Source organism: Algibacter sp. AS12 (genome assembly GCF_046736315.1).
GTDB lineage: Bacteria > Bacteroidota > Bacteroidia > Flavobacteriales > Flavobacteriaceae > Algibacter_B > Algibacter_B amylolyticus.
In genome coordinates this window covers 57,672-288,357 of record NZ_CP151841.1, presented here as the reverse complement: position 1 = coordinate 288,357, position 230,686 = coordinate 57,672, and the positions used below count along the sequence as shown (strand labels likewise).

Genomic DNA, 230,686 nt, shown 5'->3' with positions numbered 1-230,686 from the left:
ACGCAATTACCTCTAACTGTTGAAGGTTGCACGCTAAAAGGGTCTCCAGAGTTTTCATCGGTTTGTTCTAATAGAATATTATAAAATTGGTATGTACGCTCTGAAATACCGTAACTCGTAATGATGACGTCATCAACTAACTGCATATCATCATTGGAATAAAATGCAAATATTCTGTTACCATCTGAAAACTCATCGTCATATACTTCGATAAATGTGGTTTCAAATTTAACAATATTAAATTCGAATATGTAGTAGTTTTTAACACCTTCGGGGTCTGTGTAATAAGCCTTAAGTTCAATGTCTTCTCCAGAAAAACCGCCATCGTCCTTTTGCTCTACATCTTCAATAGGAACAACCGGTATTAGTGTTTCTGTTGCAGTATATAATTCGTTATTATAACTTATACTTAAAATATAAACCCCATTCAATTCAGGAATGAATGAGTTATTTTTATAAATACCCGTGTTACTTTCTTCAATAAAATTAAACGTATTACTGTTGGAGTCCGTAACAGTTACCGTTGCTCCAGAAGCAGGAGGATTTGTACTATCGAAAAAAGGAGCGGTAAGGCTAAGTTTTATGGCTTGCGATTTTCCATCGGTTCCTTTTTGCCAATTTAAAGCGGCATCGATGACTAATTTAGGTTCAGAATTATTTAGTTTTAAATCTATAACATCTTCGCATGATGTTACAAGGAAAATCAAAATTATAGATGTTATATATTTTATAGTTCGCATTATCTTAAAGTTTAAAATTATAGGATATTGATGGTACAATTCCAAATATTGCTAATCGAGTTGCTTCATTTTGCCCAGTGAGATCATTTTGTCCGAATGAAATAGAAGCCGTATTTCTTCGGTTATAAATGTTATAAAAGCCAAATACCCATTCACCTTGCCATCCTTTAGTTTTATTAGGTTTGGGTATGTATTTTAATGAAAGGTCTAATCTATTGTATGAAGGTAAACGATCTGAATTTCTATCGCTATAATTAGGAATAGTTATTCCATTAAATTCATATTGGGCGTTTGGAAACGTTGCCGGCTGTCCAGTTTGAAATAAAAAGTTAGCACTAATTTTCCATTTTTCATTCCAATCATAACTACCGGTTAAAGAAATATCATGGGTTTTATCAAATGGTGTTTTGTACCAATTACCGTTATTTATTCCTATCTCGTTAGCTGTTCTACCAGGAGTTTTTTGTTCCGATTTAGATAGTGTATAGGCCAGCCATCCTTTAAATCGACCTTCGTTTTTTCGTAGTAAAACTTCCAATCCGTAGGCTCTAGATTTTCCATTTAATATAACTTGCTCAATAGCATTATTAGCAATTAAATTTGCGCCATCAATGTAATCAATTCTATTTTTAACGTCTTTGTAAAAACTTTCAACTTCTAGAGAATAGGCGTTATCATTGAAATCTTTGAAGTAACCAATAGCATATTGGTCAAGCAATTGAGGTTTTATATATTTTCCACTTGGTGTCCATATATCCAATGGAGTAGGAGAGGTTGTGTTAGAAAGCAGATGTATATATTGAGCCATACGGTTATAACTCATTTTTACAGAACTTTTGGTGTTTAATTGGTAGGATAATGAAGCTCTTGGTTCAAGATTATAGAAACTTTCAATAACATCGCTGCGTTTAAAAGACTCTGTACCTATAGGTTCTGCTTTTTCGTAAATTTTAAAATCGTTATTAAATAAAACAGCTTGGTCATTCTGGTAAATATTTAATTCATCTTGACCTAAACGCATAAAACTACTAAGCCTTAAACCGTATGATAATGCTAATTTATCTGATACCTTATGTTCGGCATCTAAGTAAAGGGCATTTTCAAATGCGTATTTGTTTGTTAATTTGAAAGGATTAATTCCTGAAGTTTCTACTGTTGGTGTAATTTCACCTGGATTAAAACGGTAATAAATACTGTTTATACCATATTGTAGTTTAATTTTATTGCTTAGGTAATGCTTAAAATCATATTTTAAATTGAAATTTTGTATGCCAGAAACCCAATCGAATTCAACAAAATTTAATCTTAAATTATAGTCGTAATCCGAATATATTAAAGAAAGATTTGAAAATAATTTATTAGAAAATAAATGATTCCAACGGAAATTTATAACCGCATTACCGTAAGTATTCTCAAAAGTATCTTCAATTTTAAAAACATCTCTTCCAAAATATCCAGAAAGGTATATGTTATTATTATCGTTTAATTTATAGCTAAGTTTTGTGTTAAGGTCGTAAAAGTAGGCCTTGTTATCAATATCGAAGAGCGGCAAAAATAAGTGTGCGTAACTAGAGCGTCCCCCTAAAAGAAAAGACCCTTTGTCTTTTTTTATAGGACCTTCGGCAAGTAGTCTGCTAGATACAATACCAATACCTCCGTTTACATGAAACTCTTTACTGTTGCCTTCTTTTTGGTAAATATCTAGAACCGATGAAACTCTTCCGCCATAACGCGCAGGAATACCTCCTTTATAAAGTTTTAAATCTTTAATAGCATCCGGATTAAAAACGGAAAAGAAACCAAATAAATGTGAAGAGTTGTAAATTATGGCTTCGTCTAAAAGAATTAAGTTTTGATCGGCAGCACCACCACGAACATTAAAACCCGATGCACCTTCGCCAGCAGAAGTAACTCCAGGAAGTAAGGTAATCGCTTTTATGATATCGGATTCGCCAAGAACAACGGGGATTTCTTTTATGGTACCAGAGGTAAGCTTGTTAACACTCATTTGTGGCGCTCTAATATTAAGTTTTTCAATGTTTTCTGTAATAACAACTTCGTCTAAACTCTCTAAAGCATCAGCAAGACTAAAATTTTTAGTTATATCTTGGGTTAGAGTAATAGTTTGAAGTATCGTTGAATAACCTAGGTAACTAATAACAATATTATAAGTACCCTCAGGAACAGTAATGGAGTAGAAGCCATATTCGTTGGTAGTTGCACCAGCAGAAATTTCAGGAAAAATAATATTTACACCAATTAAGGTTTCATTACTTTTTTCTTCAGAAATGGTTCCACTCAAGGTATATTTTGATTGCGCATTAAGAGGTATTATTGCAAAACTTAATGCACAAATACACCAGCAAAAGAAGTATTTCATTTAACAGCTTTTTTTATAAAAGTATAAAAAAAGCTCCTAAAAGGAGCTTTTTTAAAATTATATTGAGTTATTATTAACTTAAGATAGCGTTTAATGTTTTGCTAGGTCTCATTACATTGTTAATTAAATCTTCATTAGGTTCGTAATAACCACCAATATCAGCTGGTTTACCTTGAACATCAATTAATTCTTTTACAATAGTATTTTCGTTTTCTACTAATTGTTTAGCAATCATAGTAAACTCAGCCTTTAAGTCGGCATCATCGTTTTGATTTGCCAATTCTTGAGCCCAATACATAGCGATATAGAAATGACTACCTCTGTTATCTAACTCTCCAGCCTTTCTTGATGGGCCTTTGCTATTTTCTAATAATTTATCGGTAGCATCGTCTAATGTTTTACCTAAAACTTTAGCTTTAGCGTTGTTGTTTACTTGACTAAAATGCTCTAAAGAAACGGCTAATGCTAAAAACTCTCCTAAAGAATCCCAACGTAAGTGGTTTTCTTCTACTAATTGTTGTACGTGTTTTGGAGCAGATCCACCAGCACCTGTTTCAAATAAGCCACCACCATTCATTAAAGGAACAATAGATAACATTTTGGCACTAGTACCAACTTCTAATATTGGGAATAAATCTGTTAAGTAATCACGTAATACATTTCCAGAAACCGAAATAGTATCTTCTCCTTTTATTAATCTTTCGCAAGTAAATTTAGTTGCTTCAACAGGAGATAAGATTCTTAAATCTAAACCATCAGTATCATGATCTTTTAAATATGTATTTACTTTTTTAGTGATTTCTACATCATGTCCTCTGTTTTCATCTAACCAGAATACAGCAGGAGTATTAGAAGCTCTTGCACGTGTAACAGCTAATTTTACCCAGTCTTGGATTGGTGCATCTTTAGTTTGGCACATTCTCCAAATATCACCTTCTTCAACTGTGTGCTCTAATAACGTGTTTCCAGAAGCATCAATTACTTTAACTGTTCCATTTGATGGAATTTCGAAAGTTTTATCGTGAGAACCATATTCTTCAGCTTTTTGCGCCATAAGACCAACATTAGGAACAGTTCCCATAGTTGTAGGATCGAAAGCACCATTCTTTTTACAGAAATCGATAGTTGCCGAGTAAATACCAGCATAACTACTATCTGGAATTACAGCTTTTGTATCTTGAAGTTTACCATCGGCATTCCACATTTGTCCAGAAGTACGAATCATTGCAGGCATAGAGGCATCAATAATAACATCACTAGGTACATGAAGGTTGGTAATACCTTTATCTGAATTTACCATGGCTAAATCAGCACCATGATCTAAAGCGTATCTTATATCCGTTCTTATTTCTTCGCGTTTATCTTCAGATAATTCACCTAATTTTTCAAGCAAGTTTCCAAAACCATTATTAACATCAACTCCAATCTCATCGAATGTTTTTCCATGTTTTTCAAATAGATCTTTAAAGAACACACGAACGGCATGACCAAAAATAATAGGGTCACTTACCTTCATCATGGTAGCTTTCATGTGTAATGAAAATAAAACACCTTTATCTAAAGCATCTTCTACTTGTTCTTCTAAAAATTCTAATAATGCTTTTTTGCTCATTATTGTAGCATCAATAATTTCACCTTTTAGTAACGCAAAACTATCTTTTAAAACTGTAGTGTTTCCGTTATCGTCAATATGCTCAATAGTAATACTAGTGGCATCGTTTAACGTAACCGACTTTTCGTTACTAGCAAAGTCACCTTCGCTCATAGTAGCTACATGAGTTTTAGAATCGCTAGTCCAAGCCCCCATAGAATGTGGGTTTCTTTTAGCGTAATTTTTAACTGCTTTAGGAGCACGTCTATCACTGTTCCCTTCACGTAATACAGGGTTTACAGCACTTCCTTTAATTTTATCGTAACGTGACTGGATATCCTTTTCGGCATCAGTACTAACTTCGTTAGGATAATCAGGAATATTAAATCCTTTGTCTTGTAATTCTTTAATCGCAGCTTTTAATTGCGGAACCGAAGCACTAATATTAGGTAATTTAACAATATTAGCTTCTGGTTTTTTAACAAGCTCACCTAGTATTGCTAAATCGTTTGGGACACGCTGGTCTTCATTTAAAAAATCTGGAAACACAGCTAAAATTCGTGCTGCTAAAGAGATATCTTTAGTTTCAATATTAATACCCGAAGATTTAGCAAACGCTTGAACAATAGGTAATAAAGAGCGTGTTGCTAAAGCTGGAGCTTCATCAGTTTTTGTGTAAATGATTTTAGACATTGGTGTCGCTTTTTTTTGAATTATTATTTTAGTTAAGTCTCGAAAACGTAGTACGATAACGTTTTCGCGTGCGAATATACAAAAAATGACCTTTTAAAATGGTCAATTTTGAGTTGAAAATAAAGAAAACAATAACTTTTAAAGTAAAATCAATATAGCGTAGTGTGAGTGCTAATTTGATAAAAAGCAAAAGCCATATCACTGCAGAAGTTAATCTCCTTTGATATGGCTTTTTAGAAATAACTTTACAAGTCCTAATAAGTAATACTACTTACCTGTGTTTAAAATATTCATCTAAACCCCTTCGGTACAAGTATTTGTTATTTCAATGAAACATAATTGTAATTTTCAAAATGTATTGACCTACTACTACTATGTTTCTGTAATTGTTTTCTTGATACTATTAACGTATTCTTCACTTTCGTGTTAATTCTGCTATTAGCATTGCTTGCATTACAGTAATCACTTTCGGTTTTACTGCTTTTTAAGCTTTCCATTATAATAGTTTGCATCTGCTTGTACGAATGCCACTTTTTATAACGTCATGGTTTTATTATAGTCTCACGCATACACGTGGTATAACTAAACCTCAAAAACAATTTTATAAGAACGTTACCTTATTTAGAAAGTTATGCAAATTCGTTGTTGAAGCGAAACCAACCAAGGTTGTCATTTATTTCTGTTGTAAATGTACCATCACAATTCAATAAAAACAAATTATTAACGATTTAGATATCAACTAGTTATCAACCGTACTTATTAACTATTGTTAATAAAAAAAGCCTTGAGAGGTCTCAAGGCTTTTAAATACTGCTAATGCAGGTAAACTGTTATTAACGTCTACGCTCTGTAATTCTAGCTTTTTTACCTGTAAGGCCTCTAAAGTAGAATATACGTGCTCTACGTACTTTACCACGTTTGTTAACTTCTATTTTTTGTAATGCAGGTAAATTAACTGGGAAGATACGCTCTACACCAATAGTTCCTGACATTTTTCTAATTGTAAAAGTTTCTGAAGTTCCAGATCCTCTTCTTTGTATCACAACACCTCTAAAAAACTGAGTACGTACTTTTTCGCCCTCTCTAATTTCGTAGAATACTGTTATTGTATCACCAGCTGAAAATTCTGGTAAATCTTTTCTTGTTACAAACTCGTCTTGTACAAATTTTACTAAAGATTCCATATCTTTAAATTTAATTATAATTAATTCAGAACAACATTCACGATTCTCGCCAGAGGTTAACCCGAAATTGGGTGCAAAAATAACTATTAATTAGTAACCTGCAACGTTTTATTTATATTTTTTTTAGGGTGTTTCTTTTTGCTTTATAATACGTGTAAACTTTATGTTTGGAATAAGCAAAAAGTCAGGCTATTCCCTATATCTTTTGGTTTTTTAGTAAACCGAAAGGATGCCGCTACTATCCTTAACACAGTGTAGTACATAAAAAAGCATGTAGGTGCTTAGTTAACCCTATCTGTGCTATGCTTACCAAAATGATTTACAGCGAGTAGTAATAAACCAACTCCAAAAACTAATAAAGAAAAGGCGTTAAAAAAATGCAACGTTACCTGAGCATCAAGTATGGCTTCTGTTCCGTTTTGAGCGGCAATAGCATTATAAATGTATCCGCCAACAAAACCAATAATGTTAAGTAAGGTTCCAACAAATAATAATACAGTTGCTATACTCTTTTTTTTAACTAGTATAACTATGCTTGCTACTAGTATAATGAGTTGCACAAGACCATTAATTATGCCTGCTATAGCAAATTGCATTTGTATATTATCCATGTTTTCTGGTTGGTTTAATCTTCCAATAAATCCGGTCTGCGCTCCTTGGTTCTTAGGTAGGCTTGTTCTTCCCGCCATTTTTCAATTTTTGGTAAGTTACCACCAAACAATAATTCGGGTACTTTCCAACCTTTATAGTCTCTAGGTTTTGTGTAAATAGGTGGCGCTAATAATCCATCTTGAAACGAATCGGTTAGGGCGGAGGTTTCATTACCCAATACACCAGGTATTAAACGTATAATAGAATCGCACAATACAGCAGCTCCTAACTCGCCACCAGATAACACATAATCGCCTATAGAAATTTCGCGTGTTATAAAATGATCGCGCACGCGTTGGTCCACACCTTTATAATGACCGCATAAAATAATTATGTTTTCTTTCATCGATAGATGGTTGGCAATACCTTGTTTTAAGGTTTCGCCATCGGGAGTCATATAAATGACTTCGTCGTAATGGCGCTCTGCCTGTAAAGCCGAAATACATTTATCAATAGGCTCCACCATCATTACCATACCAGCGCCACCACCAAATTGTGTGTCGTCTATAGATTTGTAATTATCGGAAGTGTAATCCCTTAAATTATGGAAATGGACTTCTACCAAACCAGCATCAATAGCACGTTTTAAAATAGAAGCTTCAAATGGACTTTTAAGTAATTCTGGTAAAACGGTTATAATATCTATGCGCATGTTTAATTTTTAAAAAGGCAAAGATAATTTAATTGTTCTATACCTATTATAATTTGAATTGAGATTACTAGAAAAAGTAAGTTTTATTAGGCTTTAGTTTACTCTAAAATTTCATAATCTATATCTAATTTTCGTAAAGCTCTTAACGCAGAACCCGAGTTTTTATCCTTCACCTCAATATCTACCGCGTCGCCTTCTAAAAGAATGTCTGTAAGTTCATTTGATAAAGACGCACCTATACTTAATGAAATCTCTTCAATACATTTGGCTATTGCTCTTTTATCTGGCCTTGTGGCATCGCATGACAGTAAATTTAATTTCATAAGAATAGTTTATTTGTTAGTGCTTATTAAATATGAATCAGAGATTTGTACCACGTTTTTGTAAAAAATAATTTTAATTATTTAAAGGGAAGGTAATACCAACAGCAAATGCTCCAACAAACTGTTTAACGTTTGGCTGAAAGTAATATGTAAATCCTAAATCAACATTATTTTCTTTTCCTAACTCCAGTCCAATTGCAAAAGGAATGTGATAATTAATGCCACTTTTTTCAATATCATAAAAAGCAGTCAATGTTTCAAATTTTCCAATGGAAGACCCTATTCCTAATTCAAAATATGGCGCTATCCATGGAATGGGAGCGCGTAATCTTGCTTTTCCACCAAGTAAAAAGGCTTTTGATTCTGCTTTTTCATTAGTAGGATTGTTATTTAGGTCTTTTCCGTTTGAACTTGTAGAAATGAAACCTGCATAGGGTCTAATTTCAACCCACGATTTAATCTTTAGTACCAATTCTCCTTGCGCGAAAAAGCCATCATCAGCTATGTCGCCAATACTATTGTAGGGAACACTAATACCGTATCCAATTTGAGCATTTATTGATTTTTCTTTTATAAACTGTGCTTCAGCTAAGTTAGACGTTAAAACTAGTATTAATACTATAAGAGTATTTCTCATGCTGTGTTAATGCGTATTACGTGTTTGAAATAGCTTTGGGTTTTTTATAATTCAGATTAAAGGATGGGATTGTTTTTTTTTTTCAAAACCAAGTTATCCTATTATTTGATGGGTTTCAAAGCCACTAACTCTGCAATTTTACAAATCACTTGAGTTGCTTTAATCATACTTTCCACTGGTACATACTCAAAACGTCCATGAAAATTATGTCCGCCAGCAAAAATATTAGGGCATGGTAATCCCATATAACTCAATTGAGAGCCATCTGTACCACCACGAATGGCTTTAATTAAAGGTTCGATTTCTAGTTGTTTCATGGCTTCTTCGGCAATATCCACAATATGCATTACAGGTTCTACCTTTTCGCGCATATTAAAGTATTGGTCTTTAATTTCGGTAAAAATAACTTCTCTACCATATTGGGTATTTAACTCGTTGGTGAGTTTTACCATAACCTCTTTACGTGCCTCAAAATGCTCCATATCATGGTCGCGAATAATATAATGTAAGGTGGTTTCTTCAACATCACCTTCTATATTATGCAAATGGAAAAAACCTTGGTAGCCTTCGGTATGTTCTGGGGTTTCCAAGCGAGGTAAGGAATTAATAAACTCGGTAGCAATATACATGGAATTTATCATTTTATCTTTGGCATAACCAGGATGCACAATTTTACCTTTTATTTTAACAACAGCTCCTGCGGCGTTAAAATTTTCGTATTCTAATTCGCCAATTTGACTGCCATCCATGGTGTAGGCCCATTCGGCCCCAAATTTTTCAACATCAAATTTATGTGCACCTCTACCAATTTCTTCATCTGGAGTAAAACCAACTTTAATAGTGCCGTGTTTTATTTCTGGATGCTGAATTAAATATTCCATAGCCGAAACTATTTCGCAAATACCAGCTTTATCATCAGCACCTAATAGCGTAGTCCCATCGGTAGTTACTAAGGTTTGTCCTTTATATTGTAATAAGTCTTCAAAATAATCGGGCGATAGAACTATGTTTTCAGCTTCATTTAAAATAATATCTTTTCCGTCGTAAGCTTCAATAATCTGTGGGTTTACATTTGCCCCGGTAAAATCTGGAGACGTATCGAAATGAGAAATAAAACCAATTGTTGGCACATCGTGGTCTACATTACTTGGTAAAGTAGCCATTATATATGCGTTCTCATCTATGTTTACATCTTGCATGCCAATGGACTTAAGCTCTTCGGAAAGTTTATTTGCTAAATCCCATTGCTTTTCTGTGCTTGGTGTTGTTTGAGAGTTTGGATCGGATTCTGTATCGATTGTAACGTAACTTATAAAACGTTTTATAATGTGTGCTTTCGAAATCATGTACATGAAGTTTTTAGTAAGAAAAAGAGTTATTTTTCAAGCAACTAATTTACAATTATTACGGTTGATTAACTTCGTGTTGTCTAATTTTTTATTTAGAAGATTTCAACCTATTTTTGCATGAAATTATCTTGGTTTTTGTGTTTCTGCAAAAGGAAGATACCTTCAAATAAATACATTGATGTACAAATTATTACTTCGCCCTCTATTTTTTGCTTTCGATCCAGAAAAAATTCATCACTTCACATTCGATTTAGTAAAGTTTACTTCTAAAATACCGGGTTTTAAAAGTCTTTTTAGAAGCTTATATGTGGTTGAAGACGAAAGATTAAAGCGAAAATTATTGGGACTTACTTTTAAAAATCCGGTAGGACTAGCGGCAGGTTTCGATAAAAACGCGGTTTTGTACAACGAACTAGCCAATTTTGGTTTTGGTTTTATTGAAATAGGAACGGTAACCCCAAAAGGACAAGCCGGAAACCCGAAAAAGCGATTATTCAGATTAAAAGACGATCAAGGCATTATAAACCGTATGGGGTTTAATAATGAAGGTCTTGATGCGGCTATTGTTCAGCTTAAAAAAAATAAAGGTAAACTTATTATTGGTGGTAATATTGGTAAAAACACCGATACCAAACCAGAAGATTATACCAAAGATTACTTAACGTGTTTTAATGCGCTGCATCCTTATGTAGATTATTTTGTGCTTAATGTTAGTTGCCCAAATGTTGGTAGTCATGCTAAACTTAACGATAAAGATTATTTACTAGAGTTAATTAGTGCGGTGCAAAACGCAAACAAAACATTTAGTAAACAAAAGCCAATTGTTTTAAAAATAGCTCCAGATTTAAATAATATTCAACTAGACGAAATTATCGATTTAGTAAAAGAAACAAATCTTGATGGTGTTATAGCAAGTAATACATCTACCGATAGAAGTGGGTTAAAAGCATCAAAAGAAAAATTAGATGAAATTGGAAACGGTGGTTTAAGTGGACAACCTGTAAAAGAAAAAAGTACTCAAGTTATAAAATATCTTTCAGAAAAAAGTAATAAGGCTTTCCCAATTATAGGTGTTGGTGGTATTCATTCGGCAAAAGATGCGCTTGAAAAAATTGATGCTGGTGCAGATTTAGTTCAGGTTTATACAGGCTTTATCTACGAAGGACCAAGTCTTATTAAATCTATAAACAAAGCACTACTTAATAGATAATTATTTAATAAATCTTTTAATTACTCTAGATTTAGAATCCTCTAAAATTAACAAATAAGCTCCTGGAGCTAGTTCGATCACATTAATTGCTTTATTGGATGTCATGCCTTTAGCAAGGATTTGTCCTTGATAATTAATAATTTGATACTGTAGTGCATTATCATTAAGAGACGCTTTTATAAAAATTGAACCGTTAGTAACTGGGTTTGGGTATAATTTAACTTCCGATAATGCATTTATAGTGGCATCGTTTACAGGGTCTGAATCTGTTACAGGTGTTGTAATTCTATCTTTAATAAGTTTGTAATAGGCATGCATTCTGGCAAATTGCTGTTCGCTAAAATGATTTCTGCAACCTCTTCGCGAATACGACATAATGTTTCTAGTATCTGGTTTATAATAATCGCCATTAGAATCGGTAAGTTTGCCTGTGTAATCACAAAAATTATTAATAATGTTATTAGAGAGTTTTGGGTCTGCAGGTGTATCGCATATACCATCGCCATCGGTATCACAGTTACTGCCATCAACTAATTCGGTAGTTTGTTTACTATTATTAGTACCATGTGTATGCTCTAAAGAGAAAAAATGTCCCATTTCATGAGCCAAAGTAGAATTGTTGGTGGCACAACTGTTTTTAATAACAATTACGTTGTTTTTTCCAATACTATTGGTGTAACCACAAAGACTTTCTTCTAGCTCGTTTTCAACATAGTCAATAAAATAGATATTAATAATGTTAGAAACATAATTTGCTTCTATTAAGTTTTTCTCATTTTTCTTATTAAAATGTTCTAACGTATTTTTGTCAATAAAATTGATGTCTTCATAAAAATAGAACTGCATATATGCTTTTGCATAGATTTCGTTGAGATTAGCAATTGTATTTTCAAGACTAGAAATATCTAGTCCGCCAGAACCATCAGAATTCCTAATAATATGGACTTTAATGGGAATTAAGTTTAAGAGTTTTTTAGAAGATTCTTTTTTGCTTAATTTCTTTTGAATGAAATCTTGCTCTAATGCCTTTATTTGAGGTTTTACACTGTTATAAAAGTTTATAGATTCTGTTGTAGAAACAGTTCCACACTGATTTTCCATCTCATTTTGAGTGTATGCAATAGACGTAAGTAGAACTATTGAAAGGAATACGAGGTAATTTCTATGGATTAAAAGTTTCATTGGGGCAAAACATTTTAATCAAATGTATGTGCTCCTTACGTTACCAAAGAATAAAAACGGTGAAGTCTAATTTATAATCGTTTAGGTTAATAAAAACCTCAAAACATATTAATTAATTATCAATTTTCGAGTTGTATGGTTACCATTAATATTAGTTACTCGTATTAAATAGATGCCTTTTTTTAAATTAGATAAGTCGAAATCTATTTTTGATGGACTATTTTTAACTGTAACGTCCTGTATTACACTCCCCAAAACACTGTAAATTTTTACCGTATTAATTTCTGAATTTTGAATATTAGAAATGGTGATTTTTCCTTCTGAAGGATTTGGGTATAATTTTATATTTTCAGGTAAAGCTTTTTGAGTACTACTTAAAGTGGATGTATTATATTGAAACGTTATACTAGCCATTCTATTACTATTAATAGGATAACCCGACAGCATGGAAATTGGTTCCCTAGGGTTTGTTATGGTATTGCTTGATGTGTATTCTGTTCCAGAATCGGTACCAGCATCGTAAGCAAAAACATCTAAGGTAAATGTGTCCTTCCAGCCGTTATTTATACTATTGTTGCCAGAACGCAGATTTAAACTGTTAATAGCAATAAACCAATCGGGGCTGGGTGCAACCATAGATGCTAATGTAATTAACGGGAAATCTTCACTTATTTCAATATTATTTAAAGATGCAGTACTATTATTACCAGCAAAAGGAGCAAAATCCTGTACTAAATATTGATTAGCCTTTCCGGCGGAAATTAAGGTGTTTATTTCATTTTCAAAATTAGTGTTTACACCAATTTCGGCAATATCTTTTATACCGTTTGTTGAAGGCGTAGGAACTCCAAATTCTATAATATCATTGGGGTTTTTATGGGTGGCACCAACCAAAGGAGACCAATGAGCATTATTGGGTAATGTTGTATGTTCGGTAGTATTCCAAATGGTAGTTATAGAAATATTATAATTTGCTACGGATTGCCCAAAAGTATCATGTAAACTGATTATTAAGGCTATGAGTGGAACTATAATATTTCTCATGAAATTATAATTTAGTGGGTATAGTATAGTATTGAGTCGTATTTCAATTTTAAAACTTGCATTCTTAAAAATAATAGTATTTTTAACCATTCAATTCTGATAGGAAATAATGAAAAAACCAGTAAAAATAATTGAATGTCCTAGAGATGCTATGCAAGGTATAAAGCAATTTATACCCACAGCTAAAAAGGTGCAGTATATTCAATCGTTGTTGCGCGTAGGTTTTGATACTATCGATTTCGGAAGTTTTGTTTCGCCAAAAGCCATTCCGCAAATGGTGGATACGGCTGAGGTTCTAGCACAATTAGATTTAAGTAAAACAACGAGTAAATTACTTTCCATTATAGCTAATACTCGAGGTGCTAATGATGCTTGTAAACATCCTGAAATCGACTTTTTAGGGTACCCGTTTTCCATTTCCGAAAATTTTCAGATGCGTAATACGCATAAAACCATTGCCGAATCTGTACATACTCTTCAAGAGATCTTAAACATTGCAGATGCCTCCAATAAGCAAGTGGTTGTTTATATTTCTATGGGATTTGGAAATCCTTATGGAGACCCATGGAATGTTGATATAGTAGGCGAGTGGACCGAAAAGTTGGCAACTATGGGTGTTAAAATTTTGTCTTTAAGTGATACTGTTGGCACCTCTAACGCAGAAAGTATCGATTATTTATTCTCTAATCTAATACCTAAATATCCAAACATAGAATTTGGGGCACACTTGCATACTACGCCAACAACTTGGTTTGAAAAAGTTGATGCAGCCTACAATGCCGGATGTTATCGTTTTGATGGCGCTGTGCAAGGGTTTGGTGGCTGTCCAATGGCAACCGATGAGTTAACCGGTAATATGCCAACCGAAAAATTACTTTCCTATTTTACATCAAAACATAACAATAGTTTAAATGCTATGAGTTTTGAAAGCGCGTATAACGAAGCGTCTAAAATTTTTAAGAATTACCATTAATCGAAATAATTTAAATTTTCATTATCATAATTTGCTGATAATTAATGAAATATTGGTAAATGCGATTTCTTATTTTAATTTATTCTAAATAAAACTTGAATAAGTCTATTTTGGAGCCTATATTTGCAGCTTTAAAAATTCTATTTATAATTAGTCTAATTAAACAGACGGTAAATTACATAAAATGAAAAAAGTATTATTAAGTCTATTTGTAGTGTCAGCTATATTTCAATCATGTTCAAGCGATGATGATGGAAACGGAGAAACTAAAGTTACAGCGCCTTCAACTTACCAATTTACAAGAGAAGGTAATTCTACAGTAAGTTATAGTGGACAAACCACAAGAATTTTAATGGCAGAAGAAGTTGTAGCTGCCTTAAAAGTGGAAACTAATACAGAAGCAACAATAGATGGTATGTTTGCTCACGTTGAAAATGCAAACGATTTTAGCGATGCCGATTTAAATGCTTCAGATAAAAGTGTTAGAAGTAAAGTAGCAGCTTCAACCGATTATTTTTCAGCAAATACAACAGAGGCAAATGAAATTAAAGCGGATTTTGATACTTGGATTGAAGAACAAGTAAACGATGTTTTTCCTAGCTGGAGTGTAACTGCCCAAGCTGGAGTTGCAGGAGCTTTACAACAAGCAGGTGGTGGAACAGTACGTTATATAAATGCGAAAGGTCTAGAATATAATCAAGCCTTTGCCAAAGGTTTAATAGGTGGTTTAATGATCGATCAAATAGTAAATAACTATTTAAGTTCGGCAGTATTAGATGCTGGTACTAATGTAGAAGATAACGACAGCGCAGTTTTAGAAGAAGGTAAATCATACACCACAATGGAGCATAAGTGGGATGAAGCTTTTGGATATTTATACGGAGCTGAAGCCGATGCAACAAACCCGGTTTTAGATGTCGATCAATTTTTAAGCGAATATTTAGATCGTGTTGAAGCCGATGAAGATTTTGCTGGAATAGCATCCACTATTTACGACGCCTTTAAATTAGGTCGTGCTGCCATTGTTGCCGGAGAATATGATGTTCGTGATGCACAAGCAGAAATTATTAAAGGAAATATTTCGGTAATACCAGCTGTAAGAGCCGTGTATTACTTGCAATCTGGAAAAAATAAATTAGGTGTAGATGATGCTTCTGCATTTCACGCTTTATCTGAAGCTTACGGATTTATTTATAGCTTACAATTTACAAGAAAACCAAATACAACTGTACCATATTTAACAAAAACAGAAGTAGATGCTTATTTAGCACAACTTATGGAAGATAATGGTTTTTGGGATGTAACTGCAGATACTTTAGATACCATGTCCGATGAGATTTCTGAAGCATTTGGATTTACAACAGAAGCAGCGGCTAATTAATATTCCTTATTTTTGCAACCGTTTTTAATTTAAAGCAAAACAAAATGATTAAAAAACTTTTTTTAGCAACAGTAGTTCTTGCGCTTGTAGTAGCTTGTAGTTCATCGTCGTCTGATGATAGCCCTACGGTAACAGATAATTTTAATCGTGGTGCCTTATTAACCAATTTGGCCGATAATATTATTATTCCAGCGTTTCAAGACTTATCACTAAAATTAGAAACTTTAAAAACGGATAAAGATGCTTTTATAGCAGATGCAAATCAAACGAATCTGGATGAATTAAGAGCATCGTGGTTAGAGGCTTACAAAGTTTGGCAACATGTTGAAATGTTCAATATAGGCAAAGCTGAAGAGCTTTTGTATGGTTTTCAAATGAATATTTACCCAGTTTCAACAACCGATGTTGAAACTAATATTTCTAATGGCTCTTACGATTTAACACATGCTAATAATAATGATGCCGTAGGTTTTCCTGCAGTAGATTATATGCTAAATGGTGTTGCCGGTAATGATGCAGATATTTTAGCTAAATATGAAGATGAAAAGTACAAAACGTATTTATCAGATTTAGTTAATCAAATGGAAAGCTTAACGAATACCGTTTTAACCGATTGGACGTCTACATATCGGTCAACGTTTATTAGTCAAACGTCTAATACAACAACAAGTGCTGTAAATAAATTTGTTAACGATTTTATTTTTTATTTTGAAAAAGGACTAAGAGCTAATAAATTTGGAATTCCAGCGGGTGTGTTTTCTACAGATCCTTTAGCAGAAAAAGTGGAAGCTTTTTATAATCAAGAGGTTTCAAAAACACTGGCTTTAGAAGCTTTATTGGCAACTCAAAATACATTTAATGGAACATACTATTCCTCAAGTGTAAAAGGTGAAAGCTTTAGCTCTTATTTAAATGAGTTAGATAGAAGCGATTTAGCCGCTCTAATAAATACTAGGTTTGATAATGCTAGAGAAAAAATTAATCTATTAGATAATAATTTTTATAGTCAAGTTACTACAGATAACACTAAAATGACTGAAGCTTATGATGCACTTCAATTAGCAGTTGTATCTTTAAAGGTTGATATGCTGCAAGCATTTAATATTAATGTAGATTACGTTGATGCCGATGGCGATTAAATAAAACATAAACATTATTAAAAAGGTTGTCTATTAAAAAAGGCAACCTTTTTTTGTAATTTCATAACCTGTAAGGTTTCTAAAATCTTGTAGGCTTCATTTTATAAAAGCGTGTTAAACATAAAAACATATCTAAACAAAACTACAAATGCAGCTCCATTGGCTGTATTTCGTGTTTTATTTGGTGTTATGATGTGTTTTAGCATAATTCGTTTTTGGTATCACGGCTGGATAGAAACACTTTACATCCAACCAAAACTTCATTTTACGTATTATGGTTTCGAATGGGTTAAGCCATTAGGCGTTTACACTTATGTGGTTTTTGTTATTTGTGGACTTTCGGCTTGTTTTGTTGCACTTGGTTTAAAGTATAGGTTGGCTATAATCACGTTTTTTTTGAGTTTTACCTATATCGAGTTAATGGATAAAACTACCTATCTAAATCATTATTACTTTATATCCTTATTAAGCTTTTTAATGATTTTTTTACCGGCCAATGCTTATTTTTCGGTGGATAACATTTTTCGTAAAAAGAGTTATAACAATATCCCTAAATGGACTATTGATAGTGTGAAACTCTTATTAAGCATAGTCTATTTTTATGCAGGTTTAGCCAAATTAAATAGCGATTGGTTGCTAAAAGCACAGCCTTTAAAAATCTGGTTGCCTTCAAAATACGATTTACCGTTTATTGGTGATACCTTAATGCATCAAAATTGGTTTCATTATGCCATGAGTTGGAGTGGTGCTTTATACGATTTAAGTATTCCGTATTTATTACTTTACAGAAAAACGCGTGTTTTTGCCTTTGCTTTAGTGGTTATATTTCATGTGTTTACTCGCGTGTTATTTCCTATTGGCATGTTTCCGTTTATTATGATTGTGTCTACTTTAATTTTTTTCGATGCCGGTTTACATCGTAAAATTATCAGCTTTATAAAACGTATACTACCTTCTAAAAATTCTAAATATTCAATTGTACAACACAGTGTTTATAATTATAAATTCAGAAACCCCATAACTGCAGTTTTAGGATTGTTTTTTATTGCGCAGTTGCTGCTCCCTTTTAGGTATGCGCTATACCCAAACGAATTGTTTTGGAGCGAGGAAGGCTACCGTTTTTCATGGCGTGTTATGCTAATGGAAAAAATGGGTATTTCAACATTTAAAATTGTAGACTCAGAAACGGGCGAGTTCTTCTACGTGAATAACAAAGATTTTTTAACCCCATTTCAAGAAAAGCAAATGAGTGCCCAACCCGATTTTATATTGGAGTACGCACACTACTTAGGGGATCATTTTACAGCGCAAGGGCATAAAAATGTACAGGTGTTTGTAGAAAGTTATGTGGCTTTAAATGGCAGATTAAGCGCGCCTTTAATAGATAAAACCGTAAATTTGTACGCCGAAAAAGAATCATTTAAACCAAAACATTGGATTTTACCATTTAAGGATGACATTAAAGGACTTTAAAATTATAATAGCGCTACTTTTTAGTGTTTCTGTGTTCTCACAACAAGAAGTTTCAGGAACGGTAATTTTTTCAGAAACAAAGCAACCCATTACCGATGTTAAGGTTTACGATAAGGCTTCAGGTGTGTTAGCAACAACCAATGCCTCAGGCTATTTTCAGTTTCAAACCAATAAAAAAGAATTAACTCTAGTGTTTTTTTCGTTTGAATATGAGGTTGAAGAAATTACAATTACTCCCGAAACCAATTCAGAATTACAAATAATATTAAAGGATTTAACTCAAAATTTATCCGAAGTTGAAATCACCGCAAGAAAGCAACGTGTTTTCGAATTACAACGCTTAAAGGATGTTGAAGGAACGGCTATTTATGCAGGTAAAAAAACCGAGGTGGTTTTGGTAGAGCAATCTATGGCTAATTTGGCGGCAAATAATGCGCGACAAATATACAGTCAGGTAGCAGGTTTAAATATTTATCAAAACGACGATGCGGGTTTACAACTTAATATTGGTGGCCGTGGGTTGGATCCTAACCGAACTGCAAATTTTAATACCCGTCAAAATGGATACGATATTAGTGCCGATGTTTTGGGGTATCCAGAAAGTTATTATACACCAGCTTCTGAGGGATTATCGGAAATTCAAGTTATTCGTGGTGCAGCATCTTTGCAATACGGTACCCAGTTTGGAGGCTTAATAAACTTTAAAATGAAATCGCCTAACCCAAACAAACCTTTAGAGGTAATTACCAGAAATACACTGGGGAGTTTTGGGTTGTTCACTAATTTTACGAGCTTTAGTGGTACACAAGATAAATTGAGTTATTATGCTTTTGTTAATTATAAGAAAGGCGATGGTTTTAGACCTAATTCAAAATTCGAGTCGGTAAATACCTATGCGCATATTGGCTATCAATTTAACGAGAAAACAAAATTAGAAGGCGAAATAACCTATTTAGATTACTTAGCGCAACAAGCAGGTGGTTTAACCGATGCCATGTTTAATGAAAATCCATTACAAAGTAACCGCGAGCGCAATTGGTTTCAGGTTAACTGGCTACTTTATAATTTAAAACTTGCCCACGAATTCTCAGAGCAAACAAACTTTACCTTTAACTTTTTTGGTTTAAATGCGTCTAGAGATGCATTAGGTTTTAGAACCAATAGAGTAAGCCAAGTAGATTCTGGTACCGAACGCGATTTAATAAAAGGCGATTTTAATAATTTTGGTTTCGAGTCTCGGTTACTTACCAAATACAAAGTGTTTAATAAAGATGCCACCTTTTTAATTGGTGCTAAGTTTTACAAAGCCAAGAACTATCAGCAGCAAGGTCCAGGAACAGATGGTAGTGATGCTAATTTTTCGTTGGCTTCAGATGAGTTTCCTAATTATCCTAGCCAATCGCAATTCGATTTACCTAACTTGAATACCTCTGTTTTTGGTGAAAATATTTTTTATGTAACCGATAAGTTTTCGGTAACCCCAGGTTTCAGATTCGAATATATAAAAACGCAAAGTGAAGGGGTTTATAAAAACATAAATACCGATGCGGCTGGCAATGTTATTTTTGAGGAATCGGTTGAAGATAATCAAAACTTCGAGCGTTCGTTTGTTTTATTAGGCCTAGGACTAAGCTACAAGCCTAATACCAATTTTGAAGCCTATGGTAACGTGTCACAAAATTACCGTTCGGTAACCTTTTCAGATATAAATATTGATAATCCTGCATTTTTAATTAGTCCAGATATTACAGATGAAGAAGGGTTTACAACAGATTTAGGTATTCGTGGAAACTATAAAAATACAGTGTCTTACGATTTAGGTGTTTTCGGACTATTTTATAAAGAAAGAATAGGTTTTGTAACTATTGTTGATACCGATGGTAGGATAAAAAACGAGCGTGGTAATATTGGAGATGCTGTTATGTATGGTGTAGAATCTTTATTCGATTTTAATTTGAAGAAAATTATAGGTTTAAATAACAATTTTAAGCTTAATTATTTTGTAAACACCTCGGTTATAAACTCAGAATATACAGCTTCAGAAAAAGGAGGCATTAAAGGAAATAAAGTAGAGTTTGTTCCAAATTTGAATTTAAAAATGGGACTTAACGGTGGCTATAAAAATATCTTAGGCAATATTCAATACAGCTATTTAGGTAGCCAATTTACCGATGCTACAAACTCGGTAACTGCTAGTGAAAGTGGCGTAGTAGGCGAAATTCCAGAATACGATATTTTAGATGCATCGGTGTCTTACAGCTACAAAAATTTCAAACTAGAAACGGGAATAAATAATCTGTTAGATAATAGCTATTTTACCAGAAGAGCAACCGGTTATCCTGGACCTGGAATTATTCCTTCGGCACCAAGAAACTGGTATACTACTTTGCAAATAAAATTCTAAATCACTTTAAGTTTTTTTTAACATAATTAAGGTTAAACCTTTTCTCACTGTAGTGGTCTAATTTTCCAACCAATACAACTAAACCACCTTGAAGAATTTTTTAATTTTAACAGTATTATTCTTTTCCACCACTTTATTTGCTCAAAAATTTACCGCCGAAGGTATTGTTAAAGATCAATCGGACTTTGTACTTGAGGGCGCAACCGTATACTTTCAAAGTATAAAAGATAGTGTGCCTATAGCTTATGGTATTACTAATAAAGATGGAAGGTTTTCCATAAATGTAAATACCGAAGAGGATACTAAAACAATTTTTAATATTGCTTACTTGGGGTATAAACCTTATAAGAAGGATGTAGATGTGCCGGCAGGCGATGCCTTAAAAATGGGTGTTATAGTCTTAGAAGATCAAGTTGAGAGTTTAAATGCTGTGTCCATTATTACACGGTCGCCACCCGTAGTTATTAAAAAGGATACTATAGAATATAATGCCGATAGTTTTAAAACACTACCTAACGATAAGGCAGAAGATTTACTTAAAAAATTACCAGGTATAGAAATAGATTTGGATGGTAATATAACCTATAATGGTGTTGAGGTAGAGGCGATTAATGTAGATGGCATGAGCTTTTTTGGCGAAAAGAATGGAGAAATAGCATTAAAAAACTTACCGAGTAACGTTATTAGTAAAGTTCAAGTTTCAGACTATAAAACCAATATGCAAAAGTTTACTGGTGAGGAATCTGATTCTGGTACAAAAGAAATTAACCTTAAAATTAAAAAGGGTAAAAATAGAGCATCCTTCGGCGATGTTAAAGCAGGCTATGGCACCGACGATAAATATCAGGCTAATGCAAATGTTTTTCAGGTTATAGATGGCAAGCAGCTAGGTATTATTGGTGGTACCAATAATATAAACATGTCGCGTGGCTTTAATGCGCTACCCGATACCGATACGAGTAACGGTTACATGAAATCCGATTTTATTGGAGCCAACTACACCAAAGGGAAATGGAATGAAACCCGAGTAAACGGAAATTACAGATACAGTGCCCAAAATAACGATCGGGCACAGGTAAGTTACAGGCAGAATTTTTTACCTAATTTAAACTATAATACTAATTCTGAAAGTAAGAGTTTTAATGATTCCGATAAGCATCAAGCTGGAGCCGATTTAAAATTTATAATCAAGCCTAAAAACAAGTTGTCCAAAAAACGAGTACAGCTTTCAAACGAAATAGATTTTAATACGTCAAATAACGATTCGGGTTCAACGTCCTCAAAAACCTCTGAATCTACTGATGGCGATTTAATTAGTGATTATACATCACAAAATCAATCAAGTTCTTCTAGTTACAATCTTAATAATGAGTTTAGGGTAACCACAATTACAGGACAAGGACGCGATTATTTAAACATAAGTTTAGATACCGATTTTAGTAAAGGCATGTCCGATAGCGAAAAATTTTCAGAAAACATTCTATACAACAGGAATGAAACCATTACACAAAATCAAATAACTAATAACGATAATAATAGCAGTAATATTAGGTTAAATGCCCTTTGGAGTAAAGAGTTGTTTACCGATTTTAGAATTATGCCGCGATATTACGTGGCTGTAAATGCTCAAAATAATGAGAAGTATGTTTATGACTATAATGAAGTTTCAGAGGCATTCGATGATTTTAACGACATATTAAGTTCAGAAAGTAAATACACAACTACTACAGTAAGACCTGCTTTAAAATTAAGATACGAGTTTAAAGATTTCCGTTTTGAGGTAGAAGGGGCGTTTACAAACACCTACCGTAATTATAGAGATCGTTTAGTTGTGGCTCGAGATTTTAAAGCCGATTTTGAATATGCAACGTATTCGGCAAGAATACGATATCGCGATAAAAACGGTTATAAAAATATTAATTTAAGGTATAATCAAGGTATCAGTTTGCCCTCTGTAAGTCAGTTACAACCTGTTCAAGATGTTAGCGATATTACACATATTCGTGTTGGTAACCCGTTTTTAAAACCAGAATTAAGTCATAATTTAAGGTTCGATTATCAGAATAATTTAGCATTTCATAACATCAATATTACGGGTAACGCTAGGGCAGATTTTGTTCAAGATAAAATAATAAATTCCACCACTACCGACGACGATTTAAACAGGTTTACCACCTATAGTAATACCAATGGCGATTATTCACTATCTGGTAATGTGGCTTTTTCTAAATCATATTTTAGTAAAAAGACCAATATTAATCTTAATGTGCGTTTAAACGGAAGTTATAAAAACACTTTATCTCAACAAAACGGTATTTTATTTACCGCTAAAACAACTAATATTAGGCCATCGGTTTCTTTTAAATATTCCTATGATAAAAAGGTAGATTTTAGTGCAGCCTATAGTTACTCGACTACCGAAAGTGTTTTTGATACCGATGTTTTTAATGGTAACGACTTTTTTGTTCAAAATTTAGATTTAGAAGCATCCATATTTTTCTTAAAAAATGCGTTTCTAACCAATAAAGTGTCCTATCGTTATAACAGTAGGGTAGGCGATGCATTTGATGGCGATGCTGTATTCTGGAATGCTGGTTTGGGTATCGAGCTATGGGATAATCAGGCCACTTTAACTCTAGTTGGTTACGATATGTTGGGTAAAAACAATGGCTACAGACGTACCGTAACGGAAACCTATATTCAGGATGTGGAAAACAAAATTTTAGAGCAGTATTTCATGCTTAATTTTACTTATAAATTCGGGACTTTTGCAGGACAAAAAATGAATGTAAACGGTAATCGTGGTGGCGGTCGCGGTTCTAGAGGTGGCGGCGGAAGACGCGGTTAATTTTTACTAATAACTAAGAATATTAGCCTTTTGAGTAAATGTATTGCAAAATTCATTTACTTTTATTGGATGTTTCGATGGGTCTTTCTATTTGTATTAGTCATTTTTTGTACTTCAGTTTATGCTAAGGAGTGGGCTAATTTAAAAACCTACCAAAAAGCCACAAAGACTAAAGGTTTAATAGCTTCGGATTGGTTACAAAAAGATCGTACTAATAACACCCAAGTTTGGCAAAGTGCCAATAGCCATAACCTTAAACATAACGGTTATAAGGAGTATGTAAATATTGAGCAACGACGTGATTTTTATGAGTGGTTTAAAGGCGTTATCCGTAAAAAAGGACACGAGGTATATTGGGTAACCATGGCACATTTTATTTCTAGAAAAATGCGCCTTTTTAAGGCCTTTCCTTATACCTTGTTTTTGAATAAAAACGTAAAGTATTATGCCGAATTGGGGAACGAAACGGTTTTTAACAAGGCGTTCTTAAAACTGAAGGAGTTACAGGAATCGACTCTTGTTTTAAAGGGTGAAGCTGCTGTAAACTGGGATCATGCTATTTTAAAAGCAGAACAACATAACTGGATTCAAGAAGTATATCAGGTTATGGATGCTAAAAGTTTAAAAACCTTAAAACGTATTGCAAAAGGGAAAGGTTTATACAGCGTTGTTGTTCCTAAATCCATCCGGTTTACTGGCGAATTAGCTAATCCAAAAGACCGCTTTAACTACGCTATAGAGGTTCTTAAACCATATTGTAAAAACAGATGCAAAACTTAACACAATATCTTATAATTTAGTCGTATATTTGCATGCAATTATAACTATAATTGCATCATGACTGCACACGAAAACAAAATTGTCGGAGAAGGTTTAACTTATGACGACGTTCTATTAGTTCCAGCTTTTTCTGAAGTACTTCCAAGAGAAGTAAGTATACAAACAAAATTTACACGTAACATTACAATTAATGTCCCTATTATTTCGGCTGCCATGGATACGGTTACCGAAAGTAAAATGGCTATTGCCATGGCGCAAGAAGGTGGTATTGGTGTGTTACATAAAAATATGTCTATTGAGGCGCAAGCACAAAAAGTTAGAAAAGTAAAGCGTGCAGAAAGCGGAATGATTATAGACCCTGTTACGTTACCGCTAACGGCAAAAGTAAAGCATGCCAAAAAGTTTATGGCAGAATATAGTATAGGTGGTATTCCTATCGTGGATGAAGACGGGACTTTAAAAGGTATTGTTACCAATAGAGATTTACGTTTCGAGCACGATAACAAAAGACCAATTGTTGAGGTAATGACAAGTGAAAACTTAGTAACTGCATCCGTTGGAACTTCTTTACAAGATGCCGAATTAATTCTACAAAAACATAAAATTGAAAAGTTATTAATTGTTGACGATAACTTTAAATTATCTGGTTTAATTACCTTTAGAGATATTACGAAATTGAGTCAGAAACCAAATGCTAATAAAGACCAATATGGTCGTTTACGTGTTGCAGCAGCATTAGGTGTTACAGCAGATGCGGTAGAAAGAGCAGAAGCTTTAGTAAATGCAGGTGTGGATGCTGTTATTATCGATACGGCACACGGACATACCAAAGGTGTGGTTGATGTTTTAAAGGCCGTAAAAGCGAAGTTTCCTAAATTGGACGTTATAGTTGGAAATATAGCAACAGGTGCCGCAGCTAAATATTTAGTGGAAGCAGGAGCCGATGCTGTTAAAGTGGGTATTGGTCCAGGATCTATCTGTACAACTCGTGTGGTTGCAGGTGTTGGATTTCCTCAGTTTTCTGCAGTATTAGAGGTTGCAGCAGCTATAAAAGGAAGTGGTGTTCCGGTAATTGCAGATGGTGGTATTCGTTATACAGGCGATATTCCTAAGGCTATTGCTGCTGGTGCAGATACCGTTATGTTAGGATCGTTATTAGCAGGAACAAAAGAATCTCCGGGAGAAACTATTATTTACGAAGGTAGAAAGTTTAAGTCGTATCGTGGTATGGGATCGGTTGAGGCTATGAAAAAAGGTAGTAAAGACCGTTATTTCCAAGATGTTGAAGATGATATTAAAAAACTAGTACCAGAAGGTATTGTAGGGCGTGTACCTTACAAAGGTGAGCTAAACGAAAGTATCCACCAATTTGTTGGTGGTTTACGTGCTGGAATGGGATACTGCGGAGCAAAAGATATTGAAACTCTTAAAGAAAGAGGACAGTTTGTAAAAATTACCTCTAGCGGAATTAACGAAAGTCACCCGCACGATGTTACGATTACAAATGAATCTCCTAATTATTCTAGATAGGTTTCATAGTGATATACTATTATTAAAAAAGCTACACCGTTTGGTGTGGCTTTTTTGTTTTGGAGCGGTTTGTTTATTGTTTTTCAAAGATAAGAAAGCGTTTGTAATGTTTTATATCTGAAGTAAAACGAAGTTAGTATTATTTAAAATTAGAAGCAAACCAAAGAGTTGTTATTAAGATATATAGCCATGTGTTTATTGTTGAAGCATTTACTGCTATTTTCGTATTTGTTTTAGCATTCAGCAACTAATTCCTCTTGAGTAAAACAATACGGTGTTCTCGTCTATAAAAGCATACTATTTACATGTATTTATTTTTAAAGTACTATATCTTTGCAGCATGCAATCTAAAGTTCTTTTTATTACACCACCTTTTACGCAGTTAAATACTGTATATCCTGCAACGGCCTACCTTAAAGGGTTTCTTGAAGAACACGACATCGATTTTACGCATTGCGATTTAAGTATAGAACTTTTTACCTCTGTTTTTAGAAGTGATTTTCTGCGTTCTATTTTTCAGGAAGCAACAGATTTAGAGAATTATCATTACCCAGAAGTGAACAAAAATAAAGCCTTGTATATTTCTAGAGTAGATGTAGTTCTTGGCTTTCTTCAAAAACAAGATATTAAAACAGCAAACAAAATATTAGATCCTCAATTTTTACCATTAGGGCATCGCTTATCTAAAGTGAATACTACCATTACATGGGAAGCTGGAGATATTGGTATAATTGATAAAGCAAAGCATTACGCTACGCTTTTTATTGAAGAAATAGGCGATTTTATTCAAGCCAATGTAGATGAGTTTTTTGCATTTACTAAATATGCTGAGCAAATAGCAACTTCGGCAAGTAGTTTTGATCAATTGGATACTTTCTTGAGTTATCAACCAACTCTTATAGAAGAGAAAATGCTAGATATTCTAGTAGCAAAAATTGAAAAAGAAAAACCCAATTTAGTTTGTTTTACCATTCCTTTTCCTGGTAATTTATTTGCAGCTTTACGTTGTGCGCAATTTATTAAACAGCTTTTTCCAGATATTTATGTCGCTTTTGGTGGTGGATATTGTAACACCGAATTACGCTCGTTAGAAGATCCTAGGATTTTTGAATTTGTTGACTTTATTTCTTTAGATGATGGTGAAGGTCCATTACTTAAAATTGTTAATTATCTTGAAGGTAAAGTGGATGCAAACGAACTAGAACGCACTTTTGTATTAGAAAATGAGCAAGTGGTTTACAAGAATATAATTCCGAATACCATTTACCATCATCGAAATTTGCCTGCACCAGATTATTCAGGCTTGCCTTTTAATAAATATGTTTCTTTTTTAGATGTAGTAAACCCGATGCATCGTATGTGGACAGATGCCAGGTGGAATAAACTAACCATTTCTCATGGTTGTTACTGGAAACAATGCTCGTTTTGCGATGTAAGTTTAGATTATATTGGAAATTACCAAAATACAACAGCCGAAGATTTAGTTGATAAAATTGAGAAAGTAATTAAAGATACAGGAATTACTGGATTTCATTTTGTAGATGAAGCTGCGCCACCAAAAATGCTAAGGGCTTTATCTAGAGCCTTAATTGAAAGACAAGTAAACATTAAGTGGTGGACTAACATTAGATTTGAAAAAACATTCGATTTCGAATTATGCGAAGTCATGGCAAAATCGGGTTGTATAGCTGTAACTGGAGGTTTAGAAGTCGCTTCAGATAGATTATTGGCTAAGATGAAAAAAGGAGTGGATATTGCACAGGTTACGCGAGTAACCAATAATTTTTCTAAAAATAATATCATGGTTCATGCGTATCTTATGTATGGATTTCCAACACAAACCGAACAAGAAACTATTGATTCACTAGAGGTAGTAAGGCAATTGTTTCAAAGTAATTGTATTCAGTCTGCATTTTGGCACCAATTTACAACCACTATTCACAGTCCCATTGGTAAGAATCCAGAAGCCTTTGGCATTGAAATTACAGGACCTGTTTTTAAAGGTTTTGCGCAAAACGATTTATATCACGTAGATCCGCAAGGCGCAGAGCATCCTAAATTCACAAAGGGTTTAAACTTAGCACTACATAACTATTTAAATAGTGCAGGTTTTGAAGAAGAATTACAAAACTGGTTCGAATTTCCTGTTCTTGCACCCACTCATCCTAAAGATTTAATTGAAAGTTTTTTGTCTTAGATGGTGTCTGGCGATATATTTGATTTTATTTTTTGGAATGTTCGTTTAACGTGTTTGTGTATGGTTAGTTGCGTGGTTAAGCAACTAATTTAGCAAATAAATCACAGATAGAATATTCCGAAGGAATGTTCGTAAGTCGGCAGTGACCAAGCAATTAGTTATACGCGTTGTTGTACTTTCGTGTGTTGACTAGTTAATATATTTATATATTTTACGTGCCGCTTTTTTAATATTTTTTGGAATATTTATATAATCAATAGAATGTGATTTTGTTTTTTTAAAATCACTATTTCCTCTAAAAATATATCTTCTTTTATCTGTTCGTATGGCAATTATTTTATTTTTAGATAATAATTCAATTTCATAATTTGACAAATAAATTGAATTGGAAATTATTAATTTCCTTAATTCTTTTTTAATGGTTACAGGATTAGATTCAAATTTTAAAATTAATGATTTTCCATTCCCGAAAAATAATTTAATACTTTCATTTTTTGTTAGTTTTTCAATACGATTCTGAGATTGATTAAGAAAATTAAATTTTTCAAATGAAAAAAAAGTAAAAATTGGCTGCCCTTTTTTTGTTTCTATTGTGAATGCATCATATACTTGATTAATAAATGGTAAATTCTTGTATTTTTTTAATTTATAAGAATATTTAGAATCTTCTAAATTAATTCCATTTGATCTTAGTTCATAGCCAATTAAATCTGAAACTAGATGCTCATCTTTACCAATATGAATAAATTTATAATTTGCTATAATACCAGATTTTGATATATGGTCAATTTTTTTTGTGCCAATTATTTCAAGTTGGTCATTGTTCTTTTTTAATATTATAATTTTCGCATTTGATAATGTGCCACCAGTGAAACGAATAATTAATGCATGATAATTTTTTGATATTTCGCCCACATATTTATAATCTATTCTGTCAATATCATCAATGTAATTTTGAACCCAAGCGTCATTACCGTATTTGTCAGTTTCAAATTCAATTGGTGCTAATGGATCATTCGTTTTTATAGTTAAACTATAATTAGTTGAATTATCTAAAGAAAAAAAAGATTCTTCAAATGTCAAAGGGTCAATTCTTTCTCCTTTCTGAATAAATTTTTCTTGAGCAATACTGAATGTAAAAATTGCCAAGAAAATAATTAATATTAAATTCTTCATACCTTTATATTATTATCCTAGTGGTCCTGGACCGACAGGGCCGTCTGGTTTAGTAGGTTCTGGCTTTGGTCTATCTCTTGGTTCTGGCTTTGGTCTATCTCTTGGTTCTGGCTTTGGTCTATCTCTTGGCTCTGGTTTCGGTCTATCCGTTGGTTCATGTCTAGGCCTTTCATTACGGTCAGGTTTTTTTCTTGGTTTCCTTTCTTGAGGTTTAGGCTTAGGTCTTAAAATTTTTGGTAAAACATTACTCCTCAAAGCTTCTGCATTTCTCTTTGATCTATTTGGTAACTGTTTTGCATATTTAGAATTAATTAATTCTATTTCAGCATGTGACCAGTTATTAGAGTTAACTGCACTAACGAAATTTTTAAATCTTTTTAGCCTACTTGGACCTAAATTGAAAAGTAAATCAAACAAGCAAATTTGTCTAACATTAGAAAATTTGTTGAACTCTGGAAAGATAGCGAGGATTTTTGCCTGAAACTGATTAATAGTGATTTCAAATAAATCTAGAACTTGCTTATCGGTTAATTCACCTCCATTATTAGTAATATTTTCCCAGTTTGCACCAATTTGTTTGATATGGGATTTAGCATTTCTTTGTGTGAGATTATAACCAATACCTATAGTTTTTATTCCTAATTTGTCTTCATAGGCTTTTTTTTCTACTCCTTCATTATTTTTTAAATATTTTCGTAGTAATTCTGATGTTTTTTTATCCATAGTCACTATTATTAAATGAAGTACAATGTTTTTACAGATATGAAATCGTTTTAATGTTTTATATCCGACGTTAAACGAAGGTAGCTGAAATTTTTTACAAAATCAAGTTTGAAATTTGAATGAGAGCGTGCAGAAATCAGCTTTAAGTTTTAAACGATTCCAATTAATATCAAGTTTTAATATCCCACAACGGTTTGTGTTTTAGATGGCTTAAATAATTTTCATAAAAAAAGCTACACCAAAAATAGTGTAGCTTTTTTTGAATTATATTATTTCAAAAAAACATGAAATTATATTTATTCTACCGAGATGTTAAATACAGCTTGAATATCTGTTTCTCCTCCTGCATTTGTAATATCTCCATCACTAACACCCGAAGCACTTTTATTAGGTTCGTGTCTTAAGGTAATAGTTAAGGTTCCTGTTCCTGGTGTTACACTAGTTGTTAATGTAAATGCTAAACCAACAGGATTGCTGTCTTCATCAAAATCTTCATAAGTAAAAGTTGCAAGACTGTTAGTTACTTGGTAGAAAAATTGGTGTTCGTCATCTTCTTCTTCAATTTCAACATTTATCGATTCGGCAGGCGATTCAGTTTCATTTAAAAGAGAAAGCGTTCCGTTATACGTTGTATTGGCCGCTAAAGCTCCAGATACAGTTACTACAGGAGCAGTTGGTCCGTCGCCATCTGAATCTTTTGTTTGTAATGTAATAGTAGAACCATCTGAAGTTGGCACTAAAGTAGCAGTTAGGGTTGTTATTACTTCTTCTTCGTTTACTGGTTCTGGGTTGTCATCGTCGTTAGAACATGCAGTAAATGCTAATGCTGAAATAAATAATAGTGATAAATTTTTTAAAGTTTTCATTCTTGTGTTTTTAATTATTAATAATTTATTTTTAATTGTAACATAAAATTTCTTCCTAAATCATCGGCAAAATATCTTAATCTGTTAAGGTATTCTCTATAAGAAGTATTAAAAATATTTGTAATATTAAGACCTATATTTAAATCTGTTTTTTTAGAAAGTTTTACTGTAATATCACTTTCAAAATGCATTAAATGATAGGTAGGAGGTGGAGTACTAATATCTAATAATACAAATTCTTCGGTGGTTGGAATAAACACCTCAAAATTATTATCGGGATAATCGTTTTGCTTTAAAACCAACTCGCTTTGTAATTCGGCATTAAAATTCAGCCATTTTTTATTTGAGTATCCTATGGTATTAACCGTTTTAAAAGAAGGCATATCAATTAAGGCTTCTTTTTTAGTAACATCCCTACCTTTTATAAAAGCAGTTTTGTTATTTAAAAACCAGTCATCATTAAATTTATAATTAGCACTTATATCTAAGCCATATAACAAGGCATTAGTTTGTTCATACTCCCAAACAGGAAAAGCACCTCTTATGGTTAACTCTGTGCCTGTGGGTTTTATAAAAATATAATCGTTAATATGATTTAAATAGCTTTCTAGGTTTAAGGACAGTTTCTCGTTTTTAAATAAATACGACGCACCAATACGATTTGATGTTTCTTGTTTTATACGTAAATCGCCTAATTCAATTCGTGCAGCAGAGTGGTGTAAACCATCGCTAAACAACTCGGAAGGGTTTGGCGCTCTGTTTGCTAATCCGTAATTAAAAATCACAGAGTTATTAGCATTAAATTGATGCGTAATTCCGGCGGAAGCCGAAACATTATGATAAGTAAGCACAGGGTTTGCTAAAAGTTGCGTACCTAAATCGTCAATAACAATATCGGCAAAATCCTCATCGTAACCGCGTTCTTCCCAACGGCTTATTATGTAAAACTTTTTGGCGTCTATTTTACTAAAGTCGTAACGTAAGCCAAAATCTAAATTGGTATTATCGCCTAGTTTAAAGTCTGTAATAGCATAAACTCCAAAATCATATTTGTCATAATCAGGGATTAATCGTCTCACACCAGTTTCTGGATTTGCAAAATTGTTTTGGAAACCAACGTTTACACCAAACTTATAAATAGCATTGGTGTTAGAGTCTATTTTTAAATCAGATTTTAAGGTGTGCGTTTTTAACGTTAAATCTAAAGCAGCTTTATCTCTATCGTCGCCAACACGAATATCATACTCAAACCTTTGGTTATTTTGGAAATCGTATTGCACCTCTAAGCGTCCAAATGTTTTGAAACGTTTAAAAAAATCTGCTTTAACAACCTGATGTGTTACCTCTTGTCTAGGTGCGCTAATAGCATAACTAAAATCGTCTTGAACTAGCGGTTGTTGGTTGTTTATAGCATTTACCAAATCTTCTACACTACCAATATGCGAGGCTCTTAAAATGCCTATTTCATTATTTAAGTAACTGTAAAAAATATTGAATCCTTTTTCGAAAGTTTTAAACCCTGTATTTAAGGATAACCCTTTTGAGTTCATACCTGTATTGGTTAAGTAATAATCTGGAGCTTTAAAATCGCCAAAGCGTTTGTACGATGCTTGCCCTGTTGCATACCATCCTTTTTTCCAGGATTTGGTTAACGAGGAGGATACATTATAACCGCGACCATTACTTTGGGCGCCCAAAATTGTTTTTCCGTAAAGGGAGTCTTTTAAACTAATGTTTTTAGGTTTTAGCACAATAACACCACCAATAGCATCGCCACCATAAGCCAAAGCATTGGCACCTTTTATAACGTTTATTTGTCCTGCCGAATTTAAATCGATGTTAGGAGCATGTTCAATACCCCATTCTTGATCTTGTAGGCGTACGTTATTAGTCATAACAACAATGCGACTACTATGCAAACCATTAATTACGGGCTTTACAATGGTGTTTCCTGTATTAATAGACGATACACCACTTACTTGCTTTAAGGCATCACCAAGACTAAAAGCACTAAAGCGTTCAAGCGTTTTTGCTTTTAACTGTGTTTCTTGAGACGTTTTTGTTAACCTAGAGCTTCCATTGGCATCAATTTTAATTTCATTGAGTTCCTCAATATGGTGTTCCATATTAATTTCATATTCCGTATCGCCATTAATTTGAACCTCTATTCTTTTAGTCTCGCATCCAAGATGGGATATTTCGAGCGTTAAAAGTCCGTTACAAAGATTGTCAATACTATAGTTCCCCTCAATATCAGATGTTGTATATCTGTCTAGGGTTTCAATATATATGGCAGCACCAGTTATTGCAGAACCATCATGGAAATCGTGCACGTTACCAGAAAGCTTGTAATTACAATTTTGACCATAAGCAATGCCGAATAAACAACAAGCTATAATCAGTATATAGTGTTTCATTACTAAATTTTAGTTTAAAAATAAATGCTAGCACCATGTCTTATTTTATAAGTTTTTAAAATGAGACATGATATGATTTTTAAACTAAAGCTGGTGGGCCTCTTAAAGAGAAAGATAAAGGCCGATGATTATTAAGAAATTTGTATGTTAAATTATAAGTACGAGTAGGGGATAACGTTTGAAAAAACTCGATAAATTCTACTGGTAATTGAAAGTGATGGGTGATACTAAATTTTTGAAACTCACAATCCAAATCTACCTCATGAATATGTGTGCTATCTTCACCTAAACAAACTTTGTGATTATGGTGTTCGAAAACGTGAGCAAATTTAACAGCAGCAGGAATCAATAGCGTTAGCACCAACACAATGGTTAGTAATCTAAAAACGATATGTTCCTTAATAAGTTTCATTAATCTACAAAACGTTTTAAACCTAGTCTGCGTAACATTTTCTTTTCGAAATCCCAGAAAAATTTATGCTGGCCAAATACCCAACCAAAAAATACAAGTAAAAATTGATATACTACAAAAAGCAAAACAATACGAACTACCCAATAGCCCACACTACCAAAACTTTCTGTGGAGATATTAAGAAAACTTAAAATAGGCTTGCCAATATAAGATGCCGTCGATCCGGTAATAGCAAATACACAAAATATGACAACAACTTGCCAATTATGCTCAATACCCCAACGTGCTTTTAGTTTTTCCAAGTTTGCAATTTTACGCAAAAATATTAAAACGGATTTAAATACGAGGAACAAAAGCGCCTAATCTTTGTTTATAGGTTAATTGAAAGTAAATAAAATAGTTATATAGCATATAATTAACCTCGTAGCCGTAATCTATGCCAGGTTGATAATCGATTTGTAATTCGTATAAGCTAGAGTCGAACCTTTGCGGTTGTGTTACGCGTTGGTTCCATTCTATAACATATTGGTAGTTTCGGTTTTCTAAATAGGTTTGCGAGTAATAGCCTCGTTGTTTAGCTCTGCTAGCTAACCAAAAGTTAAATCCGGGTTCAATTATAATAATTTCGTATTCAATTTCGTCATTAGCAATTTTAACGGTATCGTTTGCTTTAAGGTTTTCTAATCGCTCGTCCGTATCAGAAGATGCGGTTTTAGAACTGTTACAGGCGTAAACGAAAACGGTTGCTAGTAATACAAAGATTAGTTTTTTCATAATTGACACTTAGTTTTAATGTTTAAAGTAAAAGTAGTACCGATTACTTTTTAATAAAAACCAGAATGAGTTAACACGAGGTTTCGTTGAGTATTAGTGGTGCTTTTAATTATAAATTTACAAAATACAATAGGGAGTTGCAGTGTATCTGATAGTATTTAACCAAAAAAGAGCCAAACATAAGGTTTGGCTCTTTTATTAATTTATATGTATTAGGTATCTTATTTTCCAAAAAGACCTCCTAAAAGACCTCCAATACCGCCTTTTTTACTAGCATTTCCAAGTACCATTCCTGCAACATCATCAATAACGCTACCGTCACCATCTGCATCAAGAATTTTTTCTAAGAAGCTTTGCTCTTGAGTCGCTGCGCTTCCACCTAACATACCGCCTAATAAATCGCCAATACCGTTTGAAGCACTTACGTTTTGTTGTTTAGCTTGGTTACCTAAAACCCCCATTAAAATTGGTGCAGCAACTTTTAATATGTTAGCAACAGAACCTGCATCTAATCCAGATTTTTCACCTATTATTTTTTCAACACCTTGTTGTTTTGCTCCTAGAACGTGTCCTAATATTTTCTCGCCGTCTTGTTTAACATTATCGTCAACACCACCACCAAATAATCCACCAAGATTATTTAAAATACTTCCATCATGTTTTCCTTGAAGTGCACCCATAAGTCCTGCAGCACCTTCTGGTGTAGAGGCATTACGTTCCATAGCTTTCATTAATACAGGCAACGCCATTGTTAATACACTACTTGTTTTACTTGAGTCGTTTCCTGTAGAACCTGCTACTCCGCTAATAATAGTTTTTCCTAGGTCGCTGTTTAATAAATCTAAAATTCCTGCCATGATGTTTTGTTATATAATGTTAATAATTAATTCTGAATAAAAATTGGAAGCTTAATGTACAAAAAAAGTCCCAACTTATTTAGTTAGGACTCTAATATTATGATTTGGTCACAATTTGTTTATTACTATCCTAAGATGTTAATAATTTGTGATGCTAATTCTGTACCAATTCTATCTTGAGCTTCGTTAGTTGCAGCACCAGTATGCGGTGTTAACGATAACGCAGGATTCATTAATAATTGCATTTCTGGTTTTGGTTCTTTTTCAAAAACATCTAAAGCAGCTCTTGCAACTTTTCCGCTTTCAATAGCTTTTACTAAGGCTACTTCATTAAGTACACCACCACGAGCAGCGTTAGCTATAATAACACCATCTTTCATCATGTTAAATTCTGCTTCGTCAATAACGTAATCTTTTTGAGCAGGAACGTGAAGTGTAATAAAGTCTGATTGTTTTAAAACTTCTTCTTTTGAAATGGTTTTAATTTCGAAACTTACTTTTTGTCCATCAAAAAACTCTAGTTCTAAATCTGTTTTTTCTAAAAACGGATCGAAAGCTATAACTTTCATTCCAGCACCTAAAGCTACTTTTGCTGTTGCTTGACCAATACGACCAAAACCTAAAACACCTAAAGTTTTTCCTTTAAGTTCGGTTCCTTTAGCATAAGCTTTTTTAAGTCCTTTAAAGTTATTATCTCCTTCTAGTGGCATATCTCTGTTAGAGTTATGTAAAAAACGAGATAATCCGTAAAGGTGTCCAAATACTAATTCGGCAACAGAGTGAGAAGATGCTGCAGGCGTATTAATAACACTTAAACCTTTTTCGCGGGCATATTCAACATCGATATTATCCATACCAACACCACCACGACCAATAATTTTTAATCCTGGGCATGCATCAATTAAATCTTGACGTACTGTTGTAGCACTACGCACCAATAATACAGCAATATCTTTTTCGTTGATGTAGTTAATTAATTGTTCTTGAGCTACGGTTGTTGTTATCACTTCGTATCCACCTTTAGTTAAGGCATCGATACCGCTTTGTGAAATTCCGTCGTTTGCTAATACTTTCATTTATCTAAGTTAAAAGTTAAAAGTTAAAAGTTAAAAGTTCTGTGAACAATTAATAATTCAACTTATAATTAAATTTTATTTTTTGGTTTGAGTAAGCACTGAAAACTGTTACTGCCTACTGCCAACTAATTTTAAGCCTTACTTTCTAATTCGCTCATTACTTCTACTAATGCTTTAACACTATCAATAGGCATAGCGTTGTACATAGAAGCTCTGTAACCACCAACACTTCTGTGTCCATTAACACCACTAATACCAGCTTCTTTAAGCATAGTTTCGAAAGTGTCTTTTAAGTTTTCGTTTTCAAGTGTGAATGTTGCATTCATGTTAGAACGATCTTCTTTACTAGCAAAACCTTTAAATAATGGGTTTAAATCTACTTCAGAATACATTAAACGCGCTTTCTTTTCGTTTTCTTTCTCAATAGCTTGAATACCACCTAAACCTTTTAACCACTCTAAAGTTAACATGGTTGTGTATATAGGGAATACAGGAGGTGTGTTGAACATACTTCCTTTATCGATATGGATTTTATAATCCATCATTGATGGAATTTTACGAGATACTTTTCCTAAGATATCTTCTCTAACAACTACTAAAGTTGTTCCAGAAGGTCCCATGTTTTTTTGAGCTCCAGCATATATTAAACCAAATTGAGTAAAATCTAAAGTACGAGAAAAAATATCGCTACTCATATCGCAAACTAATGGAATATTAGTTTTTGGAAATGATTTCATTTGTGTCCCATAAATGGTGTTATTTGATGTACAATGGAAATAATCATAATCCTCAGGTATTTCGTAACCTTTAGGAATATAATTGTAGTTAGCATCTTTAGAAGATCCTACTTCGTACACATCGTCATAAATTTTAGCTTCTTTAATTGCTTTTGCTGCCCAAGCTCCAGAATTTAAATAACCTGCTCTTTTTTCTAAAAGATTTAAAGCTACCATTAAAAATTGTGTGCTTGCTCCACCTTGTAAAAACAAAGCTTTGTATCCTTTACCTTCTAAACCTAAAAGTTCTAAAACTAACGATCTAGCATTTTCCATAATATCTACAAAAGCTTTACTTCTGTGTGATATTTCTATTAAAGACAACCCGCTATTGTCCAAATCGACAACGGCTTGAGAAGCTTTAAGTAATACTTCTGGTGGTAAAATACTTGGTCCGGCACTAAAGTTATGTTTTTTCATTTTTTTTCTACCCCTAAACTTTCTTTTAATGGAAAGTGAATTTTCGGGCTAAATTTAATTAATACTCCGTTTTTACTATGAATCCTTAATTTTTAAAAAGGATGAAATGATATAAAATTTAAAGAAACAAAGGTGCTAATTAATTGGGTAAATTTTGTTAAATTATTAATAATTTTTTCGTCAAATTGCTAATAAAAATTCAATAGAATCAACGTCATCCGCATAATCCCAAAGTTGAGGTTTTTGAGTGGCTCCAAATGCGATTTCGTTTTTATCGAATCCTTTTGAAACTATACATTGAATTTGATCTTTTTTTGAATCTAAAATTGCTTTTAATTCTGAAGCATCCTCATAATATTCATAAAATAGTGTTGCAATAGGCGAGGCAAAACTTTCATCTTCTTTTATCATGAAGAATCCGTTTTCTAACATGTCAAACTCACTCATTAAATAAACAGCTTTGTTATAGTCGTAATTATTAGCATATTTTGCTTTTTCAACAATAGGGTGCCAATGGTAAATAGACTCGAAAAAGCCTTTAAAATCGTAGTTTTTAGGTACAAATAGTTTAGAAACATTTCTGCAACCTAAACCGTAATATCTAAAAATATCTTCCGAAAGGTTTTTTAGGTCTTCGGGCGTTTCGTTTCCTAATAAAACTGCTATAGAATTTCTGTTTTTTCTAATTATTGAAGGTTTATCTTTAAAATAAAACTCAAAATATCGTGCCGTATTATTGCTTCCTGTAGCTATGACAGCATCGAAGTTTTCAATTTTAGCCTCTGTAAACGTTATGCTTCCTTTAAACTGAGGTTCTACAAACTCCAAATACTTCGCTAAATAAGGTAACAAGTGCTTATCGTTTGATGACTGTTTAACTAAAACATGATGTCCTGTTATTAAAACCGATAAAAAATCGTGGAATCCCACTAATGGAATATTTCCAGCCATTATTATAGCGACTTGTTTTGGCGTAGTATTTTCAATTTGGTACGACGATAACCACGTGTTTAAATTGTCTGTGCTTAGTGCATCAGACCAAGATTTAAGAGCGAAACTAATATTTTCTTCGGTAAACCAGCCATTGTTTTCTTTGGCTAATTTTAGTTGATGCTTAAAACCATCAAAGAATAATTCGTTATGTTCAATATTTTCGGCTTTATGGAATACTTCATTAGAAAATTGTCTTAAAAAATCTCCTAACTTTACAAAAGCATTAATTCTTTCCTGTAATTGCATCCTTTATTTGGTTATGAATAGTTTTGGCTTTATTTTTGCAACAGCAAATTTAAGGAAACTCAAATAGAGTTCTTTAATTTTAAAAGATAAAAAATTACTATGGCAATTATAATAACAGACGAGTGTATAAATTGTGGGGCATGTGAACCGGAATGTCCTAATACGGCAATATATGAAGGTGCTGACGACTGGCGCTATAAAGATGGTACTAGTTTAGATGGTACAGTAGTTTTAACTAATGGAAAAGAGGTTGATGCTGATGAAGCACAAGAACCTGTAAGTGATGAGCTTTACTACATTGTACCAGATAAGTGTACAGAGTGTAAAGGTTTCCACGACGAGCCTCAATGTGCGGCGGTTTGTCCGGTAGACTGTTGTGTACCAGATGAAGATGTTGTTGAAACAGAAGAAGAATTATTAGCGAAACAAAAATTTATGCATCCAGAAGGATAGGTCGATAATCGACATTAAATTATAAAATGAATCCTAAGCTTTTGGCTTAGGATTTTTTTTGGCCCTTTTAAAACAATCATTTGTGAAAAAACATTAAATTTTCTGTTATTTAATTTTTTTATAGACTTGTTTTTTAAGTTATTAATAAAAATTTTGAATACGATAAAACTTAATCCTATAGAGGTAATGCTTACTTTTAATTACTAGTATTTTTGATAAAGGATTATTAATGATTTGTTGATACATAAAGGAATTATTATTAAGACAACTTCATGAATAGAAATTAAACATATAATATAATGACGTATTGTTTAGGAATAAAAACAAAACAAGGATTAGTGGCTATTGCCGATACTAGAATTACATCAGGAACAAATAAATCTAATAAAAAGAAAGTTTATGTAGAACAAAGAGAAAAGCACTCTTTATTTATAATGACTAGCGGATTACGTTCTGTTAGAGATAAAGCCGTTATTTACTTTCAGGAACTTTTTAATGATGGTGTATTAAACCATAATAAAATGTACAAAGCAGTAAATGCTTTTGGCGAACAGGTTAAGCGCGTAGCAAAAGAAGATAGTGAAGCTTTAAGAAAAGCGGGTTTTAAGTTTAACCTAAACACCATTATTGGCGGGCAACTGGCGGATGATGAGGAGCATAAATTGTTTCTTATTTATTCTGAAGGTAATTGGGTGGAGTTAAATGACGATTCGCCGTATGTTATTATTGGCAACTCTGGTCATGGTAAAACATTATTAAATAGGGTGTTGAGAAATGATTCTACAATGGAATATGCCTTAAAAGCTGGCTTTTTGTCTTTTGATTCAACCCGACTTAGTTCTAACGATGTTGGCTTTCCAATTGATGTTGTGCTCTATAAAAAGGATTCTTTTAAAATGGATGAAAACAGATATTATGAAGAAGATATGAAAGAGATTTCAAAACAATGGGATACCAATTTAAAATTGGTTTTAGATGCCTTACCCGAAAAATGGATAAAGGAAAATTTTTAAAATACTAATTAATAAACCTTTCAAGATGAAGTTTAATGTAAATAGTTCATTGTCGTATATTGTAAATGGTCCAACCACTTTTATTTTTAATATACACGCTTTAAATACAGTCAGTCAAACAGTTTTAGAAGAAAGTTTAACGATAGACCCTCAGATTGACAATGAAGTTTTTACTTCTCATGATGGTAGCTCTAAGTTTATAAGGCTTAAAATACAAGAGCCGTGTAATTTTTCAATATCGTACTCTGCAGTTGTAGATATGAATTATAAAGTTATAGACGAACGTAACTCCGAAAATTTGGTGTCTGTCGTAGAGCTCGATAGCTATATTGCATCCTTTCTTTACCCAAGTAGATATTGTCAATCCGATAAATTAATGAAATTCTCATTTAAAGAATTTGGTCATTACACTTCGGTATATGATAGAGTTTTAGCTATAACTGAATGGATTTATAATAATATTGAATACACTAGTGGAAGCACAGATTCTCAAACATCTGCAATAGATACTATTACGGAGCGCGTTGGTGTATGTAGAGATTTTGCACATTTAGGTATTGCACTTTGCAGAGCATTATCCATTCCTGCAAGATATTTTACGGGCTATGCCTATCAATTAAATCCACCCGATTTTCATGCGTGCTTTGAAGCTTATATAGATGGCGATTGGATTATTTTTGACTCCACTAAATTAGCTGCTTTAAATGGACTAGTAAAAATAGCAAATGGTAGAGATGCTGCAGATTCTGCAGTAGCAAGTATTTTTGGAAATGCGGTAGGCACTTCAGTTACTGTAGATTGTCAAGTTCTGGATAATAATTTTAGTCCATTTCTGTATAACGGTAATCAAAAAGGGATTTCTTTTCAATAAAAAATATTCCATAAAAGAATAAAATTCCTATGTTTGCGCTTGGTTTTTTTCATCGTCATTAAACCTTTGTATAATGGTTTAGTCAAACCCCAAAAATATAGTTATGACCAAGAAATGGATGCGTATAATACATCGTTATTTAGGATTTTTTCTAATAGGAGTAATGATTGTATACTCATTAAGCGGTATTGTTTTAATTTTTAGAAACACCGATTTTCTTAAAAGTGAAACCGTAGTAGAAAAAACAATTAAGCAAAATTTAAGCGGAGAAGCGCTTGGACGTGCTTTAAAAATACGACGTTTTAGAGCAGAAAAAACAGAAGGTGATTTAGTTTTATTTAAAAACGGACAGTACAATAGGGCTACTGGTTTAGCTATATATACTAATAAGGAGTTGCCGTATGTGTTGGATAGAATGACACATTTACATAAAGCCACATCTGCCGAACCATTATTTTATTTAAACGTATTTTCTGGGGTGTCGTTATTTTTCTTTTCAATTTCTTCATTTTGGATGTTTATGCCCAAAACTAAAATCTTTAAAAAAGGATTGTATTTTACTGCATTTGGTTTGGTGTTAACGCTTATTATGTTGTTTATATAAAGTAGTGTTTTTACAGGAACTAAATGTTCTTTAACTTTCCTATTTTTGTTTAGATGAATACAAAGCAAGTATGTTTATTTTTAAATGGAGAGCCACCTAAATCTATTCCGGATTTAAAAAACTATAACATGGTTTGTGCCACGGATGGTGCGTACACCTTTTTAAAGGCTAATAATATTGTACCCAATTTTATTAGTGGCGATTTCGACTCTATTAAAACCATTCCAGATAGTATTGAAGTTATACACACGCCTAACCAAGATTTTACAGATTTTGATAAAATTTTACAAATTCTGTTTGATAGAGGTTTTAGCGATATTCATGTTTATGGCGCTAGTGGGCAGGAGCAAGATCACTTTCTAGGTAATTTGCATACTGCTTTGCAATGGAAAACTAAGTTGAAAATCACCTTTTTTGATAACTACGGATTTTATTTTCTTGCAGATACCAAGGTTACATTAACACAATGTTTAGGTAAACATGTATCTTTATTTCCTTTTCCTGAAGCCAATGGTATTATTACAAAGGGCTTGCAATATACATTAAACAACGAGGCTTTGTATTTTGGCGGACGTATTGGTACTCGCAATAAGGCTATTGAAGATACTATTGAAATTAGCTTTAAAACAGGTAATATGTTTCTGTTTATAAACGATTAGTTTTAATCGCCTTTAAAAGCTTTCATCTCTAAAGTGGGTTCTATAATTTGTTCGTTGTGCCAAAGCGTTTTTTCAAATTTATTTAGCTGTTTGTAGGGTACAACAGAATCTTGCTTGATGCTCTTAAATTCTTCCAAGTTTAACTTGCTGTGCGATGTAAATAATAGTTCTTCCTTATTTCTATTATTGCCTTCAATTTTAAAGCTAAAACTCACCTTGTTTTTATCGCGACTATTTTCAATAAACTTAACGTCTCTTTTTACATAAAAGTAACTGCCAGAAGTTAGTTTTAAATATTTAGGATAGTAAATGTTGTTGCTGTCCCTTTCAAACAAAAGGGTGCCTTCGCTAATATTTTCTATATATTTAACACCTAAAACAAATTTTAAATTTACTTTTTCTCCATGTCTGTTTTTATAATATTTATAATGCATTTGTGTAATGGCATAGGTGTCGTCGCTAATATACAATTGCCCTGCGTATTTTGCTTTTCCTTTTTTGGGAGTAAATGCGATAATATGTGTTAATTCGTTGGCATTAAATATTGCGTCGTTATACGTGTATTCGTATAAATTGGTATTTAAAATAGTACTTAAAAAAGAATCTTCGAAAAATTTAGTTTGATTTAAAACAGTGCGCGTGCTTTTATTTAGCATAGGCACATCATATTCGTGGTTGTGTTTTTCTTCGTGGTCTTCATTTTTTAAAGACAGGGAGTCTTCTATTTTAAAGAGACCAGATTTAAGTTTATAGGTTTTTGTACTGTCTAGATATTTTAAAACAATGTTTTGAGCTTTTTCTTGTATTTGCTCGAATGAAAAATCGTTTTTAGCATCCAATAACGAAGTTGCTTTTTGAACTACTAATTTACTGCTATCTTGGTTTAAGGTGTAAAATTCGCCTTTAAAATCTCTAAAGTTAACCATTTCGCTTTCTTTAATTGTTTTAGATAGCACTTTTAAACTGTTGTTTGCCGATTCTAGGTTGCGTTTTTTTACATGCGATGCCTTTTCAATTTCGAATTCTAAATTTGTAAAATCGGCATAATCGGTATCGCGCTTAAATATATGGTGCTTATTTAATGTACTGCTATAGTTAACATTTAACTGCTGCTTTACTTTATAAATAATACTATCGGCATTCGGGTTTTTATTACTAATATAAATTTCACCAAGTTGGTTTATGGCTTCTTCCAGCTCAATGGTATAGTTACCTGTTTTTATATCTAAAGGCGTTAGCGTTTTGCTTTGGTAACCCATACAAGAAATTATGAGATTTTTGTTTTTTGTGCCAATGGTAAAGTAGCCTTCGTCGTTAGAAATCATCCCAGAATTGTACCCTGTTTTTATAGTTGCGTAAGGTATTGGTGCCTTAGTGTTTTTGTTTATAAGTTGTGCTGTGATATTTTGAGATATCGCATTTAAACTTACTAGTAAAATGATTAAAGTAATTTTTAAATTCATATATTAAAGGAGTTATACTTAGTAAACGAGTGAAATTAAAAATTGTAACAACGCCATAAAGTTAATGGCATGTTATTTAACTTTTAATTAGCTGAAAAATACTGTAATTGTGAATGTTGGGTTAAATAATTTGATAAACACCGACTATATTTTAATACTTATTATAGTATTTTTACTTTATTGAATGAAATTTTAAATTATGAACGGAGAAAAGAATTTAGAAAAGTTAGTAAGAAGCATGAACCCTAAGTTAAACGAAGGCGAATATGTTTTTGTAACCGTGAAGCATTTTGGAGAAATTAAAAGGGAAGATACTATTTGTGAGTTTAAAGAAGAGGAGGGTATAACCCTTGTAATGGCTAAAACAAAGGCAGATGGGTTAGGTCTTAAATATAGTTTTGTAGCGAGCTGGATTACTTTAGAGGTACATTCGGCTTTAGATGCCGTTGGTTTAACTGCATTATTTGCCGATGTGTTAACCAAACATAATATAAGTTGCAATGTTATAGCAGGGTTTTATCACGATCATATTTTTGTTGATAAAAACGATGCGGAACAAGCTGTTAAGGCTTTAACTACACTTTCTAAAAGTTATTAGTACTTTGCTTTTTATATTTACTTTATATATGAAATAAAAAAAAATCCTGATAGTTGTTTGTCAGGATTTTAAGGTTTGCCATCTTGTTCTAAACCAGTTTCAGATTAATCAAATCTATCCTTTTCTAAATGCATTATAATACGTTCTTTTTAGAATAAAGAATATCCAAAAATCATAGATACTGTATTGTAGTCTGCAACCCAACCTGTGTAGGTTGCTAAAAGATCTCTCTTTGTTTGATATCTTAAGCTCAAACTATAAGTTTCGTTTAATTTGTAACCAACTGCAAGAGCTAAATTACTTGAGGTCTTAATATCTAAGTCATAGAGGCTTGATCCGTCATTTCTTTTAATATCTATTGTTGAATTTGAACTAAAGTCAAATACTAAAGAAGCATCAACGAAAATTTTAGACTTTTCGTTTAAAAATATATAGTGCCTTATACTTACCGGGACTTCAATAGAGGTATAATCAAGATTAGCTATTATTTTTCCGCCATTAATATTTCTAGCGTCTGCTGATTGTTCAGCCTTAAATTTTTGGTAAGTAGGTTCTGCCGCAAGTGCCCATTTATTTTTATTAAAAGGTAAAATAAATTCAGCTTCTAATCCAAACCTAATACCAGATTCCATATCAAAATTTATGGTGCTAAAATCAGGATTGGTGCTTTTTATTGATAGAGTAGAACTATAAAATCGAGGTCTGATTGTTAGATTAAATAAATCTCGTTTTTGTTTTGGTTCTAAACTCACTATTTCCTTATTATGGCATTTACTATAATCAGTGAAAAATGCAACCAAATCTTTTTTTCTATAATTGAGTTTTTCAACGCGATTCATTTTAAAATTTGGACATTTTAAATCATTCCATAATTGTTGTCTAAATCTATTATTCTTTCGAATATCATTATTCTCAATTTTATAAACTTTAAATACTAATTGCTTAATATTTGATACATCATTACCATAAAAGTATCTGTTTAGTTTACCATCAATATATTGATATAAATTAGATTTACCTTCAACTAAAACTTTTAAAAATAGAGTTTCTTTATTAAAAACGGGATTTTTATCGGTGGTCAAGTTATTGATGTTATCATGAGATCTATCAATGTTTACTACACTTTTTATATATTTTGAAATGTTATAAACGCCAAACTCTTTTGCGGTTTTAAAGGTTGCTATTTGAGGTTCGCTATTTTCTGATATTTTATATTCAAATTGAGTTGGGGAGTTTCTCCAATCTATATTTTTAATTAGACAATTAATTTTTTGATTATTATTGTCAATATAATATCCTTTCTCATAAGAAATTTGTGAATAACAACTTAAGGTTAGTATGGTTATTAGTATAATTAAAAACTTTCTTTTCATCTGTTACAAATAGTTTGTGGTTAAATGTATTGACAATCAGTAGCTTAGGTTTTTTTTTAATCATAGCATACTTTAAAGGGTTATTACTAAGTAAATATAGTTTTTTTTCTTACAAATAAGGATAAAAAAATCCTAATAGTTGCCTATTAGGATTTTTAAATTATCTAAGTTTATGTTATGCTTTACGCTCCAACAAAGCCATATAAAAACCATCGAATCCAGATTTATGCGATAGTAGTTTTTTATCTTTTAATAATTCGAAGCTTGCTCCAGCTTCCGAAGCTAAAAAGGTTTTAACTTGATTTTGGTTTTCTGAAGGTAATACAGAACAAGTAGCGTAAACTAGTTGCCCGCCAACTTTTACCATTCTAGAATATTGCTGTAAAATGTCTTGCTGAGTTTCTTTTATTTTATCTATAAACTCGGGTTGTAATTTCCATTTTGCATCAGGGTTACGGCGTAACACACCTAAGCCAGAACATGGCGCATCAATTAAAACACGATCTGCTTTGTCGTATAATTTTTTAATTGGTTTTGTAGATGCTATAACGCGGTTTTCAATATTATGAGCACCGTTTCGCTTAGCACGACGTTTTAATTCGTTTAGTTTATTGCCGTAAATATCCATTGCAATAATTTGCCCTTTGTTTTCCATTAAGGAAGCTAGGTGCAAGGTTTTTCCGCCGGCACCAGCACAAGTATCTACAACACGCATACCGGGTTGCACATTTAAAAATTCGGCTACTAATTGCGAGTTCGCATCTTGAACTTCAAAATGACCATTTTTAAAGTTTTCGGTAGCAAATACATTAGCACGTTCGCGTAATTTAAGTGCGCTTGGGTGACCGTCTATAAATTCGGTTTCAATATCTAAATCGAATAATTCGGTTTGTAATTTTTCTTTAGTTGTTTTAAGGGTGTTTACTCTTAAAATAACATCGGCTTGCTCGTTTAAAGCTGCTATTTCTTTGCTCCAAACGGCATCGCCTAATTCTTTGCGTCCAATTTCGTCCATCCAATCTGGAATAGATTCTTTTAGGCGTCGCACTTTAGAAAGCTCGTCGTAACGTCCTTTAATTTTACGTAGTGGTGTGCCTTCAAAATATTTCCAGTCTGGTAATTTTATACCTTTTAAGGTTGCCCAAACGGCAAACATGCGCCATAGGTTATCACGATCAAAAGGTTCTTTAACTTCGGCAATTTCGGCATACAGGCGTTTCCAACGTACCATTTCGTATGTGGTTTCGGCAACAAAGCCTCTATCGCGAGAGCCCCAACGTTTATCACGTTTTAATAATTGTTGTATAACTTTATCGGCGTATTTACCTTCGTTGAAGATTAATGTTAGGCCGTCTATAACTGCAAAGCAGAGGTTTCTATGTAATCGCATGGTATTTAAATAAGGCTGCAAAGGTACGTTTTTAAATGGTTAATTTTTAACTTGTTTACAGGTTTTAAAGTGGTTTGTTTTACACCATAGGTGTTTTTGTTTTCTGTTTTAAAATACGAGTGCTAGCAGATGTGTATTAATATGGTTTTATGTGTAATATTAGCTGGTTTGCCCGCGTTAAGGATTGCAGTGGAAAGCCCACAGGGAGGTACGACTGAGGACTTGCAGCGTAAAGCCAGACCCGATAGGGGAACGCCCAAATACAGGTAAGACTTATTTTTTTACTTCTATATTTATGTAGTTTTTATAAAAGCTTAACTTTGGTGGCTTAATTGAAATTGTTAATCCTAAAATTTTAGGAAGACATCTAGTTTAATATTTTTTTTGACAGAAAACGAATTTATAACGGGATTGCAAAACCATAATGCCAATGCGTATGGGAAGTTGTTGGACGAGTACCAACAAAAGGTTTTTGCTACCTGTATTTCGTTTGTGCCTAATAAGGAGGATGCCGAGGATATTGCTCAAGATGTTTTTGTTGAGGTATTTAATTCGATAGGGAAATTTAAAGGAAACTCTAAACTTTCTACTTGGATTTACAGGATTACTACCAACAAATGCTTGGAGTTTATAAGGAAGCGTAACACGAAAAAACGTTTTGCTTTTTTGCAAGCTATTACGGGTAATGAGGTGCCATTGGATAAAACTAATTATTTTACCGAAATGAATCATCCGGGTGTTATTTTGGAAAATAAGGAGAAGAGTGAGACCTTGTTTTACGCTATAAATCAATTGCCAGATGCACAAAAGGTTGTCTTTACATTGCATAAGGTAGACGGTAAAAGTTATCAGGAAATTAGCGATATTATTGAAAAGAGTGTGTCGTCGGTAGAGAGTTTAATGTTTAGGGCTAGAAAGAATTTGCAGAAACTTTTAGAAAATTTTTATAAAAATGATAATTAGCGCAAGTTTTTAAATTTTTTTGCATCTAATAGTATATAACACGGAGATATGGAAACAAATAAAAACATACAAGATAAGGTTGATAGTGCGTTTAGCGCGCTTGATGCCATCGAGCCTGTAAACGTGTCTCCCTTTTTTAAAGATAAAACCATGCAGGTGTTATTTGCCGAAAAGGAAGAAAAACAAAGCGTTTGGAGTTGGTTTACACCTAAGCTGCAATTAGCGACATTGGTTTGTATAGTTGTACTTAATGTGGTTGCTTTTAGTAAAATGGAAACCGCATCGAGTTACGATGAGAATTTAAGTGAGTTTGCCGAGTCTTATGGGTTGGTGGCTAGTGATAAGGATACCTTAATATTAAATTAATTATGTCTAAAAAATTACCATTATATATTCTACTTGTTTTTTTAATTGTGGTGAATGGCTTTTTTCTCTATAATTATTTAGGTGCAGGACCGAATAATAACACAAAAGAGCCTATGCGTCCTAAAATGTTTTTAACAAAAGAGTTGGGGTTTAATCCGGCACAAAAGGCAAGGTTTGATGTGTTAGATAAAAAGCACCATAAACGTATGCAAAACATTAGCAGCGAAATTAGAGTGTTAAAGGATGATATGTTTAATGGATTCTCTGATGCTAGTTTTGATGAATCTAAAATTATAGCGTTAACAAAATTAATAGGAGAAAAGGAAGCAGCTAAGGATTTAGAAGTTTTTAGATATTTTAGTAAGATTAAAGAGATTTGCACTGCAGAGCAACAGGAAACGTTTAATAACATATTAAAAGATGCACTTAGGCGTGGCGATAGAGCGCAAGGACCTCCAGAAAGAAGACCGGGAGAAAGACGAGAGGATGGGCCCAATGGTCATAGACCTCCGCCACCAATGGATGGCGAAGGTATGGAGCAAATGCCTCCGCCTAGTCAATAAAACAAATAGCTTTAAAAAAGACCTTCATATTTTGAGGGTCTTTTTTTTGTGATTTTTTTAACAGAAGGCATCACAAGTTTAAAAATAGTATAGCATCTAAAAGTACATAACAATAAAATTTAGAAAATATGAACAAGGTATTTAAAACAGTCATTTTGGTTTTTGGAATAACATTATTTATGTCGAACAGTTCTTTTGGACAATCTGATAATAGACCTGATAGAAAAGAGCCACCAACTTTTAAGGAGTTATTAGAAGAGATGGATGCCGATGAAGATGGGAAACTTTCTGAAAAGGAAGTTAAGGGACCTTTAAAAAAGGATTTTGCTAAAATTGATGCCAATGAAGATGGGTTTATTACAGAGGAAGAATTGAAAAATGCGCCTAAGCCAGAAAGAAAAGAAAGAAAATAACCTTAAAATTTTATAAGATGAAAACAATACATGCAATTAAACTAATAACTAAAACGGCAGTTTTTGTATTACTAACGTTCTTTTTTATAGGCTGTAATAATGATGATAATACAGTAAATGAAGAAAGTGTTGAGGAAGAGGTAGAAGTTGTAATAGATGATACCGATTTTGAAGCTACAGATTGGACCACGGAAACACACACTAAAGATGTAGATCCAAATTTTGATGAGGTTTTTGAAGATAACGCTGTAAAACGTTTAGATATAGTCATTACAGAAGCGCGTTGGCAAAATATGTTGGATGATATGACCTATTTGTACGGTACTTTTGGAGGTGGTTCTAGAGGTGGTGGTTTAACCGATACCGACGAAGACCCAATTTTTGTGCCTGCCGAAGTGTTTTATAAAGACAAAGAATGGTATAGAGTTGGTGTGCGTTTTAAAGGTAACTCTAGCTTGCAAACCAGCTGGCAAAATGGTATTTTAAAACTATCATTTAAATTAGATTTTGATGAGTTTGAAGATGATTACCCACAAATAGATAACCAGCGTTTTTATGGATTTAAAAAATTAAGTCTTAAAAACAATTTCGACGATAAATCGATGTTACGCGAAAAAGTAGCTGCCGATGTGTTTAAAAATGCAGGTTTAGCAGTATCTCATACAGCATTTTATACCGTTTATGTTGATCATGGAGATGGTCCGGTATATTTTGGTTTATACACTTTGGTTGAAGAGGTTGATGATACGGTTATAGATACACAATTTTCCGATGATGATGGTAATTTATACAAACCAGATGGCGACGCGGCAAGTTTTGCTAGCGGTACGTATGATGAAGATGAATATGTAAAGAAAACAAATGAAGATGAGGCCGATTTTAGCGATGTAGCAAACTTACTTTCTGTAATAAACGATGGAATACGCAGCACTGATGCGGAAACTTGGAGGTCTAACTTAGATGCTGTTTTAGATACCGATGTGTTTTTAAAATACTTAGCTGTAAATACGGTTATTCAAAACTGGGATACTTACGGTATAATGACGCATAATTATTTCTTATATAATAATCCAGATACTAGTAAGTTAACATGGATTCCTTGGGATAATAATGAGGCGCTTCAAGAAGGAAAACAAGGTGGTGCTGCAAATTTAGATTTTTCGAATATTTCTGCATCACAATGGCCACTAATTGGTTACATGTATCAAGATGAGGTTTACAAAGCAAAGTATCAAGCTTATGTGCAAGAGGTTGTTGATGGTGCTTTTAATACCAGTACTATGCAATCCTTATATACATCGTATGCTGCTTTAATTGAGGAGTATGCCACTTCAGAGAATCCAGGATATACGTTTTTAAATTCAAGTGCCGATTTTCAGACTGCGGTAAATACGTTAAAAAGTCATGTGTCTTCTAGAGCATCAGCAGTAAGTATTTATTTAAACAATTAATATAATATTTGAGTTTGGTTTAGTTTTTTTAAAGGCCTCATAAGTGATATTATGAGGCTTTTTTCAAAAAAAAGAATGTTGGCCACAAGTTATTGGTAAAAACAACATCTAAATACAAAGTAGAATAAATTAATAATAATGAAGATGAAAAATAGATATCTAACAATATGTATGCTTTTAATAGTATTAGTAAGCTGTAAAAGTAATACCGGGACACATAGTCACGATGCTGAAGGCGTACATTCGCATAACCACGATAATGAAAGTCCTATTAATTATTTTGGAAACTATTCTTTAATTAACGAGGGTTATGGTACTAAAACCATTGTAACTGTTAGTGGTAACACCCGGAAAATGGTTACCAACGCGTTGCCCAATCATAAAACTGGAGCTTTTCCAAACCAAGGGAACCCTAATAGTATTTCGGCACAAAATAAGACCTACACCTTTCCTGTAAAACCAAAATATACAGGAGAAGCACAGTGGGTAAGAGAACCAGGAATTGCCTTAAACGGTGTAAAATTCGAGCCGGGAACTGCTGAGGTTGTGGTGTGCGATACTGGTGAAAATTATAGGGTGGAAGCCTTTCAAGATTTAATTGATTTAGGATTAGATTTTAATCATGCTCACGTTCAACCTACAGGAGCTTACCATTATCACGGGTCGCCTACTTCGGTAATCCAAAATTCAGATACCGGTCATGATTTGGTTCATGTTGGTTTTGCACATGATGGTTTCCCTATGTATTATTCAAAAAGCGGTGCGTATAAACCGAGTTATAAGCTTTTGGATGGTAATAGAGAAGGAGAGGATTGCACGTATACCGCCCGAGAAACTATTGATGTTTCTGTTGGTGGTCATCACGATGGTACTTACGGTTCCGATTTTGAATATGTTGAAGGTTATGGCGATTTGGATGCCTGTAACGGGATTAATATAAATGGGCAATACATGTATTTGGTAACTAATGAGTTTCCATATGTAAGTCGTTGTTTAATGGGTGAAGTTGAGCAAGAGGAACGACGCGGACCTCAAAACAGAGAAGGAGGAAACCGACCAAGGCAAAGACCTAGCGCTACCGATATTATTAAGCAAATGGATGCTAATAAAGATGGTAAATTATCTGAAAAAGAAGCTAAAGGACCATTAGCTGACGATTTCTCTAAGGTTGATGCTAATAAAGATGGATTTATCTCAAAAGAAGAATTAGAAAAAGGACAAAAACAAAACAAACAAGGTCGTCAAGGTGGGCGACCACAAGATAATAGAAATTAGTTTATGAACGAGCGCAAGTTTATTTTAATACTGGCATCTAAATATTAATAATATTAAAACAATAAGACTATGAAATACTATTTGAAACCTTTTACTTTCATTACAATTTTTGCTTTTGCATTATTTGCTTGCAGTAGTGATGACTCTTCAAGTACAGATAATGCTAATGATGGCGATGACGACGTAGATGAGGTTGCTGTAACAGAATTGCATGCGGCTTTTGCTGAGTTTAACCAAGATGCGGTTACTGTATTTTTATCTGATGATGGTACCGAGGTTACTATTGAAACAACGGGATATCCAGATCATGCTTCAATTTATTGGGAGCCGGATAATGTCCTTTATAAAGACGAACCAGATGTAAGAAAAACAACTGAAGATACTTATATTGGTGGTGGGCAAGGTGAAGCTACAAGTATTACCGTTGATGCAGTACCAAACTTAACTGGTGCAACTGTTGCTACCCAGTTAAATACAATTGGTATAGCGGTTAGTGGATCTTCTATATTTAATGATCAAGAAGGTGCTGGAGATTTAGATCAAGCCGCAGGAAGTTTAGATTGGGCAGGTGCTCATAAAGGTCCGGGAGTATATCACTACCATTTAGAGCCTACTCCAATTACTAGTAATGATGATAGTTTGGTAGGTATTTTACTTGATGGTGTTTTTATTTATGGAAGACAGTGTAGTGCTACAGGAGCTGTTCCAACCGATTTAGATGCTTCAGGTGGTCACACATCTATAACGCAGTTTACAGATGGGGCAGAAGAATATCATTACCATATTATTAATGAGGTGTATGCCGCAGGAAATTATGCCTATGAACCAGCGTATGTGCTTTTTGCTGGACCTTTTCAAGGGTATTAAAACATAGAAAAAACATGAAACCAATTCTTTTTCTTGTTCTCATTGCTTTTTGTATAACGTGTTGCAAAGAAACATCGTCTAGTAAACCTGTAAATGCAGTTGGTAAGGAAGTGCAATCTATTGTTATAGATAGTGTTGAGGTGCTGAAAAAAGAATTGGTTCTTAATGGGAATAAAGGCCAATGGTTTTACAACGATAAACCATACAATGGCTATTCTTTAAAGTATCATGCTAATGGTGTTTTAGAAGAAAAATGGGGCTTTTTTAATGGGAAAAGAGAAGGTGTTGCAAAACGTTGGACTAAAAAAGGAAACCTTCAATTAGAGTCTTATTATAAAAATAATAGGTTAGAAGGTGTCTATAAAACATGGTGGGAAAACGGTGTTTTGGCAGGTGAAACTTTTTACGAAAAAGGTGTTAAACAAGGTGTTGAGAGAAAATGGTTTTCAAGCGGTCAATTAAATAAATTAAGGCATTTTGTAGATGGAAAAGAACACGGTTTGCAAAAAGCGTGGTTAGCTAACGGTAAAATATATGTTAACTACGAAGCTAAAAATGGTCGAACTTTTGGTTTAAGTAGAGCAAATTCTTGTGTTAGGTTAGAGGATGAAGTTGTTATTAGAAAAAATTAATATTATGAAATACTTAGGTATAATAATGTTGCTAATTTTTACAGCTTGTAAAAAGGACATTAAAAAAGAAACGGTTAAAGTTGTTGAAAATAGCAGAGTAGATTATTTGCCGTATTACAACGACGAAACTTTTACTCCACATTGGTTAACTCCAAATACCGAAGAAGAGAAAGCGTTTCATAAAATTCCAGATTTTTCGTTAACAAATCAATTGGGAGAAATGGTTACTCAAAATACGTTTGAAAATAAGATTTATATAACAAATTTCTTTTTTACCACTTGCCCTGGTATTTGTCCTAAAATGACGGGTAATATGGCAAAAATTCAGGAGGAATTTAAAAATGATAAGGATATCCTATTATTATCACATTCAGTAATGCCTAGTACAGATTCGGTTTCTGTTTTAAAAGCTTATGCTAAAAATAATAATGTTATAGCCAATAAATGGCATTTAGTAACAGGAAGTCGGCATGATATTTATACCCTTGGTAGAGATCATTATTTTGTTGAAAGTGATTTAGGAGAAGAAAAAAGTATTGAAGATTTTTTGCATACCGAGAACTTTTTATTGATTGATAAGAATAAGCATATTCGCGGCATATACAATGGGTTAAATCGCGCTTCTATGGCGCAATTAATTATAGATATCAAGGCATTAAAAAAAGAATCTTGAGTTGGTTAATAGCAATTGTTTTGACTTAAAGCTTTGTGATTTATTCATGAAGCTTTTTTACTTTTATAGAAATTCGAATTTATGAAGCGTATTGTACTATTAATTTTAGGTGTTGTTGTGTTCTTTTCCTGCGGAAAAAAGGAAGCAGTTGCTAAGTCTAGAGAGTTAAACGAGGTCTTTATAATAAATCATCAATTAGATTCATTATTAAGTATAAGAGCGTTGGAGATTACTAAGGATGATAATGTCTTTTTTCTAACATCAAATGGTTATGGTGGTGTTGTTTATTATTCAGATGCGGATGAAAAATCGAATGTGGTGTATCCTATTCCTATGGCTCATGATAGTGTAAATAATAATTTTAGAGCATTTGCAGCTACTAATTACAATGGTTTTGCTTTATCTATAGCTTCGCCTGCTAGATTGTATAAAATTAAGAATGACGAAAAAGTTCTAGTTTACCAAGAAAACCATCCCAAAGCATTCTATGACTCTATGGAGTTCTGGAACGACCAAGAAGGAATAGCTATAGGAGATTCTACGGATGACTGTTTAAGTGTAATTATAACTAGAGATGGTGGTAACACCTGGAAAAAACTATCCTGTAATGATTTACCAAAAGGAACAGAAAACGAAGGTGCTTTTGCAGCAAGCGATACTAATATTGCTATTATAGGCAATAATACTTGGGTGGCTACAACGGCTAGTCGTGTTTATTATTCTCCAGATAAAGGTGAAACATGGCGTGTTTACAATACACCAATAGTTAAGGCTAAAGAAACAGAGGGTATTTATTCAATTGATTTTTACGATGAGTTAAACGGATTCGCTATTGGTGGCGACTATACCAAGCCAGATAATAATGCTGCTAACAAAATAAGAACTAACGATGGTGGTAAAACATGGCAGCTCGTAGCTCAAAATCAAAATCCGGGGTACAGAAGCTGTGTACAGTATATCCCTAATGGTAACGGAAAAGAACTAGTTGCTGTGGGGTTTAAGGGTGTCGATTATAGTAATGATTCCGGCGACTCCTGGAAACATTTAAGCGATGAAGGCTTTTATACCATTCGTATTCTAAATGATTCCGTGGCGTATGCTGCTGGGGCGGGTAGGATTTCTAAACTAGTGTTTAAGTAAAGTGTTTTGTCTTCTCTTTTAGGTTTTTAATCTTTTTTTTAAATGTTTTTGGTTGTAGTAACACCATTAACAAGGTGGTTATTCTTGTTTTTTTTAGTGTTTTTTAAATTTTAACACTCAGAATCTTACATTAAAAAGGCCTTTTATTTCCGAGATTGATATTTTATTCATGTTTTTTTTGTTAAAATTTTAAAATATTTTTTTAAACGTCAATAATACGTTAATCCCTTTGTTTTCAAGCTTTTCAAAATTTTTCCGACCTTAAAAAGTTTGTAATGTGCTCAATTATAAGTAATTGTTGATAAAATATATTTTGATATTAACTTTCAATTAGTATATATTTGCATAACAAACGTCTAAAGTACGTTTATTGAAAAATACTAAACTAAACATTGAAATTATGAAATCACCACTTCAAAACACTAAGCAAAATCTGTCTGCTTCTGTTTTTAATTCAAGACAATCAAAATGTAACAAAACGCGTTTTATTCAATTAGTATGTTTGTGTGTTCTGTTTTTAGGATTTAATACAGTTACTGCTCAAGATGAAAATAACAACGACGATTACAAAGCTTTTACAGCTGGAGCACATATAAAAAACATGCATTTATGGCATGGTTTTGTAGTACACCCAGGTGCCATGTTAGCTACTAACTTAGAGTATAACTCTAGAGATAAAAAATTCACATTTGGTTTATGGGGAGGAGCTAGTTTAACAACTGTAGATGTTGTAAATAAAAATACTGGCGAAAACGTAGGGGCTCACTACCAAGAGTTTTCATTATATACTAAATACCGTTTCTCTGACAAGTTTTTTATAGAGGCGGTTACACATAATAACTATACAGGTGTTGAAGAACGTGGCGATGTATTGCATTACTGGAGTTATGATAAAACACAAGGCTACAACTTTGTAGATCTTAACTTTGGGTATAACATTTCACCTAATACATTATTATATTTTGCTACTATTCTTAGTGGTGGCTCGGGCGATTACGAAGTGCAAGAAGATGGTTCTTTAGAGGATTCATGGACACATTACTTTGAGGTTACAAGTAAAGTTTGGGAAAAACAAGATGCTAACTTATCTTTATTTGTAGGTGGAGCTTGGTCTTTTGTAACCGATAAAACATTTTATACCGAAGGTGCAGGAAACCTTATTAATGTAGGTGCTACTTACGGTGATAAAATTAAAATTGGTAATCATAAATTACCAATAGGAGTTACAGCAATGTGGAACCCAGAAAAAGAAAAAACTGTACTTCAAGTGGATATAACCATTTTTTAGTACTTTAAAGAATATAAAATAAACTATTAACTAAATTAAGATATAAAACCATTTATTATGAAAACAAAAAACATGACATCCGTTTTAAGGCAAATTGTTAAACCATTATTTGTTTTAACCTTATTATTTAATCTTTCAAGCTGTGTAGATCAAGGAGCATCCACTCAAGCAGATGTAAATAGTGCCGAAGATACTAGCGCAAAAGTAGAAAGCGCAATAGATTTAACTGGGAAAAAAATAGGGTATGCTACGCCGTCTTTAAACGCACCGTATTACCAAGCCCTTTTGCAAAGTATTAAAGCAAGTACCGAAAAAAATGGTATGGTGTTTTTATCTGCCGACGGACAAGATGATATTAATAAGCAAGTTGCAGCAGTAGAGGATTTAATTACTAAAGGTGTTGATGCTTTATTATTAAATCCAAAAGATCCTGATGCCTTAGTAGGTGTAACAAAAGTGGCTAAGGCTGCTGGTATTCCGGTTTTTATTATCGATAGTTCTATTAATCCTTCTGCAGATTACGTAACAACTATTCAGTCTAATAATTTAGCAAATGGTGAGTTAGCAGGCGAGTGGTTAGTTAAAAAAATGGGAAACACTAAAATGAACATTGCTTTATTAAGTGGTAATGCTGGAAACCCTGTAGGAAGAACTAGAAAACAAGGACTCTTACAAGGTATAACGGAAGAACAATTAAGAACCCAAGGTAAAATTGATTTAAACGTTAAAACGCAAGCATATACAGAGTGGTCTTACGCAGGTGGTTTAAAAGCTATGGAAGATATACTAGTAGCACATCCAGATATTAATGTTGTTATTACAGAATCTGATGTGTGTGTATTAGGTGCTATAAAAGCAATAAAACAGGCAGGTAAAACAGATGATATTTTAATTGTTGCTGGTGCCGACGGACAAAAAGAAGCTATTAAGTACATTATGGATACCGATTTTTACGGATGTACTGCAATGAACAGTCCGGTGCAAATTGGAAAAAATGCCGTAGAGTATGCTATTCAATACATGAATGGAAAAAGAGATTTCAAGAAAACGTCATTCACAGCGCCACTATTAATTACAAAAGAGAATGCTGCTAAGTATTATGATCCTAAAGCCTTATTTTAATCTTTAAAATTCATTTATATGAAAACTTCAGATAGTGAATACAGATTAGAAATGACCGGAATATCAAAAAGTTTCGGTGTGGTTTCTGTACTTGAAAATGTAAACCTTAAAGTAAAGCCTGGAGAAATCCATGCTTTACTAGGGGAAAACGGAGCAGGGAAATCTACTTTAATCAAAATTTTAAGTGGTGTGCACCAAAAGGATTCTGGAAAAGTAATTTTAGATGGCGAAGAAATTAGTCCTAAAAACACTCACGATGGTCAGGTTTTAGGTATCAGTGTTGTGTTTCAAGAGTTATCCTTAGTAAACGATTTATCAGTGGCCGAAAATATTTATTTGCACAAATTGGGCTCAAGTAAATTTTGGATGAACTGGAAAGAGATTACTAAAAATGCTCAAGATTTAATTGATTCATTAGGGTTTGATATTGATGCTTCTGCTCGAGTTAGAGATTTAAGTATCGTTCAAAAGCAAGTGGTAGAAATAGCTAAAGCATTATCAGAAGATACTAAAGTATTGGTATTGGATGAGCCAACTACGGTTTTCGACCCAACAGATACTAAAAAGTTATTTGACAACCTTTTTAAACTTAGAGATAAAGGAATTTCTATTATTTATATATCGCATCACTTAGATGAGATTTTTAAAATTGCAGATTCTGTAACTGTGCTTAGAGATGGTGTAGATACAGGAAGTATGGCTGTAAAAGATACAGATACAGACGGTGTAATTCGCTTAATGATTGGAAGAGAATTAAAAGATTTATATCCAACTCGCGATGTTGAAATTGGTGAGGTTCCTGTTTTTGAAGTTAAAAATTTAACGGCTAAAGATACCTTAGTTCATGATGTGTCATTTTCGGTACGTCCGGGAGAAGTTTTAGGAATTGCAGGTTTAGGAGGAAGTGGAAGAACGGAAACAGCTAAATTAATTTTTGGAGCTCATAAAAAGAAATCTGGAACTTTAATTTTAAACGGAAAGGAAATAAAAACCAATACGCCAGTGTGTGCAGTTGGTCACCAAATAGGATTTGTTTCCGAGGATAGAAAAGAAGATGGTGTGTTTTTACCATTATCGATAAGACGCAATATTAGCGTTACCAATTTTTCTGGTATCTCTGGTAAATTAGGGTTTATAAATGTAGCGAATGAATATAAAAATGTTTTAGAATTAATTGAGAAGTTAAACATTAAAACACCAAGTTCTGAAGTTGACGTTAAAAACCTAAGTGGAGGAAACCAACAAAAAGTAGCTTTAGCTAAATGGTTAAGTATTGATAGTAAAGTTATTTTTATTGACGAGCCAACTCGTGGAGTCGATGTTGGTGCTAAAATTGAAATTTACAACCTAATTAACGAAGTTGCCAAAAAAGGAGTTGGTGTGGTAGTAATTTCATCGGATATGCCTGAAATTATGGGTATTTCAGATCGCATCTTAGTTATGCATGAAGGTACATTCTACGGAGAATTATCAAAAGAAGAATTTTCTGAGGAAAACATTTTACGCTATTCTATTGGCGAAAAACTTAAACAAGTAGTCTAACAAAGCTATAACAAAAAACAAAAAAAACAATGGCATTAACAATAAAACAACAACTAAGTAGCCCGGGTGGTTTACTTAAGTTTCTCGTAAAACATAATACAATTTTCATTTTCATATTGCTGGTAATATTTTCAGCATTAATTTCCGATGTGTTTTTTACATCAACAAACCTTTCAAATTTATTAAAACAAGTATCTGGTATAGGTATTATTAGTATTGGTATGTTGCTTGTAATTCTAACAGGTGGTATCGATTTATCTGTGGGTTCCATGGTCGCATTATTAGCAGTAACCTTTGCTATATTGGTTAATGTAGTAGTGCTTCCATTGGCCATAATATTAACTATTATTATTGGTTTTGGTTTAGGGAGCGTCTCGGGTTATCTCGTGGCATATCAAAAAATGGCACCGTTTGTAGCAACTTTGGCCTTAATGACAATTGCTAGAGGCTTAGGGTTTATTTACTCTAAAGGATCTCCAATTACCTTTAAAACTCCAGGTGGCGAATTCATGTCTAATTTTGCAAATAATTCAACTTTAGGTGTTCCAAATATTGCCATTGTATTCTTTTTAATTGTCATTTTAGCTATGGTTTTGCTTCGCTACAATGTATTTGGAAGATTAATTATTGCTATTGGAAGTAACGAAGAAGCATCTCGTTTATCTGGTATAAAAGTTAATAAATATAAATTTCTAGTTTATGCAATTTCTGGAGCTTTAGCAGCAACAGCAGCCGTAATTGTAGCTTCTAGAACCAACTTAGGATCTCCTAATATGGGTATGGCTTGGGAGCTAGATGCTATTGCAGCAGTTGTAATTGGTGGTGCAAGTTTAAATGGCGGAAAAGGTACGGCTATAAACACATTAATGGGTGTGCTTATTTTGGGTTTAATTGGTAATATTTTAAATCTTTTAAATGTGCCATCCTATCCACAACAAGTAGTTAAAGGAGCAATTATCATTTTTGCAGTGTTACTTCAACGTTTCGATAGCAAATAAAAAAAAGAAATAATGACAACATATAAATTAAATAACTTAAACTTAGAAAAGTTTAAGGAGGTGGCAGCTATTCCTAACTATAACAGGGATGCCATAAAAACAGGGATTGTACATGTTGGTATAGGAGGGTTTCATAGAGCGCATGAGGCCTTGTATACAGATGATTTGTTACACGATAAAACAGTAAAGGATTGGGGTATTTGTGGAGTGGCATTGTTAGATTTTGATACTAAAATTTACAACACTTTAAAAGCTCAAGATGGATTGTATACTTTGGTTGTAAAAGAGTTAGATGGAACACTTTCTAGGCGTATTATAGGTTCTATTGTTGAGGTGTTATACGCGCCAGAAAACCCAATAAAAGTTATTGAGAAAATGGCAAGTCCAGAGGTTAAAATAGTATCACTTACTATTACCGAAGGAGGTTATAATTATAACGAGGCTACTGGCGAATTCAATTTTGAAAACCCATTAATTCAATATGATATAGAGCATTCGCAATCTCCAAAAACTATATTTGGTTATTTAACGCAAGCTTTAAAATTACGTAAAGCAAATGGGGTAAAAGGAATTACTATTCAGTCTTGCGATAACATTCAAGGTAATGGAGACATGACCAAGAAAATGCTAATGAGCTATATTAATGTTGCCGAACCAGAATTGGTAACTTGGGTAGCATCAAACGTATCGTTCCCTAATGCTATGGTAGATAGAATTACACCAGCAACTAGTCCTATTGATATTTCAAACTTAAAAGAAATAACGGGAATTGACGATGCGTGGCCTGTAGTTTGCGAGCCATTTAAGCAATGGGTAATCGAAGATGATTTTATTTCCGGACGACCAGCCTGGGAAAACGTAGGAGCACAATTTGTAAAAGATGTTGAGCCTTTTGAAAAAATGAAACTTCAATTACTTAACGCGGGACATTCTGTTTTAGGGATATTAGGCGCTTTAATGGGGTATGATACCATTGATGAAGTAGCTAATAATCCTATTATTAATAGCTTTTTACGGGCTTATATGAGACATGAGGTTGCACCCGTGCTTAGCGATTTAAATGGTGTCGATTTAGAAGCTTATGAAGCCTCGTTGTTAGAGCGTTTCGGGAACATTTATATTAAAGATCAAATAGATAGAATTTGTAGTGAAAGTTCGGCTAAATTCCCGATTTTCGTATTGCCAACTATAAATTCTCAGTTAAAAGAAAACGGGCATATAGAGCATGCTGCTTTTGTAGTTGCAGCTTGGGCTATTTATAGTTTAGGACAAGATAAAAACGGTAAAGCCTTATTGATTAAGGACGCTATGAAAGCAGAATTAAACGAAAAGGCTATCGCTTCAAAAAATAATCCGGTTGCTTTTTTAGAGATTGAGTCCATTTTTGGAAAACTAAAAGATTCTAAGCTTTTTGTTGAAACGTATACTAAAGCCTATCAAGATATCTCAAGTAAAGGTGTTGAAAATTGCGTTTTAGAAATTAATGCAAACATGTTAAACTATAATTAAAATGGCAAATATAACTTGTTTTGGAGAGGTGTTATGGGATGTTTTTCCAACCCATAAAAAAATAGGAGGAGCGCCATTAAATGTTGCTGCCAGATTACAGGATTTTAATAATACTGTTTCGATGGTTAGTCGTGTGGGGAAGGATAAAAAAGGCCGTAAAATTTTAAAGTTTTTAAAGGGTAAAGGTGTTAATACAGATGGTGTTCAAATAGATGAAATCTTTAAAACAGGAAAAGTAAAAGTTACATTGGATGTTGAAGGGTCAGCATCATACGATATTATGTTCCCTAGAGGGTGGGATAAAATAGAGCTTACAGATCAAGTAATTTCAGTTGTTGAGAATGCTGATGCTTTTGTTTTTGGAAGTTTAGTAGCTCGCGATGTAATCTCCAGAGAAACACTGTATGTGCTTTTAAAATTGGCAAAATATAAAATTTTCGATGTTAATTTAAGAGCACCTCATTACACTATGGATGTATTGTGGTATTTAATTAATCAGGCCGATTTTGTAAAGTTTAATGATGATGAGATTCTAGAAATAGGAAGCAATTTAGGTTCTAAGGCGCAATCTTTAGAAGAAATTATAGCCTTTGTCGCTAAAGAAACAAATGCCAAAACTATTTGTGTAACCAAAGGAGGTAATGGTGCTATTTTGTATTATCAAGATGCCTTTTATTACAATAGTGGTTATAAAGTAAATGTGGTAGATACTGTTGGTGCAGGCGATTCTTTTTTAGCTTCAATAATAACACAATTGTTAAATAAAACAGAGCCGCAAGAGGCCTTAGATTTTGCTTGTGCTGTAGGTGCTATAGTAGCAAGTAGGGAAGGCGCTAATCCAGAAATTAAACAAGAAGATATTGATAAAATGGTTAACTCCTAAGAATTTGTTTTTTTGTTAATAGTGTTAAAGGCTTCATGTAAATATTCATGAAGCCTTTTTCTTTTTTAGATTTACAGTAATTTGTCATTGAATTGTTTTACACTTTCCTTGATGGTGTGGTTTCTTAAATGATTTAAATAATGAAGATATTTGTTAGTAAACACAGGATTGCTGCTTAAATCGTTAAATACCGGTTCTATTTCTAAAAATTTAACTGGATTTTGTTGCGATAAAGCCGCCATTCTAATTAAAGTATTACTAATAGAATCGACAATATTATAGGCATAACCCAAATCGTTAATACCATCGTTATATTTACACCAAGCTGCAATAATAAAAGCGATGTGGTTAATTGAATTGTTTTCTGATAGTTGAATTTTTAAGGTGGATAGAATAAAAATCGGGATTTTGGCTGAACTTTCACTACAAATCCTAGACAGGCTATCGTTAATATTAGAGTTTTTAAACCTAGAAATTAAGGTGCTTTTATACGCTTTGAAAGTCATGTTTTCGGCATCTACTAAAGTAGGTGCCACTTCTTGATGCATATAGGATTTTAAAAATTGAATAAAAACATCGTCGTTTGCTGCTTCATGTACCGTTTTATATCCGTGTAAAGTTCCTAATATCCCTAAAATACTGTGGCCAGCATTTAAAAGCTGAAGCTTCATGTTTTGATAGGGTTCAATGTTTTTAACAAACTGGACGCCTACTTTTTCCCAGTTGGGTTTGGTTTCAAAAAAATTATCTTCAATAACCCAATTTGTAAAGGGTTCGCAAACAACGGGCCATTGGTCTTCCACTAAAAAGTTGTTTTTTAGTGCATCAATATCTTTATGTTGGGTTGTTGGAGTAATCCTATCTACCATCGTATTGGGGAAGGTTGTATTGTTTTTTAGCCAAGGTAAAAGTTCAGGTTCGTTTTTTTCAACATAGTTTAGAAACGAATGTTTCATGGTGTCGCCGTTGTTTTTAATATTGTCGCACGACAGAATAGTACAACCACTTATACCACGAAGTTTTCTTAATTTAAAGGCTTGTGTTAAATATCCAAATACCGTTTTAGGATTAAAAGGGTTCACAACTTCTTCTGCTACCGAGGGATGTTTTTGGTCAAACTCGCCTGTAATTTCATTTAAATGATACCCGTCTTCCGCAATGGTAAGCGATATTATTTTAATATCTGGGTTTGCTAAACGTTCTATAACAGCCATTGGGTTTTCGGGGCCAAAAAAATATTCTACAATAGCACCAATAATTTTGGGTTTCTGAAAGCCTGTTGGGCTTTTGGTTATTAATGTGTAAAGGCCGTCTTGATCTTTTAAAACATTATATGTTTTTCTATCGGAATCCAAAAGGTCGATACCGCAAATACCAAAGTTAAAAGCTTGATGTTTTTCTATTAACTCATTAATATAAAAAGCCTGATGAGCACGATGAAAATTACTAACGCCAATATGAGCTATACTTGTTGTTATTTGATCGCGGTCAAATAATGGAATGGATGCATTTTCCTTTATAGCATCAAGGTTTTCCATTTTTAAATATAAAGAATTTGGCATTTTATAAAGGTGTTACTAGCGTTGTTTTAATTTCTTTTTAAATTTACATAAAAAATTAATGAATTGCATTGAAATTTTATGGTTTCATTGTATATTAACAGTGTGTAAGTTGAATTTTAATGCCCTCTTTTTTTTAAGCATAAATGGATTTTAGGAAGCGAGATAATGTATCGGTAGATTGTGTAATTTTTGGTTTGGATACCGATGGTTTAAACATCTTATTACACAAACGTACGCTTAATATGTTTAATGATAATTACCCTGTAATTGACGATTGGGTTATTTGTGGAGGTCGCGTGTATATAAGTAAAACTTTAGAGGCTTCGGCTAATATAATTTTTCAAAGTAGTACAGGGTATAACGTTTTTAATAGAACGCAGTTTCGTACGTACGGTAATCCTTCGCGAATAAAATCGGATAAAGATTTACTATGGGTGCGTAGTCATGGTGTTAAAACACAGTCTATGACTATTGCGTATTATTTTACTCAGCCTAAAGATTGTATTTCGGTTAATGAAAAGCATTTTAAATGGTTTCCTATTAAGGGTTTACCTGAGTTGGGTTTTGATCATAGCAAGATTATTAAGGATGCTCATGAAGACCTCATGAAAAAAATTATGGTAGAGCCTATAATTTTTAATTTAATGCCAGATAAATTTACCTTAAATGAATTGCAATTTGCTTTTGAATCTATATTAGATATTGAGCTAGATAATCGTAATTTTAGAAAAAAAGTATTAAAGAAAATATATATCGTTCCGCTGAATGAAACTAAAAAAGGTAATGCTAAAAAGCCATCTAAATTATATGTATTTAGCAGAGAGGTTTACAATAAGGTTACCGAAAAGGACTTTATAGTTAATGTGTAAAAAAAAGAGGATCATTAATGATCCTCTTTTTTCCGTTTTTTATATTCTTCTAACATTTTCTTTTTAAAATCATCTTCAGCTATTTTTAAAAGTATTATTTTTTTTGGTGATAATATTTTGCTAAGCTGTTTCGAAAATTCCATTCTGGCGTTGTGCTTCTCTACTTCAGCCTTTTCAAGTCGCGCTAATAACGCATTAGCCTTTTTATCGTTTAGCGTATCTAAGCTTTCTCTTATTTCCTTACGTATTTCTCTAGATTCAATATACCTAATAGCATAATATTGCTTTTCATATTCGTTATAAATAGGCCAAAATTGTTGCGCTTCTTGTTCAGTCAAATCTAGTTTTTCTGTAATAAAGGATACCTTTAATGATTTTATTCGTTCTCTGTTTTTATGTTGGGCTGATATGTGCAAGGACATAAACAGCACCACTATAAGTATTATTTTTTTCATCTTCTTTTTTTTTAATCTAAAATTAATGTCTCTATATCCACATTATTTAATAGGTATTCTTCAATATTATCTTCATTAAAATTATAGTCAATAAAAGTATCTTCATCAATTTGCTTGTCGCTAAATAGAGCGGCAATTTCATAGGTGCTAATACTTTCGTCTTCTAAATAATTTTCAACGGTTTCAATATCTAAATTATCAAAAGTAGGTTTACTATCAAAAATAGATAGGTTGAATAATAATAAAATAGCGGCAGCAATACTCGATACGTAAATTATGTTTGTTTTGCTAAACAAAGGTATAACTTTAGGTTTCTCTTCGCTTAGAGCCTTATTTAATACGCGCTCGTTAAGTGATTCAAAATAGTTGTCTGGTACTTTAAATCCAGGTGTATTGACACTGTCTAGAACAGATTCAGTATTTAATTTACTGAAAATTTTTTCTTCAACAGAATCAAAATAATCATCAGGTGTTTTAAAACCTGCAGATTTAAGATTATGTAATTCTTTATTTTTCATTTTCTTTTTATTACTACTTATAAGACTAAATTAAAATGGAAAGGTTTAATTTTGAGTTAAGTAGGCTTCAATTTTTTTTACGGCTATATGGTATGACGCTTTTAAAGCGCCTTCGCTTGTTTCTAATATTTCAGACATATCCTTATATTTTAAATCTTCAAAATATTTCATATTAAAAACCAATTGTTGCTTTTCTGGTAAAGTTGCAATGGCCTTTTGAAGTTTAAGTTGAATGGCGTCTCCCTCAAAATAAACATCTGAAGTTAGGTTGTTAATTGCAAGTTGCTGAACTTCTTCATTACTTATCTTTAAGCGGTTAGCTTTTTTGTTTAAGAAGGTAATAGATTCGTTGGTTGCAATACGATACATCCATGAGAATAATTTACTATCACCTTTAAAATTATCGATGTTTTTAAAGATTTTTATAAATGTGTTTTGAATCACATCGTCTGCATCGTCATGCGATTTTACAATACTGCGTATATGCCAATATAAGCGCTCTTTGTAAAGTTCTAATAGAACTTTAAAGGCTTTGTTTTTATGGGTTTTAGATTTTAATTGTTCTAATAGTTGTGCTTCTTCAATCACAAATATGGTTTATATATTGGACTATGAAATATACAAAAAGTTTAATCTGAATATTAAAATTTTTCGAAAACACCTAATGTTATGATTTTTAGCGGATTGACTTTATTTTTATCGATGAACTGCTGTTAATAACCGATAAAATGCATTTTTTTATTGTAAAATCTATTTATCTGTTCTATATTTGTATCAGAAACCTACTTATGTTGTTAGTCGTCCCCAAGTCTAACAAAAACTAAAAAAGGATAGAAGCCCCCAAGTCTCTATCCTTTTTATATTTTAAAACATGCTCTATTTTATTCGAAGCTTTGCATATCTACTAGTTTTTTATAAATACCTTTTTTATTAATAAGGTCATCATGCTTACCTTGCTCTACAATTTCACCTTTATTTAAAACCACAATGTTATTTGCGTTTTGTATTGTAGAAAGTCTGTGAGCAATAACAATTGATGTTCTGTTTTTCATCATGTTGTCTAGAGCTACTTGAACAATACGTTCGCTTTCGGTATCTAGGGCTGAGGTAGCCTCATCTAAAATCATTATTGGTGGACTTTTTAAAACTGCTCTGGCAATACTTAATCGTTGCTTTTGTCCGCCAGAAAGTTTACCTCCAGAATCTCCAATGTTTGTTTGAATGCCTTCTGGTAGATCTTTAACAAACTCCCAAGCGTTTGCAATTTTTAACGCTTCAATAACTTCTTCTTCGGTAGCATCTTGCTTGCCTAGTTTTAAATTATTTATAATAGAATCGTTAAATAAAATAGCGTCTTGAGTTACAATACCTAGTTGTTGTCTTAACGAGCTAGTAGTTAAATTATTAATATTTACACCATCAATTAAGATGTCACCTTCGTTAACATGATAAAAACGTGTTATTAGATTAGCAATTGTAGATTTACCACTACCAGATTGTCCTACTAAAGCAACGGTTTGACCTTTAGGAATGGTTAATGAGAAGTTTTTTAGAACATACTCGTCATCATATTTAAAGGATATGTTTTTGAATTCAATCTCGTTTTTAAATCCTTTTAAATTTGTAGCATTAGTTATATCTTTAATAGGGTTAGGCGAGTCTATAATTTCTTGAATACGCTCTGCTGCAGCGCCTCCTTTTTTAATATTGTAAATGCCTCGTGTAATAGCTTTAGCAGGTGTTAGTATGTTATATGCTAACCCTAAATACACTAAAAATGTACTACCTTCTAATGTGTTTCCTGCTTCTCCAGAGAGTATTAAATTTCCGCCATACCAAAGTATCCCGGAAATCATTAAAATACCAAGTATTTCGCTAGTTGGTGATGCTAAATTTTGACGGTTTAATAATTTATTTGAAAAGTTATAGAACCTTTCGGTAGATTCTTGAAAGCGGTTATAAAAAAGACCTTCGGCATTAAACCCTTTAATGATTCGTAAACCCGTTAATGTTTCTTCTAAGGTAGAGAGAAAAGTACCTTGCTCTTTTTGTACGCGACCAGATTTTCGTTTTAAGCTTTTCCCAATTCTGGAAATTACAAAACTCATTATTGGAATAAATATAAAAACGAATAAGGTTAGTTGCGTACTTATATAAAGCATTGCTATTATTGTAAAAATAATGGTTAGTGGCTCTCTAATTATAAGTTCTAGAACGGGGAGAAAGGAGTATTGTAAATCATTAACATCGCCAGTAACTCTAGCAATGATATCTCCTTTTTTTTGTTCAGAAAAAAATGATAAAGGTAATTCAACCGTTTTTTTGTAAACCTTATTTCTAATGTCTCTAATGACGCCGTTACGTAAAAATACCATGAAGTAATTAGCGAGATAGCCTGCAATGTTTTTAAGTATAAACATTGAAATTATAAGTCCTATAACAAAAAGTAGAGCTTTAGCTTTATCGCCACCTGTATAGGCATTCATGTGATAAATTAAAAAATCTTCACCAAAATCTTTAATGTTACTAAGCCCTGTAAATTCTGGTTTCTTAATAGCAGCGGTAGCTATTTCCTTTCCGGTAGAATCAACATTTTTTTCGAAAATAACATCCAACATGGGCTTTAATGCAATAAACGAAAGTGTTGCAAATAAAGCATAAAACACGTTAGCAATAACGTGTCCTATGGCGTATTTTTTATAAGGTTTAGCGTACCTTAATATATTTGTAAAGTGGCTCATTAAATGAGATTCATATCTTTTAAAATGGTTTCAGCTTTTGTGTCTAGGGCTGCTTCAGTTGTTTTGAAATTTTCAATAGTATCTAATGTGGTGTTCACACTAACATAAAATTTAATTTTTGGTTCTGTACCACTAGGTCTTAAAGCGACTTGACTACCATCTTCAGTGTAATAAATAATTACATTAGATTTTGGAATGTCTAGAGTTGTTATTTTTCCAGAAGCCATATCTTTAGAAGTAGCAGATTCGTAATCTTCGATTTTTACAACTGCCGATCCGTTTACCACTTTAAGTGGGTTTTGTCTAGCATCAGTCATCATTTGTTTGATTTCTTCAGCTCCTTCAATTCCTTTTTTAGTTAATGACACTAATTTTTCTTTATAGAAACCATGTTCTGTATAAAGTTTTATTAACTCATTAAAGAAAGAGCTTCCGTTAGCTTTTGTAATTGCTGCAATTTCGCAAGCTAATAGGGTAGAGGTTACGGCATCTTTATCGCGTACAAAATCGCCAACCATATAACCAAAGCTTTCTTCGCCACCACCAACAAAATCTAGTTCTGGGAAATCTTTAATAAGTTTAGCTATCCATTTAAATCCTGTTAAAACAATTTTGCTTTCAACACCGTAAGACTCTGCTAATTTTGTTAGCATAGGTGTCGATACAATTGTTGATGCAATAAATTCTTTTCCTTTTATTTTGCCTTCGGCCTTCCATTGTTTTAATAAGAAATCTGTCATCATTAACATGGTTTGATTTCCGTTTAAAAGCTGTAGTTCGCCATCGGAATTTCTAACGGCAACTCCTAATCTATCACAATCCGGGTCTGTTCCAATAACGATATCTGCGTTTACTTTATCGGCTAATTCTAAAGCCATTTTTAAAGCCGCTGGTTCTTCAGGATTAGGTGATTTAACTGTAGGGAAGCCACCATCTGGTTTTTCTTGTTCTGCAACAATGTGCACATTTTTATAACCAGCACGTTTTAATGTTTCTGGAACAGCAGTAATAGATGTACCGTGAAGCGATGTAAATACAATGGTTAAATCGTCTTTTGCATTTTGTGTAGCACCTACAGATCCATTTTTAACAGAGGCATCAATAAATACATCATCAACATCTTTACCTATATATTTTATAAGATCGTTGTTGGCTTCAAATTTAATATTAGCGTAATCTAAATCGTTAATTAAGCTAATTACAGCATTATCGTGTGGCGGAACTAACTGACCACCATCTTGCCAATACACTTTATAACCATTATATTCTGGCGGGTTATGAGAAGCTGTTAAAACAATACCACAGTGGCAATTTAAATGTTTAACCGCAAAAGATAACTCTGGAGTAGCACGTAAATCTTCAAATAAAAACACCTCAATTCCGTTTGCCGAAAACACATCTGCAACTACTTTAGCAAGCGTTTTACTATTGTGTCTACAATCATAAGCAATTACAGCCTTTGGAGTTTCATTTGGAAATTGTTTATGTAAATAATCACTTAAACCTTGCGTGCTTTTTCCTAATGTATATTTGTTAATACGATTAGTGCCAACGCCCATAATACCGCGCATTCCACCAGTACCAAATTCCAAATCTTTATAAAAACTCTCTTGAATATCTTTTGGGTTGTTTGCTATACTATCTTTTATAGTAGCTTGAGTGTCTTCATCGAAAGATGGTGTTAACCATGCGTTAATTCGGTCTAAAATTTTTGGTTCAATGTGTATCATATAGTTAGTTTTATAAAACAAAAATAAGAAATTCATTACTTTATAATGAATCAATATAACTTAATTTGTTTCGTGTTAATTATATATTTAATTGGTCTTTAATAGTGTATCTTTTTTTGTCTGTTCTATTTCTTAAAATAAGCTCGCCTAAAAAGCCGGCTACAAAAAATTGCGTTCCTATAATCATGGTAGAAAGTGCAATATAAAACTGTGGTCGTTGTGTTATAAGTCTGCCTGCTCTATTAATAAATAGTTTGTCTATACCTAGATAAAGCGCAAAAGCAAAACCTATAGCAAACATTATAAATCCTAAGGCGCCAAATAAATGCATGGGGCGTTTGCCAAAGCGCGATAAAAACCAAATGGTAATTAAGTCTAAAAATCCATGCACAAAACGATCCATACCAAATTTTGTGACACCATATTTTCTAGTCTGATGTTGTACTACTTTTTCTCCAATTTTTGAAAAACCAGCATTTTTTGAAAGCACTGGAATATAACGATGCATTTCGCCATTAACATCTATGTTTTTTACCACATCATTATGGTAGGCCTTTAAGCCGCAGTTAAAATCGTGAAGTTTTACTCCAGATGTTTTTCTAGCTGCCCAATTAAATAGTTTCGATGGAAGGTTTTTAGCAATAATAGAATCATAGCGTTTCTTTTTCCATCCAGAAACTAAATCGTACCCATCTTTAACAATCATATTGTAAAGTTCTGGAATTTCATCTGGACTATCTTGTAAATCGGCATCCATAGTAATTATCACATCGCCTTTAGCTTTATTAAAACCAGCATGAAGGGCTTGCGATTTTCCAAAGTTTCTTAAAAAACGAATACCTTTTACAGATTTGTTTTTATGAGAAAGCTTAGTTATTAAATTCCAAGAATCATCCGTACTACCATCATCAATAAAAATGATTTCGTAGGTATACTCATTAGATAGCATAACTTTTGCAATCCAGTCGTGTAATTCGGTTAAAGATTCTTCTTCGTTTAGTAGCGGTATAACTACAGATATATGCATCTAGAATAGTTTCAAAATAAGTTTCAAAATTACGGAATTTAAACGTCGTCTGGGTTATTTTTTTTCATTGCCGCTGCAACAATAAGCCCTACAACACAAAAACCAACTATTTGAAAAATTAAGGATTGAATAACGTTACCAATAGAAAACATATTTCCTTGTTCTTCCATCTTTTTTATGGTTTCATCTATAATATCGACTGGTACATTATAAGTTTCTAAACGCTCTATTTGAGAAACCATTACTTTTTCTTGAATTAAAGTTGCGGCTTCAGGATCGATTATATTAAATATGATAATACTAATTATAGTACTTATAACTAAACCTATTAAAATAGTTATAAAATAGGATACAAAAGAGTTTTTAAAGCTTAAAAAACCACCATTGGCAACTTTTGTTTTGTACACCGAAATAATACCGAAAATTATTATTAAAGCCAATATTACTAATCCAAACCAGATCTTAGTGTATAAATCTAAATTAATGGCATAAGCCGTAACGGTTAATATTGCTAGTGCGATACCTAAATACAGACCATGGTTTATAGCAATGGACTTTAAAAATTTTTCCATAATATTTTTGTTTACCTAATTTATTTTCTAGTTGGTATTCAAATATAGTAAAACGTTACATTTTTAAGCTAAAAGTTTTAGATTTTGAATGGTAATTTTAACTTCTTTTTTTATTTGAAAGACAGGGGATTAAAAAATCAAATAAAAAAGAATAAAAAGTATTGCGCATTTATAAAAAATACCTAAATTTGCATTTCCAAAATTGAAAGTAATAAATAAAGCATTTAGCGATGAGAAAAGGTATACATCCAGAAAATTATAGAATTGTAGCATTTAAAGATATGTCTAATGATGATGTGTTTTTAACAAAATCTACAGCAAATACTAATGAAACTCTTGAAGTTGATGGTGTTGAATATCCATTAGTAAAAATGGAGATTTCTAGAACATCTCATCCATTCTACACTGGTAAATCTAAATTAGTAGATACAGCTGGTCGTATTGACAAGTTCAAAAACAAGTATGCTAAATTTAAAAAATAAGTTTAGTCTAAAATATATTTTTAAAAAGCCTTTCTATTATGAGAGGCTTTTTTATTTTTACAAAGTTTAAAAATGTTGCATAACATAGGTTAAAAAGTAACTATAAACGAATTTAATAAGTTGAAATTAAGTTTGTTTGGTATAAATCGTAAGTTTGAAGGCCATAGCTTTTAACTTTTAACTAAAACTTTAAATGAATTATATTCTATTTGATGGTCCGTCGCGTAACAACCTGTTGCCTTTTACATTTACAAGACCGGTAGCCGACATTCGTGTTGGGATTTTAACCATTAGAGAAAAGTGGGAAACACATTTAGGAGCTACAACTACAATAGTTACCGAAGATTATCTTTCTGATAAATATCCGATGGTAGAAATGGAAGAAAACATTATGATTAATGCATCATGTCTTCCTCATAAAGAATTAGTAGAAGCCATTACTAACTTAAAAGAAAATCAAGCCATTTTTGAAGGTGAAGAGTTGGTGGCATTTTTTGCTAAAGAAGCTCAAGATGATATAAACTTCGATGATTTTGAAATTATAGAATACCAACAAGACATTATAAAAATAGAACATACTTGGGACATTTTCTCTAAAAACGGAGAAGCTATTAAACAAGATTTCAATTTATTAACAAAGGATAGAACTTCACAGGCTATACCTGCTAGTAATAATATTATAGCTCCAGAAAATATATTTATAGAAGAAGGTGCAGAATTAGAATTTACAACGCTTAACGCCAGTAAAGGGCCAATATATATAGGTAAGAATGCCGAAATAATGGAAGGCTCCATAATTAGGGGCCCACTGGCACTTTGCGAAAGTGCTGCTATTAAATTAGGTTCAAAAATTTATGGACCAGCAACCATAGGGCCGCATAGTAAAGTTGGTGGCGAAATTAGTAACTCCGTTATTTTTGGATATTCTAGTAAAGGTCATGATGGCTTTTTAGGAGATTCTGTCTTGGGAGAATGGTGTAATTTGGGTGCCGATACTAATAATTCTAATTTAAAAAATAATTACGCCGAAGTGCGTTTATGGGATTACCAAACACAAGGTTTTGCCAAAACAGGTTTGCAGTTTTGCGGACTTATAATGGGCGATCATAGTAAATGTGGTATTAATACCATGTTTAATACAGGTACAGTTGTAGGTGTAAGCGCTAATATATTTGGTAGTGGATTTCCTAGAAACTTTATACCTAGTTTTAGTTGGGGTGGTAACGCCGGTTTTTCAACCTATCTAACAAAAAAAGCGTTCGAAGTGGCGCCTATAGTCATGAAACGACGTAATGTTGAATTTACAGATCAGGATAAAGCTATCTTAGAGCATGTATTTGAAGAAACGAAGCGCTTTAGGCGTTATTGATTATTAGATTTATAAGAATATCTTTTTTGTTTTAATAAAAAAAAACTTACATTGCACTAGTTGATTTGTTTGTAAATGTCCAAATTTCGTAAAGAAGCAATTGCTTTTTCTTTGTTTTTTTTAGCTGTACTTTTAATAGATATTGTTATTAAAATAAATTGGGATGCTTCTTTATTTCGTTATATTTCAAAGGGATCGCTCTCTGTTTTATTAATAGGATATTACACCTTATTTCATAAAGAATCCTCTAGAGTAAAGCAGTTTTTCATGACTTTAGCCTTAGTTTTTTTCTTAATAGGAGACATCTTCTTTATACTTTATGAAATCCAATTATATTACATTTTCGCTATTTTTTCGTTTGGTCTAGCTAAATTGTTTTACGTATTTAGGTTTTCTAATCAGGGCGATTTTAGGGTAAAACAAATTACTCCTGCGCTCACTTTTTGCTTCTTGTTAATGATGTTAGTTATGTATTTAATTAACGACAATCTTAATGATTTTTTCTTCCCTACATTGTTTTATTTCTTTATAACCACTTTATTTGTAATATTCGCTTTTTTGCGCAGAGACCATGTAAACAGGCAAAGTTATAATCTGGTAATTATAGGTGTGTTTTTTGCTTTAGGGTCCGATACTTTAGCGGCTTTAACATCATTCTATCATAGCGATATACCTTTCCAGAATGTAGCAGTTATGCTTTTTTATGGGTTGTCCCAACTTTTTATAGTTTTAGGTGTAGTTCGGGAGACAAATATGGCCGTTGAAGAAGGTCGTGTGCTCAATTAAAATTAGGAATTCAAGGATTAATACGCTTTAAAATTTCACAAAACAGTTAGGCATCTTAATACCTATTTATTTTCTTAAGGTTTTCGTTTTCTTTTGCAATTCCAAATACACTTCAATTATATATTGTTGGTTTTATAGCTCTAAAATAGATTTTGTGGACTATTATTACGCATTATCAGTATAACCTAATTAAAATTATCGAGCTTATCAATACTATTTTAGTCCATTAAGTTTTATGAAACTTTAACAGGGTCTATACTTGTCTCGAGGACGTTTATTTTGTATATTGAGTACTTGTAGAATAATCAAAAAAATAAACAAAATTTATGGCATTTGACATTGATATGATTAAGGGTGTTTACACCAAAATGACTGAACGAGTTGATAAAGCACGTAATATTGTCGGGAAACCATTAACACTATCAGAAAAGATATTGTATACACACTTATGGGATGGTTCACCTACCGAAGCATTTACTAGAGGTAAGGATTATGTGGATTTTTCACCAGATCGAATTGCATGTCAAGATGCTACAGCTCAAATGGCATTATTGCAGTTTATGCAAGCCGGAAAAACTAAGGTTGCTGTACCAACAACAGTACATTGCGATCATTTAATTCAAGCTAAAGAAGGTGCTGCGAAAGATTTAAAACATGCCAACAGCGTAAGTAGCGAGGTGTTTAATTTTTTAGAGTCGGTGTCTAATAAATATGGTATTGGTTTCTGGAAGCCAGGAGCTGGTATTATACATCAAGTAGTTTTAGAAAATTACGCATTCCCTGGTGGAATGATGATTGGTACAGATTCTCACACCGTAAATGCTGGTGGATTAGGAATGGTTGCCATTGGAGTTGGAGGAGCAGATGCGGTAGATGTTATGGCAGGTATGGCTTGGGAACTTAAATTCCCTAAGCTTATAGGCGTTAAGTTAACAGGAAAACTTTCGGGTTGGACAGCGCCAAAGGATGTTATATTAAAAGTAGCCGAAATTCTTACTGTTAAAGGAGGTACAGGCGCTATTGTTGAATATTTCGGTCCAGGTGCAACAGCTATGTCATGTACAGGAAAAGGAACTATTTGTAATATGGGAGCAGAAATTGGAGCTACCACATCTACATTTGGTTACGATGAATCTATGGAACGTTATTTACGTGCTACAGATAGAGCAGATGTTGCCGATGCTGCAAATAAGGTAAAAGCACATTTAACGGCAGATCCAGAAGTATATGTAAACCCAGAGCAATATTTCGATCAAGTTATAGAAATTAATTTATCAGAATTAGGGCCATTATTAAACGGACCATTCACTCCAGATTTATCAACCACAGTTGGTAAAGCTATGACAGAAAAAGCAAAAGCTAACGATTGGCCAATAAAAGTAGAGTGGGGATTAATAGGGTCTTGTACAAATTCATCTTACGAAGATTTGTCAAGAGCTTCATCAATAGCACAACAAGCCTTAGATAAAGGTTTAAAAATAAAAGCAGAATTAGGTATTAATCCAGGATCAGAGCAAGTACGCTACACCGCAGAACGCGATGGTATTCTTGGAATTTTCGAAAAGTTAGACGCTAAAATATTTACTAATGCTTGTGGGCCATGTATTGGGCAATGGGCTAGATATAGCGACCCTAAAAACGCACCAAAAAATAGTATTGTTCACTCTTTTAATAGAAACTTTGCTAAACGTGCCGATGGAAACCCGAACACGCATGCCTTTGTAGCATCTCCCGAAATTACAGCAGCTATTGCCGTAGCAGGACGCTTAGATTTTAATCCGCTAACCGATAAGTTAATTAACGAAAACGGAGAAGAGGTGATGTTCGATGAGCCAACAGGATGGGAATTACCACCAAAAGGCTTCGAAGTTAAGGACAATGGGTATTTAGCGCCAGAGGCCGATGGTAGTCATGTTCAAATTTCTGTGAAAGACGATTCAGAACGTTTACAATTATTAACACCTTTTACACCACTAGGAAGCTCCATTACAGGTGCCAAACTTTTAATAAAAGCCTTTGGTAAATGTACCACCGATCATATTTCTATGGCAGGACCTTGGTTACGTTTCCGTGGGCATCTAGATAACATTGCAAACAATACTTTAATTGGAGCAGTAAATGCCTTTAACCAAAAAACAAACTTTGTTAAAAACCAATTAACTGGCGATTATGGCGGAGTACCAGATGTACAGCGAGAATATAAAAAAGCAGGTATAAAAACGGTAGTAGTCGGCGATCATAATTATGGCGAAGGGTCTTCTAGAGAGCATGCCGCAATGCAACCAAGACATTTAGGTGTCGCTGCAGTAGTTGTAAAATCGTTTGCACGAATTCACGAAACAAACCTTAAAAAACAAGGTATGTTAGGCTTAACTTTTAATAACGAAGCCGATTACGATTTAATTCAGGAAAACGATACCTTTAATTTTATTGATTTAAATGAATTTGCACCAGGTAAACAATTAACGCTAGAAGCGGTTCATGACGACGGATCTAAAGATCTTATTAAATTAAACCACACCTATAACGAAGCACAAATTGCTTGGTATAACGAAGGTTCTGCACTTAATTTAATTAAAAAAGAAAATAATGCTTAAATTAAGCAATAGCAAAATATAATATTAATGCAAAAAGCCATTTCATTACTTAAATGAAATGGCTTTTTTATTTTAGTCATTATTTTATCTTAATTGGTAAATCGAGCAATAGCTTTCCGTATCACTACCAAGTATATCCACGTTGGGTAACGTAGATGTTACTCTAAATTCTATAGTATCAGTAGCAACCAAATCCACTGTCGTGCTAACATAACGTATAGGCGAAGATACTTGAACAGTCAAAACCACGATACTCGTAAAACGATGTTCAGCAATTAAAACATTGTTTTTATAAATACCTAAACCAAAGTCTGTGCTCACACCAATAACGGCATTAAGTTTTACTTGAGCGTTTATGGCGTATATACCGTCTTGTTTAGCTGTAAAAGTATTAGTCGCGGGGTCAAACTCATTATTATTATCAACCTCTATGTCATCAAACATTATTTTAGAGCTACCAATGCTTAATAGGTGATTAATGTTTCCTGTACCAGTAAAAGAAGCCTTTACCACAGTAGGAAGTGCAACATTAATGATATCTGGAGCAGGAACAGTATTAACAATACCTGTTTTAGATATTACTAAAATAGAGTCGCGTATAACACCTATATCAACCTCTTTAATAGTTGATCTAATTTTAAAGGTTCCATTAACATCTAAGGTTGCGGTTGGTGCAGTTGTGTTTATACCTATTTGCGCAAATATTCCATTCGTAATACAAAATAGAGGGATAAAAAGTAATACGTTCTTCATCATAATTAATTAAAAGTTTTTAAACTAAAACTATATATATGAGAGAATTATATAAGCAGTGCAAAAATACTATATCAGAAATAAGATACAAAAAAAATAATAAAGAAACAAAAAGTTTAGTTTGTTTACGTTAATCGTAGAGTGGCGCTTTTAGGAGGCCTATGACAAATTAGAACTTGAGTAACAAACAGCCAGCAAATAGATCGTTGGCAAAACGTTTTTTCTAGGATCTAGCAATGTGGTTATCTGTAATTATTTCCTTTAAAGTTAAAATATAACATACCATTTTTTTTATGGGATGGCATTTAAATCGCTGAAGCAGGTATTTGCTAGTTTTGGTTTTGTAAAATGAGTTGAATTTTCTTTGGAATGGTTCGTTTATGTTGAGTGGATATCAAATCGTTTTAAAATTTTATATCCCACTTTAAATGAAGTTAATTAATTTTTATCACTGAGTTAAGTATAAGTAAAATCACTAAAACTAATATAGAGCACATTATTTCTAATTTAAAAATATCAAAATTGTATTTTTGAAAAAACATCAAAAATGAATTCTAGAGCAAATCAATTAAAAGCATTCGATAGGTTATTAACCATAATGGACGAGTTACGCGAACAATGTCCGTGGGACAAAAAACAAACCATGGAAACCTTGCGCCATCTTACCATTGAGGAAACCTACGAGCTTGGAGATGCCATTCTTGATAAAGACTTAGACGAAGTTAAAAAAGAACTGGGAGATGTGTTATTACACATTGTATTTTATGCTAAAATAGGAAGCGAAACCAAAGATTTTGATATTGCCGATGTGTGTAATACCATTTGCGATAAACTAATACATAGACACCCACACATTTATAGCGATGTAAAAGTTGAAAATGAAGCCGATGTAAAACGCAACTGGGAAAACTTAAAACTTAAGGAAGGAAAATCTAGTGTTTTAGAAGGCGTTCCAAAAAGTTTACCAGCATTGGTAAAAGCCAACAGAATTCAAGAAAAAGTAGCAGGTGTTGGTTTCGATTGGGAAAAACCCGAGCAAGTCTGGGAAAAAGTAGAGGAGGAGCTAAACGAGTTTCAGGTTGAAGTAAAAGCTAAAGACGCCGATAAAATGGAAAGTGAGTTTGGCGATGTGATGTTTTCGTTAGTAAACTATGCGCGCTTTTTAAATATTAATCCAGAAAATGCTTTAGAGCGTACCAATAAAAAATTCTCCAAACGTTTTCAATATTTAGAAGAAAAAGCTAAAAATTTAAATAAGCCCTTAAAAGACATGACGCTTGCCGAAATGGATGTTTTTTGGGAAGAAGCCAAAAAGATGCAGTAACTATAACGTTTTAGTGTGTTTAATTGTTGTTATCTTAACACTATCCATTTGATGGTTAGAGGCCATTTTTGTATTTTTGCACCATGGGAAAAGGAATACATGAAAAGCGAAATACACGAATCTTCAACTTTAATTTTCTGGTTTTTAGAAATCAGTCCGATAAATTCATTCCTCCTACTACGTAAATAATCCTTAAACAGGAGTTTTCCAAATTTCTTTAATATAACAAATTACTAGAGCTGTTTTTAACTTAAAACTGGCACTACGTCTTGTTATACTTTTTTTACAGTAACATCTTTTTTCTAGATGTTAAAATACGGCTTAAATGACTATTAAAACTTACGATGCCTTTACAAGGCTATCCTTTATGGATATTAATCGTATAACAAACTTTATACACGACAATTCTGGGGACTTTAAGGACTCTAAGAGCGCCATAGAAAAGGCAATAAAGTATGCTGCCAAAGAAATACCTGGACTTGGCGGTTATGTTTTTATCATGCAAAAAAATGATGATATTCTTGGTGTTGTGGTAGTAAATAGAACCGGCATGAATGAGTATTTATCCGAAAATATTCTAGTGTATCTCGCTGTAAAACAGGGTTTCAGACAAAGTGGTATTGCTAAAGCACTAATTAAACACACTATTAATTATTGTAGCGGAGAAATTTCAATACATATAAATATTAAGGATCCTGTAATAAAATTATTCCAAAACCAAGGGTTCAAAGCCCGTAATATAGAATTACGATTGGATAGATTATCCTTTCAAAATAAATAAATTATTAAAAGTTAAACATGAAATTAATTCAAGTTAAAAGAGAAACAAAAGTAGAAAAAAGACACAGTATTAAAATGGGAGAACTCACCACTAAAGTAACATACGTTAAAAAATATTTATTAGGCTTACCTATTAAAACCCTACATAAATATAGAGAAACTTACTATGGTGAAGTTAAAGACTGTAAGGATTGTTTCTTGTTTGTTTAATTTTTTTTCTATCAACTAAATATATAAATAATGAAAGTACTAGTAATTGGAGCGGGTAACATGGGGCTTACTTATGCCGAAGGCATGTCGAAATCTAAACTCTTAAAAAAGAGAAATATTATGGTTTTAGATAAGTCTGAAGAGAAAATGGAAGAGCTAAGCCAGATATCACACTTTGATGCCTTTAGCGAATTGGGAGATTGTGTTCCAAAGGCCGATATCATTTTTATAGCCGTAAAACCCTATCATGCCGAAACTGTTTTTAAAGCTATTAAAGGGTTTGTTAAGCCCGAGCAAATTATCATTTCTATAATGGCAGGTGTAACCATATCGACTATTAAAGATATTACGGGATTAAGTAAAGTTATTAGAGCTATGCCTAATTTGCCAGCGCAAATTGGAAAAGGTTTAACCTCTTATGTTACATCGCCAGAGGTGTCTCGTATTGAAATGCTTACCGTTGAGAGTTTATTGGATACCACAGGAAAATCTGTTCGTGTCTCTAATGAAAACTTGATTGATGCTTCTACAGGAATTTCTGGAAGTGGTCCTGCTTATGTGTTTTACTTTATGCAAAGTATGATGGAAGCAGCACTGCAAATGGGTTTTTCAAAAACCGATTCAACGGTGTTGGTAAGCCAAACGTTTACTGGTGCTGTAGAGCTGTTTAATCAATCTAATTTATCGCCAAACTCTTGGATGGAAAAAGTAGCATCAAAAGGCGGTACAACACGAGCTGCATTAGATTCTATGGAAGATAATAATGTAAATGAATTAATTAAAGAAGCTGCTTTTGCGGCATTTAGTCGCGCAGTAGAATTAGGAAAAGAAAATTAAAATGTATACAGAAAAAATAGTTATTAAAGTTGGCACTAATGTAATGACCAACAGAGATAATAGAATTGTAAGGCCAGTTTTAAGGCGTTTAGTAAAACAAATAGCCGAATTACACGAAAGAGGTATAATGACCATTTTAGTGTCATCGGGTTCTGTAATTGCTGGAAAGGAAGTTTTAGGGTCTTCAAATATAGAGGACAAAACGCAACGCCGACAGGTGTATTCCGCTATTGGGCAACCAAGAATGATGCGTCTGTATTATAATATTTTTCATGATTATGGTATGAAGTGTGCCCAAGTGCTGCCTACAAAACGCGATTTTAGCCCAGGTGTACACAGGCAAAATATGATTAATTGTTGCGAAGGCTTACTAGCCGAAGGGGTTATTCCTATTGCAAATGAAGATGATGCGGTGTCTGTAACCATGTCTATGTTTTCTGATAATGATGAGTTAGCGAGTTTAATTGCACAATTATTAAATGCAGATAAGCTTATTATTTTAACAGATATAGATGGTCTTTACAATGGACATCCGGAAGAAGATAACAGCGATTTAATTAAAAATGTAGATCCCAATGAAGATTTGGATAAGTATATTAAAGACTCCAATAAAAAAGATGGCGAAGGAAGAGGCGGCATGGGTTCGAAATTAGATTATGCACAACAAGCGGCGGCAAAAAATATTCCAACTTTTATTGCCAATGGAAAAAAAGACAATGTTATAATTGATATTATGGACGGAAAAGTGGTTGGTACCAAAGTATCATTGTAAAAAAAACAAGAAAATGGAATTATTATCAGAAGATAAAAAAAATAAAGTTTTAACAAGTATGATTGGCCTTTTAGAGGAAAATCAAGATGCCTTATTAAAAGCGAATAAGAAAGATATTGAGGCTTTTAATAATGAAGATCAAGCCATGTACGATCGACTTATTTTAAATAGTAAAAAGGTTGCAGGCATGATTACTGCAATAAAAGAGGTGAAAGCACAGGACGATCCAGTTAACAAAATTATAAGTAAAAACACGTTACAAAGTGGTTTGGAAGTGATTAATAAAACAGCACCTTTTGGTACTATTATGATTATTTATGAATCGCGACCAGATGTTACTGTTGAAGCTACTGTACTTGCTTTTAAAGCGAATAATAAAATTTTACTTAAAGGCGGAAAAGAGGCTGTACGTAGTAATACGGCTATTGTAAAATTATGGCATAAAGCACTTGAGGAAAATAATTTAACTACAGATTATATTCAAATGTTAACCATGAATAGGCAAGAAACACAAGCCTTTTTAAAAGAGCCTACCGAACCTTTAGATTTAATTGTGCCTAGAGGCGGTGAGCAGTTAATAAAATTTGTAAAGGAACATGCCAAATGTGCGGTTTTGGTTAGTGGACGCGGAAATAATTTTTTGTATGTGGATGAGCATGCTAATTGGAAACAGACCATAGAGGTTATTTTAAATGCTAAAACAGATAAAATTTCGGCTTGTAACGCACTAGATAAGATATTAGTTAGTAGTAAGCTTCCGGATTATAACAACAAAATTAAGGAGCTAAACACCATCTTAAAGGCTAATCAAGTTCAGGTTTTAGTAGATGAGGTTACCAAAACGGTGTTAACCGAAGAACAAAGTATTGATAATACTCAAATTTGGTTTCAGGAGTTTTTAGAAATGAAATGCTGTATTGGTACGGTAGATTCTATTACTGCGGCTATAGAGAAAATTAATACCTTTTCTGGAGGACATTCGGCAACTATAATGACAACAGAGAAAGCCCACGCTAAAACCTTTATGGAACAGGTAGATTGTGCCGTGGTATATCAAAACGCCTCGACTCGATTTACAGATGGCGGACAAATTGGCGTTGGTGCAGAATTGGCCATTAGTACAGATAAATTACACCATAGAGGCCCCTTAGGACTTAAAGAGTTGGTAACAAACAAGTATTACGTATTTGGCGATGGTCATGTTCGTGTATAATTAAACAGTAAGAAGTAAAAAGCCTCATAATAGTAATATTATGAGGCTTTTTTATTGAAATTAAAAACGAATTTTTAATACAATTCTTTAATTTTTCTAAGCTTTGAAGTCCAAACTTTTAAATCTTCTTTATGCTTTTTTATATTGGTATGTACTTCTTTTACCAACGGGTTGTCATCATCTACATTAGTGAAAAACTGTAGGTTGTTTTCTAGTTGATTAATTTGCCCTTTTACTTCATCAATTCTTTTTCTAATAAAATTACGTTCGTTGTCTAAATTTCTGGTATCGTTCGGGTCAACTAAACTATCTAGTTTGTTTTCATACTTAATCATTTCAGCTTCCGTTTTGTCAACTTTTAATTTGGTTAACAAGCCATCAATAGATTTTTGAAATTTACCATCAATATAGCGTTTGTCGTTTGGCACTCGACCAATAGTTTGCCACTCTTTAATTTTTTCCTTAACAAGTTCGATACCTTTCTCTTTGTCTTCAGGTAATTCTAAATCGTTTAAACTACTTATAAATTCGGTCTTTTTATTGTAGGCATCAACTTGTTCTTGGCTCGCTGCATTTCTGCTGGCATGAATTCTATCAAAATAATGATTACAAGCCGCTTTAAATTGTTTCCAGATTTTATCGCTATTTTTTCTTGGTACATGACCAATTTTTTTCCAGTCGCTTTGAATCTTTTTCATTAAAGGCGTAGTAGCTTCAAAATCTTCACTTTCCTTATTGTCTTCAGCAATTTTAATTAAATCTAATTTTAACTGTAAATTTTTATATTGATCTTTTTTAAGATTTTTATAAAATGCATTTTTTTGTCTGTTAAACCTTCGAACAGCATCTTTAAATTTTGCCCAAGTAGCCTCGTTTACTTTTATTGGCACTTTTCCTGCGTTAAAAAAAGCTTCTCTTAGCGTTTCAATTGCTTTGATTCTTTTTTGTAATGCATTATGAGAATTATTTTCCTCCTTGGCAATCTCTTCAATTTTAGCAATAATCTCTAGTTTGTGCTCTAGATTTTTCTCGTAAATCTTATCTATTTCTTTATAATAAACCTGACGCTTATCATTAATAGTTTTTGTTGCGACTTTAAAACGCTCCCAAATGCTTTCGCGATGTTCTCTAGAAACAGGTCCAAGTTCTTCTTTCCACATTTTGTGAAGTTCTTGCAACTCTCTAAATGCGCGCATAGCATCGTCACTTTGTGCTAATTCTTCAGCACGCTCGATAATTAATAACTTCTTTTCTAGATTGTGTTTAAAATCTAAATCTCGTAAATCTCTATTAATATTTAAAAAATCGTAGAATATTTCCACATGGTGATGATAACTATTCCATGCATTATTGTATTTATCTCTAGGAATAGGTCCTGTATTTCTCCAGCGTTCTTGTAATTCTTTAAAGTGTTTGTAGGTGGTGTTTATGTTTTCTTCCACATTTATAAGCCCCTTTAACTCTTCAATAATTTCAAGTTTATCTGCTAAATTTTGCTTTAAGTTCTTTTCTAAACTTTTATAGTGATCATTTACCTTTTTACGGTATTGTCTGTATGCTTCCTTGAATCTTTTTTGAACAGGTGAGGAGTAGTAAAAATCTATCTCGTTTCCACCATCATTTATAAAATCTTCTTTTTTCTCTTCAACTAAAGCTTCGAATTTTGTTTTAAATTCCGAATTTATACTATCTACATGAGATTTTATAGCTTGAACCTTTTCATTTTCTATAAGCTTTTCTAATTCAATAGCTAAAGCTTCTAACGACATGGTGTCGTATGCTTTTACCTCAATAGTATGACGGTCTTTATTGCCTTCATCTTCGGCATCTTCGGCATTGGAGTCTTCAATTTCATTTAAGACCTCGTCATGATCTTCTCCATCATTTTTTTCCGGCTCGGAAGTTTGCTCTTCAACTTCGGGAGCATCAGATGTTGCTTCTTCGCTGGTGTTATCGGTTAATGGAGTAGAATCGTTATTAGGTTTTAAAGCTTCGTTTCCGTCTACTTGTTCAGGTTTATTAATATCAGACATTATAAAAAATGTTAGGGTTCGTCAAATTTACTTTCGACATTAAAGATACTAACAAGTATAGTATTTACAAAGTAGTATTACCTGTTTATTTAAGTCCCCAAATAGACCAAGATTTTTCGGCCTGAAGCCTTAGCATATTTAGGCCATTTATAATGGTTGCATTATTTTGTTTCCCTAGGTTTAAGAACCTAGTTTCTTCTGGGTTATAGATTAAATCGAAAAGAATATGGTTTTTTGTAATTGCCTTATATGGAATGTTTGGGCAATCTTGAATGTTAGGGAAAGTACCTAGCGGCGTGCAATTTACAATGATTTGATGCTCTTCGATGTCTTGTTCTGTTAAGGTATCGTAGGTAAATGTTACACCGTTTTTTAAACTCCTTGATACGTAGTAATAAGAAATACCCATTTCATTTAAGGAAAAAGCAACGGCTTTACTAGCGCCTCCTGTACCTAAAATTAAAGCTTTTTTATGATGTGATTTTATAAAAGGTTTAATCGTGTTTTTAAAGCCATAACAATCTGTATTATAGCCAATTAATTTGCCTTTTTTTGTAATCCTGATGGTGTTTACGGCACCAATAGCCTTAGCTTTTTTATTTATTTTATCTAGAAAAGGCATAACCTGCTCTTTATAAGGAATGGTAACGTTCATCCCTTTTAAGCCTTCGGTTTCTTTAATTATTGAAGGAAATAGATCAATGTTCTTAATATCGAAATTTTCATAAGAAGTATCCTTGATATTTTCATTTTCAAATTTCTTTTTAAAATATGTTCTCGAGAAAGAGTAAGATATATCTTTACCTAATAAACCTAATTTATTCATGTTGCTTTTCTTGTTTTTTGTCCATACCATTCCAATGCCAAAACTATTACTATTCCGAGGAAAATAAAACCAATAGCATAATAAGTTTCTGTGTTTAAACTAGGAATGAAACGTTGGTAATTTTCAATAACCTTTTGTTGGGCAGAATCTAACAAAAAATGTCCTGATTCGTCTAATTTATAAATTGTTTTTTTCCAGGGCCATACAACACCTAGTGATCCTATAATGAATCCTAATATAGCCGAAAGGGTAATGCTTTTATAATGTTTTAGGATATAGCTTAGCATATGCGAAAATGTGACTAAACCTGTTACAGAACCTAAGGTAAAAACCACTAAAACTTTTAACATTCTAATACGTTCGGGATTATCAACAAAGCTAAAATCGCCGCTTATCATTTCGGTGAATGTATCGGATAATGCATTTACAGAATCTACTAAAAGTAATACATAATTTCCTAGAAGAATAAGAATAAAGGAGCCTGAAAATCCTGGTAAAGTCATTCCTGAAACGCTAATTATTCCACAGAAAAAAACAAACCAAAGGTTGTCATTCTCTTTCGCCGGGTTTAAAAAGCTAATACCCACACCAAGTAATATGCCAATAGCTAAAGAGGTGTAGGTTTTAAAATTCCAATCTTTAAAATCTTTATTTATATAGTAAATGGAGCCTATTATCATGCCAAAAAATACACTCCAAATATAAAGTTCGTAATGTTTTATTAGATAGTCTAATATCTTGGAGATACTAAAATAACTAACAATCATACCTAGAAAAAGCAGACTTAAAAAGCGACCATTAATATATTTATAAAAGCTTTTAAAACGTCCGTTAAACAATAGCTTAAAGGCTGTTTTGTTTACTTTTTTTAAGGAGTAGATAAACTCTTCGTAAAAACCAGCAACAAAAGCCACAACACCACCAGAAACTCCAGGAACTTTATTGGCTGCTCCCATACCTAACCCTTTTAAGATTAGAAAAATTTTATCTGTTAGTGTTCTTGTGCTTTGCATTATTTTTTGGAGCCCACGCGTTCAAGGATAAAAATAGTTAAAAAGCCGAAAATCATTAATACTATGGCGTACAACATTTGATTTGCACCTTCAAAAGCTAACGGAGTTACGCTTTCCTGTAACAATGGAACTTCTATTCCTTTAGAATCTGTGTACCATGATAAGGTTTTTTTCCAAGGCCATACTTTGTTTAACGATCCAAAAATAAACCCTGTTAATACAGCCAAAGTAATGTTGTGGTAATGTTTAAATAGCCATTTTAAAACATGGCTAAAACTTAGTAAACCTATTACAGCGCCCCCAGTAAATATGATTATTTTTTTTACATCTAGGTCGTGTATGGCATTACTTAGTGTTTTGTATGCACCAAGTATTATTAATATAAAAGAACCGGAAATACCTGGTAATATCATAGCACAAATAGCAATAGCTCCAGCAATAAATAAAAACCAAGGATTTTCGTTAGTGCCTATAGAGGGTAATTTACTTATGTAAAAGGCGATGGCTGCACCAATAATTAGTGCCACTATGGCACCTAAATTCCATTTTGTAATTTGCTTACCAACAAAATAGATACTGGCAACAATTAGTCCGAAAAAGAAAGACCATATTAAAACAGGATGGTATTCAAGTAAATATTTAGCAAGTTTCATAAAGGAAACAAAACTAATTATGATTCCTGTTAATAGTGCTAATAGAAAATTGCCATTTGCTTGTTTCCAAAAAGCCTTTAGTCCTTTGTTAAACAGAGTTTTAAAAAGAGCTCCGTTAATATTACTAATGCTAGATATAAGTTCTTCGTAAATTCCAGAAATAAAAGCGATTGTGCCTCCTGACACTCCAGGAACAGCATCTGCAGCTCCCATGGCTAATCCTTTAAAGGAGATTATAAGGTAATCTTTAAGGTTTCTTTGCATAATATTTTATCAGAAAACCAAAGGTATACAATTGGTTACTAAAAAAAAATTATTAGCACGAGATGAACGGCTTACTTTTCAATTTGTTTAAGGATATTTTTAACCAAAAGTTTGTTGGATACCTTAGGGAAAAGCTCGTCTATAATAAAGGCATAATCTTTATTATGCTTTAAAGCATTTTTAAGGTGAAAAATACCTTTATCGTTTTCCATTAAAACAAAAAACAATCCTGCTAAACGGTATTCTAGTTCGGCATTTTCTGGGTAAAATTCTACAGCTTGTTCAAAATTTAAAATGGCAGCTTGTGGTTCACCTAATTGAATTAATAAGTCGCCACGAGATAACCACGTATTAAGTTCGTAGTTTCCAAGCTCGATCGTTTTTTTATATCCACGTTCTGCTTCTTCATAAAAACTTAAACGGTGGTTTATTTGAGAATATAACTTCCAGTAGGTTACATTTTCAGAATCTATATTTATAGCCTTATTAATAAAGAAAAGCGCTTTTTGATAGTTCCCTTTTTTATTGTAAAACTTAGTAATGGCAATCCAGCCTTTGTCTAGTAACGGGTCTTCATGAACCGTTCTGTCATAATACTGAATGGCTAAATCGTCTTTATTTAATTTTTCATAACAGCTACCAATACGAAGTAAAGCGAAAGAGGTTGGGTCGTCTAACTTAAGTGTAATTGTATAGTTTGCTATGGCTTCATCAAAGCGTTTTAGCTCTTCTAAAACTTTGCCAAGTTCTAGATATGCGCCAACAAAAGTATCATCGGAAATTATAGCGAAATCAAAAGCAGTTAATGCTTTTTCAAATTGTTTTAAAGTAACATATTGCTTACCTAGTTGATGCCAACCTACTTCGCAGTATGGATTTTCATTTAAAAAATCATTTAAATAAGAAATAGCATCTTCGTTTTGGTTTAAAAACTCAAAACAATAAATGACATTGTATAATGCCGAATAATCATTAGGATCTGTTTTTAAACATTTCATGAAATAGGTTTTAGCCTCTTCATAGTTGTCTAAAAATAAATACTCCATACCAATTAAAGAATATAAATCGACCAAGTCTTCAGCTAATTTAGCGGCTTCTTTAAGAATTTTTATGGCCTGTTCATGATCGTCTTTTTTCGAAAAAATATTGGCTTTTTGAATGTATATTTCTTCGTTGCTAGGATCTATACTATATAATTCGTTTAGCAAATCGTCTGCTTCTTGCAGCTTATCTTCAAAAACGTAAATTTCTACTTTAAAAAGTCTTAAATTAATAGATGTTGGGTGCTGATCCAAACCAAGTTTAATTGCCTTTTTAGCTAGAGCAATTTTTCCTTGATTTAGGTAATGGTGAATAATATTTTCAAATTCTTCCGAGTCAAAAAACAAAACATGGTTTGTTTTTAACATCGATTCAAACTTGGTGATAGGCAAATTGTTGTTGTCATCATGACTAAACTCCATAAGCACATTTAAAAATTACTAGTATTATAAATTTAAGCTACTATTTCTTGATATAGGCCAGATTGTGTAAATGTTTTTAACAAAGTAATGAACATTTATAGGATTTACGAGTGGTCTACGGATTTAACACTTGATAATCAGTTTGTTATTTTGAAGTTGTTGATTGTTGAATTTCATCTAAAACTCCTAGTATTATCTGGCAACCTTCCTTAATTTCATCGTTCGAAATAGTTAGTGGAGGTGTTATTCGTACCGCTTTGGGCTCAAATAAAAGCCAAAATAATATTAAACCAAGCTTTTCGGATTTTAGAATTAATGCGTTTGTAATTTCGGCAGAAGGTGTTAAAAATGCTAGCATTAGTCCTTTTCCTCTGACCTCTTTTATTAATGGGTGGACTAATAGCTCTCTAAACAGCTTTTCTTTTTTAAGGGTGTCTGCTATTAAATTGCTTTCTGTGATTTCTTTAAGCGTGGCTAGGGCAGAAGCAGCAATAACGGGATGCCCGCCAAAAGTGGTAATGTGTCCTAATTTTGGATTATCTTGAAGTAAGTCCATTAGTTTTCCCGATGCTGTAAAAGCACCAATTGGCATGCCGCCACCTAAACCTTTGCCAGTAACCAGAATATCGGGTACACAGTTATAGTTTTCAAAACCGAAGAGCTTACCAGTACGACCAATTCCTGGTTGGATTTCGTCTAAAATTAACAAGGCTCCAACTTGTGTGCATCGAGCTCTAACTTTTTCTAAATAGTTAGGGTTAGGTTCAATAAACCCAGCGCCTCCTTGTATGGTTTCTAAAATTACACTAGCTGTTTTTGTAGTTATTTTATTTAAATCTGCTTCGTTATTAAAGTTTATAAACTTTACATCTGGTAGTAACGGTCTAAATGCTTGTTTGCGGACTTCAAACCCCATAACACTCATGGCGCCCATAGTATTGCCATGATAGGCTTTGTTTGTGGCTATAATTTCGCTACGCCCAGTAGCGCGTTTAGCTAACTTTAAAGCTCCTTCAATAGCTTCGGTTCCTGAGTTTGTTAGGTATGTTTTTTCTAACGATTTTGGTAAATGTTTAGCTAGTAATTTAGTGAGTTCTACGGCTGGTTTTTGAATATACTCACCGTAAACCATAACGTGTAAATAACGGTCTAACTGTTTTTTTATAGCCTCAATTACTTTAGGATGATTATGTCCTAAAGGACAAGCAGAAACACCAGCAACAAAGTCTAAATATGCTTTATTGTTGGTATCATAAATATATGAGCCATTAGCATGCGAAACTTCCATAGCTAATGGATGTGGTGATGTTTGGGCTTGGTATTTTTTAAAATCTGATTTCACTAAAACGAATCCTTTTAAGGTATTACTCTATAGTTGGTTTAGAAACTTTTTGCTTCTGTACCTTACTAATAGTTTTTTTTACTGGACCACCATTGGTCTTTTTAATGGGCTTAGGTAAGTTTCTTGAAGCTTTAGAAGTGATATTGCTAGATGTTTTATTTCTCTCGTCGGCTTCTTTTATGCGTTCAACCATGGCATCGTCAACAAAATCTTCTTGCGGTATATAGTCTTCTAAACCTTTAATTACCGGTAATTCTAGAGGTGGGTCGTCTTTAAATAAATCGTCAACGCTTCGCGGACGCTCATCTTCACGCCAATCAAAACCTTTTAAGAATTTTTCTTTCTCAGGGAATTTTGATTCCGGAAATAGGTTCCCATCAATTTGGTTATACCTTGTGTATTCATCTATGTCGCCATCAGCAAATAAAATGGAAATACTACCAGATTTAGATTTATCGATACCTATAAGTTCTTGCTTATCGTTTCTAGCGTAAAATATAGACTGTGCATTTTTGGTAACATCAACTTGATTTAATTCATTTTTGTCATTAAATAATCCTACTAAGCGCTTTCCGTTAATTTGATTGTATCCGTTTTCGCTAATTGTATCTCGACTGATAACAAAAGCGTTTTCAAAAACTAATAGTGAATCTATTTTTTCTGATTCAGGGTTTGAAATTAAATGAATCGTGTCGCCTGTCATTTGATTTTCTAAATTCCAAAGAATAGGTTTTCGTACTACTGAAAACTTATCACCTTTAGAAAGTCGTGGAATATTTATTAATTTGGTGATGCCTGTTTTTTCATCAGAATGAATAGAATCTGATTTTCCACTAAGATCTGTTTTAAAAATTCTTGCGTTGTAGTATGCATTAATAATACGATTTTCTGGTTTTCCCGTAACCATTATTCTATCGGCATGAATATAAATAGAATCGTTTTCTTGAACGGTAATTGCCAAGGCACGTTTTGTAATAAATAAAGAATCCTTTTCCTTAAATACTTCGGCATAATGTCCTTTAACAATACTGTTATTTATAGTGTCTGTAATTTTTATATTATTGGAAGCCGAAGCGAAACTTTTGTTATTATCAAAAAATAAACTATCGCCTTCAATGATTCTATCATCATAATCGATTCTAGCTTTTTTAAGCGCATAACCCACTTTGTTTTCCGTGTCATAAAACCCTTTTTCGCAGTAAGTTTTACTCTCTTCTGTGGTTATTGTAGATGGTCCAAAAAGGTAAGCATAACCAGTGTCTGAATAAAAATCGAAGAAATCTGAATTTATAGTTGATTCTTCACTAACCAAAACAACATCTTCAACAAATTGATATTTTTTTTGATCCATGTAATACCTTCCAATTTTACTTGTAATGGTACCCGATGAATCTTTTACAACCGTTCCGCCGCTTCTATAATAGGCCTGTTGCCTTGTGCGATCCATATATAGGGTGTCTGAAGTAATGGTGGAATTTGGATCTGTCATCACCACATCGCCACTAGCAAACGCTAATTCGGTAATACCGCTGTACTCAATATACTTAGAAGTCATATTTATAGTATCGCCTTGTTTTAGCTTTACATTACCATAAGCTTCAATAAAGTTATCCTTACTGTAATGTATAGCCTTGTCGCACCACATATTTGCACCTCCATGTTCTATATGAACCTGTTGTGCATCATCTCGAGTTAAAATTTTAGCGCCAGGGTAATTTTCATCATCAATGGTTAATTTACCAGCGTATTCTATTTTAATTTTCTTTTTTTCTTGAGCACCTGTTATTGAAACAAAACCAATAAAAAGTGTAAAAAGTAAAAGGTGTAGTTTGTTCAAAGTTTAAATGATTTATAGCAAAAATAACGATAAATATGATGATTGAGTATATTGAAACAAAAAACGCCTCAATAATTTTTGAAGCGTTTTTTTGTAATTAATATTTCGAAAAAATTATTTTCTAAAGATTGTTTGTTTTCTATCCGGTCCAACAGAAACTATCGTGATAGGAATTTCTAATTCTTTTTCTAAAAACTCAATATATGCGTTAAGTGCTTTTGGCATTTGGGACGCTTCAGACATTTCTGTTAAGTCCTCATTCCAACCACTAAAATCAGTGTATATAGGTTCTACGTTTTCAGGTTCAATATTATATGGTAAATGTTCAATAACTTCACCTTTATATTTATAAGCTGTGCACACTTTTAATGTTTTAAAACCAGAAAGTACATCGCCTTTCATCATCATTAATTGTGTAACACCGTTTACTTGACAAGCATATTTTAAGGCTACTAAATCTAACCATCCGCAACGTCTTGGGCGACCGGTAGTTGCTCCAAATTCGTTACCTACTTTAGCCATCATTGCGCCATCATCATCAAATAACTCGGTAGGGAATGGGCCAGAACCTACACGTGTTGTATATGCTTTAAAAATACCAAACACTTCGCCAATTTGATTTGGAGCCACCCCTAAACCAGTACAAGCACCAGCTGCAGTTGTGTTACTTGAAGTAACAAATGGGTAGGTTCCAAAATCGATATCTAGTAAAGATCCTTGAGCACCTTCGGCTAAAATAGTTTGTCCAGATTTTTGTGCTTGATAGATATATTCCTCCGAATCGATAAACTTTAAAGATTTTAAAACTTCAACAGCTTTAAAAAATTCGGTTTCTAGTTCTTTTAAATCGTATTCTATTTCAACATTGTAAAAAGCAATCATAGACTCATGCTTATCTGCTAGAGCTCTATATTTGTCTTTCCAATCACTTAATTCTAAATCGCCAACACGAATACCGTTTCTACCAGTTTTGTCCATGTATGTTGGACCAATACCTTTTAAAGTAGAACCAATTTTAGCTTTTCCTTTAGAGGTTTCACTAGCAGCATCAAGTAATCTATGAGTTGGTAAGATAATATGTGCCTTTCTAGAAATCATTAATGATTTTCTGTAGTCAACATTTTGTTCTTCTAATTTATCAAGTTCACCTTTAAAAATTACAGGATCTATAACTACGCCATTTCCAACAAGGTTGGTGGCTTCGTCATGAAAAATTCCTGAAGGAATGGTGTGTAATACATGTTTTTTTCCGTTAAAAACTAAGGTGTGTCCTGCGTTCGGTCCACCTTGAAAACGTGCAATAATATTGTAGTTAGAGGTAAGTACGTCAACAATTTTTCCTTTGCCTTCGTCTCCCCATTGTAGTCCAAGTAGTAAATCTACTGCCATCTTAAAAAATTAGTTATTAGTTGTTGATTTTCTATTTCCGTAAAAATAGAGCGAGTGGTTATTAATTTCTATATCGAAAACTTCTTCGATCGTTTTTTTTATGGATTGAATTCGAGGATCACAAAACTCAATAACTTCACCAGTATCGGTAAGAATAACATGATCATGCTGTCTATCAAAATAAGATTTCTCGTAGTGTGCCTGGTTTTTTCCAAATTGGTGTTTTCTAACCAATTTACAATCTAACAGTAACTCGATAGTATTATATAATGTAGCACGAGACACACGATACTTTTTGTTTTTCATGTTAAGATACAGGGATTCTATATCAAAATGTTCTTTGTTATTATAAATTTCTTGAAGTATAGCATAGCGTTCAGGTGTTTTGCGATGCCCGTTTGTTTCTAAAAAGCTAGTAAATACGCCTTTAACAATCTCTTGATTTTTCGAATCTATATTTTCATCCATAATTCGTTGCAAATTTACACTTTTTTTATAGACTGTTTAGAATATGTTGATGGAATTTTATTAACTAATTTTATGTGTCTACATGGTTGAAAACACAAGCGTAGCAAGGCTATGTTATAAAATATTAACAATATATATTCAAAAAAGTGTTTAAACAAAAATAGATGATTTTAACTAAACCCTTCTAACTTTATCTATGCCGTTAATTTTTTTGAGTTTTTCTAATAGTTTTCTAATTATGGTATTATTCTTAACAACAACGTTAATTTTTCCTGAAAAAAGACCAGCGTTAGTTTCAAAACTGATGCTTTTCATGTTTACATGCATGTTGGAAGATACTATTTTAGTAATATCGTTTACAAGCCCGATATGATCAATTCCTGTTAATTCTATTTTAACTAAAAATTCTTGCTGAGAGGAATCAATCCACTTAGCTTCCATGATTCTGTAAGAGTAATTAGATTGCAAGCTAACAGCGTTAGGGCAATTTTTTTTGTGCACCTTAATGCCTTCCTTTACGGTTAAAAACCCAAAAACACGATCGCCAGGTATTGGGTTACAACAATTTGCTATTTTGTAATCTAATTTTTCTTCGTCTTTACCAAATACAATAGAATCATATTTTAAAGTAATTTCTTGTTTTTCTAACTCCTCTTTCGAGATGGTTGTTTTTCTAGAAATTTTATTTTTAATATAACTCATTAAAGCATTGCTTCGTGACGAAGCATAGCTTTTTAACATGGTGTTATCTATAGAGCCAAGACCAATTCTGTAAAATAAATCGAGACTTGTTTTAAGCTTAAAGAAATTAACCATTTCGTTAACGGAAGTTTCATCAAGCGTAATTTTTAATTGTTTTAATTTACGTCTTAGTATTTCTTTTCCGTCTTCGGCAATTATCTTTTTATCCTCCTTTAAAGCCGATTTAATTTTACTTCTGGCTCTAGCTGTTGTTGCATAATCTAACCAGTTGGGATTAGGTTTTACACTATCGGAAGTTAAAATATCAACCTGATCGCCACTATTTAAAACATGACTTAAAGGTTCCAGCTTGCCATTTACTTTAGCCCCACGCGTTTTCATGCCAACCTCGGTATGAATGCTAAAGGCAAAATCTAGAGCTGTTGCACCTTTTGGAAGCGATTTTAAATCTCCACCAGGAGTAAATACAAATATTTCTTTGGAGTAAAGGTTGAGTTTAAACTGCTCTACAAAATCTACAGCATTCATTTCTGGATTTTCCAATGCTTCTTGTAATCTGTTTATCCAGCTTTCTAAATTGTCTTCTTTCTCGCTACCTTGTTTGTATTTGTAGTGGGCCGCATAGCCTTTTTCGGCAATTTCATGCATACGCTCACTACGTATTTGTACTTCTACCCAGCGTCCTTTTGGTCCCATTACTGTAATATGAAGGGCTTCATAACCAGTTGATTTTGGGGATGAAATCCAATCGCGTAATCGAATAGGGTTGGGCCTAAAGTGATCTGTTACTATGGAGTATATTTTCCAAGCAATAAACTTTTCATTCTGCGGGTCTGCGTCACATTTGTAAATAATTCGGATAGCAAACTTATCGTAGACTTCATCAAAAGTAACACCCTGGTTTATCATTTTCTTTCTAATAGAAAATATAGACTTGGGTCTTCCTTTTATATTATATCTTAAATTCTCTTTATCGAGTGAGTTTTTTATAACATCGCTAAACTGAGTTATATACTCGTCTTGTTCCTCTTTACTTTCTTTTATTTTATGAAGAATGTCGTCGTAAACCTCAGGTTCGGTATATTTTAATCCTAAATCTTCAAGTTCGGTTTTAATATTATATAAGCCAATTCTATGTGCTAATGGCGCATAAATATATAAGGTTTCAGATGCAATTTTAACTTGTTTATCAGGACGCATAGAGTCCATGGTTTGCATATTGTGAAGCCTATCTGCAATTTTTATAATAATAACCCTTACATCATCATTTAGGGTTAGTAGCATTTTACGAAAATTCTCTGCTTGTAAGGACACATCCATATCCTTTTCTTTACTTAAGGAGGATATTTTTGTTAGACCATCCACAATAGTTGCAATGGTTTTTCCGAATTTCTTTTCAATGTCCTTAACTTCATAATCTGGACTGTCTTCCACAACATCATGAAGTAAAGCAGCTGCAATAGAGGTTGCATCTAGCCCAATTTCTTGCGCTACAATTTTGGCCACTGCAATGGGATGGAAAATATAAGCTTCTCCAGATTTTCTTCTTTGGTCTTTATGGCCGTCTAAAGCTACCTCAAAAGCACTACGAATTAGTTTTTTATCGTCGTTAGAAAGTGTGGTGTAACTAACTTTTAATAATTCCTTGTAGGCTTTGGCAATAGTAGCATTCTCTTTTTCTATAGCTTCCTCTGTCATAAATTAAAAGTAAGATAAAGAAAATTAATAGCCAACACCCAATATACTTTTTTTGCTAATTTTTTTCTTTAAGAAGTTTTAAAAATCGGACTAGTTTAGTAACGGCTTTTCCGCGATGTCCAATGCTGTTTTTTGTAGACAAATCCATTTCGGCAAACGTAATATTAAAGTTGTTTGGTTTAAAAATAGGATCGTATCCAAAACCTTTATCACCATGTTTAGAAGTTGTTATGCTTCCTTGGCATATTCCCGTAAACGTTTGTGTCTTATTATTTAAATTAAGCGCAACAACGGTTTTAAATTGCGCGTTTTTATTAGTATTGTTTTGTAAAGCTTCCAGTAATTTATCCATATTGTTGTTGGCATCCTTTTGTTCTCCGGCATATCGTGCAGAATAAACTCCCGGAACACCGTTTAAAGCTTCAACTTCTAGACCTGTATCGTCAGCAAAACAATCATAACCGTAATGGGTTTTTATATATTCTGCTTTTTGAATAGCATTACCTTCTATAGTGTTTTGTGTTTCAGGAATATCCTCGAAACATTCTATATCTTTTAAACTAAGTATTTTTATTTCAGAAGGAATTAAAGCTTGAACTTCTTTAACCTTATTTAAGTTGTTGGTTGCGAAAACGAGTTGCATATATAATTTTTTATACTTTCAAAAGTACTATTTATTGATTTTAAATAACAATGGGGGGTATTTATTTTTCTAAATAAAATTTTAGCACCATTTTATGATTTTTGTTTCTTTTTTTTATGTAAAAAACGTGTATATTGGGGTAATATTTAAACATTAAAAGAGAACGACTATGACAGTAAATTTTCAGTATGTAGGAGTGGATGTAAGTGAAACACTTTCATTATTCACAAAGGAGAAGTTAGAAAAATTGTTTAACAGATATGAGTTTTTAATAAATGCGGCTGTGCACTTTAAGCAAGATGATAAAGATCACGATAAAGGTAAAATTTGTAATATAGAATTAAGTTTACCAGGACCACGGATTTTTGCAACATCGAACGAGCATAATTTTGAGGTATCGGTAAGAGAAACTATAAGCGATTTAGAGCGACAACTTAAAAAGCGCAAAGAGATATATAAAACACATTAATGGTTAGTGGGAAGACCTTATAACCAAAAAAAAAGATGGCTTAAAATTAGTTTTTAGTCATCTTTTTTATTTAATTTTTTTAAGTCTGAGTAAGTACTGAAAACTGAGACTGCGACTGTCAATTTACCTATGGTGGTACGGTTCGTTCTTCAAGATTGTGAAGCCTCGATACAGCTGCTCTATAAAAAATAAGCGAATCATTTGATGAGAAAACGTCATTTTAGATAAGGATAGTTTCCCGTTTGCTTTTTTATAAATGTCTTCAGAAAAACCATAAGGACCTCCAATAACAAATACAAGTCGTTTTATTCCGGAATTCATATGTTTTTGTAAGTACGTTGAAAAAGCAACAGAATCGAGCTGTTTACCGTTTTCGTCTAGCAATATTAAGGTGTCTGTAGGTTTGGTTTTATTTAAAATGAGCTCGCCTTCTTTTTCTTTTTGTTGGGTTTCGCTTAAGTTTTTAGAATTTTTTACATCCGGAATAACCTCTAAATTAAACTTTATGTAATGGCCCAAGCGTTTGGTATAATCTGCTATTAAGGCCGTAAGTTGTTTGTTGTCTGTTTTACCAATTGTAATTAGGGTAATAGTCATTTAGTTGAAATCATTTAATAGTTTTTTGCTTAAAACGGTAAAGCAAGACCAAAAAAACAAAGAATAGCTTAAATTCTAATTCAGTCGATTTTGGATTATTTTATTCAATAGACAAATTAAATATATTTTAAGTTAGAATCATAATGAGCTCATAATTGGTAACTTGAAATGCTAAAAACAATGATTTTTAAACTATTAGTTAATTCGAAATGTAAAAAAACACACATATTCTTTATGAATAATACATTTAAATAAGAAAAAAATAGAAAATTCGTAATTGTAAAATTTAATTTAGTGAATCTATTTCTTATTTTTGCTCGGATTAACTAAAAAACTATTATGATAACACAAGAGCAGTTTGACACAGAAGTTAAGATGATTATTGAAAATGCCATTCGAGAAGATGTTGGAGACGGCGATCATAGTTCCTTAGCTTGCATTCCTGCAAACGCTAGAGGGAAAGCTAAACTTTTAGTTAAAGATAAAGGAATTATTGGTGGTGTTAATTTTGCCAAAAAGGTGTTTGCTTATGTTGATAAAAATCTAAAACTAGATGTTCGTATTGAAGATGGTACCGAGGTAACTTATGGAGATATCGTAATGTATGTTGAAGGTCCATCGCAATCTATTTTAAAAGCAGAGCGTACGGTATTAAACGCGATGCAACGTATGAGTGCGATTGCTACAAAAACTAGAATGTTTGTTGATTTGGTTGAAGGTACCAAAACTAGAATTTTAGATACAAGAAAAACAACTCCAGGTATTCGTGTGTTGGAAAAATGGGCTGTTAAAATTGGTGGTGGCGAAAACCATAGGTTTGCATTGTATGATATGATTATGCTTAAAGATAATCACATCGATTTTGCAGGAGGTATTACAAAAGCCATTGAAATGACTAAAGATTATTTGAACGAAACTAAAAGGGATCTTCAAATTATGGTCGAAGCTAGAGATTTATCTGAGGTTCAAGAAATTTTAAATAACGAAGGTGTTTATAGAATTTTACTAGATAACTTTGATTATGAAGATACTAGAAAAGCTGTAAAGTTAATTGGAGATAAATGCCTTACGGAGTCTTCAGGTAATATTAACGAAACTACAATTAGACACTATGCCGAATGCGGCGTAAATTATATTTCATGCGGTGCTTTAACACATTCTGTGCACAACATGGATTTAAGTTTAAAGGCTATAAAGTAATTAACTTTTTTATAAACGCCTTTTTACTTTTTAATTTTAATAACTTTGCTATATAGAATTATAACGCAATTTATTAATGTCCAAACCTCTTGATGAAAAACTCGATAAAATACCAGGTATTAATATTTTGGTACGGTTTTTTAAACAGATAAAACTTCCAGGACTTGAAGGGTTGTCATTTTACGATTTACTTGTGTTGTACATTACAGGTATTGTAAAAGGCGCTTTAACAACACGAGCTAGTGCTATAGCATTTAGCTTCTTTACTGCTATATTTCCTTTTTTATTATTTGTTTTAATTATTATCCCTTACGTTCCTATTGATGATTTTAAAATTGAATTTTTACAATTTCTAGAATCGTTTTTACCACCAAGTACCTCAGATTTTTTCTTTGAAAATATTTTTGAAAATATAGACCAATCGCAACGTGGTGGGTTGTTGTCTTCCGTTTTTGTGTTGTCGGTAGCATTGATGGCCAATGGTGTAAACGCTGTTTTTTCTGGATTCGAAAACTCTTATCACGAGCAATTAACTCGCAATGTATTTAAACAATATTTGTATGCCTTAGGTATAGCCCTAATATTAGCTTTTTTACTTATTTTTACCATTATTGTACTTGGATATATTCAAATATATGTAGTGCAAGAGTTGATAACTGTTTTCGAGGATAGAGGTTATCATGTAGATTCCGAAGGCGTATATTGGACCAATGTGGTGCAATATCTGTTTTTTGTGGTTATGGTATATATGGCAACAGCTACCTTGTATTATTTTGGAACAAGAGAAGGGCGCGAATCTAAATTCTTTTCTATAGGAGCCATATTTACAACGTTTCTTATTATATTAACGTCTTATTTGTTTGGTATTTATATTGAAAATTTTGGACAATACAACAAACTATATGGTTCTATTGGAGCGTTATTAATATTATTATTTTACCTGTGGCTTAACTCTAATATTTTATTGTTGGGTTACGAATTGAATGCCTCATTAAATAAACTTAGAAAAAGCTTTTAGTTATGAAGAATTGTATGTGTTTTATATTGTTTTATTGTTTGTCGCTAACGGTGCAATCTCAAGATATTTTAGGACAATGGAAAACGGTTGATGATGAAACAGGCGCGCATAAATGTATTGTAGATATTTATGAAGAAAACGGTAAGATTTTTGGTAAGGTTATAGAAATATTAGAGCCGTTTGATAAAAACACCTTGTGTCAAGATTGTGAAGGTGATAAAAAAGATAAACCAATTCTAGGCATGGTTATTATTAATGAGCTCGAAAAACAGGACGAATATTATAAAAACGGTACTATTTTCGATGCTGAAAATGGAAAAGAATATAAGTGCAGAATAAAGCTAATTGAGGAAACAGGAAAGCTTCAAGTTCGTGGTTATATTGCGTTTTTATACCTTACACAATATTGGATTCGTCATCAATAATTCATTTTTTTTATAACATTAAACTATACGCCGTTTGCACTTTATAGACGTTATAATTCCTATACCGCTTCAAAAGCTATTTACGTATAGCATAACTGCTGCCGAGGCCGATTTTTTAAAAGTAGGCATGCGCGTAGCTGTTCCTTTTGGAAAATCTAAAATTTATACTGGCATTGTGTATGGCATTCATGAAAATGCGCCATCGGCTTATGAGGCGAAAGATATTCAGCAAATATTGGATGAATCACCTGTAGTAAATGAATACCAATTAAAACTTTGGAACTGGATATCGGAGTATTATATGTGTACTTTGGGAGATGTTATGCGTGCTTCATTACCAAGAGCTTTTATTTTAGAAAGCGAAACAGTAATTACTAAAAACAATGTTAAGACTATTGATGAGTCTATATTAAAAGATGATGAGTTTTTGGTTTACGAAGCGTTGAACCATCAGTCGTCTTTAAAGATTCATGATATATCCAGTATTTTAGATAAAAAGAATGTGCTTTCTGTAATTAAAAGGCTTATTGAGAAAGAGGTTATTACTGTAGAGGAAGAGGTTTACGAAAAGTATAAGCCAAAATTGGTACGTTATGTTAAGTTAGATACTCATTTTACTGCCGAGGTTGAGCTTCATAAATTGTTGGATGATTTGAGTAGAGCACCAAAACAACGGGATGTTGTTATGACTTTGTTTTCTATTTCTGCCAAAACTAAAAAGCCTGTAAAAGTAACCGATTTAACTACAGAAAGTGGGGCGTCTAGCTCAATTATAAAATCTTTAATTGATAAAGGTGTACTTAAAGAATATTATATTCAAAGGGATAGAGTAGAGTATTCTGGCGAAGAAACCGAAGCTTCTAAAAGACTTAATGAGTATCAAAAAACAGCCTTAACAGAAATAAAAGCGTCTTTTGAAAAACATCACGTTACCTTATTACATGGTGTAACATCGTCAGGTAAAACCGAGGTGTATGTAAAACTTATTGAAGATGTACTTCAACAAGGAAAACAGGTTTTATATTTACTACCCGAAATAGCTTTAACCACACAGTTGGTTACAAGACTTCAAAATTACTTTGGGGAGCAGGTTGCTGTTTTTCATTCTAAATACTCAACGCATGAGCGTGTTGAGGTGTGGAATAATGTATTGCACAATTCTGCGAAAGCGAGAATAGTATTAGGCGCACGCTCATCTATATTTTTACCTTTCAATAATTTAGGATTAATTATAGTGGATGAGGAGCACGAACAATCGTTTAAACAATTTGATCCTGCACCACGTTACCATGCGCGCGATACTGCTGCAGTTTTAGCCCACATGCACAAGGCTAAAACACTGTTAGGTTCTGCTACTCCAAGTTTAGAAAGTTACTTTAATGCGCGGCAAAATAAATATGGGTTTGTTGAAATTACAAAGCGTTATAACGATGTTTTAATGCCCGATATTGAATTGGTTGATATTAAGGATAAGCTGAAAAAAAAACGCATGAAAGGGCATTTTAGCGATAGGTTGATTGAAGAAATGCAGGAAACGTTAAGTGAAGGGCATCAAATTATATTATTTCAAAACCGGCGTGGATTCTCGCCAATTGTGGAGTGTAATACATGTGGGCACTCGCCGCAATGTCCTAATTGCGATGTAAGTTTAACCTACCATCAATATAGAAATCAATTGCGCTGCCATTATTGTGGTTATAATTCTGCTATGAAGCAAAATTGTGAGGCCTGTGGTGGTCAGGATTTAGACAATAAAGGTTTTGGTACAGAGCAAATAGAAGAAGAAGTGAAATTGCTTTTTCCTGAGCATAAAGTAGCCCGAATGGATTTGGATACCACACGAGGCAAATATGGTTACGAGAAAATAATTACTGCTTTAGAGCAACAAGAAATTGATATTTTGGTGGGTACTCAGATGCTAACCAAGGGTTTAGATTTTAGAAATGTAAAGCTAGTTGGTATCATGAATGCCGATAATATGCTTAATTTCCCTGATTTTAGAGCACACGAGCGTAGTTTTCAGCTTATGCAGCAAGTATCTGGTAGGGCAGGACGTACCGAAGAGCGTGGTAAGGTTTTAATACAGACGTATAATCCGTATCATAATATTTTGCAACAAGTATCTACCAATAATTATATAGATATGTTTAAGGAGCAAATGAACGATCGCTATAATTTTAAATATCCGCCGGTTTACAAGCAGATAAAAATTACTTTAAAACATAAGGATTATAATAGGGTAGAGACGGCATCTATTTGGTTTGCTAAGTCCTTAAGGCAGGTGTTTAAGGATAATGTGTTGGGGCCAGAGTCGCCACCGGTTGCTAGAATTAGAAATCAGTTTCATAAAAACATTTTGGTTAAAATCCCTAAACAACAATCGTTAGCAAAAACAAAAGAAGCTATTATTAAAATTAATAACAGCTTTATGAGTGTAAAAGATTTTAGGTCGGTTAGGGTTATTCTAAATGTGGATAATTTTTAGTTATCTCTTAACAAATCTGTTTTTTTGTGTTTTAGCCTGAGATTTAAAATAAAAGAAGCTATTATTACTTTTAATAATAGCTTCTTGATTACAAAAGGTTTTGCGTTTGTTAGGGTAGTTCTAAATGACGATAACTTTTAGTGATATAGAAATTTGTAAACAAATTTTATAAATAATTCGTTCTAGACTAGTGTCCGGAATTCATCATAATTTTTTTAAAGACTTTAAATATTATTTAAGGCATCAACCAATTGGGTCTTTTTATTTCTACTTAAAGGAATTTCGTAAGCGCCAACTTCAACATTTTTACTGTTGAATCTGTCAATCTTATCTAGATTCACGATGTAAGATTTATGAATTCTTAAAAATTTCCCTTCAGGTAATTCAGCTTCAAAAGATTTCATTGTAGAAAGTACTACTAAGCTGTTTTCTTCAGTAACAAGTTTTACATAATCACCAAGTGCTTCAATCCATTTAATGTCCTTAATATATACTTTACGTTTTTTAAGGTTACTTTTTACAAAAATATGTTCGCCTTCCTCTTCATTAAAGTCTAAAGTCAACCTATGTTGCTCTAAAGCTTTATCTACAGAAGTATTAAAGCGTTCTCTTGTAATTGGTTTATGTAAATAATCGGTAGCATCATAGTTAAATGCTTTAAAAGCATACTCTGTTTTACCGGTTACAAAAATAATTTGGGGTTTGTTGTTTAATACGTCTAAAAGTTCAAATCCATTTAGCACTGGCATTTCAATGTCTAAAAAAATTAAGTCAACTTGATGCGTATTTAAACCATTTTTAGTTTCTAAAGCACTACTGTACTCCGCTATTAAGTTAAGAGATGGGTGATTCTCGACTAACTTAACAATAGACAGACGTTGTATCGCTGAATCATCTACTACTACACAGTTTAAAGTCATAACATTTATATTATTTCGGTTAAGATATCGACAATAGTACGATTTTTTCGGTTAAAAACCAAAAAACATCGTTTAAATGCTTTTTTTAACATTTCGTTAACAAATAAAATAATGCTTTTAATTGTTTCAAAAATAGGGAGTAATAATATTGTGTAATATATAGAATTTAATTATTTTTGCAGCCAATTTTTAACAATAAAAATAGATTTTTATGAATCATTATGAAACTGTTTTCATCTTAAATCCCGTTTTATCTGAAGATCAGATAAAGGAAACAGTAAAGAAATACGAAGATTTTCTTGTTTCTAACGGCGCTAAGATGGTATCAAAAGAAGATTGGGGGCTTAAAAAATTAGCTTATCCAATTCAAAACAAGAAAAGTGGGTTCTACCATTTATTTGAGTACACTGTACCCGGAGAAGTTATTACACCTTTAGAAGTTGAGTTTAGACGTGACGAGCGTTTTATGCGTTATTTAACGGTAGCGTTAGATAAACATGCTATTTCTTGGGCTGAAAGAAGAAGAGTTAAACTTAAACAAAAAGCTTAATTATGTCATCAATAGAACAACAATCAAAAGGAAAAAAAGACGGTGAAATTAGATATTTAACACCGCTTAATATTGATACAAACAAGACTAAGAAATATTGTATGTTTCAAAAGTCTGGAATTAAGTATGTAGATTACAAAGATCCAGATTTTTTAATGCGTTTTATTAACGAGCAAGGTAAAATTTTACCTCGTCGTTTAACAGGAACGTCATTAAAGTATCAAAGAAAAGTGGCTGTAGCTGTAAAAAGAGCACGTCATTTAGCATTAATGCCTTACGTAGGAGATTTATTAAAATAAAATACCGATAACAATGGAACTTATATTAAAACAAGACGTTGAAAATTTAGGATTTAAAGACGATGTTGTAACAGTTAAGAACGGTTATGGTAGAAACTTTTTAATTCCTCAAGGACAAGCGATTCTAGCTACAGTTTCTGCAAAGAAAGTTTTAGCAGAAAATTTAAAGCAACGTGCTTTTAAAGAAAAGAAAATAGTTGATGATGCTAATGTAATTGCAGAAGCAGTTAAAGCATTAGAAATTAAAATACCTGCTAAAGTTGGTATTGGAGACAAATTATTTGGATCTATAAACAACATTGATGTTGCTGCAGCTTTAGAAAAAGAAGGACAAACGATAGATAAAAAATTCATAACAGTTACTACTGTTAAGCGTTTAGGTAAATATACAGCAGTTGTACGTTTACACAGAGAAGTATCTGTTGATTTAGAATTTGAAGTTATTGCTCAAGCTTAATTAATTAACAAAAAGTTAATAAAAGCTTAAAATAAAGATAAGCCACTCTTACGAGTGGCTTTTTTTTGTGCTATTTTTGTTTGGAATAATTACTATGTGCGCATAATATTTATAGACTAACTCAAATAACGTATTCAAATGAAAAAAACAGCACTTACTTTCTTCTTATTGTGTTTTAGCGTTCTTGCATTTTCGCAGGTTACAACCTCTAACATAAAAGGATTAATTTTAGACGAAACTTCGCAGCCACTTCCTGGGGCTAACATTGTGGCTATCCATACACCTACGGGTACAAAGTATGGTGCAGCATCGAATATTGATGGTCGATTTAACTTGTTAAATTTAAGAATTGGTGGCCCTTACGCTATTAAAATCACTTTTGTAGGTTACAAGGAGCAATCATATAATGATGTGTATTTAACTTTAGGAAAAACACAGAATATTGATATTGTTATGCTTGATGATAGCGAACAACTTGATGCTGTAGTTATTCAAGCTGGCCAAGGTACTGGTACTTTTGGTAGCGATAGAACGGGAGCCGAAACTAGTGTGGGCAGACGGGAATTAACCCGTTTACCAACTATTTCTAGATCGGCATCAGATTTTACAAGGTTAGAGCCTACCGCAAGTGGGAATTCATTTGGAGGTAGAAACGACCAGTTTAATAACTTCTCTTTAGATGGTGCTATTTTTAATAATCCATTTGGATTGGATTCTGCAACACCAGGTGGACAAACGGATTCGCAACCTGTTTCTTTAGATGCTATCGATCAAATTCAAGTATCTACAGCACCTTACGATGTTACACAATCTGGATTTACAGGAGCATCTGTAAATGCTGTTACAAAAAGTGGAACAAATGAGTTTCATGGAACTGTTTATGGGTTTACTAGAAATGAATCTTTAACAGGTAATAAGATAAAAGGAGAAGAGGTTGCAAGACCAGATTTAAACCAAACGCAATATGGTGTTAGTATTGGAGGGCCAATTGTAAAAAATAAATTATTCTTCTTTGCAAATTTTGAAAAAGATGAACGCGATGATTTAGGAACTAATGGCTGGACACCAAACACAGGTTCTGGTGGTATTAGCGAATCTAGAGTTTTAGAAAGCGATTTAATTGCAGTTAGAGATGCCTTATTGGCTGTTGGATACGATCCCGGAGCTTACCAAGGGTTTACACATTCGGCAAGATCTACTAAAGGTATTTTTAAATTAGACTGGAATATTAACGATAACAACCGTTTAGCGGTTATTTATAATTTTCTTAACGCTTCAAAAGAAAAGCCTGCGCATCCAACAGCTATAGCGTTTAGAGGGCCAAATGCAAATACATTACAATTTCAAAACTCAGGTTACGAAATTAATAATGAACTTAGATCGGTACAGTTAGAGTTAAATTCTACACTTTCAGAAACTTCAGCTAATAAATTACAAATTGGGTACACGCATTTTAATGACTTTAGAAACCCATTTTCTACACCAGCACCTTCTATTAATATAACCAAAGGAGGTTCAAACTACATTATAGCAGGACACGAGCCATTCTCAGCGCATAATAGGTTAGACCAAAAAGTATTTCAATTTTCAGATAATTTAAACTTTTTTCAAGGCGACCATACTTTTACTGTTGGGTTTTCATTTGAAAAATTCGAATTTGATAACTCGTTCAATTTAACAAGCTACGGTTTTGATCTTTTTGGATCTGTTGATATTAATGATTTTGATGCTACAAGCTACGATTTTGCTTCACCACAAAATACATTCAATGCTAATAATGCGGTTCCTGATGGAGAAGGTTGGGCGCTAGCAGAAACTAATGTTGGGCAATTATCTTTCTATATGCAAGATGAATGGAACGTTACAGAAAAATTTAAATTAACATATGGTTTACGTTTTGATAAGCCTTTGTTTTTTGATTCTGCTCAAAAAGCACAGGATGTTATAGATAGAGGTTTTGTTTTACCAGATGTACAATATGAAGATCCTAGCACAGGAGAATCTGTTACTATAGACAATACACAAATGCCAAATAGCGATTGGTTAGTATCACCAAGAATCGGTTTTAACTATGATGTTCATGGCGATGATACGTTCCAAATTCGTGGAGGTTCAGGGTTATTTACAGGGCGTTTTCCTTTTGTTTGGTTAGGTAATCAAATTGCTGCGCCAGATGCATTTTTCTTGCAAGCTGTAGATCCAGATTATAAGTATCCTCAAGTTTGGCGTACTAATTTAGGTGTCGATAAAAAACTAGAAAGCGGATTAATTTTAACAGCAGATCTTTCATATACCAAAGATATAAATGGTGCTCATGTACAGCATTGGGGACTATCTACGCCATCAGGAACTTTACAAGGTGTGGATAATAGACCTATTTATACGGCTGCCGATATTCTTACTTTTGATGGAAACCCTGGAGATGGAGCATTTGTTTTTACAAATTCTGATAAAGGTAGAATTTGGAATGCTTCTTTAAAAGCTCAAAAAACGTTTCAAGGTGGTTTCTATACCATGTTAGCGTATAGCTACTTAAATTCTAAGGATGTAAACTCTATTGAAGCAGAAATTACAAGTGATGCTTTTGTTGGTAATCCTGCAGTTGGAAACGTTAATAACGATGTATTATCGTATTCTAAATATGGAGATACACACCGTTTTATTGGTGTTGCTAGTAAAAAGTGGAATTACGGAAATGATAAATGGGGAACAACTATTTCTACATTTTTTGAATATGCACAAGGAGGAAGATTTAACTACACTTATGGTGGCGATATAAATGGCGATGGTTCTGGATTAAACGATTTAATTTACATTCCAACTTCTGGAGATATTAGTCAAATGCAATTTTCTGGCGCAGGTGATGCAGCAGCATTGGAAAACTATATTCAGCAAGATGATTATTTAAACGGAAGACGAGGACAATATGCAGAACGTTATGGAGCTTTAGCACCTTGGAGAGGACGTTGGGATATTAAGTTTTTGCAAGATTATAATATTACGGTAGCTGGAGATAAAACAAATACTATTCAATTTAGTATTGATATCTTAAATTTTGGAAACTTATTAAATTCAGATTGGGGTATTATTCAACAACCAAACAATGTACAACCAATAGGTGTGAGTGTTGATGGTTCTGGAGTACCAACGTATTCGTTTAACGGCGATCAAGATTCTACGACATTTGGTTTCGATTCTAGTTTAGCTTCTAGATGGCAAGCTCAAGTAGGTTTACGTTATATTTTCTAAGAAAATAGCATATATATTCTTAAATTTGCGCTCCTAATTAAGGGGCGCATTTTTTTTATTATGAAGTATAGTAGACTTACAAAAGAACAATTTGAAGAATTACACCAAGAATTCATCAACTTTTTAGCAACTCAATCTATAACAGCAGATGAGTGGACAAATTTAAAAGCCAATAAGCCGGATTTGGCTGAAATGGAATTAGATGTATTTAGCGATTTAATTTGGGAAGGTGCTTTAAATAAAGCAGAATATCTTGAGCATTTTGCACCACAACACATGTACTTGTTTCATTTGAAAGAAGATAAAATGCATGCTATTGTAGTTAACCTAAAAAATGATGTAGATATTACAACCCAAGAAGGCTATGATTGGTTGCGTGAAAATTTAATGGACGATAATGTCGAGTTTTTACAAGCCGATAAGGCATACTCCGATGATAAGAATGTAGATAAGTTTAAAATGATTGAACAAGGCGCTTCTATTACTAAAGGCGAATTGTATAAGTATTTTTATAAGCTTATAAATTAAATTCTGTCTTTCCTGTACAGGCAGGAATCCATTCCAATTAAAACTATTATTTTTGTTACTCCTGCGAAGGCAGCAATACACTTAGAAAAGTAAATTTTAATAATCATTAAATGAGATACCTGTTTTCACAGGTAGTTGAATATGGCTCAAAAACCAAGCATCCCAAAAGGAACCCGAGATTTTAATCCAGAACAAGTAGCAAAACGAAATTATATTTTTAACACCATTCGTGGTGCTTTTGAAACTTTCGGATTTCAACCTATTGAAACACCAAGTTTTGAAAACTCAGAGACCTTAATGGGTAAATATGGCGATGAAGGCGATAGACTGATTTTTAAGATTTTAAATTCTGGTGATTATTTAGCCAAAGCTAATGAGCAAGCTTATACCGAAAAGGATGCGTTAAAATTAACGTCTTCAATTTCAGAAAAAGCATTACGCTACGATCTTACTGTGCCTTTTGCACGTTACGTTGTGCAACACCAAAACGACATAGAATTTCCGTTTAAGCGTTATCAAATACAACCTGTTTGGAGAGCAGATAGACCTCAAAAAGGTCGTTTTAGAGAGTTTTTTCAATGTGATGCCGATGTGGTTGGAAGTAAGTCGTTATGGCAAGAGGTAGAGTTTATTCAATTATATGACACGGTTTTTTCAGCTTTAAAACTTGAAGGTGTTACCATTAAAATTAATAATAGAAAAATATTATCTGGTATTGCCGAAGTTATTGGGGCAAGTGATAAACTTATTGATTTTACGGTTGCTTTAGATAAGTTGGATAAAATAGGCGAGGAGAAGGTAAAAGAAGAAATGCGTGCTAAAGGTATTTCAGATGAAGGCATATCGAAATTACAACCTTTATTTACGTTATCTGGTTCTTTTGAATCTCAAATTGAAAGTTTAAAAGGTATTTTAAATACCTCTGAAGAAGGCAATAAGGGTATTGAAGAATTAGCCTTTATAAATACAGCAATTACGGAGTTAGGTTTAACAACGGCGGCATTACAACTAGATGTAACTCTTGCACGTGGTTTAAATTATTACACAGGTGCAATTTTTGAAGTTTCTGCTCCGGCTCAAGTAAAAATGGGTTCTATTGGTGGCGGTGGTCGCTACGACGATTTAACAGGTATCTTCGGAATGAAAGATGTAAGCGGTGTAGGTATAAGTTTTGGTTTAGATCGTATTTATTTAGTGCTTGAAGAATTAGGATTATTTCCGGAAACTGTAAATAAAAACGTTGATGTTTTATTTATAAACTTTGGAGACAAAGAAGCCTTGTTTAGTTTAAAAGCGATTAAACAATTGCGTTCTCAAGGTGTTAATGTCGAACTTTATCCAGATGCTGCTAAAATGAAGAAACAAATGAATCATGCTAATAAGCGTGCCATTCCTTTTGTGGTATTGGTAGGCGATCAGGAAATAGAATCGAATACCTATACTTTAAAAAATATGATTTCTGGGGAGCAAGATAAGGTGTCGTTAGAAGCTTTAATAGCTCAAACTAAAAAGTAAAAAGTCCTGAATAGAAATTCAGTACTTTAAATAAGTTAAGTTTCAGATTTATAAATACTAACTTGAAATTATGAATATAAACTCAACTTATTATTTTATGAAAACCTTTTTTGATACACTTCCGTATTCAGAATCTATCTTTAAAATATAATTACCCGGTGTTATTTGCTGCGTATTATATTCAAGATGATTTTGTGTGGTGTTAGTATGATATTTAAAAAGGGTTTGTCCTAAAATGTTTAACATTTCAATATTTTCAATTTGTTTAGATTTAGGATTGTTTATTACAATGTTTGCCTTTTCGTTTGAATAGTAAACTTCAATTTGATCCATGCTATTTTCTACAATATCCAATGTATGAGCTTTTTCAAAAGTAAGTTCAAACCTATTTAAATACTCTCCAGCTTCAAGGTATGCTTCATATTTACCTTGGCTTAAATCATGATAAAGATCTAATGCTTTATCATGTAAGTATAAGTCGAAATCTGCAGGAGTATTTTTTATTTCATCTATCTGTATGCTATTATAGCCGTCGGTTTTAGTATGTATTCCTAATTGAATAGAGGATTGTTTTGTAAATGCGTTAACACCTTGTATGGTATATTTTTGATTGTCAATTAACCAATACATATCATCTGCTTGAGTGTCTATGTATTTTGAGTCGTAGCCCCAATCGTATCCCGTACTAGCGTTTTCATCAACAGTAACTAAAAGTTGTCTTTGTAGGCCGCCTACCGAGTTAAAACCAATTCTTAATTTAGTTCTAGGATCTTCGTTATTCTCAGTTATATTTTTTGTTGATGTGTTTTTTCGTGCTAGAACGCTTTTAGAATAATAAGCACGCTGACTATTATTAAATTTAATATGTCCATTAGTTTCTGCTGTGGCATAAAAACCTTGTCCAACAGGAATATACCTGCTAGGAAGTTCTATTTGTGTACCGCCAGTTGAAAAGACACCTTGATCTTCCGATTTTCCTGCTGCTGGTACTGCTCCAGAAAGTGAGTATGTAGCATAACCACCTTGGTATTCACTAGCAATATGAGAACCGCCACCCCAATGTTTCCAGAAATAAAGTGTGCCATCTGTTGCGCCTTCACCATCAATAACCGATTTGTTATCTTGAATAAATTTAACAGCATCAATAGCCGAAGGGTAGGGGTTGCCTATTAAATAATCGTTACCCGCATAAACAGGTAAACTAATTTCTCCATTATTCGGTTTTCCCTGTAATACATAATCTTGTACCTCTGTTATAGTTCCCGTTCCAGGACCTTTCATTGTAAAGCCTTCGCCAGGAGAAATATTACCTGTGCTTCGCACTTGCTGCCATGTGGAATATTTATCGCTTAGGCTGTTATTATATTTCCAAATCCAGTAATCTGCCACCGACAATGGAGAGATAATACCATTATATCCTGTACTTATGAAAGTGATATCTTTAAATATATCTTTTACAGTATATGGATTGTTTATGGAGCTATTGTTTGGTTTTCCAATTGGAGATGACCAATAATTATAAGTATACGTATCAGCAGTACCTTGAATGTTTTTTTCCAATATACCAGAGCTAGTTGGGTTTAATGTACTTGTTGATGTTTGGATAAGTTGCGAGTTGTCTTCTAAATCTAAAACGCCATCGAGAGCTAAATACCAGGTGTTAATTAGGGCAGAATTATTACTGATTTTTAATGTTTTATTATTGTCAATTATTAAACCTGTTGTTTCAACATTGGTGTCAATTTCCAAATCGCCTTTTATTTTAATAATGGCATGGCTTGGTATTTTAGTGTTTATATCTAAATGCGTTCCATTTTCCCAATTCTCTGGGTTTTTCCAATTTCCTTGGCTGTTTATGGTCGTTACATAGGGTAGAGGAGCTGTGAAATCTTGTCTGGTTTGGTCGAGCTGTATATTGTTAATTTTACCAGCTCTACTATTACTAGATAAATCTATAACATTTCCATTTTCTGTATTGGCCATATTATAATAAAGGAGTAAATCCCTCCATAATAAACCTTCAATATCTTTCGGGATTATAGAGCCTCTAATCTTACCGTTATTGTTTTCAATTTCTTGATTTATCTGTTGGTGTAGTTGGTTGTCATTTAAAGCTATATTGAAAACTTTCGATTCATAAATAGAGCCTTCAAAATAGTCGTTTTGAGTTTCAGAATTTCTACCTATTTCAAAATCATAAGCATTCCATTCTGTACTGTTATTTAGTGTGTTATTTAATAAATCATCATTGCTGTAAGTCCAAATGGCGTCACCATTTAGGTATAGTTTTGCGCTTCCTGAATTGCTATCATATTTTAAAGCCACATGGTACCATAAGTTCTCTTGTAAAAAGTACTCCGATAAATCTGGTGATGCAATTGGATTGCCCTCATTTGCCTTAATGTGCGCACGTAATTTTTTGTTTGAATCGATAGACATATTAAAATAAGGTTGCCCAATAATATGTCCACCATTAGATTTTTTATCTAATTTGATCCACGACATCATAGTAACTTCTTTTTTCCCATTAAGAAAAGGAGCGGTACTAATGTAATCGTCTTTACCATCAAAATCTATAATTTGTGGCATACAGAAATTAAAATTCCCTAATCCTGTTGCGTGCGGTAAGTTATGGTCGCAAGTATCGCAATCTTCCCATAAAAAAGTTACACTTTTAATGTAGTTTGAATTGGCGTAGTTAACACCTATTATAGCATTATCTCCAGATATTTTATTTGAAATAGCATTAACAATTCCGGTATTGTTATCTGAAGTATAAGAAGGAGTATTGGAATGAGTGAACTCTGGGTAAATGGTGTTGCCTTTTACGTCTTTACCTGTAAATACATATTTATCGCCATTAGAGTTCCATTTGTTTATATGATGAACATCGAAAGAAAACGCATAAACAGGTTGACTAAATGTTATTGTACATGTAATCCCTGGGCCCGAAAACCCATTGGATAATAAATCGATTCCTTTATATAAATAACTAGATTGTGATCCTACTTTAGGGGTATTTCCATACCAAAAACCTAAAGTGTTAGTTTCGCCCGCAAAAGTAACTGTAATGTCTGTACCCGAATTATTGACATTGGTGTAGGTGTTTGATAGTTTTCCTGGTGGCCAGAAATTATCGTTAGCCATGTTTGTAGACCAATTTAAATTAAAATTTTGTGCACATGTAGGGGCTGTGTGTACTTGAGCATATGTTTTTTTGTTGCTAACAAGGAGGGATAACACTAAAGATATAATTATAGCAAAATGCTTCATAGTTAAGTGTTTGTTTTGGCCTAGTAATTAAAAATGTAATTACTGCGCCGATTTAGAATTAATTAATTTTTTCACTAAAAATTGGGGAACACGTTGCAGTGTTTTTAATAGCCCTAAAAACTTTTTAGGGCTATTTTAAGGTTTAATCCACCAATATTTTTTTCGAGATTTTGTTTTTATCAGTGGTTAAATTGATAATGTATACTCCAGAATGAATTTGCTTAACTGGAAATTCAAGATAGTTTTCATTAAGTTTATCATTTTCTGCATTTAGTTTGAAAACAGATTGACTTAATATATTGTGCATTTCTACTGATTTGATGTTCAGTAATTTAGGATTGTTAATTATTAAGCTTTCTTTATTGTTAGAAAAATATACTTGTAAGTCTATTTCTTCATTATTTTCAACGCTTAAAGACTCTTGGTTAGAGAAGGTAAGTTCAAAACGATCTTTATATTCTCCTGGAGTTAATAATATTGTAAACGCACTCTCTTGTAAATTGTGATACGTGTTTAATTCTATATCATGAACGTATATGTTTTTGCTAGAGTCAATATTTTCTAAATTATCAATACTTACCGTAGCTAAACCTTCTTTTGTTATTTTAATGCTAAACGGAATGTTTTGAGTTTCATCAAAGTTATTTACCGCTTGTATTAGTAATTTCGAATCTCCTAGACTCCAATACATATCCTCAAGATTATCTTCAATAAGTACAGCGTCGTACCCTAAATCAAATCCGTTAGTCGTACTTTGGTCTACACCCGTTAACAACTGACGGTGATATCCACTTGGAGAGTCGAACATTAATCTTATTTTTTCTCTTGTGTCCACCGAACTGTTAGTATTGCTTTTAGCTTTTTTAGTGCCTTTAAAGAATACTGAGCCTGAATTACTTCCGGATACGGTTTCCTTTTGGAAAATTCGTTGTCCATTTTTAAAGTTAATATCACCATCTTCAATAGGTTGTGTTAAGCCTGTTAAACCACCATCGTCTGATGAAACAAAGAACCCTTGCCCAACAGCAATATATCTTTCTGGAAGTTTAGAACCAGAAGCATAAGTAGCATTAATCCTTGAATCTGTAGATATGGCAACAGTACCTCCCATAAGAGTGTAAACTGCATATCCACCTTGATAACTTGATAAATTATGACTGTTTACTGCAAAATGATCCCAGAAATATAAAGCGCCATTAATAACATTTTTATTATTGTTACCACCATCAGCAGTATGAATATTGTCTTTTATAAATTGGTCGGCATCTATAGCAGACGGGTATGGGTTACCTAATAAGTATGCATTTCCTGCAGTAATAGCTGTATTGAAGTCTCCATTGTTTGGCTGACCTTTAAAAATATAATTTTGATCTGGCGTAGCTGTTCCTGGGCCTTTCATAGTGAACCCTTGACCTATAGCTAACGATCCTGTACTTCTTACATGTTGCCATTCAGAATATGAGTTACTTGGTCTGTTTGTGTATTTCCAGATCCAATAGTCTGCAACTTGAACAGGAGAACTTGTACCATCATATCCAGAAGTTGAAAATCCTACGTTGTCTATAATATCTGCAACGGTGTAATTTGCATTACTAGTAGTAGATACTGGCGAGCACCAATAGTTATATAAATAAGTGCTAGAATATCCTTGTTGGTCCCGCTCTAATGATCCTGTACTTGAAGAATCAAAGTCACTTTGATTTGTTTGCACTAATTGTGATTCTCCTTCTAAATCTATTGTGCCATCAAGTTTTAAATAATGTGTAACTGTTAGTCCTATACCATCATTAGATGCAGTACTACCATTAACTTGTAATTTACCGCTATTAATAATTAAACCTTGTACTACACAATCTCTACTTCTTACATCTGCAGGTGTAGTGCTTGTGCCTAAATATACATCATGATTTATTTCAATGATATTCCAATCAATAGGTGTGGCGCCATCAATAATAGACAGTGAGTTTGGTAATGTTTGCACAGTATTGTTTAACCAAGTAGCGTCTGCATCCCATAAACCAGTACCTTGAGTTTGATATGGTAGGGGAGCAGTTTGATAATCTACAGTATCTAGATTTCTTAATGCCCCTTGGTTATCATTACCAGACATATCATCTGTATTTGTGTAGGTATAAACAGACATAGGATAATATCCTGCTAAATTTGTCCAAGGTATAGTGCTTATTTCATTTTTTGTAATTGTTGTAGGTATAACATCACCATATTCTAAAGCTAGACTTACATCGTTAGTTAGCTCTTGGTTCATGACATAGCGTAATTGATCAACACTAAGTGCTGTATCCCAAACTCTCACTTCATCAATATTACCTGCAAAATAGGCTGTTGTATTTGGATCATATCCATCTGCGGCAGCAATTAGGAATTTTTGTGATGTAGCAATAGGGGTTGCTAATGAAGTTCCGGTCGTATCAGGAACGCCATCTATGTATAAAGTTGCAGTTCCACTATTGTAAATTACAGCTACCTGATGCCATTCGTTTTCAGGTATCGCTACAGACGAAGTAATAGTTTCAGAACCTCCGTTCCAAGTCATTTCTGCATTTCCAGAACCATTAATCCTTAAATCGTAACCTTCAGAAAAAGCTGCATTTCTTTTTGAAACTATAGATGCGTTAACCGTTCCTGCGTCTCTTTTTATCCATGCCGATACAGTAAACGCACTCGTATTTAAATTGATTTTGTTATCTACATCAATATAGTCATTTGCACCATCAAAATAAACAGAACGTTCAACAATTATTTGTGGGGCATATCCAAATGTGATGTATTTAGTACCATTAAAATCATAATCTGTTTCTATATTTCCATTTGCGTCGGCAGTCATTACTCTATAATCTGCAGTTGGGTCAAAAACATTTGTATCCGAGATAAACATATAGAAATGTCCAGGAGGTGTTATGTTTCTTATTGCATTTAAAGGTATTTTTATCTTACAAGTAGGAATGTCTCCGCCATTTTCAATTACTTTCCAAACACGTTGCATGGCTGTAAATGAAACAGGAGTTGATAATCCTGAAATTCCAGCACTCATATCTACTGCTACAGAAGACGAAGCAAGGTTAATGTCTGCACCGTTATTACCCCACACTAAATATTCTCTATCATTTAAAGTAGTAGGGTTCGATGATATATTTTCGTTATTTGTGTCATAAACATCAGAAAGACCAATGGTTAAAAACCCATTTGTTAAAGTAGGTCCATAGGCATCCGTTCCATCTGATTCTATATTTTGACTCTTAGATTGTTTTTGGTTTAATTCTGAGGCATCGTCTCTTCCAATTCCGGCAATATCAAAATTGTGTCCATTATTTACACTAGCATCCCATATTACTGTACCTTGAGAATCAACATAATCTGTATCACATTCATAGTCAAAAGCTTCTTTAGAAGTTCCAAATTCTTTCAATGTCACGCCATATTTAATGGCTAAGTAACTTTGAATTTTCTTTTGATCTGGGGTCGAGTTAGGGCTAGAATAACTTGCTAACTCTGTAATTTTTCCATCTAAATAAGAACTTAATGCATGACCATTAAGTGAGAACTGGCCAGCACCTAAAACATATCTTAAATTGTCTAACTCAGCATGAAGTAAATCGACTCCGGTTCCAGTTAATCCTGTTTTTCCGGCATGATTATCAACTTTTTTACCGTTGTAATATATTTCGCTAATAGCAGGAGATACCGTTAAATTAGATTTTACATTAAGTATCATTACATCTGTACCAATGTTATTCGTTGCTGCTGGAGCATAAGCTCTACCATATGAGTCAACACCTGGAATAGCGCTTCCTGAAGTATCATTGTTATATGAGCTTATTATATGTGAAATTAAATTATCGCCATTAAATCTTGAAGAAATTTTTCCAAAACCTAATCCGGTTCCATCTACACTAAAGCCTGTTTTTGTAAACTTTCCAGAAAGTGGTGTTTGTGTATTAGATGTGCTTTTGTCAAAAGTGTCGTTAGTTTTTACAACTATCCAATAATCTTGGGTCCAATAACCACCTTTGCCTTTCATAATATTACCGTTATTTTTATCAAAATCAATAACGGGGTTATAGTTAATGTTGTCTGTGGTATTGTCTTTAAAAATGGGACTTGTAGAGCCAAAAGCTTCAGCGTTATTATCATAAGCTTGATCGCTCCAACTTGTAATTGCAGTATTATCTGCAGTGGTACTTGTACCAACATCTGATTTTAACCAAAGTTTTAAGTTGTTACTTGCGTTTCCTGGACCAAAAGCAGGATCTGCTGGCGGTGTAATATAATCGCCTTTAACAAATATATTGTCGATAGCTACTCCATCATCAGTACTGCTTCCATCACTAGCAAAAAGTACTCTAAACCATACTCTCGGTTGATTATTTAAGGCAGTAACAGATACCGAGGCTTCTAAGAATTTAGAATTACTATTAGAACTTTCATCATTTAAGCCAGACCAACCATGTTCATTATTTCCTATGCCGTCAACATCGTCATCATTATACCAGTTAATATCTGTTCCCTTATCTCCTAACCTTGTCCAACCAAAAATTCCTAATGGGTCAGTAGTATATTGTACTTGAACACCATCATCAGTATCATCAGTGGTATCATGTTTAATATCCATATAAAAGGTAACATTCGTAAAACCAGTAGTGGAAATAGCCGTTGGGCTAGTTAAATAGGTATAATAATTATTCCCGTAATTATTGTAGCTATTTACTCTCCAGTAGTTTCCTTCAGAAACAAGTGTAGGTGAGGTTTCATAGACCCAAGAGCCTGCTCTAAAAAGCGCAGTGCTAGAAGTCCAACCTCCGTCATTTTCGTCGAAGTTTTCGTAATATATTGTATGGCTTTGTTGATCGCCTATTTCTCCTGTTCCCTGTATATTAAAGTTGTATGGGTTTTCATCGCTATCATTATTGGCAATAGTAATATTTGCACTTCGAACACCAATTCCTGTTGGGCGGAACCTTATTTTAAAGGTTGTAAATGAGTTGCCGGCTATGGGTGTTGTTGGATTCGCAGTAATTGTAAAATCTGTCGCATGAGTTCCGCCAATAGTTACATAAGGTGATGCTCCTGTTAAATTTATAGGGGCGGGGCCAGTATTTTTTATTGTAAAAGTTTGTGTATTTGAACTTCCTGTATTTATTGTTCCAAAATCTGTGGCATCCAATAAAGAAGGGGTGGTGTCTCCATCGCTAATACTCGTTCCATTACCTTCAATATCTATTTCAGGTAAGCCCATAATTCCTGTGCCTTGAACTACAAATGTATATGGGTTTTCGTCGCTATCATTATTATCAATAGAGATTGTAGCTTGGGCATTTGTTATAATTGCGGTTGGGGCAAAGCGAACAACAAAAGTAAGATCGCTTCCTCCATTAGTAATTACGCTAGAGCTAGGTTGTGTTAAAATACTAAATGCTGAACTACCACTAATATCAACAATTGGTATTCCTCCTGTTAAATTCAATGTAGAAGTACCAATATTTTGGATGGTAAAAGTGCGGTCTATTGTTGTAGCAATTGTGGTTGTCCCAAATTCAGTATCATCTGTTGTAGTTGGAGTGGTGTCTCCATCTATTATGTTAGATCCATTACCTGTTATGTTTATTTCTGGTGCAGGTGTGTTTGAAGACCCTTGAACTACGAAAGTATATGGATTTTCATCACTGTCATTATTATCTATTGAAATTGTAGCTTGTGCATTAGTTACTGTAACGGTAGGAGCAAAGCGTACAACAAAAGTAAGATCTGTTCCGCCATTAGCAATACTATTAGCACCAGGTTGCGTGAAGATTGAAAAAGCTGCATTTCCGCTAATGTCAACTAGAGGAATTCCTCCTGTTAAATTTAAAGTAGCCGTACCAGTATTTTGTATAGTAAATGTACGGTCTCGTGTAGTTAAATTGCCAATTAATCCAAATTCGGTATCATCAGCAACTACAGGTGTTGTATCTCCATCTAAAATATCAGTAGCATTTCCTTGAATGTTAATTTCGGGAGTAGGGGTAAATGAAGACCCTTGTACTACAAAGGTATATGGGTTTTCATCACTGTCGTCATTATCAATAGATATAGTTGCTTGTGCATTTGTAACATTGGTAGTAGGAGCAAATCGAACTACAAAAGTAAGATCACTACCTCCAGATGGGATAGAATTTGAAGTTGGCTGCGTTAAAATAGAAAAAGCTGCATTGCCACTAATAGCAACTAAAGGAGATCCTCCAGTTAAAATTAAAGTGTTGGCTCCAGTGTTTTGTATGGTAAATGTATAATCTAAAGTTGTACCATTAGCTATAGATCCAAATTCAGTATTGTCGGCTAAAACTGGTGTTATATCTCCATCAGTAATATCAACACTATTTCCCGTAATATTTATTTCTGGTGTTGAAGAACATGCTGCGCCACCATTTGCAACCGCAAAATATTGTGTACTTGGTCCGGCTCCAATACCACTTGCGTTATATGAAAGTACACTTATTCCACCCGAAGTTATGCTAATTGTACCATTAGAATTCCATCCGTCTCCCCATGAATCGGTGAGTACTGCATAATATCCTGTATTTCCTGATGTATTAGGGTTGTCTAGTAAACATCCTAAATTAAAATTGTCTGAGTAGGTACCAGATCCGCCGGATGTTATCGTTGTAATTAATGTTCCGTTTGGCTCATATATTTCAGCAGTGTTTTCCCAAGCATACTGGGGCCAATTAACAGATACTATTACCTCTGAATATGTTGGGATAAAACCAGTACCTTCAATATTAAAAGTATATGGGTTTTCGTCGCTATCATTATTAGCAATTGAAACAGTTGCTGTTCTTAATCCTGTTGCGCTTGGGTTAAAGGTTATTGCAAAATTAGTGCTCCCGCCTGATGCAATTGTATTATTAGGAATAGTAGTTAAGGTGAAATCTGATGCATGTGTACCAGTTATGGTTACATATGGTGAAGCACCAGTTAAGTTTAATGGTAATGTTCCTTGGCTTTCAATTGTAAAAATATTAGTATTCGTTCCAGCAGAAATATCTACAGTTCCAAAATCTGTATCATCTGCTGTACTAGGTGTAGTGTCGTTATTTGAAATATCAGTACCATTTCCTTGTATGTTAATTTCTGGTCCAATAGGTAGGTTTCCAGTTATTACGATATCATCTATGAATGTTTCATCGTTAGTCCAACTAGAATCACTCCTAAACCTAAATCTTGAATTTGCAGTAAATGATGTAGCCCCAGCATTAGAAACTGGTATTGTAATGTTATATATGGTGTTGTTTCCGTAAGTGCCACCTGTTCTATATTCTCCTAGTTGAGTATAGGTCCCACCGGAGTTATTTGAATATTCAACAAAAAAACCATCTGTGGTTTCGCAATTTCTAAATCTAAAATTAAATGAAATGCTAGCACTGATATATGAAGTTAAATCAATGTTATTCGTATATGTTGTCGCTCTTGGTGTTCCAGATGCAATTAATCTGGCAGAATCATTACCATTTACTCGAGAATTATTATCTCTACTACATCTATCTCCTCCGTCTTGCCAATAAGTAAATGGGAAGTTTCCTGTTTCAAAATTCTCAGAATCGATGGTGACTTGCGAAAATGCAAATGAGGTAAATAATATACCTATTAAAAGTATAAAACAACTATTTAAAAAAGTAGTTTTTTTCATGAGAGGTTAAATTTTTAGCTTGGGACTAATTAATATGCCCCAAAAGTATATTATAACTCTATGAAATACAAATTTAATCGATGAAATGCATTATATAATTTTAATGTGTTGATTTTTAGCTATTTAAAAAATACATAATTTTTGTTTAGAATTTTTGTTAATTAAGAATCCTTTCTTTTTCGACTAATTATTTGATTAGTACATAAAAAAAAGGCTGAATTTTATTTAAAATTCAGCCTTTTCATTTTAATGTAATATGATTTTAATTCTTTATCATTCTTTTATAAGTTGTTGCACCTGATTTGATATTTATAATTTTAAATATGTAAGGCGCTTGATTTAGCTTACTCAAGCCCGTAACTTTTACTTGACTATTTTTAGAAGAAAATTTTCTGTCGAATACTAGTCTTCCATTTAAATCGAATACTTTAATGTTAAAGTCGCTGTTATTTACGCTTGTAGGTAATTGAATATTCACATTATCCTTGAATGGGTTAGGAGTTACAACAATCAGATTGATGTCTAGAATATTGGTATCCAGTGTTGTTTGGTCTGAACCATCACAATCTTGATCAATACCATCGTTGGTAATTTCTGGAGCTCCAGGATAAATGGTGTTGTCTGTGTCATCGCAGTCAGTGCTGTTTGTAACATATCCCGTTGGAGTAGAACAATCAAGTACAGAAATGCTTGGGTCACCAAAACCATCATTATCGTTATCTCTATAATATAATGTTCCAGTACCGTTATCTGTTACTTCCCAAGAACAAGTTGTGTCATTAAAAGTAGCTGTTTCATAACATTCAGTAGTAGGTTCCGCAGGTTGCGTACCTGTTACTTCCCACGCACAAGTTGTATCGTTAAAGCTTCTCGTTTCCCAACATTCTAATTCGGTAGTAGGTTCTGTAGGTTGTGTACCTGTTACTTCCCACGCACAAGTTGTATCGTTAAAGCTTCTGGTTTCCCAACATTCTAATTCAGTAGTAGGTTCCGCAGGTTGCGTACCTGTTACTTCCCACGCACAAGTTGTATCGTTAAAGCTTCTCGTTTCCCAACATTCTAATTCGGTAGTAGGTTCTGTAGGTTGTGTACCTGTTACTTCCCACGCACAAGTTGTATCGTTAAAGCTTCTGGTTTCCCAACATTCTAATTCAGTAGTAGGTTCCGCAGGTTGTGTACCTGTTACTTCCCACGCACAAGTTGTATCGTTAAAGCTTCTAGTTTCCCAGCATTCTAATTCAGTAGTAGGTTCTGTAGGTTGTGTACCTGTTACTTCCCACGCACAAGTTGTATCGTTAAAGCTTCTAGTTTCCCAACATTCTAATTCAGTAGTAGGTTCCGCAGGTTGTGTACCTGTTACTTCCCACGCACAAGTTGTATCGTTAAAGCTTCTGGTTTCCCAACATTCTAATTCAGTAGTAGGTTCTGTAGGTTGTGTACCTGTTACTTCCCACGCACAAGTTGTATCGTTAAAGCTTCTGGTTTCCCAACATTCTAATTCAGTAGTAGGTTCTGTAGGTTGTGTACCTGTTACTTCCCACGCACAAGTTGTATCGTTAAAGCTTCTAGTTTCCCAACATTCTAATTCAGTAGTAGGTTCTGTAGGTTGTGTACCTGTTACTTCCCACGCACAAGTTGTATCGTTAAAGCTTCTGGTTTCCCAACATTCTAATTCAGTAGTAGGTTCTGTAGGTTGTGTACCTGTTACTTCCCACGCACAAGTTGTATCGTTAAAGCTTCTGGTTTCCCAGCATTCTAATTCAGTAGTAGGTTCTGTAGGTTGCGTACCTGTTACTTCCCACGCACAAGTTGTATCGTTAAAGCTTCTAGTTTCCCAGCATTCTAATTCAGTAGTAGGTTCTGTAGGTTGTGTACCTGTTACTTCCCACGCACAAGTTGTATCGTTAAAGCTTCTGGTTTCCCAACATTCTAATTCAGTAGTAGGTTCTGTAGGTTGTGTACCTGTTACTTCCCACGCACAAGTTGTATCGTTAAAGCTTCTGGTTTCCCAGCATTCTAATTCAGTAGTAGGTTCTGTAGGTTGCGTACCTGTTACTTCCCACGCACAAGTTGTATCGTTAAAGCTTCTAGTTTCCCAACATTCTAATTCAGTAGTAGGTTCTGTAGGTTGTGTACCTGTTACTTCCCACGCACAAGTTGTATCGTTAAAGCTTCTAGTTTCCCAACATTCTAATTCAGTAGTAGGTTCTGTAGGTTGTGTACCTGTTACTTCCCACGCACAAGTTGTATCGTTAAAGCTTCTGGTTTCCCAACATTCTAATTCAGTAGTAGGTTCTGTAGGTTGTGTACCTGTTACTTCCCACGCACAAGTTGTATCGTTAAAGCTTCTGGTTTCCCAACATTCTAATTCAGTAGTAGGTTCTGTAGGTTGTGTACCTGTTACTTCCCACGCACAAGTTGTATCGTTAAAGCTTCTAGTTTCCCAACATTCTAATTCAGTAGTAGGTTCTGTAGGTTGTGTACCTGTTACTTCCCACGCACAAGTTGTATCGTTAAAGCTTCTGGTTTCCCAACATTCTAATTCAGTAGTAGGTTCCGCAGGTTGTGTACCTGTTACTTCCCACGCACAAGTTGTATCGTTAAAGCTTCTGGTTTCCCAGCATTCTAATTCGGTAGTAGGTTCTGTAGGTTGTGTACCTGTTACTTCCCACGCACAAGTTGTATCGTTAAAGCTTCTAGTTTCCCAACATTCTAATTCAGTAGTAGGTTCTGTAGGTTGTGTACCTGTTACTTCCCACGCACAAGTTGTATCGTTAAAGCTTCTGGTTTCCCAACATTCTAATTCAGTAGTAGGTTCTGTAGGTTGTGTACCTGTTACTTCCCACGCACAAGTTGTATCGTTAAAGCTTCTGGTTTCCCAGCATTCTAATTCGGTAGTAGGTTCTGTAGGTTGTGTACCTGTTACTTCCCACGCACAAGTTGTATCGTTAAAGCTTCTAGTTTCCCAACATTCTAATTCAGTAGTAGGTTCTGTAGGTTGTGTACCTGTTACTTCCCACGCACAAGTTGTATCGTTAAAGCTTCTGGTTTCCCAACATTCTAATTCAGTAGTAGGTTCTGTAGGTTGTGTACCTGTTACTTCCCACGCACAAGTTGTATCGTTAAAGCTTCTGGTTTCCCAACATTCTAATTCAGTAGTAGGTTCCGCAGGTTGTGTACCTGTTACTTCCCACGCACAAGTTGTATCGTTAAAGCTTCTAGTTTCCCAACATTCTAATTCAGTAGTAGGTTCTGTAGGTTGCGTACCTGTTACTTCCCACGCACAAGTTGTATCGTTAAAGCTTCTGGTTTCCCAGCATTCTAATTCAGTAGTAGGTTCTGTAGGTTGTGTACCTGTTACTTCCCACGCACAAGTTGTATCGTTAAAGCTTCTGGTTTCCCAACATTCTAATTCAGTAGTAGGTTCCGCAGGTTGTGTACCTGTTACTTCCCACGCACAAGTTGTATCGTTAAAGCTTCTAGTTTCCCAGCATTCTAATTCAGTAGTAGGTTCTGTAGGTTGTGTACCTGTTACTTCCCACGCACAAGTTGTATCGTTAAAGCTTCTGGTTTCCCAACATTCTAATTCAGTAGTAGGTTCTGTAGGTTGTGTACCTTGGTTTTCCCAAACACAGGTAGTATAATTATATGTGTAATTATCCCAGCAGTTAGTTTGGGTAGGAGCATCTTGCTGAATTACTGTAACAACAGCAACACAAGTGTCGATATTACCAGAATCACTAGGGTCTGTTGCAGTTAAGGTTACATTATTTGTGCCAATATTTGCACATGTAAAACTAGAAATATCAATAGATAAATCTCCAACGCTAGTTCCATCATCAAGATTTGCTGCGGTTATAGTTACATTACCTGTAGCATCTAATGTAGCATCAATATTTTGACATGAGGCTATAGGGTCATTTGACTTAATATTGATTGTGTAATCCTCAACTTCGCCATAATTAAATGATTCACAAGGGTCATTGGCAAATTCACCTGTTATGCCATAATATTTTTGAATAATTCGCATTCTAGTAGTGCCAGCTAATGCATTATTAGGAATTGTAATATTGCCAGTAATAGGACTTGTAATAGATGAAGGGTTGCTTAAAACTTGTTCTCCAGAATCTGCAAAATCACCATCCTGATTAAAATCTATCCAAACAGATGTAGCTAATTCATATTGAGTTCCTGTATAATGTATAGAAATCGATATTGTTTCAGTACTACCTGTTGGAATTAAATTATGACTTAAGGATGTAAAATTAGAATAGCCTGAAGTATTACCAGTAGAATTATTATCTATAGATCCAAATGATACATTATCTATGTAGAAATATGTACCATCGTCACCGTTTGCAGAACAATATGAAACTGCTGTTGAAAACTGTGTTGAAGCTGAATAGTTAGAATTGTTTACACATTTGCTACGCACTTGAACGTCATAGTTTGTTGAATTATTTAGTCCTGTTAAGTTATGAGTTGTTGTTGATATGTTCAATACATCTATCCAAGTACCAGAAGTTGATTCTTTGTATCTAAGATCGTACGTTGCTGATGGGGTATTGTCCCAAGTTATTGTTGCGCTAGTACCTGTTATGCTTGAAGCTGAAACATTCGTAGGAACATCTGTTACACAAGGTATCTCAATACTAATTACTTTGAAATCATCAAAACTAAATCCATCAAAAGTAGTTGGATAACCATCGGCTCTATTATTACTGTCTGAATCAAAAACAAAACGAAAACGAGCATTTGTTGCACCTAATAAAAAACTATTTTCTGTGGCATCTATTGCTATTTCTTCCATGACCCATTTATCCATAGTATCGGCATCATAAACTAAACCAGCAGAGGCTTGATTATTTTTGTCGTTAGTACTTTTACCTGTATTTGTGTTAGAGCTGTAGGTGGAAGTATATCTATTAGTCGCTTCGCTAGCACCGGGTTTAGTGTATTTACCACAAAGCGGAATCCATGTAGAACCATCTGTAGAACCTTGAATTTGAGCGAAATCAAAATTTCGTTCTAAATCCCATTTTGCAAAAAATTGAATTACTGATGCTGTTGAACTAGATAAATCTATTGTAGAATTAAGTGTTAACCTTCTATTAGATTGATCATTTGTATAAGAACCAGATGGGGCATAAGAAATAGCTTTTGTACCCGAATAGGCATCTGTTGTTGTTCCCCAAGTGCCTCCAGAAGCTGTCCAATTGGTTAAGTTATCTGTATCAGGGTTATCTTGGAATAATACATTAGGGTTAAAAGTTTTTATAATGTTAGCTCTATACATGACATAGCCATCATCATTGGTAACAGTAATTTCAAATTCAATTTTTTCATTATCTACTATGGATGTTTTTAAAGCATAGGGTACCGAAATAGTTCTTTGCTCTAGTTTGTTCCAACTACTTTGAACAGAAGTATAAGGGGCGTCATTACTTAAATCGAAAGTAGAAGAAGTAAATCTGATATTATTGTTAGGGGTAATTGGAGCTATACTTAATGTTATATCTCCTAATGTTTGTCCTAAATATTCTAACCCAAATTCTAAGTTACCTGCAGTAGCTGTAATATCGCTAGAATTTAAATCATGAAACTGAGCAAACTTTCCGCTATGGTATGCATTTACAAAATTCATTCTTACGGCTCTTTGAGCTATATCCACAATTTGTGTTGCACTAGGCCAAAATGTACCTTCACTGCCGTCATGAGCTCCGTTTTCAGGAGCTAAGGCTAAAATACCTTGTCCAGAACCGTTAGACCCGTTTAAATCAGTCGCTCCACCAAGCATCCAATCACTCATGTCGCCGTTTGCAATTGTTAATATATCTGGAGCTTCACCGTAAATATATCTGTTAAATCTAGTCATGTCATGACAAAACTTATGATATTCAGCTTCCCTTCCTGATGATGGTGCACCTGGGTAACCGTTGTATGAGTGAGGTATTAAATTTGATTGAGCATGATGATTCATGGCGGTTTTAAATTCTCTAGTTGCCGAAAAGTTTCTAACAATTTGAGTTTCTGGCTCAGAAAAAGCAGAAGGGCCTCTGTAAGTACCACTACTTTGTGTTCCAGAAGAGCCAACACCACCATTGGCATAAATGCTATGGCTTCCCCAAAAATAATCGTAATTTCTGTTTAAATCAACACCTCTTACGTTATTGTTACCTGTGTTATAAGGTCCTAAGTTTTTACGTTGATAACCACCACCAGATGGTGCAATTTGCTCATTCCACATTAATCCATCTGGATTAGCTACAGGAATAAAATACATTTCATGATTATCCACCAAATTTTTAATCCCCGTATCAGTGTTATAATTTTCTAATATATACCACATGTAGTAAATCAAGTTCATCATAGAACTTACTTCTCTAGAGTGTGTCATGCCAGAGTATAAGGATTCTGGCTCGTTAGGTTCATCTGTATCTGGATTGTCAGATATTCTTACATAATATATAGGTTGACCGGCCCATGTATCATAAGCGCCGTTATTAGTGTAAGAATTACCGTGGGTTACGGTCCCAGGAGAAGCATCTGTTTTTACGGATATTAAATTAGGATATAACGCCCGCATCTGGTCTAGTTCTGCTAACATTTCACTATATGTTAAACATCCCATCATACTTCCTAAATTGAAGTTGGTTGGTACGTCCCAATCTACTTCTGTACAGCCTTCATATTGAATAAAGTTATTTATGCTTTTACTTTTAGTACTTAAGGATTTATTAGCTAATTTTTTAGCTTTTTTTGCTTCTAATTCAGCTTTAGCTATAGGAAGTTCTATTTCGTTTTTCTTTTTATAATATTCAATTAAATCTTCTACCATAATAGTATATGGTATATTTTGTTGATTTAAAGCGTCTAATTCTCCTTCTCCTAGTTCTAAAATTAAACTATTGTCTTTAAAAATTGCGCCACAGGCTAAATCAATACCAGCAACTTTAACTTTTAAGAGTTGGTCTTTAGTTGGGTTGTTTATTTTAATTCTCTTTGCGCTAATATTTTGAGAGAATGTAAGTTGCACCATTAACAATAGAATAGCACTTAGTAGAGTAATTTTTTTCATCAGATTTAGGGGATTGAATGAATTTATGAGGCGAATATAGAATAATAATTGAAATAACATCTATGAAATACCAAAAAAATCGATGAAATACACTTTTTGATTCATTTTACGCCGGAAATAGTACTCTACTGGCATGAATAATTAAAAACGAATTAATGATTTACAATCACATTATCAAACAGATAAAATTGCTGAATTTTGATTTAATAATTGCTGTATTTTGTGTTTAAATAAGTATAGAGCAAAATAAGTACCATGTTAAGTCAAGATTTAGGAAGACTATGGTGTTTTTTTGTATTACTATTGTACCATATTGTAATTACCATAACCGTATTATGAAATCAGATCAAAAAATATTAAAAATTCACGAGAAGGATAATGTTCTCGTTGCATTGGCAGATTTAAAAAAAGGAACAGAAGTTGTTTACGACTCAAAAACTTATGTTTTACAAAACGATATTCCTGCTAAGCACAAATTTGTAACCGAAACTTTAGCAAAAGGAGATTTGGTTTACATGTATGGTGTACTAGTAGGTAAAGCTAAAAAAGATATCGCTAAGGGTGATATGATTAGCACGACCAATCTAGTGCATGATACCGAAAGTTATGGTGTGAACGATACTAAAGAAAAAGAAGTTTGGCTCGCTCCAAATATTTCAAAATTTGTTAATAAAACATTTAATGGATACCATAGAGTAGATGGCAAAGTAGGTACAGAAAACAACTGGTTAATTATACCATTAGTTTTTTGTCAGAATAGAAATGTTGAGGTTTTAAAGCAAGCTTTAGTTGAAAAATTAGGTTACGGAAAAAAACAACATTTAGGATTAGATGTTGATGCTTTAATTAGCGATTATAAATTAGGAGTTTCAGCGGAAGCAATTTTAGAAAAGGATATTTTAAAAGAAGGTGAAGATGCTTCTAAAAACATGTTATTTCCTAATGTAGATGGTGTAAAGTTTTTAACCCACGATGGTGGTTGTGGTGGTGCAACTTCAGATGCTGTTACCTTGTGTAATTTATTGGCTGGTTATATTAATAATCCTAATGTAGCAGGAGCAACAGTATTAAGTTTAGGTTGCCAACATGCGCAGGCAAGTATACTTCAAGATGCCTTATCAAAAATGGCATCAGCTAACACAAAACCTGTTTATGTATTAGAGCAACAACAAAGTATTTCAGAAAAAGAATTATTAGCAGATGCCGTTAAGCACACCTTTGTAGGGTTAATGGAAGCAAATAAGATTGAAAGAAAACCAGCAAGTCTATCTAAACTAGTTATAGGTTTAGAGTGTGGCGGATCTGATGGGTTTTCAGGTATTTCGGCTAATCCAACTTTAGGTTATGTGTCCGATTTAATTGTGGGTCTTGGTGGTGCAACGGTACTGTCAGAATTTCCAGAATTAAATGGTGTAGAGCAGGAATTAATTAACCGTTGTACAGATTCAGAAAAAGCAAAAAAGTTTTCTCATATCATGTCAACTTACAACTCTAAGGCAGAAGCTTTAGGTGCAGCATTCTCAATGAATCCTTCACCAGGAAATATAAAAGATGGTTTAATTACCGATGCTATTAAATCTGCAGGAGCAGCTAAAAAAGGAGGCACATCGCCAGTAGAAGATGTTTTAGATTATACCGAGCAAGTTGTACAACCTGGTTTAAACTTATTATGTACACCAGGAAACGATGTGGAATCTACAACAGGATTAGCGGGCTCAGGGTGTAATGTTATTTTATTCACAACAGGATTAGGTACTCCAACCGGAAACCCAATTACACCCGTGGTAAAAGTATCTACCAATACTAAATTATTCAATAAAATGAATGATATTATTGATTTTAATACAGGTACTATTATAGAAGGAGAAAAAACTATTGAACAAGCCGGCGAAGAGTTATTGGATTTTGTAATAGAGGTTGCTAGCGGAAAGCAAACCAAAGCAAGACAACTAAAACAAGACGATTTTATTCCCTGGAAACGCGGCATGTCTTTATAACATATAAACTACAAAACTATTTAAATAACCATGACAAAATTTAGTTTAAAAAACAAAGTAGCCATAGTAACTGGAGGCGGAAGCGGTATAGGTAAAGCCATATCGTTAACCTTTGCAAAACAAGGTGCAGAAGTACATATTTTAGATTTTAATCTAGAAGCAGCACAAGACACTGTTAATGAAATTGAAGCTTTAGGCGAAAAAGCAGCAGCTCATAAATGTGATGTCGCTAATCAATCTAATGTTGAAAATATTGTAAAGTCAATATCAGATAAAGGTACTATCGATATTTTAATTAATAACGCAGGTATTGCTCATGTTGGTAATATTGAAGCTTGTGAAGAAGCAGATTTAGATCGTTTATACAACGTAAACATAAAAGGTGTTTATAATTGTATAAAGGCATGTTTACCAGCTTTAAAGAAAACCGGGAATGGTGTTATTTTAAACCTAGCATCAATAGCATCAACAGTTGGAATTAACGATCGTTTTGCATATTCCATGACTAAAGGAGCGGTTTTAACCATTACATATTCTATCGCTAAAGATTTTATTAAAGACGGTATTCGTTGTAACTGTATTGCTCCAGGTCGTGTACATACGCCTTTTGTGGATAATTTTATAAAAAATAATTACCCTGGTAAAGAGGAAGAAATGTTTGATAAATTATCGAAAACACAACCAATTGGACGTATGGGTAAACCTCAAGAAATGGCAGATTTAGTACTGTTTTTATGTTCGGATGAAGCTGGGTTTATTACAGGTTCAAACTACGCTATTGATGGTGGATTTGTAACATTAAACGGAAATTAAAAAACAAAATAAATTTAAAGACATAATAAGATGAAATTAATAAGATTTGGAGCAGTAGGAAGTGAGCAACCAGGTGTACAATTAGAAGATGGAACAATCATCGATGTATCGGCTTTTGGAACAGATTATAATGAAGAGTTTTTTGGAAACGAAGGTATTGAAAAGCTTGAAGCTTGGCTGAAAGACAATCAAAAATCTTGTCCAATAGTTGGAGATGATGTGCGTTTAGGAGTGCCTTTAACAAGACCATCTAAAATTGTTTGTGTTGGTTTAAATTATGCGCAACATGCAGCCGAAGCTGGTATGGAAATACCAAAAGAACCTGTTTTGTTTTTTAAAGCAACCTCTTCGTTAGTAGGTCCAAATGATGATGTTATTATCCCTAAAGGTGGCGATAAAACAGATTGGGAAGTAGAATTATCTATTGTTATTGGTAAAAAAGCATCTTATGTAAGTAAAGCAGATGCTTACGATCATATTGCAGGTTATGTGTTACATAACGATGTTAGCGAGCGTGCTTTTCAATTAGAGCGTTCAGGACAATGGTGTAAAGGAAAAGGATGCGATACATTTGCACCTGTAGGTCCTTTTATAGCTACTAAAGATGAAATTAAAGATCCTAATAATTTAAACCTATGGTTAAAGTTAAATGGTGAAGTGATGCAAAACAGCTCAACATCAGACTTTATTTTTAATGTTGAATATGTAGTAAGTCATATTAGCCAATTCATGACTTTATTACCAGGAGATATCATCTCTACAGGTACGCCATTTGGTGTTGGTCTAGGATTAACGCCTCCAGTATACTTAAAAGAAGGAGATGTTATGGAGTTAGGTATTGAAGGTTTAGGGGTGTCTAGACAAGTTTGTAAAGCATATACAAAATAGTTTTTTTATAAAAATTTAGAAACATGAGTCATCAATAGATGTCTCATGTTTTTATTGGCTAATATCTAATATTATTTTAATGGTTATTGATTCACATCAACATTTTTGGATTTATGATCCAGTTAGAGATAGCTGGATTGATGAGACTATGAGTGTTATTAGAAAAGATTTTCTTCCTAAAGATTTAAAACCAATTCTAAATGCTAATAATGTAGATGGTTGTATTGCCGTTCAAGCAGATCAATCAGAAAAGGAAACCGAATTTTTACTTCAAAGTGCAGAACAAAATCCTTTTATAAAAGGTGTTGTAGGTTGGGTAGATTTATGTGCAGTTAATGTTGAAGAACGATTAAGTCATTTTTCAAAAAACAAGAACCTTAAAGGCATACGTCATATTGTACAAGCCGAAAAGGACGATTTTGTTTTAGGTGAAGATTTTCAACGCGGTATTAGTAAACTAAGTACCTTTAATTTGGTTTATGATATCTTGGTGTTTCCAAGCCAATTGGAAAATGCTATTAAATTGGTAGAACAATTTCCTAATCAAAAATTTGTACTCGATCATATTGCAAAACCTCAAATTTCAGAAGGATTAAACGAAAAATGGGTGAAAAATATTAAGCAATTAGCAGCCTGTAAAAATGTAGCGTGTAAAATTTCTGGAATGGTTACCGAAACCGAAAATTTTAATTGGACACCAGATCAATTTACGCCGTTTTTAGATAGTATTTTTAATGCTTTTGGAACGGATCGTATTATGTTTGGATCCGATTGGCCTGTATGTTTATTGGCTGGCGAGTATAAAAGTATATTACAACTAATTGAAAATTATTTTATTGATTTTTCCAATGAAGACAAACAGATGATCATGGGAGGAAACGCCATAAAATATTATAATTTATAAACTAAATAACCGTAAGAATGGACTTAAATTTAAAAGGAAAAGTAATAATAGTTACAGGCGGATCTAAAGGAATAGGTTTAGGTATAGTAGAATCTTTAATTCGTGAAGAGGCTATCCCTGTAATAATTACTAGAAATAAAGCGAGTGTAGATGAGGTAATCGAAGTTTTTAATAAACAAGGTGTAAATATTACTTATGCTTTAGCAGAACTTACAGATCCAGAGCAATGTAAAAAAGCTGTAGAATCGGTAGTTGAAAAACACGGTCGTATAGACGGTCTTGTAAATAATGCAGGTGTAAACGATGGCGTAGGTTTAGAAAATGGCGATTACGAAGGATTCATGTCATCATTAAAACGTAATGTTGTTCATTATTACTTAATGGCGCATTATGCCTTACCAGAACTTAAAAAGAGTAAAGGTGCTATTGTAAATATTGGGTCTAAAACGGCCGATACCGGTCAAGGCGGTACATCTGGTTATGCAGCTTCTAATGGAGGAAGAAATGCCTTAACTAGAGAGTGGGCTGTGGAGTTATTGCCATATAGCATTCGTGTAAATGCTTTAATTGTTGCAGAATGTTACACACCATTATACGAAAAATGGATTAGTACGTTTCCGGATAAAGAAGAAAAGTTAGCAGCCATTACAAAGAATATTCCTTTGGAAAATAGAATGACTTCTGCTGAAGAAATTGGAGATACCGTAGCTTTTTTACTATCTAGTAAATCGAGCCATACAACAGGGCAGTTATTGTATGTGGATGGCGGTTACACACATTTAGATCGTTCCATTTAACAATCAAAAAAAATAATTCAAACTAATACTAAACCAACAAAATATAATGAGTAATATAACAAAAACACCTGTTGTTTCTAAAAAAGTACTGGTGCCATTTATCTTGGTAACTTCTTTATTTGCATTGTGGGGATTTGCTAATGCGGTTACAGACCCTATGGTAAATGCCTTTAAAAAAGTATTAGAATTATCAAATGTACAAGCCTCGTGGGTGCAAATGGCGTTTTACGGTGGTTATTTCTGTATGGCTTTACCGGCGGCTATGTTTATGAGAAAGTATTCTTATAAAGTTGGCGTTTTAATTGGTTTAGGCTTATATGCTGGTGGTGCTTTATTATTCTATCCGGCAGCTATTACCGAGCAATTTTGGTTTTTCTGTTTAGGCTTATATGTTTTAACGTTTGGTTTAGCATTTCTTGAAACCGCAGCAAACCCATACATTTTAGCAATGGGCGCAAAAGAAACAGCTACACAACGTTTAAACCTAGCGCAGTCTGTTAATCCTGTTGGTTTAATTGCAGGGTTGTTGGTGGCTAAATATTTTGTTTACGATAAGTTACAGTCGGATGATATTGCAGACTTTAGCGCTTTAGATGACGCTAAAAGAGCTATGATTAAAGTAGCAGATTTAGCCGTTATTAGAGATCCTTATGTGGTTCTTGGACTAGTTATCCTAGCTGTTTTTGTATTGTTTTTGGTTAATAAAATGCCACAATCTAAAGAGGAAGGTGTTATGCCAAGTTTAGGCGATACCTTTGGTACGTTGCTAGGAAACAGCAAGTACGTTTTAGGTGTTGTAGCTCAAATATTATATGTGGGTGCTCAAATTATGACCTGGACTTATATTTATCAATATGCAGAAGCTATCGATTTAGCTAACGCCGATGTTGTTGGATATGAGAAAATTGATGTATTCGCATACCAATTTATAGCATTCGTATTATTTACCGTTGGACGTATTGTAGGAACTGCCATGTTGCGTTTTATGAGTTCTGGTAAACTATTAATGTTTTTCGCAATTTTAGCAGGTGCTTGTGTGGCTAGTGCTATGTTTATTGAAGGTATAGTAGGTTTATATAGCGTTGTTGCTATCTCATTTTGTATGTCTTTAATGTTCCCTACTATTTACGGTATTGCTTTAGGCGATTTAACCGAAGAACAATCTAAAGTGGGTTCTGCAGGATTAGTAATGGCCATTGTTGGTGGCGCACTTTTACCTATGTTGCAAGGAATGATTATTGACGCTGGAGGTAGTGGTGTAGCAGATACTAAAATAATGGGTGTAGCCGAGGTTAATTTCTCATTTGTATTACCATTAATATGCTTTGCTTACATAGCGTGGTACGGATTTCATGTATTTAGTAAACATGAAGAAAAAGCCGTTTAAAAATTAAAAATAGTATTATGAAAAAGTATTGTTTTGCTTTAGATTTAGTGGATGACCCTAAATTAATAGCCGAGTACAAGGCATACCATGAAAGTATTTGGCCAGAAATAACAAAGAGTATTTTAGATTCAGGTATCGAAAATCTTGAAATTTACTGTATTGGTAATCGTCTGTTCATGATAATGGAAGTTAATAAGGAATTTTCATTTGAAAAGAAAAGTAACATGGACGCAAATAATCCTAAAGTACAAGAATGGGAAAATTTAATGTGGAAGTATCAAAAAGCGCTTCCAACAGCTAAAAAAGGTGAAAAATGGGTGCTAATGGAAAGAATATATCAATTAAAAGCATAACATTTTTGAGCTGATTTTGTCTGATTAAAATTGTGCTTGATAGAAAATAGAACTAACTATAATAACTATAAACTCATGAAATTAACAATAAACCCTAAATATCCATCGGTTACGGATTTGAGAAAAAGAGCCATGGTTAAAATGCCAAAGTTTGCTTTTGAGTATTTGGATGGAGGTTGTAATGAGGACATTAATTTAGATAAAAACCGGTCTGATATTCAGAAAATTGAATTGATGCCACAATATTTATCGAAGTTTGATAAATCGAATTTAAAAACCGAATTGTTTGGGCATACCTATGATGCACCTTTTGGAATTGCTCCAGTTGGTTTACAAGGTTTAATGTGGCCAAATGCACCAGAAATTTTGGCAAAAGCAGCCGTGGAGCATAATGTACCGTTTATTTTAAGTACGGTAACAACCTCTAGTATTGAGCGTATTGCAGAAATTACTGAAGGTAAATCTTGGTTTCAATTATACCATCCAGCCGAAGAGAAAGTAAAAAGAGATTTACTAGATCGATCTGCAGCAGCAGGAACAGATGTGTTGGTTATTTTAGCCGATGTGCCTACTTTTGGATACAGACCAAGAGATGTTAGAAATGGATTGGCTATGCCACCAACAATGAGTGTTAAAAATATTCTTGAAGTCTTTAAAAAGCCAGATTGGGCTATTCAAACCTTAATTCATGGGCAACCAGCGTTTAAAACTTTAGAGCCTTATATGCCAAAAGGATTAAACCTGAAGAAATTAGGGGAATTCATGGATGTTACATTTTCAGGCCGTCTTAATACCGATAGAATTACGTCTATTAGAGACCAATGGAAAGGGAAATTAGTTATTAAAGGTGTTGTAAGTGAACAAGATACTCAAAAGGCTATTGAGCTAGGTGTTGATGGTTTAATTGTATCAAATCATGGTGGTCGCCAATTAGATGCAGGGCAATCTACTATTGTGCCAATGACACACTTGGCTAAAAAGTATAAAGGTCAAATTAAAATTATGGTAGATTCTGGTCTGCGTGGCGGTCCAGATATAGCACGTGCTATGGCTAGTGGTGCTGAATTTACGTTTATGGGTCGTACGTTTATGTATGGCGTTGGAGCTTTGGGGAAACAAGGTGGCGATCATACCATTTCCTTAATGAAAAGAGAGTTTCAGCAGGTTATGGAGCAAGTATGTTGCGAAAAGGTAGAGGACTTACCAAATCATTTAATTTAAAGATTTAAGGTATTAAAAGCATAAGCAGTTGTTATATTAGCTTATGTCTAGTATTAAATATGAGAAACCCAAGGCTAAATGTCTTGGGTTTCTCTTTTATATAAATATTAATTTTTAAATTGGGTAATAATTACCCGATTGAGTAAATAGGTCTCAAAATAAGATTTGTATTAAATTTTTATTTATTCGTTAAGTGGCTGAAATCGGGAGGTCAATTAATAAATAGAAATGTGCTTCAAATTGGGCATAAGCTTTGAATTTATGTACATCTGTGTTTTGTAAAATGGTATAATCACTTTAAAATAAAATTTTCAGAAAGCAACAATGAGTAAAAGAAAGGCAATTGTAGAAAAGGCAAATCGGAATTTTAGAATCACAAAATATGTAGTTTATAAGGAAACAGCTCTTGATGTTCGCGAGCAATTTTGGTCCTTTTTAGGGGCGTTTATTGGCATAGGTTTTATTGCTTTTATTCAATCCCAGCAGTTTAACAGGTTAGAAAATATACTTTTAATTGGTTCTTTTGGTGCCACTAGTGTATTGGTGTTTGGAGCCATACAGAGTCCGCTAGCGCAACCTCGAAATCTTATTGGAGGTCAAGTAATATCGGCAATAATAGGTGTAACTGTCTATAAATATTTGCCTAATGTAATTTGGTTATCGGCACCATTGGCAGTAGCTTTATCTATTGTAGTAATGCAAGTAACCCGTACCTTACATCCTCCTGGTGGTGCAACGGCGCTTATTGCTGTTATAGGTACAGAAAAAATAACAGCTTTGGGGTATTTATATGTATTAACCCCAGTTTTAAGCGGAACAATAATATTATTTGTTGTAGCACTTATTTTTAATAATTTAACACAATATAGAAGTTACCCAACAAACAGCAGGCTAACACGAGTTTTTAGAACTAAAAAAAGAAATGAGTAAAGAAACTGAAGAGGCATTAAAAGAGCGTATAAAGGAGTTAACATGCCTTTACGAAATATCGTCAATCATAGAAGGTGCAGAACTCGAATCGATTGAAAATGTTTTAAAGGCGTTCGCTTTTAGTTTAAAAAAAGCCTTTTTATATCCGGATGCTACCGATATATTAGTGGGTAATGGCGAATTAGTAATTTGCACCAATGCGCTTACAGAAGGGCGTCCTAAAATTGAATCTAATATTCGAGTTTTTAACGAGCCAAAAGGTAAAATTATAGCAAGTTTAAATGGAGCCAATTTAACCCAGGATGATTTTTTAAAAGAAGAACAGCAATTACTAGATAACGTAGCATTAAAGGTTGGTAATTTACTAGAGCGTATTGAAATTCAAAAAAGCGAAACTTCTTTAAAAAGGCAAATGGAACATGCCGATCGTTTAAGTATTTTGGGTGAAATTACAGCAGGAATTGCTCATGAGCTTAATACGCCTTTAGCTAACATATTAGGGTTTGCAGAGTTATTGAAATCGGATTTGGAAGGCGATAAAAAAGTAGCTTCAGATTTAAATAAGATTATAGATAATGCTATTTTTTCAAGAGAAGTTTTAAAAAAACTATTGTTCTTTTCTTGTAAGATGCCTCAAGAAAAGAAGCAGGTTAACTTGGTTCCAAATATAAAAAGTGCTATTAATTTGCTGGATGCTACTTTCAGAAAGGAGAATATTAAATATGCTATTAAAATTAGTGAGGAAGAATTATGGCTAAAAGCAGATCCTATTCAACTTACTCAAATAATTTTTAACTTGTTAATTAACGCTATTTATTTTTCACCAAAAGAAGGTGTAGTTACTATTGAAGCATTTCAGAAAAAGACAAATGTTGTATTAAAAATCTCTGATGAAGGCAAAGGACTCACACCAGATGATTTAGAGAAAATATTTCAACCCTTTTTTACTACAAAACCTATGGAGGATGGCTCCGGACTAGGTTTAAGCGTTGTGCATGGTATTGTTGCATCGCACAAAGGATCTATTGTAGCAGGAAATAATCGAGACAAAGGCGCTGTGTTTACGGTGACTTTACCAAAAATGTAAAATATGCAATTACGTAAAGAAAACATACTTATTGTAGATGATGATATCGATATTTTAGAATTATTACAACGTCATTTACAATCCTGGAATTATCATTCTTATAAAGCGGTTTCGGTAAAAGAGGCGGTTACTATTTTACGCGATACTAAAATAGATTTACTTATTACCGATTTAAAAATGCCCGAAATTGATGGGTTTGAGCTAATAAAATTTGTTTCAGAACATTATCCTAAATTACCAAAATTGGTGGTTACAGGCTATCCATCGGTTCAAGATTCCCTTTCGGCTATTAAATCTGGAGCGGTCGATTATCTAACAAAACCATTCACCAAAAACGAATTAAAAGAAGCTATAGATAATTCCATGTCTATCACGGAAGAAAAACGTGATAAAACCATTGTGCTTTCCGAAGAAAAAAACAAAGCATACGGCGAAATTATTGGTAATTCAGAAAAAATTAATGATGTCATTCAAATTATTGAACGCATTAAAGATAATAAAGCCACAGTATTAATTAAAGGAGAAAGTGGCACGGGTAAAGAGCTTGTGGCTCGGGCTATTCACTATCAAGGTAAATTTGCTAGAGCTCCTTTTATTACTGTAAACTGTGGTGCAATACCTGAAAATTTACTTGAGGCCGAATTATTTGGCTATTTAAAAGGGGCGTTTACAGGGGCAGATACTAATAGAAATGGATTTTTTCAGGCAGCCAATGGCGGAACTATTTTTTTAGATGAAATAGGAAATGCATCCTTGGCAGTACAAGCCAGACTTTTACGTGTTTTACAAGAAAAAGAGGTGGTTAAAGTAGGTGCCCAAAAGGCAGAAAAAATTGATGTTAGAATTATTGCCGCAACAAATAGCGACTTGCGAGAAATGATAGGTAACCAAACCTTTAGAGACGATTTGTTTTATAGGCTAACCGTTATAGAGATTGATATTGCAGCCTTAAAAGAGCGTAAGGACGACATACCTTTGCTAGTAGATAAGTTCTTGTTTAAATACGGCGTAGAATATAAAGACCGATTTATTAAAATAACTCCTGAAGCTTTAGATGTTTTAAAACGTTATAACTGGCCTGGGAACATTAGGGAATTAGAAAACATAATACAGCGTGCCGTAATTATGTGCGATAAGGTTATTGGTGTCGAGCATTTACCCGAGCATATTAAATATACCTTAGAGTTTTCAGACGACACTTTGCAGCCTCTAAAGGTTATTGAAAAAAAATATATAGAAAAAGTGCTTCGTGCCTCCGGTAATAATAAAACTAAGGCAGCAAAAATTCTTCAAATAGATAGAAAAACGCTTCGGCAAAAACTAACTAACTAACTAACTAACTAACTGGTTTAATGGTGGTACATTTTTCTTCAATCGGGAAATTTTGTACCACCATTACTTTTTAAGCTATTTAGTTTAACATCTTGTAAACCCTTTTAAATAAAGGGTTTCTTTGTTTTTAAACGCGTTTAATTTGTTTTTGGGTACATCTTTTGCCTTTGGTATTAGGAGTTTGGTTAGTGTAAAAGTGATTTTAATAAAATAGTTAAAGATCACTTTAAACTATCCAAAAGTTAATTAAAGTTTAATTTTAAAAACAAGTTATTTATGAGAAAGTATGTTTTAGCAACAGTTATTGGTTTAGGTGTTTTAACTATGAATGCCCAAGATGTTAATAGTAATTCTGTAGCCGTAGAAAAAGGAGATGTAATTGAAATTGGTAACCCTTCAACATCAGAGTACAAACACATTAAATTTCCACGAGCTAATTTTATAATTAAAAGAGGCGGAATAGCCAATTATAAAGGTGCTTTAGGTGAAGAGGTCGTTGTAACTAACGTAGGCGATACCAAAAATGGAGTAACTAAAATAGATGTAAAACGTAAAGACGGTAAACGCTTTTTTAATACAGTAAATACTGTTACAATTAATTTTGAAAAGGCTTTAGCTGCAAACGAAATTAAATTATAATTCATTAAAAGGATTTAGCTCTAAAACCCATTAAAAATTGTGTTTTTGGGCACTTTTACTTAATAAGTGTTTGTTTAATAATATTTTATAAAGATGAGATACGGCAGTTTAATACTAGAAAAAAAGGAGTTTGTTTACGTAAAACAGATTCTTAATATCACTGGGTATTCATGCGATTTTGAAACAAAAAAATCATTACGAAAACTTAGTGAAGAACTTAAGGAAGCACATATTATTGATAATGCCGAAATGCCTAAAGATGTTATTCGCTTAAACAGTAAGGTTACATTGATTTTTGATAATGGCTTGGAAAAAACATTTCAGGTTGTGGCTCCAAAAAATAAAGATGTAGGTAAAAATAAAATATCTGTTTTGGCAACCATGGGAGCAGCCTTACTTGGCTATTCGGAAGGGGATACCATTTTATGGGATTTTCCTACTGGTAAGCAGCAACTAAAAATAGTAAAAGTAGAGCAAGAAGAGACTTTTAAAGATTTAAATCCAGTTATCTAAAACCTGTATTATGAAAATTGATAGAGAAAAAATATTTAAAGATGATTCTGATGTGGATATAGCACATAAAATCAATACTATGGAATTGGATAACTGGATTAATCATTTAACCTACATAGAAAAGGAGCTTACTAATCTTATTGGAATATATGGCATCCGGTTAAACGAAAAATTAGATGGCGACCGTATTTTAAACCGATTAGTTAAAAAGCAAGAAGAAAATAAAACGCTACTTAATGCGCTAAACGGATATGCCATGAAGCGTACTAAAATAATAGAGTGCGATGATATGCAATGCGATATGGTATACATTACAGAACACGAAAGTTACCGCCGTAGTTATCTCTATCATTTAGATAAATACAGAAGGGTGAAAGATGAATTTTTTAAAGAAGTACACGACGAGTTTTCACTTTTAAAGCCAATTTAAGGCCAAATTTTGAGCTCCGTTTTATTACATAAAATAGATAATCAAAGGCGACTTTGTATCCAAAAAGATTTAAAAGAATTAAATCTATGGATGTATACATTAGAGGAATTTAATAACGAACTAGATAGTTGCCACATTTTAGAAAAGCAGCTTATACATAATGCTTCGGTGTCTAATTTAATTAAAGCACTACGGCGAAAAAATGTTTTAAGCATGGCTTTATTCTGTAAATACAATCAGGAATTAAAAGACGAATGGGAATATGGAAAAACGGACTATGATGTAGCTCGTGCTAAAGTGCATGAAAAGAAACGTGAGCGGTATATGCTCTTAATAGAGGAGTACAGCGCGTTTAAAAAACACATTTATAAATTGTTGATGCGATATCAACGTAAATAATATAAAGCCATGAAAAAGATTTTAATTCCAACAGATTTTTCGCAAAATAGTTATCAAGCCATTGATTATACTATGAAGCTCTTTAAAAATGAAACATGTGCTTTTTATTTTCTAAACACCTATTCTTACGATTCTCATGGTTTAAATGCTATTGAAATGCTTCAGGCAGAAGATGATTGGTTTGACAAACCTAAAGAAGAATCCTTACAGCATTTAGGTGAGTTGTTAGAACGGTTTACAGGCGACAAGGGTAACATAAAACATAGCTATCATGTTATTTCTGAGTATGCTAGTTTGGTTGAAGGCATTGAAAAACAAGTTAAAGAAATTGGTGTAGATTTAATTATGCTTAAGGGTGAGGTTGTAGTTAGTAAACAAGTTAAAGTAATAATTGATAAAGTAAGAGCATGCCCCATATTAATAGTGCCATCGGCGGCATCAATTCATAAAAAATTAAATTTAACCATAACGTCAACTTTTAAACAAGTTTTAAGAACGGCAGAGGTAGATGCGTTTTTAAATATTTTAAGCAACACCAATTGCGGTATAAATATTTTGGTTTTAGATGAAGAAGAAAGCATAACGGCTGAAGTGAAAAACAACTTAAAATTGTTTGTTAGTCACTTAGAGAAATTCCCTAACAGCTCAGTTCAAGTGGAGTATATGAAAGCCTCTAGGAGTATAAAGGATTATGCCATAACACACCTTAATAGTATTATGTGCATAACAGATAAAAAACCTGGTTTACTACGTAAAATTGGGTTAACACAATCTAAGGCTATTTCGGTTTTAGAGAAAATAAGTAAAAATCCTGTTTTAGCCATTCACCAATAATCCAAATATGAGGTATTGGTATTTATAGGATTGAATAAATTTAGTTAATTTTTTTTAGTTGTATTGAAACTTGATTCTTATGTTATGTTTCAAGAAAGCACCCAAGAGGTTGAGTCTTGGGTGTTTCATTTTTTATAACCCTAGATAAAGTGGCTCCTAATTGTGGCTTAGCGATTTAGGTATGTCGTAGTAATTAGCTATAAAATTCTCTGTTTTAGTGTTAGTTTAAAGTCTATTTAGAGACTATTGTTTCCAAATTGAATCGAAAAGAAGTGTAAACAATGTTACAATTGGTACATTTACAATTTGTAATTTTATGGTTTTGAAGTAAAATTCAATTCTAAAGTTAAATAATGATAAATTAAATAATGAGGAACCTATTTTTATTTTTCGCACTGTTAACTGTCTTTGTAGGGCGTTCGCAAGTTTTAGAACCAGTAAAATGGTCAACTTCGGTCGAAAAAATAGCAGATACAGAATATGTGTTAATATCAAAAGCAACAATAGATTCTGGTTGGCATTTGTATTCGCAAAACGTACCACAAGATGGTCCGATACCTACAACATTTACTTTTGATGATAGCGAAGGGCAAATTCAGTTAGTAGGTAATACCTCAGAAGGAAAAGGGCATACCGTTAACGATCCTGTTTTCGAAATGACTATCAAGTTTTTTGAAAACACGGCAATCTTCAAACAAAAAATTAATGTAAAGGGAGATGTTTCAACAGTGCAAGCATTTGTGGAGTTTATGGTTTGTGATGATGCACGTTGTTTACCACCAACCGAAGTCGATTTAGAATTTAAGCTTTCCGAAGCTACCGCAGCAACAGATACTAATATAGCCGCTACTACCGAAAAGGTACAAAAAGAGGTGTCTCAAGCAATCGATTCTAGTTCAGAAAAGGGCATTTGGTCTATCTTTTTTATTGCGTTTCTTTCCGGGTTTGCAGCCTTATTAACACCATGTGTTTTTCCAATGATTCCAATGACGGTTAGCTTTTTTACAAAGCAAAGTAAAAATAAAGCAGTAGGCATTAGAAACGCCATTATTTATGGTATTTCAATTATTGCAATTTATGTTTTGTTAGGTATATTGGTCAGTTTAATTTTTGGTGCCGATGCACTAAATGCCTTATCAACCAACGTGTGGTTTAATATTATTTTCTTTGTTTTATTAATAATATTTGCTGTGTCATTTTTAGGAGCCTTCGAAATTATGTTACCAAATTCTTGGGCTAATAAAGTGGATTCTCAAGCAGATAGAGGAGGCTTAATTGGCATCTTTTTTATGGCGTTGGCGTTAGCTATAGTATCTTTTTCGTGTACGGGACCAATTGTAGGTACTTTGCTGGTTGAAGCTGCTTCTGGAGGAAGTCAAATAGGACCAATTGTAGGTATGCTTGGTTTTTCGTTAGCTATAGCCTTACCATTTGCCTTATTTGCAGCCTTTCCGGGTTGGTTAAATTCGTTACCAAAATCTGGTGGTTGGTTAAATACAGTAAAAGTTGTTTTAGGATTTTTGGAGTTAGCCTTAGCATTTAAATTTTTATCGAATGCCGATTTAGTTTTACAATTACATTGGTTAGAGCGCGAAGTGTTTATAGCCATTTGGATTGCCATATTTGGAGCTTTGGCCTTTTACCTTTTTGGTAAAATACAGCTACCTCACGATTCGCCATTATCACATATTTCGGTAGGGCGTTTAAGTTTAGGGCTTATTGTTTTAGCATTTACTATTTATATGATTCCTGGGCTTTGGGGCGCGCCACTTAATTTAATAAGTGCATTTCCACCACCGCAGCATTATAGCGAGTCGCCTTACGGTGTTGGTGTGGCGTCTGCCGGTGCTCATGGCGATATTCCTGATGGCGCTCACCTTATGCCACCACATAATATTTTAGCATTTAACGATTACGATAAAGGTTTGGCTTATGCTAAAAAAGTAGGAAAGCCAGTTATGATTGATTTTACCGGTCATGCTTGTGTAAATTGCAGAAAAATGGAACAAAATGTTTGGGTAAAACCTAATATTCTAAAAAAGTTGAAAAACGATGTGGTTCTTATTTCGCTATATGTAGATGATAAGAGAAAGTTGGATGCAGATGATGTTGTGGAGTCTAAACTAAAACCAGGAAAAAAACTAAAATATATTGGTCAGAAATGGAGTGAATTACAAACCATTAAATACAAAACGAATTCGCAACCATTTTATGTGTTAATGGATCATTCTGAAAATAATTTAATAGATCCTGTAGCGTATACGCCAGATGCTGAGGTGTATAATAAATGGCTAGAAACAGGTATTTCTAACTTTAAAAAGTAGAATGATTTAGTTTTGTAGTTTTAAATCCGTTCTTTAGTAATCAAATAAACCTAAATTTATAGCTATGGAAATTTATGAGCTTGTAACAGTAACCGATAAAATTCTTAATGCCTTTAAAAGCTTAATACCACAACTTTCTTCAAGTTGCGTTTTACCAGAAAAAGAAGATTTAGAGGCTATTATTAAATCTGAAAATACGGTGCTTTTTGTGGCCGAAGAGGAGGATAAAATATTAGGTACATTAACCTTAGTATTTACTAAAATTCCAACAGGAAATAAGGTTTGGATTGAAGATGTTGTTGTAGATGGTGCAGCAAGAGGTAAAGGTGTTGGTAAGGCATTAACCGAATTTGCTATAGATTATACGTTTGATAAAAATATAAATAGTGTTAATTTAACATCTAGTCCAGAGCGTGTAGCAGCCAATAAGTTATACCAAAAAATAGGTTTTGTAAAAAGAGAAACCAATGTGTACAGATTAACAAAGAGTTAGTTTTAAAAACCAATGTTGTTGTGGTAAACTATGTTTTATAACAGCACTAAGTCTTGGTTCTTAATTCTAAAAGCGAAGTGATCTTTGTTCTAATTAGACTATTGTTTTAAACTTTTCTCAAGCGCTTTTAGCTCGACTCCCAATTCATTAAACATACCTAAAATACTGCTTATTTTTAATTCTTCTTCGGTGTATTCTTGTGTATTAATGCTACAAGTAAACTCCCAAAGTTCTAGAACTTCATCAATAGGTACGCTATAGCCGTTATAGGTTTTATTGTCTGATATTAAAAATAACTCACCGTTAAAGTCAATATTATTCATAACACGCTTATAAACCATACCATCATTTAAAGTAATAAGCACATAGGTTTTTCCGCTTTGTATTTCACTTCTGTTTTCAACAAAACGACCAATAACAAACGAGCCATCTTTCATGGGTAACATAGAGTCGCCTTTAATAGGAAATGCACGGTGTTTTCCTGTAGGTAAGAAGGGCAATTTTATTTTTTGAAGTTGTTCAATATACTCAGGGTCATCATAACCTGATAAATATCCCGCCGATGCTTTTACAGGAACAACTTCTATTAGGTTTTCATTGTCGCTATCAACAGCTATCGGGAATAAAACACGCTGGTTATTTAATTCTATAAACGAAAAATCTTTGGCTTTAGTTAAATCATTTCTTAGTAAAATATCAATAGGTATTTTAAAATAATCGGATAGTTTAATTAGAAATTCTATAGTTGGTGCCGAACGACTTTCTTCGTAAGAGCCTATGCGCGAACGACTAACCTTTAACTCTTCCGAAAGGCCTTCTTGAGATAGCTTTTTAAGCCCTCTTAAATGTTTAATGTTTTTTGATATAAAACTCATAATACTACAAATGTAAGCAATAATTACTTAAATATGTAGTTAATTTTGTGGTGTGAAAAAAAATATTTTACATCTGGATTTAGACACCTTTTTTGTGTCATGCGAACGCCTAATTGATAGCCGGTTACAAAAGCGTCCATTATTAGTTGGTGGTACAGGCGATAGAGGCGTGGTGGCAGCATGCAGTTACGAAACTAGGCGTTTTGGTGTGCATTCTGGTATGCCTATGCGTATGGCAAAACGTTTGTGTCCGGAGGCGGTTGTAATACGAGGCAATTCATCAATTTATACAAAGCATTCGCATTTGGTTACAGAGATAATCAAAGAAAAAGCACCTGTTTTTGAAAAAGCCAGTATCGATGAGTTTTATGCAGATTTAAGTGGTATGGATAAGTTTTTTGGTAGTTACAAATATGCTTCAGAATTAAGACACACCATTATAAAGGAAACAGGCTTGCCTATTTCCTTTGGTTTATCGGCTAATAAAATAGTTTCGAAAGTAGCTACAGGAGAAGCTAAACCCAACAATCAATTACGAATAGACCATGGTTTTGAGAAATCGTTTTTAGCACCATTATCCATAAAAAAAATACCATCGGTAGGCGATAAAACGTATCAAATTCTGCGAAACTTGGGTATTGATAAAGTGCGTGTTATACAGCAAATGCCTGTAGAGATGTTACGCAGTGTATTAGGTGTAAATGGTGTTACCATCTGGAAACGCGCTCATGGTATTGATAACCCACCTTTAATTCCTTACCATGAACGAAAATCGATATCTATAGAGCGCACTTTTACTAAAGATACTATTGATATGGTTAAGCTACGCACCACCATTTTTGCTATGGCCGAAAACCTAGCATACCAATTACGACAAGGCAATAAGTTGGCTGCATGTATTAGTGTTAAAATTAGATATTCAGATTTTAACACCTATTCTAAGCAGGTTAATATCCCTTACACCAGTGCCGACCATGTTATTATTCCTAGAGTGTTGGAGTTGTTTAATAAACTATACCAACGGCGTTTGTTAATTCGTCTTGTTGGCGTAAAAATTAGCAATTTGGTTAGTGGCAATTACCAAATTAATTTATTTGATGATACCGAAGAAATGCTGAATCTTTATAATGCTCTAGATACTATTCGTAGTCGTTATGGAGCGTTAAGTATTCAAAAAGCAGCATCTATTGGTGCTAAGTCGGTGGCAAGCTCTCAAAATCCATTTAATGGCGATCCGCCTATAATATTAGCACACCGTAAACAATAATGTATATTAATTGTCATTCATATTATTCGTTGCGATATGGTACGTTTTCTGAAGTCGATTTATTAATGCTCGCTAAAGAAAATGGTGTAACTACATTGGCATTAACTGATATTAATAACACATCGGCATGCTTAAATTTTATTAGACAATCTCAAGCGTTTAATATAAAACCTGTAATTGGTATCGATTTTAGAAATGGCGCTAAGCAATTGTATGTAGGTTTAGCTAGTACTAATTTAGGGTTTCAAGAATTAAATAGCTTTTTGTCGGGGTACGAGCATACTAAAACAGCACTGCCAGAACTAGCTCCTGTTTTAAAGGATACTTATATTATTTATCCTTTGGAGCGTGTTATGCAACTAGAAAAAGAAGTGTTTCAGGATAATGAGTTTATTGGTGTTTCGGTGGCCGAACTTAAAAAATTACCGTTTTCAAATTATAAGTCGTATACCAATAAATTAGTCATTCAGCAGCAAGTTACCATAAGAAATAAACGCGATTTTAATGCGCATCGTTTATTGCGTGCCATAGATAATAATACGCTTTTAAGTAAGCTGCAAAAAACTGAAGAGTGTGGAGAACACGATGTTATGTTTAGTGCAGATAATTTACGAAACCTATATGCCGAATATCCAAATATCATTTTAAACACAGAAAAACTATTAGATAGTTGCCATATTAATTTTGCCTTTGGAAAAGATCGAGTATCTCAAAACCAAAGTATATATCTTAATTCAAAAGAGGAAGATTATCAGTTTTTAGTGAAACTCTGTAACGATAATTTGCATAAACGCTATAGTAAACCAGATGCTAAGGTAAAAACCAGGTTAGAAACAGAATTAAAAACGATAAGACAAATGGATTTTGTGTCTTACTTTTTAATTAATTACGATATTGTTAGCTACTCAAAAAGTAAAGGCTACGTGCATGTAGGGCGAGGTAGTGGTGCGAATAGTATTGTAGCTTATATTATAGGAATAACTGATGTCGACCCCATAGAATTAGACTTATATTTTGAGCGGTTTATTAACCCATTTAGAGCATCGCCACCAGATTTTGATATTGATTTTTCTTGGAAAGAGCGTGAAGATGTTACCAATTATATTTTTAAACGATTTATAAACGTATCGCTATTAGCAACCTATAACACCTTTAAATATAGAGCGGTAGTTAGAGAGTTAGGAAAAGTATTTGGGTTGCCAAAAGAAGAAATTGATAAGCTAAGTGCAGATAAATATGGGCAGAATAAATTAGATGAAATTTCGCAACTTGTTTTAAAATACGGCGATTTAATAAAAGGGTTTCCCAATCATTTAAGTGTGCACTCCTGTGGTGTGTTAATTTTAGATAAACCCATACATTATTATTCGGCTACCAATTTGCCACCAAAAGGTTTTCCAACGGTACAGTTTGATATGATTATAGCCGAAGATGTTGGCGTTTTTAAGTTCGATATTTTAGGACAACGTGGTTTGGCAAAAATAAAAGACACCATAGATATTGTAAAATATAACAGACCCGAATTACCACCCATAGATATTACCCAGGTTGAAAAATTTAAAAACGACCCCAATATCAACGCGCTTTTAAAACAAGGTAAAGCCATTGGCGCGTATTATGTAGAATCTCCAGCAATGCGAGGTTTAATGCAAAAACTACAAACCCAAGATTATATTGGTTTGGTGGCGGCTAGCTCTATAATACGACCAGGTGTTTCTGGTTCGGGCATGAAAAAGGAGTTTATTATTAGGCAACGTTATCCTGAAAAACGCAAAGAAGCAAACCCCATACTTTTAGAAATTATGCCTGAAACCTATGGTATTATGGTGTATCAAGAAGATGTGCTAAAAGTAGCCAATAAATTTGCTGGTTTAGATTTGGGTGAAGCCGATGTATTAAGGCGTGGTATGAGTGGTAAATTTAGGTCGAGAGCAGAATTTACAGCCGTAGAAGAAAAATTTATTAATAATTGTAAAGCTAGAGGTTATCCAGATGCGCTTACCTTCGAGGTTTGGAACCAAATAAAAAGTTTTGCGGGTTATGCTTTTGCTAAAGGGCATTCGGCATCTTACGCGGTTGAAAGTTACCAAAGTTTATACCTTAAATGTTATTTTCCTTTAGAGTTTATGGTGGCTGTTTTAAATAATGGAGGCGGCTTTTATAGTCCCGAACATTATATACACGAAGCAAGAATGTGTGGCGGTATTATTGAAGCACCTTGCGTTAATAGCAGTGAGCATCCTAATACCATAAGTGGCAAAACTATTTATTTAGGTTTTGGCTACTTAAAAAGCTTAGAAATTCTCACTATAAAACGGTTGTTAACAGAACGGCAATTTAATGGTGGTTTTAAATCGTTAGACGATTTTATAGATAGAGTATCTATTAGCATCGAGCAGTTGACTATACTTATTAGAATTGATGCCTTTAGGTTTACAAAACAACCTAAAACCGAATTGTTATGGCAGGCTATTTTTAAATTAAATGCCCATAAAGCTAAAACAACACAATCAAAATTATTTAAGCCAAAGCATAAACAGTTTAATTTACCAAGTTTAAAAACGACATGGATTGAAGATACTTATGATCAAATGGAACTACTCGGTTTTCCGCTTTGTAATTATTTCGATTTAGTAAGCGATGCTTTTTATGATCATATTAAAGCCAAAACCATGAATCTATACGTTAATAAAATAGTATTGCTATATGGTGTACTTGTAAACACAAGGTTTCATAAAGGATCCAACGGCAAACGTATGCGCTTTTGTACGTTTGTAGACCAAGAAGGTCATTATTTCGATACCGTACATTTTCATAATGTAGTAGAAAAATATCCTATAAACGGTTTGGGTGTGTACGCCTGTTGCGGTAAAATATCAGAAGAGTTTGGTTTTTGTAGTGTAGATATTCAATGGACAAAAAAACTATCGTTGTTACCAGATCCTAGAGGTGAGACTTAAAAAAAAGACTTATTGCATCAGTCGTTTCCTTAGCACGCGCCAAACATCTGCATTATCTTGTTGTGGTATTAAATAAGCTTCAAGTTCTGTTTCGTTGGTTATTTGTGCTGTGTTTTCAACAAAGCCGTAGCCTAAATACACACCATTTTTAATAAGTACAAAGGCATCTTCCTCTGGATGGCGTCCTTTTTCTTTAATCAATTTGTTTTGAGACGTTTCTATAGCGTGTTGTATCGCGTTTTTTACACGTTGGTTGTATGTGTTAACAGGTTCGTTATCAAAACAAATACCTTTACATGTTTTAATTGCAAAATGCGAGCATTGGCTAACACCTTCTTGTAAGTGGCAGTATTTAGGGCATAACTCAAACTGCATGCATAAACGCTCTAAAAACTGTCTACACTCGGTAATATTGTAAAAAATAAGCAAAGGATTAGGTGTTGCTTTTAAGGTATTGTATGCTAAATGGGTAATGCCTTTGCGGTCCTCAAAACTAAAAACAGCGTAGGCTTTAGGTTTTCTTTTCGAGGCTTGGTTGTACTCGGGGTAGTAGTGTTTAATTGCGGCGTCTTCCATTAAAAGAGCAATAAGTTCGCTACCAGATAATTCAAAATCTATATCGGCAGTTTCTCGGCAAAGGTTTAATTCTTTTTCCGATTTGTTATAAAAATGCCCCAACACACGCTTTTTTAAATCTTTAGCTTTACCAACATAAATAACTTTCCCTTTTTTGTTCTTAAAATAATAAATACCAGGGCTGTTTGGTATAGCGTTAAACACGGCGTTTGGTAAATGTGGAGGTAAAGTCCCTTCTTTAGACGATTTTTTTAGAAAACTATCAAAAACGGTTTCGGCATTTTCAGCTTTTAGTAGCATTTCAAAAAGGATAACGGTAGCTTCGGCATCACCACGAGCACGGTGCCTGCCATTAATATTTATACCCAAATCCGTACAAATTTTGCCTAAGCTATACGATTTATGTCCCGGAATCAACTTCCGAGAAAGCCTAACTGTACACAGTTTTTTTCGGTTAAATTCCATGCCAATCGCTTTAAACTCGTTACGAATGGCGTTATAATCGAAGTTTACGTTGTGCGCTACAAAAATGGTGTTTTCGGTAATTTTTAAAATGGCTTCGGCAAGTTCATGAAAAGTAGGAGCATGGGCAACCATGGCGTTATCAATACCTGTTAATGCTGTTATGTAATCTGGAATATGGGATTCTGGGTTTATTAAGGATGTGAATTCGTCAATAATTTCAGCCCCATCAAATTTAAAAATAGATATTTCGGTAAGTTTATTGCCTTGCCCCGTAGTCTCTACATCTATAATTGTGTACATAATTTTTGCGCAATTTATTAAGGGTGTAAGTTATTAAACTTATTATTGAATGTTTGTTAAGACGCTTAAATAAATAATAAAAATATTTAACAGTAAAAAGCCTACAAGAGTCAATCTGTAGCCCATCCATGGTCATTTACTAGGTTATGTAATTATTGAGCTAAACACTTACTGTTTGTATAGTTCGAGCTTAAATTCTTACCTTAATTTTTCTAAGTATTTTAGGGTAGTATAAGTTGTGTTAAAATAGTTTTTCTGCATATAAAAAAGATTTTAAAACATATATTTTTTTAAATTTAACTTTTAACCGAATTATTAGTTTTACTGGGGTGTGTAGATGTTTTTTAGCTTGACTTTTTATTGTAAATAAGTCAATATTATTAATAAATGTATTTTTTACATTTTTTTTTTGTAATATTGTAATGTACTTATAAATAATGCTTCATATCTATTTGAAATTTTGTAGGATGTAAAGCGGGTTTTTGTAAGAAATTAAGTGTTATTTTTTTAGTTATTGCATAAAACATGTTTTTACTAAACTATTTAGAGTAATTGTTAAAAGAATAATAAAATAATGTTAATATATTAGTTAGAGTTGGAGCATATTAAGATATAAAGTGCAAAATCTTTTTTACTTAATACTTCCAATTAAAAACAAGTATCAACCAGATTTTAGAGATGAAAAAACAAAATCCTTACACAAAACAGCCTGATTTCAGTTTTAAGTACGTTCTTAAAACAAGGCTCTTTGTATTACTGCTTTTTATTTCCCAACTAACTGTTTTGGCTCAAACAAATCCTCAAGAGATCATTACTGTAACAGGTACAATTACAGAGGCAGAGTTAGGTCCTGTAATAGGAGCTAATATCCTTCAAGAAGGAACCACAAATGGTGTAATGACCGATTTTGATGGTAACTTTACTATTAATGTGCCAAAAAACGCAAAATTAGTAGCGAGTTATGTTGGTTTTGCTACCCAAACTATAAATGTTAATGGTCGTACAGATATTAATATTGTAATGGTTGCAGAAACTGCTGCTCTTGAAGAGATTGTTATTGTTGGATATGGAAAGCAAAGGAAAGAAAGTGTTGTAGCATCTATCGTGCAAGTTACTGGAGAAGAAATATTGCAGTCTGGTGGTGTATCTACCGTTGGTCAAGCATTAACAGGGCGTATGCCAGGTGTTGTAACAGTATCTTCTTCTGGCCGTCCAGGAGATGAAAGTCCAAAAATATATATTCGAGGGCAAAGTAGCTGGAATGGTAGCGGACAACCATTAATTCTTGTTGATGGTATTGAAAGAACCATGAATGATGTTAACTCTAATGATATTGAAACCATCTCTATTCTTAAAGATGCTTCTGCAACGGCGGTATTTGGTGTAAAAGGTGGTAATGGTGTAATTCTTATTACTACGAAACGAGGAAAAACAGGAAAAGCTCAACTTTCTGTTAGTGCTAGTTCTACAATGAAATCGCCATCAAAATTACCACAGAAATATGATTCTTATGATGCTATTTCAACGGTTAATGAGGCTATAGAACGTGTGGTTTCTATTAATGAAGGTGCTTGGGGAGATTATACCCCAGTAAATATTGTAGATAGATATAGAAACCCAACAAGTGAAACTGATCGCTATGTATATCCTAACGTAGACTGGGTAGATGTTACTCAAAAAGATTTTGCAATGGACCATAAGGTAAACCTTTCGGTACGCGGTGGTACAGAAACTGTAAAGTATTTTGGTGGACTTGGTTATCAACATGTAGGAGATATATTTGATGGCGCTTCTTTTGATAATGGAAGAGATTACGCGCCTAGTTTTGATTATGATCGTTTTAACTTTAGAAGTAATATAGATTTCGATATTTCGAAAAACACACGTTTATCTGTAAACCTTTCCGGGCATTATGGTATTCAAAACGGTAACGAAGCAGACAATCAATTGCTTTATAGTAGTATTTATAATTTAGCACCTAGTTTATTCTATCCTATTTATCCTGATGGAACTTACGGACGTACAGTTGTTGAAAATTACGAGCTTGCAAATCCTGCCGTATTACTTTCAGCTAAAGGTGCTACTAAAAATCATAGAGTTCAAGTAAATACAGATTTTATACTTACCCAAAAACTAGATTTTATTACAGAAGGTCTTTCCGCGAAAGCGTCTTTATCTTACGATAATAATTTTAGAGGAGAAGCTGGTGTTTATGAAGGTGGCCCTTCTGGAGGCGATAACGTAATTTATAAAGTTTACCTTACTGATGGATCTGAACAAATAGTTACGCCACAAGGAACTAATCAATTTGATTATGTGGTACAACCTTGGACAAGAAATTCATTGCAAATACAAGATTGGCAAACTACCAGAAGATTATTTTATCAGTTTTCATTAAACTATGATAAAACATTTGATAAGCATACTGTAGGGCTTTTAACTTTAATGAATAGAGAAGAGTATGGTGATGGCGATGTTTATAAAGCACCTAGATATAGAGAAGATTGGGTTGCTAGATTAGTTTATAATTATGATAATCGATACTTTATAGATGTAAACGGTGCTTACAATGGTTCTGAGAAATTTGGACCAGGATATAAATTCGACTTTTTCCCTTCTGCGGCAGTAGGTTGGACTATTAGTAACGAATCCTTTATGGAAAGCGTATCGTGGGTAAATAAGCTTAAGCTACGTGGTTCTTTTGGTATTGTTGGTGATGATCAAGCTGGAAATAGATATTCTTACCTGTCTCAATGGGGAAGTGGTGGTACTTCGTATATGAACAATGCAGATCTTTGGAGTAATCCATCGCCATATACTACGTATAAAGAGTTAGTAATTGGTAATCCTGATTTACAATGGGAAACTTCAGAAAAAGCTAATATAGGTTTTGAATTGGGACTCTTTAATAATATGTTTACTGTAGATTTGGATTTATTTCAAGAAAAACGATACGATATTATAATCCCTACCGAGTCTAGAAGTGTTCCTTCTTTCTTTGGTTTTGATCCTGCCGATGTAAACCTTGGTAAAACAAGAGTTAGAGGTATGGAACTTGCCCTAAATTTTAAAAAGCGTTTAACAGATAATTGGAATGTATCGGCAAACTTTGCTTATGCCAATGCTAAGGACGAGATTTTGTTTAAAGAAGATCCAGAGTTAAAATTAGATTACCAGAAAGCAGCAGGTTATCCAATAGGTCAAAATACAACGGCTATTAGAGGTGAAATGCTGCAAACCTGGGATGATGTTTATGGATCATCGCCTTTAGAAAATAACCAAGGTTCTGTAAGACCAGGATCTTATGATACTATTGATTATAACGGTGATGGTATAATTAATGGCGACGATGATGTACCTTATGGTTATCCAACACGACCACAAAATACATATAACCTTAATTTAGGGGCAGACTATAAGAATTTTTCATTCATGGTTCAATTTTATGGTGTTAGCAATACAACAAAAGAGTTTCAAGACAGAACATTTGCAGCTAGCACACCATTATTTTTTGAGGAAAAATCAGATTACTGGAGTGTAGATAACCCTAACGGAGTAGAAATTCTTCCAGGTTATGGCGGCGCTTCGGGAGCTGCCGATTCGTATAGAAATTGGTACGACGCTTCTTTTGTAAGATTACAAAATATGGAGGTTGCATACACGTTTGGTTCAGATGAAGGTAGTCAATACAGAGTATTTTTAAACGGTAATAATTTAGCATTTTGGTCTGATCTTCCTGATGATAGGGAAGAGAATGTGGGTAATCAATCTGAATATAGAGGGAATTATCCAATATTTAAAAGGGTGAATTTAGGAGTAACAATTAATTTTTAATTAAAGGATAATGAGAAATTTATATAAATTAATAGGTCTATTTTGTCTTGTAGGAGTTATGAATTCCTGTGAGGACTATCTAGATAAACCTCAAGATTCTAATCTTACCATAAATGAGGTTTTTAAGAACTTTGATAGTTCGCAGGGTTTTGTAGAGGAAATGTATGCTATGATTGTCGATTATTCTTTGGCCTTTTATGCAAACTACCCATACTACGGAGAAGATTCTGTTGGTGTAGAAACTTGGATTTTCGATTATTCTTCAGATGAAGGTAGATATTGGGATTGGCAAGGAAATACATTCAATTATTTTAGCGGAGGGACCAATACGTCTTCTGGAATTCCTTTTGATAGAAGTTCATTATGGCCAAGTAGTTGGGCAGGTATACGAAAAGCAAATATTGTTATTGCTAATGCAGAAGATTTAATGGTAGATGCAAACGAGCAAGAAATTGATGCCATTTTAGGACAAGCCTATTTTTTTAGAGCCTTTTTTCATCATGAAATCATGAAGTTTTGGGGGCCTATGCCATACATCGATAGAGTATTAGAAGATGATTGGAGAATAGAAAGACCATCAGAATGGGCAGAAACAGCTCTTAAAATAGATGAAGATTTTGATAAAGCAATTGCCTTATTACCAGAAGATTGGGACGACGCTAGTTGGGGGCCAGGAGTTCAAACAGCAGGTACTAATTTGTTTAGAATTACTAAAGGAGCGGCTTTAGCTTTAAAAGGAAAAAACTTGTTATTTGCGGCTAGCCCGTTAATGCAAGGTAGCAATGATACTTACGGATATAACGAAGAACTTTGTAAACTTGCAGCCGATGCGTTTGCAGAACTTATAAAGATACCGCGTTATAGATTACAAGGGTGGGAAGATTATGAAGATGTTTTTTACGATCCTAGTGGACTTTACCCAGACTCAACCGAGTATGTATTTGGTCAAGCCGGATCAGTAGGTTGGTTTGGTGGCTACTTAGCCGACTCTTGGCAACTTGGAGCGCTCAATGGTGCAAACGGTATAAATTCTCCAACACACAATTATATTCATAACTATTTTGGAATGAAAGATGGTTTGTCTTGCGACGCTAGTCCTATTTATGACCCTAATGATCCTTGGGTTAACAGAGATCCACGTTTTTATAAATGGGTTGTTGTAGATGGCGACCAGCTAATCGATAATTTAGGTGCAGCTACTGGTGAAGATGAGGTAAATAGATATGCCGAGTTTTACGATGGCGGGGCGCACAGGCACCCAGGTAAGAGTAACGGAACTAGAACAGGTTATGTAGGTAAAAAATGGTATCCACAAGGGTATAATAAATATGATAATCAAAGTGTGTTTTCATGGAGACTTCATGTTAGATTAACAGATGTATATTTAATGTATGCAGAAGCAGCTGTTATGGGATATGGTATTGACGGAAAGCCAGCAGGATTTAATCTTTCTGCTCTAGATGCGATAAATGCCATTAGAGAACGTGCAGTACCAGATGGAAGCTTAAATGTAAGTGCAGTTAATTTAACAAGCCCTAACGTGTTTATGGATGAAATTCGTAGAGAACGCGCCGTGGAGTTGTCTTGGGAAAATCATAGATGGATGGATATTCGAAGATGGAAAGTAGGAACAGATATGAAATATAGATTAAAAACAGGAATCCGATTCGATAGAAATTCAAGTGGTAAACCTATTAATTTAGTAGAAGAAGTAATAAGAACTAAGGTTTTTGATGAGAAACATTATTGGCTACCCCTTCCTCAAAACGATACAGAACTGTATCCAGGATACCCACAAAATCCAGGATGGTAATACTTAAACTTGTTTTTTTTATTAGATAATAACAACCAATTTATGAAACACCTTATAAAATATAAAAAACCGCTATTATGTTTAGGAAGCTATATGCTACTATCCTTCTCATTATATGGACAAAACCCTCAAGGAACAGACTCTATTGCTAATAACAGTATTGATTTGGCTTCTAAAGTTAATAAAGAGATTGACTTGGGTTTTCAAACCGAAAAAAATAGTCAAGTCGTAGGTGCTGTATCTTCAATAGTACCCGATCAATTTTTAAAGTATGATAATACCCAATGGGTAAGAGATGCATTAAATGGCAGAATTACAGGACTTAAATACAGCGATAATATTCGAGGATTAGGCGGCGCTATGATTGTTGTTGATGGTATTCCAGGACGATCTATCGATTTGTTAAACATGGAGGAAATTCAAGAAATTACAGTCTTGAAAGATGCTAACGCAACCGCTTTATACGGATCTATGGGTAAAAACGGTGTTATTGTTGTAAAAACAAAACGTGGCTCTGCTAAAACTGAGTTTAATGTAAGTGCTAGTACAGGTTTTAAAACAGCAATCTCAATGCCTAATTATCTTGGTTCGGCAGAGTATATGCAATTTTACAATGAAGCACGTGCAAACGATGGTTTGAGTCAAACGTTTTCAGACAATCAAATAGCAAATCACGCTAGTGGTGTTAATCCATTTAGATACCCAGATGTAGATTTGTATTCTAGTGATTATTTTGGTTCACTAGCAACCTATTCCAATGTAATTGGTGATTTTTCAGGAGCTAAAGACGACACCAAATATTATATAAACTTTGGTTTTAAATCTGATGAAACCTTACAAAGCTTTGGTGATAATGATAAAGGAACAAAACGTTTTAATATAAGAGGTAATATTGATTTTAGAATTAATAATTGGATTAAAAGTAGTTTGGATGCTATTGCTATTATTGAAGTTAATAAAAGCTCTTTAACAAATTTATACGATGCAGGACGTACATTCAGACCGGATCTTTACGCGCCTTTACTGCCTATTAACTTAATAGATACAGCCAATAATCCTAACTTAATAGGAGTTTTGGAGGCCGCTAATAAATTTAATGGATTTATATTAGGTGGTAACCAATCTTTTAATAGCAATGTTCCAATAGCTTCGGTTTTAGCAGGAGGAAGACAAACTAGTATGTCGCGTATAAGCCAAGTTAATAATTCAATCGATTTTGATTTAAGTTCTATTACCGAAGGTCTATCGGCAAAAACATATTTAAGTTTTGATTTTTATAACCGTTATAACTTAACTGTAAATAATAATTTTGCAATATATCAACCTACTTGGAGTAATGAAAATTTAATTACCAATTTAGAAAATGTGGGCGATACAGACCTTAAGCAGTTAGAGCAAAATGTAGAAACTAATATTTTTACAATTAGATATGGCTTTTTTGGTATGTTAAACTACGAAAAGAAATTAAACGAAAATCATGCGTTTAAAGCCTCTTTATTAGGATTTACTAACAGCACTCACACTAAATCGGTAACGCAATCTGATAAAAACACGCATGCTGGTTTAAGTTTAAACTACACACTTAACAATAGGTTTTTGTTCGATTTAAATACGTCTTATTTACATTCGGTTAAATTAGCTGAAGGAAATAGAGGTAAGTTGGCACCTACCTTAGGTTTTGGCTATATCTTGTCTGAAGAACCTTCTTTAAAAAACATATCGTGGTTAAACTATCTTAAATTACGTTCTTCTGTTGGCGTTATTTATTCCGATTTGGGTGTTCCAGGATATTTCCTTTACGATGAGTTCTACCAACAGAATGCAGGCAACTATAAATGGGGAGATCAGTATGGTACAGGATTTCAAAACGGATACACTAAAATTGAAAGAGGTCAGAATTATGATTTAGGAATGGAACGAAGAACCGACTTTAATGTTGGGTTTGAAGGACTCTTTTTTAATAAATTATGGGTGGAAGCCAATGTGTTCCGTTCTGTATTAGATGAGCAAGCAACTTTGGCATCAACAGTATTTCCAGAATATTATAATACGTTCCGACCATATTCAAATTTTAATGCAGATAAGCGTTCTGGTTTTGAGTTGGGTATAAATTATTCAGATAAATTTGGTGATTTAGGTATGGATATTGGAGCTCGTGTATTATATACGGCGTCAGAAAGAACTAAAGTAGATGAAGTTTATGATGATGAATATCAATATAGAAAAGGTACATCTATTGATGCGTATTGGGGATTAAAATCGCTTGGCTTTTTTGGTGTAGATGATTTCGATACAGACGGATCTTTAAAGGATGGTATTCCTGTCCCAGAATTTGGAGCAGTACAACCTGGAGATTTAAAGTATAAAGATATAAATAATGATGGTGTAGTTAACGCACAAGACGAAGTTGTTATAGGAAGATGGGATGCACCATGGACTTTTGGATCGGACATTAAATTGAGCTATAAATCCTTTACATTATTTACCTTATTAACGGCTCAAGTGGGGAGTGATGGTATAAAATCAGATAGTTATTACCAACCACAAGGCGGCGATAAATATTCTGAAGTGGTTAGAGATAGATGGACAGAAGCTACGGCAAGTACAGCTACTTTTCCACGATTATCATCTTTAGAGAATACCAATAATCATGGTAGAACATCGGATTTCTGGTTGTACGATGCCAGTAATTTCAAAATTGAACGTATACAGTTAACGTTCGATTTTCCAAAACAATTGGTATCCGATCTAAATATGCAAGATTTTAGTATATATGCTAGTGGGGCAAACCTATTAATGTTTTCTAAAACCAAAGACATACAGCAATTAAGTTTAAGTTCCTCACCATCGTACCGTTATTATTCATTGGGGCTTAGAGCAAAGTTTTAACAATATAAATTAAATCTAGACATGAAGATTATTATAAAACATACATTCGTTACATTGATGCTGTTATCTTTTGTGGCATGTAGTACTTTTGAACCCCTAGATGAAAATCTTGCTGGTGATGAAAGATTGAATTTTGACCCAGCATTTGCTGAAGGTTTATTGTTGAATGCCTACGAGGGTATGTCCAATCAACTATTATTTAATGATTCTGCTACCGATGATGCAGTAACCAATTACTTAAGCGGCTTCCGCAGAATGGCTACAGGGGAATGGAATGCCAATTACGCTGTGTCTAGTAGGTGGGGACAATATCAATACGTGCTTTATATTAACAAATTTCTTACTGTAATTGATCAAGTGGAATGGAAGTTTGATGATGAAACAAATGATCTTATAAAACAACGTATGTATGGAGAAGCTCTAGCAATGCGTGCATTAAGACATTTTTGGATACTTCAAGAACATGCAGGAGTTGGCACTTCAGGTAAACTTTTAGGTGTACCCTATATTACCGAGTTTTTAGATAAAGATGCAGATTTTAATATTCCAAGACCTGAGTTTGCTGAAACTTTCGAGAAGATAAATAACGATTTTAATGAAGCATTAGAATATATTCCTATGGATTGGGATGGAGATATCTCGAAACAACCAGCACGTTATAGCACATCAGATGTTAATAGATACGAATTTATATTTGGAGAAACTCAAGATGGTCGTATAAATGGCCGCATTATAAAGGCTTTTCAAGCTAAGTTAAATCTTTTAGCCGCAAGTCCAGCTTTTTTAGATGGCTCGGGAGATTATTATCAAAAAACTAGCACTATACTAGCAGAACTTCTTAACGACAATGGTGGTGTTAGCGGATTAAACCCAACAGGGCACTATGATTTTTATGATTTTAATATTGGTACAAAAGTTTTTCCAGAAGTACTTTGGAGAGAGAATGTAGCTAATACATTTACTTGGGTAGAGCAACAACATTTTCCACCGTCATTGAATGGTGAAGGTCGCCTTAACCCAACTCAAAATCTAGTGGATGCATTTCCAATGATAAACGGAGAACCTTTCTCAAAAAATCATCCAGATTATAATCCCGCAAATCCATTTCAAAATAGAGATCCTAGGTTAAGAAGATATATTTTATACAACGGAAATGATTTAGATAGTAGAATTGTTAGAACTGGTGTTGGCGGTGGTGCCGATGAAATAGATAAAGTACAGTTCCGTTCTACTAGATCGGGTTATTACCTTAAAAAATTATTAGATCCTAGTGTAACCATTAGTGCTAACGGAAATATTTCTGCATCAGAAAAAATGAACGTATATTTAAGGTACACCGATTTGTATTTAATGTTTGCCGAGGCGGCTAATGAATTGGGTGGACCAGATAATATGGTTAACGGTATATCTGCAAGAGCAGTAATAGGAGCCATAAGACAAAGAGCAGGACTTGATGCTGCAGATACCTATTTAGCAGGAATAACATCTAAAGAAGCTATGCGTACACTTATTAGAAATGAGCGTAGATTAGAGCTATGTTTTGAAGGGCATCGTCTATTCGATTTACGCCGATGGAATATGTTAGATGATTTAACCGATATTATAGGATCTAAATATAATGGCTCACAATACGAAGAGTTTGTGGTGGAACCTAGGTTATATCCAGACAATGCTAATTATGCGCCAATACCACAAAGTGAATTGGTAAAGTTTGATGCTATTGAGCAAAATATAGGATGGTAACGTATTAATCTTACCAACAAAAAGAAATAAAAAAAAATGATGGTGATTGTAAAATCCCACTTAAGATAAATGATTAATTGTAAATTTTTCGCCCGATGAATACAAGAAATATAGTATTATTAATAAGTGCGCTAATCGCAATATCGTGTAGCAATTCTGAACCAGAATTTGATGATTTTGATGTTATAGCAACTTATTTTCCATATCAAACACCTGCACGAACCCTTATTTTAGGGAAGTACGATCAAGGTTTTAATGACACTGATAATGATTATAACTTTGAAATTACGGCGCTTATGACGGGGATACGTAGTAATGATACGCAACGAAGTATCTATTTTGAAGTAGATAATAGTTTATTGGATAATGTAGATAATGTAAAAGCACTTCCGCCTGCATACTATACCATGGAAAGAATTAGTCCGGTTGTTATACCATCGGGAGATACCAAAGCACGTATAAAGGTGCAATTACGTGATGAGTTTTTTGACGATCCACTTTCTTTTGGAGCCGTAAATACAACTAACTATGTTATTCCTTTAACAATAACAAGGGCAGATAATATTGATAGTATTTTATCAGGCTCTAGCGTTTTACCAAACCCTGATAGAGTTAATCCTGCAGATTGGGATGTATTACCAAAAGATTATACACTTTTTGGTATTAAATTTATGAATAAGTTTCATGGGAACTATCTTAGAAGGGGTGTCGATATGATAACTGCACCAACAAGTTCTATTGGCAGAACATACCATGGATCAAACGTAGTTGATGATGAAGTAATGCTTGTAGAAACTACAGGGTTAAATAAAGTTAAATTAGAAAACTTAATAGGTCGAGGTGAGGAGTCAAGCCCTGGTAATATTGAAATGGAGTTAACATTTAATGATGACGGTTCTTGTACAATATCGAGTTATGACGGTGATCCTAATGGTATAACCGGCTCAGGGAAATACGTAGAAGAAGGCGACGAATGGGGAGGAAAATCTAGAGATGTAATTTATTTAGATTACACATACGTAGATCCCGATTTTAATGAAACACATGCTGTTAAGGATACGCTTGTAATTCGAGATAGAGCAGCGGTTTTTGAAGAGTTTGTAGTAGAGCTTAAATAGTAATATCAAGAAATAAAATAAACTATAATAAACTTAAATTTTATACATTAACACTTAGTCATTAAAGCTATTAAGTTGAATGTCTCAAAAATTTTTCGATTATTAAAAATATTAAAACAGATGAAACAAATAATTAATTTTTCAAGCTCTAAATTCTTAGCTTTATTATGTGCATTTGGATTTGTTGTGCTTTTTAGCGCTTGTGATAGCGATGATGATGCGTCTTCAAATATTGAGAGAGTTTCCATGAAAACATTGCCGCAATTAGATTATATATTAGGAGATATGCTAAATTTATCCGATTTAGTTATTACTCTAAATAAAGGTGGCGAAGATATAGATATTCCTTTTAGTGCTTTTGCTCAAGAAGGTATCACCACCGAACCAGAAAATGGTACAGTATTAGATTTTTCGAATGAAGCCATAACTATAAAAATTGGTGAAACAGGAAAAGGATTAGTGCAAGCCATAACCATTACAAACGAGGTTGTTGCCATGGAAATTAAAACAGAACCAAGAACAGATTATTTTTATAATCAAAGGTTAGATTTAACCGATATGGTAATTACGTTTACCTATGAGAATGGAGATACTGCAGATTTACCATACTTAGATGTAGTAAAGGATTTAGAAACTGTACCTGCAAACGGAACCGCAATAGGATCGAATACGGATGTATCTATAACGCACATTGTTACAGGACTAAATATAGTTCAAGAATTAAATCTAACTACATTTTTTCCTAAAAGTGCTGTACTTGTAAGCGGACCAACAAAAACAGAGTATTCGGTAGGTGATATATTAGATCTTTCTGGTACTGTAATTCGTTACACACAAATAAATAATAGTGAAGCTGAAATTGGAGCTGAAGATTTTGAAGCTTTAAGTATTAGTGCTAACCCTTTAAATGGTAAGCCAATAAGTGCTGTAGTTACCGAGGTAAAAGTTATACACAGATTACGAGATACCGAGGTAAGCTTTCCTATCGTGGTTAACCCATAGAATTGAAATAAGTATGGAGGTGTAATGAATCAATAACAGGTTAAACTTTTCGAGAATCTCTTTTTTGTAAATATGCCCAATTTTCTTTTTTTATGGAAAAGCTTAATGAATTTAGAAATTTTTTATGTGTAATATGTCTATTTTCGGCATCATGCCTTTATGCACATGGGAGTTTAACTAAAAGAATAAAAGAGAAAACAGTAGAAATCGGGAAGCATCCAAAAAATGCTACATTATATTTTGAACGCGGATTCTTGTATCAACAACACGAAGAGTTTAATAAAGCTATTAGGGACTATTTAAAATCAGAAAAATTAGGAAACTCAAGCAACATTCTTCATTACAGAAAAGCTCAAACCTACTTTAAAAAGAATAAATTTAAGCAAGCACTAGAAGCTTCAAACATTTATCTAGAAAGGGATAGTGTCGATGTGAAGATAAACAAGTTGCATGCACAAATATTAATTCAATTAAAAGACTATCAAGAAGCCCTAAAATACTATGGTTATTTTATTAATAATACCATAGATATTAATCCAGATGACGTTATCGAATATAGCCAAATTTATCTGGCGTTAAACTCAAAAGACTATCCAAAGGCGCTCGAAGTTATTCAATCTGGCTTAAACAAGTTGGGTAAAAACACATTTGCACTCCAATTACAAAAATTAGAATATTTAGAAGCTTCACTTAAAATAGACGAGGCTATAGAGCAATACAACTATTTTATATTAAGTACAGATAGAAGAGAGTTTTGGTATTATAACAAGGCAAAGTATCTATTTGACAACAAACAAATTGAAGGTTCCAGAATAGCCCTTCATCAGGCAAAAACGGCTATACTTTTATTAAACGAAAAGTTTAGAAATACATTAGCAATAAAAAAACTACAAAATGAAATCAATACTCTTGAAAACAAATTATCAAATAAAAATTAAACCTATTGTATATGTTTTTTTATTGTTTGTTTCTGCAATTACATTTGCACAAAACTCAATAACTTTAGTTAATCCTCCAACTACCGTTACGGCAGATACCGAGGTCGCTATTACTTTTAATTACACAAAAAATGTAGCTAGAGCGCATGCATACATTAGATTAAAAGATGCTAGTGGTAATTTAACCGAGGTTAATCAAATAGTAACGGATAATTCAGGAACCTTAACATTAAACTTACCAATTCCAGCCTCGGCACTTGGTTCTGGTTATAGCTATCAGGCACAAATATTTAATCCGGATGCGGGTTATGCACATTTGGCTACCGAAAATTTTCCAGGTGTAACCGTAGTAGCAGGAGAGGTACCTCCAAATACTATCGTAATGACTAGTTACCCAACAACGGTTCAGTCGGGTACATTTGTAGATATTACTTTTGATTATACTAAGGATGTAGTGCGTGCTCATGCCTTTATTAGGTTTAAGGATGTTAGTGGAAATTTAACAGATGTTAATCAAATAGTAACCGATAATGCAGGAACATTAACTTTAAGTCTTGAAATACCTTCAGGTTTATTTCCTGGGTCTAATTACAGTTACCAAGCCCAAATATTTAACCCAGATGATGGTTATGCGCATTTAGCGACTCAAAATATTACAGGAATAACGGTAGAATCTACGCCAGCTCCAGGCGAGCGTATCTCGGTAGGTGATAATTGGAAGTATTATGATGCTGGAAATGAACCAACAGGCAACTGGAAAATTGCTGCTTTTGATGATTCGTCTTGGGCGTCTGGTAATGCCGAATTGGGTTATGGTGAAGGAGATGAAGCTACGGTTATTAGTACAGGAGCGCTTACCTCGTATTACAGAAAATCTTTTACCGCATCAACAGACGATGCCTCTTTAAAATATTTAGACATGAGTGCCTTAAGAGATGATGGTATGGTCGTGTATATTAATGGTGCAGAGGTGTGGCGAGATAATATGCCAAGTGGAACTATTAATTATAACAGTTTTGCAACTTCTGCAGCTACAGAAGGTATATGGATTAATAATGTAATAGATAATCTTTTAGTTGATGGTATAAACGTTGTAGCTGTCGAGATCCATCAAAATGGAGCAACAAGTTCTGATATTAGTTTTAACTTTCGCTTAGAAGTTAGAGATGAAGTTCAAGCAGAATTAACAAGAGGCCCTTATTTACAAAAAGGAAGACCAGATGCGATTACTGTAAAATATAGAACCAATACCAATACAGAAACTATTGTTAATTACGGTACGTCTTTAGGGGCTTTAAATAGCACGGTATCTAACACAGCAGTAAATAGCGATCATGAAATTGAGTTAACAGGTTTGCTTCCAAATACCAAATACTACTACGAAATAGCAAACAATGCAGGTGTATTTGTTTCAGAATCTAGCGATATGTTTTTTAAAACAGCGCCAACTACAGGTACAGATCAATTTGTAAGAGCATGGATTTTAGGAGATGCTGGTACAGGCGATTTAAATCAGAAAAATGTGCGTGATGAATATTATAATTATGTAGCAAACGCAAGCACAAACCCTAACCAAACAGATATGATGTTGTTTTTAGGAGATAATGCTTATGATAGTGGGCTAGACAACGAATATCAAATAGCACTTTTTAATATTTATAAAGAGCAATTAAAGAATACTGTAGCATGGTCCACACTAGGAAACCATGATGGGTATTCGGCAGATTCAAACACGCAAACGGGACCTTATTACGATATTTTTAGTTTTCCAACGGCAGGAGAATCGGGAGGTATACCTTCGGGCACAGAGGCGTATTATTCTTTTGATTATGCCAATATTCACTTTATAGTATTAGAATCTTATACCTTAGATACCAACGAAAACCAAATGGCTTGGTGTACGCAAGATATTCAAAATACAGACCAAGACTGGATTGTGGCAATATTTCATCATCCACCTTACTCTAAAGGATCTCACGATTCAGATTTTGAAGCGCCTCTGGTAAATATGAGAAATAACTTTTTACCAATTTTAGAGGCAAATGGTGTCGATTTAATTTTGAGTGGTCATTCACATTCATATGAAAGATCTTATTTTATAAATGGACATTACGGATTTTCTGATAGTTTTGATATAAGTTCACATACGGTTGGTAGCAACGGAAATTTATCTGGTAAGGCAGATACTGCAGATGGTGCTTACCAAAAAACAGATACAGAAAACCCAGGTGCTGTGTATATTACTACAGGATCTGCAGGTAAAATTTCCGGAGGAGATTTAGATCATAATGCTATGTATGCTTCTTTAAATGAATTGGGTTCATGTGTTTTAGAAATAGAAGACGATGGCGTAGATGGACAAAACTTAGTAGTTAAATTCATTAACGATAATGGTTCTGTTTCAGATTACTTTGCAATTAATAAAGCGGGTATTTCACTTTCTACAGAGCATAATGCGGTTAATAGTTTAGATACTATTGCATATCCTGTTCCTGTTAAAGGACTTTTAAATATTAATGTAAAACCTAGTGAATCTTTAAAGGAGGTTAAAATATATAATGCGGTGGGTAAACTTGTTAAATCAAGTACACTTAGTAAAATTAACGTAAATGCTATGCCTGCTGGTATGTATGTGGTGCATATTATTACAGATAAAGAAGAGTATTATAAAAATATTGTAGTGGAGTAAAATAGGGGTAAAAAACAGATTTACTTTAAACAAAACGTAGAGTAATATTCAAGAAATAAAAAAGAGGAATAAATTAATTTATTCCTCTTTTTTTTATGATTTACAGTAAACTTTATAATAACTATTTCTAGTTTTTAAATGGCATTACTTAATGGTAATGGTTTTGTTAAGTCTAATATCTTCAGCAGAACTACCAATCATAATTTCAAACTGTCCTGGTTCAACTACATACTTTAGGTCTTTGTCCCATAAACCAAATTCATTAATAGGAATGGTAAAATTAATTGTAGTGGTTTCAGAAGGTTTTAATTCTACTTTTTTAAACTCTTTTAAAACTTTTACAGGAGTAGAAACCGAACTAATTTTGTCGTTAAAATAAACCTGAACAACCTCTTTACCCGTTACTTTACCTGTGTTTTTAAGCTGTATAGATAGGTTTAAGTTGCCGTTCATATCTAACTTTGTGTCTTGCACTTGTAAATCGGAATATTCAAACTGCGTATAACTTAAACCATGTCCGAAAGGAAATAATGGATCAGGTGAAGAAAATACATAATCTCTTCCTGGTTTTTCTGGGCTACCTGGATTTCTATAAAATCCTCTACCAGATGGCTTATGGTTATAAAATACAGGAACATGGCCAACACTTTTAGGCACACTTACTGTAAGTTTTCCAGATGGGTTTACATCGCCAAATAATACTTTAGCAACAGCAGTTCCGCCTTGTTCTCCTGGGTACCAAGCTTCAACAATTGCTGGTATATGGTCTTTTTCCCAAGCAATAGAATAGGCTCTTCCATGCACCATTACTAGTACAATTGGTTTTCCTGTTTTATAAATAGCTTCTATTAGTTCTGGCTGTACACCTGGAGGTGTTAACGTTGTTCTGTCAAAACCTTCGCCAGAAGTAGGGTAGTCGCCTGGTATATCTTGGCCCCAACCAATTCCAGATAAAACACTACTTGTACCACCAATAACTAAAACAACAACGTCGCTTTTTTCTGCAGCTTCAACCGCAGCTTGAATTTGGCTTTTATCATCACCAACAATGTCGCACCCTTTAGCATAATTTACTTCTATGGTATTGTTTGCGTATTGTTCTATACCATCTAGTATAGTTATTCCAGAAGCATTATCTTTTGTATAGCTATAATCACCATACTGTACTTGATGCGCATTTGGGCCAACAACAGCAATAGACTTTAAGGTATTTGCATTTAATGGTAATAAGCTGTTTTCGTTTTTAAGTAGTATAATAGATTCTTCGGCTATTTCTCTAGCAAGATTTACAGCTTCTTCGGTATGGATAAGATCAGAAACTTTTTTGGGGGCTTTGTAGGGTTTATCAAATAAACCAGTTTTAAATTTAACGGTTAGTATATTGCTAACGGCTTGGTCTATAAGTTTAATATCTACTTGTCCTGTTTTTACTAAATTGGCTAATTCTGAATACGCAAAACTCTTAGGAGCTTCAAGGTCTACACCAGCTTCAATGGCGCTAATAGCAGTTGCGGCTGCATCTTCTGTAATTTTATGAAAATAATTAAGCATGGCAATGGCCTCGTAATCTGAAAACACATAACCTGTAAACCCAAGTTCGTTTCTTAAAACATCCTTCATTAAATAAGTGTTGGAGTGCATTGGTATACCATTAACCTCATTATAGGCAGGCATTAAGGAGTATATATTAGCTTCTTGTATCACTTTTTGAAAAGGATATAAGTGCAAATCTCTTAATTCTCTTGGGCCTATATTATTTGGTCCAAGATTAATACCAGCAATAGGAGTACTATAGGCTACATAATGCTTTGCAGTACACATTAATTTACCATCTGGTATGTGTGTTTTTGTAACTTCAGGATCGCCTTGCATGCCTATAACAAATGCTTTTCCCATTTCGGCTACTAAATATGGGTCTTCACCAAAGGTTTCTTCGGCTCTACCAAATCTTGGATCTCTAGATAAATCGAAAATTGGAGATAAAGCTTGATCTACACCAGACAGACTTGCCTCTTGTGCTATAGTAGCTCCCATTTTTTTTATTAACTCTGGATTCCAAGTGCTTCCTTGTCCTATGGTTTGTGGAAAAATAGTAGCTCCAAACGCCAACTGACCATGTAAACATTCCGCTATTTGTATGGCAGGTATACCTAACCTTGTGTTGTTTCGTAAATAATTATCGCTTGCTTCAGATAATTTAGAAATTATATCTACTCCAATAAAAGGACTTTCAAGCGTACCAATACTACCACCTTTAAATAAAGAGTCTAATGTTTTTTCGCTAATATTGCCTTTGTCGTCATATTTTATATGCTTTAGGCTTAGCATATTCATTTGCGAAATTTTTTCATCAAGTGTCATGCGTCCCAAAAGATCATTTACACGAACTTCCACCGGTAATGTGCTATTTTTATAAGGTAGGTTTTTTGTCTTATTTTTTTGAGCACTACAGGATGCAAGTATTAAAAAATAACTTGCTACTGCTACAATTGTTGTTTTAGTATTCATAGGAGTTTTTAAATTTAATTATCGAGGTTTTAGTCGGTTTTTACAGGTGTTACGGGCTTTAAAATAAGCACTAAACACCTCTCTAAAATCTTTTTTTTTAACTTTCAAATATAAAGTGTATAAAATACACTATATTTGGTAAATATAGGAAATAAGAATACATTTTTCCTTTAAAAAGATTAATTAATTTACCTGATTTTAAAAGTGATGATTCAGATATTCATTTCCCGATTTGAAAAATTTGAATTATAAAAACGAATAATATGACTAAATTATATAGCGCCTCAGTTTTCTTTTTTTGCCTTTGCTTAGTTAGCAATTTTAGTTTTGCGCAACCTCAAAATGATTGGGAGAACCCAGAAATATTTCAAATTAACCAAGTATTACCACATACTAATTTAATGCCTTTTAATACTTTAAAGGAAGCTTTAAGTGTAGATAAAAAATCATCTTCAAATTTTACCAACCTTAATGGCGTTTGGAAATTTAACTTTTCAGAAAATTTAGAAAAAGCACCAGCAGACTTTTATAAGGATAATTATAACCATAAAAAATGGGATAATATAAAAGTGCCTTCAAATTGGGAAATGGAAGGGTTTGGGTACGCTATGTTCAGAAATATTGGTCAGCCGTATGCGTCAAAACCGCCTTTAGTACCAAAAGAATTTAATCCTATTGGATCTTATTACAGAACGTTTACATTGCCTAAAAACTGGAAAGAAAAGCAACATTTTTTGCGTTTTGAAGGTGTTCAATCGGCATCTTATGTTTGGGTAAATGGACAAAAAGTAGGGTATAATCAAGGCGCTATGGAACCTGCAGAATACGATATTACACCATATTTAAAAAATGGTAAAAATAGTATAGCTGTAAAAGTACTTCATTATAGTGATGGTTCTTATTTAGAAGATCAAGATACCTGGCGACTTGCCGGTATTTTTAGAGATGTATATATCATGTCTACTCCAAAAACTCATGTAAATGATTATTTTATAACAACAGATTTAGATGAAATTTATAAAGATGCTACTTTAAATATTGAAGCCTTTGTAACTAATTTTAATAACGAAAATATTACTAATCATGCTATTCGTGCACGTTTATTTAACGATAACAAGAAGGAAATTTTATCTGAAACTTTAACTGTTTATAAAGAAAACAAAACAGGTAATGGTGCTCAAAAATTCTCAGGTTCATTTTTAATCTCTAATCCTAAAAAATGGTCTGCAGAGCATCCTAATTTATATACCGTAACCTTGGAGCTTATAGATAGTAATAATAAAGTTATAGAAGCTTTTAGTCATAAAACAGGTTTTAGAGAGGTTGAAGTAAAAAATAAAGCCATTTATGTTAATGGAATGCCGGTAAAATTAAATGCTGTAAATAGCCATATGATGCATCCACAAACAGGTCATGCAATGGATGTAGAGACCATGCTCAAAGATTTAATTTTAATGAAGCAGTTTAATGTTAATTGTGTTAGAACGAGTCATTACCCACCAAATGTGGAGTATTTAGATTTAGCCGATGAATTAGGAATGTATATTATTGATGAAACTGGTGATGAAGCGCATAGCAATATTTATTTATCTAGTAGACCGGAGTGGAAGGAACAATACTTGGACCGTATGCGAAAAATGGTATATCGCGATAGAAACCATGCCTCGGTAGTAATTTGGAGTGCAGGTAACGAAAGTGGCCCAGGAGATAATATTTGTGCACTAATTACCGAAGGAAAACAAATAGACCCAAGTCGTCCGGCATGGATGTATGGCGGTAATAGCGATGAAGACCCTAAAACGAACCCAATTAAATGCGAAGATATTGTTGGTCCGCGTTATGTAACACCATTTACTCTTAAAAAACGTTTTGCATTGGGCGACGACCCTAGACCATCCTTTATGGATGAGTATTTATCGGTGGCAGGAAATGCACTAGGCGGATTAGACGAGTACTGGGATGTTATTTATAAATATCCACGCCTTACAGGTGGCGCCATTTGGGATTGGGTAAGCCCAGGAATTGATTCTAGATGGCGCACAACGCCAGATGCTTCGCCTAATATGGTAACAGCTTCCTTAATGAATAAGGCATTACTTAAGGATGGTAAGTTTGGTAAAGCACTTTATTTAAGTGGACACGACGACTGGTTGGAAGTATATAGAGATACAGCTTTAGATATTTCAGATGATAAACTAACCTTGTCCTTTTGGGTAAAGCCAGAGCAATATAATGGTGACGCATATTTTATTACTAAAGGGAATTATCAATATGGTATTTTACAATCGAGCGATACTAAAATTCAATTCTACATTCATACCAATAATAAATTTGTTTTGGAAGCCAATCTTCCAAGTAACTGGTTAGGTAATTGGCATCAAGTGTCTGGTATTTACGATGGCGAAAACTTAAAGCTTTATATAAACGGCGTAGAGGTGGCTTCAAAAGCTGCTACAGGTAAAATAATTAATGGTCCTTACCCTGTTAATGTTGGAAAGTCGGCCGAAATTATAGATAATCATTTGGGATATCTAACACATACAACCATCGATAATGTTAGAATTTTCAATAAAGTAATTTCTGTTGAAGATTTAAAAAGTAACACCGAGTCGCTTAAAAAGGAAGCAGCACTTTGGTTAGATTTTGAATCTGAAACAGATGAATCTCACTATTACAGCATAGGTTTGCCAGGAAGAACTTATGGTTTGGTATGGCCGGATAGAAGTGTACAGCCCGAATTATGGCAATTAAAAAAATCGCCACAACCTGTCGAAATTAAGGTTGTTAATTTAGAAGCAGGAGATGTAGAAATTTTTAACCGTTATTCTTTTTCCAATTTAAATAGTTTAAAAGCGCGTTGGGCGTTAAAAGCTAATGGAGAAGAAGTGGAGTCTGGAGCCTTAAAAATAGAACTAGATCCTTTACAAAAGAAATTATTTAATATTCCCTACAAAACAAGCCACTTCAAGGAAGCAACACATTATGTTTTAGAGTTAAGTTTTGCACTTGCTGAAGATAATACATGGGAGAAGAAAGGCTTTGAAGTAGCTTGGGAACAATTTGAATTTCCATTTATAGAAAAGAAATCTGAAACAACAGAAAGCCAAGGAGTGTCTGTAGAAGAAAACGCAGATAATATAGTATTTAAAGGTGCCGATTTTACATATACATTTAGTAAAGAAAATGGATTGCTGTCGTCTTTAATTTTTAAAGAGAAAGAATATTTAAAACAAGGACCTAAATTTAATATTTGGCGTGCTCCACTTGCAAACGAGTTGGATGCTTGGGGAACATTTACTACTAAAATAGGACATGAACAAGATGGCATGGGGCAGAACATTGCAAACGGATGGTATGCCTTAGGTTTAAACAATCTAGATCATGAGGTTGAAACCATGGAGATTATTAAAAACAAAACTAGTGTCGGTTTAAAAGTGGCTATATTGGCTACAACAAATCACATTAATAATGCTGCTACTGGTTTCTTTAATATATTTAATTATACCATTTCAAATGAAGGTGAGATAAGCATAAAAACAACTGCATCGACAGAAGGTGAGTTTACGCATTGGATCCCTAAAATAGGACTACAACTGCAATTGCCCGATGCGTTTCAAAATATAAAATGGTATGGAAGAGGACCTTATGAAACCTACCCAGACAGAAAAACTGGAGCAAAATTTGGAAGTTACGAAACTACGGTAAAAGACGACTATGTACCCTACATTATTCCGCAAGACTATGGTAATAAAACCGATGTGTATTGGACTTCTATTAGCGATAATAGTGGATTTGGATTATTAATTAATAGCAATGAAACTTTTAATACAAGTTCACAAATGTATGATACGGATAATATGACTCGATCTTACTACCAACGTCAATTAAAGGATGTCGATTATGTAACCTTAAACTTAGATCACAAAACCTCTGGAGTAGGAGGGACAGCTATTTCTATATTAAACGGGTATAGAGTACTTCCTAAAGCTTATGAGTTTACCTTTCATATAAAACCGTTTAAAAATTAATGAGACCAACCATTTTTTAAATACTCTCTCTCAATTTACTTAAGGGTTTACTGCGTAATATTTTACTAAGTAGACCCTTTTACTTTTTTAACCTTATTTCTACAACAGGATTTTTTATGCTCAGATAAAGATTACACGTTAATATGTTGATTTTACTAGCATAAACAGGTCGTCGATATTCCCTGTTGAATATTTAATGTAAAAACTACACTTTTTAATATTTTTTTTCTATATTTAACAATGTTAAGTAGTTAGGTCATGTGTTTTATAAAGAATCAAAGAACTTTTTTTTAGGTTTATTTATAATTCCATATTTATTGTTTCTTTAGTTTAACAATATAATTAGTAGCAATAACTAGCACTAAAAACGAATCTAGTTTAAAATGTGAATTAGAATTGTTTTTATACCGTTACCAGTAAAAATCATAAACCCTAAGAAAAATGAATTTACATATGTATTACATACCGTAGTTTAAATAGTAAGCTTTTATAAATTTTATTAAAATACTAGAATAGTATTCATTGGTTGTTTAATAATGAATAAGGGATATTTACTTGTCTTTTTTTAAGTGTTATTTTTACACTTTTATTCAGTAAGTTAAAGTAAACTAATTCTCTAAATGATTTAATCCTTTTAAAACCAAGGTGTCAATTTAAATGTAATGACACCATAATATTAACCCTAAAAACATAATATGCCTATGATAAAATAAAGCGTAAACAAAAAAGAATAAAATGAAAAATGAAGAATTAAAATTAATTTAATATTTAAATAGTAAAACAAACTTATGAAAACTAAATACTTATTAATATTCTTTGGAATACTTTTTTCAATGGCTATTCAAGCTCAAAATAGTATTACATTATTAAACCGACCAACCTCCGTAGTAGCAGGAGATTCCATTGATTTCACCGTCAATTACACTAAGAGTTTTTCTACGGCAAGAATTATGGTTAAATTCCATGACACTAATACCAATAGCCAATTAGAATTTGATATTATCTCTGGTATAACCGCTAATTCAGGAACTTTAAATTTTACAGTTTTAGCACCATCAACAATTGGTACTAATTATGAAATTAGAGCACAGTTGTTAGAAAACTGGTCTGGAAGAGCCGATGATAACGGCGCAGTATCAGTAGTAACAGGGGCACCACCACAAGCAAATAGTGTAACTATTTTAAATCGTCCCACTTCAGTTACGGCTAATGATGTAATCACTTTTAATGTAAGTTATACGAAAGACTTTCCAACCGCTAAGTTATTAGTGAAATTTCAAGACACCAATACAAATAGTCAACTAAACTTCGACATTATATCTTCTATTACTGCCAATTCAGGAACCTTACCTTTAACGGTACAAGCACCTGGTTCGGCTGGTACAAATTATGAAATTCACGCACAACTATTAGAAGGTTGGGGCGGAAGAGCCAGCGAGATTGCTGGCGTTACAGTTACAACAGGTACACCGCCGGGAGGTAATAATACACTCGCAATTGTTAACACCCCTGCAGATCCTATTAATAACGGAACTATTAGAACAGTAAACGTACAATATAGTGCGCTTCAAGCAGGTAAAATAGAGGTTGAAGTACGTGACAACCATGAAGTAGGACCTAATGATATCATCATTGGAAAAGCGTCAACAAACATAACTTCTGCAGGTAGTGGCACTGTGCCAATTAACTTAGTAATTAATAACGGTAATCCAGCAGCTGTAAATCTTCTTCGAGTACTTATGTATAACACTTCTGGATCGTTGGTTTCAGTACAAAATATTCCAACGCAACAGCTTAATAAAGGCGATGGTGTTATTACCTATAGAGGACAAATAGGTTATGAAAATGGGCGTTGGCAAAACGAAAAATTTGCGGAGGCTTTAGGCAATGGTTATTATAGCAACTGGTTTGTTAACGAAAATTGGCAAGGTGATATTACGGCTAAATTTGGACCTGCCGAACAAGCATCTTGGGTAGAGTGGGATAATAATGGTTCTTCAGGAGGGCCTTATAGTCATTCGGAATTTGATATTAAAATTCAAAAATTTTCTTGGCATAATGATAAAGATAATGTAGACCGTGGTTATCCAACTAAAATAGCTTCTCTATCTAATAATGTAACCTGTACGGCAACAGGACAATGGGGACCTAACAGTGAAGGTCGTACATTTTTAAACATGACCGCATGGTTATACGATAAATCAGGATCTATAGACAATACGTTTAAAAGGTCGGATATTATTGTACATACTTGGGATAATTCTGGAAATTTAGCGCAAAAGTATGCGGCAGATCCTAATGATAATTTAGAGCCATTGGCTAATATTACCAGTGGAGGTATTACATATCATGTGTTAAAAAGAAATACAGGTGGATATGGTGAGGAAGCAACCTATAATATAGTTCCAACTAACAACCCTAGAGCTGGTATTTGGCAAACAACTTTTAGTACAACACCTTTTTCAGTATCAATAAGCATGAAAGATATTTTACAGAAGTTAATTGTGGTTGATGCTAATAGTGATATACCTGTTTTAACTAACCAATGGTATATTCATGGTTTAGAGTGGACATATATTGGTTCGTCTGGAGATACGGTAGGAGGAGCGGTTATACAAGACAGTAAGGCTAAACTAACTTTAACTTCTTATACTATTCCAGATTTAAATGCTTCATCTTCTAAACCAGCTGGTCCAACAAAAGCGACTAAAGAGGAGACTATCGATTTGGAAGAAATGGTATATCCAAACCCTTTTTCAGATTCATTTACTTATAGATATAACTCAGAATTTAAAGACGCTGTTAGCTTAGAGTTATTTTCAATAGACGGAAGAAGAGTGAAAGCAGAGACCAACACCAACAAAAACTCTAATAGTATAACATTTAATACAAGCCATTTAAGCAGAGGTATGTATGTACTTAGAATTAGCTCTGGGGGTTCCATTAAAACAAAGAAATTAATCAAAAAATAAAAATTTTCTATTCAAAAAAAAAAGTCGCTTAATTAAGTTTAAGCGGCTTTTTTCATGTAAAATAGTCTTGCAAACATAGTTTTGTAGGTAAAGGATTTAAAATTTTGATTATTGTCATTATTTAGGCTAGCAGGTGTGTTAAATTGTGTTTTTATCAGTATTTATATTTATAAAAAACTTAGCTTTAGCTAAAAAAAAATTAATTCACGCATAATTATAAGAATAATTTACACTTTTTTTTAAGTGTGTAAGTTACATTTAAATAAAAAAGTGTATATTTAACAAATAAAAAGATTGTTTAAAAAAAATAGTGCCTATGAATATATTAATTGAAAAGAAAAACTAATTACTAATTTAAAACAAACAAAAATTATGAAAACAAAAATACTATTACTATTTACTGCAATACTAATGTCATTGTCATTGCAAGCACAGAATTCAATAGCGATTGTTAACCCTCCAGCTTCCGTAGAAGGCAACACGTATGTTGATATTACCTTTGATTATACTTTAGCAGAAGTTGGTCATGCATTTATAAGGTTTAAAAATGCAGATGGAAATGTTACGGCAAGCCCTGTTTATGATTTGCCTGCAGGTTCTGGTACTTTAACTGTATCACTTGAAATACCTCGTTCGTTTAATGGAGAAGAATTACCTCTAGATAATTCTTATAGCTATCAAGCACAGTTGTTTAATTCAAATTATTCGGCAACTTTAGCTAGTGTAGATTATAATGGCGTTACGTTAACAGCTGCAGCAAATTATATAGAGTTAACAACTTATCCTACTACGGTAAACGAAGGGTCTTATGTTGATATTACTTTTGATTATGCTTCAGATAAGGAACCGACATTATATGCGTTTATTAGAGTACACGATGCTTCAGGTACACAATTATCAGATACTGGTGCTATTGCTTTAAGTACAGCTTCAGGAACAGTAACTCATAGTGTAGAAATAGAAGTTCCTATAGGTACGGATTACGAGTATAGAATATTACTGTTTCATCCATCAAATTGGGGTTCAGCTTTAGCTACAGATAATGTTCCTGGTATTACTGTAGAAGAAGCGGTAGCACCAGCAAACTCTATAGAGTGGGTAGGTCCACCTACTATAGTTGCTGCAGGTTCAGATGCTAATATTACGTTTAACTACGTTACAGATGTTGCTAATGCACATATATTTATACGTTTTAAAGACGATTTATTTGCCGAAGGTATAACAAATGTTAATCAAATAGTATCAGCTGGTTCAGGAACTTTAACATTACCACTACCAATTCCTACCGATAAGGATGGTTCGCCATTACCTTTAGGCCTAGGTTACCTTTATCAAGCGCAGATTTTTGACGTTGATGCAGGTTATAGTCATGTACTATCCGAGAATTTCGAAGGTGTTTCTTTAGAGGCGGCACCAGCAAATACAGTTGCTATAAATAGTGTACCAAACCCTGTATTGATTAGTTCAGAACAGGATATTACAGTTAGCTATACTAAAGATATAGCTGAAGATCTTTTTGTAGTGCTAAGAATTTTAGATGGTGCTGGCAATGAATTGGTTGCGGAATATGGTCAAGCAATGGGGGCTTCTGGAGATATAGCAATGAGTATTACAATTCCAGAAACTGAAGCTGAAGATTATAGCTTTAATGTGCAGCTTTTAGATGTAACAAGTGCTGTTATGTACGAGAAAACCTATAGAGGGATAGTGGCTGCTACGTCATTAAGTGCAGAAGATTTTAAATCAAAATTTAAAAATCTATCTGTTTATCCTAATCCATTTAACGATTCATTTTCTTATAAATTTGATGACAATGTAAGCGATCCGGCTAGTGTTGAAATTTACACAATTGACGGTAGAAAAATTAAAACAGTAACAAGTGAAAATAGATCTTACGGTAATATTGGAACTGTAAATACAAGTCAGTTAAGTAGAGGTTTGTATCTAGTTCGTATTACTTCTGGAGAGTTACAAGGTACTAGAAAGCTTATTAAAAATTAGTTATTTTATTAGTATTTTATATTAAAAGTTCGTCTAAATTGGTATTTAGACGAACTTTTTGTTAAAAACCATATTAGTTTCAAATAAATGTGTATATTACACTTAATTAGATTAAGAGGAGTCATTTTATGTTAAATGTTAACTGCTTTTTTAAATACTAATTATAAAAAAAAAAGAAAAATTATGAAAGTAAAAGTACTATTACTATTTAGTGCAATACTAATGTCATTGTCATTACAAGCACAGAATTCTATTGCTATTATCAGTCCTCAACCTTCTGTAGAAGCAAATACACATGTTGATATTACCTTTGATTATACTTTAGCAGAAGTTGGTCATGCATTTATAAGGTTTAAAAATGCAGATGGAAATGTTACGGCAAGCCCTGTTTATGATTTGGCTGCAGGTTCTGGTACTCTAACGGTATCACTTGAAATACCTCGTTCGTTTAATGGGGAGGTTCTACCTCTAGATAATTCTTATAGCTTTCAGGCACAGTTGTTTAATTCAGGTTATTCAGAAACTTTAGCTAGTGTAGATTATAATGGTGTAACTCTAACGGCAGCAGCAAATTATATAGAGCTAACTAATTACCCAACTACAGTAAATGCAGATTCTTTTGTTGATATTACCTTTGATTATGCATCAGATATGGCAGCTCCGTTATATGCATTTATAAGAATTCATGATGCATCGGGAACGCAATTGTCAGATACAGGATCTATAACTTTAAATACAGCTTCAGGAACAGCAATCCATAGTGTTGAAATCGAGGTGCCAGAAGGTACTGATTATGAGTATAGAATATTACTTTTCCATCCATCAAATTGGGGGGCGGCAATAGCCTCATTTAGCGTACCAGGAATTACGGTTGAAGAAGCAATAGCACCTGCAAATTCAATTACAATTAGCGATCCGGAAACTACAGTTTTTGCTGGCCGCATGATAGATTATGATTTAAGCTACGTTACAGATGAACCTGCAGCCTATGCATTAATACGCTTTAAAGGGCCATCTGGTAATTTAGAACAAGCCTTTCAGGAAGTAGCAGAATCCGAAGGAACCGTTACAGTAAGTGTACTATCTCCTGAAACTGCCGGCACTAACTATAGCTTACAAGCACAACTTTATACTAAAGGTTGGGCAGAGTTAGATACTTATGATCTTGCTGGAATTACCGTAGAAGAATATATACCAACTGGAGAAAATACATTAGAAATAGTTAATACATCAACAGATCCTATTAATAACGGAACACTAAGACAGGTAGATGTAAAATACAATTTACTGCAAACCAGTAAAATATTAGTTGAGGTTCGCGATAAAGAAGACCCTGCAAGTGGTAAAAAAATTGGAGATGTTTGGATAGAGTTACCAGCAGGTAATGATACCGTTACACTAGATTTAGTTGTTGATGCTGGTTTTCCTGGTGCAACAAACCGTATACAAGCCTTGTTATTTGAAGGCGGTACGTCTTGGGATCCAATTTCAATACCAGAAATTCCTTATTTATTAGTAGGTGAGGGAGACGGAACAATTACTTATAGAGGGCAACCTTTTGTAGGCGATGGTACTCAAAACAACCTTTTTTCTGAAGATTTAGGTAATGGCTATTACACTAACTATTACATAGCTAATGGATGGGAAGGCCCGTTAAAAATGAAGTTTGGTGCTTTTGGTACACCTTCATGGATTGAATTTGAAAATCAGAATACTTATGCTCAAGGACATAGAGAATTTGATATTAAAATTCAAAAATTCTCATGGCATGAGGATAAAGATTTTTTTACAGATAGAGGATACCCAACAGCTTTAAAAGATATAGACTTTCCGTTAGAATGTACTTTAGAAGGGCAGTGGAGTGCAGGAAGTGGAGGTAAAGGTCAAGTGAATATGACGGCTTGGGTTACCGAAACTGGAGATATGTCGGGTAATAGAATTGATGTAATTGTTCATGCCTTTGATAATGGAGGAAACTCTAGAGTTAAATACGATAACGAAGAAGGTAGGTTTAGAAACATTGGCGAGTTTACTGCCAATAATGGCTTAACGTATCAAATTTTAAGAACCTTACCAGGCTCTTTAGGAGAGGTGGCTTCTTATAACTTAGTGCCAGATGCTATAGTGCAGGAAGATCCAAGAGCAGATTATACTACAGATGTGATAACATCTACTATCGATATGAAAAATATCATGGATAATTTAATAGCTAAAGAAGCGGCTTACACAGGGTCGCAAGGACAAGTTGCAATTAATAACGATTGGCTAATTAATGGATTAGAATGGACTGTGGTTGGACAATCAGAAAATTTAGACTCTGAAGGTATAATGATTCCTAGTGGTCATGGTAGATTTACATTTAACGATTATACCATTCCAGATTTAGTAGAAACATTAAGTACGGATGATTTTGATTCTAAACTTAAAAATTTATCAATTTATCCTAATCCATTTTCAGATTCATTCAACTACAAGTTGGATGCTCAATTAAGTGAACCATTAAGTGTGGATGTATTTTCTATTGATGGAAGAAAAATAAATACTAACACAACCTCTTACGGTAATAGTGGAACTGTGTATACAGGAAAATTAAGCAAGGGTATGTACCTTGTTCGTATTACTGCAGGTAATGTTCAAGAAACTAGAAGGTTGATTAAGAATTAAAAAAAAATCAAATAAAAGTTAAAGGTCGTCTAAATTTACATTTAGGCGATTTTTTATTTTTATTAGTATTGAAATTCAATTTAAATGTGTATATTACACTTAAATTTAAGTGATTTTAATTATTATCTGCAGTTATTAAAGAAAACACGCACTAAATTAAAGTCATTTAACTGGTAGATTAACATTAATAAACAAAAACAAAAACTATGAAAACAAAATTACACTTATTATTTATCGCGACTCTATTATCTTTAGGTTTGGGAGCACAGAATGCCGCTACTATCGATAACCAACCTACGGAGGTTGTCGCAAATTCTACCTACGATTTTATAATAACTTACACAAAAGATCCGGCTATAACAGAAGCTCGTATTCAAGTTAAATTTAATACACCTGCTTGGGGGCCTGCCGGGGTAACTTATGGTAATACAACGGTAACTGCTGATTCAGGTACTATTTCATTAAGTGTTCCTGTTCCAGGTGACGTTGCAGACGACTATATTTTAGAATTACAATTGATGGAAATGTCGTGGGCTGGTTTAACTCAAGATTATTACTATGGTACAGATGTAGTTACTACATTAGGAACTAGTGATTTAGAAACAAATTTAAGTAACTTATCAGTTTATCCTAATCCATTTTCAGATTCATTTTCATATCAATTTGAGTCTAACACGAGTCAATCAGTAGATGTTGAGCTATTTACAATTACTGGTCAAAAAATTAAAGACATAAAAAATGCTACTATTTCTAACAATAGAGGTACAGTTAATACCGAAAATTTAAGTAAAGGTATGTATCTAGTGCGTATTTCCTCTGGAGATATTCAAGAAACCAAAAGACTAATAAAGAATTAATAGCACATTTAGTTAAGTGGGTAAAGTCGTTTATTTAATTATAAACGACTTTTTTGTTTTAATTATGCAACAAAAATTATTTTAGAACCATGATAATCCACACTAAAAGTTACCGTATTCCAAGTTTAGTTATAATTTTAGTATAGGTTATCAGTAAATTTCCTTTAATTTATATGGGAGAATTATCGATATTAATTATGTATTATTTAAATATATATGTGGATTTTACACTTATTTTTATGATATTTGAGACTTTGAATAATAGGAGTTTATATTGGAGTTAAATTTTTTATATGTTAAACAATTACAGTAAGGAGGATAAAGTATTACTAGCAGTAGATTGTATAATCTTTGGTTTTGATGGTGATGATCTTAAAATATTACTAGTAAAGCGAAACTTTGAGCCAGAAAAAGGAAAATGGTCTTTAATTGGTGGCTTTTTAAAAAAGGAAGAAAATTTAGATAAAGCAGCCATACGTATTTTAAACCACCTTACAGGGTTAGATAACATTTATATGGAGCAACTCTATAGTTTCAGTAAAGTAGATAGAGATCCTGCAGAACGTACAATTTCGGTGGCATATTATGCGCTTATTGATATCGCAACACATAGCATTAAGCCAAATGGTTTTGAAACCTCAAAGTGGTTTAGTTTAAAAGATGCTCCAAACTTAATTTTTGACCATAATAGCATGGTTGAACATGCGGTATCTAGATTAAAATATAGAACAAAAACAAAGCCCATTGGTTTTGAGTTGTTACCAGATAAGTTTACCATGTTGCAACTGCAAAACCTTTATGAGTCTATATTGAATGAAAAATTAGATAAACGAAATTTTACAAGTAAAATAAATGGCTTAAAAATATTAGTAAAATTGAACGAAAAGGACATGGAGTCTTCTAAAAAAGGTTCTTATTTGTATCAATTCGATCCAGAAAAATATAATGCCAAGCTTAAGGAAGGTTTTGTTTTTAAAATCTAATTTTGTCCTTAAAACTCTTACAGCATAAATATCTACTTAGCCTACTTTCTCCATAGCTACCACCTTATAGTGTAGGCAATACGTCTTATTATTGTTTCTACCCTCATTAAATAAAAATTACTGCTAATAGTTCCTTTTGTTATAGTTCTAAATTTATACTGTTCTTTAAGAGTAAGTGTTACTCATTCAAAATCTTCAAATTATACCAATTAAAATTAAAAAGTTAGTTTCTTCAGGTTTTGTAATTTTTCTTTCTATAGTGCTAATTGTAGTTAAAAGCCGTTAAGCAATTCCGATAAAAGTGTGTTTTATCCTTTGCTATGCACTGTTTTTATTGGTTTTATGAAATAATTTCCAAATGATAAATATTTAAAAGTGTAAAAGTAACACTTGTAAAAAATAAAATGCTATATTTGTTAAAATATACATTGAGAAATGAAAAAATATGTCATCGGTTTAGATTATGGATCCGATTCTGTTAGAGCTGTATTAATTGATACAGATAATGGGGTTGAGGTAGCCTCAGATGTACATTGGTATGAGCGTTGGAAGAATAATTCCTATTGTAACGCCAGTTTAAATCAGTTTAGACAGCATCCCTTAGATCATATAGAAGGTTTAGAAAAGACCATTAAATCGGTGGTAAAGGAAGGTAAGATTGATGCCAACTTAATAAAAGGTATTTGTATTGATACTACAGGGTCGTCGCCAATCCCTGTAGATGAAAATGGAACGCCGCTAGCATTAACTAAAGGGTTTGAAGAAAATCCTAATGCAATGATGGTGCTTTGGAAAGATCATACTGCCATTAAAGAAGCTAATGAAATTAATCATTTAGCAGAAAATTGGGGAGGTACAAATTTCACAAAATACGAAGGTGGTATTTATTCATCCGAATGGTATTGGGCAAAAATATTACACGTTATTCGCGAAGATGAGGCAGTTAAAAATGCAGCCCATTCCTGGATGGAACATTGCGACTTAATGACTTTTTTACTTATTGAAAATAAAGATTTAAAAGCATTTAAAAGAAGTCGATGCGCTGCAGGACATAAAGCCATGTGGCATGCAGACTGGAATGGTTTACCTCCAGAAACGTTTTTAAACCAGTTAGATCCTTATTTAGGTGAATTAAGAGCAAACTTGTTTTCTGAAACCTTCACATCAAACGAGGTAGCAGGAACCTTAAGTAAAGAATGGGCAGAAAAATTGGGACTAACTACCAATACTGTAATAGCAGTTGGCACTTTTGATGCACATGCAGGTGCCGTTGGTGCTAAAATTGAAGAGCACGCTTTAGTGAGAGTTATGGGAACATCAACCTGCGATATTATGGTGTCTTCTCACGAAAATATAGGTAGTAAAGCTGTTCGAGGTATTTGCGGTCAAGTAGATGGCTCGGTAATACCGGGCTTGGTAGGCTTAGAAGCAGGACAATCTGCATTTGGCGATCTACTAGCGTGGTTTAAAAATGTTTTGTCATGGCCAATTGATAACTTGGTGTTAAACTCAGCTATTCTAGATGAGAGTCAAAAAAACAAACTAAAAGAGGAGATTGAATCTAATTTTATAAAAGTATTAAGCAAGCAGGCGGAACATATTCCTTTGTCAGAAAGTATTCCAACAGCTCTAGATTGGATAAATGGTAGAAGAACGCCAGACACAAATCAAGAGTTAAAAGCAGCGTTATCCAATTTGTCTTTAGGTACAAAAGCACCGCACATTTTTAAGGCATTAGTAAATGCTATTTGTTTTGGTGCTAAAAAAATTGTTGAACGATTTGAGGAAGAAGGCGTTGCTATTAATACTGTTATAGGCATTGGTGGTGTGGCTAGAAAATCGCCATTTATTATGCAAACGCTAGCTAATGTTCTTGATAAACCAATAAAAATTGCAGCTTCAGATCAAACACCTGCTCTTGGTGCAGCCATATATGCTGCTGTTTCGGCCGGTATATATCCAACAGTGCTTGAAGCAAGCCAAAAAATGGGAAGCGATTTTGAGGCTACTTATTATCCTGAAAAGGACAAAGTAACAACATATAATAATTTGATGGAATCCTACAATGAACTGAGTTCTTTTGTTGAAACGATCACAAATGATAAATAAATGAGTACCAATTACAACGCATTAAAGCAAGAATGTTACGAGGCTAATATAGAGCTAAACGCACTAGGTTTAGTTATTTATACATTTGGTAATGTAAGTGCTGTTGATAGAGATAAAGGTGTTTTTGCTATTAAACCAAGTGGTGTACCTTATGAGGAATTAAGGCCAGAAGATATTGTTATTTTAGATTTTGATAATAACGTTATTGAAGGAAAGTTACGTCCATCTTCAGATACAAAAACACATGCCTATCTATATAAAAACTGGGATGAAATTGGAGGTGTAGCACACACACACGCCATGTATTCTGTGGCCTGGGCTCAAGCACAACAAGATATTCCAATTTTTGGAACAACGCATGCCGATCATTTAACTTCAGATATTCCTTGTGCGCCACCAATGAGTGATGCCTTAATTCAAGGAAATTATGAGCACAATACAGGTATTCAGATATTAGATTGTTTTAAAGATAAAGGACTTTCTTATAAAGAAACCGAAATGATTTTAATTGGAAATCATGGTCCCTTTGCCTGGGGTAAAAATGCAGCAAAAGCGGTTTATAATAGTAAAGTTTTAGAAACTGTAGCGCAAATGGCAACCTTAACCTTACAAATAAACCCAAGCGCATTAAGATTAAAAGATTCATTAATAAAAAAACATTACGAGCGTAAGCATGGAAAAGATGCGTATTACGGACAGTAAAATAGATAGAACAGTTATGATAGATATTTCACAAAAACAAATATGGTTTGTTACGGGAAGTCAGGATTTATATGGTGATGAGACCTTAAGACAAGTAGCAGAAAATTCACAAAAAATTGTAGAAGGTTTTAATGAATCTGCGCTATTACCAATAAAAATTATTTGGAAGCCAACTGTAAAATCGCCAGATGAAATTACAAATATCTGTCAGGAGGCTAATGCCGAAAAAAAGTGCGTAGGTATAATTACCTGGATGCATACGTTTTCGCCTGCTAAGATGTGGATAAAAGGCTTAACAATTCTTAATAAACCGCTATGCCATTTGCATACACAGTTTAATGCAGAAATTCCTTGGGAGTCTATTAATATGGATTTTATGAACCTGAATCAATCTGCACATGGCGATAGAGAATTTGGTTTTATGATGAGCAGAATGCGAAAAAAACGCAAAGTGGTTGTAGGGCATTGGCAAAGTGAAAATGTTCAGAAAAAATTGGGAATATGGTCTAGAGTGGCATTAGGTTGGGATGAATTACAACATTTAAAAGTGGCTAGAATTGGCGATAATATGCGTGAAGTTGCGGTGACCGAAGGCGATAAAGTAGCGGCGCAAATGCGATTTGGCTTTTCTGTAAATGGTTTCGATTCTTCAGATGTGGTTAAGCATATTAACAAAGTTTCAGATAATGATATCGAGACATTATTAGCCGTTTACGAGGAAAGTTACAATTTAGCCCCATCACTTCTTAAAGGAGGAGATCAAAGAGATTCTTTAATTGACGCAGCCAAAATAGAATTAGGATTACGTGCATTTTTAGACGAAGGCGGATTTAAAGCCTTTACAGATACTTTTGAAAACTTAGGCGAATTAAAGCAACTACCAGGTATTGCGGTACAACGTTTAATGGCCGATGGTTATGGCTTTGGAGGTGAAGGCGACTGGAAAACAGCTGCCATGGTAAGAGCTTTAAAAGTTATGAATGTTGGTTTAGAAGGAGGAGTTTCTTTTATGGAAGACTACACGTACCATTTCACACCAAAAAAATCGTATGTTCTGGGGTCTCACATGTTGGAAATCTGCCCTAATATAGCAGAAGGTAAACCATCATGCGAAGTACATCCTTTAGGTATTGGAGGTAAAGAAGCACCAATTAGATTAGTGTTTAATACAACTCCAGGCGATGCAATAAATGTATCTTTAGTAGATATGGGGAACAGATTTAGGTTAATTGTAAATGAAGTTGAAGCTGTAAAACCTATGGCCGATTTACCAAATTTACCTGTAGCTAGAGTATTATGGGATGCAAAACCAAGTTTAGAAATTGCTGCAAACACATGGATTTTAGCCGGTGGAGCACATCATACGGTGTATTGTCAATCTGTTAACACAGAGTACATGGAAGATCTTGCAGATATAGCGGGGATAGAATTACTTGTTATTGATGAGAGAACTACTATAAGAGATTTTAAAGATAAAATTAACGCCAACGAGGCTTACTATCATATGTTTCAACAAGGATTATAATTGAAATATTAAAGGAGTCTGTGGGTGTTTATTTATTCGGTTTTATTGTTTTTTTTTAGAAATTTCAGTTGAATAATTAATACGGATCGCTTTAAAATGAAGGACTTATACTATAAAATTAATTTTATCATATTATGAAGAATCATCTTTTTTTATCTTATATATTTATTGTTTGTTTCGGTTGTATTATTTTAACGTCTTGTGAAACGAAAAAGCCAGCTATCCCACGAGATTTAGCAAAGCAACAGGTTATTCCAAAACCTATTTCTGTCACTGCTACAGGAAGCTCTTTCGAGATAGAAAGCAACACTTTAATTCAATATCAAACTGAAGAATTACAACCTATAGCTACCTATTTAGCAAAATTGTTACGTTCTGCTTCCGGATTTGAAATCCCAGTTATTATCGAAGATTCTGAAAAATCTTTAAATACTATATCTTTAAAATTAACAGATAGTATTTCTACTAATGAAGGTTATGAAATTGAAACTAAAGAAAGCGGTATTATAGTTAAAGCGAGTATGCCTGCCGGAATATTTTATGGTGTACAAACCTTACGTCAATTATTGCCTGCAAGTATTGAGGCAGCAACCAAAACTACCGATACACTTTTAGTTGCCACAGGAACTATTAAGGATAACCCGTCTTACGGGTATCGTGGTGCTATGTTGGATGTATCTCGTCATTTCTTTGGTGTAGAGGATGTAAAACGCTACATCGATTTAATTTCCGTTTATAAAATGAATCGTTTGCATTTGCATTTATCAGACGATCAAGGTTGGCGTATAGAAATTAAATCGTGGCCAAAACTAACAGAAATTGGAGGAAGCTCAGAAGTTGGTGGTGGCGAAAGCGGTTTCTTTACGCAAGAGCAATATAAAGATATTGTAAACTATGCTCAAAGCAGGTTTATTACCATTATTCCAGAAATTGATATGCCAGGTCATACCAATGCTGCATTAGCATCTTACCCCGAATTAAACTGTAACGGTAAGGCTCCAGAGTTGTATCATGGTACTAAAGTTGGTTTTAGTAGCTTATGTATAGATAAAGAACTTACCTATAAATTTATTGATGATGTTATAAGAGAGTTGGCAGCATTAACTCCAGGCGAATACATTCATATTGGTGGAGACGAATCGCATGCAACAACCATGAAAGACTATATCCATTTCATGAATAAAACCCAAAAAATTGTAGAGAAGCACGGTAAAAAAGTAATTGGTTGGGATGAGATTGCGCATACGGATTTGTTACCAACTTCGGTGGTGCAATATTGGTCTAGAAAAGGTGAAAACGCATTAAAAGGTGTTGAAAAAGGAGCAAAAATATTAATGTCGCCTGCTAAAAAGACTTATGTGGATATGAAATATGATTCTATTTCTAGAATAGGGTTAAACTGGGTAGGATATACCGAGGTGGATAAAGCGTATAACTGGGATTTAGAAACGTATGAAAGTGGTATTTCTAAAGACGATATTATTGGTATTGAAGCACCATTATGGACAGAAACGGTTGAGACTATGGATGATATTGAATACTTAGCTTTCCCTAGAATAATAGGGATTGCCGAAATAGGCTGGACACCAACCGCATTAAGAAATTGGGAGGAATATAAAGTAAGATTAGGAAACCATAAAGATAGATTGGATGCTCTAAAAATTGATTTTTACCCATCTAAAATAGTGCCTTGGAAGTCTGATACTACTCAAAAAACAAACGAAACAATTAACGAATAATATAATTAAACATAAAAAGACCTAACGCTTAAATTTCGATTCGCCCTTAATAGCTATTCATGATTAACTTAAAAAAATACATACCATTATTGTTGCTTGTTTGTTTTGCAAGTTTGTCTTTCGGTCAAGATAATAAATACTTTAATTCTAAGTTTTTTGTGCATGAATCGGATACGCTTAATTATCGCATATTAATGCCAAAGCATTTTGATGCGTCTAAACAATATCCGGTTGTACTATTTCTTCATGGAGCAGGCGAAAGAGGAAACGATAACGTAGCACAATTAACGCACGGTAGTGCCTTATTTACATCAAAAAAAAGTAGACGTCATTTTCAATCCATTGTTATTTTTCCGCAATGTCCAAAAAATGACTATTGGGCAAATGTGCAAATCGATAGGTCATCAAAACCCATAAAAATTGATTTTCCTTTAAATTCTGAGCCAACAAAACCAATGGCATTAGTTTTAAAATTAATGGAAGATATGGTGGCTAAACCTTTTGTAAATAAAAATAAAATATACGTTGGCGGTTTATCTATGGGTGGTATGGGAACTTTTGAAATCTTGTATCGCAAACCAGAGTTATTCGCTGCGGCAATTGCTATTTGTGGTGCTGGAAATCCAGAAACGGCTAAGGCCTATGCTAAAAGTACACCGCTTTGGGTATTTCATGGCGCACAAGATAATGTTGTAGATGCACAACAATCTGTTAGAATGGTAAGCGGGATTTTAAAATATGGTGGGAATCCAAACTTTACATTATACGCTAAAGATAATCATAACAGTTGGGATTCTGCTTTTGCCGAAGCAGAGCTTTTAACCTGGCTATTTTCAAATACAAAAAATTAAGAACATGAACAGACTAATTAAGCCTACTATAATTACTGCGTTAATACTAGTTGGCTTTAGTTGTAATACAACTAAAAGCACTTCTAAAAATAATCATCCTACCGTAGTAGAGTCTCCTTTTGATGCTAAAATAGATTCATTAATGAGTTTAATGACATTGAAAGAAAAAATTGGACAAACAGTAATGTACAGTGGCGATTTAACGGTTACTGGGCCAGTTGTAAGTAACAACAATCAAAAGTATGTTAAAGAAGGTGCTGTTGGCGCTATGCTTAATGTGTTTTCGGCAAAAGCAACTAGAGATTTACAAAAATTAGCAGTCGAAGAAACCCGTTTAGGTATTCCGTTATTGTTTGGCTACGATGTTATTCATGGCTATAAAACTATTTTTCCTATTAATTTAGGATTAGCAGCAAGTTGGGATTTAGAAGATATTAAAAAAGGCTCACGAATTGCAGCACAAGAAGCCTCGGCAGTTGGTATTCACTGGACGTTTGCACCAATGGTAGATATTAGTAGAGATCCACGTTGGGGAAGAATTTCTGAAAGTGCTGGCGAAGACGTGTATCTAGCTAGTAAAATTGGTAAAGCGTATGTTCAGGGTTTTCAGGGTGACGATCTATCTAAACATAACACCATTCTAGCCTGCGCAAAACACTTTGTCGGTTATGGAGCGGCTCAAGCAGGTCGCGATTATCATACCGTAAATATGGGGCAAGATGAACTTTGGAACGTCTATTTTCCGCCGTTTAAAGCTACAGTTGATGCTGGTGTAGAAACATTTATGACGGCCTTTAACGAACTTAACGGTATTCCTGCAACTGGTAACAAATACATTTTTAGAGATGTTTTAAGAGATGAGTGGGACTTTAAAGGCTTTGTAGTTACCGATTATTTTGCAACCAATGAAATGGTAGTTCATGGGTATGCTAAAGACAGAAAAGAGGCTACAAAATTAGCTATTGAAGCTGGTGTAGATCAAGATATGATGAGTAATGCTAACCACTTATACTTAGAAGAATTAGTAAATGAAGGAAAGGTGGATGTAGAACTTATAAACGATGCTTGTCGAAGAATTTTACTAACCAAGTATAAGCTAGGTTTATTTGATGATCCTTATAGATATAGTGATGAGCAGCGCGAAAAGGAAGTTATTTACGAACCTGAGTTTTTAGAAGCCGCACGCAAGTCGGCAGCTATGGCATCGGTATTGCTAAAAAACGATAATAAATCACTTCCATTAGATAAAAATCAAACCATTGCACTTATAGGTCCATTAGCAAAAGATAAAGAAAACATTATTGGGAATTGGGCGGCAGAAGGCGATAGAAACGGAAAAGCTATTAGTGTACATCAAGGTGTGCAGGAGTATTTAGGCGATTCTAAAATTATTTTCGCAAAAGGCTGTGAGATTGAAGGTAAAGATGAAAGTGGTTTTAGTGAGGCTATAAATGCGGCTAAAAGAGCAGATAAAGTAGTAATGGTATTAGGTGAAGATTATGATATGAGTGGTGAAGCTGCCTCTAGAACCAATATAAAATTACCTGGCAGTCAAACCCAATTAATAAAAGCTATTAGAGAAGCGGTTCCTAACAAAAAAATAATTCTTGTTTTAATGAATGGCCGTCCATTAGATTTATCTGAAGAAGATATTTTAGCAGATGCTATCTTAGAAACATGGTTTCCAGGAACTAGTGGTGGTTATGGTGTAGCCGATGTATTATTTGGAGCCTATAACCCTTCAGCTAAATTACCTGTAACGTTTCCTAGAAATGTAGGTCAAGTGCCTATTTATTATAATATGAAACGTGCCGGACGCCCTATGAATCCTAATAATCCTAAAGAAGATTACACCTCTAATTATTTAGATTCGCCAAACAGTCCGCTCTATGCATTTGGTCACGGATTAAGTTATACAACGTATCAATATTCCGATATCACATTATCATCTAAAACTATTGGGTTTTCTGATACATTATCTGTTTCAGCAACCATAACAAACATGGGAGATTATGATGGTCATGAAATTGTTCAACTATATATACACGATAAAGTAGGAAGCCTTACACGCCCTGTAAAAGAACTTAAAGGTTTCAGAAAAGTCTTTATAAAGAAAGGCGAAAGTAAAACCGTAAATTTTGATTTAACCGTTGAAGATTTAAAGTATTACACCGCCGATATGAGCTTTAATGTAGAGCCTGGTGAATTTCAAATAGCCATAAAAGGATCTTCAGATTTCGATTTTAAACACACATTTACATTAGAGTAATTCATAAAACTAAACGACTTTCAAAAAAACACACTTAACCTCAAATAAAAATAAAGACTATGTCAAATTCACAAAACAATTCAACTAAAAACAGCACTTTGGTTCCTATAATTATTATAGCCGGCCTTTTCTTTATTTTTGGATTTGTAACATGGATTAATGGAGCGCTTATTCCTTTTATGAAAACCATAAATGAGCTTACAGATGCTCAATCTTATTTGGTGGCATCGGCATCATATATATCGTTTGTGGTAATGGCATTACCTGCGTCGTATATCTTAAATAAAATTGGATATAGAAAAGGCATGTCTTTAGGCTTAATCATTATGGGTATTGGCGCCTTAGTTTTTATTCCTGCGGCCGAAGCAAGAACATATTGGGTATTTTTATTAGGTATTTTTATTCAAGGTGTGGGTATGACTTTATTACAAACCGCATCAAATCCATACATTACCATTTTAGGACCAATAGAAAGTGGAGCAAAGCGTATTGCTATAATGGGTATTGCCAACAAAACAGCAGGAGCATTAGGTTCATTAATTTTTGGAGCCTTATTATTGTCAGGTATAGATAAAGTAAAAGAACAACTAGGAACAGCAACAGCCGAAGAAAAAGGAGTTTTACTGGATACTATGGCCGATAGTGTTTTTATGCCTTACTTAATAATGGCAATAGTATTATTTGTTTTAGGGGTGTTAATTAGAAAAGCACCGCTACCAGATGTGGAGGCTGAAGAACCAGAAGTAACCGCATCGGGTAAAAGTACTAAAACTAACATTTTTCAATTTCCCCACTTGTGGTTAGGGGTTTTAGCTTTATTTGTGTACGTTGGAGCAGAAGTTATTGCGGGAGATACTATTATCTCTTACGGAATTTCACTAGGGTTTACAGGTGAAGAAGCAAAATACTTTACAACTTACACGCTAATGGCAATGGTAGCAACCTATGCCTTAGGTGTGTTTTTAATACCTAAATACGTTAAACAAAAAACAGCTTTAATTACTAGTGCTGTTTTGGGGATTATTTTTAGTCTCTGTATATTAAATACAACAGGTTTTATTTCCATAATGTTTGTGGCAGCCCTTGGTATAGCCAACGCATTAGTATGGCCTGCTATTTGGCCGTTAACTTTAGAAGGCTTAGGCAAGTTTACTAAAACGGCTTCCGCATTACTTATTATGGCTATTTCTGGTGGAGCCATTATACCACCTTTATACGGTAGAATTGTAGATGCCAATACCCACGAATTAATGGCAGAAGGTGTGCAAAATTCCGACGCCATATCAACAGCAGCAACCAGTAGCTATTGGATTCTTATTCCTTGTTATGCTATCATTCTGTTTTTTGCGGTTTGGGGACATAAATTTAAAAGTTGGAGTAAAAGCTAAAATAAAAAATTAAAGCAGTAGTAACTATAAAGAAAAAAACATGTTAAAAAGTAATATAGACAAAGCAACAGGTTTCGAAAAACGATTTGAAAATATAGGCACTTTAGTTTATGAAAGCTCAACAGAGGCTTCAAAAGCAGTTGCTAAAGAAATTGCGGCTTTAATACGCGTAAAACAAACTCAAAAGCAACCTTGTATTTTAGGTTTAGCCACAGGATCTTCTCCAAAAGGGTTATATGCTGAATTGGTGCGTTTACATAAAGAGGAGGGTTTAAGTTTTAAAAATGTAATATCATTCAATTTAGATGAATATTACCCAATGGAACCAGACTCTGTAAACAGTTATGTTCGTTTTATGAAAGAACAATTGTTTAATCATGTCGATATTTTACCAGAAAATTTTCATGTGCCAGATGGTTTATTATCTAAAAAAGATATAGCCAATTATTGCGATGCTTACGAAGCAAAAATAGAAGCTTTAGGAGGTATCGATTTACAGGTTTTAGGTATTGGTGGTAACGGACATATTGGTTTTAACGAATCTGGATCTCTACAAAATTCTAAAACACGTTTAGTAGCTCTAGATCATATTACTAGAGTAGCAGCAAGTGGCGATTTTTCAGGATTAGAAAACACACCAAGAACAGCAATTACTTTAGGTGTTAAAAAAATAATGGAAGCTAAAAGAGTTATTCTTTTGGCATGGGGAGAAAGAAAGTCTAATATCATTAAAGTTTCAACAGAAGGTGAAGTAACTAGCCAAGTGCCAGCATCTTATTTGCAAGAGCACAATAATGCAACTTTTATTTTAGATCAGGCAGCAGCTTCAAAACTTACTAGAATAAACAAACCATGGTTAGTTGAAAAAATTGAGTGGACTGATAAACTCATTAGAAAAGCGGTTTTAAATTTAGCTTTAGATTTAAAGAAGCCTATTTTAATGCTTACCGATGCCGATTATATTGAAAGCGGTATGAGTGATTTATTAGCAGATTCAGGGCCGGCTTACGATATTAATATTAAAATATTTAACAGACTACAAAATACTATTACGGGTTGGCCAGGTGGTAAACCAAATGCAGACGATAGTAAACGACCAGAACGTGCAGAGCCTGCTAAAAAACGTGTTTTAATTTTTAGTCCACACCCAGATGACGATATCATTAGTATGGGAGGCACTTTTAAAAGATTGCATGAGCAAGGTCACGAAGTACATGTAGGCTATCAAACATCGGGAAATATTGCTGTAGCAGATGATGAGGCGTTGCGTTTTGCAAGTTTTGTTTGCGATTTCAATGATAAATTTGGAATTACAAACACAGAAGCAGAATCTATTTATAAAAAAGCAGCTCAATTTTTAAAGAATAAAAAATCCAGTGAAATTGATACGCCAGAAGTTAGATATATTAAAGGATTAATTAGAAAAGGTGAAGCAAGAGCGACATGCCATTTTATTGGTATTCCAGATGAACAAATACATTTTATGGAATTGCCTTTCTATGAAACTGGCGCTATAAAGAAAAATCCAATTGGTATAGGTGATGTAAAGATAACAGTCGATTTAATTGATAAAATTAAGCCACATCAAATATTCGCAGCGGGCGATTTAGCCGATCCACACGGCACTCATAAAGTATGTTTAGACACTATTTTTGCCGCTGTAAGAGAGTTAAAGCCTAAAAAGTATATGAAAGATTGTTGGGTTTGGTTATATAGAGGTGCATGGCAAGAATGGGGTATCGATGAAATAGAAATGGCAGTGCCAATGGGACCAGACCAAGTTTTAGAAAAACGAAAAGGAATTTTTAAACATCAATCGCAAAAAGATGGTGTTGTATTTCAAGGCACAGATAGTAGAGAGTTTTGGCAACGTGCAGAAGATAGAAACAAAGAAACAGCCGATTTATATGATGACCTAGGTTTATCACATTATGCAGCTATGGAGGCTTTTGTAAGATGGCATTATTAATTCGTTAAACGTGATTTAAAATGAATTCATTAGAAAGCAAATTGGAAAAAAATATAGAAATTTTTAGCGAACATGTATATCTCTTTAAACACAAAGAAGTGGTTGAGATTAACACGAAAGCTACTTATAATAAATTTATTAATTGGGTTTTGGGTGAGTTTGATTTATACATAAAAAATGAATCAGAATTTCTAAAAGTATATTTTCCAAATGGCAGGTTTAGCATTAAAAATTTTAAGAACGAAAATAACAAAGAGGTTATAGAAATAAAGGTTGAAGGGAAGTCTGAAAAGGCTTGCAAAGATGTTGTGAAGCAACTTAATAGTGTTTTTAATCATGTGCTTCGTTTTAGCCAACTTTATGAAATTAAGGCTTAGAATGAGTTAATAAGATTTGATTTCTTAAATCAGAATTATAAGAAGTAAATTTAATATGAAAAAAACAGTATTAACATTAGCATTACTGCTGTTTTTTGCATTCTTATTTGCCCAAAAACCTTATAAAGGAGGCGAGGTTTTTTCGAAAGAAAAAGTGTTATACGGGAAATTTGAAATGCGTATGAAAATGATAGAAGGTAGTGGTATGCTATCTACTTTTTATACCATTGAACATAATTCTGTTGAAAAGGATTATTGGGCAGAAATTGATATTGAAGTATTGGGTAAAAATAATGCTCAAATAATGTCCACAAATGTATTTACTAATGGTTTAAATGGTGATTTAAATCATAGCGCACAAGAAGTAAACCTAGAATATTCATTAGCCGATAATTTTCATATTTATACTTTAGAGTGGACACCAAATTATATTGCTTGGTTTATTGATGGTGTAGAATACAGAAGGAAAACTGGCAATGTGGTAAAACACATGAATGTCCCACAAAGCTATAGGTTTAATGCATGGATATCTTCCACGCCAGAATGGGTAGGCATTATTAACGAAAAGGCTATGCCTGCTTATCAATATGTGGATTGGCTAGAATATTACAGTTTCAACAAATCTACGCAAGAGTTTACTAAGCAATGGCGTGATGATTTTTATTGGTTTAACCCAATACGTTGGACAAAAGGCTATTGGACTTTTGATGGTAATGCGGTTGATTTTAGAGCTGAAAACGTGTATACAGAAAACGGAAATTTAGTTTTATCCATAACCAATCGAGAACAGTCATTAAGCATATTTGAGTGATCCCTTTAAAAAAAAACACTAATACTTGATTTTTAAAATCAATGAACTACAATTAACTATGAAAAAAATAGCAGCATCATTTATATTTCTACTTGTTTTCACATCATTATATGCACAAAAACCTTATAAAGGTGCCGAGGTATATTCGAAAGGAAAAGTACTATACGGGAAATTTGAAATGCGAATGAAAATGATAAAAGGAAGTGGTATGTTATCTACCTTTTATACCATAGAGCATTATCCAGGAGGTTCAGATCCGTATTGGGCAGAACTTGATATTGAAGTTCTTGGTAGGAGTAATGCCCAAATAATGTCCACTAATTTATTCATGAATAATCCGAGTGGAGATTTAAGCTATAGTGAACAGCAAATACCGTTAAATTATTCTTTAGCCGATGATTTTCATGTCTACACCTTAATATGGACACCAGATTATGTTGCTTGGTATATTGATGGTGTAGAAAAAAGGCGAAAAACAGGAGCATTTGTACAACATATGAATAGAGCACAAGGCTATAGATTTAATGCATGGATTTCTAGCACACCCGCCTGGGTTGGTACTATAGATGAAGATGCAATGCCAGCATATCAAACAGTAGATTGGATTGAGTATTCTAGCTATGATCCTTTTACGCAAGGTTTTACTAAGCAATGGCGCGATGATTTTAATAGTTTTGACGTCTCTCGTTGGGCAAAAGCAGAATGGACGTTTAATGGTAACGAGGTTGATTTTGTTAAAGAAAACGCTTATATAGAAGATGGTAATTTAGTTTTAGCTATAACCAATCCTAATGCTTCTTTAAGTGTAACTAAACCGTCTATTTCTGAGTCGTTTACTGCAAATTATTTACCTGCTAATAATGAGATTGCAATTACAAGTTTAAGCGCTGGTAATTATAATACGGTATTATATGATTTAATGGGAAAGCTTGTGTTTTCAAAAAAAATGAACACCTCGAAGTTTTCAATTCCTTGTTCAACCATGCAAAGTGGTTTATATATTATTCGTATTAGTGATGAAGATAAAATGTTCAGAAAGAAAATATTTGTAAGGTAATCTGAAAAATTAAAGTAGATATTAACTAAACCTGACGACAAAAAAATGAAAAATAAAATTAGATTATTTGTTTTGTTTATTTGTATATCTACAAATATTTCAGCTAAAGAATATCATGTGTCAAAGGAAGGTAACGATTTAAACAGCGGTACTTTACAAAAGCCTTTTTTAACTATTAATCAAGCGGTCCAATTAGCATTTCCGGGCGACACTATTACTGTTCATGCAGGTACATACCGCGAATGGGTAAAACCAATAAGAGGAGGTAAATCCGAATTAAAAAGAATTATTTTTAGAGCAGCTCTAGGAGAACTTGTCGAAATTAAAGGCTCTGAGGTTATTAAAGGCTGGAAAAAGGAAAAAAATGGGGTTTGGAAAGTCGTAATTCCAAATGCTTTCTTTGGTGATTATAATCCATATCAAGATTTAATTCATGGTGATTGGTTTATAGATAACGATCGGCCACATCATACTGGAGAAGTTTTTTTAAATGGAAAATCGCTTTATGAAAAGGAAAGTATTGAGAAAGTAAATAATCCTGTTGCTATACAAGACAGTTTTGATGCTATAGGATCAACTTACACATGGTATTGCAATAGTAATGAAACCCATACTACCATTTGGGCGAATTTTCAGGGAAACAACCCTAACAAGGAACAGGTTGAAATAAGCGCAAGAAAAACCTGTTTTTATCCGGAAAAACCAGGGTTAAATTATATAACCATAAAAGGGTTTCATATTAGTCAAGCCGCTACGCAATGGGCTGCTCCAACCGCCGAACAAGTGGGTATGGTTGCAACGCATTGGAACAAAGGGTGGATTATTGAAAATAATGTAATTAGTAACTCAAAATGCAGCGGGATTACCCTTGGTAAAGAGCGTGGTACCGGGCATAATACTTGGACAGCCGATGTGGATAACGTTAATAGAGATGGTAATATACATTATATAGAAGTGGTTTTTAACGTGCTTAGAAACAATTGGGATAAAGCGCATGTAGGCTCGCATATAGTTAGAAATAATACCATATTTAATTGCGAGCAAACTGCTATTTGTGGTAGTATGGGCGCCGTTTTTAGTACCATTGAAAATAATCATATTTATAATATTTATACTAAACGTCAATTTAAGGGTTATGAAATGGGCGGTATAAAAATTCATGCGCCTATTGATGTTTCCATAAGTCATAATAGAATTCATGATTCTGGGCGTGGTATTTGGTTAGATTGGATGGTACAAGGCACTAGAGTGAGTGGAAATTTACTGTATCGTAATGATATGGACGATTTACTAGTTGAGGTAAGTCATGGACCGTATATAGTGGATAATAATATTTTGTTATCCGATACAGCTATAGTTAACTGGTCGAATGGTGGAACGTATGTAAATAATTTAATTGCTGGCGAAGTTAAATTAGTAACCGATCAAAATCGATTTACGCCTTATTTTTTACCTCATTCTACTAAAATGGCAGGAATGAATGTAATCCTTGGAGGAGACGATAGGTTTTATAATAACATATTTACAAGACCCCAATCTAATAGTATTATTGATGCTTACAAGGATTCTAAATTCCCTGTTGCCATAAATGGAAATGTTTATTTCACTCCAGAGGAATTTCATACAAATAATTCAAATAATGAAATCTTTTTGATACAAAATCCGGGTGTTGAATTAATTGAAAAAGAAGAAGTGGTTTATCTTTCTTTACATAATGCATTTTTTAAGCATAAAGTATCATTAATTACTACTGAAACATTAGGTAAAAGTAAAATTGTAAAAACTGTTTTTGATAATCCAGACGGCTCAGAAATTAATTTTGATCTTGATTATTTTGGTGTGAAGCGTTCCAATAATAATATAACGGCAGGACCATTTTTAAAGGTGAATTTAGAGGACGAGCCAATAAAAATTTGGAGTAATAAGAATCTTAAGCTATGAAATGGATTAAAGCACGGACCACTGAAAAATAACATTTTGTAACGCATTATTTAATTTTATTATAACCGGTAAAGAAGAGTCAAGGAATCAACATAATTATAGTATATCATGAATAAATTAGTAATACTTGTAATCTTATTAAGCATAATTAGTTGTAAAGAAAAACCAACCAAAATAATTAGTAAAGAAATACATACAAATTGGAGTTTTAAATCATTAGATGGAACACATTCGGGAACAGCTACCGTGCCTGGAACTATTCATACGGATTTATTAGAAAATCATTTAATTGAAGACCCTTTCTACCGTGTAAATGAAAAAAAGCAACAATGGATAGATAAAAAAGATTGGGAGTATACTACAACATTTAATGTACTTCCTAATGTATATGAGAAACAGCATGTGTTGTTAAATTTTAAAGGGCTTGATACCTACGCAGACGTTTATTTAAACGATAGTTTAATTCTACAAGCCAATAACATGTTTCGCTCTTGGGAAGTTAACATAAAGCCATTAATTAGGCTAGGAGATAATAGCTTAAAAGTATTATTACACTCGCCAATAAAAAAAGGTTTGGAATTGTTGGAAGCTTCTACACACGGTTATCCGGCAAATATGGATCAATCGGAAAACGGAGAAATTGGCGATAAAAAAGTATCCATGTTTACGCGTAAAGCCGGCTATCATTACGGTTGGGATTGGGGTCCAAGATTAGTAACTTCGGGTATTTGGCGACCAATTATTTTAAAAGCTTGGAACACTATTCGTGTTACCGACATTTTTATTAAACAACCAAGTATCACTAAAGCAGAAGCTAAAATAGAGTTTGATGTTACTGTTGCAATTGATAAACCGTTTTTGGGGCAGATAAACATTTTAAATTCTGAAACTAAGGCTGTTTATAAGTCCATTCCTATTGAATTAAATCCAGAGCAAAATATAGCATCTATACCACTTTCAATTAAAAATCCAAAACTTTGGTGGACTAAAGGTTTAGGCGAGCCGAATATGTACAATTTTACGGTTCAGGTTTTAGATGAAGACGATAATGAAGTTTCAAGAAAAGACATTGCATCGGGTTTAAGAAGTATAAAATTAATTAGAGATAAAGATGAAGTAGGCGAATCTTTTCTTTTTGAATTAAATGGCGTACCAACATTTATTAAAGGCGCAAACTATATACCTAATGATAGTTTTTTAACACGTGTTACCAAAGAAGATTACAAGAAAGTAGTTGAAGATGCCGTAAATGCTAATATGAATATGTTACGCGTTTGGGGCGGAGGTATTTATGAAGATGATTACTTTTATGAATTATGCGACAAAAATGGAGTTATGGTATGGCAAGATTTTATGTTTGCTTGCGCCATGTATCCTGGTGATGAAGCCTTTTTAGAGAACATAAAACAAGAGGCCATAGATAATGTTATCCGTTTGCGAAACCATCCAAGTATTGCGCTTTGGTGCGGTAATAACGAAATTAGTTGGGCATGGAGTTTTACTGATAATCCGGGTTGGGGTTGGAAAAAACTATATACCGAAGCACAACAAGAATCCATAGGAAAGACATATTTAGATATTTTTCATGATATTTTACCAGAGGTTGTTACAACATATTCTAATGGCACAGATTATTGGCCATCATCGCCACAGGCAGGTTTTGAGCCCGAAAAATACCCAAGCTATAAAAACACATCTGGCGATATGCATTATTGGGGCGTATGGCATGGGCAACACCCTTTTGAAGAATTCGAAAATTACAAAGCGCGTTTTATGAGCGAGTATGGTTTTCAGTCCTTTCCAGACTTTGAAACCGTAAAGAAATATACCATTCCCGAAGATTATGATATTGAGAGCGAAGTTATGGCATCACATCAACGAAGCGGTATTGGCAATTTACGGATTAAAGAATATATGGGATGGGATTATAACGTGCCATCAAAGTTTGAAGACTTCTTATATATGAGTCAGGTGTTACAAGCGCAAGGCATAAAAACAGCCATTGAAGCCCACCGTAGAGCCATGCCTTATTGTATGGGTACCATGTATTGGCAAATTAACGATTGTTGGCCAGTGGCAAGTTGGAGTAGTACCGATTATTATAAGAAGTGGAAAGCATTACATTACGCTGTAAAAAAAGCTTATGAGCCTATTCTTTTAACCATTCATAAAGAGGGAGAAGATTTAGTTATTCATGGTGTTTCAGATAAGTTGAAGGCTTTAAAAGGTGAACTTAAACTAAGCATTTTAGATTTTAGTGGAAAAGAACTTCATATTGAAAAACACGCAGTTGTTTTAAATAAAAATACAAGTACAGAATTGTTAAGGAAACAAACATATTTAATAAGTAAAGGTTTCAATAAAAAAGACATGGTACTTAAAGTAGAATTTTATAAAAATAACGAAAAGCCATTGGCTAAAAATCTATTTTATTTAGAAAAACCTAAAAATCTAAATTTAGAAAAGCCAACTATTCAAACTGCTATAAACACTAAAGACGGCAAAACTTATTTAAAACTTTCAAGCGATAGGTTAGTGAAGAATTTATACATCAATTTCAAAAACCAAGAGGTCTTTATTTCTGATAATTATTTTGATGTATTACCAAATGAAGAGATAGTACTTGGGTTAACAAGTAAAGAAAATATAGATTTAAACACCATAGAGTTTCAATATGTTTTATAAAGCATACTAAAACTTCTAGAATAATAGAGATAATTATATAGCAATCAACCAAATAATTCAATTTCAGGAAATGAAAAAAAGAGTATCAGTATTACTACTAATTTATGTGTTTGTTTTCAGTTTTACGTCTTTAACGACTGTGTTTTCCCAAGAAAACAAAGCAAAAACAGAATTTCAGGTAAAAGGTTTTCATCTCGATTTACGCATACAAGTCATGACTCCAAAAGCCTTAAAAAGTTTTGCAAAAGAACTTGCTGGTTTTGGTATTAATACATTGATTTTAGAGTGGGAGGCAACCTATCCTTACGAGAAACATGCTACTATTTCGAATGAATTTGCATACACTAGAGCCGAAGTAAAATCGTTTATTGATTATTGTGAAGGCTTAGAAATTGATGTTATTCCGCTGCAACAGTGTTTTGGTCATGTTGAGTATATTTTACGTAACGAACGTTATGGACATTTAAAAGAAGATTGGAAAGAAATCTCTCAAGTATGCCCATTAAAAATAGAAGACAATAAAACGCTTTTTAAAGATCTTTTTAAAGATATGGCTTCTATGCACAACTCAGATTATATCCATATTGGAGGCGATGAAACGTATTTGCTAGGACATTGTAATGAGTGTTCTGCAAAAGCAGAAGAAGTAGGTAAATCTAAATTATTTGTGGATTACATGACCACAATGAGTGATATTATTTTGGAACTAGGTAAGAAGCCTATTATGTGGGCAGATATTGTTTTGGAACACCCTGAGGCAGCAAACGATTTATCTAAGGATATTATATTTATCGATTGGAATTACGGCTGGGAAACCAATCATTTTGGCGATGTTGGGAACCTGCAACAAAAAGGATTTACCTTTTGGGGATCTCCGGCAATACGAAGTAGTCCTGATAATTGGTATATCACTAATTGGGATAAGCATTTTAATAATCAACGCGATTTTATACCGTATTCTAGAAATGCAGGTTATAAAGGAATGGTTATGACATCGTGGTCAACTTCAGGAATATATGGGCTTACGGTATGCGATGAAGGCTACAAAGTATTAGATATGCAACAAATAAGAAATGTATATCCATTATCTGGCTTTAGAATATTAATTGCATCTTATGCCGAGGCTTTAAAAAATCAAGGAGCAATAGATCCAGAACGTTTTGTGGTAAGTTACGCTGCGGAAAGGTTTGGATTAAACGAAAAAGATGGTGCAGAATTATGGAAAGCACTTTCAATATCTCGCGATCTTATTTTTAAAGGAAAGCCTTTGGCTGAAATAATGGCTAATTCTAATACAGCTCATGAGATTTTTTATAAGTTAAAACCTTTAAAAAATAAAAAAGAGTTTGAACACTATAGATTAATTAATGATTTGCGTCAATTTTATTTAGCAACTTATCAAATTGAAACCATGTATAATTCAGGTGAATTTTCAGTTGGTAATTCAGAGGATTTAAAGCCTAAATTGGAAGCCTTAAAAATAGAGTCAAAAAAGTTAGATAAACGATTTAAAAAGTTGCACCAAGGGTTTTTATACGATTCAGAAATTGAAGATCAAAACAACATTAGAAACCTAGCTTTTAATATACTTTATAATAGAATAAATAAAACAAGAAACTAAACGCCATTAAAGAGATAACTTAATTACTTAAGCTCATTATTTATTTAATACTGCCATAAACGGGTGTAATAAATGAGCCATTTAAAAAGGACTTGGCATTTAGTTGGCTTTGTAGTATAACACCTTTGGGCTGTGTTTCTAATAACCACTGAATGGCTTGCACTAAGGGTGCCGCAGTTGTTGTTTGTATGGCGCGTAATGTATGTTTACCCACTTGTTGCGGTTTTATATGGTTTGCACGTTCTTGTCTGCGTAATATGCCTTTGGCATCCTTACCTTCAACAGCTGCATAAATAATTATTTGGTCGTCCTCAACATTAGGGATATTATTTAGCATAATGTCTTGCAGCTCCGAAATATGATTATCGGTGCTTTTTAAACCTTTTAATTGGTTTTCAATCCAAGCGTAATGTCCCGGGTGGCGTAAAGTTTTATAATCTAGATGCTTCACTTTTCCGCTTAAAGCATCAGGAAGATCGGCGGCACCTCCAGAAGTTAGGTCGTCTTCATAAGTAATGCCATTAATAATAATACGGCTTCTTTCCGAAAGGGCAGGACGCGAAGCTTTTTTATTATCTCTAATAACGATGCAATCCTTTAAATATTCAGTAGCCACACCAACTGGACTCCAAGTAAACCCATAAAAATGAGGTGCTATGGCATGATTAGTAATAGCGCCCACTTTTAATTCTAGTTTTTCAACGCGATCTACTTCGTGTAGCTCGCAAAACTCTTGAAACATAAAATGCGCCAACACATCAATATAACCAGGCGCTAAACCCGTTTGCAAAACAAAACCTGTTTTGGCATGTTTTGCTAAATCTATAATTTGGTTGGTCTCCGCAACATATTCGGTAAGGTTGGCATAGTAGAGATTGTTGGTGTTGGCAAGTTTTGCCATAGTTGGCGCTAAACTACCAGGTAAACAATCTAGAAGTGCATCGCCATTTTCAAAAATCGTTTTTGCATGGTCCGAAATTTCAAAAGGGTCTAAATGAAACCCAACAACTTTACATGGTTTTGTACTACCATTCATTATCCAATTAGCCACATTTTTAGCATTTTTAAGGGTACGGTTTCCAATATAAATGGTTGGTGTTACTTGGCTCCATTGGGCTAAAATAAGTCCTGCAGCTTCGGCAATACCACCAGCGCCTGCAATAATAATATTATAGTGCGTTTTCATATTTAAATGTAATGAGTTGATGTACACTAATTTAATGATTATTTGCTGAGTTTTATTTATTTAAGTTACATTTCGTGAGGCTATAGGTAATATCTGCTTTTGTGGGGTTGCAAATACTATTTTACACATATGAAATCAAAGCAAATGAACAGATTTTTTATTTTGATGGAGAACATAGCAAAATTCGGCAGAAGTTACTTACTAATAAGATTTAGTTAGTATTTTTGAGACATGAGAATAAAAAAGTCATTCTCTTTTTTTGTTTATACTGCGCTTGTTTTACAACCTCCTTAAATTAAAAAATATTTGCACAAAAGGTGGTAGATAGTTCTCTATACTATTACAATCTTGTTGTAAATCCTAAAAAAAGTACTGACCGTACTTTAGCATTTAGTTTTCACGAAAAAAGCAAGAAGCAGCATGAATTGGCTGGCGATACCCTAAAGGTTATTAATAACTTAAGATTTATGGCTAGCATTCAAAAAAAAGCTTGGTTTTTTGTATGATAGCGAATCTACTTCTATTGAGCTTTAGAGATATTAAATACTGCTAAAACTGACAATAAGGTATTAAAATCGAAAATTCGGGTATATAATCATTTAGGGATGTTTCAGCGGGAATAGAATAATTATTTTAAAGAAAGGCATATTTCTCCTAGCAGTTTAAGCTCTATTGAAAAAAGATTGAATAAACTTCGTATTCAGTTTAAGGCTAATAGTGCTATTCATTTAGTGTCTATTGTAAAAGATTTAGGTCTTATTTAATAATATTTAACTGCTTTACGGGAAACAGTAATAAAAATATACTATGCCTTAGTACTATTGCATTGCTATTAATTTGCTTAAACAGCATTAGGGGTTAACTAGAAAACTCTGTACTTCTTTTGTACAGGTTTTTTTATGTTTTACATAAAGGTTAGCCTAAACATGTAGATTTGGCATTTTCAATTTTATAGTAAAGATATATTAAAGTGAAGTCTTACGGGGCTATGTAAGTTTTTTACACGCAAGTGTGTATCTTTGTAGTACAAACCTAATAATAAATAAGCATGACGAGTTATTATGTAAATAAAAAGGCACAGGCAAATGGAGATCATGAGGTTCATAAACGAGGTTGTTCCTTTATTCCTAATGAAGAAAACCAGGTGTATTTAGGTTTGTTTAATAATTGTCCGGACGCCATTAAAGAGGCTAAAAAACACTATGCACAATCTAATGGGTGTTATTATTGTTCGGCTTATTGCCATACCAAATAGCTAAAAACAACTATTAACTTACTTGTAAAGATGTGGTTAAAATAATGGTTCCCGCTACCCAAAGTATTAACGATAGTAGTCCGCCTATAATAAGAAAGTGCTTAAACTTATAGAGTCCTGTGCCATAAATTAAAGTATTGGTTTGGTAGCCAACTGGGGTGAAAAAACTAAAGTTTGCACCAAATAGTACTGCAAGTATAAATGGTTTTACATCAAGATTAAGTCCTGCAGCTAGCCCTATAGCAACGGGAGTTAATATAATTGCAGTGGCATTATTGCTAATAAAACCGGAAAGTATCATGGTTATAGCGAGTAAAAGGCCAATTACAATATATGGCGGTTGGCCCTTGAGTATGACTTGTAATTGGTTACTTAACCAAAGATCTGCACCCGAGTTAGTCATGGCAATACCAAGTGGAATCATACCTGCTAATAAGAATATAATTTGCCAATTTACACGATGGTAAATGTTTTCTAGAGAGATTAGCCTAAAGAGTAACATAGCAGCTACACCAGCCAACGAAGCGCTTAAAATGGATAATATACCGCTTGCAGCTAACCCTACAACCATAAGTAAAATAACTAATGCCGTAATTTTACGCTTAGTTGTAATTTGTAGTCTGTATTCGTGCTGATTTAAAATAACAACATTATCTAACGCTCTAAGTTTGCCAATTTGTTGCTCTTGTAACTCTATTAATAATCTGTCGCCCGGTTTTAATGTTATATCCTGAATACTTTTTCTAATTAACCTTTCGGTAGTATTTCTAAGGTTTTTTCTCTTTTTAATGGCAATAGGGTAGGCGCCACCAAGAGACATTTTTCTTATGTTTTTTAAGGTTTTTCCAATAAAACCAGAACCAGGTAATATAAGCAGTTCTACATAAGTCATATTACTAATATTGCTGTTTAAATTGTTATCTACTTCAAGATTCTTAAGCGCTCTTTTTTTATCATTAATAATTAAATCGTGGTTTTGAATGATTCGGTTTATATATTCTAAAGAGCTCATAAGCACAAGATTATCATTCATCTTAATATCTATGTACTTACCAGGAGCATTAATAACTTTTTTATTTCTAATAAGTTTTAAAGGTGTAGCGAGTTCTTCAGAAATAAATTCTATTTCAGAAATATTTTTTCCTATTAAATCTGAAGTTTCCGAAACTGTAACCGAGAAAATATAACTTTCAATATCATAGGTGTTCTGTAAATCATCTTGTTTGTCCTTCGGAAGAAATTTTGAAGCTATAGTCATAAAAACAATGCCAATTGCTAAAAATACCAACCCGTAAGTACTAAACTCAAAGAACGAAAAAGTTTCTACACCAGCTTTTTGAGCCACGGAGTTTACAATAAGGTTTGTAGATGTTCCCATTAGCGTACAGCTACCACCTAGTATACCTGCAAATGAAATTGGCATTAATAACTTTGATGCCGAAAAATTATAACGTTCTGCTAACTGACTAATTATTTTAAGAAATATAATGACCACCGCGGTTGTACTTATAAAGGAAGAAATACCAGCCGAAACCAACATAAATACGGGAGTTAACAATACTAACGGAAGTATTTTTAGTTTTTTAATGAGTTGGGTTAGCCAATCAATTACACCATTATCTTCTAAGCCAGTAGCTATAATCATGAGTGAGAGTATAGTAATTACTGCGGGGTTAGAAAAACCACTAATGGCTTCTTCAGGTGTTGTAAGTTGAAATAAAACCAGAGCAATTATAATTAAGAAGCCAATTTTGTCAACAGGGAAATACTCTGTTATAAATAGTATAACCGTACAAGCAATAATTACAAATACTAATAAAATAGAAGGTTCCAAATATAAATTGTAATAAAAAATGTATTACTAAAAATAATCAAAAAGTAAGAATGAAACGTTATTAGGTAATTATTTATTTTAACAATTAATTTTATTGGTTTTTATAGTTGGTAAAAGCATTTCATAAAAATTAGTAGAGGAGGCATTTTTGTTGTTTTTAATGAGTTAATATGAAAATTTGCTAATCTTACTAAAATTAAAGGTTAAATCTTTTTGCAATTCAACTTTACGCACAGTCAAATAGCTACCACATAAACTATTTTTTGCTTCAACGTATTTAAGTGCTTTTGGTTTATTCAATATTTCGATTAGCACTTATGTTACTTTTTGTTAAATAATGCTTAGGATGAATGAAGAAAAACACTCTGAGACTTTTATAATAATCGAGAGTAATTTTAATTCGCTTTGCTTGTAGGAATTTTAATTCATTATATATAATACATAACGATATCAAATCATATTACTCTATCAAAATTCGATAAATGTTGTACCTATGTTGTACCTAAAATAAAAAACCCAAGAATCATATCTTGGGTTTTCCTTTGTTTACTATGTAGCGAGAGCGGGGCACGATCCCGCGACCTCCGAGTTATGAAGGAATTAAAATATTCCTAAACAGCCTGTTTATAAGGCTTCCCAGATGCTTGTATTCTAAATCGTGTTCAAAAACGTGTTCAGTTTGTGTTCACTATTGTTATTAAATTTTGATTGTGTAAATATAATAAAAAAGCGGCTTGTTGGTTTTTAATTCGTAAAATTATTTTGGTTCTAACGGAGTTTCGTTTATTTTAAAGTACACCTTATCGGGTATATTGATAGTTTTAATTTAATAATTATACCCATTAAGGTGTAATTTTGTATAAATTTATTATATTGCACCCTTAAAGGTATAATTATATGAGCTGGGATAGAGAAAACGAAACAGCCCAATTTGTAAGGGATAGACGCAAAAAAGCAAATCTAACACAAGTGGAATTATCAGACTTTACAGGTGTAGGCTTGCGTTTTGTACGCGAACTCGAACAGGGAAAACCAAATGTTATGACCGATAAAGTAAATCAGGTTCTATTATTTTTTGGACACACACTAACACCAACACCGATAAGCGATGAGACAAGGAGAAATCTGGGTAAATAAAACGTTAGCTGGTATATTAACCGAGGACGATAATGGCTATCATTTCAAGTATGATAAAACATACCTAGAAAATGAAAGCGCATTAGCAGTGAGTTTGACTTTGCCATTGCAAGAAGAATCGTTTAGTGCCGAACACCTATTCCCTTTCTTCGATGGTTTAATTCCTGAAGGTTGGTTATTAGACATCGCACATAAAAATTGGAAAATAAATCCAAGAGACCGCATGGGGTTATTATTGATCACCTGTAGAGATTGTATTGGAAATATTAGCATTATAGAGAAAGTATGAATTACTGTTTAGCATGTCATAAAAGTCTAGAAAATGGTGAAATACACTACCATCAAAATTGCCTTGCCGCATTTTGGCAAGAAGATACTCCTGTATTAGAACTAGATTATGAGTTGTCTCAAATCGAAGATTTAGCAAAAGAAAACATAGCACAACGTATTATTGTTACAGGTGTACAACCAAAATTATCATTAGGCTTTACAGAAGAAAATACTCAAAGTCGTTTAACAATCGTAGGTGCTTTAAATGGTCGATATATTTTAAAACCACCGTTTCAGCTATATCCACAAATGCCAGAGATAGAGGCGTTGTCTATGTTATTAACACAAGCTTGTGGTATAGCAACAGTACCGTTTTTATTAATTCCATTAAAAGATGGTTCGTTAGCTTATTTAACCAAACGTATCGATCGTAATGCTAATGGCAAAAAACACCCCATGGAAGATGCTTGCCAATTTACAGAACGCCTTAGAGAACATAAATACCGTGGTTCTTACGAGCAAATATCAAAAGGGATTATTGCTCACACTCAAAACCCTTTACTTGATGCAGTAAAATTTTATGAACAAGTGATTGTGTCTTTTTTGATTGGGAATAACGATATGCATTTAAAGAATTTTTCGCTAATAGCAAAAGATAGTAAACACTACGACTTAGCTCCAGCTTATGATATGGTAGCAGTTAAATTGCTGATTCCTGAAGACCAAGAAGAATTAGCGCTAAATCTTAACGGCAAAAAACGTAAATTAAGACGTCTAGATTTTAATGAGGCTATGGCACATGCTCACATTCCTGCAAAAGCTATTGAAAATCTATGGAAACGTATAGAAAAGGGAATGCAACAATGGCCGGAATTAATTAATAATAGTTTTCTAAGTCAAGACAGTAAAAATGGGTTATTAGCATTGGTGAAAAAACGAGCCAAACAATTGAAATTGCAATTTATATAAAAGGCCATAATTTAGGCGTTCCATCTTCATTAAAAATGAAATTTCGAAATTAGGAAAAATTTAAAATTTTTTTCAATCCATTCCTCATAATTTTCGTGTTCACCTGATGCCATTTCTGAAGAAACGAGCAATGAGCAATTGGTCTCTGGAAACGATGAAGAAATTTTACCTGATGAAGATACTGATGAATAGTAAAAATTATTTTTAAATAGGAATGCTAAATTAATTTTAGTTTTTAAATTAGAGGAATGAAAGTTATAAAAAACGCATTCCTCTTTTTTTACTTAATTTTTTCGATTCCTTTTAATACAAATGGTTTTAAACTTCATGGTCAAGCACTAAATGATAGTTTAAATTATTACTACGAATTCAGTAAGGATGCTGTTAAAGATAACGATGAAAAGTTAAATGCTATAAATAGGTTAATTTATTTAGCTCACCAAAATGATAAGATAGAATTTTTATTAAAAGGGTTAAATCGTAAAAGCTTTCTATATTATAAAATTGGAGATTACAATAAAGCAATCTCTGTTGCAAATACGTTGCTTGAGGAAAGTAATAAAGTTAACGATTCTTCTAAAATAGTTTTAGCATATCGAAGATTGGCCGATTACAGTCGACTTAATGATAGCCTACTTAATGCTTACAAATTCTATCAGAAGCATAAGGATTTAAATTTAAAGTTAAAGGATAGTTTAGGGGTAATTAGGGACCTTAGATTTATGACTAGTATTCAATATAAACTGGGTTTATTGTACGAAAGTGAATCTTTAGCGGTTGAGGCTATTGCTATACTCGATAAATTACCTGTTGACACTAGAACTACAGAAGCACGAATTGGTCTGTCAAATCATTTGGGTATTATTTATAATCAATTAGGGAAGTATAATGGCGCCTTAGCTTTATATAACAAGCTATTAGAAACAGCAACCGATATTCATCATTTAAATATAATTCATAATAATAAAGCAAACGTTTACAGGGAGCAAAAAAAGTATAAATTGGCAGCCATAGAATTTGAGACCGTATATAAAAATAGTCTTAAAATAAATGATGAACAACATATTGCTCGAGCTCTCAACAATTTAGCATTTGTAAAATCAAAATTCGATGCTCCTAATGCTTTAGATGACCTTATGACTGCCTTAAATATAAGGAAAAGGCATCATGATAATAAAGATTTATTTTCTAGTTATACCTCTCTAGCCGAATATTATAAAGACCGAGGAGTTAAGAAGAAAATGATGCATTTTGCTAAAAAAGCTTATAATGTTACATTAAAAACAAAAAATTATTTAGATCGTATAATAGCATTGTCTTTTTTAATAGAAGCGGGTGAAATTCATGATATTATTGAGTATAAAAAACTAACAGATAGTATCGCCAAAGCAAAACAAAGTAACGAAAACAAGTTTGCCTATATTAAATACAATTATATTAAAAAAGAGCAAGAGGCACGAAATATTGAGCTAAAATTTAAGGATAGCCAGTTAATGGCAGAAAAAGAAAAGGTTAAAAAAACAGTTTTTCAATTTGTAGGTTTAGGAATCTTATTGATTTCCATTTTTTTATATTTTTTAGTTAGATCACGACATAAAAAAGAAAAGCTTCTGCAGGTGTATAATACAGAAACTAGAATTTCTAAAAAAGTACATGATGAGGTCGCTAATGATATTTATCACGTCATGACAAAACTTCAAGGTAATCATAAAAAAGAAACCGAAGTTCTTGATGATTTAGAGCATATTTACTCAAAAACTAGAGATATTTCTAAAGAAAGTAGTATCATAGATTTAAACGAAGAATTCGAGAGTCTCCTCTATGATTTATTGCAGACCTATCATTCCAAAGACACTAGTGTTATTACTAAGGGACTAAAAGATATAAACTGGAAGGATATACATGATTTAAATAAAACGGCTATTTATAGGGTGCTTCAGGAATTAATGACCAATATGAAAAAGCACAGTAAAGCTTCTATTGTGGTTTTGAAGTTTGAAAAAGTAAAAGATAAAATTAGCATCCAATACAATGATAATGGAGTAGGGTGCGAAATAAAAAAGCATAATGGCCTGCAAAATACGGAAAACCGTATCGTATCGCATAATGGAACCATTACATTTGAATCTCAAATTAATAAGGGATTTAAAGCAAAAATTACAATTTAGAATATGTTTAGCAAAGTTTTGGTTTCCGAAGATATGGACGATATACACAGAGGTATTCATAATCTGCTTATGGAACTTGGATGTAAAGAAATTAATCAAGTACAATATTGCGATGATGCCTATCTTAGGTTAAAAAAAGCCTCTATAGATAATGCACCTTACGAACTGCTTATTACGGACTTATCATTTAAATCAGACCATCGGAATCAGCGGTTTTCAAATGGTGATGATTTAATTAAAACCTTAAAACAAGAATTACCACATATTAAAGTTATTGTGTATTCGGTAGAAGATCGTCTTCAAAAAGTAAGGATGCTTTTAAATGAATTTGGTATAAATGCTTATGTCTGTAAAGGAAGAAGAGGGCTTTCAGAACTATCAAAAGCTATTCATGCTGTTTTAAAAAATGACACCTATTTGTCTACGGAAGTAAAAAATGCTTTAAGTCCCAAAAACGAATTAGAAATTGATAACTATGATATTGAGTTGGTAAAACAGTTATCATTAGGGCACTCTCAAGAACAAATCAGTATATACTTCAAAAATAATAACCTCACTCCTAGTAGTTTAAGCTCTTTGGAAAAGCGGCTAAATAAATTACGAATTCAGTTTAGAGCTAACAATGCCATCCATTTAGTGGCTATTGTAAAAGACTTAGGTCTTATATAATTTTTACGGGTACGGGATTCCGTAAAAAGGCTGTCCTAATAAATTTTACGTTTGTAGCGCTATTAATACCTATTGCTTTCAGCAATATTGAGGGAGAGTTTAAAAGCATGTTTTGTAAACATGCTTTTTTTATAAAATTAGAGATACATGAATACTTTTTTGAAGGGTAGTGTTTTTTTTAGAAACCTACTTGGATTTTACAATTTAATAGATTATTGAATTTTAAGGATAATAGAAATTAATATAACAGAATTATATTTAAAATATAAAATTATACTTTTAAACGGTTGGGTTATAGGGGAAGCTTACAGATAAGTTAGTTATTCAATTTAAGAAGAGATTTAGGTATCTAGAATCATTTTTAACAGCATTAATAATGATATTTAATTATTTTTTGTAAGTTAAATCTGTTAAATTGCTTTTTTTAATAAATTATTTTTTCTCACAGAGATTTAATAAAATATTAATTTTTATCATAATTATATAATATGCAGATAGATAGTTATTTTACTAAGCAAACAAATGTCAGGGAAATTATATTAGAACATTTAGATAATGCAAGTTCCAAAGTATTTGTTGCGGTGGCTTGGTTTACAGATGTTTGTTTATTTCAAAAATTATTAGAGCTACAAGAGAGGGGAATTTCTGTTGAAGTTATAATTACCAAACATAAGTTTAATACAGAAAGTAGAAATAACTTTCAGCTTATAGATGATAATGGTTTTTTTGCAGAAATAGGAAGTGATGACCAACTCATGCATATGAAGTTTTGTGTTATCGATTATGGAACAGTAATTAGTGGGTCTGCTAATTGGTCAAATAGAGCATTTACAGTAAATAATGAAGAAGTAACAATCGTTTCAGGAAATCAGCAAAGGTCTAATGATTTTGTGGAAGAATTTGATCGTTTAAAAGAACTTTCTGGAAAAATAAATAAATACGAAGAAGCACTTGATGTTTCCAAAGCATTTAAATATTTTAAACTTATTAAAGCATTTGTAGATTTAGGAGACACTTCAAATATTCAACCTTATATCTATAAACTAAAAATAATAAAAGAACTAGATCCAATAACAAATTTACTATTAGCTGAAAAATATGATTTAGCATTTATTGAGATTGATAATTTTGAAAAAAAATACACTCAACTTATTGATATTACAGCTATCGAAAAAGAGCAAATTATTTCACAAGTAAAACTTCTCTCATACCAAATAGAAACCTTAGAGATAGAAAAAACTGAAATAGAAGCACAAATTGAACAATTTAATCATAGATATATTATTGAACTCAATCCAATGATTTCAAAAATTCTAGCCCTCAAAAAGAAGATTTACGAAAAATTAAAAAAACATGGTATTGTAGATGATACTTTTGAGAAAATTGAAGAAGAGTTCAATAAAAAGAACAGAGAATATCAAGAGGAATTAGAAATTGAAATACCTGAGTTAAATAAGGATGATGCAATTGATATCAAAAAAATGCACAGAGAAGCTGTAAAATTATGTCACCCTGATTCATCGAATTGTATTTATGAAGATAAAAATGAGGCCGCAAGAATTTTTAATGAGTTAACAAATGCAGTAAAAGTCAATGATATTGAAAGGGTGAGATATCTTTGGAATGAATTAAAACAAGGTAACCCTGTATCAGATGTTGATACGCATTACGAATTAGAATATTTAAGAGTAAAATTAGAAACCCTTAAAGGAAAATATAATTATTTGTTCAATGAATTATCTTTAATACAATCTTCTGAAGTTTGCCAAATAATTTTAAAAATTGATGATTGGAATGAGTATTTTGAAAGTCAGAAAGCACTTTTAAAACAGGAACATGAAATTTTAACAGAAAAATATGTGAAGCATGAGTAAAGAAATTCAAAAGATTGAAAGTAATAAAAAGAGTAAAATAGATTTGCTTAATATTAATACTTCAGCTTTAAGTGCAAGTTTAGGGGATTTAGTAATTCCAAGACTTTTCTATCAATTAGTTATTTTTATTATTGATGGATCGAATTCAATGAATGATGATTCAAAAAATGGAATTTCAAAAGCCGAAGACATTGATAAAGGAATAAAATCTATAATTAAAAGATTAAATAAAAGTAAAAACTCTGGTTCATTTGATATTTGTTATTTAACTTTTTCAGATGAGTTTGTAGAAGTGTTTTCCCCTAAAAGTGTTAAAAGTATTAATCATAACCAATCCTTTAATCCTTTAAATTTTATTGAACCAAAAGGAACAAAGCTTTGTAAAGGATTAAAACATGCTAAAAATATTATCAATAAATATAACGAAAAGTATAAAAATAAAAATTGTCAAGTACTATTACAAATATTGTCTGATGGTGCTATTCAAGATTATGAAGCTTCTCTAGAGGTAGTAAATGAATTAAAGAATATTGATAATACGACGATATCTTGCCAATTTTTGGAATCGCATATAGAAGATGGCCAAAAATGGTTTTCTTGTAATGAAACAACCGGTGAGGTGAATTATGATGAGCCTTGGACTATTGGAAAGGTTAGAAGATATGAAGAGAGAATTGCTAATCGATTTAAAAAATTCGCATCTAATTCTGATTTATTTGTAACCTCTATTGATCCCGAAGAAATCAGAAAACACATGATTAAAAGTATATCAACAGTATCAAAAATAGATTAATGTATTTTTCAGCACAACATATAGATGTTAAATTAAAACAAGATTATGCCGATTTTTCTATTGATGAAAGCAGAAAATCTTTAGTGCTTTGCGATGGAATAGGCGAATTTGAAGATTCGGGAAAAGTAGCAGAAGTTATAGTAAATCAATTTATAGGTGAAGGTTATTCAAGACTATCTGAGGTTATTTTGGATGAAGAGGTTTCGAAATTAAAAGAAAACAATATTATAGGGGGTACCACTTTTATAAGCGCAATAAACAAAAATGAATCAGATAAAGTTCAGTTAGAATATCTTGGCAATGGAGGGATAATCCATCTACATGGGGATTTTTCAACTAACGTGAATTCCGAAGAACCTTATAGATATGGTGAGTTAATGATACCTCATATTTCGCCTAATGGTCCATTGACAAAACATGTTTCCCATAATAGTGATAAGCCAGAACTAGCATCTTCAAAGATAGAACTCAATTTAAATTACTTAGCAGGAAATATAATAATACTATTTAGCGATGGAATATCTTCACTTGAAGATAAGGTGATTTTAAAAGATAATGAGAATAGGTTTTGGAGAAATGAAAATCCTGCTATTCAATTAATTTTAAAAGAATTAAATGACTTTCTTATTTTAAATAAAAACCCTGAACTATTTAAAGATGTACTCATAACGTTTAATAATACTATTCTCAAAAAACTAAAACTTGAAAACTACCTTGAAGACGATGCTTCTTTAGGATTTATAATAACAGAACAAGTGTTAAATCATTATAATTTAAAAAACAATGATTAAATCACTTTCAAGTATCACAGATATATCTGTGATAAATCAAAATAATGAAAATGATATTTTATCTTTTTCAAAAATTGAGTTTGATGATAATCCTATAGGATCTGGTGGTTTTGGTTCCGTTCATCATGTGCAAGCAATAGATGGTATTTCAAAATCAGAGTTCGTTCTAAAAATATTTACAGATGAAGAGCACAAGCAGCATGCTTATGATGTAATAAAAATTTTACATGATAAATTAAAAAAGCGTCAAGAAAAAACAAAAACACCAACATATCATGACTTACCAGAATTATTAGGCCTTCCTTTTCTTGTATTTAAAGGATATGATGCTATTTCAGAAAAGCATTGTGTTGCTTTTTTAATATACAATCTTCAAAAACTAAATTATGAAGATTACGGAAGTGATACTGCAAATTTAGAGGATTACAAAGTTTTAAGTATTCCTGATAAGTTGTATTTAGCCTACCAATTAGCAAAGACAATAGATTTTTTACATCAAATAGAATTTATTCATGCCGACTTAAGTGAAAATTCATTATGGTTTAATACTAATAGAATTCAATTAGCGATAATTGATTATGATAGTGGATTTCATTTTGATATACAAGGAAAACCAACTACGGTGGGTAAAGTAGGACATTGGATTGGGAGTCGTTTTAGGAATATTATAGGACAGAAAAAAGATTCGTCAGGTCTAACAACGCTCGATAGGCTTTATGAAGAATATTGGGTATTAGCAAATGCAACTTTTGAAGTTATATTTGGTGTTATGCCGTTCTTCTTTTTATCGGATACAGATGATAACACAAAACAATCATATTTAAATAAAAATGAGTGGCCAAATATAGATTACCAATCACCACTTTTTAACGAACAAAATACACAACAACATCAAACAATACTATCTTTTATAGATCAATTAGAGAATGGGGGTGCAGAGGAGTTAATTTCTGCATTTAAAACTGTTTTTAATAAAGGATATAAAAACGAATCTAAAAGATTAACAGCAAAAGAATGGAATGATTTACTTTTAAATCTAAATCAATCTTTAGAAAACACACCATTAATTAAAAGTTTTAGCTCTAATAAAACGGCTATCAATCAAAAAAATGAAGAAGTCATATTTTCATTTGAGAATCAAAAATATAATGCAATTTACATAGATGATAAACTTGTTCCTTTGCATCAGAAATCGTTAACATTATCATTAAAAGATAATAAAAAAATTGTTTTAAAAATAAAGAATGATTTTCAAGTTGTAGAAGATTTTATTGAAATTAAAGCAATAAAACTGATTCCTGAAATAGTGAAATTTGAAGCGTCTAGTTATACTAGAAGCTCTCTTTCTCCTGTAAATTTAAATTGGATTGTAGAAAATGCTAAAGAGGTTCGATTAACTGGGGTAGAAACCACTTTTCCAATCTTAAGTAGCATAGATGTTGAGCCATCAATTAAAACGACATATATATTATCTGCTATTGGTTTTTTTGATGAAAAAATCACTGAAAAAATCACAATAAGCATAATAGAACCAGTAATTAAGTCATTTAATTGGGAAGTTAATCTTAACAAGGGAATTGATAATGTAGATTTAAAATGGGAAACAGAGGAAGCACAAAGTATTCAAATTATTCCTGATGTTAATAGCACTATACCTAGTGGTTTAGCTCATGTTCCCATTAGTCAAGAAACCACTTTTAAATTAATTGCAAAAGGTTTGTTTAGTGAAGTTGAGAAAGAGATTACTGCTCATCCCTTCCCTGTACCAATTGTTAAACAAATATTTGCTGAGGCTCCAAAAATTGAAATTAATACAAATATCGATTTTTCAGAATCCAATTTACCTAAAGATTTGTTGACAATTAACAATATTCAGTTTTCAAATAATGTCACTTTTAATAATATTGAAATAAATGCAACAGAATTAAAAAACTCACTTGAGTTTCCGAAGTTTGAAAACGAAAATGACTTAATAAAAAGAATAAGTAAAAAGAAAATTACATTATCAGATATTTATGATAGTGTCTTAATCAAAATGCATAAACATTTAAATAAATGAAAAAAATAATTAAATATCCTTTTCAGAAACTATACAAGTTTTTTCTATGGTCTTCTGGAGCCGATTTAGACATTCTTAAACAGGCACCTACAGATGCTAATAAATATTTCGGTATTGGAGGAACAATAATATTTACTTCTTTAATGGCTTCTTTTGCAGGAGGATATGCGTTTTTTACGGCATTTAAAGAAGAGATCTTTAATGCGGATAATGTTTTAATCGGTTATACCGTATTAAGCGAATTTTTAGCCGTGTTTTTTGGGTTGTTTTGGGGTTTATTAATTTTTAACCTTGATCGATATATCGTTTCAACATTTGGAGTTGGTGATGGGAAAAAAACAATATCTAGACAGGAGTTAATGGAAGCAGGACCAAGGCTTATAATGGCTATGTTACTTGGTTTTGTAATAGCGACCCCATTGGAGTTAAAACTTTTTGAGAAAGAAATAAACGCAGAGATTAGTACGCAAATAGCAATAGTGAATAATACTATTATTCAAAGTGGAGAGAATGATCCTATTTTAACTAGGTTAAAAACGGAAAGAAATGATTTGCAGATGAATATAGCAAATAGGAGCGTGTTAGTTGAGGATAAAAGAGCGTTTTGGGAGGCCGCAAATAAGGATAAAAATGATGAATGGAATCTGGGTAAATTTAGTGGTAAGCGAGGCAAGGGAGGATACTATAACGATTTGAAAAAAATAGCAGACGATGCCGAAAAAGCATATACTGATACAAAAATTAATGTAACTACTTTAAATGAAAAAGACTATAGTGTTATTGATGATATAGATGTCAAAATTCAAAGTAGAGAAGACGCTACGCAATCAGATATTGAAAATCAAAAGACTATACAAGCTCAAAATGATGGGTTAATAGCGAGGTTAAAAGCTTTAGATAATTTAATGTATGAAGAAGTGCCTACATACGAGATTAAAGATGGAAAAAAAGTACTGGCTAAAGTTGAAGTTGAAAAAACTGTGGTATGGTATGCTAAATGGTTAATTACTTTACTTTTTATTTTCATTGAAATAGCCCCGATTATGTTTAAAATGATGACTGAAAGAGGTACTTATGATGATATTCTGGATAGAATTAAACACGAGGCAAAAGTGAAACAACTGTTATTACAGTCCAATATAAATCAAGAAATTAATATTGCTGTGAAAGTTCATGCTGATAAAAATTCTCAAAAATTGAATGCCGAATTAACTGCAAATAAAGCACTATTAGAATCTATAGCAAGTGCGCAGGCTGAAATTGCTAAGGAAGCTATTAATGAGTGGAAAAAAGAGCAGTTAGAAAAAGTAAAAAATAACCCATCATTAATAATTAAGTCATAGATAAATGGAGAAAATTATTAAAATAGGTTTAGCAATACTATTTTTCTTGTGCTTGTTAGATATGCCTTATGGTTTTTTTGAATTGGTGCGTTTTATAGCATTACTAGGATTTGGTTTTCTTGCCTTTAAAGCGAATGAAAAAGGAGATGCTAGAGAGACGATTATTTATGCTGCACTGGCTTTACTTTTTCAGCCCTTTTTTAAAATTGCATTAGGTAGGGGATTATGGAATATTTTAGATGTTATTGTAGGAATTACTCTTGTTTTAAGCGTTTTTAAGAAAAAATAAACTTTATTAAATTATAACTAGACTAACAGTATTTGTGTAATAAGACACGCTGAAAAATTATAAATAGTGTTACTTTTAAAGTCTTTTTCAAATACAGTATAAAACCAAACAATGAACAAAAAACTAACCCTTTCATGGCTAGAAGGTTTCCTTATGGATGCCTGCGATATATTAAGAGGTAACATGGATGCCTCAGAGTTTAAAGAATATATTTTCGGAATGTTATTCTTAAAACGACTAAGCGATAAATACGAACAAGATCGTGCTGCGCGTTTAAAAGAATTACAAGCCAAAGGATTGTCTGAAGACAAAATAAACCAAAGTTTAGAGCGTGCCAACGCCTACCAATATTTTGTACCAACACGTGCACGATGGAATTACAAAACCAAAAACGAAGCAGGACAAGAAGTAAACGATGGTATTTTACACCTTAAAAAGGATGTTGGAGATCATTTAAATAAAGCCTTAGAAGCTTTAGAAGAAGAAAACCCGGATAAGCTTTCTGGTGTATTGACCAATGTGAATTTCAATAGAACCATTGGTAATAATAAAAATGCGTTGAGTGATGAAAAACTGATAGAGTTTATCACACATTTCAATAAAGTGACCTTAACCGACGATCGTTTTGAGTTTCCAGATCTTTTAGGAACGGCTTACGAGTATTTAATTAAATATTTTGCCGATAGTGCAGGTAAAAAAGGTGGCGAATTCTATACACCAAACGAAGTGGTAAAATTATTAGTTACCCTTTTAGAACCTGAACAAGAATCGTCTATTTACGATCCTACTTGTGGTGCTGGTGGTATGCTTATTGAAAACAAAAACTATGTAGAAGCACGTTATGGTGATGCGTCTCGTTTAAGTTTTGCAGGACAAGAACTAAACGGTACCACATGGTCTTTATGTAAAATGAATATGCTGTTTCATGATATTTTCGATGCTGAAATTCTGCAAGGAGATACCATTGCTAATCCATTACACGTAGAAAACGGAGAGCTTAAACGTTTTGATATCGTTATTGCGAATCCGCCATTTTCTGCAAACTATAGCGATATTAAAAATTTCCGTGATCGTTTCCATTACTGGATGCCTAAAAAGAAAAAAGCCGACTTTATGTTTGTGCAACACATGGTATCTGTTTTAAAAGACAACGGTCGTATGGCAGTTGTAATGCCACATGGGGTTTTATTTAGAGGTAGTGAAGAAAAAAGCATGCGTCAATGGTTGGTAGATCGTGGGTATTTAGAAGCGGTGGTTGGTTTACCATCTGGTTTGTTTTATGGTACAGGGATTCCTGCTTCCGTATTAATCATCAATAAAAAAGGAGCTGCACAACGTAACGAGGTCTTGTTTATCAATGCCGACAGAGAATACAAAGAAGGTAAAAACCAAAACAAACTGCGTCCAGAAGATATTGCTAAAATTAGCTACATCTATAAAAACAAAGAAAATTTAGAAGGCTATGCAAGAAAGATTTCTAAAACAGATTTAGATAAAGAAGACTACAATTTTAATATTAGAAGGTATGTAGATAACAGTCCACCTGCCGAATCACAAGATATCAATGCACATTTACATGGTGGTATTCCAACAGAAGAAGTTGACGAGTTACAACCGTTTTGGAATAACTACTCAGAATTAAGAGCAAGTATTTTTGAGGAATCTTCTAAAGCAAATTATCATCAATTTATAAAAGGGATTGATGCCAAAGAAGATTTAAAAACACTTGTTTTAGCGCATAAAGACATTTATAAAAAACGCAAAGCATACACAGATTGTGTAAACGATTGGTGGACAAACAATGTATCGAAGTTAGAAGCTTTACCAGAACAGAAAAATGTGTATGATTTATACAGAGATTTTTCTATAAGCATTGCTAGTGATTTTAGTGCATTGGGTATTTTAGATTTACACAAAAGTAGAGGTGCCTTTGCAGCCTATTGGGATTTTTTAGAAACCGATTTAAAATCGATTGCAGCAAGTGGTTGGAATGCCGAATTAATTCCTGCGGAAGATATTCTACAATCGCAATTCCCAGAAGTTTTAGAAGAATTAGCTACTAACGAAGCCAGACGCGACGAATTAGAAGCGTTATTTAACGAAGTAAACGAATTGGAAGAAGGCGAGTTTGACGAAGATAATTACGAAGTCTTCCCAAAAGAAGTATTAAAAGATTTAAAAGACAACATAAAAGTCTACAACGCAGATATTCGAGAATTAAAGAAAGAAATTAAAGCTTTAAAAATTAGAATCAAGGCTAATGCTAGTTCTGATGTCACCCTGAGCGCAGTCGAAGGGTCTTCTTTAACCGAAGCACTATCCCAAAAACAAAAAGCTCAAACCCAAGCCGAAACAAAAAAAGCAACCATAGAGCAACAACTAGCAAAACACACAGAACTCACCAACGAGTTAAAAACTTGTAAAGCAGCCGTTGCCGAAATAAAATCAAAAAAAGAAGACTTAGTTGCAAAAGCACGTGAAAAAATAACACCAGAAGAAGCCAAAGTATTAATACTAACACGTTTTAAAGAAGTTTTACACAACACCGTAATGGATTATGTAAACCGTTATGAACGTGCTTTAATTACAGAACTAGAAACACGTTTTACCAAATACCAAAATACTTTAGTCAATATTTTAGATAGCAGAGAAGAAGCTGCCAACCAATTAAATAACTTTTTAATGGAATTGGGCTATGAAGGATAGTTGGGAAGTATACAATGTCGAAGAGTCTTGTGATATTCTTGATAATATGCGAATTCCATTAAATGGGGAGCAACGAGCAGCAATTCCTGGAGGTGTTCCTTATTATGGAGCAAATGGTGTTCAAGGTTATATTTCAAAATATTTATTTGATGAGGATTTAATATTAATGGCTGAAGATGGAGGTAATTTTGAAGAGTATTCAAAAAGACCTATAGCTTATAAAATAAGCGGAAAAAGCTGGGTTAATAATCATGCACATATTTTAAGAGCAAAAAAAGGATATAGTCAAGATTATATTTTTTATTCTGTAGTACATAAAAATATTATACCATTTATAAAAGGTGGTACAAGAAGTAAATTAAACTTATCAGATTTAAAATGTGTAGAAATTGAATTTCCACCACTACCACAACAAAAAAAAATAGCAAAAATCCTATCTACAGTAGATAACGTTATAGAAAAAACCGAAAGCGCTATTGCCAAATACCAAGCCATAAAACAAGGCTTAATGCACGATTTGTTTACACGTGGTATAGATGTTACTACAGGTAAATTACGTCCAACACCACAAGAGGCACCACAGTTGTATAAAGAGAGTGCTTTGGGTTTGATTCCTAGGGATTGGGAGGTTGAGGAATTAGTTAATCTAACTAAATTAGTTACTGATGGGGCACATTTTAGTCCAATACCTCAAGAAAAAGGACTGCCTATCGGAAATGTAAAAGATATGCGTGATTCAAATTTCGATTATGATAAATGTACCAAAATACTGCCTGAAGTATTTAAACTTTTAGTAAGGCAAAATTGTAGTCCGATTAAAGGAGATGTCTTGTTGTCTAAAGACGGAACAATAGGAAAAGTGATTCACTTTGAAGATGATAGAGAAATTGTTCTCTTGTCTTCAATTGCAATAATTAGAGTCAATGAACTTATTGATTCTAGATATTTATCTTGGGCATTACAGAGTGAGTATTTCGACAAAGCTTTATACGCTTTGTTATCTGGTAGTGCATTAAAAAGAATAACACTAAAAGATATTTTAAAAATAAAACTTCCTTTTTCAAAAGATATTGAAGAACAAATTCAGATAGCTTCTAGACTAGAAAAGATTAAAGACAAAATCCAAACTGAACAACAAGCATTAGCCAAATACCAACAACTAAAAGCAGGTTTACTGCAAGATTTGTTAACGGGTAAGGTTGCGGTTAGTGTGGATTAAAAAAGATGAAAAGTAGCTATGACATTTAAAGAAGACGTTGATAATCTAATAAAAGAAAAAATCAAATTTTATAAAGATAATAGAGATCATATTATAAGAGATTACACTGATGAAAAAGAATTAGCTAAAGAATACGAAAGCAGGCAATTATTAGAATTATTACAAAATGTAGATGATACAGGTTCTAAAAAAGCGCAAATAACTTGGGACAAAGAAAATAATACGATTGCCATAGCAAATATGGGAGAATCTTTTTCGGCTTCTGGTATAAAATCTATAATGTTAGGGCATTTTAGCACAAAAATCAAACCTCATTTTATTGGTAATAAAGGACTAGGTTTTCGTTCGGTGTTAAATTGGGCAGAAGATATTAATATATACTCAAATCAATGTAAAGTTACATTTTCAGAAAAAAATGCGAAGACAGTTTTTGAAGAAAAATTAAAGTTAACAGACGAACAAAAAAAAGAATTACGACAGGCAAAAGGTTTAAAAGATACTGCCATTCCTTTTCCTGTTTTAGCGATTCCTACAATTAACTACGATACAAATAAAAACCATTGGAAAACAATTGTAGAAATAAAATATAAAACTTCAGCTGCAGACAGTATTAAAAAGCAAGTAAATGAGTTGTGTGCAGAATTATTATTGTTTTTAAATAATATAGAAACTTTAGTGATTTCAATTTTTGGAGAAGCAGAACTAACATATACAAGTCAGCGTAAAGAAAAAGAAGATTATTCTGAAATTACCATAAATGAAACCAGTTGGAAAGTTTTTACCAAAGAAAAACCACTACCAGAAAAATTACAAGATAAAGAAAAAAGTGATCTACAGAAATATCAAATAAAGATCGCTTTTCAAGAAGATTTATCAGATAGATATTATAAATTATTTAATTATTTTCCGACAAAAGTCTCTGTGTCTTTACCTTGTATTATTCATTGCACTTTTGAACTTAATAGCTCTAGAGATTATTTAAACCCTTCTGATGTTAATATTTTTATTTTAAAAAAACTCAGAAAGCTTTTGAAAAAATGTGCAGTCCATTTAACAAAAAAACAAGTAGATTGGCGCCCTTTTAAATTACTTACACCTTTAGAAAAAAGTACGGATAGTGAGTTGATAGCCGATTTTTACACCAAAATTGATAAATTAAAAAAAGAAACAAAAGTATATCCTGCCATAAGTAATAATTACATACCACTTAGTAAAGCAATATACTACAACAATGATTTTAATTCATTTTTTAAGGATAACTTTAAAGACACGCTTCCAGATCTTATTTTACCATTAGAAGATGGAATTGTAAATGAATTTAAAAACGATACCTATAAAAAAGAATATTTAGTTGAACAAATAGACAAGCTATCTTGCAAAGGTATAAGTATAGCACAAAGAGCACAACTTATAATAATATTAAATGAGGTATATAAAAGTGATACTACTGAAGAGTTATTCTCTCTTTTAATTAACCAAAAAAAGAAAGAAGTTATACCCAAAACCACTACAACATTTACACCAGTAAAAAGAGCCAAGGAAGAATTTGAAATTCCAGATGAAATTAAGGTAGATTTTATTAACACTGATTTATATGACGCTATTTTAATAAAAATTAAAGATGGATTCGATAAGAAAGAACCTGAATCAAGAGAATTTCAAAGGGCAATAAAAAATGTAGTTAATATACAGCCTTATGATAGTAACAATGTTATTGATAAAGTAATAACAGGAACTAGACAAGAGATTGCAAGTGCTAAAACTGAAAATGATAAAAGAGTTTTAGTAAAGGAAATGGTAAAAGCATTATATATTAATTTCCCTAATATTGATAATAAATTAGAAGTGCTTAAAACCGAAGTACCTTTATTAAATAAAAATAATGAGGTTACAAGTGCTGATGCTCTTTTTTTAAGTGAAACGTATCCATCTGGAGCAATAACAGCTATTATTTTTGAAGACCTATATGAGGATGACGATTATGTATTACCCTTAAATGAATGGGGACTTATAATTGATAATACACAAGAAATTGAAACGTTTTTTTTATGGTTAGGTGTACATAAATACATTAAAATTGGTAAAAAATCATTAGCGAATAACTGGGCAGAAAATGAATACATAGAAACAGTTTTTTCTAAAGGAGTTATAAAACCAGATAATTTTGATATTAATAGAATTTCTAGAGAATCGGAAGTGTCTTTTATTAGTGATTTTAACCTTATTAAAGAAATAGATGTAAATAAACTCTTGCTATTAGTTTTAAAAGATGCTTTTTTAAGAAAACAAATAGAAAATAATGAGGAACATTTACACTGGTTTTACGTTACAAAAAAACCTGTTATTTCAACACAAATTTCTTATATAAAATATCAATTTTTAAAACATGAAATCTTCACTTCTTACATTATTCAAGATACAAATGAAACACTTAAAAGTATTATAAATAAAGGTATTTCCATTGATTATGCTTGGTTAAAACAATATGGTTATGATTCAATTACTGTAAATTCAATATTAATACAATTAGGTGCAAAAGACACTATTGAAACTTTACACCCTGAATTATTATATAAAGTTTTGTTGGATTTACCATCTCAATTTGATAGGACTAAACCAAAAGGAGTTCAAAATCTATATAAAGTTGTTGTTGAAGCATTAGAAGAACAAGACATAATTATTGATATACCAGAAGGTTTAGAATTATATGCAAAAAAAAATGGAGAAACTGTTTTACTGCCTGCTTCAGAAATTTATTATGCTAATAATAGTGTATTGCCCAAAAAAATAGAGAAGTCAATTCCTATTTTAAATTATCCCAAACGAGGCGGTCAAGATAAATTAGAAAAATATTTAGGAATTCAAATTATTAACCCTTCTAATTTAGTTTTAAATGATGATTATGAAGTTTCCACAGAAATAGATAACGAATTTCAAAAATTACTAGAAAAACTAAAGCCTTCTTTATTAGCATATAGATTGTATAGTAAAAGCTTGAAAAAAGAAATTTTGACCAAAGAAGCAATTCAACAAAACGTTAACTATTTAAAAAACACCTCAATTAAATTAGTAGAAAGTGCAACATACACTTATAGTAAAGAAAATAATATAGCTCTTGAAAATTATGATTTCGTAATTTTTAAAAACATTTTTTTTATAAAGATTCCACAATATGATAGCTTAAAAGAGTTGCTTAAAGTATCTGATTTCTCAGATGCTTTTGCAGAGATAATGAGTATTCAATTTAAAGTAACCGATTTAAAAAATGACTTTAGATTTTTAATTAGAAATGATATTAAAGATACCATGCATTTAATTAAAAAGGATTTTGATGAAGAAAATTTATCTGTAGTGCTTAGTTTTTTTGGTGTTTCAG

172 protein-coding genes (2 of these 172 only partly in view) are annotated in these 230,686 nt (G+C 33.2%); 117 read left to right on the top strand and 55 right to left on the bottom strand.

Annotated features, from left to right (window positions below; all coding sequences use genetic code 11):
* The 9 genes from AAFN75_RS01115 to pepT form a co-directional block, all read right to left on the bottom strand.
* Positions 1-740, bottom strand: the 5' portion of a protein-coding gene (locus tag AAFN75_RS01115) for a DUF4249 domain-containing protein (RefSeq protein ID WP_411807867.1). The gene continues 82 nt to the left of window position 1, outside the view; 740 of the gene's 822 nt are visible here — the first part of the coding sequence; its start codon is at positions 738-740; its stop codon lies off the left edge, out of view.
* A gap of 4 nt (positions 741-744) precedes the next feature.
* On the bottom strand, positions 745-3,120 hold the full coding sequence (locus AAFN75_RS01110; protein ID WP_411807866.1) for a TonB-dependent receptor: 2,376 nt from the start codon (positions 3,118-3,120) through the stop codon (positions 745-747).
* A gap of 73 nt (positions 3,121-3,193) precedes the next feature.
* On the bottom strand, positions 3,194-5,404 hold the full coding sequence (locus AAFN75_RS01105; RefSeq protein WP_411807865.1) for an NADP-dependent isocitrate dehydrogenase: 2,211 nt from the start codon (positions 5,402-5,404) through the stop codon (positions 3,194-3,196).
* 833 nt (positions 5,405-6,237) lie between these two features.
* On the bottom strand, positions 6,238-6,588 hold the full coding sequence (gene rplS, locus AAFN75_RS01100) for a 50S ribosomal protein L19 (protein ID WP_144117913.1): 351 nt from the start codon (positions 6,586-6,588) through the stop codon (positions 6,238-6,240).
* A gap of 281 nt (positions 6,589-6,869) precedes the next feature.
* Positions 6,870-7,199, bottom strand: coding sequence for a hypothetical protein (locus AAFN75_RS01095; RefSeq protein ID WP_411807864.1), 330 nt, complete (start codon positions 7,197-7,199; stop codon positions 6,870-6,872).
* A 14-nt stretch (positions 7,200-7,213) separates the two neighbouring features.
* Positions 7,214-7,891 (bottom strand): tRNA (guanosine(37)-N1)-methyltransferase TrmD, encoded by a 678-nt coding sequence (gene trmD, locus AAFN75_RS01090; RefSeq protein WP_411807863.1) that lies wholly within the window; start codon positions 7,889-7,891, stop codon positions 7,214-7,216.
* 98 nt (positions 7,892-7,989) lie between these two features.
* The gene (locus AAFN75_RS01085) at positions 7,990-8,214 is read right to left on the bottom strand and encodes a hypothetical protein (RefSeq protein WP_411807862.1); all 225 of its coding nucleotides are present in this window, start codon (positions 8,212-8,214) and stop codon (positions 7,990-7,992) included.
* Positions 8,215-8,287: 73 nt separating this feature from the next.
* Positions 8,288-8,851: a hypothetical protein gene (locus AAFN75_RS01080; protein ID WP_411807861.1), complete on the bottom strand. Its 564-nt coding sequence runs from the start codon at positions 8,849-8,851 to the stop codon at positions 8,288-8,290.
* Between the two features lie 101 nt (positions 8,852-8,952).
* A complete protein-coding gene (pepT, locus tag AAFN75_RS01075; RefSeq protein WP_411807860.1) occupies positions 8,953-10,197 on the bottom strand; it encodes a peptidase T in 1,245 nt (414 codons plus the stop codon).
* A 181-nt stretch (positions 10,198-10,378) separates the two neighbouring features.
* On the opposite strand from pepT, the gene AAFN75_RS01070 reads away from it, so the two are divergent.
* A complete protein-coding gene (locus tag AAFN75_RS01070; RefSeq protein ID WP_411807859.1) occupies positions 10,379-11,410 on the top strand; it encodes a quinone-dependent dihydroorotate dehydrogenase in 1,032 nt (343 codons plus the stop codon).
* Here the strand turns inward: AAFN75_RS01070 and AAFN75_RS01065 are convergent, their stop codons facing one another.
* Both AAFN75_RS01065 and AAFN75_RS01060 read right to left on the bottom strand, forming a co-directional pair.
* A complete protein-coding gene (locus tag AAFN75_RS01065; protein WP_411807858.1) occupies positions 11,411-12,592 on the bottom strand; it encodes a zinc-dependent metalloprotease in 1,182 nt (393 codons plus the stop codon).
* Positions 12,593-12,700: 108 nt separating this feature from the next.
* Positions 12,701-13,636, bottom strand: a complete 936-nt coding sequence (locus AAFN75_RS01060) for a spondin domain-containing protein (protein ID WP_411807857.1) — start codon at positions 13,634-13,636, stop codon at positions 12,701-12,703.
* 109 nt (positions 13,637-13,745) lie between these two features.
* Between AAFN75_RS01060 and AAFN75_RS01055 the strand changes: the two genes are divergently transcribed.
* The 9 genes from AAFN75_RS01055 (at position 13,746) to AAFN75_RS01015 (ending at position 28,361) form a co-directional block, all read left to right on the top strand.
* Positions 13,746-14,609 carry a hydroxymethylglutaryl-CoA lyase gene (locus AAFN75_RS01055; RefSeq protein WP_411807856.1) on the top strand — a complete coding sequence of 288 codons (864 nt, stop codon included), beginning with the start codon at positions 13,746-13,748 and terminating at the stop codon, positions 14,607-14,609.
* Between the two features lie 184 nt (positions 14,610-14,793).
* Positions 14,794-15,990 carry a DUF4856 domain-containing protein gene (locus tag AAFN75_RS01050; protein ID WP_411807855.1) on the top strand — a complete coding sequence of 399 codons (1,197 nt, stop codon included), beginning with the start codon at positions 14,794-14,796 and terminating at the stop codon, positions 15,988-15,990.
* A gap of 44 nt (positions 15,991-16,034) precedes the next feature.
* Positions 16,035-17,129 (top strand): imelysin family protein, encoded by a 1,095-nt coding sequence (locus tag AAFN75_RS01045; protein WP_411807854.1) that lies wholly within the window; start codon positions 16,035-16,037, stop codon positions 17,127-17,129.
* A gap of 111 nt (positions 17,130-17,240) precedes the next feature.
* On the top strand, positions 17,241-18,602 hold the full coding sequence (locus AAFN75_RS01040; RefSeq protein WP_411807853.1) for an HTTM domain-containing protein: 1,362 nt from the start codon (positions 17,241-17,243) through the stop codon (positions 18,600-18,602).
* Positions 18,583-21,006 (top strand): TonB-dependent receptor domain-containing protein, encoded by a 2,424-nt coding sequence (locus AAFN75_RS01035; protein WP_411807852.1) that lies wholly within the window; start codon positions 18,583-18,585, stop codon positions 21,004-21,006. The genes AAFN75_RS01040 and AAFN75_RS01035 overlap by 20 nt, the downstream gene beginning before the upstream one ends.
* A gap of 88 nt (positions 21,007-21,094) precedes the next feature.
* Positions 21,095-23,854 (top strand): outer membrane beta-barrel protein, encoded by a 2,760-nt coding sequence (locus AAFN75_RS01030; RefSeq protein ID WP_411807851.1) that lies wholly within the window; start codon positions 21,095-21,097, stop codon positions 23,852-23,854.
* Positions 23,855-23,884: 30 nt separating this feature from the next.
* Complete coding sequence (locus tag AAFN75_RS01025; RefSeq protein ID WP_411807850.1) at positions 23,885-24,634, top strand: Insecticidal toxin complex protein; 750 nt, start codon at positions 23,885-23,887, stop codon at positions 24,632-24,634.
* A 57-nt stretch (positions 24,635-24,691) separates the two neighbouring features.
* Positions 24,692-26,164 carry an IMP dehydrogenase gene (gene guaB, locus AAFN75_RS01020; RefSeq protein ID WP_411807849.1) on the top strand — a complete coding sequence of 491 codons (1,473 nt, stop codon included), beginning with the start codon at positions 24,692-24,694 and terminating at the stop codon, positions 26,162-26,164.
* Positions 26,165-26,504: 340 nt separating this feature from the next.
* Entirely contained in the window at positions 26,505-28,361 is a 1,857-nt protein-coding gene (locus AAFN75_RS01015) for a B12-binding domain-containing radical SAM protein (protein WP_411807848.1), read from the top strand.
* A 189-nt stretch (positions 28,362-28,550) separates the two neighbouring features.
* Here the strand turns inward: AAFN75_RS01015 and AAFN75_RS01010 are convergent, their stop codons facing one another.
* The 11 genes from AAFN75_RS01010 to AAFN75_RS00960 all read right to left on the bottom strand — a co-directional run bounded on the left by AAFN75_RS01010 (position 28,551) and on the right by AAFN75_RS00960 (position 39,097).
* Positions 28,551-29,537, bottom strand: a complete 987-nt coding sequence (locus AAFN75_RS01010) for a hypothetical protein (RefSeq protein WP_411807847.1) — start codon at positions 29,535-29,537, stop codon at positions 28,551-28,553.
* Positions 29,538-29,549: 12 nt separating this feature from the next.
* Complete coding sequence (locus AAFN75_RS01005; RefSeq protein ID WP_411807846.1) at positions 29,550-30,260, bottom strand: glycoside hydrolase family protein; 711 nt, start codon at positions 30,258-30,260, stop codon at positions 29,550-29,552.
* 296 nt (positions 30,261-30,556) lie between these two features.
* A complete protein-coding gene (locus tag AAFN75_RS01000; RefSeq protein WP_411807845.1) occupies positions 30,557-31,126 on the bottom strand; it encodes a type 1 periplasmic binding fold superfamily protein in 570 nt (189 codons plus the stop codon).
* Positions 31,127-31,143: 17 nt separating this feature from the next.
* Positions 31,144-33,543, bottom strand: a complete 2,400-nt coding sequence (locus AAFN75_RS00995) for a TonB-dependent receptor (protein ID WP_411807844.1) — start codon at positions 33,541-33,543, stop codon at positions 31,144-31,146.
* Positions 33,544-33,622: 79 nt separating this feature from the next.
* Positions 33,623-33,955 carry a hypothetical protein gene (locus tag AAFN75_RS00990; RefSeq protein ID WP_411807843.1) on the bottom strand — a complete coding sequence of 111 codons (333 nt, stop codon included), beginning with the start codon at positions 33,953-33,955 and terminating at the stop codon, positions 33,623-33,625.
* Positions 33,955-34,257: a DUF6787 family protein gene (locus AAFN75_RS00985; RefSeq protein WP_144117892.1), complete on the bottom strand. Its 303-nt coding sequence runs from the start codon at positions 34,255-34,257 to the stop codon at positions 33,955-33,957. Before AAFN75_RS00985 ends, AAFN75_RS00990 begins: the two co-directional genes overlap by 1 nt.
* Before the next feature lie 34 nt (positions 34,258-34,291).
* Positions 34,292-34,729, bottom strand: a complete 438-nt coding sequence (locus AAFN75_RS00980; protein WP_411807842.1) for a DUF6146 family protein — start codon at positions 34,727-34,729, stop codon at positions 34,292-34,294.
* A 221-nt stretch (positions 34,730-34,950) separates the two neighbouring features.
* Positions 34,951-35,586: a DUF937 domain-containing protein gene (locus AAFN75_RS00975; RefSeq protein ID WP_144117890.1), complete on the bottom strand. Its 636-nt coding sequence runs from the start codon at positions 35,584-35,586 to the stop codon at positions 34,951-34,953.
* Positions 35,587-35,711: 125 nt separating this feature from the next.
* Positions 35,712-36,662: a D-2-hydroxyacid dehydrogenase gene (locus AAFN75_RS00970; RefSeq protein WP_411807841.1), complete on the bottom strand. Its 951-nt coding sequence runs from the start codon at positions 36,660-36,662 to the stop codon at positions 35,712-35,714.
* Positions 36,663-36,793: 131 nt separating this feature from the next.
* Positions 36,794-37,858, bottom strand: coding sequence for a 3-phosphoserine/phosphohydroxythreonine transaminase (gene serC / locus AAFN75_RS00965; RefSeq protein ID WP_411807840.1), 1,065 nt, complete (start codon positions 37,856-37,858; stop codon positions 36,794-36,796).
* Between the two features lie 180 nt (positions 37,859-38,038).
* Complete coding sequence (locus AAFN75_RS00960) at positions 38,039-39,097, bottom strand: acyl-CoA reductase (RefSeq protein WP_411807839.1); 1,059 nt, start codon at positions 39,095-39,097, stop codon at positions 38,039-38,041.
* A 99-nt stretch (positions 39,098-39,196) separates the two neighbouring features.
* Here AAFN75_RS00960 and AAFN75_RS00955 point away from each other — a divergent pair, with 99 nt between their 5' ends.
* From AAFN75_RS00955 to AAFN75_RS00935, 5 genes are all read left to right on the top strand, one after another.
* On the top strand, positions 39,197-39,550 hold the full coding sequence (locus tag AAFN75_RS00955) for a 4Fe-4S dicluster domain-containing protein (RefSeq protein WP_411807838.1): 354 nt from the start codon (positions 39,197-39,199) through the stop codon (positions 39,548-39,550).
* A 299-nt stretch (positions 39,551-39,849) separates the two neighbouring features.
* Entirely contained in the window at positions 39,850-40,563 is a 714-nt protein-coding gene (locus AAFN75_RS00950; protein ID WP_411807837.1) for a hypothetical protein, read from the top strand.
* Positions 40,564-40,588: 25 nt separating this feature from the next.
* Entirely contained in the window at positions 40,589-41,434 is an 846-nt protein-coding gene (locus AAFN75_RS00945) for a transglutaminase-like domain-containing protein (RefSeq protein WP_411807836.1), read from the top strand.
* A 103-nt stretch (positions 41,435-41,537) separates the two neighbouring features.
* Positions 41,538-42,038 carry a hypothetical protein gene (locus AAFN75_RS00940; RefSeq protein ID WP_411807835.1) on the top strand — a complete coding sequence of 167 codons (501 nt, stop codon included), beginning with the start codon at positions 41,538-41,540 and terminating at the stop codon, positions 42,036-42,038.
* A gap of 53 nt (positions 42,039-42,091) precedes the next feature.
* Complete coding sequence (locus tag AAFN75_RS00935) at positions 42,092-42,697, top strand: thiamine diphosphokinase (RefSeq protein WP_411807834.1); 606 nt, start codon at positions 42,092-42,094, stop codon at positions 42,695-42,697.
* A gap of 2 nt (positions 42,698-42,699) precedes the next feature.
* On the opposite strand, the gene AAFN75_RS00930 is transcribed toward AAFN75_RS00935, so the two are convergent.
* On the bottom strand, positions 42,700-44,160 hold the full coding sequence (locus AAFN75_RS00930; RefSeq protein ID WP_411807833.1) for a carboxypeptidase-like regulatory domain-containing protein: 1,461 nt from the start codon (positions 44,158-44,160) through the stop codon (positions 42,700-42,702).
* Positions 44,161-44,359: 199 nt separating this feature from the next.
* Between AAFN75_RS00930 and AAFN75_RS00925 the strand changes: the two genes are divergently transcribed.
* Entirely contained in the window at positions 44,360-44,758 is a 399-nt protein-coding gene (locus tag AAFN75_RS00925) for an ACT domain-containing protein (RefSeq protein WP_144117882.1), read from the top strand.
* A gap of 149 nt (positions 44,759-44,907) precedes the next feature.
* On the opposite strand, the gene AAFN75_RS00920 is transcribed toward AAFN75_RS00925, so the two are convergent.
* Together AAFN75_RS00920 and AAFN75_RS00915 are read right to left on the bottom strand one after the other, a co-directional pair.
* Positions 44,908-46,131, bottom strand: coding sequence for a tRNA modification GTPase (locus AAFN75_RS00920; protein ID WP_411807832.1), 1,224 nt, complete (start codon positions 46,129-46,131; stop codon positions 44,908-44,910).
* A gap of 175 nt (positions 46,132-46,306) precedes the next feature.
* Positions 46,307-47,521 carry an RsmB/NOP family class I SAM-dependent RNA methyltransferase gene (locus tag AAFN75_RS00915; protein ID WP_411809302.1) on the bottom strand — a complete coding sequence of 405 codons (1,215 nt, stop codon included), beginning with the start codon at positions 47,519-47,521 and terminating at the stop codon, positions 46,307-46,309.
* A 384-nt stretch (positions 47,522-47,905) separates the two neighbouring features.
* Between AAFN75_RS00915 and AAFN75_RS00910 the strand changes: the two genes are divergently transcribed.
* From AAFN75_RS00910 to AAFN75_RS00835, 16 genes are all read left to right on the top strand, one after another.
* Positions 47,906-48,484: an RNA polymerase sigma factor gene (locus tag AAFN75_RS00910; protein WP_411807831.1), complete on the top strand. Its 579-nt coding sequence runs from the start codon at positions 47,906-47,908 to the stop codon at positions 48,482-48,484.
* A gap of 48 nt (positions 48,485-48,532) precedes the next feature.
* Complete coding sequence (locus AAFN75_RS00905; protein ID WP_411807830.1) at positions 48,533-48,850, top strand: hypothetical protein; 318 nt, start codon at positions 48,533-48,535, stop codon at positions 48,848-48,850.
* Between the two features lie 2 nt (positions 48,851-48,852).
* Entirely contained in the window at positions 48,853-49,413 is a 561-nt protein-coding gene (locus AAFN75_RS00900; protein ID WP_411807829.1) for a Spy/CpxP family protein refolding chaperone, read from the top strand.
* Between the two features lie 128 nt (positions 49,414-49,541).
* Positions 49,542-49,826, top strand: coding sequence for an EF-hand domain-containing protein (locus tag AAFN75_RS00895; protein ID WP_411807828.1), 285 nt, complete (start codon positions 49,542-49,544; stop codon positions 49,824-49,826).
* Between the two features lie 17 nt (positions 49,827-49,843).
* Positions 49,844-51,277 carry a CotH kinase family protein gene (locus tag AAFN75_RS00890; RefSeq protein WP_411807827.1) on the top strand — a complete coding sequence of 478 codons (1,434 nt, stop codon included), beginning with the start codon at positions 49,844-49,846 and terminating at the stop codon, positions 51,275-51,277.
* A 144-nt stretch (positions 51,278-51,421) separates the two neighbouring features.
* Positions 51,422-52,552, top strand: coding sequence for a YHYH protein (locus AAFN75_RS00885; protein WP_411807826.1), 1,131 nt, complete (start codon positions 51,422-51,424; stop codon positions 52,550-52,552).
* Between the two features lie 69 nt (positions 52,553-52,621).
* On the top strand, positions 52,622-53,419 hold the full coding sequence (locus tag AAFN75_RS00880; protein ID WP_411807825.1) for a YHYH protein: 798 nt from the start codon (positions 52,622-52,624) through the stop codon (positions 53,417-53,419).
* Between the two features lie 14 nt (positions 53,420-53,433).
* A complete protein-coding gene (locus AAFN75_RS00875; RefSeq protein ID WP_411807824.1) occupies positions 53,434-54,051 on the top strand; it encodes a toxin-antitoxin system YwqK family antitoxin in 618 nt (205 codons plus the stop codon).
* Between the two features lie 4 nt (positions 54,052-54,055).
* Positions 54,056-54,724 (top strand): SCO family protein, encoded by a 669-nt coding sequence (locus AAFN75_RS00870; RefSeq protein ID WP_411807823.1) that lies wholly within the window; start codon positions 54,056-54,058, stop codon positions 54,722-54,724.
* Positions 54,725-54,805: 81 nt separating this feature from the next.
* Positions 54,806-55,864, top strand: a complete 1,059-nt coding sequence (locus AAFN75_RS00865; RefSeq protein ID WP_411807822.1) for a WD40/YVTN/BNR-like repeat-containing protein — start codon at positions 54,806-54,808, stop codon at positions 55,862-55,864.
* A gap of 400 nt (positions 55,865-56,264) precedes the next feature.
* Positions 56,265-57,152 carry a hypothetical protein gene (locus tag AAFN75_RS00860; RefSeq protein WP_411807821.1) on the top strand — a complete coding sequence of 296 codons (888 nt, stop codon included), beginning with the start codon at positions 56,265-56,267 and terminating at the stop codon, positions 57,150-57,152.
* A gap of 57 nt (positions 57,153-57,209) precedes the next feature.
* Positions 57,210-58,274, top strand: coding sequence for a substrate-binding domain-containing protein (locus AAFN75_RS00855; RefSeq protein WP_144117871.1), 1,065 nt, complete (start codon positions 57,210-57,212; stop codon positions 58,272-58,274).
* Between the two features lie 18 nt (positions 58,275-58,292).
* Positions 58,293-59,816: a sugar ABC transporter ATP-binding protein gene (locus tag AAFN75_RS00850; RefSeq protein WP_144117870.1), complete on the top strand. Its 1,524-nt coding sequence runs from the start codon at positions 58,293-58,295 to the stop codon at positions 59,814-59,816.
* 29 nt (positions 59,817-59,845) lie between these two features.
* A complete protein-coding gene (locus tag AAFN75_RS00845) occupies positions 59,846-60,814 on the top strand; it encodes an ABC transporter permease (protein ID WP_411807820.1) in 969 nt (322 codons plus the stop codon).
* Between the two features lie 12 nt (positions 60,815-60,826).
* Positions 60,827-62,323, top strand: a complete 1,497-nt coding sequence (locus tag AAFN75_RS00840) for a mannitol dehydrogenase family protein (protein ID WP_411807819.1) — start codon at positions 60,827-60,829, stop codon at positions 62,321-62,323.
* Between the two features lies 1 nt (position 62,324).
* On the top strand, positions 62,325-63,206 hold the full coding sequence (locus AAFN75_RS00835) for a carbohydrate kinase family protein (RefSeq protein WP_411807818.1): 882 nt from the start codon (positions 62,325-62,327) through the stop codon (positions 63,204-63,206).
* Between the two features lie 71 nt (positions 63,207-63,277).
* On the opposite strand, the gene AAFN75_RS00830 is transcribed toward AAFN75_RS00835, so the two are convergent.
* On the bottom strand, positions 63,278-64,768 hold the full coding sequence (locus AAFN75_RS00830; protein ID WP_411807817.1) for a mannitol dehydrogenase family protein: 1,491 nt from the start codon (positions 64,766-64,768) through the stop codon (positions 63,278-63,280).
* Between the two features lie 143 nt (positions 64,769-64,911).
* On the opposite strand from AAFN75_RS00830, the gene AAFN75_RS00825 reads away from it, so the two are divergent.
* Entirely contained in the window at positions 64,912-65,637 is a 726-nt protein-coding gene (locus AAFN75_RS00825; protein ID WP_411807816.1) for an NUDIX hydrolase, read from the top strand.
* A gap of 14 nt (positions 65,638-65,651) precedes the next feature.
* Here the strand turns inward: AAFN75_RS00825 and AAFN75_RS00820 are convergent, their stop codons facing one another.
* From AAFN75_RS00820 to AAFN75_RS00790, 7 genes are all read right to left on the bottom strand, one after another.
* Positions 65,652-66,092 carry a Spy/CpxP family protein refolding chaperone gene (locus AAFN75_RS00820; protein WP_411807815.1) on the bottom strand — a complete coding sequence of 147 codons (441 nt, stop codon included), beginning with the start codon at positions 66,090-66,092 and terminating at the stop codon, positions 65,652-65,654.
* Between the two features lie 11 nt (positions 66,093-66,103).
* A complete protein-coding gene (locus AAFN75_RS00815) occupies positions 66,104-66,610 on the bottom strand; it encodes a hypothetical protein (protein WP_411807814.1) in 507 nt (168 codons plus the stop codon).
* Between the two features lie 45 nt (positions 66,611-66,655).
* On the bottom strand, positions 66,656-67,198 hold the full coding sequence (locus AAFN75_RS00810) for an RNA polymerase sigma factor (RefSeq protein ID WP_411807813.1): 543 nt from the start codon (positions 67,196-67,198) through the stop codon (positions 66,656-66,658).
* 293 nt (positions 67,199-67,491) lie between these two features.
* A complete protein-coding gene (locus AAFN75_RS00805; protein ID WP_411807812.1) occupies positions 67,492-69,351 on the bottom strand; it encodes an ABC transporter ATP-binding protein in 1,860 nt (619 codons plus the stop codon).
* The gene (locus AAFN75_RS00800; protein WP_411807811.1) at positions 69,351-71,081 is read right to left on the bottom strand and encodes a phospho-sugar mutase; all 1,731 of its coding nucleotides are present in this window, start codon (positions 71,079-71,081) and stop codon (positions 69,351-69,353) included. Before AAFN75_RS00800 ends, AAFN75_RS00805 begins: the two co-directional genes overlap by 1 nt.
* 79 nt (positions 71,082-71,160) lie before the next feature.
* Positions 71,161-72,108 (bottom strand): glycosyltransferase family 2 protein, encoded by a 948-nt coding sequence (locus tag AAFN75_RS00795; protein WP_411807810.1) that lies wholly within the window; start codon positions 72,106-72,108, stop codon positions 71,161-71,163.
* Between the two features lie 38 nt (positions 72,109-72,146).
* Positions 72,147-72,680 carry a DUF4199 domain-containing protein gene (locus AAFN75_RS00790; protein WP_411807809.1) on the bottom strand — a complete coding sequence of 178 codons (534 nt, stop codon included), beginning with the start codon at positions 72,678-72,680 and terminating at the stop codon, positions 72,147-72,149.
* A gap of 230 nt (positions 72,681-72,910) precedes the next feature.
* On the opposite strand from AAFN75_RS00790, the gene AAFN75_RS00785 reads away from it, so the two are divergent.
* From AAFN75_RS00785 to AAFN75_RS00770, 4 genes are all read left to right on the top strand, one after another.
* Positions 72,911-73,162 carry a type B 50S ribosomal protein L31 gene (locus AAFN75_RS00785; RefSeq protein ID WP_092853449.1) on the top strand — a complete coding sequence of 84 codons (252 nt, stop codon included), beginning with the start codon at positions 72,911-72,913 and terminating at the stop codon, positions 73,160-73,162.
* A 193-nt stretch (positions 73,163-73,355) separates the two neighbouring features.
* A complete protein-coding gene (locus AAFN75_RS00780) occupies positions 73,356-74,531 on the top strand; it encodes a GlmU family protein (RefSeq protein ID WP_411807808.1) in 1,176 nt (391 codons plus the stop codon).
* A gap of 75 nt (positions 74,532-74,606) precedes the next feature.
* Complete coding sequence (locus tag AAFN75_RS00775) at positions 74,607-75,317, top strand: lysoplasmalogenase family protein (RefSeq protein WP_411807807.1); 711 nt, start codon at positions 74,607-74,609, stop codon at positions 75,315-75,317.
* A gap of 326 nt (positions 75,318-75,643) precedes the next feature.
* Positions 75,644-77,914, top strand: a complete 2,271-nt coding sequence (locus AAFN75_RS00770; RefSeq protein ID WP_411807806.1) for an aconitate hydratase — start codon at positions 75,644-75,646, stop codon at positions 77,912-77,914.
* Between the two features lie 84 nt (positions 77,915-77,998).
* On the opposite strand, the gene AAFN75_RS00765 is transcribed toward AAFN75_RS00770, so the two are convergent.
* Complete coding sequence (locus AAFN75_RS00765) at positions 77,999-78,670, bottom strand: hypothetical protein (RefSeq protein ID WP_411807805.1); 672 nt, start codon at positions 78,668-78,670, stop codon at positions 77,999-78,001.
* A gap of 544 nt (positions 78,671-79,214) precedes the next feature.
* Between AAFN75_RS00765 and mazG the strand changes: the two genes are divergently transcribed.
* From mazG to AAFN75_RS00735, 6 genes are all read left to right on the top strand, one after another.
* Positions 79,215-79,991 (top strand): nucleoside triphosphate pyrophosphohydrolase, encoded by a 777-nt coding sequence (gene mazG / locus AAFN75_RS00760; RefSeq protein WP_411807804.1) that lies wholly within the window; start codon positions 79,215-79,217, stop codon positions 79,989-79,991.
* Positions 79,992-80,316: 325 nt separating this feature from the next.
* Positions 80,317-80,772 (top strand): GNAT family N-acetyltransferase, encoded by a 456-nt coding sequence (locus tag AAFN75_RS00755; RefSeq protein ID WP_411807803.1) that lies wholly within the window; start codon positions 80,317-80,319, stop codon positions 80,770-80,772.
* Between the two features lie 17 nt (positions 80,773-80,789).
* Entirely contained in the window at positions 80,790-80,981 is a 192-nt protein-coding gene (locus tag AAFN75_RS00750) for a hypothetical protein (protein WP_092853435.1), read from the top strand.
* A 30-nt stretch (positions 80,982-81,011) separates the two neighbouring features.
* On the top strand, positions 81,012-81,818 hold the full coding sequence (gene proC, locus AAFN75_RS00745; RefSeq protein WP_411807802.1) for a pyrroline-5-carboxylate reductase: 807 nt from the start codon (positions 81,012-81,014) through the stop codon (positions 81,816-81,818).
* A 1-nt stretch (position 81,819) separates the two neighbouring features.
* Complete coding sequence (gene proB / locus AAFN75_RS00740) at positions 81,820-82,590, top strand: glutamate 5-kinase (protein WP_411807801.1); 771 nt, start codon at positions 81,820-81,822, stop codon at positions 82,588-82,590.
* 13 nt (positions 82,591-82,603) lie between these two features.
* Complete coding sequence (locus AAFN75_RS00735; protein WP_411807800.1) at positions 82,604-83,803, top strand: glutamate-5-semialdehyde dehydrogenase; 1,200 nt, start codon at positions 82,604-82,606, stop codon at positions 83,801-83,803.
* 74 nt (positions 83,804-83,877) lie between these two features.
* Here the strand turns inward: AAFN75_RS00735 and AAFN75_RS00730 are convergent, their stop codons facing one another.
* The 11 genes from AAFN75_RS00730 to AAFN75_RS00680 all read right to left on the bottom strand — a co-directional run bounded on the left by AAFN75_RS00730 (position 83,878) and on the right by AAFN75_RS00680 (position 98,134).
* Entirely contained in the window at positions 83,878-85,836 is a 1,959-nt protein-coding gene (locus AAFN75_RS00730; RefSeq protein WP_411807799.1) for a DUF349 domain-containing protein, read from the bottom strand.
* An 85-nt stretch (positions 85,837-85,921) separates the two neighbouring features.
* Complete coding sequence (locus tag AAFN75_RS00725) at positions 85,922-86,662, bottom strand: shikimate dehydrogenase family protein (RefSeq protein WP_411807798.1); 741 nt, start codon at positions 86,660-86,662, stop codon at positions 85,922-85,924.
* Complete coding sequence (locus AAFN75_RS00720; RefSeq protein WP_144117847.1) at positions 86,659-87,675, bottom strand: DUF368 domain-containing protein; 1,017 nt, start codon at positions 87,673-87,675, stop codon at positions 86,659-86,661. The genes AAFN75_RS00725 and AAFN75_RS00720 overlap by 4 nt, the downstream gene beginning before the upstream one ends.
* Complete coding sequence (locus tag AAFN75_RS00715) at positions 87,675-88,592, bottom strand: DUF368 domain-containing protein (protein WP_411807797.1); 918 nt, start codon at positions 88,590-88,592, stop codon at positions 87,675-87,677. The genes AAFN75_RS00720 and AAFN75_RS00715 overlap by 1 nt, the downstream gene beginning before the upstream one ends.
* Before the next feature lie 71 nt (positions 88,593-88,663).
* Positions 88,664-90,055: a tetratricopeptide repeat protein gene (locus AAFN75_RS00710; protein ID WP_411807796.1), complete on the bottom strand. Its 1,392-nt coding sequence runs from the start codon at positions 90,053-90,055 to the stop codon at positions 88,664-88,666.
* A gap of 145 nt (positions 90,056-90,200) precedes the next feature.
* On the bottom strand, positions 90,201-91,397 hold the full coding sequence (locus AAFN75_RS00705) for an aspartate aminotransferase family protein (protein WP_411807795.1): 1,197 nt from the start codon (positions 91,395-91,397) through the stop codon (positions 90,201-90,203).
* 22 nt (positions 91,398-91,419) lie between these two features.
* Positions 91,420-93,234 carry an OstA-like protein gene (locus AAFN75_RS00700; RefSeq protein WP_411807794.1) on the bottom strand — a complete coding sequence of 605 codons (1,815 nt, stop codon included), beginning with the start codon at positions 93,232-93,234 and terminating at the stop codon, positions 91,420-91,422.
* Positions 93,235-93,348: 114 nt separating this feature from the next.
* Positions 93,349-94,623, bottom strand: coding sequence for an adenylosuccinate synthase (locus AAFN75_RS00695; RefSeq protein ID WP_411807793.1), 1,275 nt, complete (start codon positions 94,621-94,623; stop codon positions 93,349-93,351).
* A gap of 9 nt (positions 94,624-94,632) precedes the next feature.
* Positions 94,633-95,091 carry a Fur family transcriptional regulator gene (locus tag AAFN75_RS00690; RefSeq protein WP_411807792.1) on the bottom strand — a complete coding sequence of 153 codons (459 nt, stop codon included), beginning with the start codon at positions 95,089-95,091 and terminating at the stop codon, positions 94,633-94,635.
* 174 nt (positions 95,092-95,265) lie between these two features.
* Positions 95,266-97,491, bottom strand: coding sequence for a RelA/SpoT family protein (locus AAFN75_RS00685; RefSeq protein ID WP_411807791.1), 2,226 nt, complete (start codon positions 97,489-97,491; stop codon positions 95,266-95,268).
* A gap of 55 nt (positions 97,492-97,546) precedes the next feature.
* Positions 97,547-98,134 carry a non-canonical purine NTP diphosphatase gene (locus AAFN75_RS00680; protein WP_411807790.1) on the bottom strand — a complete coding sequence of 196 codons (588 nt, stop codon included), beginning with the start codon at positions 98,132-98,134 and terminating at the stop codon, positions 97,547-97,549.
* 169 nt (positions 98,135-98,303) lie between these two features.
* Between AAFN75_RS00680 and AAFN75_RS00675 the strand changes: the two genes are divergently transcribed.
* Entirely contained in the window at positions 98,304-98,603 is a 300-nt protein-coding gene (locus AAFN75_RS00675) for an HPF/RaiA family ribosome-associated protein (protein WP_144117838.1), read from the top strand.
* Positions 98,604-98,726: 123 nt separating this feature from the next.
* On the opposite strand, the gene rlmH is transcribed toward AAFN75_RS00675, so the two are convergent.
* A complete protein-coding gene (gene rlmH, locus AAFN75_RS00670) occupies positions 98,727-99,200 on the bottom strand; it encodes a 23S rRNA (pseudouridine(1915)-N(3))-methyltransferase RlmH (protein ID WP_411807789.1) in 474 nt (157 codons plus the stop codon).
* Between the two features lie 339 nt (positions 99,201-99,539).
* Between rlmH and nadC the strand changes: the two genes are divergently transcribed.
* From nadC to priA, 4 genes are all read left to right on the top strand, one after another.
* Positions 99,540-100,400, top strand: a complete 861-nt coding sequence (nadC, locus tag AAFN75_RS00665) for a carboxylating nicotinate-nucleotide diphosphorylase (RefSeq protein ID WP_144117836.1) — start codon at positions 99,540-99,542, stop codon at positions 100,398-100,400.
* Positions 100,401-100,476: 76 nt separating this feature from the next.
* Positions 100,477-101,418, top strand: a complete 942-nt coding sequence (locus AAFN75_RS00660; RefSeq protein WP_411807788.1) for a YihY/virulence factor BrkB family protein — start codon at positions 100,477-100,479, stop codon at positions 101,416-101,418.
* Between the two features lie 2 nt (positions 101,419-101,420).
* On the top strand, positions 101,421-101,843 hold the full coding sequence (locus AAFN75_RS00655; RefSeq protein WP_144117834.1) for a DUF2147 domain-containing protein: 423 nt from the start codon (positions 101,421-101,423) through the stop codon (positions 101,841-101,843).
* A 34-nt stretch (positions 101,844-101,877) separates the two neighbouring features.
* Complete coding sequence (priA, locus tag AAFN75_RS00650; protein WP_411807787.1) at positions 101,878-104,328, top strand: primosomal protein N'; 2,451 nt, start codon at positions 101,878-101,880, stop codon at positions 104,326-104,328.
* A gap of 224 nt (positions 104,329-104,552) precedes the next feature.
* On the opposite strand, the gene AAFN75_RS00645 is transcribed toward priA, so the two are convergent.
* Positions 104,553-105,248 (bottom strand): LytR/AlgR family response regulator transcription factor, encoded by a 696-nt coding sequence (locus AAFN75_RS00645; protein WP_019388305.1) that lies wholly within the window; start codon positions 105,246-105,248, stop codon positions 104,553-104,555.
* Positions 105,249-105,459: 211 nt separating this feature from the next.
* Between AAFN75_RS00645 and rpsF the strand changes: the two genes are divergently transcribed.
* The 6 genes from rpsF to hisS all read left to right on the top strand — a co-directional run bounded on the left by rpsF (position 105,460) and on the right by hisS (position 111,846).
* Positions 105,460-105,798, top strand: coding sequence for a 30S ribosomal protein S6 (gene rpsF / locus AAFN75_RS00640; protein ID WP_092853393.1), 339 nt, complete (start codon positions 105,460-105,462; stop codon positions 105,796-105,798).
* Positions 105,798-106,097, top strand: a complete 300-nt coding sequence (gene rpsR, locus AAFN75_RS00635; RefSeq protein ID WP_172625923.1) for a 30S ribosomal protein S18 — start codon at positions 105,798-105,800, stop codon at positions 106,095-106,097. The genes rpsF and rpsR overlap by 1 nt, the downstream gene beginning before the upstream one ends.
* A gap of 13 nt (positions 106,098-106,110) precedes the next feature.
* Positions 106,111-106,554: a 50S ribosomal protein L9 gene (rplI, locus tag AAFN75_RS00630; RefSeq protein ID WP_411807786.1), complete on the top strand. Its 444-nt coding sequence runs from the start codon at positions 106,111-106,113 to the stop codon at positions 106,552-106,554.
* 138 nt (positions 106,555-106,692) lie between these two features.
* Positions 106,693-109,803, top strand: a complete 3,111-nt coding sequence (locus tag AAFN75_RS00625) for a carboxypeptidase regulatory-like domain-containing protein (protein ID WP_411807785.1) — start codon at positions 106,693-106,695, stop codon at positions 109,801-109,803.
* Between the two features lie 60 nt (positions 109,804-109,863).
* On the top strand, positions 109,864-110,331 hold the full coding sequence (locus tag AAFN75_RS00620) for a DUF6495 family protein (RefSeq protein ID WP_144117829.1): 468 nt from the start codon (positions 109,864-109,866) through the stop codon (positions 110,329-110,331).
* Positions 110,332-110,472: 141 nt separating this feature from the next.
* On the top strand, positions 110,473-111,846 hold the full coding sequence (hisS, locus tag AAFN75_RS00615) for a histidine--tRNA ligase (protein ID WP_411807784.1): 1,374 nt from the start codon (positions 110,473-110,475) through the stop codon (positions 111,844-111,846).
* Between the two features lie 90 nt (positions 111,847-111,936).
* Here hisS and AAFN75_RS00610 read toward each other — a convergent pair whose 3' ends face one another.
* From AAFN75_RS00610 to AAFN75_RS00600, 3 genes are all read right to left on the bottom strand, one after another.
* Complete coding sequence (locus AAFN75_RS00610) at positions 111,937-114,993, bottom strand: LamG-like jellyroll fold domain-containing protein (RefSeq protein ID WP_411807783.1); 3,057 nt, start codon at positions 114,991-114,993, stop codon at positions 111,937-111,939.
* 268 nt (positions 114,994-115,261) lie between these two features.
* Positions 115,262-122,803, bottom strand: a complete 7,542-nt coding sequence (locus AAFN75_RS00605) for a choice-of-anchor D domain-containing protein (protein WP_411807782.1) — start codon at positions 122,801-122,803, stop codon at positions 115,262-115,264.
* Positions 122,804-123,065: 262 nt separating this feature from the next.
* On the bottom strand, positions 123,066-129,881 hold the full coding sequence (locus tag AAFN75_RS00600) for a M14 family zinc carboxypeptidase (RefSeq protein WP_411807781.1): 6,816 nt from the start codon (positions 129,879-129,881) through the stop codon (positions 123,066-123,068).
* Between the two features lie 335 nt (positions 129,882-130,216).
* Between AAFN75_RS00600 and AAFN75_RS00595 the strand changes: the two genes are divergently transcribed.
* The 18 genes from AAFN75_RS00595 (at position 130,217) to AAFN75_RS00510 (ending at position 147,222) form a co-directional block, all read left to right on the top strand.
* Positions 130,217-131,878 carry a UxaA family hydrolase gene (locus tag AAFN75_RS00595; protein ID WP_411807780.1) on the top strand — a complete coding sequence of 554 codons (1,662 nt, stop codon included), beginning with the start codon at positions 130,217-130,219 and terminating at the stop codon, positions 131,876-131,878.
* Between the two features lie 30 nt (positions 131,879-131,908).
* Positions 131,909-132,691, top strand: a complete 783-nt coding sequence (locus tag AAFN75_RS00590) for an SDR family NAD(P)-dependent oxidoreductase (protein WP_411807779.1) — start codon at positions 131,909-131,911, stop codon at positions 132,689-132,691.
* A gap of 30 nt (positions 132,692-132,721) precedes the next feature.
* A complete protein-coding gene (locus tag AAFN75_RS00585; protein WP_411807778.1) occupies positions 132,722-133,579 on the top strand; it encodes a fumarylacetoacetate hydrolase family protein in 858 nt (285 codons plus the stop codon).
* A 79-nt stretch (positions 133,580-133,658) separates the two neighbouring features.
* On the top strand, positions 133,659-134,483 hold the full coding sequence (locus AAFN75_RS00580) for an amidohydrolase family protein (RefSeq protein WP_411807777.1): 825 nt from the start codon (positions 133,659-133,661) through the stop codon (positions 134,481-134,483).
* Between the two features lie 17 nt (positions 134,484-134,500).
* Positions 134,501-135,280: an SDR family oxidoreductase gene (locus AAFN75_RS00575; RefSeq protein ID WP_411807776.1), complete on the top strand. Its 780-nt coding sequence runs from the start codon at positions 134,501-134,503 to the stop codon at positions 135,278-135,280.
* A gap of 46 nt (positions 135,281-135,326) precedes the next feature.
* Positions 135,327-136,667: an L-fucose:H+ symporter permease gene (gene fucP, locus AAFN75_RS00570; protein WP_411807775.1), complete on the top strand. Its 1,341-nt coding sequence runs from the start codon at positions 135,327-135,329 to the stop codon at positions 136,665-136,667.
* A gap of 17 nt (positions 136,668-136,684) precedes the next feature.
* Positions 136,685-137,020, top strand: coding sequence for an L-rhamnose mutarotase (locus AAFN75_RS00565; RefSeq protein ID WP_411807774.1), 336 nt, complete (start codon positions 136,685-136,687; stop codon positions 137,018-137,020).
* A 75-nt stretch (positions 137,021-137,095) separates the two neighbouring features.
* Complete coding sequence (locus AAFN75_RS00560; RefSeq protein ID WP_411807773.1) at positions 137,096-138,241, top strand: alpha-hydroxy-acid oxidizing protein; 1,146 nt, start codon at positions 137,096-137,098, stop codon at positions 138,239-138,241.
* A 324-nt stretch (positions 138,242-138,565) separates the two neighbouring features.
* On the top strand, positions 138,566-139,171 hold the full coding sequence (locus AAFN75_RS00555) for an HPP family protein (protein ID WP_411807772.1): 606 nt from the start codon (positions 138,566-138,568) through the stop codon (positions 139,169-139,171).
* A complete protein-coding gene (locus AAFN75_RS00550; protein WP_411807771.1) occupies positions 139,164-140,258 on the top strand; it encodes a sensor histidine kinase in 1,095 nt (364 codons plus the stop codon). Before AAFN75_RS00555 ends, AAFN75_RS00550 begins: the two co-directional genes overlap by 8 nt.
* Positions 140,259-140,261: 3 nt before the next feature.
* Positions 140,262-141,590 carry a sigma-54-dependent transcriptional regulator gene (locus AAFN75_RS00545; protein WP_411807770.1) on the top strand — a complete coding sequence of 443 codons (1,329 nt, stop codon included), beginning with the start codon at positions 140,262-140,264 and terminating at the stop codon, positions 141,588-141,590.
* 276 nt (positions 141,591-141,866) lie between these two features.
* The gene (locus AAFN75_RS00540; protein ID WP_411807769.1) at positions 141,867-142,229 is read left to right on the top strand and encodes a hypothetical protein; all 363 of its coding nucleotides are present in this window, start codon (positions 141,867-141,869) and stop codon (positions 142,227-142,229) included.
* 93 nt (positions 142,230-142,322) lie between these two features.
* Entirely contained in the window at positions 142,323-142,742 is a 420-nt protein-coding gene (locus tag AAFN75_RS00535) for a GreA/GreB family elongation factor (protein ID WP_411807768.1), read from the top strand.
* A 10-nt stretch (positions 142,743-142,752) separates the two neighbouring features.
* A complete protein-coding gene (locus tag AAFN75_RS00530; protein WP_411807767.1) occupies positions 142,753-143,172 on the top strand; it encodes a hypothetical protein in 420 nt (139 codons plus the stop codon).
* 9 nt (positions 143,173-143,181) lie between these two features.
* Positions 143,182-143,571: a hypothetical protein gene (locus tag AAFN75_RS00525; RefSeq protein ID WP_411807766.1), complete on the top strand. Its 390-nt coding sequence runs from the start codon at positions 143,182-143,184 to the stop codon at positions 143,569-143,571.
* 9 nt (positions 143,572-143,580) lie between these two features.
* Positions 143,581-144,405 (top strand): universal stress protein, encoded by an 825-nt coding sequence (locus AAFN75_RS00520; protein ID WP_411807765.1) that lies wholly within the window; start codon positions 143,581-143,583, stop codon positions 144,403-144,405.
* Positions 144,406-144,773: 368 nt separating this feature from the next.
* Positions 144,774-146,729: a cytochrome c biogenesis protein CcdA gene (locus tag AAFN75_RS00515; protein WP_411807764.1), complete on the top strand. Its 1,956-nt coding sequence runs from the start codon at positions 144,774-144,776 to the stop codon at positions 146,727-146,729.
* Between the two features lie 64 nt (positions 146,730-146,793).
* A complete protein-coding gene (locus tag AAFN75_RS00510) occupies positions 146,794-147,222 on the top strand; it encodes a GNAT family N-acetyltransferase (protein WP_411807763.1) in 429 nt (142 codons plus the stop codon).
* A gap of 98 nt (positions 147,223-147,320) precedes the next feature.
* Here the strand turns inward: AAFN75_RS00510 and AAFN75_RS00505 are convergent, their stop codons facing one another.
* Positions 147,321-148,097 (bottom strand): XRE family transcriptional regulator, encoded by a 777-nt coding sequence (locus tag AAFN75_RS00505; RefSeq protein WP_411807762.1) that lies wholly within the window; start codon positions 148,095-148,097, stop codon positions 147,321-147,323.
* Between the two features lie 52 nt (positions 148,098-148,149).
* Between AAFN75_RS00505 and dinB the strand changes: the two genes are divergently transcribed.
* Together dinB and AAFN75_RS00495 are read left to right on the top strand one after the other, a co-directional pair.
* Positions 148,150-149,364 carry a DNA polymerase IV gene (dinB, locus tag AAFN75_RS00500; RefSeq protein WP_411807761.1) on the top strand — a complete coding sequence of 405 codons (1,215 nt, stop codon included), beginning with the start codon at positions 148,150-148,152 and terminating at the stop codon, positions 149,362-149,364.
* On the top strand, positions 149,364-152,324 hold the full coding sequence (locus tag AAFN75_RS00495) for a DNA polymerase III subunit alpha (protein WP_411807760.1): 2,961 nt from the start codon (positions 149,364-149,366) through the stop codon (positions 152,322-152,324). Before dinB ends, AAFN75_RS00495 begins: the two co-directional genes overlap by 1 nt.
* Positions 152,325-152,333: 9 nt before the next feature.
* Here AAFN75_RS00495 and AAFN75_RS00490 read toward each other — a convergent pair whose 3' ends face one another.
* Positions 152,334-153,668 carry an exonuclease domain-containing protein gene (locus AAFN75_RS00490; RefSeq protein ID WP_411809301.1) on the bottom strand — a complete coding sequence of 445 codons (1,335 nt, stop codon included), beginning with the start codon at positions 153,666-153,668 and terminating at the stop codon, positions 152,334-152,336.
* Between the two features lie 675 nt (positions 153,669-154,343).
* Between AAFN75_RS00490 and AAFN75_RS00485 the strand changes: the two genes are divergently transcribed.
* From AAFN75_RS00485 to AAFN75_RS00450, 8 genes are all read left to right on the top strand, one after another.
* Complete coding sequence (locus AAFN75_RS00485; protein ID WP_411807759.1) at positions 154,344-157,499, top strand: SusC/RagA family TonB-linked outer membrane protein; 3,156 nt, start codon at positions 154,344-154,346, stop codon at positions 157,497-157,499.
* A 10-nt stretch (positions 157,500-157,509) separates the two neighbouring features.
* The gene (locus tag AAFN75_RS00480) at positions 157,510-159,312 is read left to right on the top strand and encodes a RagB/SusD family nutrient uptake outer membrane protein (protein ID WP_411807758.1); all 1,803 of its coding nucleotides are present in this window, start codon (positions 157,510-157,512) and stop codon (positions 159,310-159,312) included.
* A gap of 42 nt (positions 159,313-159,354) precedes the next feature.
* Positions 159,355-162,201, top strand: coding sequence for a SusC/RagA family TonB-linked outer membrane protein (locus AAFN75_RS00475; RefSeq protein ID WP_411807757.1), 2,847 nt, complete (start codon positions 159,355-159,357; stop codon positions 162,199-162,201).
* A gap of 21 nt (positions 162,202-162,222) precedes the next feature.
* Positions 162,223-163,944, top strand: a complete 1,722-nt coding sequence (locus tag AAFN75_RS00470; protein ID WP_411807756.1) for a RagB/SusD family nutrient uptake outer membrane protein — start codon at positions 162,223-162,225, stop codon at positions 163,942-163,944.
* A gap of 95 nt (positions 163,945-164,039) precedes the next feature.
* Entirely contained in the window at positions 164,040-165,062 is a 1,023-nt protein-coding gene (locus tag AAFN75_RS00465) for a DUF5627 domain-containing protein (protein ID WP_411807755.1), read from the top strand.
* Between the two features lie 120 nt (positions 165,063-165,182).
* Positions 165,183-166,064 carry a hypothetical protein gene (locus AAFN75_RS00460; protein ID WP_411807754.1) on the top strand — a complete coding sequence of 294 codons (882 nt, stop codon included), beginning with the start codon at positions 165,183-165,185 and terminating at the stop codon, positions 166,062-166,064.
* Positions 166,065-166,156: 92 nt separating this feature from the next.
* Positions 166,157-167,002 (top strand): tetratricopeptide repeat protein, encoded by an 846-nt coding sequence (locus tag AAFN75_RS00455; RefSeq protein WP_411807753.1) that lies wholly within the window; start codon positions 166,157-166,159, stop codon positions 167,000-167,002.
* Complete coding sequence (locus AAFN75_RS00450; RefSeq protein WP_411807752.1) at positions 166,959-169,691, top strand: metallophosphoesterase; 2,733 nt, start codon at positions 166,959-166,961, stop codon at positions 169,689-169,691. Before AAFN75_RS00455 ends, AAFN75_RS00450 begins: the two co-directional genes overlap by 44 nt.
* Before the next feature lie 144 nt (positions 169,692-169,835).
* On the opposite strand, the gene AAFN75_RS00445 is transcribed toward AAFN75_RS00450, so the two are convergent.
* Positions 169,836-172,199, bottom strand: a complete 2,364-nt coding sequence (locus tag AAFN75_RS00445; RefSeq protein WP_411807751.1) for a glycoside hydrolase family 3 N-terminal domain-containing protein — start codon at positions 172,197-172,199, stop codon at positions 169,836-169,838.
* Between the two features lie 263 nt (positions 172,200-172,462).
* Between AAFN75_RS00445 and AAFN75_RS00440 the strand changes: the two genes are divergently transcribed.
* The 20 genes from AAFN75_RS00440 (at position 172,463) to AAFN75_RS00345 (ending at position 206,748) form a co-directional block, all read left to right on the top strand.
* On the top strand, positions 172,463-176,227 hold the full coding sequence (locus AAFN75_RS00440; protein ID WP_411807750.1) for a glycoside hydrolase family 2 TIM barrel-domain containing protein: 3,765 nt from the start codon (positions 172,463-172,465) through the stop codon (positions 176,225-176,227).
* A gap of 788 nt (positions 176,228-177,015) precedes the next feature.
* A complete protein-coding gene (locus tag AAFN75_RS00435) occupies positions 177,016-179,199 on the top strand; it encodes a T9SS type A sorting domain-containing protein (protein ID WP_411807749.1) in 2,184 nt (727 codons plus the stop codon).
* Between the two features lie 372 nt (positions 179,200-179,571).
* A complete protein-coding gene (locus AAFN75_RS00430) occupies positions 179,572-181,200 on the top strand; it encodes a T9SS type A sorting domain-containing protein (RefSeq protein ID WP_411807748.1) in 1,629 nt (542 codons plus the stop codon).
* Positions 181,201-181,383: 183 nt separating this feature from the next.
* Positions 181,384-183,864, top strand: a complete 2,481-nt coding sequence (locus AAFN75_RS00425) for a T9SS type A sorting domain-containing protein (protein WP_411807747.1) — start codon at positions 181,384-181,386, stop codon at positions 183,862-183,864.
* A gap of 206 nt (positions 183,865-184,070) precedes the next feature.
* A complete protein-coding gene (locus AAFN75_RS00420; protein ID WP_411807746.1) occupies positions 184,071-184,721 on the top strand; it encodes a T9SS type A sorting domain-containing protein in 651 nt (216 codons plus the stop codon).
* A gap of 293 nt (positions 184,722-185,014) precedes the next feature.
* On the top strand, positions 185,015-185,704 hold the full coding sequence (locus AAFN75_RS00415) for an NUDIX hydrolase (RefSeq protein WP_411807745.1): 690 nt from the start codon (positions 185,015-185,017) through the stop codon (positions 185,702-185,704).
* Positions 185,705-186,139: 435 nt separating this feature from the next.
* Complete coding sequence (locus AAFN75_RS00410) at positions 186,140-187,813, top strand: ribulokinase (RefSeq protein ID WP_411807744.1); 1,674 nt, start codon at positions 186,140-186,142, stop codon at positions 187,811-187,813.
* Entirely contained in the window at positions 187,814-188,515 is a 702-nt protein-coding gene (locus AAFN75_RS00405) for an L-ribulose-5-phosphate 4-epimerase (RefSeq protein WP_411807743.1), read from the top strand.
* 16 nt (positions 188,516-188,531) lie between these two features.
* Positions 188,532-190,040, top strand: coding sequence for an L-arabinose isomerase (gene araA, locus AAFN75_RS00400; RefSeq protein WP_411809300.1), 1,509 nt, complete (start codon positions 188,532-188,534; stop codon positions 190,038-190,040).
* Positions 190,041-190,174: 134 nt separating this feature from the next.
* Positions 190,175-191,779, top strand: coding sequence for a beta-N-acetylhexosaminidase (locus AAFN75_RS00395; protein WP_411807742.1), 1,605 nt, complete (start codon positions 190,175-190,177; stop codon positions 191,777-191,779).
* Between the two features lie 59 nt (positions 191,780-191,838).
* A complete protein-coding gene (locus tag AAFN75_RS00390) occupies positions 191,839-192,630 on the top strand; it encodes a prolyl oligopeptidase family serine peptidase (RefSeq protein WP_411807741.1) in 792 nt (263 codons plus the stop codon).
* A 4-nt stretch (positions 192,631-192,634) separates the two neighbouring features.
* Positions 192,635-194,899, top strand: a complete 2,265-nt coding sequence (locus tag AAFN75_RS00385; protein WP_411807740.1) for a glycoside hydrolase family 3 N-terminal domain-containing protein — start codon at positions 192,635-192,637, stop codon at positions 194,897-194,899.
* Positions 194,900-194,958: 59 nt separating this feature from the next.
* On the top strand, positions 194,959-196,287 hold the full coding sequence (locus tag AAFN75_RS00380) for a sugar MFS transporter (protein ID WP_411807739.1): 1,329 nt from the start codon (positions 194,959-194,961) through the stop codon (positions 196,285-196,287).
* Positions 196,288-196,327: 40 nt separating this feature from the next.
* The gene (gene nagB, locus AAFN75_RS00375) at positions 196,328-198,256 is read left to right on the top strand and encodes a glucosamine-6-phosphate deaminase (RefSeq protein ID WP_411807738.1); all 1,929 of its coding nucleotides are present in this window, start codon (positions 196,328-196,330) and stop codon (positions 198,254-198,256) included.
* 20 nt (positions 198,257-198,276) lie between these two features.
* Positions 198,277-198,633 carry a hypothetical protein gene (locus AAFN75_RS00370; protein ID WP_411807737.1) on the top strand — a complete coding sequence of 119 codons (357 nt, stop codon included), beginning with the start codon at positions 198,277-198,279 and terminating at the stop codon, positions 198,631-198,633.
* Positions 198,634-198,688: 55 nt separating this feature from the next.
* Complete coding sequence (locus AAFN75_RS00365) at positions 198,689-199,444, top strand: family 16 glycosylhydrolase (protein ID WP_411807736.1); 756 nt, start codon at positions 198,689-198,691, stop codon at positions 199,442-199,444.
* A gap of 58 nt (positions 199,445-199,502) precedes the next feature.
* On the top strand, positions 199,503-200,501 hold the full coding sequence (locus AAFN75_RS00360) for a family 16 glycosylhydrolase (RefSeq protein WP_411807735.1): 999 nt from the start codon (positions 199,503-199,505) through the stop codon (positions 200,499-200,501).
* Positions 200,502-200,546: 45 nt separating this feature from the next.
* The gene (locus tag AAFN75_RS00355; RefSeq protein WP_411807734.1) at positions 200,547-202,442 is read left to right on the top strand and encodes a right-handed parallel beta-helix repeat-containing protein; all 1,896 of its coding nucleotides are present in this window, start codon (positions 200,547-200,549) and stop codon (positions 202,440-202,442) included.
* Positions 202,443-202,550: 108 nt separating this feature from the next.
* Positions 202,551-205,127 (top strand): beta-mannosidase, encoded by a 2,577-nt coding sequence (locus tag AAFN75_RS00350; protein ID WP_411807733.1) that lies wholly within the window; start codon positions 202,551-202,553, stop codon positions 205,125-205,127.
* 70 nt (positions 205,128-205,197) lie between these two features.
* A complete protein-coding gene (locus tag AAFN75_RS00345; protein WP_411807732.1) occupies positions 205,198-206,748 on the top strand; it encodes a family 20 glycosylhydrolase in 1,551 nt (516 codons plus the stop codon).
* Between the two features lie 40 nt (positions 206,749-206,788).
* Here AAFN75_RS00345 and AAFN75_RS00340 read toward each other — a convergent pair whose 3' ends face one another.
* On the bottom strand, positions 206,789-207,934 hold the full coding sequence (locus AAFN75_RS00340) for a saccharopine dehydrogenase family protein (protein WP_411807731.1): 1,146 nt from the start codon (positions 207,932-207,934) through the stop codon (positions 206,789-206,791).
* 1,048 nt (positions 207,935-208,982) lie between these two features.
* Here AAFN75_RS00340 and AAFN75_RS00335 point away from each other — a divergent pair.
* On the top strand, positions 208,983-209,189 hold the full coding sequence (locus AAFN75_RS00335; RefSeq protein WP_411807730.1) for a hypothetical protein: 207 nt from the start codon (positions 208,983-208,985) through the stop codon (positions 209,187-209,189).
* 13 nt (positions 209,190-209,202) lie between these two features.
* On the opposite strand, the gene AAFN75_RS00330 is transcribed toward AAFN75_RS00335, so the two are convergent.
* A complete protein-coding gene (locus AAFN75_RS00330; protein ID WP_411807729.1) occupies positions 209,203-211,023 on the bottom strand; it encodes an SLC13 family permease in 1,821 nt (606 codons plus the stop codon).
* 897 nt (positions 211,024-211,920) lie between these two features.
* Between AAFN75_RS00330 and AAFN75_RS00325 the strand changes: the two genes are divergently transcribed.
* The 14 genes from AAFN75_RS00325 to AAFN75_RS00260 all read left to right on the top strand — a co-directional run.
* On the top strand, positions 211,921-212,160 hold the full coding sequence (locus tag AAFN75_RS00325) for a helix-turn-helix transcriptional regulator (RefSeq protein ID WP_411807728.1): 240 nt from the start codon (positions 211,921-211,923) through the stop codon (positions 212,158-212,160).
* Positions 212,132-212,449 (top strand): HipA N-terminal domain-containing protein, encoded by a 318-nt coding sequence (locus AAFN75_RS00320; protein WP_411807727.1) that lies wholly within the window; start codon positions 212,132-212,134, stop codon positions 212,447-212,449. The genes AAFN75_RS00325 and AAFN75_RS00320 overlap by 29 nt, the downstream gene beginning before the upstream one ends.
* Complete coding sequence (locus tag AAFN75_RS00315) at positions 212,446-213,399, top strand: HipA domain-containing protein (RefSeq protein ID WP_411807726.1); 954 nt, start codon at positions 212,446-212,448, stop codon at positions 213,397-213,399. Before AAFN75_RS00320 ends, AAFN75_RS00315 begins: the two co-directional genes overlap by 4 nt.
* Before the next feature lie 248 nt (positions 213,400-213,647).
* Positions 213,648-215,567 carry an ATP-binding protein gene (locus tag AAFN75_RS00310; RefSeq protein WP_411807725.1) on the top strand — a complete coding sequence of 640 codons (1,920 nt, stop codon included), beginning with the start codon at positions 213,648-213,650 and terminating at the stop codon, positions 215,565-215,567.
* Between the two features lie 3 nt (positions 215,568-215,570).
* Positions 215,571-216,236, top strand: a complete 666-nt coding sequence (locus AAFN75_RS00305) for a response regulator (protein WP_411807724.1) — start codon at positions 215,571-215,573, stop codon at positions 216,234-216,236.
* A gap of 488 nt (positions 216,237-216,724) precedes the next feature.
* On the top strand, positions 216,725-218,110 hold the full coding sequence (locus AAFN75_RS00300) for a phospholipase D-like domain-containing protein (protein ID WP_411807723.1): 1,386 nt from the start codon (positions 216,725-216,727) through the stop codon (positions 218,108-218,110).
* On the top strand, positions 218,103-218,903 hold the full coding sequence (locus tag AAFN75_RS00295; RefSeq protein WP_411807722.1) for a vWA domain-containing protein: 801 nt from the start codon (positions 218,103-218,105) through the stop codon (positions 218,901-218,903). Before AAFN75_RS00300 ends, AAFN75_RS00295 begins: the two co-directional genes overlap by 8 nt.
* Positions 218,903-219,694, top strand: a complete 792-nt coding sequence (locus AAFN75_RS00290; RefSeq protein WP_411807721.1) for a hypothetical protein — start codon at positions 218,903-218,905, stop codon at positions 219,692-219,694. Before AAFN75_RS00295 ends, AAFN75_RS00290 begins: the two co-directional genes overlap by 1 nt.
* A complete protein-coding gene (locus tag AAFN75_RS00285; RefSeq protein WP_411807720.1) occupies positions 219,687-221,753 on the top strand; it encodes a hypothetical protein in 2,067 nt (688 codons plus the stop codon). Before AAFN75_RS00290 ends, AAFN75_RS00285 begins: the two co-directional genes overlap by 8 nt.
* Positions 221,750-223,096: a DUF4407 domain-containing protein gene (locus AAFN75_RS00280; RefSeq protein ID WP_411807719.1), complete on the top strand. Its 1,347-nt coding sequence runs from the start codon at positions 221,750-221,752 to the stop codon at positions 223,094-223,096. Before AAFN75_RS00285 ends, AAFN75_RS00280 begins: the two co-directional genes overlap by 4 nt.
* Before the next feature lie 4 nt (positions 223,097-223,100).
* Positions 223,101-223,385, top strand: a complete 285-nt coding sequence (locus AAFN75_RS00275) for a DUF6804 family protein (protein WP_411807718.1) — start codon at positions 223,101-223,103, stop codon at positions 223,383-223,385.
* Between the two features lie 111 nt (positions 223,386-223,496).
* Complete coding sequence (locus tag AAFN75_RS00270; protein ID WP_411807717.1) at positions 223,497-226,091, top strand: type I restriction-modification system subunit M; 2,595 nt, start codon at positions 223,497-223,499, stop codon at positions 226,089-226,091.
* On the top strand, positions 226,081-227,310 hold the full coding sequence (locus tag AAFN75_RS00265; protein ID WP_411807716.1) for a restriction endonuclease subunit S: 1,230 nt from the start codon (positions 226,081-226,083) through the stop codon (positions 227,308-227,310). Before AAFN75_RS00270 ends, AAFN75_RS00265 begins: the two co-directional genes overlap by 11 nt.
* 18 nt (positions 227,311-227,328) lie before the next feature.
* Positions 227,329-230,686, top strand: the 5' portion of a protein-coding gene (locus AAFN75_RS00260; RefSeq protein WP_411807715.1) for a sacsin N-terminal ATP-binding-like domain-containing protein. 1,202 nt of this gene lie beyond the right edge of the window; the window shows 3,358 of its 4,560 coding nt (coding positions 1-3,358); it begins with the start codon at positions 227,329-227,331; the stop codon falls past the right edge of the window.

What these genes read in the sequence shown, in the direction of transcription:
- AAFN75_RS00280 (WP_411807719.1), top strand. Translation starts at nt 221,750, where the DNA reads ATGAAAAAAATAATTAAATATCCTTTTCAGAAACTATACAAGTTTTTT.
- AAFN75_RS00460 (WP_411807754.1), top strand. Translation starts at nt 165,183, where the DNA reads ATGAAACAAATAATTAATTTTTCAAGCTCTAAATTCTTAGCTTTATTA.
- serC (WP_411807840.1), bottom strand. Translation starts at nt 37,858, where the DNA reads ATGAAAAAACATAACTTTAGTGCCGGACCAAGTATTTTACCACCAGAA.
- AAFN75_RS00945 (WP_411807836.1), top strand. Translation starts at nt 40,589, where the DNA reads ATGAAGTTTAATGTAAATAGTTCATTGTCGTATATTGTAAATGGTCCA.
- AAFN75_RS00495 (WP_411807760.1), top strand. Translation starts at nt 149,364, where the DNA reads ATGTATATTAATTGTCATTCATATTATTCGTTGCGATATGGTACGTTT.
- AAFN75_RS00820 (WP_411807815.1), bottom strand. Translation starts at nt 66,092, where the DNA reads ATGAAAAAAATAATACTTATAGTGGTGCTGTTTATGTCCTTGCACATA.
- AAFN75_RS01110 (WP_411807866.1), bottom strand. Translation starts at nt 3,120, where the DNA reads ATGAAATACTTCTTTTGCTGGTGTATTTGTGCATTAAGTTTTGCAATA.
- AAFN75_RS00470 (WP_411807756.1), top strand. Translation starts at nt 162,223, where the DNA reads ATGAAGATTATTATAAAACATACATTCGTTACATTGATGCTGTTATCT.
- AAFN75_RS00920 (WP_411807832.1), bottom strand. Translation starts at nt 46,131, where the DNA reads ATGAAAAGAAAGTTTTTAATTATACTAATAACCATACTAACCTTAAGT.
- AAFN75_RS00865 (WP_411807822.1), top strand. Translation starts at nt 54,806, where the DNA reads ATGAAGCGTATTGTACTATTAATTTTAGGTGTTGTTGTGTTCTTTTCC.
- AAFN75_RS00440 (WP_411807750.1), top strand. Translation starts at nt 172,463, where the DNA reads ATGACTAAATTATATAGCGCCTCAGTTTTCTTTTTTTGCCTTTGCTTA.
- AAFN75_RS00770 (WP_411807806.1), top strand. Translation starts at nt 75,644, where the DNA reads ATGGCATTTGACATTGATATGATTAAGGGTGTTTACACCAAAATGACT.
- AAFN75_RS00655 (WP_144117834.1), top strand. Translation starts at nt 101,421, where the DNA reads ATGAAGAATTGTATGTGTTTTATATTGTTTTATTGTTTGTCGCTAACG.
- AAFN75_RS00365 (WP_411807736.1), top strand. Translation starts at nt 198,689, where the DNA reads ATGAAAAAAACAGTATTAACATTAGCATTACTGCTGTTTTTTGCATTC.
- AAFN75_RS00450 (WP_411807752.1), top strand. Translation starts at nt 166,959, where the DNA reads ATGAAATCAATACTCTTGAAAACAAATTATCAAATAAAAATTAAACCT.
- AAFN75_RS00900 (WP_411807829.1), top strand. Translation starts at nt 48,853, where the DNA reads ATGTCTAAAAAATTACCATTATATATTCTACTTGTTTTTTTAATTGTG.
- AAFN75_RS00685 (WP_411807791.1), bottom strand. Translation starts at nt 97,491, where the DNA reads ATGACAGAGGAAGCTATAGAAAAAGAGAATGCTACTATTGCCAAAGCC.
- guaB (WP_411807849.1), top strand. Translation starts at nt 24,692, where the DNA reads ATGACTGCACACGAAAACAAAATTGTCGGAGAAGGTTTAACTTATGAC.
- AAFN75_RS00815 (WP_411807814.1), bottom strand. Translation starts at nt 66,610, where the DNA reads ATGAAAAATAAAGAATTACATAATCTTAAATCTGCAGGTTTTAAAACA.
- AAFN75_RS00505 (WP_411807762.1), bottom strand. Translation starts at nt 148,097, where the DNA reads ATGAGTTTTATATCAAAAAACATTAAACATTTAAGAGGGCTTAAAAAG.
- AAFN75_RS01070 (WP_411807859.1), top strand. Translation starts at nt 10,379, where the DNA reads ATGTACAAATTATTACTTCGCCCTCTATTTTTTGCTTTCGATCCAGAA.
- AAFN75_RS00465 (WP_411807755.1), top strand. Translation starts at nt 164,040, where the DNA reads ATGAATACAAGAAATATAGTATTATTAATAAGTGCGCTAATCGCAATA.
- AAFN75_RS00680 (WP_411807790.1), bottom strand. Translation starts at nt 98,134, where the DNA reads ATGCAACTCGTTTTCGCAACCAACAACTTAAATAAGGTTAAAGAAGTT.
- AAFN75_RS00575 (WP_411807776.1), top strand. Translation starts at nt 134,501, where the DNA reads ATGGACTTAAATTTAAAAGGAAAAGTAATAATAGTTACAGGCGGATCT.
- AAFN75_RS00735 (WP_411807800.1), top strand. Translation starts at nt 82,604, where the DNA reads ATGGAATTATTATCAGAAGATAAAAAAAATAAAGTTTTAACAAGTATG.
- AAFN75_RS00885 (WP_411807826.1), top strand. Translation starts at nt 51,422, where the DNA reads ATGAAAAATAGATATCTAACAATATGTATGCTTTTAATAGTATTAGTA.
- AAFN75_RS00935 (WP_411807834.1), top strand. Translation starts at nt 42,092, where the DNA reads ATGAATACAAAGCAAGTATGTTTATTTTTAAATGGAGAGCCACCTAAA.
- rpsF (WP_092853393.1), top strand. Translation starts at nt 105,460, where the DNA reads ATGAATCATTATGAAACTGTTTTCATCTTAAATCCCGTTTTATCTGAA.
- AAFN75_RS00925 (WP_144117882.1), top strand. Translation starts at nt 44,360, where the DNA reads ATGAACGGAGAAAAGAATTTAGAAAAGTTAGTAAGAAGCATGAACCCT.
- AAFN75_RS00300 (WP_411807723.1), top strand. Translation starts at nt 216,725, where the DNA reads ATGCAGATAGATAGTTATTTTACTAAGCAAACAAATGTCAGGGAAATT.
- AAFN75_RS00535 (WP_411807768.1), top strand. Translation starts at nt 142,323, where the DNA reads ATGAGATACGGCAGTTTAATACTAGAAAAAAAGGAGTTTGTTTACGTA.
- fucP (WP_411807775.1), top strand. Translation starts at nt 135,327, where the DNA reads ATGAGTAATATAACAAAAACACCTGTTGTTTCTAAAAAAGTACTGGTG.
- pepT (WP_411807860.1), bottom strand. Translation starts at nt 10,197, where the DNA reads ATGATTTCGAAAGCACACATTATAAAACGTTTTATAAGTTACGTTACA.
- AAFN75_RS00610 (WP_411807783.1), bottom strand. Translation starts at nt 114,993, where the DNA reads ATGGCTAACGATAATTTCTGGCCACCAGGAAAACTATCAAACACCTAC.
- AAFN75_RS00695 (WP_411807793.1), bottom strand. Translation starts at nt 94,623, where the DNA reads ATGGCAGTAGATTTACTACTTGGACTACAATGGGGAGACGAAGGCAAA.
- AAFN75_RS00980 (WP_411807842.1), bottom strand. Translation starts at nt 34,729, where the DNA reads ATGAAAAAACTAATCTTTGTATTACTAGCAACCGTTTTCGTTTACGCC.
- rlmH (WP_411807789.1), bottom strand. Translation starts at nt 99,200, where the DNA reads ATGACTATTACCCTAATTACAATTGGTAAAACAGACAACAAACAACTT.
- AAFN75_RS00855 (WP_144117871.1), top strand. Translation starts at nt 57,210, where the DNA reads ATGAAAACAAAAAACATGACATCCGTTTTAAGGCAAATTGTTAAACCA.
- AAFN75_RS00585 (WP_411807778.1), top strand. Translation starts at nt 132,722, where the DNA reads ATGAAATTAATAAGATTTGGAGCAGTAGGAAGTGAGCAACCAGGTGTA.
- mazG (WP_411807804.1), top strand. Translation starts at nt 79,215, where the DNA reads ATGAATTCTAGAGCAAATCAATTAAAAGCATTCGATAGGTTATTAACC.
- AAFN75_RS00345 (WP_411807732.1), top strand. Translation starts at nt 205,198, where the DNA reads ATGAAAAAAAGAGTATCAGTATTACTACTAATTTATGTGTTTGTTTTC.
- AAFN75_RS01085 (WP_411807862.1), bottom strand. Translation starts at nt 8,214, where the DNA reads ATGAAATTAAATTTACTGTCATGCGATGCCACAAGGCCAGATAAAAGA.
- AAFN75_RS00480 (WP_411807758.1), top strand. Translation starts at nt 157,510, where the DNA reads ATGAGAAATTTATATAAATTAATAGGTCTATTTTGTCTTGTAGGAGTT.
- AAFN75_RS01035 (WP_411807852.1), top strand. Translation starts at nt 18,583, where the DNA reads ATGACATTAAAGGACTTTAAAATTATAATAGCGCTACTTTTTAGTGTT.
- AAFN75_RS00420 (WP_411807746.1), top strand. Translation starts at nt 184,071, where the DNA reads ATGAAAACAAAATTACACTTATTATTTATCGCGACTCTATTATCTTTA.
- AAFN75_RS01060 (WP_411807857.1), bottom strand. Translation starts at nt 13,636, where the DNA reads ATGAGAAATATTATAGTTCCACTCATAGCCTTAATAATCAGTTTACAT.
- AAFN75_RS00660 (WP_411807788.1), top strand. Translation starts at nt 100,477, where the DNA reads ATGTCCAAACCTCTTGATGAAAAACTCGATAAAATACCAGGTATTAAT.
- AAFN75_RS01105 (WP_411807865.1), bottom strand. Translation starts at nt 5,404, where the DNA reads ATGTCTAAAATCATTTACACAAAAACTGATGAAGCTCCAGCTTTAGCA.
- AAFN75_RS00755 (WP_411807803.1), top strand. Translation starts at nt 80,317, where the DNA reads ATGACTATTAAAACTTACGATGCCTTTACAAGGCTATCCTTTATGGAT.
- AAFN75_RS00875 (WP_411807824.1), top strand. Translation starts at nt 53,434, where the DNA reads ATGAAACCAATTCTTTTTCTTGTTCTCATTGCTTTTTGTATAACGTGT.
- AAFN75_RS01000 (WP_411807845.1), bottom strand. Translation starts at nt 31,126, where the DNA reads ATGAAAACTTTAAAAAATTTATCACTATTATTTATTTCAGCATTAGCA.
- AAFN75_RS00560 (WP_411807773.1), top strand. Translation starts at nt 137,096, where the DNA reads ATGAAATTAACAATAAACCCTAAATATCCATCGGTTACGGATTTGAGA.
- AAFN75_RS00305 (WP_411807724.1), top strand. Translation starts at nt 215,571, where the DNA reads ATGTTTAGCAAAGTTTTGGTTTCCGAAGATATGGACGATATACACAGA.
- AAFN75_RS00880 (WP_411807825.1), top strand. Translation starts at nt 52,622, where the DNA reads ATGAAATACTATTTGAAACCTTTTACTTTCATTACAATTTTTGCTTTT.
- AAFN75_RS00515 (WP_411807764.1), top strand. Translation starts at nt 144,774, where the DNA reads ATGAGGAACCTATTTTTATTTTTCGCACTGTTAACTGTCTTTGTAGGG.
- proC (WP_411807802.1), top strand. Translation starts at nt 81,012, where the DNA reads ATGAAAGTACTAGTAATTGGAGCGGGTAACATGGGGCTTACTTATGCC.
- AAFN75_RS00775 (WP_411807807.1), top strand. Translation starts at nt 74,607, where the DNA reads ATGTCCAAATTTCGTAAAGAAGCAATTGCTTTTTCTTTGTTTTTTTTA.
- AAFN75_RS00550 (WP_411807771.1), top strand. Translation starts at nt 139,164, where the DNA reads ATGAGTAAAGAAACTGAAGAGGCATTAAAAGAGCGTATAAAGGAGTTA.
- AAFN75_RS00845 (WP_411807820.1), top strand. Translation starts at nt 59,846, where the DNA reads ATGGCATTAACAATAAAACAACAACTAAGTAGCCCGGGTGGTTTACTT.
- AAFN75_RS00295 (WP_411807722.1), top strand. Translation starts at nt 218,103, where the DNA reads ATGAGTAAAGAAATTCAAAAGATTGAAAGTAATAAAAAGAGTAAAATA.
- AAFN75_RS00265 (WP_411807716.1), top strand. Translation starts at nt 226,081, where the DNA reads ATGAAGGATAGTTGGGAAGTATACAATGTCGAAGAGTCTTGTGATATT.
- AAFN75_RS00805 (WP_411807812.1), bottom strand. Translation starts at nt 69,351, where the DNA reads ATGAGCCACTTTACAAATATATTAAGGTACGCTAAACCTTATAAAAAA.
- AAFN75_RS00415 (WP_411807745.1), top strand. Translation starts at nt 185,015, where the DNA reads ATGTTAAACAATTACAGTAAGGAGGATAAAGTATTACTAGCAGTAGAT.
- AAFN75_RS00835 (WP_411807818.1), top strand. Translation starts at nt 62,325, where the DNA reads ATGGCAAATATAACTTGTTTTGGAGAGGTGTTATGGGATGTTTTTCCA.
- AAFN75_RS00590 (WP_411807779.1), top strand. Translation starts at nt 131,909, where the DNA reads ATGACAAAATTTAGTTTAAAAAACAAAGTAGCCATAGTAACTGGAGGC.
- AAFN75_RS00800 (WP_411807811.1), bottom strand. Translation starts at nt 71,081, where the DNA reads ATGATACACATTGAACCAAAAATTTTAGACCGAATTAACGCATGGTTA.
- AAFN75_RS00320 (WP_411807727.1), top strand. Translation starts at nt 212,132, where the DNA reads ATGAGACAAGGAGAAATCTGGGTAAATAAAACGTTAGCTGGTATATTA.
- AAFN75_RS00530 (WP_411807767.1), top strand. Translation starts at nt 142,753, where the DNA reads ATGAAAATTGATAGAGAAAAAATATTTAAAGATGATTCTGATGTGGAT.
- AAFN75_RS00625 (WP_411807785.1), top strand. Translation starts at nt 106,693, where the DNA reads ATGAAAAAAACAGCACTTACTTTCTTCTTATTGTGTTTTAGCGTTCTT.
- AAFN75_RS00690 (WP_411807792.1), bottom strand. Translation starts at nt 95,091, where the DNA reads ATGGATGAAAATATAGATTCGAAAAATCAAGAGATTGTTAAAGGCGTA.
- AAFN75_RS00350 (WP_411807733.1), top strand. Translation starts at nt 202,551, where the DNA reads ATGAATAAATTAGTAATACTTGTAATCTTATTAAGCATAATTAGTTGT.
- AAFN75_RS00475 (WP_411807757.1), top strand. Translation starts at nt 159,355, where the DNA reads ATGAAACACCTTATAAAATATAAAAAACCGCTATTATGTTTAGGAAGC.
- AAFN75_RS00410 (WP_411807744.1), top strand. Translation starts at nt 186,140, where the DNA reads ATGAAAAAATATGTCATCGGTTTAGATTATGGATCCGATTCTGTTAGA.
- AAFN75_RS00720 (WP_144117847.1), bottom strand. Translation starts at nt 87,675, where the DNA reads ATGCAAAGCACAAGAACACTAACAGATAAAATTTTTCTAATCTTAAAA.
- AAFN75_RS00790 (WP_411807809.1), bottom strand. Translation starts at nt 72,680, where the DNA reads ATGGAAAAATTTTTAAAGTCCATTGCTATAAACCATGGTCTGTATTTA.
- AAFN75_RS00955 (WP_411807838.1), top strand. Translation starts at nt 39,197, where the DNA reads ATGGCAATTATAATAACAGACGAGTGTATAAATTGTGGGGCATGTGAA.
- AAFN75_RS00385 (WP_411807740.1), top strand. Translation starts at nt 192,635, where the DNA reads ATGAACAGACTAATTAAGCCTACTATAATTACTGCGTTAATACTAGTT.
- nagB (WP_411807738.1), top strand. Translation starts at nt 196,328, where the DNA reads ATGTTAAAAAGTAATATAGACAAAGCAACAGGTTTCGAAAAACGATTT.
- trmD (WP_411807863.1), bottom strand. Translation starts at nt 7,891, where the DNA reads ATGCGCATAGATATTATAACCGTTTTACCAGAATTACTTAAAAGTCCA.
- AAFN75_RS00555 (WP_411807772.1), top strand. Translation starts at nt 138,566, where the DNA reads ATGAGTAAAAGAAAGGCAATTGTAGAAAAGGCAAATCGGAATTTTAGA.
- AAFN75_RS00795 (WP_411807810.1), bottom strand. Translation starts at nt 72,108, where the DNA reads ATGCATATATCTGTAGTTATACCGCTACTAAACGAAGAAGAATCTTTA.
- AAFN75_RS00750 (WP_092853435.1), top strand. Translation starts at nt 80,790, where the DNA reads ATGAAATTAATTCAAGTTAAAAGAGAAACAAAAGTAGAAAAAAGACAC.
- AAFN75_RS00930 (WP_411807833.1), bottom strand. Translation starts at nt 44,160, where the DNA reads ATGAATTTAAAAATTACTTTAATCATTTTACTAGTAAGTTTAAATGCG.
- AAFN75_RS00270 (WP_411807717.1), top strand. Translation starts at nt 223,497, where the DNA reads ATGAACAAAAAACTAACCCTTTCATGGCTAGAAGGTTTCCTTATGGAT.
- AAFN75_RS00430 (WP_411807748.1), top strand. Translation starts at nt 179,572, where the DNA reads ATGAAAACAAAAATACTATTACTATTTACTGCAATACTAATGTCATTG.
- AAFN75_RS00520 (WP_411807765.1), top strand. Translation starts at nt 143,581, where the DNA reads ATGAAAAAGATTTTAATTCCAACAGATTTTTCGCAAAATAGTTATCAA.
- AAFN75_RS00995 (WP_411807844.1), bottom strand. Translation starts at nt 33,543, where the DNA reads ATGAAACACTATATACTGATTATAGCTTGTTGTTTATTCGGCATTGCT.
- AAFN75_RS00455 (WP_411807753.1), top strand. Translation starts at nt 166,157, where the DNA reads ATGGAAAAGCTTAATGAATTTAGAAATTTTTTATGTGTAATATGTCTA.
- AAFN75_RS00315 (WP_411807726.1), top strand. Translation starts at nt 212,446, where the DNA reads ATGAATTACTGTTTAGCATGTCATAAAAGTCTAGAAAATGGTGAAATA.
- AAFN75_RS00435 (WP_411807749.1), top strand. Translation starts at nt 177,016, where the DNA reads ATGAAAACTAAATACTTATTAATATTCTTTGGAATACTTTTTTCAATG.
- AAFN75_RS00825 (WP_411807816.1), top strand. Translation starts at nt 64,912, where the DNA reads ATGGATTTTAGGAAGCGAGATAATGTATCGGTAGATTGTGTAATTTTT.
- AAFN75_RS00380 (WP_411807739.1), top strand. Translation starts at nt 194,959, where the DNA reads ATGTCAAATTCACAAAACAATTCAACTAAAAACAGCACTTTGGTTCCT.
- AAFN75_RS00890 (WP_411807827.1), top strand. Translation starts at nt 49,844, where the DNA reads ATGAAAACAATACATGCAATTAAACTAATAACTAAAACGGCAGTTTTT.
- AAFN75_RS00715 (WP_411807797.1), bottom strand. Translation starts at nt 88,592, where the DNA reads ATGCAAAGAAACCTTAAAGATTACCTTATAATCTCCTTTAAAGGATTA.
- AAFN75_RS00785 (WP_092853449.1), top strand. Translation starts at nt 72,911, where the DNA reads ATGAGAAAAGGTATACATCCAGAAAATTATAGAATTGTAGCATTTAAA.
- AAFN75_RS01065 (WP_411807858.1), bottom strand. Translation starts at nt 12,592, where the DNA reads ATGAAACTTTTAATCCATAGAAATTACCTCGTATTCCTTTCAATAGTT.
- AAFN75_RS00445 (WP_411807751.1), bottom strand. Translation starts at nt 172,199, where the DNA reads ATGAATACTAAAACAACAATTGTAGCAGTAGCAAGTTATTTTTTAATA.
- AAFN75_RS00990 (WP_411807843.1), bottom strand. Translation starts at nt 33,955, where the DNA reads ATGAAACTTATTAAGGAACATATCGTTTTTAGATTACTAACCATTGTG.
- AAFN75_RS00960 (WP_411807839.1), bottom strand. Translation starts at nt 39,097, where the DNA reads ATGCAATTACAGGAAAGAATTAATGCTTTTGTAAAGTTAGGAGATTTT.
- AAFN75_RS00975 (WP_144117890.1), bottom strand. Translation starts at nt 35,586, where the DNA reads ATGGCAGGAATTTTAGATTTATTAAACAGCGACCTAGGAAAAACTATT.
- AAFN75_RS01055 (WP_411807856.1), top strand. Translation starts at nt 13,746, where the DNA reads ATGAAAAAACCAGTAAAAATAATTGAATGTCCTAGAGATGCTATGCAA.
- AAFN75_RS00830 (WP_411807817.1), bottom strand. Translation starts at nt 64,768, where the DNA reads ATGCCAAATTCTTTATATTTAAAAATGGAAAACCTTGATGCTATAAAG.
- AAFN75_RS00950 (WP_411807837.1), top strand. Translation starts at nt 39,850, where the DNA reads ATGACGTATTGTTTAGGAATAAAAACAAAACAAGGATTAGTGGCTATT.
- AAFN75_RS00710 (WP_411807796.1), bottom strand. Translation starts at nt 90,055, where the DNA reads ATGGAGTTTAGTCATGATGACAACAACAATTTGCCTATCACCAAGTTT.
- AAFN75_RS00780 (WP_411807808.1), top strand. Translation starts at nt 73,356, where the DNA reads ATGAATTATATTCTATTTGATGGTCCGTCGCGTAACAACCTGTTGCCT.
- AAFN75_RS00425 (WP_411807747.1), top strand. Translation starts at nt 181,384, where the DNA reads ATGAAAGTAAAAGTACTATTACTATTTAGTGCAATACTAATGTCATTG.
- AAFN75_RS01050 (WP_411807855.1), top strand. Translation starts at nt 14,794, where the DNA reads ATGAAAAAAGTATTATTAAGTCTATTTGTAGTGTCAGCTATATTTCAA.
- AAFN75_RS00915 (WP_411809302.1), bottom strand. Translation starts at nt 47,521, where the DNA reads ATGCGATTACATAGAAACCTCTGCTTTGCAGTTATAGACGGCCTAACA.
- AAFN75_RS00675 (WP_144117838.1), top strand. Translation starts at nt 98,304, where the DNA reads ATGACAGTAAATTTTCAGTATGTAGGAGTGGATGTAAGTGAAACACTT.
- AAFN75_RS00405 (WP_411807743.1), top strand. Translation starts at nt 187,814, where the DNA reads ATGAGTACCAATTACAACGCATTAAAGCAAGAATGTTACGAGGCTAAT.
- AAFN75_RS00355 (WP_411807734.1), top strand. Translation starts at nt 200,547, where the DNA reads ATGAAAAATAAAATTAGATTATTTGTTTTGTTTATTTGTATATCTACA.
- AAFN75_RS00595 (WP_411807780.1), top strand. Translation starts at nt 130,217, where the DNA reads ATGAAATCAGATCAAAAAATATTAAAAATTCACGAGAAGGATAATGTT.
- AAFN75_RS00390 (WP_411807741.1), top strand. Translation starts at nt 191,839, where the DNA reads ATGATTAACTTAAAAAAATACATACCATTATTGTTGCTTGTTTGTTTT.
- AAFN75_RS00860 (WP_411807821.1), top strand. Translation starts at nt 56,265, where the DNA reads ATGAAATCACCACTTCAAAACACTAAGCAAAATCTGTCTGCTTCTGTT.
- AAFN75_RS00565 (WP_411807774.1), top strand. Translation starts at nt 136,685, where the DNA reads ATGAAAAAGTATTGTTTTGCTTTAGATTTAGTGGATGACCCTAAATTA.
- AAFN75_RS00510 (WP_411807763.1), top strand. Translation starts at nt 146,794, where the DNA reads ATGGAAATTTATGAGCTTGTAACAGTAACCGATAAAATTCTTAATGCC.
- AAFN75_RS00905 (WP_411807830.1), top strand. Translation starts at nt 48,533, where the DNA reads ATGGAAACAAATAAAAACATACAAGATAAGGTTGATAGTGCGTTTAGC.
- AAFN75_RS00310 (WP_411807725.1), top strand. Translation starts at nt 213,648, where the DNA reads ATGAAAGTTATAAAAAACGCATTCCTCTTTTTTTACTTAATTTTTTCG.
- AAFN75_RS00620 (WP_144117829.1), top strand. Translation starts at nt 109,864, where the DNA reads ATGAAGTATAGTAGACTTACAAAAGAACAATTTGAAGAATTACACCAA.
- AAFN75_RS00940 (WP_411807835.1), top strand. Translation starts at nt 41,538, where the DNA reads ATGACCAAGAAATGGATGCGTATAATACATCGTTATTTAGGATTTTTT.
- AAFN75_RS00765 (WP_411807805.1), bottom strand. Translation starts at nt 78,670, where the DNA reads ATGATGAAGAACGTATTACTTTTTATCCCTCTATTTTGTATTACGAAT.
- araA (WP_411809300.1), top strand. Translation starts at nt 188,532, where the DNA reads ATGATAGATATTTCACAAAAACAAATATGGTTTGTTACGGGAAGTCAG.
- AAFN75_RS00335 (WP_411807730.1), top strand. Translation starts at nt 208,983, where the DNA reads ATGACGAGTTATTATGTAAATAAAAAGGCACAGGCAAATGGAGATCAT.
- AAFN75_RS00850 (WP_144117870.1), top strand. Translation starts at nt 58,293, where the DNA reads ATGAAAACTTCAGATAGTGAATACAGATTAGAAATGACCGGAATATCA.
- nadC (WP_144117836.1), top strand. Translation starts at nt 99,540, where the DNA reads ATGATAACACAAGAGCAGTTTGACACAGAAGTTAAGATGATTATTGAA.
- AAFN75_RS00870 (WP_411807823.1), top strand. Translation starts at nt 54,056, where the DNA reads ATGAAATACTTAGGTATAATAATGTTGCTAATTTTTACAGCTTGTAAA.
- AAFN75_RS00540 (WP_411807769.1), top strand. Translation starts at nt 141,867, where the DNA reads ATGAGAAAGTATGTTTTAGCAACAGTTATTGGTTTAGGTGTTTTAACT.
- AAFN75_RS00895 (WP_411807828.1), top strand. Translation starts at nt 49,542, where the DNA reads ATGAACAAGGTATTTAAAACAGTCATTTTGGTTTTTGGAATAACATTA.
- AAFN75_RS00290 (WP_411807721.1), top strand. Translation starts at nt 218,903, where the DNA reads ATGTATTTTTCAGCACAACATATAGATGTTAAATTAAAACAAGATTAT.
- hisS (WP_411807784.1), top strand. Translation starts at nt 110,473, where the DNA reads ATGGCTCAAAAACCAAGCATCCCAAAAGGAACCCGAGATTTTAATCCA.
- AAFN75_RS00285 (WP_411807720.1), top strand. Translation starts at nt 219,687, where the DNA reads ATGATTAAATCACTTTCAAGTATCACAGATATATCTGTGATAAATCAA.
- AAFN75_RS00605 (WP_411807782.1), bottom strand. Translation starts at nt 122,803, where the DNA reads ATGAAAAAAACTACTTTTTTAAATAGTTGTTTTATACTTTTAATAGGT.
- AAFN75_RS00395 (WP_411807742.1), top strand. Translation starts at nt 190,175, where the DNA reads ATGAAGAATCATCTTTTTTTATCTTATATATTTATTGTTTGTTTCGGT.
- AAFN75_RS00340 (WP_411807731.1), bottom strand. Translation starts at nt 207,934, where the DNA reads ATGAAAACGCACTATAATATTATTATTGCAGGCGCTGGTGGTATTGCC.
- AAFN75_RS00725 (WP_411807798.1), bottom strand. Translation starts at nt 86,662, where the DNA reads ATGAATAAATTAGGTTTATTAGGTAAAGATATATCTTACTCTTTCTCG.
- AAFN75_RS01010 (WP_411807847.1), bottom strand. Translation starts at nt 29,537, where the DNA reads ATGAAGAATTTAATATTAATTATTTTCTTGGCAATTTTTACATTCAGT.
- AAFN75_RS00325 (WP_411807728.1), top strand. Translation starts at nt 211,921, where the DNA reads ATGAGCTGGGATAGAGAAAACGAAACAGCCCAATTTGTAAGGGATAGA.
- AAFN75_RS00840 (WP_411807819.1), top strand. Translation starts at nt 60,827, where the DNA reads ATGACAACATATAAATTAAATAACTTAAACTTAGAAAAGTTTAAGGAG.
- AAFN75_RS00370 (WP_411807737.1), top strand. Translation starts at nt 198,277, where the DNA reads ATGAATTCATTAGAAAGCAAATTGGAAAAAAATATAGAAATTTTTAGC.
- AAFN75_RS00970 (WP_411807841.1), bottom strand. Translation starts at nt 36,662, where the DNA reads ATGAAAGTATTAGCAAACGACGGAATTTCACAAAGCGGTATCGATGCC.
- AAFN75_RS00485 (WP_411807759.1), top strand. Translation starts at nt 154,344, where the DNA reads ATGAAAAAACAAAATCCTTACACAAAACAGCCTGATTTCAGTTTTAAG.
- AAFN75_RS00275 (WP_411807718.1), top strand. Translation starts at nt 223,101, where the DNA reads ATGGAGAAAATTATTAAAATAGGTTTAGCAATACTATTTTTCTTGTGC.
- AAFN75_RS01080 (WP_411807861.1), bottom strand. Translation starts at nt 8,851, where the DNA reads ATGAGAAATACTCTTATAGTATTAATACTAGTTTTAACGTCTAACTTA.
- rplS (WP_144117913.1), bottom strand. Translation starts at nt 6,588, where the DNA reads ATGGAATCTTTAGTAAAATTTGTACAAGACGAGTTTGTAACAAGAAAA.
- AAFN75_RS00545 (WP_411807770.1), top strand. Translation starts at nt 140,262, where the DNA reads ATGCAATTACGTAAAGAAAACATACTTATTGTAGATGATGATATCGAT.
- AAFN75_RS01095 (WP_411807864.1), bottom strand. Translation starts at nt 7,199, where the DNA reads ATGGATAATATACAAATGCAATTTGCTATAGCAGGCATAATTAATGGT.
- AAFN75_RS01045 (WP_411807854.1), top strand. Translation starts at nt 16,035, where the DNA reads ATGATTAAAAAACTTTTTTTAGCAACAGTAGTTCTTGCGCTTGTAGTA.
- AAFN75_RS00730 (WP_411807799.1), bottom strand. Translation starts at nt 85,836, where the DNA reads ATGTCTGATATTAATAAACCTGAACAAGTAGACGGAAACGAAGCTTTA.
- AAFN75_RS00580 (WP_411807777.1), top strand. Translation starts at nt 133,659, where the DNA reads ATGGTTATTGATTCACATCAACATTTTTGGATTTATGATCCAGTTAGA.
- AAFN75_RS01015 (WP_411807848.1), top strand. Translation starts at nt 26,505, where the DNA reads ATGCAATCTAAAGTTCTTTTTATTACACCACCTTTTACGCAGTTAAAT.
- rplI (WP_411807786.1), top strand. Translation starts at nt 106,111, where the DNA reads ATGGAACTTATATTAAAACAAGACGTTGAAAATTTAGGATTTAAAGAC.
- AAFN75_RS00360 (WP_411807735.1), top strand. Translation starts at nt 199,503, where the DNA reads ATGAAAAAAATAGCAGCATCATTTATATTTCTACTTGTTTTCACATCA.
- AAFN75_RS01005 (WP_411807846.1), bottom strand. Translation starts at nt 30,260, where the DNA reads ATGGATAAAAAAACATCAGAATTACTACGAAAATATTTAAAAAATAAT.
- AAFN75_RS00645 (WP_019388305.1), bottom strand. Translation starts at nt 105,248, where the DNA reads ATGACTTTAAACTGTGTAGTAGTAGATGATTCAGCGATACAACGTCTG.
- AAFN75_RS00600 (WP_411807781.1), bottom strand. Translation starts at nt 129,881, where the DNA reads ATGAAAAAAATTACTCTACTAAGTGCTATTCTATTGTTAATGGTGCAA.
- proB (WP_411807801.1), top strand. Translation starts at nt 81,820, where the DNA reads ATGTATACAGAAAAAATAGTTATTAAAGTTGGCACTAATGTAATGACC.